General features: G+C 60.8%; 196 protein-coding genes, 5 tRNA genes, 1 pseudogene and 2 riboswitches. Of the genes and pseudogenes, 128 read left to right on the top strand and 74 right to left on the bottom strand.

All coding sequences use genetic code 11. From position 1 onward, the window contains the following. The first annotated feature begins 193 nt into the window (after nucleotides 1-193). The 3 genes from ABDK06_RS10755 (at nucleotide 194) to ABDK06_RS10745 (ending at nucleotide 4,115) form a co-directional block, all read left to right on the top strand. Nucleotides 194-1,132: a proteasome assembly chaperone family protein gene (locus ABDK06_RS10755; protein WP_394941019.1), complete on the top strand. Its 939-nt coding sequence runs from the start codon at nucleotides 194-196 to the stop codon at nucleotides 1,130-1,132. A 120-nt stretch (nucleotides 1,133-1,252) separates the two neighbouring features. After that, nucleotides 1,253-2,440 (top strand): DUF4192 domain-containing protein, encoded by a 1,188-nt coding sequence (locus ABDK06_RS10750; RefSeq protein ID WP_394941018.1) that lies wholly within the window; start codon nucleotides 1,253-1,255, stop codon nucleotides 2,438-2,440. A gap of 295 nt (nucleotides 2,441-2,735) precedes the next feature. After that, the gene (locus ABDK06_RS10745; RefSeq protein WP_394941017.1) at nucleotides 2,736-4,115 is read left to right on the top strand and encodes an RNA polymerase sigma factor; all 1,380 of its coding nucleotides are present in this window, start codon (nucleotides 2,736-2,738) and stop codon (nucleotides 4,113-4,115) included. 128 nt (nucleotides 4,116-4,243) lie between these two features. Here ABDK06_RS10745 and ABDK06_RS10740 read toward each other — a convergent pair whose 3' ends face one another. Next, entirely contained in the window at nucleotides 4,244-4,468 is a 225-nt protein-coding gene (locus tag ABDK06_RS10740) for a DUF7455 domain-containing protein (protein WP_394941016.1), read from the bottom strand. 321 nt (nucleotides 4,469-4,789) lie between these two features. Here ABDK06_RS10740 and ABDK06_RS10735 point away from each other — a divergent pair, with 321 nt between their 5' ends. Next, on the top strand, nucleotides 4,790-6,901 hold the full coding sequence (locus ABDK06_RS10735; protein ID WP_394941015.1) for a DNA gyrase/topoisomerase IV subunit B: 2,112 nt from the start codon (nucleotides 4,790-4,792) through the stop codon (nucleotides 6,899-6,901). On the opposite strand, the gene ABDK06_RS10730 is transcribed toward ABDK06_RS10735, so the two are convergent. Genes ABDK06_RS10730 through ABDK06_RS10720 form a run of 3 tightly spaced genes read right to left on the bottom strand, consistent with a single transcriptional unit; the run spans nucleotide 6,898 to nucleotide 9,024 of the window. Continuing rightward, nucleotides 6,898-7,638 (bottom strand): class I SAM-dependent methyltransferase, encoded by a 741-nt coding sequence (locus tag ABDK06_RS10730; protein ID WP_394941014.1) that lies wholly within the window; start codon nucleotides 7,636-7,638, stop codon nucleotides 6,898-6,900. The genes ABDK06_RS10735 and ABDK06_RS10730 overlap by 4 nt on opposite strands. A 43-nt stretch (nucleotides 7,639-7,681) precedes the next feature. Next, a complete protein-coding gene (locus tag ABDK06_RS10725) occupies nucleotides 7,682-8,626 on the bottom strand; it encodes a M56 family metallopeptidase (protein WP_394941314.1) in 945 nt (314 codons plus the stop codon). 26 nt (nucleotides 8,627-8,652) lie between these two features. Next, a complete protein-coding gene (locus ABDK06_RS10720; protein ID WP_394941013.1) occupies nucleotides 8,653-9,024 on the bottom strand; it encodes a BlaI/MecI/CopY family transcriptional regulator in 372 nt (123 codons plus the stop codon). Between the two features lie 137 nt (nucleotides 9,025-9,161). Between ABDK06_RS10720 and ABDK06_RS10715 the strand changes: the two genes are divergently transcribed. From ABDK06_RS10715 to ABDK06_RS10695, 5 genes are all read left to right on the top strand, one after another. Continuing rightward, nucleotides 9,162-10,733 carry a cytochrome ubiquinol oxidase subunit I gene (locus tag ABDK06_RS10715; protein WP_394941312.1) on the top strand — a complete coding sequence of 524 codons (1,572 nt, stop codon included), beginning with the start codon at nucleotides 9,162-9,164 and terminating at the stop codon, nucleotides 10,731-10,733. A gap of 123 nt (nucleotides 10,734-10,856) precedes the next feature. Continuing rightward, entirely contained in the window at nucleotides 10,857-11,855 is a 999-nt protein-coding gene (cydB, locus tag ABDK06_RS10710; RefSeq protein ID WP_394941012.1) for a cytochrome d ubiquinol oxidase subunit II, read from the top strand. Between the two features lie 53 nt (nucleotides 11,856-11,908). Further along, entirely contained in the window at nucleotides 11,909-13,555 is a 1,647-nt protein-coding gene (gene cydD, locus ABDK06_RS10705) for a thiol reductant ABC exporter subunit CydD (RefSeq protein ID WP_394941011.1), read from the top strand. Beyond that, the gene (gene cydC, locus ABDK06_RS10700; protein ID WP_394941010.1) at nucleotides 13,552-15,174 is read left to right on the top strand and encodes a thiol reductant ABC exporter subunit CydC; all 1,623 of its coding nucleotides are present in this window, start codon (nucleotides 13,552-13,554) and stop codon (nucleotides 15,172-15,174) included. Before cydD ends, cydC begins: the two co-directional genes overlap by 4 nt. 4 nt (nucleotides 15,175-15,178) lie before the next feature. After that, nucleotides 15,179-16,165, top strand: coding sequence for a GNAT family N-acetyltransferase (locus ABDK06_RS10695; protein WP_394941009.1), 987 nt, complete (start codon nucleotides 15,179-15,181; stop codon nucleotides 16,163-16,165). A gap of 9 nt (nucleotides 16,166-16,174) precedes the next feature. On the opposite strand, the gene ABDK06_RS10690 is transcribed toward ABDK06_RS10695, so the two are convergent. Next, nucleotides 16,175-16,693, bottom strand: coding sequence for a DinB family protein (locus ABDK06_RS10690; protein WP_394941008.1), 519 nt, complete (start codon nucleotides 16,691-16,693; stop codon nucleotides 16,175-16,177). A gap of 44 nt (nucleotides 16,694-16,737) precedes the next feature. Here ABDK06_RS10690 and ABDK06_RS10685 point away from each other — a divergent pair, with 44 nt between their 5' ends. Next, entirely contained in the window at nucleotides 16,738-17,058 is a 321-nt protein-coding gene (locus ABDK06_RS10685; RefSeq protein WP_394941007.1) for a DMT family transporter, read from the top strand. 124 nt (nucleotides 17,059-17,182) lie between these two features. Here the strand turns inward: ABDK06_RS10685 and ABDK06_RS10680 are convergent, their stop codons facing one another. Then, the gene (locus ABDK06_RS10680; protein WP_394941006.1) at nucleotides 17,183-19,669 is read right to left on the bottom strand and encodes a DNA gyrase/topoisomerase IV subunit A; all 2,487 of its coding nucleotides are present in this window, start codon (nucleotides 19,667-19,669) and stop codon (nucleotides 17,183-17,185) included. 75 nt (nucleotides 19,670-19,744) lie between these two features. Here ABDK06_RS10680 and ABDK06_RS10675 point away from each other — a divergent pair, with 75 nt between their 5' ends. From ABDK06_RS10675 to ABDK06_RS10660, 4 genes are read left to right on the top strand one after another with little or no spacing between them, the layout of a single operon-like run. Next, entirely contained in the window at nucleotides 19,745-22,369 is a 2,625-nt protein-coding gene (locus tag ABDK06_RS10675) for a bifunctional acetate--CoA ligase family protein/GNAT family N-acetyltransferase (RefSeq protein ID WP_394941005.1), read from the top strand. A gap of 57 nt (nucleotides 22,370-22,426) precedes the next feature. Next, on the top strand, nucleotides 22,427-23,107 hold the full coding sequence (locus tag ABDK06_RS10670; protein WP_394941004.1) for a DUF5998 family protein: 681 nt from the start codon (nucleotides 22,427-22,429) through the stop codon (nucleotides 23,105-23,107). 4 nt (nucleotides 23,108-23,111) lie between these two features. Further along, on the top strand, nucleotides 23,112-24,290 hold the full coding sequence (locus ABDK06_RS10665; RefSeq protein ID WP_394941003.1) for an alkaline phosphatase family protein: 1,179 nt from the start codon (nucleotides 23,112-23,114) through the stop codon (nucleotides 24,288-24,290). A 6-nt stretch (nucleotides 24,291-24,296) separates the two neighbouring features. Beyond that, nucleotides 24,297-24,986 (top strand): thymidine kinase, encoded by a 690-nt coding sequence (locus ABDK06_RS10660; RefSeq protein WP_394941002.1) that lies wholly within the window; start codon nucleotides 24,297-24,299, stop codon nucleotides 24,984-24,986. Nucleotides 24,987-25,208: 222 nt separating this feature from the next. Here ABDK06_RS10660 and sepH read toward each other — a convergent pair whose 3' ends face one another. Continuing rightward, nucleotides 25,209-26,429, bottom strand: coding sequence for a septation protein SepH (gene sepH / locus ABDK06_RS10655; protein ID WP_394941001.1), 1,221 nt, complete (start codon nucleotides 26,427-26,429; stop codon nucleotides 25,209-25,211). Between the two features lie 414 nt (nucleotides 26,430-26,843). Between sepH and ABDK06_RS10650 the strand changes: the two genes are divergently transcribed. Continuing rightward, nucleotides 26,844-27,143, top strand: coding sequence for a DUF4193 domain-containing protein (locus ABDK06_RS10650; RefSeq protein ID WP_045073621.1), 300 nt, complete (start codon nucleotides 26,844-26,846; stop codon nucleotides 27,141-27,143). Between the two features lies 1 nt (nucleotide 27,144). Here ABDK06_RS10650 and ABDK06_RS10645 read toward each other — a convergent pair whose 3' ends face one another. Beyond that, complete coding sequence (locus ABDK06_RS10645) at nucleotides 27,145-27,618, bottom strand: DUF3093 domain-containing protein (RefSeq protein ID WP_394941000.1); 474 nt, start codon at nucleotides 27,616-27,618, stop codon at nucleotides 27,145-27,147. Between the two features lie 193 nt (nucleotides 27,619-27,811). Between ABDK06_RS10645 and dut the strand changes: the two genes are divergently transcribed. The 4 genes from dut to ABDK06_RS10625 are packed head-to-tail and all read left to right on the top strand — an operon-like array spanning nucleotide 27,812 to nucleotide 30,286. Next, entirely contained in the window at nucleotides 27,812-28,318 is a 507-nt protein-coding gene (gene dut / locus ABDK06_RS10640) for a dUTP diphosphatase (RefSeq protein ID WP_394940999.1), read from the top strand. Nucleotides 28,319-28,321: 3 nt separating this feature from the next. After that, entirely contained in the window at nucleotides 28,322-29,113 is a 792-nt protein-coding gene (locus ABDK06_RS10635) for a DUF3710 domain-containing protein (RefSeq protein WP_394940998.1), read from the top strand. A gap of 4 nt (nucleotides 29,114-29,117) precedes the next feature. Then, entirely contained in the window at nucleotides 29,118-29,498 is a 381-nt protein-coding gene (locus ABDK06_RS10630) for a single stranded DNA-binding domain-containing protein (protein ID WP_394940997.1), read from the top strand. Then, nucleotides 29,495-30,286 carry a DUF3159 domain-containing protein gene (locus tag ABDK06_RS10625; RefSeq protein WP_394940996.1) on the top strand — a complete coding sequence of 264 codons (792 nt, stop codon included), beginning with the start codon at nucleotides 29,495-29,497 and terminating at the stop codon, nucleotides 30,284-30,286. Before ABDK06_RS10630 ends, ABDK06_RS10625 begins: the two co-directional genes overlap by 4 nt. On the opposite strand, the gene ABDK06_RS10620 is transcribed toward ABDK06_RS10625, so the two are convergent. Both ABDK06_RS10620 and ABDK06_RS10615 read right to left on the bottom strand, forming a co-directional pair. Next, a complete protein-coding gene (locus ABDK06_RS10620; RefSeq protein ID WP_394940995.1) occupies nucleotides 30,216-30,920 on the bottom strand; it encodes a potassium channel family protein in 705 nt (234 codons plus the stop codon). The two genes, ABDK06_RS10625 and ABDK06_RS10620, sit on opposite strands and share 71 nt — an antisense overlap. Continuing rightward, entirely contained in the window at nucleotides 30,917-31,591 is a 675-nt protein-coding gene (locus tag ABDK06_RS10615; RefSeq protein WP_394941310.1) for a potassium channel family protein, read from the bottom strand. The genes ABDK06_RS10620 and ABDK06_RS10615 overlap by 4 nt, the downstream gene beginning before the upstream one ends. A gap of 120 nt (nucleotides 31,592-31,711) precedes the next feature. Here ABDK06_RS10615 and ABDK06_RS10610 point away from each other — a divergent pair, with 120 nt between their 5' ends. The 9 genes from ABDK06_RS10610 (at nucleotide 31,712) to ABDK06_RS10570 (ending at nucleotide 47,027) form a co-directional block, all read left to right on the top strand. Beyond that, the gene (locus ABDK06_RS10610; protein ID WP_394940994.1) at nucleotides 31,712-33,688 is read left to right on the top strand and encodes an APC family permease; all 1,977 of its coding nucleotides are present in this window, start codon (nucleotides 31,712-31,714) and stop codon (nucleotides 33,686-33,688) included. Next, nucleotides 33,689-34,999: a class I SAM-dependent RNA methyltransferase gene (locus ABDK06_RS10605; protein ID WP_394940993.1), complete on the top strand. Its 1,311-nt coding sequence runs from the start codon at nucleotides 33,689-33,691 to the stop codon at nucleotides 34,997-34,999. Between the two features lie 217 nt (nucleotides 35,000-35,216). Continuing rightward, on the top strand, nucleotides 35,217-37,814 hold the full coding sequence (locus tag ABDK06_RS10600) for an HAD-IC family P-type ATPase (RefSeq protein WP_394940992.1): 2,598 nt from the start codon (nucleotides 35,217-35,219) through the stop codon (nucleotides 37,812-37,814). A gap of 88 nt (nucleotides 37,815-37,902) precedes the next feature. Beyond that, nucleotides 37,903-40,755: an aconitate hydratase gene (locus tag ABDK06_RS10595; RefSeq protein WP_394940991.1), complete on the top strand. Its 2,853-nt coding sequence runs from the start codon at nucleotides 37,903-37,905 to the stop codon at nucleotides 40,753-40,755. 253 nt (nucleotides 40,756-41,008) lie between these two features. Beyond that, complete coding sequence (dxs, locus tag ABDK06_RS10590; protein WP_394940990.1) at nucleotides 41,009-42,994, top strand: 1-deoxy-D-xylulose-5-phosphate synthase; 1,986 nt, start codon at nucleotides 41,009-41,011, stop codon at nucleotides 42,992-42,994. Then, on the top strand, nucleotides 42,991-43,563 hold the full coding sequence (locus tag ABDK06_RS10585) for a DUF402 domain-containing protein (protein WP_394940989.1): 573 nt from the start codon (nucleotides 42,991-42,993) through the stop codon (nucleotides 43,561-43,563). Before dxs ends, ABDK06_RS10585 begins: the two co-directional genes overlap by 4 nt. Nucleotides 43,564-43,626: 63 nt before the next feature. Then, nucleotides 43,627-44,604: an aldo/keto reductase gene (locus ABDK06_RS10580; RefSeq protein WP_394940988.1), complete on the top strand. Its 978-nt coding sequence runs from the start codon at nucleotides 43,627-43,629 to the stop codon at nucleotides 44,602-44,604. 46 nt (nucleotides 44,605-44,650) lie between these two features. Further along, nucleotides 44,651-46,378 carry a sensor histidine kinase gene (locus tag ABDK06_RS10575; protein WP_394940987.1) on the top strand — a complete coding sequence of 576 codons (1,728 nt, stop codon included), beginning with the start codon at nucleotides 44,651-44,653 and terminating at the stop codon, nucleotides 46,376-46,378. Further along, nucleotides 46,371-47,027, top strand: coding sequence for a response regulator (locus ABDK06_RS10570; RefSeq protein WP_394940986.1), 657 nt, complete (start codon nucleotides 46,371-46,373; stop codon nucleotides 47,025-47,027). Before ABDK06_RS10575 ends, ABDK06_RS10570 begins: the two co-directional genes overlap by 8 nt. Before the next feature lie 47 nt (nucleotides 47,028-47,074). Here the strand turns inward: ABDK06_RS10570 and ABDK06_RS10565 are convergent, their stop codons facing one another. The 18 genes and pseudogenes from ABDK06_RS10565 to ABDK06_RS10480 all read right to left on the bottom strand — a co-directional run bounded on the left by ABDK06_RS10565 (nucleotide 47,075) and on the right by ABDK06_RS10480 (nucleotide 69,418). Next, nucleotides 47,075-49,234, bottom strand: a complete 2,160-nt coding sequence (locus ABDK06_RS10565; protein WP_394940985.1) for a 3-hydroxyacyl-CoA dehydrogenase NAD-binding domain-containing protein — start codon at nucleotides 49,232-49,234, stop codon at nucleotides 47,075-47,077. Continuing rightward, the gene (locus ABDK06_RS10560; protein WP_394940984.1) at nucleotides 49,231-50,526 is read right to left on the bottom strand and encodes a thiolase family protein; all 1,296 of its coding nucleotides are present in this window, start codon (nucleotides 50,524-50,526) and stop codon (nucleotides 49,231-49,233) included. The genes ABDK06_RS10565 and ABDK06_RS10560 overlap by 4 nt, the downstream gene beginning before the upstream one ends. A 203-nt stretch (nucleotides 50,527-50,729) precedes the next feature. After that, entirely contained in the window at nucleotides 50,730-51,995 is a 1,266-nt protein-coding gene (locus tag ABDK06_RS10555) for an HRDC domain-containing protein (protein ID WP_394941308.1), read from the bottom strand. Nucleotides 51,996-52,153: 158 nt separating this feature from the next. Further along, entirely contained in the window at nucleotides 52,154-52,744 is a 591-nt protein-coding gene (locus ABDK06_RS10550; protein WP_394940983.1) for a DUF3000 domain-containing protein, read from the bottom strand. A 71-nt stretch (nucleotides 52,745-52,815) separates the two neighbouring features. After that, the gene (locus ABDK06_RS10545) at nucleotides 52,816-53,868 is read right to left on the bottom strand and encodes a threonine aldolase family protein (protein WP_394940982.1); all 1,053 of its coding nucleotides are present in this window, start codon (nucleotides 53,866-53,868) and stop codon (nucleotides 52,816-52,818) included. Nucleotides 53,869-53,997: 129 nt separating this feature from the next. Then, complete coding sequence (locus ABDK06_RS10540; RefSeq protein WP_394940981.1) at nucleotides 53,998-54,684, bottom strand: SDR family NAD(P)-dependent oxidoreductase; 687 nt, start codon at nucleotides 54,682-54,684, stop codon at nucleotides 53,998-54,000. Continuing rightward, on the bottom strand, nucleotides 54,681-56,087 hold the full coding sequence (locus ABDK06_RS10535; protein ID WP_394940980.1) for a DUF6421 family protein: 1,407 nt from the start codon (nucleotides 56,085-56,087) through the stop codon (nucleotides 54,681-54,683). The genes ABDK06_RS10540 and ABDK06_RS10535 overlap by 4 nt, the downstream gene beginning before the upstream one ends. Nucleotides 56,088-56,378: 291 nt before the next feature. Further along, nucleotides 56,379-56,864 (bottom strand): peptidoglycan recognition protein family protein, encoded by a 486-nt coding sequence (locus ABDK06_RS10530; RefSeq protein ID WP_394940979.1) that lies wholly within the window; start codon nucleotides 56,862-56,864, stop codon nucleotides 56,379-56,381. A 484-nt stretch (nucleotides 56,865-57,348) separates the two neighbouring features. Continuing rightward, nucleotides 57,349-58,548, bottom strand: coding sequence for a scabin-related ADP-ribosyltransferase (locus ABDK06_RS10525; protein WP_394940978.1), 1,200 nt, complete (start codon nucleotides 58,546-58,548; stop codon nucleotides 57,349-57,351). Nucleotides 58,549-58,628: 80 nt separating this feature from the next. Next, nucleotides 58,629-58,780 (bottom strand): annotated as a pseudogene (locus ABDK06_RS10520) (IS3 family transposase); the annotation flags it as partial. A 52-nt stretch (nucleotides 58,781-58,832) separates the two neighbouring features. Then, nucleotides 58,833-60,005, bottom strand: coding sequence for a S1 family peptidase (locus tag ABDK06_RS10515; protein WP_394940977.1), 1,173 nt, complete (start codon nucleotides 60,003-60,005; stop codon nucleotides 58,833-58,835). A 102-nt stretch (nucleotides 60,006-60,107) separates the two neighbouring features. Then, the gene (locus ABDK06_RS10510; protein WP_394940976.1) at nucleotides 60,108-60,791 is read right to left on the bottom strand and encodes an alpha/beta fold hydrolase; all 684 of its coding nucleotides are present in this window, start codon (nucleotides 60,789-60,791) and stop codon (nucleotides 60,108-60,110) included. Nucleotides 60,792-60,983: 192 nt separating this feature from the next. Next, the gene (locus ABDK06_RS10505) at nucleotides 60,984-62,876 is read right to left on the bottom strand and encodes a GH39 family glycosyl hydrolase (protein ID WP_394940975.1); all 1,893 of its coding nucleotides are present in this window, start codon (nucleotides 62,874-62,876) and stop codon (nucleotides 60,984-60,986) included. Between the two features lie 80 nt (nucleotides 62,877-62,956). Further along, entirely contained in the window at nucleotides 62,957-63,244 is a 288-nt protein-coding gene (locus tag ABDK06_RS10500) for a hypothetical protein (protein ID WP_394940974.1), read from the bottom strand. Between the two features lie 40 nt (nucleotides 63,245-63,284). Next, nucleotides 63,285-63,923 carry an NADPH-dependent F420 reductase gene (locus ABDK06_RS10495; RefSeq protein ID WP_394940973.1) on the bottom strand — a complete coding sequence of 213 codons (639 nt, stop codon included), beginning with the start codon at nucleotides 63,921-63,923 and terminating at the stop codon, nucleotides 63,285-63,287. Nucleotides 63,924-63,995: 72 nt separating this feature from the next. After that, entirely contained in the window at nucleotides 63,996-64,985 is a 990-nt protein-coding gene (locus ABDK06_RS10490; RefSeq protein WP_394940972.1) for an amidohydrolase family protein, read from the bottom strand. 39 nt (nucleotides 64,986-65,024) lie between these two features. Next, the gene (locus ABDK06_RS10485) at nucleotides 65,025-66,485 is read right to left on the bottom strand and encodes an aldehyde dehydrogenase family protein (RefSeq protein ID WP_394940971.1); all 1,461 of its coding nucleotides are present in this window, start codon (nucleotides 66,483-66,485) and stop codon (nucleotides 65,025-65,027) included. A gap of 230 nt (nucleotides 66,486-66,715) precedes the next feature. Further along, nucleotides 66,716-69,418, bottom strand: coding sequence for a helix-turn-helix transcriptional regulator (locus ABDK06_RS10480; RefSeq protein WP_394940970.1), 2,703 nt, complete (start codon nucleotides 69,416-69,418; stop codon nucleotides 66,716-66,718). 181 nt (nucleotides 69,419-69,599) lie between these two features. Between ABDK06_RS10480 and ABDK06_RS10475 the strand changes: the two genes are divergently transcribed. Beyond that, nucleotides 69,600-71,108 (top strand): GMC family oxidoreductase, encoded by a 1,509-nt coding sequence (locus tag ABDK06_RS10475; protein WP_394940969.1) that lies wholly within the window; start codon nucleotides 69,600-69,602, stop codon nucleotides 71,106-71,108. 82 nt (nucleotides 71,109-71,190) lie between these two features. After that, entirely contained in the window at nucleotides 71,191-72,090 is a 900-nt protein-coding gene (locus ABDK06_RS10470) for a catalase (RefSeq protein WP_394940968.1), read from the top strand. Between the two features lie 19 nt (nucleotides 72,091-72,109). Here the strand turns inward: ABDK06_RS10470 and msrB are convergent, their stop codons facing one another. Further along, nucleotides 72,110-72,556: a peptide-methionine (R)-S-oxide reductase MsrB gene (gene msrB / locus ABDK06_RS10465; RefSeq protein ID WP_394940967.1), complete on the bottom strand. Its 447-nt coding sequence runs from the start codon at nucleotides 72,554-72,556 to the stop codon at nucleotides 72,110-72,112. A gap of 14 nt (nucleotides 72,557-72,570) precedes the next feature. After that, nucleotides 72,571-73,062 carry a hypothetical protein gene (locus ABDK06_RS10460; protein WP_394940966.1) on the bottom strand — a complete coding sequence of 164 codons (492 nt, stop codon included), beginning with the start codon at nucleotides 73,060-73,062 and terminating at the stop codon, nucleotides 72,571-72,573. Between the two features lie 260 nt (nucleotides 73,063-73,322). Here ABDK06_RS10460 and ABDK06_RS10455 point away from each other — a divergent pair, with 260 nt between their 5' ends. Beyond that, nucleotides 73,323-74,570, top strand: coding sequence for an alpha/beta hydrolase family protein (locus ABDK06_RS10455; protein ID WP_394940965.1), 1,248 nt, complete (start codon nucleotides 73,323-73,325; stop codon nucleotides 74,568-74,570). A 51-nt stretch (nucleotides 74,571-74,621) separates the two neighbouring features. On the opposite strand, the gene ABDK06_RS10450 is transcribed toward ABDK06_RS10455, so the two are convergent. Both ABDK06_RS10450 and ABDK06_RS10445 read right to left on the bottom strand, forming a co-directional pair. Further along, nucleotides 74,622-75,044, bottom strand: a complete 423-nt coding sequence (locus tag ABDK06_RS10450; protein ID WP_394941306.1) for a SufE family protein — start codon at nucleotides 75,042-75,044, stop codon at nucleotides 74,622-74,624. Between the two features lie 110 nt (nucleotides 75,045-75,154). Next, nucleotides 75,155-76,063: a sulfurtransferase gene (locus tag ABDK06_RS10445; RefSeq protein WP_394940964.1), complete on the bottom strand. Its 909-nt coding sequence runs from the start codon at nucleotides 76,061-76,063 to the stop codon at nucleotides 75,155-75,157. Nucleotides 76,064-76,312: 249 nt separating this feature from the next. Here ABDK06_RS10445 and zapE point away from each other — a divergent pair, with 249 nt between their 5' ends. After that, on the top strand, nucleotides 76,313-77,356 hold the full coding sequence (zapE, locus tag ABDK06_RS10440) for a cell division protein ZapE (RefSeq protein ID WP_394940963.1): 1,044 nt from the start codon (nucleotides 76,313-76,315) through the stop codon (nucleotides 77,354-77,356). Nucleotides 77,357-77,531: 175 nt separating this feature from the next. Here the strand turns inward: zapE and ABDK06_RS10435 are convergent, their stop codons facing one another. Further along, nucleotides 77,532-77,759: an antitoxin gene (locus tag ABDK06_RS10435; protein WP_394940962.1), complete on the bottom strand. Its 228-nt coding sequence runs from the start codon at nucleotides 77,757-77,759 to the stop codon at nucleotides 77,532-77,534. Between the two features lie 118 nt (nucleotides 77,760-77,877). Next, a riboswitch (guanidine-III (ykkC-III) riboswitch) is annotated at nucleotides 77,878-77,938 on the top strand. A 9-nt stretch (nucleotides 77,939-77,947) separates the two neighbouring features. Between ABDK06_RS10435 and ABDK06_RS10430 the strand changes: the two genes are divergently transcribed. After that, nucleotides 77,948-78,274, top strand: coding sequence for a DMT family transporter (locus ABDK06_RS10430; protein WP_394940961.1), 327 nt, complete (start codon nucleotides 77,948-77,950; stop codon nucleotides 78,272-78,274). Nucleotides 78,275-78,327: 53 nt separating this feature from the next. On the opposite strand, the gene ABDK06_RS10425 is transcribed toward ABDK06_RS10430, so the two are convergent. The 3 genes from ABDK06_RS10425 to ABDK06_RS10415 all read right to left on the bottom strand — a co-directional run bounded on the left by ABDK06_RS10425 (nucleotide 78,328) and on the right by ABDK06_RS10415 (nucleotide 78,629). Then, nucleotides 78,328-78,402: transfer RNA gene (locus tag ABDK06_RS10425), tRNA-Val, on the bottom strand. 20 nt (nucleotides 78,403-78,422) lie between these two features. Beyond that, nucleotides 78,423-78,493, bottom strand: a tRNA-Cys gene (locus ABDK06_RS10420). Nucleotides 78,494-78,557: 64 nt separating this feature from the next. Further along, nucleotides 78,558-78,629 (bottom strand) — tRNA-Gly (locus ABDK06_RS10415). A 283-nt stretch (nucleotides 78,630-78,912) separates the two neighbouring features. Between ABDK06_RS10415 and ABDK06_RS10410 the strand changes: the two genes are divergently transcribed. Continuing rightward, nucleotides 78,913-78,984 (top strand) — tRNA-Val (locus ABDK06_RS10410). 123 nt (nucleotides 78,985-79,107) lie between these two features. Here ABDK06_RS10410 and ABDK06_RS10405 read toward each other — a convergent pair. Beyond that, on the bottom strand, nucleotides 79,108-79,815 hold the full coding sequence (locus ABDK06_RS10405; protein ID WP_394940960.1) for a TetR/AcrR family transcriptional regulator: 708 nt from the start codon (nucleotides 79,813-79,815) through the stop codon (nucleotides 79,108-79,110). A 118-nt stretch (nucleotides 79,816-79,933) separates the two neighbouring features. Between ABDK06_RS10405 and ABDK06_RS10400 the strand changes: the two genes are divergently transcribed. The 16 genes from ABDK06_RS10400 to hisF all read left to right on the top strand — a co-directional run bounded on the left by ABDK06_RS10400 (nucleotide 79,934) and on the right by hisF (nucleotide 94,293). Then, nucleotides 79,934-81,328 (top strand): MFS transporter, encoded by a 1,395-nt coding sequence (locus ABDK06_RS10400; protein ID WP_394940959.1) that lies wholly within the window; start codon nucleotides 79,934-79,936, stop codon nucleotides 81,326-81,328. 105 nt (nucleotides 81,329-81,433) lie between these two features. Next, nucleotides 81,434-82,798 (top strand): hypothetical protein, encoded by a 1,365-nt coding sequence (locus ABDK06_RS10395; protein ID WP_394940958.1) that lies wholly within the window; start codon nucleotides 81,434-81,436, stop codon nucleotides 82,796-82,798. Then, nucleotides 82,795-83,643 carry a cytochrome gene (locus tag ABDK06_RS10390; RefSeq protein ID WP_394940957.1) on the top strand — a complete coding sequence of 283 codons (849 nt, stop codon included), beginning with the start codon at nucleotides 82,795-82,797 and terminating at the stop codon, nucleotides 83,641-83,643. Before ABDK06_RS10395 ends, ABDK06_RS10390 begins: the two co-directional genes overlap by 4 nt. Before the next feature lie 112 nt (nucleotides 83,644-83,755). Continuing rightward, entirely contained in the window at nucleotides 83,756-84,334 is a 579-nt protein-coding gene (gene def / locus ABDK06_RS10385; protein WP_394940956.1) for a peptide deformylase, read from the top strand. Next, nucleotides 84,331-85,254, top strand: coding sequence for a methionyl-tRNA formyltransferase (gene fmt, locus ABDK06_RS10380; protein ID WP_394940955.1), 924 nt, complete (start codon nucleotides 84,331-84,333; stop codon nucleotides 85,252-85,254). The genes def and fmt overlap by 4 nt, the downstream gene beginning before the upstream one ends. Nucleotides 85,255-85,297: 43 nt before the next feature. Further along, on the top strand, nucleotides 85,298-86,821 hold the full coding sequence (locus tag ABDK06_RS10375; protein WP_394940954.1) for an RsmB/NOP family class I SAM-dependent RNA methyltransferase: 1,524 nt from the start codon (nucleotides 85,298-85,300) through the stop codon (nucleotides 86,819-86,821). 18 nt (nucleotides 86,822-86,839) lie between these two features. Beyond that, nucleotides 86,840-87,496: a ribulose-phosphate 3-epimerase gene (rpe, locus tag ABDK06_RS10370; RefSeq protein WP_394940953.1), complete on the top strand. Its 657-nt coding sequence runs from the start codon at nucleotides 86,840-86,842 to the stop codon at nucleotides 87,494-87,496. Between the two features lie 199 nt (nucleotides 87,497-87,695). Continuing rightward, a riboswitch (FMN riboswitch) is annotated at nucleotides 87,696-87,858 on the top strand. Between the two features lie 91 nt (nucleotides 87,859-87,949). Next, nucleotides 87,950-88,666: a nicotinamide riboside transporter PnuC gene (gene pnuC / locus ABDK06_RS10365; protein ID WP_394940952.1), complete on the top strand. Its 717-nt coding sequence runs from the start codon at nucleotides 87,950-87,952 to the stop codon at nucleotides 88,664-88,666. Next, nucleotides 88,663-89,811, top strand: a complete 1,149-nt coding sequence (ribD, locus tag ABDK06_RS10360; protein ID WP_394940951.1) for a bifunctional diaminohydroxyphosphoribosylaminopyrimidine deaminase/5-amino-6-(5-phosphoribosylamino)uracil reductase RibD — start codon at nucleotides 88,663-88,665, stop codon at nucleotides 89,809-89,811. The genes pnuC and ribD overlap by 4 nt, the downstream gene beginning before the upstream one ends. Nucleotide 89,812: 1 nt before the next feature. Further along, on the top strand, nucleotides 89,813-90,478 hold the full coding sequence (locus ABDK06_RS10355) for a riboflavin synthase (RefSeq protein ID WP_394940950.1): 666 nt from the start codon (nucleotides 89,813-89,815) through the stop codon (nucleotides 90,476-90,478). Continuing rightward, a complete protein-coding gene (gene ribB / locus ABDK06_RS10350; protein WP_394940949.1) occupies nucleotides 90,475-91,116 on the top strand; it encodes a 3,4-dihydroxy-2-butanone-4-phosphate synthase in 642 nt (213 codons plus the stop codon). The genes ABDK06_RS10355 and ribB overlap by 4 nt, the downstream gene beginning before the upstream one ends. Continuing rightward, nucleotides 91,113-91,763 (top strand): GTP cyclohydrolase II, encoded by a 651-nt coding sequence (locus ABDK06_RS10345; protein WP_394940948.1) that lies wholly within the window; start codon nucleotides 91,113-91,115, stop codon nucleotides 91,761-91,763. The genes ribB and ABDK06_RS10345 overlap by 4 nt, the downstream gene beginning before the upstream one ends. Further along, nucleotides 91,760-92,224 (top strand): 6,7-dimethyl-8-ribityllumazine synthase, encoded by a 465-nt coding sequence (gene ribH / locus ABDK06_RS10340; protein WP_394940947.1) that lies wholly within the window; start codon nucleotides 91,760-91,762, stop codon nucleotides 92,222-92,224. Before ABDK06_RS10345 ends, ribH begins: the two co-directional genes overlap by 4 nt. A 109-nt stretch (nucleotides 92,225-92,333) precedes the next feature. Then, nucleotides 92,334-92,597, top strand: a complete 264-nt coding sequence (locus ABDK06_RS10335; RefSeq protein ID WP_394940946.1) for a phosphoribosyl-ATP diphosphatase — start codon at nucleotides 92,334-92,336, stop codon at nucleotides 92,595-92,597. Between the two features lie 60 nt (nucleotides 92,598-92,657). Continuing rightward, nucleotides 92,658-93,509, top strand: a complete 852-nt coding sequence (hisG, locus tag ABDK06_RS10330; protein WP_394940945.1) for an ATP phosphoribosyltransferase — start codon at nucleotides 92,658-92,660, stop codon at nucleotides 93,507-93,509. Nucleotides 93,510-93,522: 13 nt separating this feature from the next. Further along, nucleotides 93,523-94,293: an imidazole glycerol phosphate synthase subunit HisF gene (hisF, locus tag ABDK06_RS10325; protein WP_394940944.1), complete on the top strand. Its 771-nt coding sequence runs from the start codon at nucleotides 93,523-93,525 to the stop codon at nucleotides 94,291-94,293. A 28-nt stretch (nucleotides 94,294-94,321) separates the two neighbouring features. Here the strand turns inward: hisF and ABDK06_RS10320 are convergent, their stop codons facing one another. Then, nucleotides 94,322-94,966 carry a TIGR03085 family metal-binding protein gene (locus tag ABDK06_RS10320; RefSeq protein WP_394940943.1) on the bottom strand — a complete coding sequence of 215 codons (645 nt, stop codon included), beginning with the start codon at nucleotides 94,964-94,966 and terminating at the stop codon, nucleotides 94,322-94,324. A 112-nt stretch (nucleotides 94,967-95,078) separates the two neighbouring features. On the opposite strand from ABDK06_RS10320, the gene hisI reads away from it, so the two are divergent. From hisI to pyk, 11 genes are all read left to right on the top strand, one after another. After that, the gene (hisI, locus tag ABDK06_RS10315) at nucleotides 95,079-95,489 is read left to right on the top strand and encodes a phosphoribosyl-AMP cyclohydrolase (protein ID WP_394940942.1); all 411 of its coding nucleotides are present in this window, start codon (nucleotides 95,079-95,081) and stop codon (nucleotides 95,487-95,489) included. 3 nt (nucleotides 95,490-95,492) lie between these two features. Next, on the top strand, nucleotides 95,493-97,076 hold the full coding sequence (locus ABDK06_RS10310) for an anthranilate synthase component I (protein ID WP_394940941.1): 1,584 nt from the start codon (nucleotides 95,493-95,495) through the stop codon (nucleotides 97,074-97,076). Then, complete coding sequence (locus ABDK06_RS10305; protein WP_394940940.1) at nucleotides 97,069-97,719, top strand: Trp biosynthesis-associated membrane protein; 651 nt, start codon at nucleotides 97,069-97,071, stop codon at nucleotides 97,717-97,719. Before ABDK06_RS10310 ends, ABDK06_RS10305 begins: the two co-directional genes overlap by 8 nt. Beyond that, nucleotides 97,716-97,988 carry an HGxxPAAW family protein gene (locus ABDK06_RS10300; protein ID WP_394940939.1) on the top strand — a complete coding sequence of 91 codons (273 nt, stop codon included), beginning with the start codon at nucleotides 97,716-97,718 and terminating at the stop codon, nucleotides 97,986-97,988. Before ABDK06_RS10305 ends, ABDK06_RS10300 begins: the two co-directional genes overlap by 4 nt. After that, on the top strand, nucleotides 97,989-98,831 hold the full coding sequence (trpC, locus tag ABDK06_RS10295) for an indole-3-glycerol phosphate synthase TrpC (RefSeq protein ID WP_394940938.1): 843 nt from the start codon (nucleotides 97,989-97,991) through the stop codon (nucleotides 98,829-98,831). A 21-nt stretch (nucleotides 98,832-98,852) separates the two neighbouring features. Further along, entirely contained in the window at nucleotides 98,853-100,121 is a 1,269-nt protein-coding gene (gene trpB, locus ABDK06_RS10290; protein ID WP_394940937.1) for a tryptophan synthase subunit beta, read from the top strand. Further along, nucleotides 100,118-100,978 (top strand): tryptophan synthase subunit alpha, encoded by an 861-nt coding sequence (gene trpA / locus ABDK06_RS10285; RefSeq protein ID WP_394940936.1) that lies wholly within the window; start codon nucleotides 100,118-100,120, stop codon nucleotides 100,976-100,978. The genes trpB and trpA overlap by 4 nt, the downstream gene beginning before the upstream one ends. Then, a complete protein-coding gene (lgt, locus tag ABDK06_RS10280) occupies nucleotides 100,978-102,186 on the top strand; it encodes a prolipoprotein diacylglyceryl transferase (protein ID WP_394940935.1) in 1,209 nt (402 codons plus the stop codon). The genes trpA and lgt overlap by 1 nt, the downstream gene beginning before the upstream one ends. 138 nt (nucleotides 102,187-102,324) lie before the next feature. Next, nucleotides 102,325-106,998, top strand: coding sequence for a glutamate synthase large subunit (gene gltB, locus ABDK06_RS10275; RefSeq protein WP_394940934.1), 4,674 nt, complete (start codon nucleotides 102,325-102,327; stop codon nucleotides 106,996-106,998). Beyond that, nucleotides 106,991-108,448 (top strand): glutamate synthase subunit beta, encoded by a 1,458-nt coding sequence (locus tag ABDK06_RS10270; RefSeq protein WP_394940933.1) that lies wholly within the window; start codon nucleotides 106,991-106,993, stop codon nucleotides 108,446-108,448. The genes gltB and ABDK06_RS10270 overlap by 8 nt, the downstream gene beginning before the upstream one ends. Before the next feature lie 86 nt (nucleotides 108,449-108,534). Then, nucleotides 108,535-110,010, top strand: coding sequence for a pyruvate kinase (pyk, locus tag ABDK06_RS10265; protein WP_394940932.1), 1,476 nt, complete (start codon nucleotides 108,535-108,537; stop codon nucleotides 110,008-110,010). A 157-nt stretch (nucleotides 110,011-110,167) separates the two neighbouring features. Here the strand turns inward: pyk and ABDK06_RS10260 are convergent, their stop codons facing one another. After that, the gene (locus tag ABDK06_RS10260) at nucleotides 110,168-110,773 is read right to left on the bottom strand and encodes an ANTAR domain-containing response regulator (protein ID WP_394940931.1); all 606 of its coding nucleotides are present in this window, start codon (nucleotides 110,771-110,773) and stop codon (nucleotides 110,168-110,170) included. 123 nt (nucleotides 110,774-110,896) lie between these two features. Between ABDK06_RS10260 and ABDK06_RS10255 the strand changes: the two genes are divergently transcribed. From ABDK06_RS10255 to ABDK06_RS10230, 6 genes are all read left to right on the top strand, one after another. Further along, nucleotides 110,897-110,978, top strand: a tRNA-Leu gene (locus ABDK06_RS10255). Between the two features lie 176 nt (nucleotides 110,979-111,154). Then, entirely contained in the window at nucleotides 111,155-112,300 is a 1,146-nt protein-coding gene (locus tag ABDK06_RS10250) for a glycosyltransferase family 4 protein (RefSeq protein WP_394940930.1), read from the top strand. Beyond that, nucleotides 112,297-113,634 carry a UDP-glucose dehydrogenase family protein gene (locus tag ABDK06_RS10245; protein ID WP_394940929.1) on the top strand — a complete coding sequence of 446 codons (1,338 nt, stop codon included), beginning with the start codon at nucleotides 112,297-112,299 and terminating at the stop codon, nucleotides 113,632-113,634. Before ABDK06_RS10250 ends, ABDK06_RS10245 begins: the two co-directional genes overlap by 4 nt. A 338-nt stretch (nucleotides 113,635-113,972) precedes the next feature. After that, nucleotides 113,973-114,596: a PadR family transcriptional regulator gene (locus ABDK06_RS10240; protein ID WP_394940928.1), complete on the top strand. Its 624-nt coding sequence runs from the start codon at nucleotides 113,973-113,975 to the stop codon at nucleotides 114,594-114,596. Further along, the gene (locus ABDK06_RS10235) at nucleotides 114,596-116,146 is read left to right on the top strand and encodes a DHA2 family efflux MFS transporter permease subunit (RefSeq protein ID WP_394940927.1); all 1,551 of its coding nucleotides are present in this window, start codon (nucleotides 114,596-114,598) and stop codon (nucleotides 116,144-116,146) included. The genes ABDK06_RS10240 and ABDK06_RS10235 overlap by 1 nt, the downstream gene beginning before the upstream one ends. A 40-nt stretch (nucleotides 116,147-116,186) precedes the next feature. Then, nucleotides 116,187-116,723: a dihydrofolate reductase family protein gene (locus tag ABDK06_RS10230; RefSeq protein ID WP_394940926.1), complete on the top strand. Its 537-nt coding sequence runs from the start codon at nucleotides 116,187-116,189 to the stop codon at nucleotides 116,721-116,723. Between the two features lie 58 nt (nucleotides 116,724-116,781). On the opposite strand, the gene ABDK06_RS10225 is transcribed toward ABDK06_RS10230, so the two are convergent. Then, nucleotides 116,782-117,357: a P-loop NTPase family protein gene (locus ABDK06_RS10225; RefSeq protein ID WP_394940925.1), complete on the bottom strand. Its 576-nt coding sequence runs from the start codon at nucleotides 117,355-117,357 to the stop codon at nucleotides 116,782-116,784. Beyond that, a complete protein-coding gene (locus ABDK06_RS10220; RefSeq protein ID WP_394940924.1) occupies nucleotides 117,354-117,806 on the bottom strand; it encodes a hotdog fold thioesterase in 453 nt (150 codons plus the stop codon). The genes ABDK06_RS10225 and ABDK06_RS10220 overlap by 4 nt, the downstream gene beginning before the upstream one ends. Nucleotides 117,807-117,991: 185 nt before the next feature. Here ABDK06_RS10220 and ABDK06_RS10215 point away from each other — a divergent pair, with 185 nt between their 5' ends. The 3 genes from ABDK06_RS10215 to polA all read left to right on the top strand — a co-directional run bounded on the left by ABDK06_RS10215 (nucleotide 117,992) and on the right by polA (nucleotide 122,484). Next, on the top strand, nucleotides 117,992-119,182 hold the full coding sequence (locus tag ABDK06_RS10215) for an inorganic phosphate transporter (RefSeq protein WP_394940923.1): 1,191 nt from the start codon (nucleotides 117,992-117,994) through the stop codon (nucleotides 119,180-119,182). Continuing rightward, complete coding sequence (locus ABDK06_RS10210; protein WP_394940922.1) at nucleotides 119,179-119,409, top strand: hypothetical protein; 231 nt, start codon at nucleotides 119,179-119,181, stop codon at nucleotides 119,407-119,409. The genes ABDK06_RS10215 and ABDK06_RS10210 overlap by 4 nt, the downstream gene beginning before the upstream one ends. A gap of 384 nt (nucleotides 119,410-119,793) precedes the next feature. Beyond that, on the top strand, nucleotides 119,794-122,484 hold the full coding sequence (polA, locus tag ABDK06_RS10205) for a DNA polymerase I (protein ID WP_394941304.1): 2,691 nt from the start codon (nucleotides 119,794-119,796) through the stop codon (nucleotides 122,482-122,484). Nucleotides 122,485-122,591: 107 nt separating this feature from the next. Here polA and ABDK06_RS10200 read toward each other — a convergent pair whose 3' ends face one another. Next, a complete protein-coding gene (locus tag ABDK06_RS10200) occupies nucleotides 122,592-125,486 on the bottom strand; it encodes a CARDB domain-containing protein (RefSeq protein ID WP_394940921.1) in 2,895 nt (964 codons plus the stop codon). Nucleotides 125,487-126,378: 892 nt separating this feature from the next. Further along, nucleotides 126,379-127,350: an SDR family NAD(P)-dependent oxidoreductase gene (locus tag ABDK06_RS10195; RefSeq protein WP_394940920.1), complete on the bottom strand. Its 972-nt coding sequence runs from the start codon at nucleotides 127,348-127,350 to the stop codon at nucleotides 126,379-126,381. A 78-nt stretch (nucleotides 127,351-127,428) separates the two neighbouring features. On the opposite strand from ABDK06_RS10195, the gene ABDK06_RS10190 reads away from it, so the two are divergent. The 4 genes from ABDK06_RS10190 (at nucleotide 127,429) to ABDK06_RS10175 (ending at nucleotide 132,571) form a co-directional block, all read left to right on the top strand. Then, nucleotides 127,429-128,754, top strand: coding sequence for a GNAT family N-acetyltransferase (locus ABDK06_RS10190; RefSeq protein ID WP_394940919.1), 1,326 nt, complete (start codon nucleotides 127,429-127,431; stop codon nucleotides 128,752-128,754). After that, on the top strand, nucleotides 128,754-130,049 hold the full coding sequence (locus tag ABDK06_RS10185; RefSeq protein WP_394940918.1) for a GNAT family N-acetyltransferase: 1,296 nt from the start codon (nucleotides 128,754-128,756) through the stop codon (nucleotides 130,047-130,049). The genes ABDK06_RS10190 and ABDK06_RS10185 overlap by 1 nt, the downstream gene beginning before the upstream one ends. Nucleotides 130,050-130,208: 159 nt before the next feature. Then, nucleotides 130,209-131,684 carry a 30S ribosomal protein S1 gene (gene rpsA, locus ABDK06_RS10180; RefSeq protein ID WP_394940917.1) on the top strand — a complete coding sequence of 492 codons (1,476 nt, stop codon included), beginning with the start codon at nucleotides 130,209-130,211 and terminating at the stop codon, nucleotides 131,682-131,684. Nucleotides 131,685-132,166: 482 nt separating this feature from the next. Further along, nucleotides 132,167-132,571, top strand: coding sequence for a serine/threonine protein phosphatase (locus tag ABDK06_RS10175; RefSeq protein WP_394940916.1), 405 nt, complete (start codon nucleotides 132,167-132,169; stop codon nucleotides 132,569-132,571). A 286-nt stretch (nucleotides 132,572-132,857) separates the two neighbouring features. On the opposite strand, the gene ABDK06_RS10170 is transcribed toward ABDK06_RS10175, so the two are convergent. Continuing rightward, nucleotides 132,858-133,217, bottom strand: coding sequence for a GNAT family N-acetyltransferase (locus ABDK06_RS10170; RefSeq protein WP_394940915.1), 360 nt, complete (start codon nucleotides 133,215-133,217; stop codon nucleotides 132,858-132,860). Nucleotides 133,218-133,239: 22 nt separating this feature from the next. Between ABDK06_RS10170 and coaE the strand changes: the two genes are divergently transcribed. After that, entirely contained in the window at nucleotides 133,240-134,463 is a 1,224-nt protein-coding gene (gene coaE, locus ABDK06_RS10165; protein WP_394940914.1) for a dephospho-CoA kinase, read from the top strand. 5 nt (nucleotides 134,464-134,468) lie between these two features. On the opposite strand, the gene ABDK06_RS10160 is transcribed toward coaE, so the two are convergent. Continuing rightward, a complete protein-coding gene (locus ABDK06_RS10160; protein WP_394940913.1) occupies nucleotides 134,469-134,804 on the bottom strand; it encodes a hypothetical protein in 336 nt (111 codons plus the stop codon). 149 nt (nucleotides 134,805-134,953) lie between these two features. Here ABDK06_RS10160 and uvrB point away from each other — a divergent pair, with 149 nt between their 5' ends. The 3 genes from uvrB to ABDK06_RS10145 all read left to right on the top strand — a co-directional run bounded on the left by uvrB (nucleotide 134,954) and on the right by ABDK06_RS10145 (nucleotide 139,789). Next, on the top strand, nucleotides 134,954-137,035 hold the full coding sequence (gene uvrB, locus ABDK06_RS10155; RefSeq protein WP_394940912.1) for an excinuclease ABC subunit UvrB: 2,082 nt from the start codon (nucleotides 134,954-134,956) through the stop codon (nucleotides 137,033-137,035). Nucleotides 137,036-137,219: 184 nt separating this feature from the next. Next, nucleotides 137,220-138,389 (top strand): TerC family protein, encoded by a 1,170-nt coding sequence (locus ABDK06_RS10150; protein ID WP_394940911.1) that lies wholly within the window; start codon nucleotides 137,220-137,222, stop codon nucleotides 138,387-138,389. A 95-nt stretch (nucleotides 138,390-138,484) separates the two neighbouring features. Continuing rightward, complete coding sequence (locus ABDK06_RS10145) at nucleotides 138,485-139,789, top strand: MFS transporter (protein ID WP_394940910.1); 1,305 nt, start codon at nucleotides 138,485-138,487, stop codon at nucleotides 139,787-139,789. On the opposite strand, the gene ABDK06_RS10140 is transcribed toward ABDK06_RS10145, so the two are convergent. The 4 genes from ABDK06_RS10140 to ABDK06_RS10125 form a co-directional block, all read right to left on the bottom strand. Beyond that, entirely contained in the window at nucleotides 139,764-141,056 is a 1,293-nt protein-coding gene (locus tag ABDK06_RS10140; RefSeq protein WP_394940909.1) for an alpha/beta fold hydrolase, read from the bottom strand. The two genes, ABDK06_RS10145 and ABDK06_RS10140, sit on opposite strands and share 26 nt — an antisense overlap. Next, the gene (locus tag ABDK06_RS10135) at nucleotides 141,053-141,526 is read right to left on the bottom strand and encodes a GNAT family N-acetyltransferase (protein ID WP_394940908.1); all 474 of its coding nucleotides are present in this window, start codon (nucleotides 141,524-141,526) and stop codon (nucleotides 141,053-141,055) included. Before ABDK06_RS10135 ends, ABDK06_RS10140 begins: the two co-directional genes overlap by 4 nt. 42 nt (nucleotides 141,527-141,568) lie before the next feature. Then, a complete protein-coding gene (locus ABDK06_RS10130; protein ID WP_394940907.1) occupies nucleotides 141,569-144,121 on the bottom strand; it encodes a DEAD/DEAH box helicase in 2,553 nt (850 codons plus the stop codon). A gap of 166 nt (nucleotides 144,122-144,287) precedes the next feature. After that, nucleotides 144,288-144,602 carry an ArsR/SmtB family transcription factor gene (locus tag ABDK06_RS10125; protein ID WP_394940906.1) on the bottom strand — a complete coding sequence of 105 codons (315 nt, stop codon included), beginning with the start codon at nucleotides 144,600-144,602 and terminating at the stop codon, nucleotides 144,288-144,290. 269 nt (nucleotides 144,603-144,871) lie between these two features. On the opposite strand from ABDK06_RS10125, the gene ABDK06_RS10120 reads away from it, so the two are divergent. After that, on the top strand, nucleotides 144,872-145,651 hold the full coding sequence (locus ABDK06_RS10120) for a trans-aconitate 2-methyltransferase (RefSeq protein WP_394940905.1): 780 nt from the start codon (nucleotides 144,872-144,874) through the stop codon (nucleotides 145,649-145,651). 17 nt (nucleotides 145,652-145,668) lie between these two features. Here the strand turns inward: ABDK06_RS10120 and ABDK06_RS10115 are convergent, their stop codons facing one another. Beyond that, on the bottom strand, nucleotides 145,669-146,358 hold the full coding sequence (locus ABDK06_RS10115; RefSeq protein WP_394940904.1) for an MBL fold metallo-hydrolase: 690 nt from the start codon (nucleotides 146,356-146,358) through the stop codon (nucleotides 145,669-145,671). A gap of 80 nt (nucleotides 146,359-146,438) precedes the next feature. Between ABDK06_RS10115 and ABDK06_RS10110 the strand changes: the two genes are divergently transcribed. The 16 genes from ABDK06_RS10110 (at nucleotide 146,439) to ABDK06_RS10035 (ending at nucleotide 165,901) form a co-directional block, all read left to right on the top strand. Next, complete coding sequence (locus ABDK06_RS10110) at nucleotides 146,439-146,900, top strand: MarR family winged helix-turn-helix transcriptional regulator (protein WP_394940903.1); 462 nt, start codon at nucleotides 146,439-146,441, stop codon at nucleotides 146,898-146,900. Between the two features lie 79 nt (nucleotides 146,901-146,979). After that, complete coding sequence (locus ABDK06_RS10105) at nucleotides 146,980-148,722, top strand: ABC transporter ATP-binding protein (protein ID WP_394940902.1); 1,743 nt, start codon at nucleotides 146,980-146,982, stop codon at nucleotides 148,720-148,722. After that, complete coding sequence (locus ABDK06_RS10100; protein WP_394940901.1) at nucleotides 148,719-150,641, top strand: ABC transporter ATP-binding protein; 1,923 nt, start codon at nucleotides 148,719-148,721, stop codon at nucleotides 150,639-150,641. The genes ABDK06_RS10105 and ABDK06_RS10100 overlap by 4 nt, the downstream gene beginning before the upstream one ends. Continuing rightward, nucleotides 150,638-151,021 (top strand): GntR family transcriptional regulator, encoded by a 384-nt coding sequence (locus ABDK06_RS10095; protein WP_394940900.1) that lies wholly within the window; start codon nucleotides 150,638-150,640, stop codon nucleotides 151,019-151,021. The genes ABDK06_RS10100 and ABDK06_RS10095 overlap by 4 nt, the downstream gene beginning before the upstream one ends. Before the next feature lie 37 nt (nucleotides 151,022-151,058). Beyond that, nucleotides 151,059-153,968 carry an excinuclease ABC subunit UvrA gene (gene uvrA / locus ABDK06_RS10090; RefSeq protein WP_394940899.1) on the top strand — a complete coding sequence of 970 codons (2,910 nt, stop codon included), beginning with the start codon at nucleotides 151,059-151,061 and terminating at the stop codon, nucleotides 153,966-153,968. Between the two features lie 76 nt (nucleotides 153,969-154,044). Next, a complete protein-coding gene (locus tag ABDK06_RS10085; protein WP_394940898.1) occupies nucleotides 154,045-154,767 on the top strand; it encodes an HAD hydrolase-like protein in 723 nt (240 codons plus the stop codon). Continuing rightward, nucleotides 154,754-155,425, top strand: coding sequence for a lysophospholipid acyltransferase family protein (locus tag ABDK06_RS10080; protein WP_394940897.1), 672 nt, complete (start codon nucleotides 154,754-154,756; stop codon nucleotides 155,423-155,425). Before ABDK06_RS10085 ends, ABDK06_RS10080 begins: the two co-directional genes overlap by 14 nt. A gap of 103 nt (nucleotides 155,426-155,528) precedes the next feature. After that, nucleotides 155,529-157,511: an excinuclease ABC subunit UvrC gene (uvrC, locus tag ABDK06_RS10075; RefSeq protein WP_394940896.1), complete on the top strand. Its 1,983-nt coding sequence runs from the start codon at nucleotides 155,529-155,531 to the stop codon at nucleotides 157,509-157,511. Nucleotides 157,512-157,606: 95 nt separating this feature from the next. Beyond that, a complete protein-coding gene (gene rapZ, locus ABDK06_RS10070; protein WP_394940895.1) occupies nucleotides 157,607-158,497 on the top strand; it encodes an RNase adapter RapZ in 891 nt (296 codons plus the stop codon). Beyond that, complete coding sequence (locus ABDK06_RS10065; RefSeq protein WP_394940894.1) at nucleotides 158,497-159,522, top strand: gluconeogenesis factor YvcK family protein; 1,026 nt, start codon at nucleotides 158,497-158,499, stop codon at nucleotides 159,520-159,522. Before rapZ ends, ABDK06_RS10065 begins: the two co-directional genes overlap by 1 nt. 39 nt (nucleotides 159,523-159,561) lie before the next feature. Beyond that, nucleotides 159,562-160,542 carry a DNA-binding protein WhiA gene (gene whiA / locus ABDK06_RS10060; protein ID WP_394940893.1) on the top strand — a complete coding sequence of 327 codons (981 nt, stop codon included), beginning with the start codon at nucleotides 159,562-159,564 and terminating at the stop codon, nucleotides 160,540-160,542. 118 nt (nucleotides 160,543-160,660) lie between these two features. Beyond that, on the top strand, nucleotides 160,661-161,290 hold the full coding sequence (locus ABDK06_RS10055; protein WP_394940892.1) for a superoxide dismutase: 630 nt from the start codon (nucleotides 160,661-160,663) through the stop codon (nucleotides 161,288-161,290). A 265-nt stretch (nucleotides 161,291-161,555) separates the two neighbouring features. Next, nucleotides 161,556-162,563 (top strand): type I glyceraldehyde-3-phosphate dehydrogenase, encoded by a 1,008-nt coding sequence (gene gap / locus ABDK06_RS10050; RefSeq protein ID WP_394940891.1) that lies wholly within the window; start codon nucleotides 161,556-161,558, stop codon nucleotides 162,561-162,563. Nucleotides 162,564-162,787: 224 nt separating this feature from the next. Next, a complete protein-coding gene (locus ABDK06_RS10045; protein WP_394940890.1) occupies nucleotides 162,788-164,032 on the top strand; it encodes a phosphoglycerate kinase in 1,245 nt (414 codons plus the stop codon). A 178-nt stretch (nucleotides 164,033-164,210) separates the two neighbouring features. After that, a complete protein-coding gene (locus ABDK06_RS10040; RefSeq protein WP_394940889.1) occupies nucleotides 164,211-164,780 on the top strand; it encodes a flavin reductase family protein in 570 nt (189 codons plus the stop codon). After that, entirely contained in the window at nucleotides 164,777-165,901 is a 1,125-nt protein-coding gene (locus ABDK06_RS10035; RefSeq protein WP_394940888.1) for an LLM class flavin-dependent oxidoreductase, read from the top strand. The genes ABDK06_RS10040 and ABDK06_RS10035 overlap by 4 nt, the downstream gene beginning before the upstream one ends. On the opposite strand, the gene ABDK06_RS10030 is transcribed toward ABDK06_RS10035, so the two are convergent. Next, nucleotides 165,891-167,759 carry an FAD/NAD(P)-binding protein gene (locus tag ABDK06_RS10030; protein WP_394940887.1) on the bottom strand — a complete coding sequence of 623 codons (1,869 nt, stop codon included), beginning with the start codon at nucleotides 167,757-167,759 and terminating at the stop codon, nucleotides 165,891-165,893. The genes ABDK06_RS10035 and ABDK06_RS10030 overlap by 11 nt on opposite strands. 252 nt (nucleotides 167,760-168,011) lie before the next feature. On the opposite strand from ABDK06_RS10030, the gene ABDK06_RS10025 reads away from it, so the two are divergent. The 9 genes from ABDK06_RS10025 (at nucleotide 168,012) to secG (ending at nucleotide 175,122) form a co-directional block, all read left to right on the top strand. Further along, the gene (locus tag ABDK06_RS10025; protein WP_394940886.1) at nucleotides 168,012-169,157 is read left to right on the top strand and encodes an LLM class flavin-dependent oxidoreductase; all 1,146 of its coding nucleotides are present in this window, start codon (nucleotides 168,012-168,014) and stop codon (nucleotides 169,155-169,157) included. Further along, complete coding sequence (locus tag ABDK06_RS10020) at nucleotides 169,158-169,685, top strand: GNAT family N-acetyltransferase (protein ID WP_394940885.1); 528 nt, start codon at nucleotides 169,158-169,160, stop codon at nucleotides 169,683-169,685. Then, on the top strand, nucleotides 169,685-170,653 hold the full coding sequence (locus ABDK06_RS10015; RefSeq protein ID WP_394940884.1) for an amino acid ABC transporter permease: 969 nt from the start codon (nucleotides 169,685-169,687) through the stop codon (nucleotides 170,651-170,653). The genes ABDK06_RS10020 and ABDK06_RS10015 overlap by 1 nt, the downstream gene beginning before the upstream one ends. Beyond that, nucleotides 170,646-171,464: an amino acid ABC transporter ATP-binding protein gene (locus ABDK06_RS10010; protein WP_394940883.1), complete on the top strand. Its 819-nt coding sequence runs from the start codon at nucleotides 170,646-170,648 to the stop codon at nucleotides 171,462-171,464. Before ABDK06_RS10015 ends, ABDK06_RS10010 begins: the two co-directional genes overlap by 8 nt. 8 nt (nucleotides 171,465-171,472) lie before the next feature. After that, the gene (locus tag ABDK06_RS10005; protein ID WP_394940882.1) at nucleotides 171,473-172,498 is read left to right on the top strand and encodes an ABC transporter substrate-binding protein; all 1,026 of its coding nucleotides are present in this window, start codon (nucleotides 171,473-171,475) and stop codon (nucleotides 172,496-172,498) included. A 43-nt stretch (nucleotides 172,499-172,541) separates the two neighbouring features. Continuing rightward, nucleotides 172,542-173,516 carry an ABC transporter substrate-binding protein gene (locus tag ABDK06_RS10000; protein ID WP_394940881.1) on the top strand — a complete coding sequence of 325 codons (975 nt, stop codon included), beginning with the start codon at nucleotides 172,542-172,544 and terminating at the stop codon, nucleotides 173,514-173,516. 78 nt (nucleotides 173,517-173,594) lie between these two features. Further along, on the top strand, nucleotides 173,595-173,996 hold the full coding sequence (locus ABDK06_RS09995; protein WP_394940880.1) for a hypothetical protein: 402 nt from the start codon (nucleotides 173,595-173,597) through the stop codon (nucleotides 173,994-173,996). Beyond that, entirely contained in the window at nucleotides 173,993-174,808 is an 816-nt protein-coding gene (gene tpiA, locus ABDK06_RS09990) for a triose-phosphate isomerase (protein WP_394940879.1), read from the top strand. The genes ABDK06_RS09995 and tpiA overlap by 4 nt, the downstream gene beginning before the upstream one ends. 56 nt (nucleotides 174,809-174,864) lie before the next feature. Next, nucleotides 174,865-175,122: a preprotein translocase subunit SecG gene (secG, locus tag ABDK06_RS09985; protein ID WP_179387972.1), complete on the top strand. Its 258-nt coding sequence runs from the start codon at nucleotides 174,865-174,867 to the stop codon at nucleotides 175,120-175,122. A gap of 112 nt (nucleotides 175,123-175,234) precedes the next feature. Here secG and pgl read toward each other — a convergent pair whose 3' ends face one another. From pgl to tkt, 6 genes are read right to left on the bottom strand one after another with little or no spacing between them, the layout of a single operon-like run. Further along, nucleotides 175,235-176,065, bottom strand: coding sequence for a 6-phosphogluconolactonase (gene pgl, locus ABDK06_RS09980; RefSeq protein ID WP_394940878.1), 831 nt, complete (start codon nucleotides 176,063-176,065; stop codon nucleotides 175,235-175,237). Beyond that, entirely contained in the window at nucleotides 176,062-177,003 is a 942-nt protein-coding gene (locus ABDK06_RS09975) for a glucose-6-phosphate dehydrogenase assembly protein OpcA (protein WP_394940877.1), read from the bottom strand. The genes pgl and ABDK06_RS09975 overlap by 4 nt, the downstream gene beginning before the upstream one ends. Continuing rightward, nucleotides 177,000-178,574 (bottom strand): glucose-6-phosphate dehydrogenase, encoded by a 1,575-nt coding sequence (zwf, locus tag ABDK06_RS09970; protein ID WP_394940876.1) that lies wholly within the window; start codon nucleotides 178,572-178,574, stop codon nucleotides 177,000-177,002. Before zwf ends, ABDK06_RS09975 begins: the two co-directional genes overlap by 4 nt. A gap of 7 nt (nucleotides 178,575-178,581) precedes the next feature. Then, nucleotides 178,582-180,198, bottom strand: a complete 1,617-nt coding sequence (locus tag ABDK06_RS09965; protein ID WP_394940875.1) for a glucose-6-phosphate isomerase — start codon at nucleotides 180,196-180,198, stop codon at nucleotides 178,582-178,584. 1 nt (nucleotide 180,199) lies between these two features. Next, on the bottom strand, nucleotides 180,200-181,318 hold the full coding sequence (tal, locus tag ABDK06_RS09960) for a transaldolase (RefSeq protein WP_394940874.1): 1,119 nt from the start codon (nucleotides 181,316-181,318) through the stop codon (nucleotides 180,200-180,202). A 7-nt stretch (nucleotides 181,319-181,325) separates the two neighbouring features. Beyond that, nucleotides 181,326-183,446 carry a transketolase gene (tkt, locus tag ABDK06_RS09955; RefSeq protein WP_394940873.1) on the bottom strand — a complete coding sequence of 707 codons (2,121 nt, stop codon included), beginning with the start codon at nucleotides 183,444-183,446 and terminating at the stop codon, nucleotides 181,326-181,328. A gap of 224 nt (nucleotides 183,447-183,670) precedes the next feature. Between tkt and ABDK06_RS09950 the strand changes: the two genes are divergently transcribed. Next, on the top strand, nucleotides 183,671-184,594 hold the full coding sequence (locus tag ABDK06_RS09950; protein ID WP_394941302.1) for a heme o synthase: 924 nt from the start codon (nucleotides 183,671-183,673) through the stop codon (nucleotides 184,592-184,594). Nucleotides 184,595-184,800: 206 nt separating this feature from the next. Here ABDK06_RS09950 and ABDK06_RS09945 read toward each other — a convergent pair whose 3' ends face one another. The 3 genes from ABDK06_RS09945 to ABDK06_RS09935 are packed head-to-tail and all read right to left on the bottom strand — an operon-like array spanning nucleotide 184,801 to nucleotide 187,467. Further along, nucleotides 184,801-185,718 carry a COX15/CtaA family protein gene (locus tag ABDK06_RS09945; RefSeq protein ID WP_394940872.1) on the bottom strand — a complete coding sequence of 306 codons (918 nt, stop codon included), beginning with the start codon at nucleotides 185,716-185,718 and terminating at the stop codon, nucleotides 184,801-184,803. Between the two features lies 1 nt (nucleotide 185,719). Continuing rightward, on the bottom strand, nucleotides 185,720-186,499 hold the full coding sequence (locus ABDK06_RS09940; RefSeq protein ID WP_394940871.1) for an ABC transporter permease: 780 nt from the start codon (nucleotides 186,497-186,499) through the stop codon (nucleotides 185,720-185,722). After that, the gene (locus ABDK06_RS09935) at nucleotides 186,496-187,467 is read right to left on the bottom strand and encodes an ABC transporter ATP-binding protein (protein WP_394940870.1); all 972 of its coding nucleotides are present in this window, start codon (nucleotides 187,465-187,467) and stop codon (nucleotides 186,496-186,498) included. Before ABDK06_RS09935 ends, ABDK06_RS09940 begins: the two co-directional genes overlap by 4 nt. A 92-nt stretch (nucleotides 187,468-187,559) precedes the next feature. On the opposite strand from ABDK06_RS09935, the gene ABDK06_RS09930 reads away from it, so the two are divergent. The 7 genes from ABDK06_RS09930 (at nucleotide 187,560) to ABDK06_RS09900 (ending at nucleotide 194,605) form a co-directional block, all read left to right on the top strand. Then, nucleotides 187,560-189,527, top strand: a complete 1,968-nt coding sequence (locus tag ABDK06_RS09930; protein WP_394940869.1) for a penicillin-binding transpeptidase domain-containing protein — start codon at nucleotides 187,560-187,562, stop codon at nucleotides 189,525-189,527. A gap of 123 nt (nucleotides 189,528-189,650) precedes the next feature. Then, entirely contained in the window at nucleotides 189,651-190,391 is a 741-nt protein-coding gene (locus ABDK06_RS09925; protein ID WP_394941300.1) for a helix-turn-helix transcriptional regulator, read from the top strand. After that, nucleotides 190,391-191,863 (top strand): Fe-S cluster assembly protein SufB, encoded by a 1,473-nt coding sequence (sufB, locus tag ABDK06_RS09920; RefSeq protein WP_394940868.1) that lies wholly within the window; start codon nucleotides 190,391-190,393, stop codon nucleotides 191,861-191,863. Before ABDK06_RS09925 ends, sufB begins: the two co-directional genes overlap by 1 nt. A gap of 39 nt (nucleotides 191,864-191,902) precedes the next feature. Next, complete coding sequence (sufD, locus tag ABDK06_RS09915) at nucleotides 191,903-193,090, top strand: Fe-S cluster assembly protein SufD (protein ID WP_394941298.1); 1,188 nt, start codon at nucleotides 191,903-191,905, stop codon at nucleotides 193,088-193,090. Next, complete coding sequence (locus ABDK06_RS09910; RefSeq protein WP_394940867.1) at nucleotides 193,091-193,429, top strand: non-heme iron oxygenase ferredoxin subunit; 339 nt, start codon at nucleotides 193,091-193,093, stop codon at nucleotides 193,427-193,429. 40 nt (nucleotides 193,430-193,469) lie between these two features. Next, complete coding sequence (sufC, locus tag ABDK06_RS09905) at nucleotides 193,470-194,246, top strand: Fe-S cluster assembly ATPase SufC (protein WP_394940866.1); 777 nt, start codon at nucleotides 193,470-193,472, stop codon at nucleotides 194,244-194,246. 41 nt (nucleotides 194,247-194,287) lie between these two features. After that, nucleotides 194,288-194,605, top strand: a complete 318-nt coding sequence (locus ABDK06_RS09900; protein ID WP_394940865.1) for a metal-sulfur cluster assembly factor — start codon at nucleotides 194,288-194,290, stop codon at nucleotides 194,603-194,605. 471 nt (nucleotides 194,606-195,076) lie between these two features. Here ABDK06_RS09900 and ypfJ read toward each other — a convergent pair whose 3' ends face one another. After that, complete coding sequence (gene ypfJ / locus ABDK06_RS09895) at nucleotides 195,077-195,991, bottom strand: KPN_02809 family neutral zinc metallopeptidase (protein WP_394940864.1); 915 nt, start codon at nucleotides 195,989-195,991, stop codon at nucleotides 195,077-195,079. 89 nt (nucleotides 195,992-196,080) lie between these two features. Between ypfJ and galE the strand changes: the two genes are divergently transcribed. Continuing rightward, nucleotides 196,081-197,097 carry a UDP-glucose 4-epimerase GalE gene (galE, locus tag ABDK06_RS09890; protein WP_394940863.1) on the top strand — a complete coding sequence of 339 codons (1,017 nt, stop codon included), beginning with the start codon at nucleotides 196,081-196,083 and terminating at the stop codon, nucleotides 197,095-197,097. A 16-nt stretch (nucleotides 197,098-197,113) separates the two neighbouring features. Here galE and ABDK06_RS09885 read toward each other — a convergent pair whose 3' ends face one another. Genes ABDK06_RS09885 through ABDK06_RS09875 form a run of 3 tightly spaced genes read right to left on the bottom strand, consistent with a single transcriptional unit; the run spans nucleotide 197,114 to nucleotide 199,107 of the window. Beyond that, complete coding sequence (locus ABDK06_RS09885) at nucleotides 197,114-197,755, bottom strand: energy-coupling factor transporter transmembrane component T family protein (RefSeq protein WP_394940862.1); 642 nt, start codon at nucleotides 197,753-197,755, stop codon at nucleotides 197,114-197,116. After that, on the bottom strand, nucleotides 197,756-198,472 hold the full coding sequence (locus tag ABDK06_RS09880) for an energy-coupling factor ABC transporter ATP-binding protein (RefSeq protein ID WP_394940861.1): 717 nt from the start codon (nucleotides 198,470-198,472) through the stop codon (nucleotides 197,756-197,758). Beyond that, the gene (locus tag ABDK06_RS09875; RefSeq protein ID WP_394940860.1) at nucleotides 198,469-199,107 is read right to left on the bottom strand and encodes a biotin transporter BioY; all 639 of its coding nucleotides are present in this window, start codon (nucleotides 199,105-199,107) and stop codon (nucleotides 198,469-198,471) included. The genes ABDK06_RS09880 and ABDK06_RS09875 overlap by 4 nt, the downstream gene beginning before the upstream one ends. 373 nt (nucleotides 199,108-199,480) lie before the next feature. Between ABDK06_RS09875 and ABDK06_RS09870 the strand changes: the two genes are divergently transcribed. Continuing rightward, complete coding sequence (locus ABDK06_RS09870; protein WP_394940859.1) at nucleotides 199,481-201,079, top strand: ABC-F family ATP-binding cassette domain-containing protein; 1,599 nt, start codon at nucleotides 199,481-199,483, stop codon at nucleotides 201,077-201,079. A 44-nt stretch (nucleotides 201,080-201,123) separates the two neighbouring features. On the opposite strand, the gene ABDK06_RS09865 is transcribed toward ABDK06_RS09870, so the two are convergent. The 4 genes from ABDK06_RS09865 to ABDK06_RS09850 are packed head-to-tail and all read right to left on the bottom strand — an operon-like array spanning nucleotide 201,124 to nucleotide 203,118. Then, entirely contained in the window at nucleotides 201,124-201,588 is a 465-nt protein-coding gene (locus ABDK06_RS09865) for a YbaK/EbsC family protein (protein WP_394940858.1), read from the bottom strand. Beyond that, nucleotides 201,585-202,490 (bottom strand): SURF1 family cytochrome oxidase biogenesis protein, encoded by a 906-nt coding sequence (locus ABDK06_RS09860; protein ID WP_394940857.1) that lies wholly within the window; start codon nucleotides 202,488-202,490, stop codon nucleotides 201,585-201,587. The genes ABDK06_RS09865 and ABDK06_RS09860 overlap by 4 nt, the downstream gene beginning before the upstream one ends. Then, the gene (locus ABDK06_RS09855) at nucleotides 202,490-202,732 is read right to left on the bottom strand and encodes a hypothetical protein (RefSeq protein ID WP_394940856.1); all 243 of its coding nucleotides are present in this window, start codon (nucleotides 202,730-202,732) and stop codon (nucleotides 202,490-202,492) included. The genes ABDK06_RS09860 and ABDK06_RS09855 overlap by 1 nt, the downstream gene beginning before the upstream one ends. Next, nucleotides 202,729-203,118, bottom strand: coding sequence for a DUF3099 domain-containing protein (locus ABDK06_RS09850; RefSeq protein ID WP_394940855.1), 390 nt, complete (start codon nucleotides 203,116-203,118; stop codon nucleotides 202,729-202,731). The genes ABDK06_RS09855 and ABDK06_RS09850 overlap by 4 nt, the downstream gene beginning before the upstream one ends. Before the next feature lie 118 nt (nucleotides 203,119-203,236). Here ABDK06_RS09850 and ABDK06_RS09845 point away from each other — a divergent pair, with 118 nt between their 5' ends. Together ABDK06_RS09845 and ABDK06_RS09840 are read left to right on the top strand one after the other, a co-directional pair. Next, nucleotides 203,237-203,959 carry a beta-ketoacyl-ACP reductase gene (locus ABDK06_RS09845; protein WP_394940854.1) on the top strand — a complete coding sequence of 241 codons (723 nt, stop codon included), beginning with the start codon at nucleotides 203,237-203,239 and terminating at the stop codon, nucleotides 203,957-203,959. Nucleotides 203,960-204,022: 63 nt separating this feature from the next. Beyond that, nucleotides 204,023-204,766, top strand: a complete 744-nt coding sequence (locus tag ABDK06_RS09840) for an SDR family oxidoreductase (protein WP_394940853.1) — start codon at nucleotides 204,023-204,025, stop codon at nucleotides 204,764-204,766. Nucleotides 204,767-204,988: 222 nt separating this feature from the next. Here the strand turns inward: ABDK06_RS09840 and serB are convergent, their stop codons facing one another. Then, nucleotides 204,989-205,873, bottom strand: a complete 885-nt coding sequence (serB, locus tag ABDK06_RS09835) for a phosphoserine phosphatase SerB (RefSeq protein ID WP_394940852.1) — start codon at nucleotides 205,871-205,873, stop codon at nucleotides 204,989-204,991. Nucleotides 205,874-205,963: 90 nt separating this feature from the next. On the opposite strand from serB, the gene ABDK06_RS09830 reads away from it, so the two are divergent. The 6 genes from ABDK06_RS09830 to ABDK06_RS09805 all read left to right on the top strand — a co-directional run bounded on the left by ABDK06_RS09830 (nucleotide 205,964) and on the right by ABDK06_RS09805 (nucleotide 210,629). Continuing rightward, nucleotides 205,964-206,752, top strand: a complete 789-nt coding sequence (locus ABDK06_RS09830) for an ABC transporter ATP-binding protein (protein WP_394940851.1) — start codon at nucleotides 205,964-205,966, stop codon at nucleotides 206,750-206,752. An 11-nt stretch (nucleotides 206,753-206,763) separates the two neighbouring features. Then, nucleotides 206,764-207,543 (top strand): sulfite exporter TauE/SafE family protein, encoded by a 780-nt coding sequence (locus tag ABDK06_RS09825; RefSeq protein WP_394940850.1) that lies wholly within the window; start codon nucleotides 206,764-206,766, stop codon nucleotides 207,541-207,543. Nucleotide 207,544: 1 nt separating this feature from the next. Continuing rightward, nucleotides 207,545-208,342: a TrmH family RNA methyltransferase gene (locus tag ABDK06_RS09820; RefSeq protein ID WP_394940849.1), complete on the top strand. Its 798-nt coding sequence runs from the start codon at nucleotides 207,545-207,547 to the stop codon at nucleotides 208,340-208,342. A 220-nt stretch (nucleotides 208,343-208,562) separates the two neighbouring features. Then, nucleotides 208,563-209,024 (top strand): peroxiredoxin, encoded by a 462-nt coding sequence (locus ABDK06_RS09815; RefSeq protein WP_394940848.1) that lies wholly within the window; start codon nucleotides 208,563-208,565, stop codon nucleotides 209,022-209,024. Between the two features lie 131 nt (nucleotides 209,025-209,155). Next, nucleotides 209,156-209,410 carry a type B 50S ribosomal protein L31 gene (locus tag ABDK06_RS09810; RefSeq protein WP_394940847.1) on the top strand — a complete coding sequence of 85 codons (255 nt, stop codon included), beginning with the start codon at nucleotides 209,156-209,158 and terminating at the stop codon, nucleotides 209,408-209,410. 139 nt (nucleotides 209,411-209,549) lie between these two features. After that, nucleotides 209,550-210,629, top strand: a complete 1,080-nt coding sequence (locus tag ABDK06_RS09805) for a lipoate--protein ligase family protein (RefSeq protein WP_394940846.1) — start codon at nucleotides 209,550-209,552, stop codon at nucleotides 210,627-210,629. Nucleotides 210,630-210,838: 209 nt separating this feature from the next. On the opposite strand, the gene ABDK06_RS09800 is transcribed toward ABDK06_RS09805, so the two are convergent. From ABDK06_RS09800 to ABDK06_RS09785, 4 genes are all read right to left on the bottom strand, one after another. After that, nucleotides 210,839-211,066, bottom strand: a complete 228-nt coding sequence (locus ABDK06_RS09800) for a hypothetical protein (RefSeq protein ID WP_394940845.1) — start codon at nucleotides 211,064-211,066, stop codon at nucleotides 210,839-210,841. A 120-nt stretch (nucleotides 211,067-211,186) separates the two neighbouring features. Continuing rightward, on the bottom strand, nucleotides 211,187-211,573 hold the full coding sequence (locus tag ABDK06_RS09795) for a hypothetical protein (protein WP_394940844.1): 387 nt from the start codon (nucleotides 211,571-211,573) through the stop codon (nucleotides 211,187-211,189). 71 nt (nucleotides 211,574-211,644) lie between these two features. After that, on the bottom strand, nucleotides 211,645-214,275 hold the full coding sequence (gene pepN / locus ABDK06_RS09790; protein ID WP_394940843.1) for an aminopeptidase N: 2,631 nt from the start codon (nucleotides 214,273-214,275) through the stop codon (nucleotides 211,645-211,647). Nucleotides 214,276-214,350: 75 nt separating this feature from the next. Next, entirely contained in the window at nucleotides 214,351-215,358 is a 1,008-nt protein-coding gene (locus ABDK06_RS09785) for a YeiH family protein (RefSeq protein WP_394940842.1), read from the bottom strand. 153 nt (nucleotides 215,359-215,511) lie between these two features. Here ABDK06_RS09785 and ABDK06_RS09780 point away from each other — a divergent pair, with 153 nt between their 5' ends. From ABDK06_RS09780 to ABDK06_RS09765, 4 genes are all read left to right on the top strand, one after another. Then, nucleotides 215,512-216,861 carry an ATP-grasp domain-containing protein gene (locus ABDK06_RS09780; RefSeq protein WP_394940841.1) on the top strand — a complete coding sequence of 450 codons (1,350 nt, stop codon included), beginning with the start codon at nucleotides 215,512-215,514 and terminating at the stop codon, nucleotides 216,859-216,861. Between the two features lie 163 nt (nucleotides 216,862-217,024). Further along, nucleotides 217,025-218,575 carry a circularly permuted type 2 ATP-grasp protein gene (locus ABDK06_RS09775; protein WP_394940840.1) on the top strand — a complete coding sequence of 517 codons (1,551 nt, stop codon included), beginning with the start codon at nucleotides 217,025-217,027 and terminating at the stop codon, nucleotides 218,573-218,575. 47 nt (nucleotides 218,576-218,622) lie between these two features. After that, the gene (locus tag ABDK06_RS09770) at nucleotides 218,623-219,549 is read left to right on the top strand and encodes an alpha-E domain-containing protein (RefSeq protein WP_394940839.1); all 927 of its coding nucleotides are present in this window, start codon (nucleotides 218,623-218,625) and stop codon (nucleotides 219,547-219,549) included. Next, the gene (locus ABDK06_RS09765; protein ID WP_394940838.1) at nucleotides 219,546-220,397 is read left to right on the top strand and encodes a transglutaminase family protein; all 852 of its coding nucleotides are present in this window, start codon (nucleotides 219,546-219,548) and stop codon (nucleotides 220,395-220,397) included. The genes ABDK06_RS09770 and ABDK06_RS09765 overlap by 4 nt, the downstream gene beginning before the upstream one ends. A 91-nt stretch (nucleotides 220,398-220,488) precedes the next feature. Here the strand turns inward: ABDK06_RS09765 and ABDK06_RS09760 are convergent, their stop codons facing one another. Beyond that, nucleotides 220,489-221,913, bottom strand: a complete 1,425-nt coding sequence (locus tag ABDK06_RS09760; protein ID WP_394940837.1) for a hypothetical protein — start codon at nucleotides 221,911-221,913, stop codon at nucleotides 220,489-220,491. 357 nt (nucleotides 221,914-222,270) lie between these two features. Here ABDK06_RS09760 and ABDK06_RS09755 point away from each other — a divergent pair, with 357 nt between their 5' ends. Both ABDK06_RS09755 and ABDK06_RS09750 read left to right on the top strand, forming a co-directional pair. Beyond that, nucleotides 222,271-225,102, top strand: coding sequence for a LamG-like jellyroll fold domain-containing protein (locus ABDK06_RS09755; RefSeq protein ID WP_394940836.1), 2,832 nt, complete (start codon nucleotides 222,271-222,273; stop codon nucleotides 225,100-225,102). Nucleotides 225,103-225,713: 611 nt separating this feature from the next. Next, nucleotides 225,714-230,686 (top strand): RHS repeat-associated core domain-containing protein (locus ABDK06_RS09750; RefSeq protein ID WP_394940835.1); only part of this gene is annotated, 4,973 nt, incomplete at its 3' end.

The raw sequence follows: 230,686 nt of genomic DNA, 5'->3' as shown, positions 1-230,686 counted from the left end.
CTGGGTTTGTGGTTACTTTTGATGGTAGTCGGTATCTGATGGACTCGTTCAAGTCGAGATGTTCGCTGCGGGAGAATTCGGCCTGTGCTCGGAATGATTTGAGCACTCGACTACGTTATGTAGGCAGCATAGTCGGCCGGCATCGCCATGATCCGGTCTGGGATGCGGTCATCGAAAGTATGGAGGAACCGGGATGAAAGACATTCAGTATCAGCCCTTTTTGGACCCGTCGACGCTGTACTCCACCAACGATGCGCTGCTTCATGACGCCGATCTGAAAGGACTGAACCTCTTGATGGGGTTCAGCGGCTTCGCCGACGCAGGTCAGGTGGTCAGCCAGATCAGTGATGAGTTGCTGGGCCAGCTGGAGGCCGAACCCGTGGCCTTCTTCGATATCGACCAATTGATCGATTACCGGTCCCGCCGCCCGCAGATCAGCTTCGTAGAAGATCATCTGACCGATTACCAGCAACCAAGGCTGGCGCTCTTCAAGCTTGTTGACGGTTTGGGGAAGCCCTTTCTTTACCTGACCGGAAACGAACCGGACCTGCAATGGGAGCGCTTCAGCGCTGCGGTGGTGGGCCTGGTGCGCAGGCTGGATGTGAATCTGGTGGCCTGGGTGCATTCGATTCCGATGCCGGTGCCGCATACCCGCCCGATCGGGGTCACCGTGCACGGTAACCGGCCCGATCTGATCGAGGGCATGTCCTCCTGGAAAGCCACCGTGCAGTTGCCCTCAGCGATCGGGCATCTGCTCGAGCTGCGGTTGGCCGAAGCCGGGCGGAATATTGCGGGTTATGCCATTCACGTGCCGCACTACCTCGCGGACGCCGAATATCCGCGGGCCGCTGTGGCTGCCTTGGAGTATCTGGGTGCCGCCGCCTCTTTGATGCTGCCGACGGACCGTTTGCGAGAATCCGGGCGTGAAATAGAGCAGCAGATAGCGGCTCAGGTGCAGGCCTCCGCTGAGGTGCAGACCGTGGTCAGCAAATTGGAGGAACAATACGACGAACGGCAGCAGAACGCCCCGGTGCGGTCTTTACTGGCGGGCGAAGGGGACCAGCTGCCGGACGCCGATGAACTCGGTGCAGCCATCGAGGCATATCTGGCGAATCAGGATCCCGAGCAGTAGTACTTCTGTACTTCAGCACCTCCCATACTTCGCGCTTGCCTCGCTGCGTCTCCAGGGAGCTTTTCCACATCGGGGATTTTCGGACGGCGGAGCGTGGCCGCTTTCTTCCACACTGGGAGGATGAACGGCTCAACACCCTTATCGATCACTAGTCCGGCCGATTTGCTGGCATACCTTCCCCATGCGCTGGGTTACTGGCCAGAGGACTCGCTGATGGCGCTGGGCTTGCGAGGGAAGGCCATTGGCCCCAGCCTGCGGGTCGATCTTCCGCAGCCTGGGGCCACCGCGGAGCAGTACACGGACTATGCGAATACAGTTCTCGACTGCATGCTGGCCGATTCGACTGCGGACTCCACGGTGCTGGCATTGTTCACCGGACGCGACTGGCAGCACACCGAAGACCCCGGGTTTGATCAATTGATTCGCTGCCTGAAGGACCTGTTCGGCAAAGCGGGCAGGCCAATCTGTCAGATCTGGTGGCTGGGCGCGAGCACGTGGCGGGACTATGAATGCCGAGATCAGAATTGCTGCTCTGCGGCCGGGCGTCTCTTGGAAGAGCTGAAAAGCAGCAGGCTGAGCGCCGAACTGGTTTTTCTGGGCAGCAGTTACGACTCCGATCTGGCCAGCGCGACCCGGCTGCCGACCGCTAGCCGCTCAGCGCGAGAAACTTGCTTCCGTGAATTCGAGCAGAGTCAGCAACGTTTTCGCACTGAAGACCCGGAACGGTTCACGGCCACAGCCGCGCTCACCGAATGGGAGTCGAAACTCCAGGAAATCATCACCTTTCAGGGCGAGACCGCTTTGAACCATCAGGTTTCCGGTGAAGAGCGCTTCTGGCTAGGACTGGGCAGCTTATTGGCTACGCTGCAAAGCCGTGGTTTGCGGGACGCCGTGCTGATGCTGGCACTCACCGGAAGACAGCGGGTGAGCGCTGAGGAAGCAGGACGTCTGCTGCTCGGTGATCGCTCGTTCAGCCCTCCTTGGCGGAGGCTGGACGCCTTGGCGCGCATGCTGCGCAGCATGACGGCGCTCCGGGAACCGCCGGATGTCCGAGGCGGGGTGCCGGGCGAGGCGCAGCAAGCTCTGAAGCTTTCCCTCGCCGCAGCGCTCAGCCTGCTGGGCTGGATTGAGTGGAGCCGGGGGAGAGGAAGCCGAGCCAATGCATATTTGCAATCGGCTTTACTGGAAGTGCCGGACTACCGGCTGGCTGGATTGCTCGGCCAAGTACTTTCCAGTGGGCTGTTGTGCCAATGGGCGCGTTCTCCCGCCACGGCGTGGCAACGGCCTGGGACTGCGGGCGGCAGCTGAAGCGCGGACTGCGTCGAGTTGCAGCTGATTCCAGAGGGTGTTCGATTCCAGCAGTCCAGAGGTTCCGTGAGACAATGTTCTAACGACCCGGTTGGGTCCGTGGAAAATTTGCAATCACCTGGGGTGCCATTGCTTGAATCCTTTGAGGAATCTGGGAACAAGCGGGGCGTTTCTGTAGTTATATTTCTAGAGACCCTTCAGGCCGTGATGGTGAATTTAACTGATCACGGACTTGACAGGGTCATAGTGGTGTTACGCGCAGGTGGCATCACAGCTAGCAGCAGAAAGGTATTCAGTGTCTCCAACCGCACGTAAGGCCAGCACAGCCACCGTGAGCGCTACCCCCGAAGAACCTGCCACAAAGCAGACCGCTACTCGCTCAGGTAGCACTCCCAAAGCTAAGGTCACTCCCGTGGTCAAGAAGGCGCCAGCTAAGGCTGCACCCGTAGAGACCGCTGAGGAGAAATTGACACCGGCTCAGAAACGAGCCGCCACAGCGGCTGCTAAAAAAGCAGCTTCTGCCGAATCCTCTGACGTAAAAGCTCCTCGAGGACGTAAGCCCAAAGCAGATCCGATCGCGGACGAAGCCGATGCCAAGGACGAGAGCGACCTCATAGAAGACCTCGACGAGTCCGACGATGCCATTGAACCTGCTCTGAGTGAGGTCGTCGAGGAAGCCGCAGAAGAGGCCACCGGCTCGGGTTTCGTCTATTCTGACGCCGACGACGATGACGCCCCTGTGCAGCAGGTGATGTCGGCAGGGGCCACCGCTGACCCGGTCAAGGATTACCTGAAGCAGATCGGTAAGGTGGCCTTGCTCAACGCCGAGCAGGAAGTCGATCTAGCGCTTCGGATCGAAGCTGGTCTCTATGCCGAGGAAAAACTCGCTGCCGATGACAGCAAGATTCCGGACAAGCTGAAGCGGGAGTACCAGTGGGTCATCCACGACGGCAAGCGGGCTAAGAACCACTTGCTCGAAGCCAACCTCCGCTTGGTGGTTTCCTTGGCGAAGCGCTATACCGGCCGTGGCATGCTGTTCCTGGACCTGATCCAGGAGGGTAACCTGGGCTTGATTCGTGCCGTCGAGAAGTTCGACTACACCAAGGGCTTCAAGTTCTCCACCTATGCAACCTGGTGGATCCGTCAGGCGATCACTCGAGCCATGGCCGATCAGGCTCGCACCATCCGTATTCCGGTGCACATGGTCGAGGTCATCAATAAGCTGGCTCGGGTGCAGCGTCAGATGCTTCAGGATCTGGGCCGGGAGCCAACTCCCGAGGAATTGGCGCTGGAACTCGACATGACCCCTGAGAAGGTCGTTGAGGTTCAAAAGTACGGTCGCGAGCCGATCTCCTTGCACACGCCGCTGGGCGAGGACGGCGATTCCGAATTCGGTGACCTGATCGAGGATTCGGAAGCGGTGGTTCCTGCCGATGCGGTGAGCTTCACTCTTCTCCAGGAGCAGCTCCACTCGGTGCTCGATACGCTTTCTGAGCGTGAGGCTGGCGTAGTCGCTATGCGGTTCGGCCTCACCGACGGGCAGCCGAAGACTTTAGATGAAATCGGCAAGGTCTACGGTGTGACGCGGGAGCGGATCCGTCAGATCGAATCGAAGACGATGTCCAAATTGCGTCATCCTTCGCGGTCTCAGGTGCTCCGGGACTACCTCGACTAAAATATTCGAGCATGAGTTCGTGCTTTGTTCTCGGGTTCGCCGGTCGTTACCGGCGAACCCGAGAACCGGGTAAGCATTAAAACGAAGGGCCGCACGCTGTAGCGTGCGGCCCTTCGTCGTGAAAAGCTTTAGTCGTCGACCAGGACCGGATCTTTTTCCAGGAGCCGGGAAGTCTCATCATGCCATTCAGAGGAAAGCGGCTTGAGCGTCGCTTCTACTGCGCGGGCGTGGTGCCCGCAGAACAGCAATTCGCCGCCGGAGGCTTCTAGGACAACCCGAACGTAGGCCTGCGCGCCACAGCGGTCGCATCGGTCCAGGGCATTGAGTTCACGACTGACGGTTGCGGTTGTCATGATCTTCCTCCTTCGTATCTTCGTGCGGTGCTATATATACATACAACCATTATTCGTTGCAAAACCGTCCCAAGCTGGCCTTTCTTTCGCTCTGCGCGTATTGCAATTTGATAACCGAATGGCGGCTAGCGAGTTCGCTTTCGGTGTTCCTCCCGAACCACGTTCGTTCCTCCCTCCCCACGCTTTCCCTGCCTTCGCAAGCTCAGGCAGGGGCCCTCAGCGTGTGGGCCCAGTTCCGGGGCCCTCGGAATGGGGCCATGCATCCGAGGGACCCGCGGCGAGGTACGAGCCGTAGGGAGGATGCGGGGATAGACTTGGGCGGTGGCTCAACAGAATTCTGACTACAACGCTCGGCACCTCTCTGTCCTCGAAGGCCTGGAAGCGGTGCGTAAGCGCCCGGGCATGTACATCGGCTCCACCGACTCTCGCGGCCTGATGCACTGCCTCTGGGAGATTATCGATAACTCAGTGGACGAAGCCTTGGCGGGATTCGGTCAGAGCATCAAGGTGATCCTGCACAAGGACCAATCCGTCGAGGTGCACGATGACGGCCGCGGCATCCCGGTCGATATCGAACCCAAGACCGGGCTGAGCGGCCTGGAAGTCGTGATGACCAAGCTGCACGCCGGTGGAAAGTTCGGCGGCTCCTCCTACGCGGCTTCGGGGGGCCTGCACGGCGTCGGCGCTTCGGTGGTCAACGCGCTCTCCTCGCGGCTCGACGTCCAAGTCGATCGCGGCGGGAAGACCTATCAGATGTGCTTCCGCCGTGGGGAACCCGGAACCTTCAAAGACACCGCTAAGACGCCGAGTCCGAACTCGGTCTTCGAACCTTTCGTCTCTAAATCAGTGCTCGAAGTCGTGGGTACCACGAAACGCGGCGTCACCGGCACCAGAACCCGCTATTGGGCGGACAGGCAGATCTTCACCGCGGATGCCAAGTTCTCCTACGACGATCTGGCGGCCAGGGCGCGGCAGACCTCCTTCCTGGTTCCCGGCCTCAAGATCACCATCAGGGACGAGCGCGGCCTCACCGGAACCCCCGGGGAGAACGGCCCCCACGAGGAGGTCTTCCACCATGACGGCGGCATCTCCGAATTCGTGGATTTCCTCTCCACGGACGCTGCGGTCACCGATATCTGGCGCTTGCACGGCACTTCCACCTTCAAGGAGACCGTGCCGATGCTCGACGCCAATGGCCAGATGGCGTCCACCGAAGTGCAACGAGACTGCGAGGTCGATATCGCCCTGCGCTGGGGGATCGGCTATGACACCACGATGCGCAGCTTCGTGAATATCATCGCCACGCCCAAGGGCGGCAGGCATCAAGAAGGTTTTGAGCAGTCATTGCTGAAGACCTTCCGTAAGGTGATCGAAGCGAATGCCCGCAAACTCAAAGCCGGTAACGACAAGATCGAGAAGGACGATGTGCTGGCCGGGCTGACCGCTGTCCTGACGGTGCGGCTCGCCGAACCTCAGTTCGAAGGTCAGACCAAGGAGATCCTCGGCACCCCGGCGGTGCGGGCGATCGTCGCCAAAGTGGTCGAGCAGGAGCTGACCGCCAAGCTGAACTCCTCTAATCGCAACGATAAGGCCCAGTCCGCACTGCTGCTGGAGAAGGTCGTCTCGGAGATGAAATCGCGGATTTCCGCCCGCGTTCACAAGGAGACGCAACGCCGCAAGAACGCTCTGGAAACCTCATCGTTGCCGGCCAAGCTTGCGGACTGCCGCTCTGACGACGTCGAACGCACCGAGCTGTTCATTGTGGAGGGCGATAGTGCGCTCGGCACCGCTCGCTTAGCGCGCTCCTCAGACTTCCAAGCGCTTTTGCCGATCCGGGGCAAAATCCTCAATGTTCAGAAGGCCTCGGTGGGCGATATGCTCTCCAACGCCGAATGCGCGGCACTGATCCAGGTGGTCGGTGCCGGTTCCGGACGTTCCTTCGATCTGGAAGCCGCTCGCTACGGCAAGGTCATTCTGATGACCGACGCCGACGTCGACGGCGCGCACATCCGGACCCTGCTGCTCACCTTGTTCTTCCGCTATATGCGGCCGATGATCGACGCCGGGCGGGTCTTCGCCGCCGTTCCACCACTGCATCGGGTGGAAGTGATCAACCCGGGTCAGAAGGCCAACGAGCTGATGTATACCTATTCCGAGCAGGAGTTAAAAACCCTGCTGGCCACCCTGGAGAAGACCGGGAAGCGCTATAAGGAACCCATCCAGCGCTATAAGGGTCTGGGAGAGATGGACGCCGATCAACTGGCGGAGACCACGATGGACCCACGGCACCGCACGCTCCGACGGGTGACGGCGGAGAACGCGGCCGATGCGGAACTCACGTTCGAGTTATTGATGGGTTCTGACGTCGCTCCGCGCAAGGAGTTCATCATCGCCGGAGCTTCGGATCTCGATCCTGAGCGGATCGACGCCTAGGCCTGCTCAGCTGATCGCTCAGCTGTCACCACCAGTTCTTTGCCCTGCTCGATGTCTTCACCGTGCCAGCCACCGAAGATCTTCGTCACGCTGAAACCAGCTGCCCTGAGATCCTCGGTGAGCCGCTGCGCAGTCCTGAAGATCAAAGTCGTGCTCTCGGTCTCTTGCGAGCCGTCCGAGAGAATCCGGTGTTCGGTGATGGTCACCAGACCGCGTTCGGCCACCCGGGATTCCAGCCAGGATTCCAACTCGGTGCCGTCCGAGAGCCGATACCGGTCCCGAGTGCTCTCCGGACTCCAGGATTCCCAGGCCTTGGCTTCTGGGTTTCTGGAGTCGAAGGCTATCCGGCCTCCCGGCAGCAGTGCACGACGGAGGTCTTGAAGGGTTTGCTGCCAGCCTGCTTCATCGCTGATGTGCTGCACAACGTGAGCGGTCAGCACGGCGGTATCGAAGCGTTCCCGATGGGGGATCTCCGCCGAGGTTCCGGTGATCCACTGAATATTCTCAGCCCCGGGCTTCCTGCGGGCTGCATCCAGGGCGCCGTCGTCCGGGTCGATGCCGGTGACCCGGTGGCCCGCCGCCGCGAGAGCCAGGGTGAGCCGTCCGGTGCCGCAGCCCAGATCGAGCACCCGGCTCCCGGGGGTCTGATTGACGAAGCTCAGAAAGAAATCGTCGTCAGCCGCCCAGACGTTTTCGGCGTCGTAAAGCTCGGCAAGTTGCTCTTTGGACATACTCATGGCCCTCAGTCTAGAGAACACCGGGATGAGTCGAGCCCGCGGGTTAAGAAACCGTCATGGAGAGCAAAGCGGGCACCACTAGAAGCGCGGTGGGTGCGGCGAGCAACAAGATGGAGACCACCAGGATGCTTGCCCGGGCAGCGAGGGATAGCGGAGGCTGTGGGTGGAGCAGTCGGTCGAGCCGTGCCGCGGTGGTGTCCTCAGGGGCTGTTTGGGGCGGACTAGGAGGCTCTGCTTCAGCGCCTCCCGCTGCCACCAGGGCGATGGAGCGGACCAGGGTTTCTTCTTCCACCACGCGGAGCGCGGCGTCATCAGCCAGCATCTCGATCAGCTCGTTGACCGCGCGCTGCGCCAATTTCGACGTCGGCAGCCAGGGCAGTGCGGATTTCCAGGCCGCGAAGGCCCAGAGCAACAGATGGTGGCGCTGCAATAAATGAGTATTCTCATGCGTCAGCACGGCGCGCAGTTCTTGAGGGGATAGCAGATCCAATAAACCATCGGAAAGCACCGTAACAGAGCGGGCTCCACCGGGAAGGCAGTAGGCCACCGGGGCGGCATGATTGATCACCACGGTGCCGGGACGTTCGGTGGGCGAGGACAGTAAGAGCAGTAATTCACGGTGCCGTTTGCGCTGCCGCGCGATCCGGAAATAGGTCAGGGCGAGGGTGAAGAGCAGATGGGCGCCGAGCAGTCCCGCCGCGCTCAGCGCAAAAGCATGCCAGAACAGTAAGCCCTCCACCGAGGCGTTGAAGAAGACGATACAAATCAGCCGATTAAGAGCCGAGAACAGATTGTCACCGAGCGGGGCAAGACCCCAGGTGAGCATGGCACCGATCATTGAAAGCCCGCCGGCGAGGCCGATAGCTTGCCAGAGGATCATCGCGGTGGCGGGGGAGCGCCGTGGCCAGCGAGACCGGGAGAGCACGATGGGGGCCGGCCAAGCCAGGACAATCGCGAGCGCGGCGAGCGCCCAGGCGGTGAAGGTCAGCGGGTCAGTGCCCATGAGGCCCGGCTTTAGCCCTGGCTACGGCCCAGGAGCTTACGCAGAGTGCTGGCTTCATCCGCTGAGACAGAGCCGATGAAGCGAGCTAGTACGGCCTCCCGATCAGGGGCGGAACCAAGCACTTCGTGCATCAGCTCCGCAGTGTGCTCTTCCCGTGTGGTGACCGAGCGATAGCGATGCGGACGGATATCCCGCTCCCGTTCCACCAGGCCTTTTTTCTCGAGCCGGGAGAGCACCGTGAGCACGGTGGTCACCGCGAGCTCCTTGCCCTGGGAAGCCTCGGAGTGGGAGAGCAGATCTCGCAATTCATTGGCGGTCAATGGTGATGGCTGTTGCCACAGCAGATCCATCACGGACCGCTCCAGATCACCAAGCGTTGCCATACCCATCCTTTAAGTTCACGAGAAATACACTTCCTGAGAATTCAAGGATAGCGCTTCATCGTAAGTTTCTACAATCCGTAGAAATCGTTCTACACTGTGTAGAAGAGTAGTTCTACACGACGTAGAAAAGTGAGATGATGGAAGCTCTCGATATCGCCCGCTGGCAATTCGGTATCACTACGGTTTATCACTTCCTGATGGTGCCACTGACCATTGGCCTCGGTCTGCTGGTCGCGGTGCTGCAGACCTGCTGGCTGCGCACCGGCAAGGCCGAGTACCTGCGAATGACCAAATTCTGGGGAAAGCTCTTCCTGATCAACTTCATTCTAGGGGTGGCCACCGGCATCGTTCAAGAGTTCCAATTCGGCCTGGCCTGGAGCGAATACAGCCGCTTCGTCGGCGATGTTTTCGGGGCTCCGCTGGCGATGGAAGCCCTGCTGGCTTTCTTCTTGGAGTCGACGTTCCTGGGGCTCTGGATCTTCGGCTGGAAGAGACTGCCGCAGAAGATCCACTTGGCCTGTCTCTGGATTGCGGTGCTCGGTTCGGTGGTCAGCGCTTACTTCATCCTGGTGGCGAACTCCTGGATGCAGCACCCGGTGGGCGTGCAAGTCGTCAATGGACGCCCTCAGATGGTCGATGCCTGGGCGGTTTTCACCAATAACACCGCCCTGGTGGCTTTTCCGCACACCATCTTCGGCGCGCTTGCCGTCGCGGGCGGGTTCTTGCTCGGTATCTCCTGGTACCACTTGTGGAAGCGCCGTCAGCTCGGCATCGACACAGTGGATCAGAAAAAGCGGGTGGTGGTCGGCGAATCCAGTGAATATCCCGGGCGCGATAAAACCGATCACCAGGTCTGGCTGCGCGGCCTGCGGATCGGTGCGGTGGTCGCTATGGTCGCCTTCGCCGGTACCGCGATCAGCGGCGATATGCAGGGGAAGCTGATGTTCGAACAGCAGCCGATGAAAATGGCGGCTGCGGAGGCCGCATGCCAGAACGGCACCAGCTTCTCGGTGCTCTCCTTCGGCGACGTCGCCAGCACCAACTGCAAGGACGTCGTCGCGGTGATCGAGATCCCCGGCCTGCTCTCCTTTCTGGCGCACGGGGATTTCACCACTGACGTGAAAGGGGTCAACTCTTTGATCCCGGAATACCAGGCGAAGTACGGCAGCACGCTGCCCGATCATCCGAGCTACGGCGACCGTGCCGGAAAGCCCATCCAGTACGTTCCGGTGATGGCGGTGACCTACTGGGGGTTCCGGATGATGATCGGCTTCGGCGGGCTGGCCGCGGCTGCCGCTTTGGTGGCTTTACTGATCACCCGCAAAGGCACCGTGCCTTCCTCGAAATGGCTGATGCGGCTCGCGGTCTTCGGCATTCTGGCTCCTTTCGGTGCTAACTCGGCGGGCTGGATCTTCACCGAACTCGGCAGACAGCCCTTCGTGGTGGCACCGAACCCGCAGATGGACGGGATAGACCCGGTCTTCATGTTCACCGCGGCCGCTGTCTCGCCGGGAGTGAGCGCGGGGGAGCTGATCTTCTCACTGATCGCCTTTGCCGTGGTCTACGCCGTCTTACTCGTGGTCGAAGTGATCTTGCTGGTGAAATACGTTCGCGGTGGCGTGCTTTCCGCGATGCCCGAACTGGCCGAGAAACCAGAATCGGATCAACCGAAGAAGGATGACGACGATGTGCTCGCCTTTGCTTATTGAGTTCGACAAAGCGGTTGCTGACGGATACCCCTGCCCACCGAATCAACTGTTTGAGTGGGCAGGGACGGCTCACTCCATTGAAACCGAGGATCCAGTGGGCTCTGATACCGAGGAGGAGAGCTAATGGACGCATTGCCCACCGTATGGTTCGTGCTCATCGCGGTGCTCTGGATCGGGTATCTCTTCTTGGAGGGATTCGACCTCGGCGTCGGCATGCTGATGAAACTCTTCGCCAGGGAGAATCGCGAGCGTCGAGTGTTGCTGAACACCGTGGGGCCGGTGTGGGACGGCAACGAAGTGTGGCTTATCACCGCGATCGGTGCCACTTTCGCGGCTTTTCCGCACTGGTATGCCGCGCTGCTCTCGGCGCTCTACCTGCCGATGATCCTGGTGCTGCTCGGACTGATCTTCCGGGCCGTCGGCTTCGAATACCGGGGCAAGGTCAGTTCTGAGCGCTGGCGAAGCTGCTGGGATTGGGCGATCTTCGCTGGCTCCTTGGTCGCTGCCTTCGGCGTCGGCGTCGCCCTGGTGATGACCACCACGGGGCTGCCATTGAACGCCAATGGGGACCGGGTGGGTGGTGCCTTTGCCTGGTTCAACGGCTACGCGCTCTTGGGCGGCACGGCCGTTGTGCTGTTCTGCCTGATCCAGGCACTCGCTTTCCTGGCTTTGAAAACCGATGGCACGGTGCGCACCCGGGCCCGTAGACTCTTCGCCCGCTGGGCTCCGCCGGCCCTCTTGCCCCTGCTGGCCTGGGCTGTAGTTGTTGAACTGGGATCAGCTAAGCCTTTGGGCTGGCTGCTCCTGCTGCTCGCCGGGCTTGCGGCCAGTGCCGCCATCCTCTGGGCCAGAAGAGGGCGTGAAGGCTGGAGCTTCCTCTTCCTAGGAGTCTTCCTGCTCGCGGTGATGAGCAGCATCTTCTACAACCTGTACCCCAGGGTGCTGCCGTCAACGCTCGGGGAGAGCTTCGACCTGACGGTGCAGAATGCTTCTTCCTCGGCTTATACCCTGGGTCTGATGAGCGTGATCGCCTGCTTCGGAGTGCCGCTCGTGCTGGCTTATCAGGGGTGGACGTACTGGGTCTTCCGGAAACGGATCAGCACGGCGAGCATACCCGGATGAACCTGACCTCCAGAGCAGAAGTTCCACCGAACCCAACCAGCAGAACCCAGAGGATGAAGCCCCTGGGCATCGCGCTCCCGGCGAAGTCCCTGCCCGGTTTATACCTGCTAGGCCTGCTGGGGGCGGCGAGGGCCGTCTGCATGGTGGCCTTCGCGGATGGGCTAGCCCAGGCCTCGGTCGCCGTCTTCATCAGGCAGGACGCCGCGGGCTGGATCGCGCTCGCCGCGCTGGCAGCAGTGCTGCGATCGCTACTGGTCTGGGCTACCCAGGTGCTGGCCCAACGCAGTGCGCTCGGTGCCAAGGAAACGCTCCGGGCCGCGTTGCTACGCCGGTGGATGGTGGATGGCACCGCGGACAGCAGCTCAGCGGTACTCGCTACTCGTGGGTTGGATGCACTCGATGGCTACTATACGCAGTTCCTGCCGTCCCTGATGAGTGCCGCTACCGTGCCCTTGATCATTGGGATCCGAATTGCGAGCGCAGACTGGGTCAGCGCCCTGATCGTGGTGCTAACGGTTCCGCTCATCCCGCTTTTCATGGCCTTGATCGGCTGGCACACGCAGGGCAAGGTCAGCGAAGCCTCAGGAGCGTTGCTCAGGCTCTCACAGCATCTGGCTGAACTGGCACGCGGCTTGCCGGTGTTGATCGGGCTGGGCAGATCCGCGGCGCAACGTGCCGCACTGCGCGAACTCGGCGAAGAATACCGGCGCAGCACCATGCTGACCCTGCGTACCGCTTTTCTTTCCGCCCTGGCCCTCGAACTGATCGCCACCCTCTCCGTCGCGGTGGTCGCCGTCTTCATCGGGGTACGCCTGGTCTACGGGCAGCTGGGCTTGGAAACCGGGCTCTTAGTGCTGATCCTGGTGGCCGACTGCTATCTGCCGCTGCGAGAGGTGGGCAATGCCTTCCACGCGAGCGACGACGGCCGCGAGGCGATGCGCCGGGCACACCAGGTGCTGGACCGGCCGCAGCGACGCAGTCTGATCCAAGGGGCCGAACCGGTCGAGGAACTGCGACCGGAACATCAGCAGGAAGCCCTCAGGCAGAAAGAAGTCTCCAGCTCCCGGATTCGTGTCTGCGGGCTGAGCGTATGGTTCCCTGCTCGGACAGAGCGGGTGATCTCGGATCTCAGCTTCGAGATTGAGAAGAATTCGCTCTGCGCTGTTTCCGGCCCCAGCGGCTGCGGAAAATCAACCCTCTTAGCGGTGCTGGCAGGTCAACTCAGCCACCCAGCTGAATTACCTTCGCCAGCGCAGCCAGCCGGTCCGAACAACCCGGATCAGCTGGAACTCAGCGGAATCGTGCAAGGGATCGACCCGGAACGACTGGCCTGGCTGCCTCAGGAACCACGGAGCACGGAGGCTACGGTACTGGCTGAATTGCAATTATGGGGTGCTGACCGGATCAGTCACTTGCTTGAAGCGGTCGGACTGGCCGGAAGGGAGGAACAGCACCCAGCGACCTTGAGCCCAGGTCAGTTTCGCAGGCTCGCGCTGGCCCGAGTGCTGGCCAGGGTGGAACAGGGAGCACAAGTGCTGCTGGTGGATGAACCGACCGCGCATGTGGATCGTGACTCCGCCCGTCTCATCGAGGATGCGCTGCTCAGCCTTCGCGGCCACACCACGGTGGTGATGGTCAGTCATGACCCAGAGTTGCTCGCCTTAGCTGACCAGCGGATAGTGCTGGGAGCCGGTCGATGAGATTGCTCTTCAGTTTGCTTCAGCCTTGGAAACCGGTCTTCATCCGTTCAGTGCTCTTTGGTGCGCTGGCCGGTGCGGGTTCTTTAGCGCTCAGTGCTCTGTCCGGCTGGTTGATCGTTCGGGCGAGTCAGCACCCTCCGGTGCTCTACTTGCTGGTGGCGATGGTAGGGGTGAGGTTTTTCGGTCTCTTACGCGCGGTCAGCCGGTACCTGGAGCGTTTGGCCTCGCACAGCGAAGCCTTCGCCGCAGCTAACCGACTCCGACTGAAACTGTGGGACGGGCTGACCAGCAGCCTGCCCCGGCGTCGTGAACTGCAACGCGGCGATCAGGTGCTGTCCACGCTGATCGGAAAGGTCGACGCGCTTCGCGATCTCTTGCCCCGCGTGGTTCTGGTTCCGCTCAGTTTACTGCTCACGGCCACCGGTGTCCTGCTGACCACGGTGCTTATTCTGCCGCAGGCCTGGTTGCTGCAACTGGCTGTGCTGTTGGTGGCCCTGCTGATCGGCCCGGGGCTCGCACTGCTCGCCGACCAACGATCAGCGAGCATAGAACAGAGCCAGCGAGAAGCAATGCTCAGCAGGCTCACCGTAGTGCTGGCGGCGTCAGCAGAACTTCGGGGCAACCGGGTGGAGAATGCTCCGCTGCATCAACTCGAAGAGGATGATCGTCGGGCGACCAAAACGGCTTCCAGAAGCGTCTGGGCCCAGGGCTCGGGAGTTGCCCTCCTGACCGCAGCTGCGGGTTTGGGGGCCCTGGGGGTCCTCGCCGTCGGCGCTCCTGCCGTCTCATCAGGGCAGCTACCCGCAGAAGCCTTGATGGCGCTCGTGCTGCTGCAATTGGGGCTGGTGGATGTTTTCAGCCCGCTCAATCAGGCTGCCATCGGCCTTCCCGCCGCGCTGAAAGCACTGCGTGAGTTCAGTGCCCAGAGCGAAGTGGCCGAGATCGTCGAATTACCGTCCGCCCCCTCGGGAGTGGCGATCCGGGCTGATCGGCTGAGCTTCGGCTGGGCCGGGCGGACAGTGGTCGAAGAACTCTCGCTGAATGTCCCACAGGGCAGTTGGCTCACCGTCACCGGCCCCAGTGGTTCCGGGAAGTCCACCTTCCTGGCCGTGCTGATGGGTTATCTCGAGCCCTCTTCCGGCCGCTGTGAAGTGACCGGGAGGATCGCTTGGTGCCCGCAGGAGGCTCATCTCTTCGGCTCAACTGTGAGGGGCAATCTCGCTTTGGCCAGGGACCGGGAAGATTCACCGACTGAAGAGGAACTGCTGGCAGCACTGCGCCGAGTGGGGCTCGGGCCTTTGTTGGAGGAACTTCCCGACGGGCTGGAGACCAGAATCGGGGCCGCAGGTGGTCAGCTCTCGGGCGGCCAGCGGCAGCGGCTCGCAGTAGCGCGGGCCCTGCTGACCAGAGCGGAGATCGTGCTGCTCGACGAGCCGACGGCTCATCTGGACCAGGCAGGGGCTGCTGAGTTGATGGCTGATCTGCACACCGCGCTGAGCGGGCGAACCGTGGTGTTGGTGAGCCATCGGGAACAGGATCGCGTTGCTGCCGAGCTGCTCCTTGAACTCGACGCCAGATCCACTGCCCTCGGAGGCTTAAAAACCACAACGATAGGCTGAGGTCATGAGCTATCCGTTGACTACCCTGGAACAAAATCGCTTCGGATTGACCTTTCGTCCGATCACCCTCGACGACGTTGACGAGTGGTACGCCCTAGTGCTCCGGATCGCCGAGGCAGAGAAACCTATCTGGCACGATCAGCGCGAGGACCTGCGCAATGTGTTTGAGTCCAGCAAGAATGACCCGCGCTTCAACTCAGTGATCGGTTTTGACCAGACCGGGACTGCCCGGGCCTATGGCAGGGTGACGAAGAACCGTGAGGGCGAGAAGGCTTACCTCTTTGGTGGCGTTGATCCAAGCTGGCAACGGCGTGGGGTGGGAAGCACGGTATTGCAATGGCAGCAGGCACAGGCGGTCCGCAGATTTGAAGAGGATCAGCAAGCTCCGGCAGTGCTGAGAAAGTTTGTCGATCAGGACAACGCGGCTGAGCTCGCGTTGAGCGACTCGGCTGGTTTTTCAGTGGTGCGTTACTTCGCAGAGATGCGACGACCGCTTTCGGAGGAGATACCGGCAATTCGGCTTGCCGCAGGACTGCAGATTGAAACTTTTAGCCCCGAACTCTCCGAACGGGTCCGTCTGGCGCATAACGAGGCTTTTGCCGACCACTGGGGATCAGAGCCGCGCGACCAGGAAGCCTGGGGGTTCCTGCTCGGGCATCCGCACTTCAGAGCGGACTGGAGCACGGTGGTGATTGACAGTGCCAGCGGGGAAGTGGCGGGCTACCAAATCGCTAACTACGACCCGGAAGTGCTTGAAACGCACCGCCGGGCAGAGGGATACACCGAACTGCTCGGCGTCCGACGGGCCTATCGTGGCCGGGGAATCGCTGCCGCGTTATTGGCCGATGCCATGCAGCGCTTCGTCGCATCGGGGATGAAGTGGGCGGCTCTCGATGTCGATACCGAGAATCCCAGTGGCGCTTACGGACTCTACGAGAAGCTGGGATACCGGCCTTATAACCGTTCGATGGCCTACGATAAAGTGCTCTGAGCGCTTGACTCAGCCGTCGACGTCATGCAGGTGATGCACCACATCGTGCAAGAAGTACCCGGAGAGGGTTTCCACGGTGAAGAGCGAGCCGTTGCTCCGTCTTCCGGTGCGCTGCCATTGCTCAGGATGAACCGTGGCGAAATTCGCCGCTATTTCCTGGCCTGCGGCGAGCAACTCAGCGCTCACTCGTTCCGGGTCCTGATGCGGATAATCGGCGTCTCTCGCGCTTTGATCCTGATCCCAGTTCTCAAAAAGCGGGTCGTTTTGTTGCAGCATCAGGCTCAGCCGCTGGTCAAAGATGATGAAGACATCTCGCACATGACAGGCGTATTCCAGATCTGACCAGCGTTGCTGATCGGATCGTTCAGCGGCCTCTGGGCGGCGCAATACTGCTCGCCAGCGGGGCAATAGCTCGGGCAGGCTGCTCGCCGCCGTCGCCGGGGTGACGCTGCCCGCTTCGAAACCACATTCTGGACAGGGGCGTTGCAGGACCCAGGTCCAGTCTTTCTCGTCCGGAATGATCGTCATAAAGGTAGTCTAGGCACAGTCCTACTGATCGCAGGAGCCATCCGATGCCTTATCTTTTTCTCGCCTTGGCGATCGCGAGCGAGATCGTTGCCACTTCGCTGCTCAAAGTCTCCGAGGGCTTTTCCCGATTCTGGCCTTCGGTGGGTGTGGTCCTCGGCTATGGAGTCTCGTTTTATGCACTGAGCTTGGCGCTCAAGAACGTGCCGGTGAGTACCGCTTATGCCATTTGGTCCGGCGTTGGCACCGCGGTGATCGCGGTGATCGGCTTCTGGTTCTTCAAGGAACCGCTGTCCCTGACGAAGATTATCGGCATCACCCTGATCGTGGCCGGAGTGGTAGCCCTGAATCTGGAGGGCGGTCACTAATCCCTCCCCACCTCAACCAGCCGTCCCATTGAATGTTGAAGAAGTTGCAGATGTGGCCGATTTCTCTGCACATCCGCATCACCTATAACACTCAGTGGGATAGCTGGATATGAAAGGGTGGGTTTTAGGGGGTTGGCTCGCTCAGCGAGGGGCCGATCGCCTCGATCGATTGGGTCAGCGGTATCCCGGAGCCATCACGACGGCCGTGTTCCACCGGCAAAGCCCTGGAGACCCCTGCACTCGAGGCGGCCTTGGCCGGCCCGTGACCCGCCCAACTCAGCAGCAGCACATCCTCGCCCTTCAGGAAACGATGCGCCCTGACTCCGCCAGTGGCTCGGCCCTTCGCCGGGTACTCCGAGAAATCACTCACCTTGGCGGATCCCGTCGAGGTGCCCGGGAGCGCCCCGGAGGTGCTCGCGATGGTGACCACGACGGCGTTCGGGTCTCCGGATGCCACCACGCTGAAGCTCGACACGGAATCTCCGGCGCCGAGTTTAATGCCGGCCATCCCACCCGCGGTGCGACCCTGTGGGCGTACCGCCGAGCCCGGGAAACGGAGCAGCTGGGCTTGAGTGGTGATGAAGACCAGTTCGTCGGAGTCCTCGGCGGGGGCGGCACCAATCACCAAATCGCGATCCTTGAGCGAGATGACCTCCCAGTCCTCGCGGTTCAGCGGATACTCAGGGCTGACCCGCTTGACCACGCCCTGAGCGGTCCCCAGGGCGATCACCTTGTCGAGCGGGACGAAGGTCACCAGGGATTCGCCCTTGAGCAACGTGACGAATTCTTTGGCGGGCACTCCGCCGGCCAGATTCGGCACCCCACCGGAAGGGGCGAGCGCCGGCATGTCAACGACTTGAAGTCGCAGCATCCGGCCGGCCGAGGTGATCGCGCCCACCTCGCCGCGCGCGGTGGCGGCGATCACGGCCCGGAAAACATCGTGCTTGGTTCGGGAACCGCTTTCCTGAAGGGGCTCCTGGCCGGTGGTGCGGGCGATCTGTCCGGAGGCGCTCAGCAGCACCCAGCAGGGGTCATCGGGGACCTCCAGAGCCAGCGGTGCGGCTTTGCCATTGGGCGCAGCCAGGGCCTTGACGGCATTGGCTGTGCTGGCTGAGATCGCCTCGGATTCCAGCAGCACGGTGCGGCGCGGGGTGGCATATTTGGCCGCGATCTCGCCCAGCTCACTGGAGACCAGTTCACGGAGCACCTGTTCCGAACCGAGGATCCGCTCCAGCTCGGCAATCGCCTGGTGCAGCTCTTCCTGCTCTTTCTCCAGCTCGATCCGGGAGAACCTGGTCAATTGGCGCAGCTGTAGGTCGAGGATGTACCGCGCCTGAATCTCGCTCAGATCGTAGATCGCGATCAATCGCTCGCGAGCCGCCGCGGCGTCGTCCGAGGACCTGATGATCTGAATGACCTCGTCGATATCGACGATGGCGATCAGCATGCCCTCGACCAGGTGCAAGCGGTCTTTCTTCTTGCCGAGTCTGAAAACGGTGCGGCGGCGCACCACGTCGATCCGGTGGCTGACGTAGACCCGGAGCAGTTCGAGCAGCCCCAGGGTCTGCGGCTGGCCGTCCACCAGGGTGACGTTGTTGATGCCGAAGGAATCCTCCATCGGCGAGAACTTATAGAGCTGCTGCAGGATCGCCTGCGGATTGAAGCCGTTCTTCAGCTCGATCACCAGGCGCAGCCCATGGTTCCGGTCGGTCAGGTCAACGATGTCGGAGATGCCCTGTAGCTTCTTCGAATTGACGGCATCCTTGATCTTCTCGATCACCTTCTCCGGCCCCACGGTATAGGGCAATTCGGTGACCACCAGGCCGGTGCGGCGCGCGGTGAGCTGCTCGACGTCGACCTTGGCTCGGGTCTTGAAGGAACCCCTGCCGGTCTCATACGCTTCCCGGATGCCGCTCAGCCCGACGATCCGCCCGCCGGTGGGCAGATCGGGGCCCGGCACGAAGCGCATCAGATCATCGAGAGTCGCCTCGGGATGTGCGATCAGGTGCCGGGCGGCGGCGATCACTTCGCCCAGGTTATGCGGTGCCATATTGGTGGCCATACCCACCGCGATCCCGGTGGCGCCGTTCACCAGCAGGTTCGGGAACGCCGCAGGCAGCACCTCGGGCTGGGTCAGCTGATTATCGTAGTTCGGGACGAAATCCACCACGTCTTCATCGAGGTGATCGGTCAGCGTGAGCGCCGCAGCAGCCAACCTGGCCTCGGTGTAGCGGGGCGCTGCCGGGCCGTCGTCGAGCGAACCGAAGTTACCGTGCCCGTCGATCAAGGGCAGTCGCAGCGAGAAGTCCTGGGCCATTCGAACCATGGCGTCGTAAATCGCGGCGTCGCCGTGCGGGTGCAGCTTTCCCATCACTTCGCCGACCACGCGAGCGCTCTTCACATGGCCGCGATCCGGGCGCAGACCCATTTCGCTCATCATGTAGAGGATGCGACGCTGCACGGGCTTCAGCCCGTCGCGGGCGTCAGGGAGTGCCCGTGAATAAATTACCGAGTAGGCATATTCAAGAAAGGAACCTTCCATTTCGCGCGAGACATCGATATCGATGATGTTCTCGGTGAAAGTCTCTTCCGGTGGCGTGCGCCTGGCCATTGCTGCATTGTCCTTAAAAGTTCTGATGTTAAAACCTGCGACCCCTCGTTGAGAGGTATCAGTAGAGTTGAGTCTATGGTGATTCAAGCCGAGGAAGACGGATATCCGCACCATTGGGAAGCCGATGTCGTGCTCAGGGACGGTGCGACGGCGCATCTGCGCCCCATCGCTGCCTCGGACGCCGATGCCGTGCAGTCCTTTCACCAGGGTCAGTCGGAGCAATCGATCTACCTCAGGTTCTTCACTTATCGTTCCACGTTGACCGAAAAGGAACTCCGTCGCTTCACCCAGGTTGACTATCGCAACCGGGTGGCTTTTGTGATCACGGTGGCCGGGGCGATCATCGGCATCGGCCGCTACGACCGGCTGGCCGACCCCAAACTCGCCGAGGTCGCTTTCAATATCTCCGACGCCCATCAGGGCAGGGGGCTGGGGTCCATTTTGCTTGAGCACCTGGCCGCTGCCGCTCGGGAGAACGGGGTGAGCCGGTTCACCGCCGAAGTGCTGCCGGAGAATCGGAAAATGCTCACCGTCTTCGCCGAGGCCGGGTACGAAGTGAGCCGGCATTTCGACGACGGCGTGGTGAGCCTGAGCTTCGATATCGACCCCACCGAGCGTTCGCTCGAAGTGATGGCCTCGAGGGAGCACCGCGCTGAGGCGCGGAGCATCGAGGGCCTGCTCTCGCCGTCGTCGATCGCGGTGATTGGCAGCGGTAGACTCGCCGAGCAACTGCTCGATCATCTGCGCAGCGGCGGCTATCGTGGCGCGATTGCTCGCGATCTCGCGCAGCCCGTCGACCTGGCGGTGATCGCGGTGCCCAAAGCTGAGGTCTCCGCGGTGATCGCGGAATGCGGCCGGGCCGGCGTCAAAGGCGTCGTGGTGCTCACCAGTGGCTTCGCCGATGACGGCGATACCGGTCTGGCCCTGCAAAGAGAACTCGTACTGCAAGCCCGGGAACAGGGGATGCGACTGATCGGCCCGGCGTCGCTGGGTGTGGTCAATACCAAGATCTCGTTGAACGCCTCGCTGGCCGCAGGAATGCCGGCCCGGGGCAACCTTGGCCTGTTCAGCCAGTCGGCGGCCATCGGGGTGTCGCTGTACACCGCGACAGCCCGTCGCGGACTCGGGGTTTCCACCGCGGTCTCCGCGGGCAGCCGGGCGGACATCTCGGGCAATGATCTCTTGCAGTACTGGGAGGACGACGCCGATACCGCGGTCTGCGCGATGTACTTCGAATCGATCGGCAACCCGCGGAAGTTCTCCCGTCTGGCCCGTCGTTTGGCGCGCAGCAAGCCGGTGATCGTGGCTAAATCTGACACCCTGGGCTTGCAGTTACCGCCAGGGCACGCGGTGCGCACCACCCAGGCGCCCGCGGGCGCGCTCGATGCGATGCTCAGGCAAGCCGGGACCATCAGGGTGAAAAACATCGACGAACTCGCCAATATCGCTCAGATCACGGTCAGTCAGGCACTGCCCGCCGGTCGTGGACTGAGTGTTTTCAGTAATTCCCTGGCGCTCGCCAGGGTGGTTGCTGACGCCGCAGCGCAGACAGGGCTGATCGTGGTGGAGACGGTGGCGGACCTGGCGCATCAGGAAGAACCCGCGGAGGCGCTGAGCAGCTTACGTGAACGCCTGCTCAGCACTTTGCACCGCAGCGATGTGCACTCGGTGATCGCCACCTTGATGCCGGTCCGCGGACTGGACCTTGAAGCGCTCGGGGTGGACAGCGTTGCCGAAGTACTCGCTCAATGCGCGCGGGAAACCGGGAAACCGGTGATCGCCGCGTTCAGCGGAATCCTCGACCCCACGATCACCGTAGAGGGACTGATGAAAACCGCTCACGGGGAACTGCCTTCCTTCTCGGGACCGGGCAGCGCGATCAGTGCCCTAGCGGCTGTGGTGCGTTATGCGGAATGGCTGCGTCGTGATCAGGGAACCTTCGATCCGCCGGAGAGCATCGATCCGGAGGCCGCCCACGACTTCTTAGAGAGGCTGCTGGAGCACGTAGAAGGCGCCGAATTGAAGACTCTCGATGCCTCGCAGGCTCAGCAACTGCTGAGCTACTACGGTATTTCGGTGCTGCCTTCGGCAACCTTCAGATCGGATCGGGAGGCTGTGGCCGCGGCTGGCCGACTCGGCTGGCCGGTGGCCCTGAAATCCTTCGACCCGGCACTCCGGCACCGCTTGGATCTGGGCGGGGTTCGGCTGAACATCCCGGATGCGGCAACCCTGAAACGTGAGATTGCTCAGATGCGTCAATCCTTGAAAGCCGTGGGCAGCAGCGAACTGGAAGTGCAGAGCATGGCGCCGCTGGGGCAGGCCTGCATCCTGAGGGCGATTGAGGATCCGCTGCTGGGACCCGTGGTTTCCTTCGGGATGGCGGGGGACGCCGTCAACCTCCTCGATGATTGGGCGCACCGGGTACCGCCGCTATCGACCAGCGATGTCGCTGAACTGGTGCGGGCACCACGAGCTGCCGCGAAGCTGTTCGGTTATCAGGGGCTTCCGGCGGTCAAGATCGCTGCTTTGGAAGAACTGGTGTCACGGCTGGCTGTTTTGAAGGACGAGCATCCTGAGATCGCGCTGATCGAATTCAACCCGGTGCTCGCCGGAGCTGAGGGCTGCACCGTGCTCTCCGTCACGGTGCAGTTAGGAAATGCCGCGCAGCGCACCGATAGCGCTCGGCGGGCGCTGGCTTAGCGGTCTTCAAGTGACCAGGGTTAGGCAGCGGGGCGGGTTTCTGGAAAAATAGCTAATATGAACGCTTTCCAAGGTGCGGGGTCGCATATCGTGCAAGGCCAGACCCTGGAGCAAGCACTCCAGCGCACTGGTTTCTACCCGCTCCTGGTCAGCGATGTGGTCAATGAGGCACTCGACGGCTGCCCCTGCATCGCGCATCTGGCGCACCTGGAAACACACTTCGATCAGACTGAGATCCATCGGCACATCACCGTTTTGGCCCTGACCGAAGAGATGCTGGTGATCGCGCACGTCGATGATCAGCAGCTCGATGAGCAGGGTGAGCGGATGGTGGCGCAGATCTCCACCGAAACCGTGCCGGTCAAGCAGATTCGTTCCGTGGTGCTGAATTACATGTACGCGCAGCCGCAGGAGTACAAATCCTCCGATCCGGTGCGCGAACTCACTCTCTCGATCGGCTGGTCGGGTGGGCAGCGCATCGATATCGGTCCTGCCTCCTGCGGGGACCCGCAGTGCGAAGCCGATCACGGTTACACCGGGAACATCGCCCAGGAAGACATCGCGCTGCGGATCAGCGCCGAGGCCGATGGCCCCATGGCAGTGCAGGACGCCAAGATCTTCGCCAGGGCGCTGCGCGCCATGAACGCCAGGGCTGCCGCAGCCAGTTCCGAAGCAGCCCTGCTCAGGGCGAATGCCCCGGGCCGGGGCGTCCGTTTCGGGCGCAATCAGCATCGCTGAGTCAATGGTCGATCTTGCGCCCTGGCCGGGGTATGGGCAATCAGGCCCGGGGTCCGGCTCCATCGCTCAGGTGCTCACCAGCAGCGCAGCGGCCTTAGGCGCTCCTGGTTTTCACAATGCGCTCAGTTTGCCGGCCAGTAAAAGAGTCGTCGTGGTGCTGGTTGACGGTCTCGGTGCTGCGCTGCTGAAACGTAAAGGGGCTCATGCCCCGTTCCTGCGCTCTGTGCTCAACACCAGCAGCAGCTACCGAACGCTCACCTCGGCGTTCCCCTCGACCACCGCCAGTTCGCTCGCCAGCCTGGGCACCGGGGTGGAACCGGGATTGCACGGCATGGTTGGCTACGATGTGCTCGATCCGGACCAAGACAAGGTGGTCAATCTGCTGGGCAATTGGGACTCCGCGGTGGATCCCTTGCGCTGGCAGAATCAACAGACAGTCTTCGAGCGGCTGGCGGGTGTGCTGCCCACCGCCACGATCAGCTTGCCGAAATTCGCCAATTCGCCGATGACGCAGGCCGCATTGCGGGGTAGCCGGTTTATCCCGGCAGCCACGGTACACGCCAGAACCGCAGCGGCGGCGGAACTTCTGACGGCTGAGAAACAGGTTCTGCTCTACTTCTACTGGTCCGAGCTGGACAAGGCTGGTCATCGGTACGGAGCCGATTCTCGGGAATGGGAATACGAGCTGGAAGAGCTCGATGCGGCGATGCGGCGCCTGGCCCAGCAATTGCCGCCCGACACCCTGTTGCTTTTGACGGCGGATCACGGCATGATCGACGTTCCGGAATCAGCTCGGATTGACTATTCGGCGGAGCCCGAGCTGATCGCTGGGGTGCGGCACACCGGAGGGGAACCACGCTTGGTGCAGCTCTATCTCGAACCTGATGCGGACGTGGAACGCCTCCGCTCGGCGTGGCTCAAAACCTGGGGTACTCAGGTAACCGTCTGCACCCGTCAGGAGGCCATTGCCGCAGGGTACTTCGGCACGGTGCGACCTGAAGTCCTGCCGCGGATTGGCGATCTGCTAATCGCGGCCCGAGAGCCGATGGCTTTTTACGACACCCGGCGGGTTCGTCCCACGGCGATGGAAGTCATCGGGCAACATGGTTCCTTGACCAAGGCTGAACGGGAAATTCCGCTACTGAGAATTCCGGTGACCGGAAGGAAGGGAACGGGAAGGTGAGCATTCATGGCTGAGCTGGTTTTCTACTCCGGCACGATGGACTGCGGCAAATCAACGCTCGCTCTGCAACTGAACCACAATCATAGTGCCCGGGGCCGGGCTGGTTTATTGTTCAGCTGTAATGACCGAGCGGGTGAGTCGATGATCTCCTCCCGCCTCGGGCTGCAGACCGAGGCGATCGAGGTGGCGGCTGAAACCGACTTCTGGGACGAAGTGGTCCTCAGACGTACTCATGGCGCCGCCCTCGACTACCTGATCTGCGATGAAGCCCAGTTTTACACCCCACTGCAGATCGAGCAGTTAGCGCGCCTGGTGGATGAAATGGATCTGGATGTCTTCGCCTTCGGGATCACCGCGGATTTCCGGACCAGGCTCTTTCCCGGTTCGCAGCGGTTGATCGAGCTCGCCGATCGAGTGCAAGTGCTTCAGGTGGAAGCGCTCTGCTGGTGCGGCCGCCGCGCGACTCACAACGCACGGACCGTGGACGGCGTGATGGTGGTCGAGGGAGACCAAGTCGTGGTGGGCGATGTGACCAGTTCCGCTCCCCAAGCTCAGGTCGGCTACGAGACGCTCTGCCGGCGTCATTACATGCGCCGCGTTACCGCTTACACCGCGAATCAACTGGTGGAAAAAGACCAGCTGCTGCCCTTCGACGTCTCAGATCTGGAAATCTGCTCGGTTCCGCCAAAGCCTTGAACCATTGTGTCTAAGGAGGCAATGGTTCAAGGAGGCATTCAGAATTCCATATTTTCCGTCCCTTAGCGTTCACGGACTTCCCTTACCTCGCTGCGCTCGGTTAGGGAACCCTGCCCGTTCTCTACGAGGCTTCGCGTGTCGGCTTCGCAGCCACGCGGGGGCTCGCGATGCGGGACTACAAAAATATGGAACTCAGAATCAGAACGAAAGCCCTGAGTCGATCTAGTTATCGGATTTAGTGCCGAAGACGATTTCATCCCAGCTCGGCACGCTGGAGCGCTTCGGCTTGATCGGTGGACGCCGTTCCACCGGCTCGGCTGCCGTTTCCGGTTCCTCCGTTGATGCATCCGCTGCGGAAGTAGGCGCTTTGCCCGGCTGAGCCGGAATGCTGATCTCCCGGGTGTTGGTGCTGATATCGCCAAAGAGCCCCAGCGGGTCGTCAGCGTTCTCAGCCTCGGCAAGCTTGGGGGCGAGGGCCAGAGGCGGGAAGACCGAGGGCTGAGTGGGCTCTGCCGATTCGTCCTCTTCTTCCTCGCTGGCCACCGCTTCCGTCTCAGGGTCTGCGTTCCGCGGGTGAGCCGCGGGAACGCCCTCGCTCAGCAGCAGAGCCAGCGCATCGTCGTCGTCCTCGGAAACCCCGAGTCGTTGGCCGCGCCGAGAACGGAGCAGGTCAAGCAATGATTCCGACCCGGTGCCTGACGTACCTGAGTCCGCGCTCAGCGCGCTTTCTTCCGGCTCCGCTGGGCGTTCGCTTTCAATGTCGAAGGGACGGTCCGCGACCGCGGAAAGCCTGCGGGAAGGCAGCGGTGAATCGAGCGGAGCGATCTCGCTGAGCAACTGGGCCCAGCGATTGGTATTCTGCAGGCTTTTCCGGGAGGGGTGGTAAATCCACTGTGCCGGCGCCGATTCGCCGATACCTGAGAGCTGACTGGGGGTTGCTTCGAAATCAGCTGTCACGGTCCAGCTGCCGTCTGCCCGGCGCCAGGCGTCCCAGACCACGGATTCTGACTCGATGCCGTAGGCGGTCAATCGGTGAGCCACCATTTCGCCCAGATTGGCCGGATCGTCGCCAAAGGCTGAGCGGTAACCGTCGTGACCGGGGATCGCATCGGCGACTTTGACCAGCCTGGCTTGCTGCGAGACGTATTCGCGTTCGGCCAGCACCGGACCCTCATAACGCTGGATGTGCTCTAAGGGGACTCCGGAGGCTTCGGCGATCTCTTGGGCGCTGGCTCCACCCCGAATGCGCTGTTGAATATCCTTGGGGGAGAGGCGATTGGCATGCTGTTCATCGTTCATCGTGTTCGCTCCGCGAGAAAGTGTGCGCGACGAGGCGACGCGCAACGCTTCATCGATGCGCAGTCGGTAAATCTCCCCGTCTGTGCCACTGAGCAGTAAATGCTCGCCGTCGTCATGAACTCCCACCAATCGCAGATCCCGCATAGCCTCATCACCCGCTTATTGTCCACCGCTGGAATCCAAGCACCAGCTCAGTTGAAACTCTGCCACCGAAAGGCTCGGATTACTACGACCCACGCAGGCGTGGCGGATGTTGTATGGTGGCTTAGTCCCAGTTGCTAGAAGGGACCGGTGGCCGGATCACGGGTGGGGGAAACCAGTGATTTTGCTGTGATTTACCCAGTATTTTGCGCACTGTGAGCGAAATCACCCACGATTATTGCGCTCTAGCTGGTGTTTGTGAAGAATATGCGCAAAAATCACCCCGTTACCGGGCACAAAATCGCACCTCATGACGTTTGATCTGTGAGGCACCAAGGGGGCCTGAATATCAGTGCGTATCACTACGCATGACTGAGCATTAACTACGTACCAAGACCGGAGCGTGAGCATAGAATTATGGCGACTGACTACGATGCGCCGCGGAAAACAGAAGACGATCTCAGCGAGGACTCAATTGAAGAATTGAAGTCCCGCCGTACCGATAAACAATCGGCAGTCGTTGATGAGGACGAGGCTGAAGCGGCGGATAGCTATGAGCTACCTGGTGCGGATCTTTCTGGTGAAGAACTGCTGGTGCGGGTACTGCCTGCACAGGCGGATGAATTCACCTGTTCTTCCTGCTTCCTGGTTCGGCATCGTTCACAGATTGCACGGGAGAAGAACGGCCTGCTTTACTGCAAGGATTGCGAAGGCTGATTCACTTCACATTATTCGAGGCGGTCAGGGCAGCGACAAGCTGCTCGGGCCGCCTCGTCGAGGTTAACCAGTAAGGAGTCGGATCGGTTTCGTCGGTGATCATTATTTTGACGACGGGGGAGATCCAGCCACGGAGGCAGAGGAAAGCGAGCCCATTGAGCTGCGGACCGCGCTGAGCGAAAGCAGCGTCTCCACGGTAAGCGGTGACCTCTCCGACGTACTGGCGTTCAATGCTCGCCCGGCCCACCGTGAGGGTGTGCTCCGTGACCTCGATACGAGGGGTGCTGCTGATCAGGAACACCAGTTGCAAGAGGAAGAGCACCACTGCGGCGATATAGCCGGCGAGCAGGCTGATCGGGGCCAGGATCAAGATTCCCGCAGCAGAAATGCCCGCCGCGATAAGCCAGATCCACGGTGTTGGCCAAAGTTTTTCGGTGTAACTGTTTGAACTCAGGTCCTGGGCGTTCTGCGGCATGATCCCCAGCTTGTCACTTTTCGCACTTTCCCGCGAATTCGGCGGGAAGCATCGGTCTCCGTCTGCATTGAGCACCCGCCCGGCCCCGGCGCAGCAAGTATCCGCCGTCTCGGGTGGAAATTCAGAGGGCGCTGAGCAGGCTAGAGTGTTTCGCATCAGAACAGTCCGCTCCCACTTCACGACGGAGGTCATTGTGTCCGAGCCAACGCTCCCAAGGCAGCCCAAATTGGCGGTGCAGCTCAAAATGCTCGATCCGGGACTCGAACCGCCGAGCTATGCACACCCAGGGGATGCCGGTGCCGATTTGCGGACCCGCATCGACGTGGTGATCGCCCCCGGTGAGCGGGTTCTGGTTCCCACCGGGGTTTCGATTGCCTTGCCTGAGGGATTCGTGGCTTTGATCCACCCCCGATCCGGGCTCGCCACCAAGCACGGGATCACCATTGTCAACGCCCCGGGTACCGTGGACGCCGGATATCGCGGAGAAATTGCGGTGACCCTGCTGAACACCGATCTATCGCAGCCCATCAGCCTGTCTCGGGGCGATAGAATTGCACAAATGGTGATCCAACGCGTCGAATATGCGCAGTTCCTCCCCGTCGAGGAGCTGCCCGACTCGGTGCGCGGTACCGCAGGCTTCGGCTCCACCGGCGGATTCACCACTACTTTTTTCGATAATCAGCCTGTTGGCAAGGAGTAACCCATGATTTTTGGGCGCGGAAAGCGATCCACCTCGAAGTCCGATTCGGTCACTGAGGAATCGGTCGCTGAGGAAACTGAAGCAGCAGAGACTGAGCCGACAGAAGCTAACTCCTCCGCCGAGGGCAGCACTGCTGCACGACGCACAGACCCCCTTGACGCTGTCTATGAACGGGAGCTGCACGGGCCCTTCGATATCGACGAAGTGGATGCTCCCGAGGGGTATGTGGATCTCGGTGCGCTGCTGATCGCTCCGCAGTCCGGCCTGCAACTGCGCTTGGAAGTGGAAGAGAGCAGCCAGCGGGTGATCGCGGTTACCCTCGATCTGGCCGGGTCCTCACTCCAGCTGCAGGCTTTTGCAGCTCCTCGGTCGAGCGGTCTCTGGTCTGAGATCCGAGAGAACATCGCTGCCTCGGTGGAATCCCAGGGTGGCAATGTGGAAGAGCTGGACGGCAGTTTCGGCCCCGAGGTGCTGGCCAAGCTTCCCGCTGAAGCCGCTGATGGCAGTAAGGGCTTCCGAGCCGCCCGGTTCATCGGAGTGGACGGGCCTCGCTGGTTCCTCCGCGGAGTGCTCGGCGGTCCTGCTGCCTTGGAGGCTGATGCGGCCAGCGAGCTTGAGGCACTGTTCCGGACTATTGTCGTGGTGCGCGGTGATGCGCCGATGCCGCCACGGGATCTGCTACCTCTGGCACTGCCCAAGGAAGCCGCCCCAGCCCCGGACGCCGCAGACCAGCCGCAGTCGGAGCAGGGCTTAGAACCCCCGAAGCGCGGCCCGGAGATCACCCAAATTGGGTAATCCGATGGCTAAAACGGAGCTGAAGACCATCAGTCAGCTTCCGGAACGCGGTCGAGCCTTGGGCCGAGGGTATATCGAGTCGATCACCATTCTTCCGGTCAATCAGGCCCCCGAATTCGCTGCGATCATCACCGATGCGGACAAATATGCTGGCCGGAACCGCCGGGCGAAACCGGCTGCCGCGGAGTCTGGAGCTGAGGCAGCGGGCGAAGGCAAGAGCAGACTCCGGCTGATCTGGCTGGGACGTCGGCAGGTTCCCGGCATCGAAGCGGGCACCGAATTGCGCTTCGAAGGCATGGTGGCACAACGAGACGGCCTGCCCACGATCTTCAACCCCCGCTATGAAATTATCGGTAAGCCAGAGTTCCAGGAGTATTCTTCGTGAGTGAAGCCCAGCAAAAGCCGGATGAGCCTGAAAAGAGCGAGGCTGAAAAGAGCGCTCAAGGTCAGCCGGAACCCAGTTTTGCGCAATTGGCGGAGAGCTATGCCGCCCGTTCCGGGCTGACCCGCAATGAGCACGGGCAGATTGATCTGATGAAGGCTGTCGGCGGTTGGCGCGGCTTGGCTGAGACTTTAGTGCCCGGCTTGGTGTTCCTGATCAGCTTCATGATCTGGCAGGATCTCACGGTCTCGGTGATTGCGGCGATCGCGGTGGGCGTGATTTTCACCGTGCTGCGTTTGTTGCAGCGGGGCAGCGTCGTGCAGTCCTTCTCCGGATTGGTCGGCATCGCCATTTGCGCTTTGTTCTCCCGCAGCACCGGAAACGCGCTGGACTACTATGTGCCAGGGTTCCTGACCAACGTGGTGGGCATCGCAGTGGTCGGTCTTTCTATGCTATTTCGTTGGCCGATCACCGGGCTGCTCTTCGGCTTCATCCGCGGCGAGAACCTGGAATGGCGCGCCAAAGCCGGGCGGCGTCGGGCCTATATGCTCGCGGCCTGGATCGTTCTGGCACTTTTCGTGCTTCGACTGCTCGTTCAGGTGCCGCTGTATTTCGCGGAGAATCTAGCCGCTCTGGGTGCCACCCGGCTCGCTATGGGGGTGCCGCTCTACGCCTTGGCGCTCTGGCTCGCCTGGATGATCTCGCGGCCCACTGTCGAGGTCAGTTCTGCTGAGTCTGACCCGGCTGAGTCCGACCCGGCTGATCCGGCGCAGGAGCAAGCAAAGCCCTGAGCTCGTCCTCGGCGGCGATGGTGGTGATGAAGAATAATTCGTCTCCGCCATCGATCACATCGTCGGTGCTCGGTGTGATGGGAGCTTCGTCTCGCAGAATCGCCACCAGGGTCGAATCCGCGGGCCAGTCAATTGAGCCCACGGTGGCACCGAGCAGCGGTGAATCCTGCGGCATGGTGAATTCGACCAGGGAGGAGACACCTGTTTGCAGGGTGAGCAGGCGGACCAGGTCACCGATTTCCACGGCTTCCTCGACGAGCGCCGTCATCAGCCGCGGAGTGTTCACCGCGACATCGACGCCCCAGGAGTCGTCAAACATCCAGTCATTCTTCGGGTTATTCACCCGGCCCACCGTGCGGCCCACCCCGAATTCGGTTTTGGCCAGCAGGGAGACCACTAGATTGACCTTGTCGTCGCCGGTGGAGGAGACCACGACGTCGGCTTCGTCGAGTTTCGCCTCACGCAGCGTGCTGATTTCGCAGGCGTCGCCGATCAGCCAGCGCGCGCCGCGCAGGCCGCTGCGGCCGATCACTTCGGGTTTGGCATCGATCAGCAGAACCTCATGACCGTGCGAGAGCAGTTCACGGGCGATGGATGAGCCGACGCTGCCCGCACCAGCGATAACGACTTTCATTCTGACTCCTTCGCTGGGGCGGTGCCCAGCACGTGCTCGACTTCGGACCGTTTGGCGACTTCCAGCATGACGTGCACCGTGTCGCCCTGCTGGTAACTGGTTTCGTGATTGGGCAGGATGCCCTCACCGAAGCGCGTCAGGTAGGCGACCCGAACACCGCTGAGCTGTTCCAGATCCTCCAGGCTGCGACCGATCCAGCCGTCGTGCAGCGGTACCTCACTGAGCATCAGGCGGCCGGAGGCCTCGCGGAAATCCCCGGCGATGCTCTGTTCCGGCAGAATACGGCGGAGCACTTGGTCCGCGCTCCAGCGCACTGCGGCGACCGTGGGAATGCCCAAGCGCTGGTAGATCTCAGCGCGACCCGGATCGTAAATCCGAGCGACGACGTGTTCCACATGGAAGGTCTCGCGGGCCACCCTGGTGGCTAGCACATTCGAGTTATCTCCGCTGGAGACCGCCGCAAAGGCGTAAGCAAGTTCGATATCGGCCTGTTTCAGGGTCTCCCGGTCGAAGCCGATCCCGGTGACTTTGCGACCGCTGAAATCCTTGCGCAGCCGACGAAAGGCTCGGTCGTCCTGATCGATGATGGCCACGGTGTGGCCGGAATCCTCCAGGGTGTGAGCTAGGGTGGCTCCCACCCGGCCGCAGCCCATGATCACATAGTGCGCCACTGGATCTCTCCCTATTCCTTCGATGTTCGTTCGGTCGGCTGATGGATGTTTCATCCACGGGTGCTCGAAGGGTCTGTTGCACCGCAGCCAATTGTAGGCACAGATATGTAGAGTAGGGACGTGCTGACCTTTCTCAACGCCCTGAAGCGGGTTATTGTGGGCCGCCCGTTCCGTAATGACCGGATGGCCCACACTCTCTTACCCAAGCGCATCGCGTTGCCAGTTTTCGCTTCGGACGCGTTGTCGTCGGTGGCGTATGCCCCGGATGAAATCCTGCTCACGCTCGCCCTCGCCGGTGCCGCTGCGGTGACCATCTCGCCACTCGTCGGACTGGCCGTGATGATCGTGCTGATCACCGTGGTGGCTTCTTACCGGCAGAACGTGCACGCCTACCCCTCGGGCGGCGGAGACTACGAGATCGCCAACGTCAATCTGGGCAAGACCGCGGGGCTCACCGTGGCTTCGGCTCTGCTCGTCGATTATGTGCTCACGGTTGCTGTCTCGATGTCCTCAGCAGCGAATTATCTGACCTCGGCGATTCCGGGTCTGCACGGCACCCAAGCCTGGGTTGCGGTGATCGGCGTCGTGCTGCTGGCGCTGGTGAATCTGCGCGGCATCAAAGAGGCCGGCAGCGTTTTCGCGGTGCCGACCTATATCTTCATGGTCTGCATTTTAGGTATGACGGCGGTCGGCATCTTCCAGGCGATCACCGGAAACCTGGCTAAAGCACCCAGCGCTGCTTTCGAGATCGTGCCGGTTCCGGAATACGAACAGGGCATTGTCGGCCTGGCCGGGGCGTTCCTGCTGCTCCGTGCTTTCTCCTCCGGTGCGGCGGCACTCACCGGAGTCGAGGCGATCAGCAACGGGGTGCCGAACTTCCGCAAACCCAAGTCGAAGAACGCGGCAACTACTCTGCTCCTCTTAGGAACCATCGCGGCCGCGATGCTGGCCGGTATCCTTTACCTGGCCAATGCCACCGGCGTGCATATCGTTCAGGATCCCAGCAAAGAGTTCCTGCTGGACGGCCATCCACTACCTGAAGGCTATGTGCAGAACCCCGCGATCAGCCAGATCGCGCAAACCATCTTCGGCCCCGGCTCCATCCCGTTCTTCATCATTGTCGCGGCCACCGGGGTGATCCTGGTCTTCGCCTCGAACACCGCTTTCAACGGGTTCCCGGTGCTCGCCTCGATCCTGGCCCAGGACGGTTATCTTCCCCGGCAGCTGCGCACCCGTGGGGATCGGCTCGCCTACAGCAACGGTGTGCTGGCGCTCGCTCTCGGTGCGATCATCTTGATCGTCGCTTTCAACGCAGACGTCACCAAGCTGATTCAGCTCTACATCGTCGGCGTCTTCATCTCCTTCACCGCGAGCCAGCTCGGCATGATCCGGCACTGGGGGCGCGCCCTCAAACTGGTCAAGGACCGGCAGGCAAAACTGCGGATCATCAAATCGCGCACCATCAACACCATCGGCTTCCTGATGACCCTGACCGTGCTGGTGATCGTGCTGATCACCAAATTCGAGCAAGGGGCCTGGATCGCTCTGCTCGCGATGGCCATACTCTTCCTGGTGATGGGCAGTATTCAACGGCACTACAGCAATGTGGCTCGGGAACTGGCGGTCGATGAAGATGCTTCGCCACGGGCTCTGCCCACCCGAGTGCACGCCGTGCTGTTGGTTTCGCACGTGCGCAAGCCGGTGCTGCGCGCGCTGGCCTTCGCCCGTGCCTCGCGTCCTTCGCAGCTAGACGCCATTACGGTGGATATCGATTCTGAGGACACCGAGAAAACCGTTCAAGCTTGGGCAAAGCTGGAGATCCCGGTGCCGCTGACCGTGCTGGCCAGCCCGTACCGGGAAACCGTCACCCCGATCATGGAGTACGTGAAGAACATCCGCCGGGATTCACCACGAGATCTGGTGGTGGTCTACATTCCGGAGTACGTCGTGGGCAAGTGGTGGGAACAACTGGTGCACAACCAGACGGCTCTGCGGATCAAGACCCGGTTGCACTTCGAACCAGGAGTCATGGTGGCCAGCGTGCCCTGGCAGTTGGCTTCCTCCGAAGCTGCTCGGCGCTCTCAGGAATTGCTTTAAATGCGGGGTCTCGAAGTCACTGTTGGAGCGGTGGCACACGGCGGGCACTGCGTCGCGCGGGATCAGGGCAGGGTCATTTTCGTGCGGCATGCGCTGCCCGGCGAACGGGTCCGGATTGCGCTCACCGATGCCGGGGAGGAAGCGCATTTCTGGCGAGCCGACGTCGTCGAAGTGCTGGAAGCAGCAGAGGCGCGGGTTGCGCATTTCTGGCCGGTCGCGGACTCATTACGGAGCTATGCCAGCGGTGCGCTGCCGGTGGGCGGTGCGGAATTCGGGCATATCGAACGCGCTTTCCAGCGTGAGCTGAAAGGCCGGGTACTCGCCGAGCAATTGCAGCGGCTGGCCGGTTTGGAGCGTTCGACGCCGGTCGAGGAAGTGCCGGGGGAGAGCCCCGATGGGCTGGGCTGGCGAACTCGCAGCGGTTTCGCGGTTGCTCCCGACGGTGTGCTGGGCATGCACGCACACCGCTCGCATCAGGTGCTTCCGGTGCGAGAGATGCCGCTCGCAGTGCGGGGGATTCGGGATCTGCCGCTCTGGGACTTGGACTTCAGCGGGATCGACCGGCTGGAAATCGCGGCGCCGACCTCGGGAGATGGGCCGTTGGTTCTGCTGGCTGGAGCAAAGGCTGCTGCTTCCCGGATCGCCCGAGAGCTGCCCGAGGGCGTGTCCGCTGCGCACTGGGATGCAGAACGCTCTCGGGTTTCCGCGCTGAAGGGCAGACCCTGGTTGCGGGAGGAAGCCCTGGGCCGGGATTTCCGGGTCAGCGGGGATGGTTTCTGGCAGATCCATCGTGGCGCACCGCAGACTTTGACGGCCGCTGTTTCTGAGTTTCTCTCCGATGTTTTGCACCCCGGATCGAGAGTTGCTGACCTCTATGCGGGGGCCGGGCTTTTCAGCTCCTTGCTCGCCGAAGCTGTTGGCGTGACTGGGGAAGTGCTCTCGGTCGAGGGCTCGCCGGTGACCTCGAAGGACGCGGCGCACAACTTCGAGCGGCAGCCTCAGGTCTTGGTGCGGCCAGGAAGGGTCGAACGGGTGCTCGCCGCTGCAGCGCGCTCCGGTAGTGAAGGTAGCCGGTTGGACGCCGTCGTGCTCGACCCGCCGAGGGCCGGGGCGGGGAAGAACGTGGTGCGGCAGATCGCGGCGAGCGGACCCCGTGCGGTGGCCTATGTCTCCTGCGATCCGGCGTCTTTTGCTCGGGATGTCGGGTATTTCTCTGCGCTTGGCTGGGAACTGGCTGAGCTGCGCGCCTTCGACCTGTACCCGCACACGCACCACCTGGAGACCGTGGCGTTGCTGGTGCCGAAGGGTTAGCTGGCTCCTTTTTCCGCCGGACCTGGGCCCACTGAATCGGGAGTTTCAGTGGGCCAAGCTGTCTCACCCCCGGTGAAACCCGGATTCGGTGGGCTGGGGTTCAGTTTCGGTGGGCTGGGGTTCAGTGGCCTCTCTCCGACGTCTCGCCAGCTAATCCAAAACATCCGTCTCCAGACTGAGGCGAGGCTGGCTTAGCTCGCATAGAGTGGTCAACATCATGAGCAGCCAAAAGACCATGCCGAGCCGTGCTGAAGTCAAGAACGAAACCAAGAACGCAGCGAGACTCGCCGCAATCTCCGATGCCAAACTGCAGCTTTCCCAATCGCCTGATGAACGCTCCGACAACGCGTTCTCCGATGCTGGCTTGACCGAAGCTCAGGTAGCCAGACGGTTTTCGCTGGGCCTGGACAACGCCGTCCCGAACGAATCCAGCCGGAGCATCGCCCAGATCTTGCGCGCCAATCTGGTCACCCTGTTCAATATCGTGCTGGGTGCCTGTTTCGTGGTGGTGCTCCTGGTCGGGGAGTGGAAGGATGCTTTATTCGGCGTCATCGTGCTCGCCAACGCCGCCATCGGCGTGGTGCAGGAATATCGGGCCAAACGAACGCTGGACAAGCTGGCGGTGCTCAATGCACCGCACGCCCGGGTGCTCCGTCAGGGCATGGGGCAGCAGGGCAGCCCTCAAAGTAGTCCCCGAGAGATCGCCGTCGGCGAGGTGGTGTACGACGATATCCTCGTACTGCGCACCGGGGACCAGATCCCCGCCGATGCTCGGGTGCTCAGCGTGGAAAGCCTGGAAGTCGATGAGTCGCTGCTCACCGGTGAATCCGATCCGATCGACAAGAAGCCAGGCGATGAGGTGCTCTCCGGCTCAGCGGTGGTCTCCGGGTCAGGAACGGCCAGGGTACAGCGGGTCGGCGTCGAGTCCTTCGCCTCCAAGCTCACCGCGGAAGCCAAGCGGTTCTCCATGGTCAATTCCGAGATCCGCAACTCGATCAATAAGATCGTGCTCTACATCACCTGGGCGCTGGTCCCGCTCGTGCTGCTGGTGGTCAATGGCCAGATGCAGGCCAAGGGCGGCTGGGCGAGCGCTTTGCAGACCGGTGCCTGGAAAGACGCGGTGGTCTCGGCGGTCGCCTCCATCGTGGCGATGATCCCGGAAGGGCTCGTGCTGCTGACCAGTATCTCCTTCGGCCTAGCCGCGGTCACCCTGGCCCGCCGACAGGTCCTGGTCCAGGAACTCCCGGCGGTCGAGGGCTTGGCGCGGGTGGATATCGTCTGCCTCGACAAGACCGGGACGCTCACCGAAGGCGAGATCGTCTTCGACGCCGAGCACTCCCTGGGTGAAGTGTCAGGCTTCCGCCGGGTGCTCGGCTGGATCGGTGCCGATCCGAACGCGAACGCCACCGCCGCCTGCCTGCGCCCGGAATACACCGAGCTGCCGGCCAGCCAACCCAGTGTCAAGGTGCCCTTCAATAGCGCCCGCAAATGGAGCGCGGTGGGCTTTACTACGGAGCCCAGTGAACCCGGACAGCCAGGTGACTTCGAAGAGCCCCGGGGCAGTTGGGTCTTCGGTGCCCCGGAGATGGTGCTCAGGCACGACGTCGAAAGTCACCAGTCAGCGTTACAGGAGGCCGGTCGGCTCGCCGAGCAGGGGCTGCGGGCGCTCGTGCTGGCACACAGCGACGATTCCGCGAGCGAAGTCTCACTCAGCAACGAAGAAGTCCCCACAGGCCTGCACCCGGTGGCGATTCTGACCTTCCGGGAGAAAGTCCGCCCGGACGCCTCCGAAACCCTCGCCTATTTCCGTGAACAGGGCGTCGATCTGCGGGTCATCTCGGGAGACAACCCGCGTACGGTGGCCGCCGTCGCCCGCGAGGTCGGCTTTCAGGACGTCGGTCAGGGCTACGACGCCCGGCAGCTGCCCGAGGACCTTGACGAACTCGGTGAAGTGCTCGAGAAGGAGCAGGTGCTCGGCCGGGTGACTCCCGAGCAGAAGAAATCTATTGTGCTCGCCCTGCAAAAGCGCGGGCATGTAGTGGCGATGACCGGTGACGGCGTGAACGATGCGCTCGCCTTGAAGAACGCCGATATCGGCATCGCGATGGGTTCGGGGGCCGCGGCGACCAAAGCGGTCGCCAGGCTGGTGCTACTGGACGGTCAGTTCTCCCGGATGCCGGGAGTGGTCGCCGAAGGGCGACGGGTGATCGCCAATGTGGAGCGGGTGGCGAACCTCTTCCTGACGAAGACCGCTTATGCCATTCTGATCTCGCTCTTCATCGGCATCGTGCTCTGGCAGTATCCTTTCCTGCCGCGCCAGCTCTCCATCATCTCCTCGCTGACCATCGGCATCCCGGCTTTCTTCCTAGCTCTGCTGCCCAATAAGCGTCGTTATCAGCCGGGTTTCCTGCGCCGGGTGCTGCTCTTCTCGGTCCCTGCCGGGGCGATCATCGCGGTGTGTATCGTCGCGGTCTACGGCTTCTCCCGGGCTTTCCCGGATCTCGCGCTGAGCCCGGAAGCCCAGCTGGAAGCGGGCCGCACCGCCACTACCGCGGCTGTGCTGCTGATCGCTCTCTGGGTGCTGGGGACCCTGGCCAGGCCCTTTGACCGCTGGCGTGCCGCGGTGGTCGGTGCAATGCTGCTCGGCTTGGTGCTGGTGCTCACGGTGCCCTTCGCCCGCGAGTTCTTCGCGCTTCAGGTGCCAACCGGAAGCTTGCTGGCAGTTACCATTGGAGTAGTTGTTCTAGGCTGTGCGGCGGTTGAAATTCTCTATCGGGTACTCAAGCGCCGTGGTGCCGTCTCCGAAAGGGAATAGGTTCAAGTTACTTGTTAGTTAGGGGCACCTAACTGGCAACCGGCCCCCCTCGAGACAAAGATTAAGGCGAGGCGAGAGGAGTCCTGTAGTGAGTAATGTGGACAGCTTCGGATCCAAAGGCGTACTGAATGTCGCCGGGACCGAATACGAGATTTTCCGTTTGAGTTCTGTTGAGGGCGCACAAGAGCTGCCCTTCAGCTTGAAGGTTTTGCTTGAAAACCTGTTGCGCACCGAAGATGGTGCGAACATCACCGCGGATCACGTCCGCGCACTGGCCGCTTGGGACCCCAATGCCCAGCCCGATACCGAAATCCAGTTCACCCCGGCCCGCGTCATCATGCAGGACTTCACCGGCGTGCCCTGTGTCGTCGATCTGGCGACCATGCGCGAGGCCGTCAAGGAACTCGGCGGCGACCCGAAGCGAGTCAACCCGCTGGCTCCCGCGGAACTCGTGATCGACCACTCGGTGCAGATCGACGTCTTCGGTAACTCCGGCGCGCTGGAGCGCAATATGGAGATCGAATACCAGCGTAATGGCGAGCGTTACCAGTTCCTGCGCTGGGGACAGACAGCTTTCGACGATTTCAAGGTCGTCCCGCCGGGAACCGGCATCGTGCACCAGGTCAATATCGAGTACCTGGCTCGCACCATTATGACCCGCACTGTTGACGGCAAGCTTCGTGCTTACCCTGACACCTGCGTCGGCACCGACTCGCACACCACCATGGTCAACGGCCTGGGTGTGCTGGGCTGGGGCGTCGGCGGCATCGAAGCCGAGGCAGCCATGCTCGGCCAGCCCGTTTCCATGCTGATCCCGCGGGTGGTCGGCTTCAAGCTCACCGGCGGCATCCCCGCCGGAGCCACCGCGACCGACGTCGTACTGACCATCACCGAAATGCTGCGCAAGCACGGTGTGGTCGGCAAGTTCGTCGAGTTCTACGGTGACGGCGTGGCGGCAGTGCCGCTGGCCAACCGGGCCACGATCGGCAATATGAGCCCTGAATTCGGCTCCACCGCCGCGATGTTCCCGATCGATCAGGTCACCCTGGACTACCTGCGGCTCACCGGCCGTTCCGAGGAGAGCCTGGCTCTCGTCGAGGCCTACAGCAAGGAGCAGGGCCTCTGGCACGACGCTTCCCGCGAACCCAAGTTCTCCGAGTACCTGGAACTGGACCTCTCCACCGTGGTTCCCTCGATCTCCGGACCGAAGCGCCCGCAGGACCGGATTCAGCTCAGCGACGCCAAAGAGCAGTTCCGCAAGGACCTGCACAACTACGTCAAGCCGGTTTCGGATGACGGCAGTGTGGACGAGGCACTGGAGGAGAGCTTCCCGGCCTCCGACTCGCCGTCCTTCTCCGGCGACGCGACCACCCACGTGCATGACACGGCTCGGCCGATGAATAAGGAGACCCTCTCCGCCGCGAACGGTGCTTTCGGGCGCCCCTCGCGTCCCGCTCCGGTGACGCTGGCGGACGGCCGGCAGTTCGAGCTCGACCACGGTGCGGTGACCATCTCCTCGATCACCTCCTGCACCAACACCTCGAACCCCTCGGTGATGCTTGCGGCAGCTTTGCTGGCCCGTAACGCCGTGGACAAGGGCCTGACTTCCAAGCCCTGGGTGAAGACCTCGCTGGCTCCCGGGTCCAAGGTGGTCACCGACTACTACGACAAGTCCGGGCTGACCCCGTACCTGGAGAAGCTCGGCTTCTACCTGGTCGGCTATGGCTGCGCGACTTGCATCGGCAACTCTGGCCCCTTGGAGCCGGAGATCTCGCAGGCGATCCAGGACAAGGATCTTGCGGTGACCGCGGTGCTCTCCGGTAACCGTAACTTCGAAGGCCGCATCCAGCCCGATGTGAAGATGAACTACCTGGCGTCCCCGCCACTGGTCATCGCTTACGCGCTGGCCGGTTCGATGGACTTCGACTTCGACACCGATCCGCTGGGCACCGACGATTCCGGCAAGGAGATCTTCCTCAAGGACATCTGGCCCAGCCCCACCGAAGTGCAATCAGTGATTGACTCCTCGGTGGACCAGGAGATGTTCATCTCCAGCTACGCCTCGGTCTTCGAGGGCGACGACCGCTGGAAGGCGCTCTCCACCCCGGAAGGCGATACCTTCGACTGGGCTTCGGACTCCACCTACGTGCGGAAACCACCGTACTTCGAGGGCATGAAGGCTCAGCCGGAACCGGTTGCCGATATCACCGGCGCCCGGGTGCTGGCCAAGCTGGGCGACTCGGTCACCACTGACCACATCTCCCCGGCAGGTTCCTTCAAGTCGGACAGCCCCGCCGGTAAGTACCTGCTGGAGCACGGCGTTGACCGCAAGGACTTCAACTCCTACGGCTCGCGGCGCGGTAACCACGAAGTGATGATCCGCGGCACCTTCGCGAACATCCGGCTCCGCAACCAGCTGCTGGCCGACGCTAACGAGGGCAACGGCGTTGAGGGCGGGTTCACCCGCGACTTCACGCTCGACGGCGGCCCGCAGTCCACCATCTACGACGCCTCGGTCAACTACCTGGCCGCTGGCGTGCCGCTCGTGGTGCTCGCCGGTAAGGAATACGGTTCGGGCTCCTCGCGTGACTGGGCCGCTAAGGGCACCGCGCTGCTCGGCGTCAAGGCTGTTGTCGCCGAGAGCTACGAGCGCATCCACCGTTCTAACCTGATCGGTATGGGTGTGCTGCCGCTGCAGTTCCCGGAGGGCGAGAACGCTTCGACCCTCGGCCTGGACGGCACCGAGTCGTTCTCGGTTGAGGGCGTCACCGCGCTGAACGAGGGTACGACGCCGAAGACGCTCAAGGTCACCGCGACTAAGGAAGACGGTTCGACCAAGTCCTTTGACGCCGTCGTCCGGATCGACACCCCAGGTGAGGCCGATTACTACCGTAATGGCGGCATCTTGCAGTACGTGCTGCGGCAGATCAGCGCTAGCTAGTCCCTCTGGGGGCCCTTGGCGAACCGGAGGTTTACCAAGGGGGCGCGAAGATCGATCAGCGCTAGCTAGTTCTCCGCGCTACGACCCCGGCTTGCCAGCAATGGTAGGCCGGGGTCGCTGCTTTTCCGGGAGAATTTGAGACTCAAAGGCTAACTCGCGTGGGGTGAGTACTGGCGGGGCGGGCAGTCCTTCAATGGCCCGGCGGCGAATACCCAGTAGAATCAAAGTTGCGGAGGAAAGAGAGTGAGGATCAATGGGACTTCTGGAGACGATCCAGCATCCGGCGGATCTGGCCCGGCTCAGCGAGGAGCAGATGGTTCAGCTCGCGCAGGAGATCCGGGACTTCTTGATCAGCAATGTGGCGCAGACCGGAGGCCATCTCGGCCCGAATCTCGGTGTCGTTGAACTGACCCTGGCGATTCACCGGACGTTCGACTCCCCACGGGATTCCATCATCTTCGATACCGGCCATCAATCCTATGTTCATAAATTAGTCACCGGTCGGCATGACTTCTCCACCTTGCGCCAGCAGAACGGGCTCTCCGGCTACCCGGACCGAGCGGAATCGATTCACGACATCGTCGAGTCCTCGCACGCCTCCTCCTCGCTGTCCTGGGCCGATGGCATCTCCCGGGCCCGCCAGCTGAACGGTGAAGGCGATCGTTATGTGGTCGCGGTGGTCGGCGACGGCGCGCTCACCGGCGGGATGACCTGGGAAGCCCTGAACAATATCGCTGCGGATAAGCACCGCCGTGTGGTGATCGTGGTGAACGACAACGGCCGGTCCTACGCGCCGACGGTCGGTGGTTTAGCGGATTATCTGCGCTCGCTTCGCCCGGCGATCGATTCCGTGCGAACCCATAAGGCCTACGAAGAGACACTGGACTGGACCAAACAGAAGCTACAGCACAGTGGTTTCCTCGGCCAGTTCATGTATAAATCCCTGCACGCCGCTAAGAAGGGCCTCAAGGACTGGTGGGCTCCGCAGGGGCTTTTCGACGATTTGGGCTTGAAGTACATTGGCCCCGTCGATGGCCACGATCAGAAGGCCATGGAGTCTGCTCTGCTCACCGCCAAGAACTATGCCGGTCCGGTGATCGTGCACGCGATGACTGAGAAGGGCAGAGGCTACGCCCCAGCACGGGCACACGAGGAGGACCAGTTCCACGCGGTCGGCGTGATCGACCCGGAGACTGGCCTGCCGCTCGGTGAGGCCAAAGCGGAGTCCTGGACTTCGGTTTTCGCCGAGGAAATCGCTGAGCTTGCGGACGAGCGAAAAGACCTGGTGGGGATCACCGGGGCGATGCTGATCCCGGTGGGCCTGAATCTCTTCGCGCAGCGGCACCCGGAGCGCGTTTTCGACGTCGGAATCGCTGAGCAGCACGCGCTCACCACCGCGGCCGGAATGGCCTACGGCGGGCTGCATCCGGTGGTCGCGCTCTATGCGACGTTCCTGAACCGGGCTTTCGACCAGCTGCTGATGGACGTTGCGCTGCACAAGGCCGGGGTGACCATTGTGCTGGACCGGGCCGGCGTCACCGGGCCTGACGGGCCGAGTCACCACGGCATGTGGGACCTCTCCATGCTGCAGATCATCCCGGGCTTGCACCTCGCGGCTCCTCGCGATGCTACGCGGCTGCGGGAGGAACTGCGCGAAGCTGTGCAGATCTCCGATGCTCCCTCGGTGCTGCGATATTCCAAGGGTGAAGTAGGGGCCGAAGTCGAGGCCATTGAGCGGCTTGCGGACGGTGTCGATGTGCTCTCACGACGCCCTTCCGGAGCCACCGAGAACGACGTGCTGATCGTCTCGGTCGGGGCGATGAGTGAACTGGCGCTTCAGGTCTCCAACTTGATCGGAGCCCAAGGGATCTCCTCGACGGTGGTCGATCCGCGCTGGGTGCTCCCGGTTCCCCGTTCGATCATCGAGCTGGCGGCCAAACACCGGATTGTGATTGTGATCGAGGACGGCGTCCGCGCGGGCGGTGTCGGATCGAGGATCAGGCAGGAGATGCGCGCTGCCGGGGTGGACACCGCGCTCAACGAGGTCGGCTTGCCGGTGGAGTTCCTGGCGCACGGCAGCCGCAACCAGGTGCTGGAACGGGTCGGCCTGACGGCTCAGCAGGTGGCTCGCGACGTCGTCGATCAAGTGCTGGGCACTAAGGTGCCGTTTGCTAGGCCGCTGCGGGGCAAGGACCAGCACGATCAGCAGAGCCATACCGGTCAATTTCCGCAGCTATGATCACATCACCGGCGGCGGATTCCTTCGGCCCCGCTGTCGGTGATCTGGTGGTGGCTCGGAACCGTAAGTGGGATGGTTCGCCGCACTGGGTGGCACCCGGGCACTACCTGGGGTCCGACGACCTAGGGCACTGGGTCTATCAGTCACCCGGAGCCTTTGTCTCCAAACCGGGTTCCGCTTTTATAGCTCGTTCGGGTGCAGCGCTTTTGGTGCCTTTTTCGGGGGAGTGGGTGGCTACTTTTTACGATGTACAGCATCCCAATCAGTGCACGCTGTACGTGGATTTGGTGACCGATATCGCCTGGCATCCGCTGGTAAAAGATGCTGGATGGGAACTCACTCTAATAGATATGGACCTGGATGTGGTCACTGAAAAGGAGCACACCTGGATTGCCGACGAAGATGAGTTTGCCGAGCACCAGCTGCGTTACGGCTACTCGAAGGAAGTTATTGAACGGATAGAGAACGAATGCGCTCGAATCTATCAGGCTGTTCTGGCCGGGTTAGCGCCCTTCGATGGCCGGGAAGCCCAGTGGTTCGAGCGAGCTGGGGGGAGTGTCTGGGGATAGCGCCTCTCTCGCTCCCACCATTCGCAAGCTCATGGCGGGGCCCTCGCGAGATAGGCTTAGCGCATGACTGATTTTCGCCGTTTGGGCAATTCTGGACTCGTTGTTTCCACCGTCGGCTTGGGCTGCAATAACCTGGGTCGTCCGGGCACTCCCACCGAATCCCAGCAGGGTACCGACGCCGTCGTCCACGCCGCGATCGACGCTGGCGTGACGCTCTTCGACGTCGCCGACGTCTATGGAGCCACTCCCGGCCTGAGCGAGGAGCGCTTGGGCAAAGCCCTCGAAGGCAGGCGCGACGACGTCATTGTCGCCACCAAGTTCGGCATGGACATGAAAGGTGCCAACGGCACTGACTGGGGAGCTCGTGGATCGCGGCGTTACATCGTCAAAGCGGTGGAGGCTTCACTGCGCCGGCTGAACACCGACTGGATCGATCTTTACCAGTACCACACCCCGGACGGAGTGACCCCAATCGAGGAGACCTTGGCGGCCCTCGACGAACTGGTCCGCTCCGGGAAGGTGCGCTACCTTGGCCATTCCAATCGCAGCGGCTGGCAAATCGCCGAAGCCGCCTACGAAGCGCAGCTCGGCGGCTTCACTCCCTTCATCTCGGCGCAGAATCACTACAATCTGCTGGACCGCCGCGCCGAACTCGAAGTCACCGTGGCGGCGGAAACTTTCGGTCTTGGCGTGCTGCCCTACTTCCCCTTGGCCAACGGCCTGCTGACCGGCAAATACGCAGCGGGCAAGGCGCCAGAAGGTAGCCGTCTGACGCATTCCCGAAGCAATCTGCTGGAGAAAGCGGACTGGGCACAGCTTGCCGCCTTCAGCGATTTCGCGAAGCAGCGCGGGCTGAGCGAACTCCAGGTGGCCTTCTCCTGGCTCGCAGCGCAGCCCTCGGTGAGCAGCGTGATCGCCGGAGCGACCAAGCCGGAGCAGATTCGTGCCAATGCCGAAGCGGCGTCGTACGAGTTCTCCGCTGAAGACCTGGCTACTCTGGACGAGATCTTCCCACGCACGCCTAAGGTGGCGCTGTTCTAGCGGAAGCTAAAACTCAGGTTCATCGAAGGGCCTCGATGATCAGCGGATGGCTGAAGAGGTGAAAGGGCATCGGGCAAGGGGGCCGATCAATATGCAGCAGGGCACGATGACCTCTCGCCGTAAGCCGCCGAGGATGGCCTTTTCCAGCAGGCTCTTGCTGCAGCAGATCCTGGTGGTGCTTTTTGTGGTGCTGCTGAGCTGCGGGGTGTCCGGCTGGCTCAGCTATCAAAGGCTGACCGCCGAGATCGGCGCCAAGGCACTGGCGGTCGCGCAGGCAATCTCGGAGAACACCTCGATTCGCTCCACCCTCGCGCAGGCACAGGGTAGCCTCCCGGAGGCTTCAGTGCTGCGGGACGGCCTCGTGCAGCAACTCGCCGAATCGGTGCGGCAGCGCACCGGCGCGCTCTTCATCGTGGTCGCTGACCGAAACGGCATGCGCTGGTCACACCCCGAGGAGGGGCAACTCGGCCAACACGTCACCACCAGCCCTGAGGGGCCGCTCAGCGGCCAAGAGATCGTCGAAACGGACCTTGGCTCCCTCGGCCCTTCAGTGCGCGCCAAGGTGCCGTTGCGGGATTCCGACGGTGGCATTATCGGCGAGGTCAGCGTGGGCTACTCCACGCAGGAGGTGGTTGACGAGATCGGTGCATCGGTCGGGCCGATCCTCGGGGTCGGAGTGCTCTCACTGCTCCTTGGGGTACTCGGCACGAGTATTTCGCTGCGCAATTTACGACGTCGTACCCGAGGCCTGGAACTGGAGGAGATCAGCACCCTGGCTCAGAACCAGGAAGGCGTGCTGCACGGCGTCGATGAGGGTGTTTTGGGCCTCGACGCAGCCCGCCGGGTGATCGTCTGCAACGACAAGGCCCGCGAACTGCTGGGCCTCGAGGACCCGGTGGGTAAGCGGCTCGAGGAGCTTGAACTCCCCGAAAACGTGCTGGCACTGCTGAATCAGGAACCCGATCACAGTGTGCAGTTGGTGGTGAAGCAACTCGTGCTGCTGATCAATGCCTTGAAGGTGGTGCGCGGGAATCATGATCTGGGTTGGGTGATCATGGTGCGGGACCGCCGTTCGGTGCAGGCGCTGAGCAGACAGCTCGAAGCTGTTTCCACGCTCTCTTCGGCGCTCCGGGCGCAACGACACGAATTCGCTAACCGGCTGCACGTCGTGGCGGGTCTGCTGGAGATCGGGCAGCCCGACTCAGCACTGGCCTATCTACGCGAGAGCCTGGACAGCGGGCCGGTGAACTATCCATTGAAGAACTCCGAGTTGCTCACGGACACTTATTTGGCCGCCTTTTTAGGGGCTAAGAGCACTCAGGCCGCGGAGCGCGGAGTGCAGCTTCGGATCGGTCTCAACACCTTGGTGCAGTACCCGGTACGGCACGCCCAAAATGCCACCGCTGTGATCGGTAACCTGGTCGATAACGCGATCACCGCGGCAGTGCACGGCAGCAACACTGATCGTTGGGTCGAGGTCGAACTGCTGAGCGATCGGCGAGCCCTGGTAGTCACTGTGGCTGACTCCGGAGATGGGGTGCGGGAAGCCGATCAAGAGGCCATCTTCGCCGAGGGGTTCACCACGTCGGCTCAGCGGGCCAGTTCCACGGGACAGGGCGAGGGCATCGGCCTCGGACTGGCCCGCCAGCTGGCCCGGATCGACGGCGGGGACGTGGCGATGCTCGACGCCGGTGCGCCGCAGGGGCCCGGAGCTGTTTTCATGGCCAGAGTGGAGAATGTATTGGAACTGACAGAGGTGCCTGAGGATGACTGAGTTTCGTGTACTCGTGGTCGATGACGACTTTCACGTGGCCAGGCTGCACGGGGACTACGTTTCCCGGGTGCAGGGTTTCACCGCGCTGGACTCGGTAGGCTCCGCCGAGGCTGCGCTGCGAGCCGTTCCCGCGCTGCGCCCAGACCTGGTGCTGATCGATATCTTCCTGCCGGACCGCAGCGGCCTGGATCTGCTGCCGCAGCTCGACGTCGACTGCATGGTGCTCAGCGCTGCGCGGGACGCCGAGTCAGTACATAAGGCACGACGCCGGGGAGCGCTGGCTTATCTGATCAAGCCTTTCGACCCCGAGACGCTGAGTACGAAGCTACGTCAGTACGCCCGTTACCGGAAACTATTGGAATCTAACGGGAGCCTGGACCAGGAACTCGTGGAGAGAGCCTTGCGGCAGCTCTCCGGCGGTGATTCGCCGAAGAAGCCTCGCTCGGTCACCGAACAGGAGATTCGCGCCGCCCTGGAACGGGCATCCGGCCAGCACCGCACAGCACTGGAAGTGGCCCAGGAGATCGGAATCTCCCGGGCCACCGCACAGCGTTATCTTTCAGTTTTAGTCGAGGAAGGGGCGGTCAGCGTTTCACTGCGCTACGGTACGACCGGTCGCCCCGAGCACCACTACCGCTTCTCCGGATAGCCGGTTCGCGACAGTCGCTTCTCCGGACCTTCTCCAGACAGCCGGGCTCAGACCGGCCGCGAGGCGAAGCCCGGGGCGTGGAACCGCTTGCCATTGACCCGTTCGGAGGCTCCTACCCGGTCCAGGTAAGGAGTGATCCCGCCCAGGAACATTGGCCAGCCGGCACCGAGGATCATGCAGAGGTCAATGTCCTCCGGCCCGGCCACCACGCCTTCTTCGAGCATCAGGCCGATTTCCTCGGCCAGGGCGTCCTGAGTGCGCAGCAGCAGTTCCTCGCCGCTGATCGGAGAGTCGCCGAATTCCAAGATCTCCAGGGTCTCCTGCGGCACGAATGGCTTGCCGTCCTCACCGATCTCCCAGATGCCCTTCTTCCCGGCGTCGATCAGCCGCTGCTGGTTTTGTGAAACCCAGAACCGGTCACCGAAGGCCGCGTGCAGCGATTCGGAGACGTGCAAGGCCACCGGGACGCCGACCATGGCGAGCAGCGTGAACGGCGTCATCGGCAGGCCCATCGGCTTGAGCGCGGTATCCGCGGTGCGCGCGTCGGTGCCCTGATCGAAGGCCTTGGCCACCACGCCCATCAGCCGCAGCAGCACCCGGTTCACCACGAAAGCCGCCGCGTCCTTGACCAGCACCGCGTTCTTGCGCAGCGCCTTGGCGGTCTCGAAAGCGGTGGCCAGCACGGCGTCCGAAGTGTGCGGGGCGCGGACGATCTCCAGCAGCGGCATCACGGCAACCGGGTTGAAGAAGTGGAAGCCGACCAGACGCTCCGGGTGCTTCAAACCTTCCGCCATCGCGGTGACCGAGAGCGAAGAGGTATTAGTGGCCAGAATGCAGTCCTCCGAGACGATGCCCTCCAGCTCGGCGAAGACGTCCTTCTTCACCTGCAGTTCCTCGAAGACGGCCTCGATCACGAAATCGGCATCCGCGAAGACCTCTTTGGAGACCGAACCGCTGACCAGAGCTTTGGTGCGGTTCGCGGCGTCGGAGGAGATCCGTTTCTTTGCCAGCAATTTGTCGACCTCAGCGTGCACATAGCCGACGCCCTTATCGACCCGGGCCTGATCGATATCGGTCATCACCACGGGCACCTTGAGCTGCCTGGCGAAAACCAGGGCCAGCTGGCTCGCCATCAGGCCAGCACCGACGACGCCGACCTTGGTCACCGGCTTGGCCAGCGACTTATCCGGTGCACCGGCAGGTCGTTTGGCACGCTTCTGCACCAGATCGAGGAAGGCATAGACGGTGGCGTGGAACTCATCGGTCTGCATCAGATCGCCGAGTGCCTCAACCTCTGCGGCCGCTGACTCTTCCTTGCTCCAGGTCTTGCCCTTCTCCAGAAGCTCGATCACGCGCAGCGGAGCTGGTGCGGCATTGGAGGTCTTCGCCTTGACGATCGCCTTGGCGGTGGCCACCGCCTGATCCCAAGCCGCGGACTGCTCTGCCGTGAGCGGATCCGAGACCGCATTCGGGCGTTCCACCGTGATCTCCCCGGCGATCACTTTGGCGGCCCAGGCCAGGGACTGCTCCAGGAAGTCCGCCGGTTCGAAGATCGCATCGGCGATGCCGAGCTTGAAGGCGGCAGGGCCGGAGGTGGTGCGGTTATTGTTCAGCGCATTCTCCACGATCACCTTGACCGCGTTCTCCGGGCCGATCAGGCGCGGCAGCAAGTACACGCCGCCCCAGCCCGGCACCAAGCCGAGGAAGGCTTCGGGCAGGGCGAGCGCCCCGGCTCCGGTGGAAACGGTGCGATAGTTGGCGTGCAGCCCGATTTCCAGCCCGCCGCCGAGCGCCAGTCCGTTGATGAAGACGAAGCTGGGCACGCCCAGATCGTTCAGGGTGTTGTAGACGTCGTGGCCGAGCTGCGCCATCCAGACGCCGTTCTCCCGTTCCTTGAGCCGTTTCACCGCGGAGAGGTCCGCCCCGGCCACCAGGAAGTACGGTTTGCCGGTGACGCCGACGCCGATGATCTCGCCGCGGGCCGCCCGCTCGCGCTGGGCTTCGAGCAGAGTTCCCAGCTCAACCAGGGTGTTCGGGCCCATTGTGGTGGGGCGTTTATGATCAAGCCCGTTGTCCAGGGTGATCAGGGCGAAGGTGCCGAGCTGCTGGCCTTGAGAGTCGGTGAGTTCGATGTCCTTGAGGAAGGAATGGGTCACCACCTCATCGGGGAACAACTCGGTGAGTTTGCTGAAATCCTTGACGCTCATGCTGTTGCTGCCCCTTCGTCAGTGGCGTTGTGAGTGTTTTGCTGCCCAACAAAATGTGGCCCAACAAAATAGGGATTGGCCCAGATCACGGTGGCTCCCATGCCGAGCCCGATGCACATTGTGGTCAGGCCGTACTGCACCGAGTGATCCTCTTCGAACTGGCGAGCCAGCTGAGTCATCAACCGGACGCCGGAGGAGGCCAGCGGATGCCCGACGGCGATCGCTCCGCCGTAGCGATTGACCCGGGAATCGTCATCGGCGATGCCGAAGTAATCCAGGAAGGAGAGCACCTGGACCGCGAAGGCTTCATTGATCTCGAAGAGACCGATGTCCTCAATGCTCAGGCCAGCCATTTTCAAGGCCTTTTCAGTGGCCGGTACCGGGCCGATGCCCATCACCTCGGGCTCCACACCGGCGAAGGCGTAACTGACCAGTCTCATCTTGACCGGCAGGCCCAGCTCTTCGGCGGTTTCCGCGGAGGCGAGCAGCGCGGCGGTGGCGCCGTCGTTGAGCCCCGAGGAGTTCCCAGCGGTCACTCGTCCGTGCGAGCGGAAGGGAGTCCGCAGCGTCGCCAGGTCTTCCATCGTGGTGCCCGGGCGCGGCGCTTCATCCACCGTGTTCAGATTCCAGCTATTGCCGGCACTCTTACCCTCGGCATCCTTGGCCTCGGGTTTGAAGGCGGCCACCGGCACCAGATCGGGCTGGATCTGCCCTTTTTCATAGGCGGCGGCGAGCTTGTTCTGCGAGTTCATCGCATAGCGGTCGGCGCGCTCCTTGGTGATCTTCGGAAAGCGGTCGTGCAGGTTCTCCGCGGTATTACCCATATTCAGTGCGGCTGGGTCAACCAGGCGCTCGGACATGAAACGCGGGTTGGGGTCGGCACCGGCACCCATCGGGTGGTGACCCATATGCTCGACGCCGCCGGCGATCACCACATCATAAGCGCCGAAGCCAATGCCGGAAGCCGTGGTGGTGACCGCGGTCATCGCCCCAGCGCACATCCGGTCAATGGCGAAACCCGGTACCGAACGGGGCAGACCGGCCAGCAGCGCGGCGGTGCGCCCGATGGTCATTCCCTGGTCTCCGGTCTGCGTGGTGGCGGCGATGGCGACGTCGTCAATCCGTTCCACCGGCAGTGAAGGGTTGCGCCGGACCAGTTCACGGATGCATTTGACCACTAGGTCATCCGCTCGAGTGGTGGCGTAGATGCCCTTTTCCCCGGCTTTTCCGAAGGGGGTTCGTACGCCGTCAACAAAAACTACTTCACGGACTTGCCGTGCATTTGGGCTCACTTTTGCTCCTCTTTCAGGCACAATGCCAAGGCCTGGCGCAAGGGTAAATCGCGCCAATATCCCCTATGCTACTCAGGAGTAACATGGACTTTCAAACCCTCATCCAGTGAGTCTGCGAATTCTTCTGATTCTGCTGGCCGGCACTCACCGGACTTTCGGATCCCAGGGGTGAGGAAGAGCCCGGATCGGCGGAGTTGCAAGGTCTAAGACGCCGGGGTCTCTTTACCCGGCAGCGGCTCCGGGTGCTCAAAGGCTTCCAGCAGCACCGGAGCGACGAGTTCGATCTGCCAGCTACGAGCTCCCAGATCAGCCAGGCCAGCTCCGATGGCTTCCAGGCTGAAAACTTCGGGTGGGCGCCAGCAGATCCTGCGCAGGAAATCGGGGGTCAGCAGATTCTCCAACGGCAGGTTCAGTTCTTCAGCCAGCGCAGTGAGCCTCGGTTTGGCGGTGTTCAGCCGGGCGGCGGCTGCCGAGTCCTTATCGGCCCAGGCTCGGGGCGGTGGTGGCGCATTGCTCGGCAGGTGCAGCGGAGGCAGTTCCTTGAGGGCCTTCGCGGTGTTGATCGCGCGTAGCCAACGAGGAGCCTCGCGATGCGCTGCCCGGCCGTTGAAGCCCGGAATGGCCAATAACTGCGGAACCGTGTTGGGCATTGCCTTGGCCGCCACCACGAGAGCGGAATCGGGAAGTAAACGCCCCGGGGCGACATCCCGATTCTGCGCGAGACTATCCCGCTCCAGCCAGAGCTCACGCACTGCAGCGAGTTGCTTGCGGTCCCGGATCTGGTGCACTCCGGAGGTGCGTCGCCAGGGATCGACCCGCGGCGGGGGAGGCCCGGCGTCCAGAATAGCTTGAAATTCTTGCCTAACCCACTCTAGCTTGCCGTCCTCGGTGAGCAGCTCGATGAGCTCCTCTCGCAGCTCGGCGAGCACTTCGACGTCCAGAGCGGCATAGCGCAGCCAGGGCTCGGGCAGCGGGCGGGTGGACCAGTCCGCTGCCGAGTGCTCTTTAGCCAGGCCGAAACCGAGTAACTGCTCGACGACGGCGGCCAGTCCCACCCTCGGCAGACCGGCGATACGGGCGGCCAGCTCGGTATCGAACAGCACATCCGGCCACATCCCCAGCTCGGAAAGGCAGGGCAGATCCTGAGGTGCGGCGTGCAGGATCCATTCGACGCCGCGCAAGGCTTCATCGATCGGTTTGAGATCCTCGAAGGGTTCTGGGTCGATCAGCCAGGTGCCAGCTCCTTCGCGGCGGATCTGGACCAGAAAAGCACGTTGCCCATAGCGGAAACCCGAAGCGCGTTCGGCGTCGACCCCCGCGGGCCCGCTACCGGCGGCCAGTGCCGTGGCAGCCCTCTGCAAACCTTCTGAGGTGTTGATGATGAGCGGCACCCCGTCCCGAGGAGTGTCCAATTCAATCACTTCGGGAATCTCGGAGAGGTCGAACTGGCTGACTTCTGCTGAGACGATTTCGGTGCTGTGCTCCGCGGTCGGCGAGGCGGCAACGGAGCCGGTCTCGGTTTCCTTCTCCGTCTCGGAAGACTTTTCACGACCCAGCCGCTCCGAACGGTTCTGCGCTGAACGGTTCCGAGTGCGTTTCTGCGCCGGTGTTGCTGGATCGTCTGAGGTCAACTGCGCCGCCGATGGGGTAGTGCGCTGACGCCTTCGGGCAGCGGTGGCAGCCCGGCAAAAGTGCAGACCATATCTGACCAGGCCTCCAAATGATCTTTCATCTTCTCGGTCTCCGGCGTCCAGGAGGCCCGCAACTCAATATCGATCGCGTCCGGTCGCCCGGCCAGGGAGCCGTAGCTTTCAGAGAGAATCCGAGTGGCGGTTCCGCCCGCTGCCCGGTACCGGGCGCCGTGGGTTTCCAAGGCTTCAACCAGCCAGGTCCAGGCGACTGAACCGAGCATGGCATCCGTGCCGATATCGGCTTCCAACCGAGCACGGATATAGGTCACGATGCGGAAGGTGCCATCCCAGAGCGCAGACCCGTCTGGATCATGCAACAGGATGAACCGCCCGGTGGCCAACTCCGAGGAAGTGCGTTCGGAAATGCCGACGGCTTCGAAGACTTCAGCGCCCAAGGCCACCGCGTAGGGTGCGAGCCGGGAAGGGGCCGGAATCTCCTCGAGCCGTAGTTCACTACGACAATTGGCCCGTCGCAATGTGCTCAGGGCAGTCAGGAAGTCAGAAGGGACTTGTGCAAGCGCGCTCACCTTCGAAGAGTATGCCTGAGCACCGACAAGACGGCGAAGGCGCGCCGTTTCAGCGGCAGCTGAGACCGGATTTACCGGCTGACTTCCTCGCGGATGGTGGCCAGGAAAGCATCGATATCGGCTTCGGTGGTGTCGAAGGAGCACATCCAGCGCACTTCCCGGCGGGCTTCGTCCCAGTCGTAGAAACGGAATTTCTGCCGAACCCGGTCAGCGACTCCTTCGGGCAGAATGGCAAAGACGCCATTGGCCTGAGTCTGCTGCGTCGCCTGGACTTCGGGAATCTGCTCGATCCCGGCACGCAACCGGGCCGCCATCGCGTTGGCGTGGCTTGCCGAACGGAGCCAGAGGTCGCCTTCCAGCAGGGCGATGAACTGCGCCGAGATGAAGCGCATCTTGGATGCTAATTGCATATTGAGCTTGCGCAGGTACTTCAGGCCCGGCGCGGCCTCTGGGTTGAGCACGATGACTGACTCACCGAAGATCAGGCCGTTCTTGGTGCCGCCAAAGGAGAGCACATCCACGCCGACGTCGGTGGTGAAGGCTTTGAAAGGCAGGCCCAGGTGAGCTGCTGCATTGGCCAGCCGGGCACCGTCCATATGTAGCACCATGCCGCGAGCGTGCGCGTGATCCGCGATCGCTTTGATCTCCTCCGGCGTATAGCAGGTGCCCACTTCGGTGACCTGCGCGATGGAGACAGCGAGCGGTTGCGCCCGGTGTTCATCGCCCCAGCCCCATGCCTCTTGATCGATCAGTTCAGGGGTGAGCTTGCCATCCGGGGTGTCCACGGTGAGCAGTTTCATGCCGCCGACACGTTCCGGGGCGCCGCCTTCATCCATATTGATATGGGCTGTTTTAGCGGCGACCACCGCGCCCCAGCGGGGGAGTGCGGCCTGCAGGCTGAGCACATTGGCACCGGTGCCGTTGAATACCGGATAGACCTCGATACCCGTGCCGAAGTGCTTTTCGAAGACCTCGAGGAGCTTAGCGGTGTAGACATCCTCACCGTAGGACACCTGGTGGCCCTCATTGGCGGCGGTCAGAGCCTGCAGGACTTCGGGGTGCACCCCGGCGTAGTTATCGGAGGCGAAGCCGCGGAGGTTCTTATCGTGCAGCGATTCAGTCATTTTTCCCTGGTTCGAGGTAGCTCCTGGCACCGCGAAAGTGCCCGGCTTGGTATCTGGTTCAGTGAATACACTATCGCGAAGCCGCTGGGTCGAGGCCAGATATTTCAGGCCAAAATCCAGTGCGTGGCCTCAGCTCGTGGTGAGGTCGAGAATAGTCCCGTTGAGGCCAGTCCCGGGCTGGCGGAAAGCTTCCAGGATCCGACTCGCCAAGTCATCGACGTGCGTGTAACCCGGGAACGTGCGTTCCGGCTGCGCGGTCTTCATGTCGTCGGTGAGCAGTGAATTGACTCGGAACACGAAGGCGGCCGCCGAATCGGAGTCTCCCGCGTGCTTCGCAAAGCCCTCGGCCACCGCGAGCGTCCAAGCCTCGGCTGCCGCTTTAGCGGCTACGTAGTTAGCGTTCGACGCGGTCGGCGCGGCGACCGCGGTTGAGGAGACGATGGTGAGTCGGCCCGCGTTCTCGGCCAATTCAGTGAAGAACTCTCGGCTGGTCACCCGCAGGGTCTGAATCACCGCATTGGAGAGGAAACCCCAATCGGCATCCTGCTGCTCCGGAATCGAGCCACCGCCACGCCAGCCCCCGACCAAGTGGACCAGGCCATCCAGCGGACCGCCGATCCACTCGTGCACTTCTGCGACCTCTTCGGGATTGCTCAAATCGGCGACCCGAGATATTGCGCCACTGGCTGCGGCGGCTGCTTCGATGCGTTCGGCCGACGAACCGACGATCAGCACGCGATCCCCGGCGTCAACAAACGTTTTAGCGACGGCAATGCCTGTGGCTGAGGAGGCCCCGGTGATCAGAATATTTTTCATGCTTCAGTTGTACCATTCAAAGCATCTTTACCGGTGATGCCGGTGGTGGAGTCGATCACCGGGCGCATCTTCTTCTCCAGCGCCTCGTAGAACATGGAGAGCGGGAACTCGTCGTCGAGCACCTGATCGGTGAGCGCCCGCGGCGGTTCGTTCAAAGGCAGTGCCTCTGGCCCCTTAGCCCAGACCGAGGCAGGGTTCGGGGTCACGGTATTGGAGACCAGCTCATAGGCTGCCAGCCAGTGAGCGGTCTTGGGCCGGTCGATGGAGCGCCAGTAGAGGTCATGGATCTGCTCGCCCAGGGCGACGACGACGTCGGCCACTTCGTCCCAGTCGATGGTCAGTTTGGTGTCGGTCCAGTGCAGTACGTGGTGCTGGTGCATCCAGGCGAAGAGCAACTGGCCGCCGAGACCGTCGTAGTTGCGCACCCGGCTGCCGGTGATGGCGAAGCGGAAGATCCGGTCGAAGATCACTGCGTACTGCACGAGCTTGGCGTATTTGCGGGCTTCCTCGGAGGCCTCCGGATCCTTCTCGATCTTCACCGATTCGCTGAAGGCGGTCAGATCGCAACGCAGTTCTTCGAGGGAGTAGAGGAAGAACGGCATCCGCTGCTTGATCATGAAAGGGTCGAAGGGCAGATCGCCGCGCATGTGGGTGCGATCGTGGATCAGATCCCACATCACAAAAGCTTCTTGGGTGAGTTGCTGATCGTCGAGCAGTTCCGCAGCGTCCGCCGGCAATTCGAGTGAGGTGATCTCCGCGGCAGCGCGCAGCACCCGGCGGAAACGGGCGGCCTCGCGATCCTGGAAGATGGCGCCCCAGGTGAAGCTCGGTGTCTCCCGGACGCCGACGCTCTCTGGGAAGAGCACCGCTGAATTGGTGTCATAACCAGGGGTGAAATCCACGAAGCTGATCGGCACGAAGAGAGCGTTCGAGTAGTCGCCAGCTTCGAGCTCGGAAATGAACTCGGGCCAGATCACCTGGACCAGGACAGCCTCGACGAAACGGTTGGTGGAGCCGTTCTGGGTATACATCGGGAAGACCACGAGGTGCCCCAGGCCATCGATGCGATGTTCCTGCGGCTGGAAGGCCAGGAGCGAGTCCAGAAAATCAGGAGCACCGAAGCCTTCAGCGGCCCAGCGCTCGAAGTCCTTGACGAGTAAGGAAAGATACTCGTCGTCGTGCGGGAAGTGCGGGGCGAGTTCCTTGATGGACGCCGTGATCACCTCGACCAGTTCCGCGGCACGCGGACGATCAGTCGCCTCGGGAACGGAACCATCTTTGATCTGCAGGCCCTGAATCTCAGTGGCAGCCGCTTTCAGATCCTGCCAAGCTTGACCCTCAGCGATCGTTGCGAGTTCTACTGCGCCTGCTGCCACGGTGACGGGGTTCAGGGTCTGGGTCATAGCGATGTCCTTCCGAAGTATCCTTTGATGAAATCTTAATGGAAAAGACAGCAAAACTTATGTCCCATTTATGAATTGATAAGAATCTCTGTTGCTAATCCGAAGGAAATCGGTCACCAGGATGAGTGTGCTGCGTGCTTAGCATGAGACGCGTCAAGCTGCGGGTGCCAATCTGCCGTAAATTCTCTGAGTGTCCGATGGCACTTCGCTGCACGGCCTTCGGCGCACAGCTGGGGAGGAGTTTTGCGTGACAGACGTGCGGGGGCTCTGCTTTAAGCTTTGAACTGGGCTTTAGGTTTTGGTGGGGCGCTGGGAGTGCACTCCTTGTGCGGTACCTTCGATGATCCGATTGATGTCGACGGTCCCCGGACACAAGGTGGCGACGACCTGGCTATGCGGGATGATCGCCGTTCGAGGGTCTAAGCGATATTTTTCACAGAGCGAGACGCAGAGTTCAATCGAGTTCTTATAGGTCGATTCATCCGGTGCACGGTCGGTGTCAGCGGAGTGCTCAATGCCGATGCTCTTCGTGTTCATAGTGAAGTTCCCCGCATGCCAAGCGGTATCTTGTTCGCGCACATACTGATGGATCTGTCCTTCGCCGATCCCGTAGTGTGCGCTGACCTGACTCTCCTCTTGGCTGAAAACCTGGTCAGCCGCGGCCAGCGTGCCGACGATGTAGTGGATCACGATGAAATCGACGGTGTTCACCGTGCCCGAACGATCTTCTCTGCCCTCTGAAAAGGACGGCGAAGGAACCCAGGTGATTTTAGTCATCAGAGTCTCCTATCCCTTTCCCAGCGGACATCCAAGTTCAATATCACTAGCCGAGGTGGATTTTTTGGTGTTTGAAGCGTGGGCGAGCTGAGTGGAAAACAAGCCAGAAAAGCTTAGAAGTGAAACCGAGCCGAAAATGAACAATGAACGACGTGAAATATCCATGCTTCGAAACTAACAGATTTAAAGAACTAAAAAGTAAGTATTATCTCTACATACTAAATTCACAGAGACGCTTATTTTGCTCGGCAAAGTGAAGAGAAATTATGCGTTCGATTTGAGCGACATGATGCCGCCCTCCTGATCTTCTGGCGAGCGGCATCATGTCTTTAATTTTTAGCTACTGAGACTAGATTCCTCTTTTGAAAAATCGTAGATGGGCTGCTTTTGACGGGCAAGAGCAGCCCATCGAGCAGGATCAATGAATCCAGTTAGAATCAGCGGTTATTTCTTATCCGATATTTTTGTTAAAACGCGGATGATGCTACCAGGCCTGAATCGACCAAACCGCCCAATCGTTGTTATCAACTGATCCTCCTTGAGCGAACACATAACCGTACATCACCGCCCAATAAAGCGTATTCGCGGTGAGAACCAGATGATTTCCGTCAGAGAGCTTCAGCTGCCCGTTGGCTGCAATCTCCAAGACCGCTGAGTCCGCATTGCAGGAGTTCAGGGTGATTTTGCTCCCCGGCATATTGTTTAAGCATTGGGAGTCCTGGCGAAGAGTGAATTTGATGCTCTGCGCTGAGGTGGATTTGATGTTCAGTTTCCAGATATCAGAATATCCGTGATACTTCTCCCTGGAACATTTGGTGGCCCAGGCGCCAACTTCCGTAGTGTCAACCGGCGCATACAGGCAGACCTGCCCACCCCAGGTAGAAGCGGAGCCTCCTCCCCAGGCGAGCAGCTTGACATCCTTTTGATCCAGTTTGCTGATGGCCTCCAGCGTTGGAGGCAGGTTCTTTGCTGGCGCCTGTTTATCGACCCCGGAGCAGACGCCGTCGAACTGCGGTACCGTCTGCGAATCGAGAGACCGTGGACTGCGGCAATTCAGTGAACACAGGGACTTCACTCCTTGGACAATCGCTGAACAGATGCCGCCGCTCGGTGTTGTCTGGTTGAAGGGATGTGCTTGAGCTTGAGTGTACTGAGGATTAGGTGTCCAGGCGGTGGGCTGAGAGTTTCCCCTGGTGAACGTATAAGCGCCGACGATGAGATTCCCCGGGATGGACGTGCCGACGGCGAACTCCTGGTTATATCTCACCGCGCCATCATTGGGAAAGATGTCAGGGATAAAGTGACCGTTCAAATTGACCGGCGCAATGACATACAGGTAACCGGTCTGGGCCTGCGCATCCGATCTTCCGTAGACGTAGCTGGTCGCAGCGGTTTCGCTCACACTCGTGGAGACGTAGCCGCTTCCTCCTCGGAAGCTGAGGTGCGCTAGCAGGTCTGGATTAGTGCCTTGAGGGATAAAACCAGTTGAAAACGTCGAACTAGGAGCACTGCTGTCTCCTCGGAAGAGAAATTTTTGTGGATTTTCTGGGGGCGCTTTGGAGACCGCCGCATCTGAGCTGACCACGGGGTATTTGGGGTCAGATAGCGCGAGGGCTTCGGATGTCGTGCTTGCAACAAGCAAGAGTGATACCAGGAAGACCAGAGCTATTCTTGTTTTTTTCATGATTTTCCAGTCGTTGAGGGTTCGGTTCGGTGTGTGAATTCTGTGCATCTAGTGGACAACGCGATGTTGCATCCATGCTCTTTGAGCACCCGGCAGATCGGCTCGATCCCATATAGGTGAGGATAGGTATCAATGAAAGCCGCTACCACGGCAGTCGCGGGTCGAGCTGCCGCGCGAAGAAACTCGATGCCGCGAGCAGAATCTGGTTTGCCCGCTGCAACTCACGATTCTCCGCTTAGCTCAACTGTCAACTAAACCTCTCGACAATCCCTTGATACGTCCGGTTAGAGGTTTTTGTCGTTACCGGTAGATGACATGGTTTTGTATCCTGTAGGGGCCCCGGGGACTTGGATCTGAGGTATATCGCATCTGGCCCACGTCGCTGGCAGCAAGAGAGCTTTCCTGTTCGCGGGGATGGAGATTTTTCCGTCGGGGTTATCTTTTTTATTCCCGAAAAATGCTGAGTAGACGAGTTCAGGGGATCCTCCGGTAATCCCAATTTTCCAGTTTTCGGGGACCTCACCGTTAGCTAACCTGCATTCTAACGGTGTTGATAACGACTGATCTGCGGTAACGGTGGTGACCGGAATCCGCGAGTTCACCGTGGCCGGGATCAGGTCAAAAAGATGCGGGTCTAAAATCATCTGCTTATACCGCACCACATCTTGAAACGCCTGAACGGGGTTTGATCGGTCGGCACAATAAGTCTTCTTCATAGTATTAGTAGCCCAAGAAGTCACCGCGACGACGTGGCCTTTCGCATCAACTAACGGGCTTCCAGAATCACCAGAACAGACCGAATCTTCACTCCCAACTCGTTCCGGTTCGAAACACTCCGTCCCCTCAGCAACCCCTCCCGGCACATTTTGCGAGATTTTCGCCGAACAACTAGTCGAATCGATATTGCGAAGCTTCACCGTCTTGAGAGGGTCACTGAGTTCAGATGAGTCGTTGGTTGTTGCCCCGTGTCCGAATCCTTGATAAATCCCGCCTACTTTTATCGGAGTATCACTGATCTGCGCTACAGCAGCACCCTCTACCGGGCGTTCTAACCGAAGAACTGCCATATCGCCTCGAACAGTCCCGTAAATGTCATCAAAAAGCTTGTAATCAGGTAATTGAACAACACCCGTAACACCGTAAGGATGTTGTTTCGCCCAAGATTTCAGTTCAGGAATACTGCCATCTCCCACAGCAACATAATTCAGATCAATATCTTCCCCCAGCTCATCAATGCAGTGCGCAGCAGTGAGCACCCTATCCGGAGCAACTAACACGCCACCACACGAATAACCACCTTGGCTTTCAAGTTGGAAGAGGCCAACAAAAGACGGTATCTGCCCCCGCACCGCCAGATCACCACCACTTATCGCTTGAGCAGGAGAAGTAAAAACAAAACAAACACCTATCATAAATACAGAAACAAAAAATAACACTAATCTTCGCAAAGATTTCATTGAAGATAACTCCAATATTTTCTAGACGTTTCAAATAATAATAACGGGGTCTCTCTCGTTAGGGCCCTGGACTCCGCCTGCTGGCGGAGTCCTAAGAGACAGCTATCCGGAGACTGAATTAGCGGCTTCAATGATGACCTCGGTGACTTCTGCGGGTTTCATGATCAGCGAGCCATGCGGGGCATCGACCGAGGAAATGGTGGCGTTCATTCGTTCGGCCATCATCTTTTGCCCAGCCGGTGGGATCAGCGTGTCTTTCTCGGCAATTTGATACCAGACTGGTGTGGACTTCCAAGCCGGCTCTCCGGACTTATCCGTGAGGCACTGTACCGCGGTGGGTTTCTGCGTTGCGGCGAAGACCGCGGCGGCAGCCGGATCATATCCCGGGACGAACCCGGCGGCAAAGCTGTCTCTGGGCAGGATCAGGAACCCGTTTTTATCAGGAGCCTGATCTCCGGCCGTGGATCCGAAACTGTTCAGTAAGAATCTAGGGCTCTCACCCAGATCCGGAGCCATTGCTGTGATGTATACCAGGGCAGCCACTTGATCGTTCTGGACGGCGGCATTGGTGATAACCATCCCGCCATAGGAATGGCCTACCAGGACTGTTGGTCCGTTCTGTGCCTCGATGGTGCGCCGGGTCGTCGCCACATCATCGGCTAGTGAGGTCAGTGGATTCTGCACGGCGGTCACGTAATAATCTTCGGCTTGCAGCTTACGGATGACTTCTGACCACATGGAGCCATCGGCCCAGGCGCCATGGACTAGAACGATATTCGGTTTCATGATGTCCTCATTTCAAGGGGGTATTATTAGGGTATTGATTGAATTATGGGTTAGAAACTCTCAATGAGCTAATCTATTTGACCTTCCCAGGGGGTTCAACCCTCAATCGATTTTTATGAATCAGATAAATGGAGGCTATTCGAGATATTTAGTAAAGATATTAATAATTATAAAAATAAATACATATAACGCCTATTTTAAGAGCTGTATAGTTATTAATACGCTATAGGGACTGGAAAATTTATCATCAAAAAAATTTATGGTTCTGTCTTTTCCGATGGGAATAGCTTTATGGACTACTACTTCCTCGCCGTCAAGCGAATTTAATTGACCACCCGATTTGATGTTTTTCGCTATTACCGTACTCTTAGAGTATCCCGAGGGGATCGAATCAACTATTACGTTGTACCCTTTTCCAGAAGATGAAAAATCCAGTTTACTAGAAGTTAGTTCGCCGGTTTGTGCATAAGGGCCCGGAGGAACGTCTGATCCGTAGTAGTTATCGGCTTTCAATCCACTTCCATCAACTCCACCATAATATATGCTGGGTAAGCTATTGGCGGGGGTATTGCTATCAATATAATGCTGTGGGGTTTTAGTAGTTCCGGGTGGAAGTTTATCTTTGTTTTTATCTCCAACAAGATTGGTATTCGGCTCGAAGTTGGTGATGAGAATTGAAATTACATCGCCTTTTTCGTTGATGGCCGCGGTGGTGATGATGCCTGTTTTTGTGGTATCAGTTTTTAAGACAATTGATTTCTTGCGTTGCAGAACGAAAGAGTTGTACAACCAGAACGCCTGGGCAGCGTAAGTCGCAAATCTCTTTTTTCCGGGCGAAACTTCTGAATCGTCTCCGAATAGCCCAAACTCTGCACCATCGGCTCTGTAATAATAGGCCTTATCAACTCCGGCCTGTTCAGCGCAAATCAGAAAACCTATAATAAATGCTGAATTGTAAAGACTTTGATTTTTGACATTGTTCTCTGCGCTGCCGTAAGCGGTGAGGTTCCATTCGCTAACATAGGTTTTCGCGTTTTTGAAGCCGTTGTTATCCAGGGCTTTTCTGACGTAACCTTGGACGTCCTTGATGCTCCTTGGGTCTGCCGTGCTGTCGGCATAAAAATGATAGCTAAAAAAGTCCAGAGGAATTTTTTTACTATTAAGTTCTTTTAAGAAACTGTCTACATAGCTATTGTTCCCGAAAGCGTTTGCTGCACCGCACCCACCGACGTGGACATTTGGTGCAATATTTTTGATTCCTTTTGCGACGGCCGAATAGAATTCATAATAGCTTTGTGCAGTTCTTTCGATGTCATTTTTCCCGGGGACAGACCAGAAAAGTCCTAGGTCTGGCTCATTCCATATTTCGTACTCGGTAATAGGGGCAGGTAGTTTAGCGCCGGAGGTCTTCCAGTCGACGGAATAGCGCCGAACCACCGCCTGGACTAGCTCGACGTACTTGTCGATATTTTTTGGAATAGCACGTCCTCCGTCCAACAATCTTCCGATTCGGAAAAGAATATTCGGAGCTTGTTTCGAGGAGTTTTTATAGTAAGGATTATTTAATGTATCTCTTAGATATCTATCCGTTGGCTCCCAGTTGAATCTGGGATTTGAGTCTTTACCTTCAAGATACCTAGCTGCATTGAGCACAATTACTCTTTTATTAAAGAATTCTTGTGCAAATTTCTTCAGCTCTTCCTTCTTTTCGTCTGGTGCGTTATTGGTTATTTGGTTAGGGGGTTGATCATTTGGGTTGTACCAGCTGTCAATATCAGCAACCCCAAACCAATCGTGGGCCCGAAGGTCAGCGATGCCGAGCTGCGCGAACTGGTCCTGCAGATCTGGTAGCCCCGGGGCCAGGGAGACCGAGGATCCGTTGGCCTGGTTGAGAAATTTGTTCTCTCCAATCGAGAGATTTTCCACTCCCTTATTGGACGCAGTAGTAGGTATTGCGGAAAAATTTATCTGTAAAGGTCCTGCCGCTGAAGCTATGGTCGGATTCATCACGGAAGTGACGCCTGTAGCGGTTATTGCGATTGCCGTTCCTGATGCTGTTATAAAGGATCTCCGGTTGATTTCCATGATCTTCTCGTTTCATCAGAGTTCGTCGTGAAGTTTTCAGTGAAGGAATAACTGCTTATTGCGCTGTTGGGTGCGACGCTTTATTTCAGCTTTCCGTAGAGTGCCCAGGCCTCCTTCTGACCGTCCCTTACTTCCAGCACACAGATCCACTTGGTGAAGGAATGGGAGCTTCCGTATGCTTTGCACTCGGACTCTTGCGGGAAGAGGGTTCTGAAATCTTCGTTCGTATAACCACTCGGAGGAGCTGGATTCGCGGAGGCGGCAGCCGGAGAGATCAGCGTTGCCGCGCCGAGGGAAACCAATCCTAAGAGGACGATTGCAGTTTTCTTCATGATGTTGCCTTTCAGTTCTGTTTTCGGGTTATTCAAGTGGATGAGGTTTTTCCGTGGCGTTCGCAGCCGGAGCAGCCTAGATCGCGGCTAGGGCTTCCTGCCGGTTGACCGTCTTGCCCAGCGCGCCGAACTCGTGCAGATCACCGAAGACCTCGATTCTGCTCGACTGATCGATGCCACCGACTCTGATCGGATCCAAGCCAGCTGCCATGAGTAGCTGCTCTGCCTTTTCACTGGAGGGTTCGTCGTCCGCAGCATAGAACCCGACGATCTTTTGCTCGTGCTTCGTCGTTGCCGCGGCAAGCGTAGGAGCCGCGAGGGTTCCGAAAGCTTTGACGAGCGAGGCATCGGCGGGCAGGAAGGATTGCAGGATCTGTCCGGCGGATTCGGTGTCACCGATGGTCTTGATGAAGCCGTCGCCGTCGTCTAAAGCAATGGCATTAGAAGGGTCGATGATGAGCTTGCCGTGGAGCTGCTCACGATACTTCGTGAGCAGCTCCTTCGAGACATCGAACCAGACCGCAAGAATGATGGTGTCGGCTCGGTCGAAGGCGTCTTCAACGGAGACCGTGGTGGCCTTTCCGCCCAGTCTCGAAGCCAGTTCCTCGGCAGAGGACTGATTCGCGCTGGCCAGCAGAACCTTCTCGCCGCCCGCAACCAGGCCACGCGCGATGCTGCTGCCGATGTTTCCCGTTCCGATGATTGCTGTGGTCATGTTTTTTCACCTTAATTTGAGTATCAATGTTCATCCCGGGTCTCTTCTTCGAAGCAGAGACCCGGCAGTTGTCTAATCCAGGGCAAAGAGCTTTTCGCTGTTGAGCCGTCCGATCTTTTCTCGATCAGCCTCTGCCAACAGGGCCTGGTCGAACCACTCAGCAGCTTCTTGCATGTCTTCGTAGGGGTAGTCCACCGAGAAAAGAACCCGATCGGTTCCCAGTTCGCTGAGGGTGTTGTGCAGCCCTTTGGTGTGGAAATGGCCGCTCGTGGTGATGTAGAAGTTCTGCCGAAAGTATTCGCTGGGGGAGCGCTGCGCAGCACCCAAGCCAACTCCGGCGTGCTGTTTATGCAGTCGGTGCTCCAGCCGGGGCAGCATCAAAGGCAGCCCTTCACCGAGATGGCCCAGGATGATCTGGACGCCGGGGTGCTGATCGAAAAGACCGCTGAGCATCAACCTGATGGCATGGGTCGCTGTTTCGTGAGCGAAGCCCCAGGCGGAACCCACCAACGATTCATATCCGCGGTAGATGTACTGCTGGGAGGCCAGCGGCTCTCGTGGGTGCAGGTACACCGGGACGCCGACGTCGGAAACGGCTTCCCAGAACGGCTGATTCTCCGGCTCGTCCAGGTAGCGTGCTTCGCCTCCCGGCAGATCCGTATAGCCGTTGATCAGCGCGCCCAGAGCTCCCGCTGCGACCGAGCGTCTGAGCTCTTCGGCCGCAGCTTCAGGGTCTTGCAGGGGCAGCGCGGCGAACCACTTCAGCCGATCGGGATGGCTCCCCGCATATCGGGTAGCCAAGAACTCATTGTTCTCCCGGGCCGCATCGATAGCCTGAGCCGGATCGAGGATCGACTGTATCCCTGGAGAGGTCAACGATAACAAGCTGAGCCTGATGCCGGCCTCGTCCATCGCCCGGATCCGATCTTCCACATCGAGCAGGCGCTGTTCGACGTCCTTCATATACTCGACGCCGTTCCTGCTCGCCTCGCCGGTCGAATCCCAGGAGGAGTTGTTCAGCGGTGTGGAAACGTGTTCTTCGAGTGCGATCTTGTTGTCCATGGAGCCTCCGCTCTGTGGAGTTGGTATTAGTCGGTGTTGTTATGAGGTAGCGGACGTCGCAGGCCCTACCGGATGCACATAGTGCTTGATCTCCTGGAATTCCTCGAGCGCGCGTACTCCGTTGAGCCGACCCACACCGGATTGCTTGAACCCGCCCTCTTCGAACTCGTCATGGATGACAGCCCAGGTGTTGGTCCAGATGGTGCCAGCCTTGATCTCGCGCCCCACCCGCCTCGGCAGATCGACATCTCGGGTCCAGATACCTGCCGCCAAGCCATACTCGGTGGCATTGGCCCGTTCAATCGCTTCTTCTTCGGTACCGAAGACCTCGAAAGTCGCCACCGGGCCGAAGATCTCACGCTGCACAAGATCACTCGAGGTGTCTTCCACCTCAAGCAGGCTAGGCAGAATATAGGCGCCCCGCTGAAGCGCAGGGTCCTTCGGAATGCCGCCGCGGCGCAACGGGGTGGCATAGCGGGAAGCGTCTTCAATGGCCCGGTCGATGCGCTCTGCGTTGGCTCGATCGATCACCGGACCCATATCGCTCGAAGGATCGTCCCCCGGACCGATTTTCACCGCTTCCAGCGCCTCCACCAGCCGGGTCCGCAGAGCGCCGGCAATTCCGTCCTGAACCAGAATCCGGCTGCCGGTCATGCAGAACTGACCGGAGAAGGTGGTGATTGCCTTGACCAGAACCGGCACAGCCTGGTCCAGATCCGCGTCGTTGAAGACGATCATCGGGGTTTTCCCACCCAGCTCAAGCGACGCTGCTTTCAGGTGGGTGGCTGCTTGCTGCATGATGATCCGACCCACCTTCGTGCTGCCGGTGTAGCTGATCACTTCGACGCGGGGATCCGCGATGATCATCGGTGCGCCAACGTTCCCGGACTCGGTGAACATATTCATCACACCGGCGGGCAAGGACGTGGTCTCCGCCACGATTTCATACAGCAAACCGTTGACTTGCGCGATTTGTGCCGGCAGCTTCATCACGACGGTGCAGCCCGCCGCTAGCGCCGGGGCGAATGACCGTACCGAGAGCACCACCGGTGAATTCCACGGCGCGATAACCCCAGCCACCCCAGCGGCCTCGGTGAGTGTCGTCGAATACAGGTTGGCTTTGACCTCTGCTGCCCTGCCCGAGGAGGTGAGCGCCAAGGCGCCGTAATAACGCAGCTTGGGAATCGTCATATCGATCTCGAAAGCTGCCTCGCTCAGGATCTTCCCGTTCTCCCGAGAGAGCATCAGGATGAGTTCATCGCGACGTGCTTCCATACGATCAGCCATTTCAAAGAGTGCCCGACAGCGCAGATGCCGGTCACGGCTCCACTCCGTATTGCGGAATGCCTCGCTGGCTGCTTCAATCGCGGCATCGGTTTCGGTGGCCCCGGCATCGGCGAAAGTACCCAGGACTTCGCCCGTCGCCGGGGAGGTGGATTGCCCTTTGGCGTCGCTGTCGACCCATACTCCGGCGATGTAGTTTCTGGCGTGCGGACTCATGATCTTCTCCATCCTGGCGCGGTTCTGCTCAACCGAATCGTCGTTGTATGTTCAGCCAACACTGCTCGGGAAGGGCGTGCATCGGTCATCGAATCGGCTACTCGGGTATTTCTCCGGTATGCGCTGAGCCTGTGGCGGAGCCCGGTAGAGATCGAGGGGGTGAATGTGATTCAGCTCACATCGAGCCATGGGATGAGACCCGCACATGGCGGGAGAACAGGGGGACGCCGCTAATCAGTCAGTTGAAGATCGCTCAACTCGGCACGGGAACTCAACCCGAGTTTACTGAAAACCGAGGAGAGATGATGCCCTACAGTCCGCGGGCTGATGAACAGCTGGGTGCCGATATCGCGATTGGTGTAGCCAGATGCGGCGAGTCTGGCCACCCGGAGTTCCTGAACGGTCAGCTCGTCGAAAGTCTTCTGCTGTTTCGGTCGCGAGATATTGCTGGCCAGCTCAAGACCTGATTCGGCGCGCTCGATCATCGGGTCCACTCCGAGGCTGGTGAAGACCTCTCGGGCGTGCGAGAAATAAGGTCGCGACTCCAGACGGCGGCGTTTCTTGCGCAGCCACTCGGCGAAGAGCAACTCGGTGCGGGCCTGCTCGAAACTGATTTCAGAACCGCTGAACAGCTCGAGGGCCTCCCGGAAGAGCTGTTCTGAACCCGCATCATCGGAATGCATTGCGACATACCTGAGATAAGCGGCTTGCGCCCAGGCAGCATCGCTGCGCAGCACCCATTGGCGCAGCAATTCGATCTGCACCTCAGCCTCTTCGTACTGCCTGGAGAGCAGAGCTGCCTCGGCGGCGTCGGGAGCTGCTAGCGCCGCGAAGACACTGGAGGTCTCCGTAGCGGAGATACTGCGGATGCGGGAGAGCGCCTCAAGGGCCGCGTGGGGTTGACCGGTGATCAGCAAGGCCGTTCCGCGGTGCCAGTGGGCGGCCGCTGCCAGTGCTATCGAGCCGGCGCGAGCGGCGATGTTCAGTGAGGTCTCGGTGAGCTTTCTGGTGGTAACGGCGTCCCCGCGAAGCGCTGCCAGCCAGGCCAGGCTGTTATGAGACTGCGCCGAGACGCTCTCCAGATGAGCAATATCGGCTATTTCGGAAGCCTCTGAAGCACAGGCTGCCGCTTCAGCCCAGCGACCGGTCAAAATGTTGGTGGTGGCCATTTGGCACAGCACGAAGGCGAGTTCCACGGTATTGCCGTATTGGCGCTCCTGGACGATCGCCTGCCGGTAGCGTTCCGCCGTCGATTCAGTTTGTCCCCAGGCTGCCGCGTAGGGTGCGGGCGGCAGCATCCAGGAGCTGCTGGTCGGCAGCATAGCGCAGCTTGAGTTGTGATTCACTTCCGGAAGCGGGCTTCCGGTGCGCCACGCTCGAAGGACCTCATCACTGCGAGACTCCACGGTGGGGTGCTCGGAGCCTTCTGCCTGGCCGCTCACTGACCCCGCCTCGGAGCTTCCCTGATGACTAGTACTCGGGTCAGTGAGCGCTGCGCTCCATTGCGCGCGTACCGCGAGCACCGACAAGATCTGTCCCATCGTGCCCTGCGGATCGAGCTGAGCATCGCGTTCAAAGAGCGCTGCTGCGCGTAAGCTCTCGCCGTCGGCGAATTCCATCAGCCCGGCCAGGCCGCCGCTGAAGAGGCTGCTCTTCGACCCGATAAAAGCTTCCGCTTCTTGCAGCAGCCGGGAAGCGGTCGAACGGTAGCCGGCGTCCCACTCATAGCGGGCCGCTCGGGCCAGGAAGCCTCCGACGTCCTCCTTTTTGCTGCTCAATCGTGAAGCGGTCAGCAGTGCACGGGCTGCTGAGTGGAAGCCGCCGCGTTGTCGCGCTCGTTCCCCGGTGGCGTCGAGCAGAGCCGCGATCTCGTCGTCTTGGCCCAAAGTGGCGGCGGCGAGCTGCCAGGCGCGGCGGTCCAGATCGTAGTCGGTGGACCAGATCTCAGCCCAGGCGCGATGGATCAGCCGTTTCTCTTCCAAGGGGCCCTGTTCATAAACGAGTTGCTGGACGAGTTTCTGGCGGAAGTAGATGCAGGCATTCCTGGATTCGATGATGCCCAGTTCGAAAGCCGGGTCGAGTGCCCACGATGGCTGCCCCAGTGCGGTCAGCACCCGCATGATTTCACCGACCTTGGCGCCTTCCTGGGCGGCGACGACGAGAAGCTGCTCCTGGGTGCGCTCGCCCAGAGGTTCGAGTTGAGCGGCGAAGGACTGCTGAAGCCGAGTTCCCATGGTGAATTGATGAGGGTCCAGATCCTGGCTCGGAATCAGGGTGAGCAGTCCGAGCGGGTTCCCCTCAGCGACGCCGAGCAGGATTTCACGCTGATCATCAGTCAGCTCACTTCGGGCCGATAACAGCAATTCATCGGCGGAGTCTTCAGCGAGCGCCTGCAGCTCCAGTGCGGGTAGCTCACAGATGCAGGGGGAGAGCGGATTGGTGCTGGTGAACAACAGCACTGCGGGTTCCCATTCGAGTCTGCGGGCGACGAAACTCAGGCAATCCAGGCTATCGGCGTCGAGCAGATGAGCGTCTTCGACAATCAGCACCACCGGCTGCTCTTTCGCTATCGTGCTGATCAAGCTCAGGACGCCAGCCCCCACCAGAAAACGGTCTGGGCGGCCCGTTGCCTGACCGAGAGCGGAACGAACGGCTTGGGCCTGGACCTCTTCGAGGGCATCCAGACGGTCCAGTGAGGGCCAGAGGAACTGATGGATGCCGGAATACGCCAGAAGAGATTCGGCGCGAGAGCCGGTGCATCTCAGAACGATTGATTCGTCCTCGGTCTCCAGCGCAGCGGTGACCAGGGCGGTTTTTCCGATTCCCGGATCACCTGAAATAACCAGAGCCGATCCTTGGCCGGTTCGTGCTTTGAAGAGTAATTCTCTGACGATTTCAAGCTCTTTAGCACGACCGAATAGCTCAAGGGGCATGCCATCCATCCTAAGACCAGGTTTCGAAAGGTTGTCACTTTAGGTCTCATGACCGATTGCACGACCGATGCGCGACCTTCTTCGGAAACATACGCTGCCAGCACCAGCAAAATTTTGGTTTGACCGCTGTTCGCGGCAGGTCATCGCAGGTCCGAGAAGGAATCTGAGAGGGAACACGCCTATGGATACCATCAAGAAACCGCAGAAAGTTCTGATTATCGGGGGTGGCTCGGCGGGGGCTGTTCTCGCGAATCGGCTCAGCGCCCGAGCCCGGCGGGAAGTGCTGCTGATTGAGGCGGGTCCGGCCTATTCCGCTCAGGAATTCCCGCCGCGCATTCTGGATTCGAACCTGCTCGGTGCTGATACCGGAAGCGATTGGGGCTTCCAGAGCGTTCCCGGTCGAGTCGGACATCCTGTGTCGCTATTCCGCGGCAAAAGCCTCGGTGGGAGTTCAGCGGTCAACGGCTCGGTGATGGTGCGGGCGCTTCCGTCTGACTTTGAGCGATGGGCGGAATCCGGGCTGACCGGTTGGTCCTGGGCGGAGGTGCTGCTGTTTTACAAGAAACTCGAAACCAGTAATCTCGGTGAATCAGAGTGGCACGGAGCGACCGGGCCGATGCCGGTAAACCAGCTTTCCCGGGAAGAGATCTCAGCGATGCAGCGGGCCTTCATCGACTCCGCGATGGCCGAAGGAATTCGAGTGACCGAGGATTTCAACGGGGGAGATCCGCAGGGCGTTGCACCGTACCCGATGAACATCGCTGAAGGGGTTCGGGTCAACACCGCGATGGCCTATCTCACCGATGAGGTGAGGTCTCGTGGGAATCTGAGCATTCTCGGCGATGCCCTGGTGGACCGCGTGCTCTTTGACGGGACCGTTGCCACTGGAGTCCGGCTTGCTGACGGCCGTGAATTCTTTGCCGATCAGGTGATACTTTCGGCCGGCAGCTATGGCACCGCCGCCATCCTGATGCGCTCCGGCATCGGGCCGGCGAACGAACTCTCTGCGCTGGGCCTTGAGGTGCTCGCTGATCTTCCGGTCGGCCGACGAGTCTATGATCACCCGATCTTCTACACCGCCTTTGCCGCGGTGCCCGAATCGCTGGGTGCCCAGGTCCCGGTGATCGGGGCCAAAGCCTGGGTGAAGAGTTCTCAAGCCGCTCCGGGCGAGCTCGATCTGCATCTGACCGCCACTCATTTGATCGACCCGAAGCTGAGCCCGACCGGGGCGGCTTTTGTGATCGCGGTAGCGCTGGTCCGGCCCAAATCCAGCGGCACCGTCACATTAGTTTCCACGGATCCCGCCGTCGCACCCCTGATCGACCTCAACTGGCTGGCCGAGGAAGAGGACCGACGTCGGCTCCTAGAAGGAATCCGGCTGGCCCAGCGGATCGGCGCTGGCGAGCCGCTTTCCCGGATGATTTCAGCGGAGATCTCCCCAGGCCCCGGTCACAGCGATGCTGAAGTGATTGAGACGGTGTTCGAGACCCTCGACACGTATCATCACCCGACCTCGAGTGCTCCGATGGGTCCGGCGAGCGATCCCTTCGCCGTGGTCGACAATAGTGGCGCGGTCCACGGAATTCAGGGACTGCGGGTGATCGACGCCTCGATTTTCCCCTCAGTCACCCAGGCTGCAACGAATCCCACGGTGATCATGGTGGCTGAGAAGATCGCGGAACAACTCTGAGCGGGTCGATCCGCAGGGTTCGCCGCGATTTTTCCTGTCCTGAGTGGGCACGCTGCTCAAGTTACGAACGAAAGCCACAGTGATGAAAACGATCAAGAATTGGCGACACTATCTGGAGCGGGCAGCGGGAAGTCTGCGGACGGACCCGCAGCAGGACCGGATCCTCCATGCCAAAGGAAGCTGGATAGCGGGAACCTTCAGTGCCAGTGAAACGGGCCTTCTGGTGGGCTTGCCTGAAAACGCCCCGGTCTTGGCCCGGTTCTCGGGCACTTTGGGAGGCTCAGCCGGTCACGATTCGCTCTCCGGAGATCAAGGGGTGCTGATCCGGATCGGCAACGAAGGAACAGCCTCAGAAATGGTTTTAGGGCTGTTCAGTATTCCGGTGTTCTTTGTGCGGACGGCCTCAGACATGCTTGACTTCTTAGCCGCCACCTCATCCGGGCAGAGTGAAGAGGCCCGGCAGGAGTCGATTGCCGGATTTCAGGCGCTCCATCCGGAAAGCGTTGAGGCGATGTCCTTCGGAGACCACAGACTTCCAGAGAGTTTTATGAGCAGGAACTACTACAGCGTTCATGCCTATCACGCGGTCATCAACGGGGTGGAAAGCCTGCATAGACTGGAATTGAAACCGACTGACGAATCGGTCACCGGTTTCTTCAGCCAGGATTTCCCGAGAGAAGAGCTCTCCGATGACTATCTGCACGAGCGGTTGCTCGCTCAATTGCCGGTTCGACTCAGTCTGATCTCCAGAGAACCTGGCCTCGGCGAAACCATCGATGTCACGCAGAACTGGGTCACGGGATCTCAACGGGTTTTAGGCACCGTCAGCTTGTCCGCGAAAGTGACAGCTCCCCAAGCGGAACCCGAGCTGAGCCGGACTGGACCATTCAAGGCTCCGCAGGACCAGCTGTTTCGGGAGCGCAACGAAATGTACCGAGCCGCCCGCGAACTGCGGAGCACGGCAGCGCAAACCCAGCCCTGAGGGCTTGGAAGTCCGCTGATTATTCCGCGGGAACCAGCTTCATCGAGACCGAGTTGATGCAATACCGCTGATCGGTGGGAGTGCCGTAGCCCTCGCCTTCGAAAACGTGTCCCAGATGCGAATCACAGGCGGCACAACGCACCTCCACGCGATCCATGCCCATGCTGCGATCGTGGATATAACGGACTCTTTCCTCAGCCAACGGGGCGAAGAAGGACGGCCAACCACAGTGCGAGTCGAACTTCTCATTGCTGCGGAAAAGCTCGGCCCCACAGGCCCGGCACTGGTAGATTCCGGCGGTGTGAGTATCGGTGTACTCGCCGACGAACGCTCGCTCCGTGCCAGCTTGGCGCAGCACGCGGTATTCCTCGGGGCTCAGTTCTGCCCGCCATTCCTCATCGGTCTTGACCACTGAGGGGGCATAGGAATTCTGGAAATAGCTGGTGTTTCCCACAGATTCGCTCATATCATCAATAACGTTTAGGAGTCACCAATAAATCCCGAACCGGCATAAAGATGCAGCACCGGCAACCCCAGTTTGTCCTGAGCGCGGGTGGCCCAGTCGGTGTGGAAGGTGTCCTCCAGGACATGGGGTTCGGTGATCACCACCGCTTGCCTGGCCGAGCTGGCCTGCACCTCGGCCACCAAACCGGCGACGGCGTCGCCCTCGATGACCTTACCGGTCACCGGAGCACCGGTTTCCTGCAGCGCTGCGATGCAGACTTCCAGGGTGCCTTCGGCTCGCAGCTTGGCTTGCTCCTTCGACTCCCGACCACCGAATTCCTTGAGCGCGGCGGGCAGGTCCAACAGACTCAGCTGGTCGATGACATCGACCAGAAGGTTTCGCCTGACGTCGTCCGGGACCAAGACGGTGAGCTCGGTCTGCTCATCGTCCGAGAAGAGGCCGCTGATGTTTTCTACGTCGATCTCGCCCAAGGGGGCTTCGGTCAGAATAATAATGGTGTCCGTCATGGTCTAAGCGTATCCCCACGTCCTCCCAAAACTCGTTCCTCGTTTCGGGTCCCTCGGACGTGTGGGCCCAGCCCGAGGGCCCCGGGATCAACCCCTCTATTTTTCCAGCCGTCCCATTGAGTGTTGCTGATGAGGCAGAAGTTTCTCTGAAACAGTCACATCCTTCACATTGTTAACATTCAGTGGGACGGCTGGAAAAGGAACGGAGCGGAACGGCGTAGCGACTCGACGGCGGCAGATCACTCCGCCAGAATGGAGCCATGGCTACACCTCGCGCACAGCAGCGCTCAGCTTGGTTCACATGGTTACTGCTCGGTGCAGCTTCCGGAGCCACCCTGATCTCGCTGCTGGCTGCGGGGAGTTCCGCGCTCGCTGGGTATTTCGCACGGAAGGTGGTCATCCCAGAGAAGGAACAGCCTGAGGACCTGGAGATCCTGGCGGTACTGCGTGAGGGGTCGGAGCTGCAGATCGTGCTGCCGGCCACCGTTGAGACCACCATTGACGGCGTCTACGGATTGAGTTTCAACGCTTCAGCAGGCCACGCCCGGATCGGTGCCATTCGCTCGTACGTGCCCCGCGAGGGAACGGTTTCCCGGGTGGTCGAGGAAGTCATCGCCGGAGACCTGCATCAAGCGCTTCGGGGTAAATGGACCGGGTCGATCTTCCAGAGCCCGGCGGAGATCGGGGTGGCCGCAGAGGAAGTCCTGATCGACTTGCCGGTTGGGAGGGCGCCTGCTTGGCTGATCCGACCGACCGAGAAGAAGCTCTCCACCTGGGCGATCATGGTCCACGGCCGAGGTGCCAAACGAACCGAGGGGCTCAGAGCGGTACGTACCGCGCGCGAATTGGGGCTGAGCTGCCTCTTGGTCTCCTATCGTAATGATGGGGAGGCTCCAGCCGCCGACGACGGCAGATATGGCCTGGGGGTGACCGAGTGGCGGGATATCGAGGCCGCTATTGAATTCGCACTCGACCACGGTGCCAAGGACGTGGTGCTCTTCGGGTACTCAATGGGCGGCGCGGTCTGTTTGCAATTGGTGGACCAGAGCAGACATCGTCAGGAAGTCATCGCTCTGGTCCTCGACGCGCCGGTGATCAACTGGATCGATGTGTTAGCCCATCAAGCCAGCTTGAATCGCATTCCAGCCGCGATCGGCAGGTACGGGCAGCTGATGCTCAGCCACCCGTTGGGCCGACGGATCACCGGCCTGGCAGCGCCCGTCGATCTGAAGAGCATGGACTGGGTCAGCCGGGCCGTTGAGCTGCGCACCCCGACTCTCATCGTGCACAGTAAGGACGACGATTTCGTGCCCTATGGCCCTTCTGAAGAACTGGCCAGGCGCAATCCGGAGATGGTGAGCTTCGTCGAGTTCGAAAAAGCAGCCCATACCCGCGAATGGAACGTCGATTCGGAGCGCTGGGAGTCGGTGGTGAAGACCTGGCTCGAGCCACGCCTTGGCCACTACGAACTGCCGAGGGACACCGTGCCCAAGGAATTCCAGGGCTAGCCGCGCACGGATCGAAGCCGGATCGAGACGCGAGGAAAGAAAGCCAGCGGTTTAATCGGCGATTTGCGCCCGGATCTGCCGTTTGATCCGACCCAGCATGGCCGACATGCCTCGCAGCCGCAGTGGAGTGAGTGCTCGGGTCAACCCCAGCTGCTCCGGCATATCGTCCGGAACCGCCAGGATTTCGGCCGGGCTGCACCCGTTCAGGCCCTCGTGCAAGACACTCGCGAAGCCCCTCGTGGTCGGTGCCTCCGGGGGAGCCGAGAAGTAAAGCTGCACCGCGCCGTCCTCAATCTGCAAGGTCAAGAACAATGGCGACTGGCACTCCACCACCTGCTCCAGCAACTCCGGATGCTGCGCAAAGCGCTCGGGAAGCGCTGGCAGGCTGCGTGAGAATTCCAGAAGCAGTTGCAGCCGTTCCGATTCTTCGATCGCCTGGAAGTCGTCGATGATCTCGGCGAGCGCGGCGGGCATCGAATCGGCGGTTTGTCCCTTGGCCTGGTTGCCGGGGTGTTGAATATCAGTCACAGCACCCAGAATACGTTGTCAGGAGTCGACACGTCGCTGATGGCCAGCGGGCTCGGTCAGACCGTGCCAGGATTCTCGCCCTTAGCGATCGGCACCCGGACGGCATTTCCCCACTCGGTCCACGAGCCGTCATAGTTGCGAACGTTCTCGAAGCCCAGCAGATGTTTCAGCACGAACCAGGTATGGCTGGAGCGCTCACCGATCCGGCAGTAAGCCACCACATCGTCACCGGCCCGCAGGCCCGCGCCGTCGAGGTAGATCGCCTCGAGCTCATTGCGGCTGCGGAAGGTGCCATCTTCGGCCGCGGCCTTGGCCCAGGGCACCGAGGCGGCGGTGGGAATGTGACCTCCGCGCAGCGCGCCCTCTTCGGGATAGGCGGGCATTGAGGTGCGGGCTCCGGTGTACTCCTCGGGGGAGCGCACATCGATCAGCGGGCCGTGACCCAGGTGCTGAACGACGTCGTCCTTAAAGGCACGGATCGCGGAATCCTCGCGCTGTACTACCGGGTACTCCACTGCCTGTGGTGCGGGAGCTTCGGTGCTCAGCTCGCGGCCTTCGGCGATCCACTTATCCCGCCCGCCGTCCAACAGCCGGACATCCTGATGGCCGAAGAGGGTGAAAACCCACAGCGCATATGCCGCCCACCAATTGGATTTGTCGCCGTAAATCACCACGGTGGTGTCCCTGCCGATGCCCTTCTTGCCCAGCAGCTCCGCAAAAGCGGCACCATCGATGTAATCCCGAGTGTCGGCATCATTGAGGTCGGTGTGCCAATCGATTTTCACCGCGCCGGGGATATGGCCGGTTTCGTAGAGCAGGATGTCTTCGTCGGATTCCACGATCGCCAGCTCGGCGCTGCCGACTTTCCCGGTGGCAATCGCCTCGGCGACCCATTCCGTAGAGACCAGTCGCTCGGGGGCGGCGTAGCTGCTGAACTTTTCCGCGGTGTCTGCTGCAATGCTCATCTGAACTCCTCAAGAAATACTGATCGGGTCAAGAAATACTGATCGGGTCAAGAAATACTGATCGGGACTGTTGCCGAAGCCTCTTCCAAGCCTAACGACGGCGCCGTTGAAATGCTTCCGAAGGTCATAGAAGGACATATCCCCGAACGGTGAGCGGTATCCTTGCAATGACTTGTTTCACTGCGTTTGCGGCTCATCTAGCCGTTGAAACGCCCATTCGGGCCGCTGGCCCCTCGGAACGGATTGAATTTGGCCAACGTCGAACACCTTGCCACTCGCATTCCCTCGGTCTCAGTTGACGAGTTGCTACAAGGGTTCTACCCCTCGCCGCGCTTCGGTGAGGTGTCCTTTGAAAGCTATCGTCCCGACCCCAAGCAGCCCTCGCAGGCTTTGGCGGTGAAGGCCTTGCAGGATTTCTCCGCCTCGATCGGCGGCTCGGGAGCACGTGGTCTGAAGAAGTTCTTCGGGGCAAAGAAGCCTGCCAGCCGCGCTGGGATCTACCTTGACGGGGGCTTCGGCGTCGGTAAAACCCACCTGCTCGCCTCGCTCTGGCATTCGGCGCCCGGCCCTAAGGCCTTCGGCACCTTCGTGGAATACACCAATCTGGTGGGAGCGCTCTCGTTCCGGAAGACCGTTGATGCGCTCAAGCAATACAAATTGGTCTGCATCGATGAGTTCGAACTCGATGATCCGGGGGACACCGTGCTGATGTCCCGGCTGATGCGTGAGCTGTCCGACGCCGGGGTGAAACTCGCCGCGACCTCCAACACTTTGCCGGGATCGCTCGGTGAGGGGCGATTCGCCGCGGTGGATTTCCAGCGGGAGATCCAGGTGCTGGCCGATCAGTTCGACGTGGTGCGGATCGACGGCGAAGACTACCGGCATCGCGGCTTGCCCACTCCGCCGCAGCCCCTGCCGGATGAAGAGCTCGAAGCGGCCGCTGCCACTGAATTCGCCGCCGACAAGACGATCGCGGTGGACGATTTCTCGGAGCTCCTGGACCATCTGGCCGGAGTGCACCCCAGCCGGTATCGGCAGTTGATCGACGGTATCGATGGAGTGGTCTGGCATCGGGTGCAGACCATCACCGAGCAGAGTGTGGCGCTGCGGTTCGTGGTGCTGGCGGATCGGTTGTACGACAAAGATGTGCCGATCTTGGCCAGCGGAGTGCCTATCGACCAACTCTTCAGCGCTGAGATGATGGCCGGTGGGTATTTGAAGAAGTACTTCAGGGCGGTTTCTCGATTGACCGCCCTGGCCCGTGAAGCCCAGGTGCCAGAGGCTCAGAAGTAGCTGCACGACGTGTTACCCGGCTCGGCGCTGGCCTCGCGGAGCTGACGACGTCGGGCGTTGATTTTCAGGGGGCGCCCCGAGGCCGGTGAGCCGCCGCTTAAACGCCAAAGATCGCCTGCGCTGCCTCGCGGCAGGGCAGGCGATCTCTTTGACTCAGATCTTGAGCGAAGGTCGCTTAGGCCTGTGGTTCTGCTGAACCTTCGGCGGCAGGAGCGTCATCTTTGTTCGCGTTATCGACAAAATCTCCAGCGGCTTTCTGCACGCCATCGATTTGGTCCTTGAACTTGTCACCGGTCTTGTCGTCGATGAAATCTCCGACTTTCTCGATGCCCTCTTTGAGCTTGTCTGCGTTATCGCCGATCAAGTCCTCGGCCTTGCCCTTGATGTCGTCAAAAATAGACACGGGCACCTCCCTTCGCTAGGTGGGGCCATCTTGCCCCCAATGCCATAATCCTAGACCGAGATTTTTGGCTCGCCAAGAGCAGGTAATGATCTGTCATCACGCTTTAAGTGAAATACTGAAACCGCCAAAGGCACCCGGACGAGGTGCGCCGTACCCGGCCAGCGAAAAGACGGCGCAAGGAGCATAAAATGTCGTCTTCTCTTGGCTGGATTGTTTTAGTGATCTCCGGAATTCTGGAGGCTGTCTGGGCTACCGCACTGGGGAAATCTGAGGGTTTCTCCAAGCTTTGGCCCAGCGTGATTTTCGGCGTCGCAGTGGCTGCCAGCATGGTTGGCCTGGCCTGGGCGATGCGGACCCTTCCCATCGGCACGGCCTACGCCGTCTGGGTGGGCATCGGTGCCGTCCTCACGGTCGGGTACGCGATGATCACCGGCACCGAGTCGGTGTCTCTGATCAAGATTCTGCTCTTATTGGGCATTGTGGTCTGCGTGGTGGGCCTCAAAGTACTCCACTAACCACACCCGGCGGTTAAAGAGTAATGGCCCCGTCTTTCGACGGGGCCATCTCTTGGTGGGCGATACTGGGATCGAACCAGTGACCTCTTCCGTGTCAGGGAAGCGCGCTACCGCTGCGCCAATCGCCCAAAGTCTCTCAAAAACTGAGAGGTGGGAACGGGATTCGAACCCGTGTACGCGGCTTTGCAGGCCGCTGCCTCGCCTCTCGGCCACCCCACCGGGTTTCAAACGAGCCCGCTTCATCACATAATGACGAGCGGGCTACAGATGACAGTTTCCTGCGAGCGGATGACGAGATTCGAACTCGCGACCCTCACCTTGGCAAGGTGATGCTCTACCACTGAGCCACATCCGCAGAAGGAACGAGTTTCCCCTGAGTGATCATCAATTCAGACCGGTTTTTACCGCCGATCTTCAGTAACTTTCCTCGTGTTCCTGCGAGTAAAAACTCTAGCTGACGATCAGGGAAACGCCAAATCAGCTTTTCGCTTCGGCGAGTTCCCGGGTCTGTTCTGGGGCCCAAATCCGCTGTCAGCGGAGCGGATCGGTGATCATCCAGAGGGGGTGAGATTCGACTCCCGGCTGGTCCCGATTAGGCGGCTCGTGAATTTATCGGATAGGATTTCTGAGCAGTATGCGGGCGATTGGCGCAGTGGTAGCGCGCTTCGTTCACACCGAAGAGGTCACTGGTTCGAACCCAGTATCGCCCACCGCAAAAAGATCGGCTCCGATCAGTTGAAACACTGATCGGAGCCGATCTTTTTTGCAAGTCGCTCTATCGATCACCGAGTGCGATCACCGATTGCCTGGGTTCCGGTACGCGGTTGAGCGCCTCAGCTTTTCGATGAATCGCTGAGCTGACGTTCTAAACCGTCCAGCAGATAGTTGAGACCGGCTGAGAAATTCTGATCCCAGTGTTCATCGCGAAGATAATGCGAACGTGCCAGAGCGGGATAGCGCTCGCTCTGCGAGTCGATGAACTGCTGGCTGAGTCGGAGGTCCGCTTCGCCCAGCTTCATAGCGCTCCGGGCTGAAGCCGAACCCATCACCTGGTTGTAAAGAAGCCAACTCGCGGTGAGGTGCTGCTGCCCTTCGAAGCCGGCGCCGTGCAAGGTGCTCTGCAACGTTTCGAGCTGAGCCAGGAAATTCGGACCTAAAAGCACTCTTCGAAGAGCTTCGGAAGGAACCCAGGGGTGCCTGATCATCAGATCCCGCCAGGCCGTCAGCTGACTGTGTATTCTCCCGCGCCAGGGTGCGCTCTCCTTCGGGATGGGAAGCTCGGAGAAGACCTGGTCGATGGCTAGCTCTATCACTTCTTCTTTGGTGCGGATGTGCCAGTACAGGGAAGGGGCGCTGATCTCCAGTTCTTTAGCCAGGGTGCGCATGGTGAGTGCATCGAGCCCTCGAGAGTCGAGTATTTCGATCGCTTTGCTGGTGATTCTTCCGCTGCTCAGTGGCATTCCATCCGGCTGAGGATCACGATCTCGAAGCCATACGCTGGAAAATTTTCCTCCCGGTGCGTGGTCAGAGTTCTGACTCATTCGCCCGCTCCAATCTGCTTCACTCACCAAAAGTATCAGTTGAAATTTATAAACTAACACTGTTAGTTTATATCTAACATCGTTAGATAGCCTCAGGTGGGGCGCAGAGAGGATCGTCGTGAAAAAGCAAGTCGACTCCCCACAGCAGGAGGCCACCTGGTCGGCCTTATTCCGGGCGCCTTACCTGGGGCCGGTGTCGATACTCGCCGGGGGAGTCTTCCTCTACGCGATGAACCTGTATTTCACCGCTGCCTTGCTGCCGACGATCATTGAAGACATCGGCGGTCAGGCGCTCTACAGCTGGGTGGCCACCGGATTCCTACTCGCCGCAGTGACCGCCACGATGCTGGTTGACCGGCTGCTCAGCAGCCGGGGGAGCAGGGGCGCCTATCTGCTGGCTTTCGCCGTTTTCGCGGCGGGGGCGGTGGTGATGGTGCTCAGCCCCAATATCATCGTTCTGGTGCTCGGCCGGATCGTTCAGGGTCTGGGAGGCGGTTTGCTGGTTGGGCTCGGCTTCGCCTGCGTCAGGCTGCTCCTGCCAGAGGCTCTGTGGCAGCGAACGACGGCGCTGGTCGCCGCAATGTGGGCCTTCGGCACTTTACTCGGACCGGCGCTCGGGGGCTTGTTCGGTCAGTTCGGTGGTTGGCGGCTGGCCTATGCGACGCTCGTTCTTCCAGCGGTGCTACTGATCTTGCTCAGTTACCGGGCGATCCGTCCAGCCACGTCCAAAGCACAGCCGCGGCGCGTGCCGCTCGGATCATTGCTGGTGCTGGCCGCCGCGGCGCTCTGCTTCAGCCTGGCATCTTCACTGGAAGGCCTGCTTCGTTTGCTCTGTGTTCTGCTGGGGGTGGCAGCTCTGATCGCGTTCGTGCTGATCGAGAGGAAATCTGCCACTACTGTCCTGCCTGCGGCGACCTATCGCCGAGATTCCGGACTCAAATGGGTTTATCTTTCGGTGGCTGCGCTTTCTGCGGGCGTCATGGTGGAGAGCTTTGTGCCGCTTTTCGGGCACCGCCTTCCCGGGCTGAATCCATTGCTCGCCGGATTGCTCGGCGCAGCATTGTCCGCCGGCTGGTCTGTTTCGCAGCTCGTGAGCGCTGGATTAGCGGGCAGGCGAGCCAGGGGAAGCCTGCTGCTCGGCCCCGTGCTGCTGACCGGTGGCTTGCTCTGTTATGGCCTGCTGCAGAGCAGCAGTGGTGCTCCGCTCACCGTGGTCGCTTGGGCGATCCTGCTTTTCATCGCGGGTGCCGGGATCGGGCTGGCTTATCCGCAGTTGAGCGTTGCCGCATTACGCAGCTCTCAGGACGACGTCGAAGCGGCGAAAGCAGGAGCCGGACTCTCAACCGTGCAACTCATCGCTTACACCATGAGTGCTTCAATCGGCGGGATTCTGCTGAATCTCGGCGATGATCAGGTAACTGGAGCCCGGGCCGGAATCCTCGGCATCGCTGGGTTGACCGCTTTCGCCATCGTCTTCGCGGTCCGCGCGCGTTCCGAACTGAAGAGTTCTTAGGATCCGATGCTGCCGCTGATCACTGCCCGGACTGTGCGCTAGCTGGCCGGGGCGACGTCGAAACATACTTCGCGGAGCCGCTCGAGCCAATCTATGCTTACCAGCATGGCCTCAAGCAGTGCGGAAAAGCAGCGTTTTGAAACCGAAGAATGGTTCAGAGCCCAGGGCCTGCCTTATTTCGTGAAGCCCCGGGAACGTTCCAAGCACCTGTTGGCCCGTTGCGCTCCGGCGCTGTTGTTCTTCGCGCTTTTCGGCCTGGGCGGAGGCATCGTCGGTCGCCTGCCGCTGTTCAGCAAGGTGGATCAGGAAGCCGCAGACCTCAGCGATAGCGAGCTGATCAATTACTTCGCGCTTTTCGGCCTGATCACCCTCGGGCCGCTGGTGATCGCCATCGTGGCCCATCGGCTGTTCAGGCGGCGTGCAGTACTGGCTCGTGGCATCGCGCTGGTTTCGATCGTCATCCTGCTCGTGATCAATCAGGTGGTGATGCTGGGCGCCTCAGCGCAAGACTGGTGGTCCGGGGCCTTGGACAACGTGGTTCCGCTGCTACTGGTGCTCTTCCTGACCTGGATCGGTGTGGGATCGCTGCTCGGTTGGAGCCTGCGGGCCGCGCTTCGCCAGCTATCGGCCATCTGGCTGCTCGCCGCAATCGCCATTCCGCTGCTCATCCTGGTGGTCATCACCGTCTTCTACGCCCAGGAATTCTGGCAAGTGGCGGCGATGCTAAAACGAGGCCAGATCTTCTGGCTGATCGCCTTCCTGCTCGGCATTGGCATGCTCTTCCTGATCTACAGCACCCGTAAGGAACTGCAGGATATGCCGGAAACGCTGACCCCCGATGCGGAGATCGTGCAGGCTCAGCAGGATGGTCAGCTCCCTGCGGGCCCGGCTCAGGGAAGCTGGCAGCATCTCAGGCGCACCGAGCAGGCGAACGTGGTTTTCATCATGGTGCTTGCGCAGTGCATTCAGGTGATGATCTTTGGGGTTCTGGTCTTCGCGTTCATCATGGCACTCAATGCGCTTTCCATTCCGCCCCAGCTCGCGGTGCAATGGGCGGGTAGGCCGGAAACTCTCTTGCAGATCTTCGGAGTCACGCTGCCGATTCCCGAAGTGCCGGTTCGGGTGGCGGCTTTCTTGAGCGCCATCGCGGCGTTGAACTTCGTGGTCTCGATCAACTCCAGCAAGGATTACCGGGATGCTTTTTTCGATCCGCTGATTCTGCAGACCCAGAAGGCCCTCACCGTACAGGCGGTGTATCAAGCGGATCTCGCCGCCGGAGAAGCCGTCAAAAAAGTAGCGAAGACAGCTAAAAGGGCAGCCAAACCAGCCAAGGTCGACAGTGCAGCGAAGGTCGACAGTGCAGCGAAGGCAGAACATCAAACTGCGCGGTCCGAAAGTCACAGCGAGCAGTCGGCTGAGCAGCCCTCCGAATCTGCGGTGTCGGAACCCAATGACATAGTAGAACCATGACTCAACCCGCCTTAGCCCATGCCACCGAGTTCGGCAGGATGTACGCTCGCTCACTGACCGAGCAGCCCTCGGTGCCCTCGATCACTACGGTGATCGGCATGCAGGCGTTGGACCTGAGTGGCTGGGTGGGATACATGGCGGCGAGTGCGCTGGCCGCGCATGCCGGGCTGCCCGAAGCTGCAGGTAAGCCGGAAAGATTGAGGCCGCTGATTCGGGAGTCCGCAAATGCCGCAGAGAATTACCGTAACGAAGCTGCCGCTCGTGGTGATCGGGTGCACTTCTACGCTGAGCAGGTGGCCCTGCGCGCCCTGGAGCGGGAACACGAGTTGGAGCGTGCTCGCACGGAATTGGCGGAACACCGGGAACTCGCCTTCGCTGACCGCTTTGATGCCTGGTGGAAGGAGTACGACGTTCAGCCGCTGGCTCCCGAAGTGACGATCTGGAATCAGAGCGTCGGCTATGCGGGAACCCTGGATCTGGTGGCCCAGATCTCAGGACGCCTCTGTCTGATCGATTACAAGACCAAGGGCACCGATCGGAACGGCGAAGTCAAGTCCATCGACCCCAAGGTGGTCATGCAATTGGTCGCCGGAATGAAGGCCGAGGAAAGTTTGCTGGATGCCACTACCGGAAGCTGGGAGGCGTGGCGCTACGGGCGGGAGCCGCTGCTGCTCGCGGTGGCGATCGGCGAAACCGGGGTTCGCCCGATGCGGGCCAACCCCGAGGTGCTGCCGCAGCAGTGGTACAAATTCTGCGCCCTGCAGAGGCTCTGGGAACGGCATCTGGAAGCCGCTAGAGCCGGTGAACCTCTGCTGCCACTGGCGCCGCCCCGTCCGGCTTCTTGAACCGGCGCCGTGCCGATCGGGGTACCCCGCTGGCTGACGGTCTGGCCTAGAATACTGGGGTGCCTAGAATACTGGGGACGACCGATCGATTTGAGGCAAGGGTTCTGAGCGAATGGCAATTCTTCACATCCGGCTCATCGGGGACCCCGTGCTGCGGACCGTTGCTGAGCCGGTGACCGAATTCGGAGCCGAGCTGGCGAAACTGATCGCCGACATGATGGAGACCATGGACGACGTCGACGGTGCAGGTCTCGCCGCACCGCAAATCGGAGTAGGCAAGAGGATTTTCACCTATCGGGTGGGCGATCAATCCGGTCACGTGATCAATCCGCTGATCGAAAGCAGCGAGGACGATCAGCAGCCCGGAGCCGAAGGCTGTCTATCGGTACCCAGCCTGGGCTTTGTCACCCCTCGTAAACGCTTCAGCCGGGTCACCGGCGTCGATCAGCACGGTGAACCGGTGCTGATCGAAGCAGAGGGCCTACTCGCTCGTTGCCTACAGCATGAAACCGACCATCTCAATGGCAAGCTTTACGTGGACCGGCTCGCGGGTGAGGACCGTAAAGCAGCCTTGCGCGCGATCCGTGATCAGCACTACGAACAAGTCACCGCCCGGACCACCGCGAAGCGCTCTCAGACCGTGGGATCGAGTTTCGGTTTCGCCGCTCCCGGACCCCGGGACACCATATGAGAGTGCTCTTCGCAGGCACTCCCTCGGTGGCGATCCCTTCGCTGGAGGCGCTGCTGGCGGCCGGTTTCGACGTCGTCGGCGTCTTGACCCGGCCTGACGCCCCGGTGGGCCGTAAGCGTCTGCTGACGCCTTCCCCGGTTGCGCTGCGGGCGGCGGAGCTCGGCCTGCCGGTACTCAAACCCGCTAAGCTGGACGACGCAGCGCAAGCGGAAATAGCCGCCCTGAGCCCCGAAGTCGCGGCCATCGTCGCCTATGGTGCGCTGATCCCGGCCAGGGCGTTGAGTATTCCGCAGCACGGCTGGATCAACCTGCACTTCTCGCTGCTGCCAGCCTGGCGGGGCGCCGCGCCGGTGCAGCACGCCGTGATCAACGGTGACGAATTCACTGGGGCCTCGACCTTCCAACTGGAAGCTGGTCTGGACACTGGGCCGGTCTTCGGTACCCTCACCGAACTGATCCGCCCAGAGGACACCTCCTCGATCCTCTTGGAGCGGCTCTCCCGCTCCGGGGCTGCCCTGCTCTCTCAGACCCTTTCCGCAATAGCCGCGGGGAATGCGCTCGCGGTGCCGCAGAGCGGCCAGGTCTCGCTGGCCCCGAAACTCACGCTGCAAGACGGGCGAATCGATTTTCAACAGCCCGCCTTAGCCATTTCACGCCGGATTCGCGGAGTCACCGGTGAACCTGGAGCCTGGACGCTGCTGGCCGGCCAGCGATTCAAACTGGGGCCGGTGGGGCTGAGACCAGATCAGCGGAATCTGGCACCGGGGGAGCTCGCGGTGCTCAGCGGCAAGACCGTGCTGGTCGGCACCGGCTCGCACGCCGTTCAACTGAAACTCGTGCAGCCCTCCGGGAAGAAGATGATGGCCGCTGCAGACTGGGTGCGAGGGTTGCCTTCAGCCGAGGGAATGAGATTCGAATGACGCCGCTGAACCTAGCACCGAGGACAAGAGATGAGTTGCACAGATGAGTGATCAGGCGCGGCGAAACGATCGCGGGCGTGAACGGAATCGCGGCGGAAACCGCTCCCGCGGCGAACAGCCCCGAGGTGGCCAGTCAGCACGGAACTATTCGGAAGCCACTCCTGCCCAGCGGCTTCGGGAAGCGGATCCGGCCAGGCTGGTGGCTTTCGAAGTGCTGCGCGCGGTCTCCAAGGACAATGCCTACGCGAATCTGGTGCTGCCCGCCAAAATCCGGCAGTACCGTCTCGATAAGCGGGACGCCGGACTCGCCACCGAACTCAGCTACGGTGCGCTGCGCGCCAAAGGAAGCTACGACGCGATCATCGCCCGTTGCGTCGATCGGCAGCTCTCCGAGGTGGAAGAGTCGATTATGGACGCCCTGCGGTTGGGAACGCATCAGCTGCTCGCCATGCGCATCCCTCCACATGCGGCGGTCAATCAGACGGTTGGTCTGGCCCGAGCCGTAATCGGAGCCGGTCCGGCCTCGTTCATCAATGCGGTGCTACGAAAAATCGGCTCCAAGGATCTCGCGGAATGGTTCGCCGAGCTCACCGAAGGGGTCGCCGATCCGATCAAGGCCGCCGCACTGGAGTACGCCCATCCGGAATGGATTATCAGAGCACTGCGTCAGGCACTCGTGGCACACGGCAGGCCGGTGCAGGAAATCGATGAGCTGCTGGCCGCCGATAACGCCGCACCGGTGGTCAACTTGGTGGCCCTGCCAGGCCTGGGCTCGCTCGAGGAGGCGTTCGAAGCGGACTTCACGGTGGGCCCGCTGGCCCCCGAATCGGCGCTTTCCTCCGGCGGAGACCCGGGCAGGCTGAGCGGTATCCGCGACGGTTCGGTGCGTGTGCAGGACGTCGGTTCGCAGTTGGTGGCTCGTGCCCTCGCTGAGCTGCCGCTGAGCGATGCATCCCTCCCTGGCGGCGGGCGTGACGAGCGCTGGCTCGATCTGTGCGCTGGTCCGGGCGGTAAAGCCGCCCTGCTGGCGGCCCTGGCCGCGCAGCGCGGCGCCCATCTGGTAGCCAATGAACCGCTGCCGCATCGCGCAGAGCTGGTGCGCAAGGCGCTCAGCGCGGTACCCGCTGAATACTGGGAGGTGCGTTCAGCAGATGGCCGGGAGGTGGCTGAACAAGAACTCGAGTTCTATGACCGGATCATGGTCGATGCGCCGTGCAGCGGGCTGGGAGCTTTACGACGTCGTCCGGAGTCGCGATGGCGGCGCACCCCCGCGGAGGTCGCCGAGCTCAGCCAATTACAGCGCGAACTCCTCGATGCAGCGCTTCGTGCGGTCCGCCCCGGCGGTGTGGTCGCTTACGTCACCTGCTCACCGCACCCCGCGGAGACCACTGCCGTGGTCGATGATTTATTACGGGGCAGAACCGATCTGAAACTGCTGAACGCGGGCACGGCGCTCGATGCCGTCGCGCTTCAGCCGCTCAGCGCAGGGCATCAGGAAACCGCCCAGCTCTGGCCGCATCTGCATCAAACCGATGCCATGTTCCTCGCCTTGATCCGCAAAAACTGAGCACGAAGGAAACCGAGTATGGGCTGCGCAATCCACCCGAGCATTCTCTCCGCCGATTTCGTCAACCTCGAGGCCGAGTTGCACCGGATCAGCAATGCTGATGCGGTGCACGTGGACGTGATGGATAACCACTTCGTGCCCAATCTCACCCTCGGGCTGCCCATTGTGGCCCGAATCCAAGAGGTCAGCCCGGTGCCGCTGGACGTGCACCTGATGATTTCCGACGCCGATCGCTGGGCCCCGGAATACGCCGAGCTCGGGGCGGCTTCGGTGACCTTCCACGTTGAAGCCTCGGCGGCTCCGGTGCGGCTGGCCCGGGAAATCCGGAAACGTGGTGCCCGGGTGGGAATGGCGCTGCGTCCGGCGACCCCGGTGGAACCCTATCTGGATCTGCTCTCCGAACTGGATCTCTTGCTCATCATGACGGTGGAGCCCGGTTTCGGTGGCCAGGCTTTCCTGGATGTCATGCTGCCGAAGATCAAACGTGCGCGGAAGGCCATCGAGGCCTCCGGGGCTCGGCTGGCGCTTCAAGTGGACGGCGGGATCTCTCCCGGGACGATAGCGCGCGCCGCCGAGGCCGGAGCCGATGTCTTCGTCGCCGGTTCCGCGGTCTACAACACGCCGGAGCCCGCGAAGGCCATAGAAGAGCTCAGGGCACTCGCTTCCCGCCCCTAAGCTCGTGCTTCTTGAAACCAGCTGTCCCATTGAGTGTTGCGCAAGTTACGGATGAGGCTAGATTTTGCCACATTTGCATCATCTGTAACATTCAGTGGGACGGCTGGTTTTTGGAAACGTGCCGGAATGACCGTCAGATATGACGCCAGAGGAATAATCGCGCAACAGCCACGGTTGGCCATGTCATAATCTTTAAATCAACGTGCTCCGGGGTCGGTGTAAGTCCGAACCGGCGGTTATAGTCCGCGACCCGCGCGTACCGCGTAGTGCTGGCCCTGCGAAGGGCGAGCCGCGCAGTGCAAACGGTTGAATCGGTGAAATTCCGGTACCGACAGTTAAAGTCTGGATGGGAGAAGCACGTTCGATGATGCCTATGAGGCGCGCTCAGTCGTGCCGGGCTTCATTGACGTTACCCCGGAGCCATCGCACTAGATGGAAAGGGGTAACTGTCTCATGACAGATATTCTGCGATGGCTCTTTGACGCCAAAATCGAATTCGCCGGCGGCGGATTCCTGCTCTGGCGAGAAGTGCTGGGCAATGTTTTCGGATTGTTGAGCGCCCTCGGCGGCATGCGCCGCAAAGTGTGGGCCTGGCCGATCGGCATTATCGGCAATGCACTGCTGTTCACGGTATTTTTAGGCACCGTCTTCGGGGCCCCCAACCCGGTGAATCTGCTGGGGCAGGCAGGCCGCCAGATCATGTTCATCCTGGTCTCGATCTACGGATGGTACAGCTGGCAGCGCGCTAGGAAGTCCTCCACGGCGAGCGATCATGCTGCGGTCGAACCCCGTTGGGCCTCCTGGCCGGTACGGATCGGCCTGATCGTGGCGCTCTTCGCCGGAACCGCTTTGCTCACCCCGCTTTTCAAGGCCCTCGGCTCCTATGAACCGATCTGGGCCGATGCCTGGATCTTCATGGGCTCGCTGCTGGCCACTTACGGGATGGCTCGCGGCTGGGTCGAGTTCTGGCTGATCTGGGTCGCCGTGGACATCGTCGGAGTGCCACTGCTCTTCAGCGCCGGCTACTACGCGAGTGCCTTCATGTACATCTTCTACGGTTTGTTCACGCTCACCGGTTTCTTCGTCTGGTGGCGGGTGAAGCGCCAGGATGGCCAGAAGCTCTCGGTGCAGACCGCCTTCCCCGATCCCACCGTGACGATCCAGAAATGACCGGTCCAGAAATGACCGGCGCAGAAATGACCGGTCCAGAAATGACCGGCGCAGAAATGACCGGTCCAGAAATGACCGATCCAGAAATGACCGGCCGGAGCGAGAGCGCTGCGCCGCCGGTGCAGTCTGAGCGCTGGGACCAGGCGATGCAGCAGGCCATTGATCTGGCGCTCCGTGGAGTCCGGGGAGCGAATCCGCTGGTGGGCGCCGTCGTCCTCAATCAGGAGGGTGAGGTGTTGGCCACCGGCTGGCACCGCGGAGCGGGCACGCCGCACGCCGAGGCGGACGCACTGACTCAGCTGAGCCCGGAACTCAGCCGTGGCAGCACCATGGTGGTCAGCCTGGAGCCGTGCTCCCACGTGGGCCGGATGCCGGCTTGTAGTCAGAGCATCATCGATGCCGGCATCAGCCGGGTGATCTACGCCGTGGATGATCCGGACCCACAGGCCACCGGGGGTGCACAGCAACTGCGGGAGGCAGGCATCGAAGTGCTGTCCGGAGTGCTGCGCGCCGAGGCCGCAGAGGTGAATCGCCGCTGGTTCAGTGCGGTTACCCAGCACAGGCCCTATACCAGCGTGCATATTGCGCAGACTGTCGATGGCCGGATCGCGGCCGCCGACGGCACCAGCCAATGGATTTCCAGCCCGGAGTCTCTTGCCGCAAATCACGCGCTGCGGGCCAGAGCGGATGCGATGTTGGTGGGTACCGGCACGGTGCTGACCGACAACCCGCGACTGACCGCACGGCAAGCGGATGGCAGCCTGGCAGAAAAGCAGCCCCTAAGAGTGGTCCTCGGGAAGCGAGACATCCCACAGCAGGCGGCACTGAGAGGTGACGGCAACTGGATTCAGTTACCGCATCATGATCCGCTCGCTGCGGGCCAGCAGCTCAGAGCCCGGGGCATACGGCATCTCATGGTCGAAGGCGGCGCTCAGGTGACCGCTGCCTTCTTGGCCGCCGATCTGGTCGATGAACTGATCATTTCGCTGGCCCCCACTGTGCTCGGCTCAGGTACCTCCAGCATCGGCGAACTGGGCATTCAGACGCTGGCCGATGCTCGCCATTTCAGCTGGGACCCCGCTGCGTCGCTCGTGCAGCACGGCCGGGATCTCACCCTCACCCTCATCCCACAAGGAAGTCACTGAGATGTTCACCGGAATCATCAGCGGACGCGGAACGGTCCGCGAACTGCACAGAACCGACGACGGCGCAGCCAGACTGCTGCTCGAACTGGGAGATCAAGCCGAAGGCCTGGCCCTGGGAGGCTCGATCGCCGTGGACGGCGTCTGCCTCACCGCGACCTCGATCGATCAGGCTCTGATCAGCGTGGATGTGATGGGCGAGACGTTGCAGAGAAGCACTATCGGAGATCGTGAAGTGGGGGACCGGGTCAATTTGGAACGCTGCCTCTCCGCCGCGGAGCGTTTTGATGGGCACCTCGTGCAGGGGCACGTCGACGGGGTCGGAGCGCTGATCGAGAGGGAGGACCTAGGGGAATGGCAGCGACTGCGCTTCAGCGTCCCCAGCGGCCTTGCCCGCTACCTTGCGGAAAAGGGCTCGGTTGCGGTGGACGGCGTCTCGCTCACCGTGACGGCGGTGAGCCCGGTCGAGGCGACCGAGCAGTGGTTCGAGGTCGGGCTGATCCCCACCACCCTCGAGCACACCGGCTTGGGCGGTAAAGCCTTGGGCGAAGGCGTCAATCTGGAAGCCGATGTGCTGGCGAAGTACACCGAGCGGCTGCTCGCCTTCCGCGCGCGGGACAATGAGCGTGGCAGCGAACAGGGCCTGATAACAGCAGAGGAGAGATCATGAATCTGCTCGATCCGATTGAGCACGCGATCACCGCGATAGCACAGGGCGGTGCCGTGATCGTGGTGGACGACGAAGACCGAGAGAACGAGGGCGATATCGTCTTCGCCGCGCAGCACAGCACGCCACAACTGATGGCCTGGACCATCAGGCACACCTCCGGTGTGGTCTGTATTCCCTTGACCGCTGAGCGGGCCGATGCCCTTCGGCTGCCGCCGATGACAGCCCATAACGAGGATGTCAAGGGAACCGCTTACACCGTCAGCTGTGACGCCCGAGAGGTCACCAGCACCGGAATCAGCGCGAGCGATCGTTCGATCACCGCAGTGTTCCTGGCCGATCCGGCAAAAAATGCTGAAAATTTTAACCGTCCAGGGCATATTTTCCCCTTGCGAGCGGTTGCAGGTGGAATCAGGGAACGGCGCGGCCACACCGAGGCGGCCGTGGAGTTGGCGCGCCTAGCGGGATGTGAACCGGTGGGTGTGATCAGCGAGGTAGTCCGGGATGATGGCGAGATGATGCGGCGGGATGAGCTGAGAAGGTTCGCCCTGAAGCACGGTTGCCCGATGATCTCGATTGCCGATTTGGCCGATTACCTGGAGAGTAAAGACTTGGAGCAACATTTGGAGGCGGCACGATGAACACCCCGATCCCTCTCGATCCCGAGGTCGAGGTGAGTGGCGGCCCGGTGGTCCAGCTGCCGACCGCTCACGGAATCTTCCAGGCCCAGGCCTGGCACGAGACCGGCTCGGGAATCGAGCACCTCTCCGTGCTGGTGCCGGTACCGGTGGGTGCGACGCCGCTGGTGAGAGTCCATTCGGAATGCCTGACGGGCGACGTCTTCGGTTCCTACCGTTGCGATTGCGGCGAGCAACTGGATTATGCACTGGATCAGGTTCAGCAGCACGGTGGCGCGGTGATCTATCTGCGCGGTCAGGAAGGGCGCGGCATCGGCTTGTCCAATAAGCTGCGCGCCTACGCGCTTCAAGAAGCCGGTGCGGATACCGTTGAGGCCAATGAACAGCTCGGCTTACCGGTTGACGCCCGTTCCTACGGGGCCGCTGCCGCGATCCTGCGAGAGCTGGGGTTCCAGACCATCGCGCTGTTGTCGAACAATCCGGTTAAGGCAGAGCGACTCCGTGCCCTGGGCATTGAGGTCGCTGCCACCCAGCCTGCTGAAGTGCCTTCCAGAGCAGAGAACCTGCGCTACCTACAAACCAAACGGGACAAGATGAACCATCAGCTGACCTTGGGCGTTCCGCCGCAGAGCAACGGACAACTGGCATGAGCGGCGCTGGTGCTCCGCAGGCTGAGACTCTTGAGGCCAGCGGACTTCGATTGGTGATCATTGCTGCCTCCTGGCACGAGCAAGTGATGAACGGCTTGCTCGACGGCGCGCTGCGGGCTGCGCAGGCCTCCGGAGTGGCCAGTCCGAGGGTGATCCGGGTGCCAGGGACTTTTGAGCTCCCGGTGGCCGCGGCCAGATTGGCTCCCGAGTATGACGCCGTGGTGGCACTCGGTGTGGTAATCCGGGGTGGTACTCCGCATTTCGATTATGTCTGCCAAGCAGCGACCGTAGGCCTCACCGACGTGGCGGTGCGAACCGGCGTCCCGATCGGCTTCGGGGTGCTCACCTGTGATAACGAACAGCAGGCCATCGACCGCGCCGGACTGCCCGGTTCTGCGGAAGACAAGGGGTTCGAGGCTACTCATGCGGCCTTGCAAACGGCCTTGGTGCTGCGTGGCTGAATGCTTCGGCTCTCCATCGACCGCGGTGCTCAGAGGTTTTAAGACGTCGGTAGCTGCTGATCTCCGCGCTCGGCGCGGACCCGGTTGGCAGAGACGATAGAGTGTTGCTGTGAAATCTTTCGAAGACCTCTTCGCCGAGTTGAGCGAGAAGGCAGTGCAACGCCCCGAAGGGTCCAAAACGGTTGCCGAACTGGACTCTGGGGTGCACGGCATCGGTAAGAAGATCGTCGAGGAAGCCGCCGAGGTGTGGATGGCTGCCGAGTATCAGAGCGATCGCGAAACCGCCGAGGAAATCTCGCAATTGCTCTATCACGTCCAGGTGCTGATGGTGGCCAAAGGGCTCAGCTTGCCGGACGTCTACGAGCATCTGTAGCCACCAGCTGCTCCGTTGGTGGCTTGTGACGCCCACTCCCAGCACAACGAAAGACTTCTTATGTCAGCAAAGCTCCGGGTAGCCATACCGAATAAAGGTTCCCTCTCCGAATCAGCAGTCACTATGCTCTCCGAAGCGGGTTACCGGCAACGCCGGGACAGCCGTGAACTCGTGCTGGTGGACTCCGATAACGACATCGAGTTCTTCTATCTGCGCCCCCGCGATATCGCCGTCTATGTCGGGGCCGGAACCCTGGATGTCGGAATCACCGGCAGGGACCTGCTGCTCGACGCCGAGGTGGCCGCCGATGAATTACTCGAACTGGGATTCGCCGCCTCCACCTTCCGCTTCGCCGGACCCATCGGAGACTTCAATTCCGCCCAGGAACTCTCCGGAAAACGCCTCGCCACCAGCTATGACGGTCTGCTGCGTCGCTACCTGAGCGAGCGAGGTATCGATGCCAAGGTGGTCCGGCTGGACGGCGCGGTGGAATCTTCCGTGCGCCTGGGGGTTGCCGATGCCATCGCCGATGTGGTGGAAACTGGAAATACCCTGCGCGCCGCTGGAATGGAGGTCTTCGGTGAGCCGATCCTGCGTTCCGAAGCCGTGCTGATCGGCCGTTCCGGTGAACGCCCAGCGGGCTTGGATGTGCTAATCCGCCGCCTGCAAGGCGTGCTGGTGGCCCGGCAATACGTCTTGGTGGATTACGATATCCGCGCCGAGCTGGTGGACGCCGCGAGCGAACTCACCCCGGGCCTGGAATCTCCCACGGTTTCCCCGTTGCAGAACTCCGAATGGGCCGCGGTCCGCTCGATGGTGCTCAAGAAGGACACCAACCGGGTGATGGATGCGCTCTACGAGCTGGGTGCGCGTGCCATTCTGGTGACCTCGATCCACGCCGCCCGGATCTGAGAGGAGAGCCACGATGAGCGTAGCTATCAGGGTGATCCCGTGCCTTGACGTGGACGCCGGAAGAGTGGTCAAAGGTGTGAACTTCGCCGAATTGCGCGATGCCGGAGATCCCGTTGAACTGGCCCGGCGCTATGACCTGGCGGGGGCAGACGAACTGACTTTCCTGGATGTCACCGCCAGCTCGGGCAACCGGCAGACCACCTTCGACGTGGTGGCGCGTACCGCAGAAGAGGTCTTCATCCCGCTCACCGTGGGCGGTGGCGTCCGCGAAGTTGCCGACGTCGACCGGCTCTTGCGTTCGGGGGCGGACAAGGCCTCGATCAATACCGCCGCAGTGGCCAGGCCCCAGGTGATCGATGAGATCACTCGGCACTTCGGTTCTCAGGTACTGGTGCTTTCGGTGGACGCCAGACGCACCGAGGACCCAGCTCTAGCTTCGGGCTTCGAAGTGACGACCCACGGCGGCCGTCGCGGTACCGGCCTGGACGCGATCAGCTGGGCACAAGAGGCAGCGGACCGTGGAGTGGGGGAGATCCTGCTCAATTCCATCGATGCCGATGGCACCAAAGAAGGATTCGATCTGGAGATGATCCGCGCGGTGCGGGCCGCCGTCAAAGTTCCGCTGATCGCCTCCGGGGGTGCCGGGAAACCCGAGCACTTCCCACCGGCGGTAATAGCCGGAGCGGACGCCGTGCTGGCCGCCTCCGTCTTTCATTTCGGCCCTAATGACGTCATCGCCCGGGTTAAAGCCGCCATCCGGGCAGCGGGCTATCAGGTCAGATGAGCTAAAGAATCGTGGTAGCTTCAGCCGCTCAGATTCCGACTTCGGCTGTTTTCAGCAGTGCCACCGCATCGGCTTGCCCTTCGAAGGTCACCAGAGCGTGATCTGTGCGGCCGAAGGCGTGCATCAGCAATTCACCCGGTGCGCCAACGATGGCTACCGAAACAGGAGCGCGCTTGGCGACGTGACGTGGGCCGGAGGGCTGCACCAGCACGATGCCCAGATCGACACCCCGGTAGAGCAGGGCTGCTCGTTTGATCAATTCATCCCAGAGAGCCTGTGAATACTCTTCATCCAAGGCGCGGGGGGCCCAGCGATCGGTGGCCCTGCGCACGTCTTCGGTGTGCACGAAGTACTCGATCAGATTAGCGCTCTCATCCACCGCTTTGATCCGCATCGGAGAAAGAGCGGGAGGGCCAGCACGAAACTGCTCAACCAATTTCGCATAGCCTTCGACAGTGGAGGCCTTGGCCGCCAGTTTACGGGTCGTGGTATCCGAAGCGCGGCTAAAAGCACGCAAGATCAATCCGAGCCCGACTCCGGCGTTCCGCTCGCGCAGATAGAGATGTGCGGCCAGTTCCTGGGTGCGCCAGCCAGCGCAGAGAGTATCCGCTCCTGGGCCGGCTGCGAGCAACGTTTCGGCGAGGACTTCTCGGGACGGATCTACGAAATGCATCACTTCGAAATTAGCATGATCTGAGCTTAAAAGAGCGATCCGAACCGCCGAGAATCTTCATCATCGGACTCGATTCCGCGGCATCGAGAGTTGAGGCAATAGACTTATTCGGATGCCCGCTCAACAGACTTCAGAAGATCAGCCGCTGCCCCCGGAAATTGCCGGACGGCTCAAGCGCGATGCCGCCGGCCTGATTGCTGCCATAGTGCAGCAGCACGACAGCAAAGAAGTGCTGATGCTCGGCTGGATGGATGACGAGGCGCTACGCCGCACCTTGACCACGGGGCGGGTCACCTTCTACTCCCGCTCTCGACAGGAGTACTGGCGTAAAGGCGACACCTCAGGGAACATCCAACTGGTGAAGTCCGTCGCCATCGATTGCGACGGCGATGCGCTTTTAGTGAGTGTTCATCAGCACGGCCCCGCCTGTCACACCGGAACCCACAGTTGTTTCGACGGGCGCATCCTGCCCGCCGTCGTGCTGGCCCAAGAACTAGTTCAAGAAATAGCCCAGGAAAGCTGAAGAATGAAGGAAAGTAGCGCTGCCTCGCTGGGGCAGATCAGCCCCAGCCTGCAGGAATTCCGTGAGCTGGCGAAGCAGCACCGAGTGATTCCGGTGACTCTGCGCCTGCTCGCTGACTCGCACACCCCGATCGGCCTGTACCGGATCCTGGCGGATGGCGCCCCGGGCACCTTTCTGATGGAGTCAGCGGCACCCGGCGGCGTCTGGTCGCAGCATTCCTTCATCGGGGTGCGCTCTCGGGCCACTCTGACCAGCAAAGCGGGAGAAGCACACTGGATCGGTGAACCGCCGAAGGGTGTTCCCACCGAGGGCAATCCGGTCGAGGCTCTGGCCCGTACCGTGGAGTTGCTGCGCACTGACCGCTTCGAGGGGCTGCCGCCGTTCAGCTCCGGAATGGTCGGTTTCCTGGGCTGGGAATCGGTGCGTCACTGGGAATCGCTGCCTCATCCGCCACAGGACGATCTTCAGCTGCCCGAGCTGGCGATGAACCTGGTGAGTGATATGGCGGTCCATGACAATACCGACGGCAGCGTCCTGCTGATCGCTAATGCGATCAACTTCGACGGCAGCGACGAACGAGTCGATGAGGCCTGGCATGACGCGGTGAGCCGGGTGACCAGCATGCTCGAGGCGATAGCAGCCCCCGCCGCGCAGCAGGTGAGTGCCCTCGCTACGCCCAGTGGCGCAGAGCAACCTGGCGACTACCGTCAGGCTGTCCGGGAGCGCTGGGACGAAGCCGAATATCTTGCCGCGATCAAACTCGGCAAAGAGGCGATTGTGGACGGCGAGGTCTTCCAGGTCGTGGTGTCGCGGCGTTTCGAGCTGGATAATGCGGCGGACCCGCTGGATGTCTATCGGTTGCTGCGGGCCTCCAACCCGAGCCCCTATATGTACCTCTACAGCTTTGTCGATCCCGACGGGGCGGACTACGCCATCGTGGGCTCCTCACCGGAAGCGCTCGTCACGGTGACCGGGGACGAGGTCATCACGCATCCTATCGCCGGTTCGCGGCCGCGCGGCAAAACCGTGGAAGCCGATCAGGCGCTGGCGGAAGATCTGCTGGCCGATCAGAAGGAGCGAGCCGAGCACCTGATGCTGGTCGATCTGGCCCGGAATGACATCTCCAAAGTCTGCCTGCCCGGCAGTGTGGACGTCACGCAGTTCATGGAGGTCGAGCGGTTCAGCCACATCATGCACTTGGTCTCCACCGTGGTGGGCACCCTGGCTCCCGGCAAAACCGCCTACGACACTTTGGCTGCCACCTTCCCCGCAGGGACTCTCTCCGGTGCACCGAAGCCTCGCGCCATGCGCCTGCTCGATGAACTGGAGCCTCACCGCCGCGGGCTCTACGGCGGTGTGGTGGGCTATCTTGATTTCGCCGGGAATATGGATACCGCGATCACCATCAGAACGGCATTGCTGCGTCAGGGGGTCGCCTACGTGCAAGCTGGTGGCGGCATCGTGGCTGATTCCCAGGATGAAGCCGAGGCTCAGGAGACCGTGAATAAGGCAGCAGCGCCGCTGCGAGCCGTCTACTTGGCCCAGCAGCTACGGGCGCTGAACTCTGGAGCGGATCTGGATGGTTGAGGCTTCAGTGAAGACTCCGTTCTACCGTAAGAAGAGCATTCTGATCCTGAGCGCTCTGCTGCTGGCAGTCGCGATTCTGGGCACCACCACTCAGAGCTGGTTGCACACCGCCGTTGATCAGGGCGCCGTCAAGGTTGGCGATATCGCGGTTCAGGGATCCAAGGCCGCTACCGCGGTGACCGCCTTCGCTGTGGTGGCCATCGCCGCTTCGCTGGCCGCCTCGATCTCCGGCAGAGTCATCAGGATCATTGCGGGCTGCGTGATCCTGCTGGCCGCCCTGGGTATCGACATTGCCATTATCGCCGTGCTGGTGAACCCGCAGGCTGCCGCCTCCGGACCGGTGGGCGCGCAAATCGGGTTGACCGGAATCCCGCTCAATGCGAGCGTCACGGTCATGGTGTGGGTCGCCCTGGCAGCCGGCGTGCTGCTGCTGATCAGTGCTCTGGCGATCTTGTTCCTCGGCTCACGCTGGGCTGGCAGCAGGAAATACGACAAGTACCAGAAGCCGGCCTCCTCGGCGTCGGCGGCTGGTGAGCCGCTCGACGATATTGACAGCTGGGACCGGCTGAGCCGTGGCGAGGATCCGACATCTGGCACAATAGAAGATAGTTCAGAACATCAAAGTACTCAGGAGAAGTCATGAGCCCCAAGACCGTCAACCGCGAAGCTTCTGTGAGCCCCGATGAGGTCGCGCACGCAGCTGACGGACATGGAAACAGCCCCGCTGCCTGGACCTGCGTTTTGGTCATGCTCGCCGGTGCCCTGCTCTCCTCGATTGCTTTTGTCATCGCGAGCACTCCATTGTTCATCGCGGGCCTGGTCGTGATGGTCGTCGGCCTGATCCTCGGCTTGGTGTTGCGCGCTGCTGGTTACGGCGTAGGTGGCTCCAAGATCAAGAACTCGGGTCACTGAGTGCCGGATCCAACGATCTCCGGCACTGTCCTCGACGAGATCATCCAAGGAGTCAGAGAGGATCTCGCGGTCCGGCTCGAAGAAACTCCGCTAGCCCAGGTCAAAGCCGCGGCAGAGCGCCGGAAGCCTGCGATGAACGCCTTGCCGGCTTTGCAGGCAGCGGGGCTTTCGGTGATCGCCGAGGTGAAGAGGCGCAGCCCATCCAAGGGGGATCTGGCGAGTATCACCGATCCGGCTGCCCTGGCTCGCAGCTATGCCGAAGGCGGGGCCGCAGTGATCAGTGTGCTCACTGAGCAGCGCCGCTTTGCCGGCTCGCTGGCCGATCTGGACGCCGTGCGCGCCGCCGTCGACATCCCGGTGCTGCGCAAGGACTTCACCGTCGATGCCTATCAGATCTGGGAGGCTCGCGCTCACGGAGCCGACTTGGTGCTGCTGATCGTCGCCGCGCTGACCGATCAGGAACTCCGCGAATTCCTCGAGCTGACCGAATCGCTCGGTATGAACGCCCTGGTGGAGACGCACACCGCGGAAGAAGTCCGGCGGGCGCTGGCGATCGGTGCGAAGATCCTCGGAGTCAATGTACGCAATCTGAAAACCTTGGACGTCGATCGACAGGTATTCGCCGATTTAGCCGCTGAACTGCCTTCCATTGCTTCTGGGCGCGACGATCTGACCGAAAGCCTGGTCCTAGTGGCGGAATCAGGAGTTCGTGACGCCGCGGATGTCGCCCGATATGCCGCCGCAGGAGCCACCGCCGTGCTGGTGGGCGAGGCTCTGGTCAGCGATTCGACTCCGGCCCAGCGAATTGCCGAGTTCCGCTCGGCAGCAGTCAACGCTCTCTGACATTCGATCGAAGGATTACTCATGGTCAGCAATTCACCGCGTGCTTCACTCAAACATGCTTCCGGGCCGTACTTCGGTGATTTCGGGGGCCGCTGGATGCCGGAATCGCTGATCGCCGCCCTCGATCAACTGGAAGATACCTTTGAGAAGGCCAAGGTCGATCCGGAGTTTCTGGCTCAGATCACCCGATTGAACAAGAATTATTCCGGCCGTCCCTCCCTGCTCACCGAAGCGGAGAGGTTCTCTCAGCACGCCGGTGGCGCCAGGATCTTCCTCAAGCGCGAGGACCTCAACCACACCGGATCGCACAAGATCAACAACGTGCTGGGCCAGGCCCTGCTCGCCCAGCGGATGGGCAAGACCAGGATCATCGCGGAGACCGGAGCGGGCCAGCACGGGGTGGCCAGCGCCACCGCTGCTGCACTGCTCGGGCTGGAATGCGTCGTCTACATGGGGGCCGAGGACTGCCGCAGGCAGTCCCTGAACGTGGCCCGGATGCAGTTGCTCGGCGCCACCGTGGTGCCAGTGACCCACGGTTCCCAGACCCTCAAAGACGCCATTAACGAAGCTTTGCGGGACTGGGTGGCGAATGTGGACACCACTCACTATCTGCTCGGTACCGCGGCGGGAGCTCATCCCTTTCCGGCCCTGGTGCGTTTCTTCCACGAGGTGATCGGCGAAGAGGCCAGGGAACAGATTCTGGAACAAGCCGGAAGGTTGCCCGATGCGGTCTGCGCCTGCATCGGCGGCGGCTCCAACGCGATCGGCATCTTCCACGGCTTCCTGGATGATCCGGAAGTCAAGATCTACGGCTTCGAGGCCGGGGGAGACGGGGTGGAAACCGGCAGGCACGCGGCAACCATCACGCTCGGCAAGCCCGGAGTGCTGCACGGTGCACGTTCCTATCTGATGCAGGATGACGATGGCCAGACCATTGAGTCGCATTCCATTTCGGCGGGACTGGACTACCCGGGAGTCGGTCCGGAGCATTCCTATCTGGCGGATATCGGCCGGGTCAGTTATGAACCGGTGACCGATACCGAGGCGATGGATGCCTTCGCTTTGCTCTGCCGTACCGAAGGAATCATCCCCGCTATCGAATCCGCGCATGCCTTGGCCGGTGCGATCAGGATCGGCAAACGGCTCACCGAAGGCGTCGCTGATCCTCGCCAGGTGATCGTGCTGGTGAATCTCTCCGGGCGCGGGGATAAGGACGTCGGCACCGCGGCAGAATGGTTTAAGCTCGGGAAACTCGATCTGGGCCACGTCGATCTGGGAGAGACGAAATGAGTGTCAGCCTGCCCCCCTTAGCCGATGCTCCTCAACTGCCGAGCAAGGCGGCTGCCGCCATCGACAAGGCGAAAGCCGCGGGCCGGGCAGCGCTCATCGGCTATCTGCCAGCGGGCTACCCCGATGTGCAGTCCACCATCGACGCCGGAATCGCCATGGCGCGCAATGGTGCGGATTTGATCGAGATCGGCATCCCCTATTCCGATCCGGTGATGGATGGCCCGGTGATTCAGGCGGCCACTACAGAAGCTTTGGCCTCAGGATTCCGAGTGGCCAGCGTTTTCGACGTCGTCGCCGGGATCACCGCGCAGACCGATGCCGCCGTGCTGGTGATGACTTACTGGAATCCGGTGGTGCAAATGGGAGTCCGTGAATTTTCGCGGCGACTCGCCGAAGCCGGGGGAGCGGGACTGATCACCCCCGACCTGATTCCGGATGAGGCCACAGAGTGGATCGCAGCTTCCGACGAGTTCGGATTGGACCGGGTGTTCCTGGTGGCGCCGTCCTCGAGTCCCGAACGACTGGCCCGCACCGTGGCGGCTAGCCGTGGCTTCGTCTATGCGGTCTCCATTATGGGAGTCACCGGGGCGCGGCAGAACGTCTCCTCGAGTGCGGAACGCCTGGTGGCGGCGACTCGGCAGGCCGGAGCCGCACGGGTCTGCGTCGGGCTGGGCGTGAGCCACGCCGGGCACGTGCGTGAGATCGCGGCCTATGCGGATGGGGTTATTGTTGGCACTGCGCTGGTTGCCGCGATCCGCGATGGCGGAGTCCCCGCGGTGGCAGCGCTGACCGAAGAACTGAGTGCCGGTACTCTGCTCACCGCAGAGGCCAATGCGCATCAACAGGAAGGCCACTAGTGAGCACACTGCAGGCAGCCGGGGCATTGCCGGCAAGTATTCCGAGCCCGAGCTGGTCTGGGTTCTCCATTCCGCTGCCGTGGGGCGCTCTGACGATTCACGCCTATGCGCTCGCCATCCTGCTCGGTATCATCGCGGCTCTGTGGCTCACCAGCGTCCGCTGGAACCGACGGAATCCTCCCGCCGGTTCACTGTGGGATATTGCGATCTGGGCGATTCCTTTCGGCATCATCGGTGGTCGGCTCTATCACGTCTTTAGCTCTCCGAAAGCGTATTTTGGTGAGAACTTCAGCGGTGGCGGGGATCCCTGGAAGATCCTGCGGATCTGGGAAGGCGGTCTGGGTATCTGGGGCGCTGTCGTGCTCGGGGTGGTGGGTGCCTGGATCGGTTGTCGCCGCGCCGGGGTGAAGCTCAGCGCGCTGCTCGACGCCGCGGCTCCTGGCCTGCTGCTGGCCCAGGCGATCGGCCGCTGGGGTAATTATTTCAACCAGGAGCTCTTCGGCGGGCCGACCACCCTGCCCTGGGGTCTGCAGGTCGATCCGAACAGCCCGAATTTTCCAGCTGGTTACGCCGCGGACACCCTCTTTCACCCTACTTTCCTCTACGAGTCCCTGTGGAACCTGCTGGGCGTAGCGATTCTGCTGTTGCTCGACCGGCGCTTCCACTTCCGCCGTGGACGGCTGTTCTGGCTCTACGCCATCTACTACACCTTGGGCCGGGTATGGATCGAGGCTCTGCGGATCGATGACGCCGAGCAGATCACCTTCTTCGGAATCACCACCAGGCTGAATGTCTGGACCTCGATTCTGGTCTTCCTCGCGGCCCTGATCATCTTCCTGGTCCTGAGTTTTGTCGGCCGGAAGAACGATCCGGTGCGCAGCGTGATGCTCCCCGGTCGAGAGGCAACCGGTGAACCGGAGGGTTCAGAAGAGTCATTGGCCGCGGTCACCGAGCCCGCCTCGATCGGCGAAGAAGCTGCTTCGCCTGAAGCTCCGACGAAGAGCGAGCCAGCTGCGGATGAAGGATCAGTGGTTTCCGAAAGCCCGCAAGGTGAGGCCAGCCAGCAAGATGTCCACCATGTGGACACCTTGTCTCAAGATGCGGCCAAGGAATCTTCACATGGTAATCTGCCGAATAACCCTTCGGAGGTGCAAACCAGCGCCGAGTCCGAAGCTGAAACGCAGGGCGGAAAGACCGATAAGCCCTGAGTCGCTGTGCCGCGCATCAACGGCACGCAGCGAAAAGAACTTCATGCCGGGCGAGAATCTCTCGCCCGAGGGGCCAGTGTTGTCCCCCTAGTCACGGCCAGTTTGGCTGTGCGCTCACTGACGGGGAAGGACTCAGCTATGACGCACCATCTTTCCGCAGCAGCTATGCTCGCGGCTGAACAGCCTGATGCCCGGAACACCCGCGTTCCCGGATCAACGGTTCAGTCACCCTTCACTCGGTTCGCCGGGCTCCCAGAGGCGAGCGGGCTCTACCATCCTGAGGACGAGAAAGATGCCTGCGGCCTGGCGATCATCGCCACCTTGCGGGGCGTAGCGGGGCACGACATCGTTGATGCAGCGCTGACCGCATTGCGCGCGCTCGAGCATCGTGGCGCCGTCGGTGCGGACGAGGGAAGCGGTGACGGCGCGGGGCTGCTCACCCAGATCCCTGATGAGTTCTTCCGGGCGGTAAGCGATTTTGAGTTGCCCGCGGCAGGAAGCTACGTGGTCGGCACCGCCTTCTTGCCGGTTCAGGACGGCGAAGCTCAGGTGGCGATCGAAGGCCTGGAATCGTTGGCTCGAGAAGAGGGCCTACGGGTCCTTGGCTGGCGCAATGTCCCGGTGGTAGCTGATCTGGTCGGTTCGATGGCTCGCGCCTCTATGCCGCGTTTCATGCAGCTCTTCCTGGCGCTCCCGGAGGAAGCGGCAGAGGCGCTCTCCGCCGAGGAGCTACCGATGGCCCTGGATTCCAGGGCGTACCGGATCCGTAAGCGTGCGCAGAACAAATTAGGGGTGTACTTCCCTTCGCTCTCCAGCCGGACCATCGTCTACAAGGGCATGCTCTCCACTGCTCAGCTGGAGCCCTTCTACCCGGATCTCTCGGATAGCCGGTTCAAAACCAAACTCGGCATTGTGCACTCCCGATTCTCCACCAATACCTTCCCGTCGTGGCCGCTGGCCCAGCCCTTCCGCACCATCGCCCACAATGGCGAGATCAATACCGTGAAGGGCAACCGGAACTGGATGCGGGCCCGGCAGTCGACGCTGGCTAGCCCTCTGCTGGGGGAGCACCCCGAAGAGCTCTTCCCGATTTGCACCCCCGGCGCCTCCGACTCGGCGTCCTTCGATGAAGTGGCCGAATTGCTCTGGCTCTCCGGCCGGCCGATCACTCAGGCCATTATGATGATGATCCCGGAGGCCTGGGAGAACCACGCCACGATGGACCCTGCCCGGCGGGCTTTCTATGAGTATCATTCACTGCTGATGGAGCCCTGGGACGGCCCCGCCGCTGTCTCCTTCACCGATGGGGCCCTGGTTGGGGCGACGCTGGATCGCAATGGCCTGCGCCCCGGCCGTTACTGGGTCACCGAGGATGGCCTGGTGGTCTTCGCCTCCGAGGTCGGCGTGATCGACATCGAACCGGCCAAGGTGGTCAAGAAGGGCCGCGTCTCACCCGGGAAGATGTTCCTGGTGGACACCGACGCCGGGCGGATCGTGGCCGACGAGGAAATCAAAGCCGAGCTGGCTGCCGCTGAACCGTGGGCGGAATGGCTGGAACAGAACCTGATCAGTCTCAAGGACCTGCCCGAACGCGAACACGTGGTGCATACCTCTGCTTCGGTGAACCTGCGGCAGCGCACCTTCGGTTACACCCAGGAAGAGCTTCGCATCCTGTTGGGGCCGATGGCACGGACCGGGGCCGAGCCGCTGGGTGCGATGGGCTCAGATACTCCGATCGCGGTGCTCTCCAACCGGCCACGGCTGCTCTTCGATTACTTCGTGCAATCCTTTGCTCAGGTGACGAATCCACCGCTGGACGCGATCCGCGAAGAGCTCGTCACCTCCTTGCGCACGGCGATCGGCCCGAACGGCAATCTGCTAGCCACCAGTCAAGTGCGTCAGCCTCAGGTCTCTGTCGAGTTCCCGGTGATCAACAACGATGAACTGGCGAAAATCGCGAATATCGAATCCCCGGAGGGCGACCGGCTGGCGATCAAGGTCCGCGGGCTGTACCGCGTGGCCGGAGGCGAAGCGGCGCTGCGCGCCAGGCTCACCGAGATCTGCGAACAGGTTTCCGGCGCGATCAACCGCGGCGTGCAGTATCTGGTGCTCTCTGATCGTGAATCGAACGCTCAGTGGGCGCCGATTCCCTCGTTGCTGCTGATCAGTGCCGTGCACCACCACTTACTGCGCAGCGCGAACCGCACTAAGACCGCTCTCGTGGTGGAGGCCGGAGATGTGCGCGAGGTGCATCACGTCGCTTTGCTGATCGGCTACGGCGCGGCCGCGGTGAATCCGTATCTGGCGATGGAAAGCGTCGAGGAACTGATCAGGACCAACGATATTCCGGGGGTGACCCCGGAACAGGGCGTCTATAACCTGATCAAGGGCCTTGGTAAAGGCGTGCTCAAAATCATGTCCAAAATGGGCATCTCCACGGTTGCTTCATATTGCGGAGCGCAGACCTTCGAGGCGCTCGGGCTTTCGCAGGATCTGGTGGATGAGTTCTTCGCGGGCACCCGCAGCCAGCTGAGCGGCATCGGCTTGGAAGTGATCGCCGCTGAGGTGGCAGCCCGGCACGCCATGGCTTACCCGGAGGACGGCGTGGAACAGGCTCACCGGCCGCTGTTGGGCGGCGGGGAGTACCAGTGGCGCCGTGAGGGAGAACCGCACCTGTTCAACCCGGACACCGTCTTTCGTTTGCAGCATGCGACTCGTGAGCGCCGCTACGACATTTTCAAGAACTACACCAAGGCAGTGGACGATCAATCAGCCAATCTGATGACCCTGCGTGGTCTGCTGCAGTTCAAGGAAGGCGCCCGCCCACCGGTCTCCATCGACGAGGTGGAGCCGGTCTCTGAGATCGTTAAACGGTTCTCCACCGGTGCGATGAGCTATGGCTCCATCTCTAAAGAAGCTCACGAGACCCTCGCCATCGCGATGAATCAGCTAGGCGCCAAGTCCAATACCGGGGAAGGCGGGGAGGACGTCGACCGCTTGCTCGACCCGCGTCGCCGTTCGGCGATCAAACAGGTCGCCTCTGGCCGGTTCGGAGTGACCTCGCTGTATCTGACGAACGCCGAGGATATCCAGATCAAAATGGCCCAGGGTGCCAAGCCCGGCGAAGGCGGCCAGCTGATGGCCCAGAAGGTCTACCCCTGGATCGCTGCCACCCGGCATTCCACCCCGGGAGTGGGGCTGATCTCGCCGCCCCCGCATCACGATATCTACTCCATCGAGGACCTGGCTCAGCTGATCTACGATCTCAAGCGTGCCAACCCCGAAGCTCGGGTGCACGTCAAGCTGGTCTCCGAGGTGGGAATCGGCACCGTGGCGGCCGGGGTCACCAAGGCCAAGGCCGACGTCGTGCTGGTTTCCGGGCACGACGGCGGAACCGGTGCCAGCCCGCTCAACTCGCTCAAGCACGCGGGTGCGCCCTGGGAGCTCGGCTTGGCCGAGACCCAGCAGACCCTGATTCTCAACGGCCTGCGCGACCGCGTGGTGGTTCAAGTCGACGGGCAGCTCAAGACCGGTCGAGATGTCGTCGTCGCCGCCCTGCTCGGTGCGGAGGAATACGGCTTTGCCACCGCACCGCTGGTGGTCTCAGGCTGCGTCATGATGCGGGTCTGTCACCTGGATACCTGCCCGGTCGGGGTGGCCACCCAGAACCCTGAACTGCGCGCCAGGTTCACCGGAAAACCGGAATTTGTGGTCAACTTCTTCGAGTTCCTAGCTCAGGAAGTGCGTGAGATCCTGGCGGAACTCGGGTTCCGAAGTCTGCAAGAAGCGATCGGGCACGCCGATGCTCTGGATATTCAGAAGGCGGTCGATCACTGGAAGACCGATGGGCTGAACCTGGCACCGATTCTGCAGAACCAGGGCTTCGACGCCGAAGTTCCGCTGCGGAACCTGGTCCCGCAGCACCACGAACTGGATAAGCACTTCGATCAGCAACTGGTGACCATGGCCGCTGAAGCGCTGGCCGACCGCAGCCCGGTGAAGATCAGCGTGGCGGTGGTGAATACCGATCGCTCGGTGGGCACCATGCTGGGCCACGAGGTGACTAAGCGGTTCGGCGTCGAGACCCTCGGCACCGATACCATCGATGTCACGCTGACCGGTCAAGCCGGCCAGTCCTTGGGGGCCTTTCTGCCCGCTGGCATCACCCTGCGGCTCTTCGGCGACTCCAATGACTACGTTGGCAAGGGCCTCTCCGGTGGCCGGATTATCGTCCGCCCGGAGCGCAGTAACGTCTTCGTCGCCGAGGAGAATGTGATCGCTGGAAACGTCATCGGCTACGGGGCGACCAGCGGCGAGATCTTCCTGCGCGGTCAAGTCGGTGAGCGCTTTTTGGTGCGCAACTCCGGGGCCACCGCGGTGGCTGAAGGCATTGGCGATCACGGCTGCGAGTACATGACCGGCGGACGCGCGCTGATCCTGGGCCGCACCGGAAGGAATTTCGGCGCCGGGATGTCCGGCGGAGTGGCCTATGTGCTCGATCTGCGGCACAGCCGGGTGAACAAACAAGCCCTGGACTCCGGAGAACTGCAACTGCACGAACTGGATCAGGAAGACTTCGAGTTCATCGTGGACTTGCTGCGCCGCCATCAAGAAGAGACCGGATCAGCCCAAGCCACCCGGTTGCTCGAGGAGTTCAAAAGCGACCCGGAGCTCACCACCGCCCGCTTTACCAAGGTGCTGCCCCGGGACTACGCGGCTGTGCTGAACGCCAGGAAGCAGGCTACCGAAGAGGGCCTCGATCCGGATGGCGATGTGGTGTGGAAACGGATCTTGGAGGTGACAGGTGGCTAATCCACGAGGTTTCTTGGACGTCCGCAACCGGCAGACCCAGCCCAGGCGCCCCGTTCCGGTGCGCATCATGGACTGGAAAGAGGTCTACGAAGCGCAGGAAAAAGGCGTGCTGAAATCGCAGGCCGGTCGCTGCATGGACTGCGGAGTGCCGTTCTGCCATCAGGGCTGCCCGCTGGGTAACCTGATCCCGGAGTGGAACGACCTGGTGCGCCGGGACAAGGGCGAAGAGGCTATTGAACGGCTGCACGCCACCAATAACTTTCCCGAATTCACCGGTCGGCTCTGCCCGGCTCCCTGTGAGTCCTCCTGTGTGCTCGGCATCAACCAGCCCGCGGTGACCATCAAGCAAGTCGAAGTGTCGATCATCGACGAAGCCTTTGATAACGATTGGGTCAAACCGCTGCCACCGGCCCGGTTGACCGGGCGTACGGTCGCGGTGGTGGGCTCCGGCCCCGCCGGGCTCGCGGCCGCACAGCAGCTGACCCGGGTCGGCCACACCGTTGCGGTGTACGAGCGAGATGACCGGATCGGCGGCCTGCTGCGCTATGGAATCCCCGATTTCAAGATGGAAAAAGAGCATCTGGACCGTCGTCTGGAGCAGATGCGCGCCGAGGGCACCAGGTTCCGGACCGGCGTGGAGATCGGCAAGGATGTCTCCTGGGAGCAATTACGACGTCGTTACGACACCGTGCTGATCGCCACCGGTGCCACCGTGCCGCGTGATCTGCCGATTCCGGGCCGTGAGCTCTCGGGGGTGCACTTCGCGATGGACTATCTGGTGCAGGCCAATAGGGTGGTGGCCGGAGACGCTGTCGAGAACCAGATCGACGCCCAGGGAAAGCACGTGATCATCCTGGGTGGCGGCGATACCGGTGCGGATTGCCTGGGCACCGCGCACCGCCAGCAGGCTGCGTCCGTGACCACGCTGGCGATCGGTCAGCAGCCTCCCGCGGAACGCCCCGCGCACCAGCCGTGGCCGATGTTCCCCACGCTGTTCGAGGTGGCGAGCGCCCACGAAGAGGGCGGCGAACGTACCTACCTCGCTTCGACCGTGGAATTCATCGGCAAAGACGGTGTGCTCACCGGGCTGAGAATCGCCGAAACCGAGTATGTCGATGGCAAACGACTGCCTAAGCCGGGCACCGAACGGGAAATTCCCGCGGACTTGGTGTTCCTGTCCCTCGGCTTCACTGGACCGGAGACCGTTCAGCTCAGCGAGCAACTGGACACCGAACTGGATGCCCGGGGCAATGTGGTGCGCGACGGCTATTACATGACGAATACCGAAGGCGTCTTCGTGGCTGGCGACGCCGGTCGTGGGCAATCGCTGATCGTCTGGGCGATCGCGGAGGGCCGGGCGAGCGCCGCCGCGGTGGATAAGTACCTCAGCGGTTCCACCATCCTGCCCGCACCGGTGGCCCCCAGCGATGTTGCAATTGCGCCGTTATAAGCAAAATAAGCAAAGATTCACCAAAGATTCACTGTAGTAATGACTCAGCACACGCGAGCCCCGATGGCTCAGACTAGGGTAGGTATATGAGACGCGCAAAAATCGTTGCAACTTTTGGGCCGGCAATCGCTGGCTTTGAGCAGGCCTTGGCCGTGCTCGAGGCTGGGGTTGACGTCGCCCGAATGAATATGAGCCACGGCGACTACACCGTGCACAATGAAACCTATGAGAACGTCCGCAAGGCTGCCGGGCAACTGGGGAAGCCAGTGGCGATCATGGCGGATCTGCAAGGGCCGAAGATCAGGCTGGGTCGCTTCGTCGACGGGCCCTATGCACTCGCTCCGGGAGATGTCTTCACCATCACCACCGAGGATGTGCCCGGAAACAAGGACATCTGCTCCACCACGCTGAAAAGCCTCACCGAGGACGTCAAAGTAGGCGACCTGCTGCTCATCGACGACGGCAAGGTCTCACTGCGGGCCACTGCGGTGGATAACGTGAAGGTGGTCACCGAAGTCGTAGTGGGAGGCATGGTCTCCAATAACAAGGGAATCAACCTGCCCGGCGTCGCGGTCAACGTGCCAGCGCTCAGTGAGAAGGACGAAGCCGATCTGCGCTGGGCCCTGGGCCGCGGCGTCGATCTGGTGGCGCTCTCCTTCGTGCGGGACGCCATCGACATCAAGCGAGTCCACGAGATCATGGACGAGGAAGGTCGCCGGGTGCCGGTGATCGCCAAGATCGAGAAACCTCAGGCGGTGGCGAACCTGCCCGAGATCATCGACGCCTTCGACGCCATTATGGTCGCTCGTGGCGATCTCGGCGTCGAACTGCCTCTTGAAGAGGTGCCGATCGTGCAGAAGCGCGCCATCGAGCTGGCCCGCCGCTGGGCTAAGCCGGTGATTGTGGCCACTCAGGTGCTGGAATCCATGATCGAGAACCCGCGGCCGACCCGTGCCGAGGCCTCTGACTGCGCCAACGCAGTGCTCGACGGCGCCGACGCCGTGATGCTCTCGGGCGAGACCAGCGTTGGCAAGTACCCGATCGAGACGGTCCGCACGATGGCCCGGATCATTGAGTCCACCGAGGAGCACGGCCTGGAGCGGGTTCCCGCACTGGGCACCGATCCGAAGACCCGCGGCGGGGCGATCACCCGCGCGGCCGTGGTGATCGCCGATCAGCTCAATGCGAAGTACGTCTGCGCCTTCACCCAGTCCGGTGATTCCGCTCGCAGGCTCTCCCGGCTCCGCCCGACCAAGCCCGTGGTGGCCTTCACCCCGGATGAGCGGGTCTGGAACCAGCTGTCGCTGACTTGGGGTATCCAGCCGATGATGGTGCCGATGGTGCACCACACCGACGAGATGACCGAGCAGGTGGACAACGCCTTGCTGGAGCGCGGCCTGGTCGAGCTGGACGACGTCGTGGTGATCGCCGCTGGTTCGCCTCCCGGGCAAGCCGGTTCGACGAATTCGCTCAAGGTGCACAAGGTGGGGGATCTCGCTGATTTCTCCGCCGATGGCCGCAGCAACCGGGAAAAAGTAGGACCCTGGCCGACGGCTAACTAGCCACAAACAGTGAAAGGGGCACCAGGTTTTCCTGGTGCCCCTGCCTGTTTAATCCACGGCGATTCTTGAACCCTGGCCCACTGAATCCGGCTTTCAGTGGGCCAAACTTATTCCTGCCCACTGAAAGGCGGATACCCTGGGGAGGGGTGCCGGGCTGTTAATTCACCTGGCTGATAATGGTTTCGGCTACTTCCTTCATGCTGAGCCGGCGGTCCATTGAGGTCTTCTGGATCCAGCGGAACGCCTCAGGTTCTGTGAGGCCCATTTTGGTGGTCAGCAGGGATTTTGCCCGCTCGACCAATTTGCGGGTCTCAAAACGCTCCTGAAGGTCCGTCACCTCGGCTTCCAGGGTTTTGATCTCCTCGTGCCGAGAGAGCGCAATCTCAATCGCCGGAATCAGGTCTGCCGGGGTGAAGGGCTTGACCACGTAGGCCATGGCTCCGGCGTCACGAGCTCGCTCAACCAGTTCTTTCTGGCTGAAGGCGGTCAGCAGGACCACCGGGGCGATGCGTTCCTTGACGATTTTCTCAGCAGCGCTGATGCCATCCATCACCGGCATTTTGACGTCCATCAACACCAGGTCGGGATTCAGTTCCCGGGCCAGCTCAACGGCTTTCTCACCGTTATCGGCTTCACCCACCACGTCGTAACCCTCGCCGCGGAGGATCTCGATGATGTCCAAACGGATCAAGGTTTCGTCCTCAGCCACGATGACACGCCGGGCGACGGCGCTGGAAGCTGATGATTCTGTGGTTTCTGACACTGGAACTCCTTGAACTGCGGACTGACTTTTCATGAATTAGCCTATCGGCATGTAGAGTAGATTCTCGCATGCGAAGGAATTCCTGAGGTTTAAACTGGAATAACTTTTCGTGTCACTGTGCTCGCCCGAGTGGCGGAATTGGCAGACGCGCTGCACTCAAAATGCAGTATCGAAAGGTGTGTGGGTTCGAGTCCCACCTCGGGCACAGGGCCCAGCGGCTGGTTCGGAACATGACGTTCTGAACCAGCCGCTTCTTTTTAAGGCGTCGAAGACCGCTGTCCGAAGCTTCCGGGCCTGGGTTCACCTGATCTTCAACTGCCGTCCGTCTGACCGCCGTGTCGAAGTTGCCAAAAATCTGCCCGGCTTGTTGACAGTGGTGGTGTGAAGGTCGCAATCGTTGCTGAATCTTTCTTGCCGTTGATGAACGGCGTCACTCACTCACTGCTGAAAATTCTGCAATTCCTGGCTCGGCGTGGTGACGAAGTGCTGGTCATCGCACCCTCAGCAGGGCAGGATGCACCCACCGACGTGGAAGGTGCACACGTGCGGCGCTTGCCTTCTGTGCCATTGACGGGTTACCGAAATGTGCGACTCGCGCTGGGCGGAGTCAGCCGGGTGCGGACCATTTTGAGTGATTTCCAACCAGATGTGGTGCATCTAGCCTCGCCGTTCATCCTGGGCTGGCGTGCCGCGCAGGCGGCTGAACAGCTTGGATTGCCCACCGTGGCTGTTTACCAGACGGATGTGCCCGGCTACGCAGCAAAGTACGGCGTCCCCATGCTTGAGAATTGGGCTTGGCAGCGCGTGGAGAACATCCACCTGGCTGCCACCAGAACCTTAGCGCCGTCCAGCCACGCAGTAGCTGCTTTACGCGGCCACGGAATTCCGCGAGTGCAGCTGTGGCCCCGAGGAGTCGACGCCGAACGCTTCCACCCCGGTAAACGCAGCACCGCATTCCGCCAAAGCGTGGCACCTCGTGGTGAACGAATCATCGGCTATGTCGGCAGGCTGGCTCTGGAGAAACAGCTCGAAGATCTTACGGCGATCTCCTCGATTCCAGGCACCACATTGGTGATCGTCGGCGAGGGTCCGCAGCGTCAGAATCTGGGAATGCGCTTACCGCAAGCGCATTTCACCGGCTTCCTGGACGGAGAAGAGCTAGCCGCCGCCGTCGCAAGCTTCGATCTGTTCGTGCATCCCGGGGAACTCGAGACTTTCTGCCAGACCATTCAAGAGGCCATGGCCTCCGGAGTGCCGGTGGTGGCCACCGGGCGCGGCGGGCCTGTCGATCTGGTGGAATCCTCACGCACCGGCTGGCTGTACCCGCCGGGGGATCTCGAGCAGTTCAGAACCCACGTCCTCGATCTGATCGGCGACGACGCCAAACGCGAAGCCTTCGGGCTGGCAGCTTTCTCCCGGGTTCAAGGCCGGAGCTGGGACGCCGTGTGCGAACGGCTGATGAAGCACTACGAAGAAGCCATCGCCGACCGGTCGATGGTCACTGCCGGATGGAAAGGCGCACGATGAAGATCTCAGTGATCGGCTGCGGTTATCTCGGAGCAGTACACGCTGCGACGCTGGCCTCTTTTGGCCATCAGGTCATCGGCATCGACAATGATCAGCGCAAAATAGACCATCTGCGCCGGGGTTTCGCGCCCTTCTATGAAGCGGGCCTCGAACCCTTGATCAAAGAGGCCACAGCCCGCGGGAATCTACGGTTTTCCGATGATTTCTCCGCCCTGGCGGACGCCGAAGTGCACTTCCTTTGCGTGGGTACACCGCAGTCCAAAACCAGTAACGACGCCGACCTGACCGCGCTGCTCTCGGCCGTGGAAAGCGTGCATCAGTATTTGCGCCCAGGAGCTGTTCTAGTCGGGAAGTCCACGGTTCCGGTGGGCACCGCGGCTGCGGTGGCTGAGGCCATCGCCGGGACCGGGGCGGCCCTGGCCTGGAACCCCGAGTTCCTTCGACAGGGTTCGGCAGTGCAGGATTCATTGCACCCCGATCGGTTGATCTTCGGTATTGAGCCAGGACCTCAAGCTGCCGCCCTACAGCGCGTCCTGGATCAGGTCTATGCCCCGCTTCTTGAGGCAGAGGTGCCGAGGCTGGTGACCAATTTGCCCACCGCAGAGCTGATCAAGGTGGCTGCGAACGCCTTTTTGGCACTCAAGCTCTCCTATATCAACGCGGTGGGAGAGTTCTGCGAAGCCACCGGAGCGGATGTCACGGAATTAGCCGAAGCGCTAGGGCTCGACGAAAGAATCGGCGGCAAATACTTACACGCCGGCGCTGGGTTCGGTGGTGGCTGTCTGCCCAAAGACCTTCGTTCCTTCCGGGCTCAAGCTCAGCGTCATGGCATCGAAGCCATCGACGAACTGATGTCCCTGGTGGATGGCATCAATGCGGATGCCAGGTACCGAATCGCCGAAGCGGCGAGGGAGCTCTGCCAGGACAAGCTGGCTGGTCGTCGGATCACTATCCTGGGGGCGTCCTTTAAACCGAAGACGGACGACACTCGGGATTCGCCCGCGCTTGAGGTGGCGATGCAATTAGCTACCCAGGGCGCGAAAGTCGTTGTGACAGACCCCGAAGCGGTCAACCAGGCCTGGCTGCAGTATCCGCAATTGCGCTTTGAAACTGAGTGCTCCACGGCATTACAGGGCGCTGAACTGGTGATCCTGATGACCGAATGGGATCAGTATCGTTCGCTCGATCCCTCGGAAGTTGCGGGCCTCGTGGGCAGGAAGGTCGTCTTGGACGGCCGGAATGCTCTTGACGCCGAAAGCTGGCGAGCCAGCGGCTGGACTTATCGGGCGGTCGGGATAGCTCGCCGGGCACCGCTCAAGCTCGACGTCGTCTGAATTTTTCCCAAACCTCAGGCGGTAACTCACCGCTAGGGCGGTTTCACGCTGCGAGAGTTCTCTGATGGCCGGGTTGTCCTGCTTTCCGGGCTTTTCCTGCTTTTTTGTGGCGGGGTCCTGGGTGGATCCGCATTCTCAGCTCCCGCTCAGATGGCGGTGAGGACTGCTGCTGGTTCGACCATTCTTCAGCCATGCCGGCACCCTAAATCAACGCTGCACTGAGACTCTGATCACATTTTCCGAATGGACTATTCCAATTGGAATATTTCAGCTAAGATAATCAATGTTGAATGTTTATGAGCTTGTTCCGTAAAAGAAAACCCAGCTGAGGAGGGTCGATGGCCGAAGAAATCACTCCCATAGGAGCCGCTGTGTTGGGCCTTCTGATGGAACGGAATATGCATCCGTACGAGATGTACCAAACCTTGATCGAACGTCGCGAAGACAGATTGATGAAAATTCGGCCAGGATCCCTCTATCATGCGGTGGATCGATTACTGGGCCAGGGGCTGATCGAGCAGCAAGGTGTTGAACGCGAAGGCAATCGTCCGGAGCGAACGAATTATTCGATCAAGCCCGGTGGCTACCAAGCGCTGCGTCAACACCTCAGCGGTCTATTGCGCGAAGTGGTCGTGGAATATCCGGCTTTTCGCCAGGGCGTCGCAGAAGCGCACAATTTGCCCAAAGACGAAGTGATTGAGCTGTTAGGCGAAAGAAAAGCCAAGCTCAAAGCTGAGATCGAGGAACTCACCGAGACCTGTGCGAAGTTCACCGCACAAGAACTCAACAGGGCGCTATGGCTCGATTTCGGGTACCAGCTGAATATTTTGCAGGCCCAGATGAGCTGGATCAGCAGGACTCTGATCGAGCTGGAAAACGGCGAGTTGCCCTGGACCCACTATTCGCGGCTGATGGCCAAGCATCCACAACTCACTATTGACAAAATTACTAAGGAACTCTGATGAAAGAACACGCAAGAGCGTGGCCAGCGCTATGGTCGATGGTCATTGGCTTCTTCATGATCCTGGTCGATTCGACCATTGTCTCGGTAGCCACTCCCGCGATCATGGACGGCTTGAACGCTGGCATTAACCAGGTGGTCTGGGTGACCAGCGCCTATTTGCTGGCCTACGCTGTACCCCTTTTGATCACCGGACGCTTAGGCGACCGATTCGGGACGAAGAACCTCTATTTGACCGGACTGGCGGTTTTCACCGCGGCGTCGGCGTGGTGCGGTTTATCCGGCAGCGTTGAAGTACTCATTGTGGCCCGGGTGGTACAGGGACTGGGTGCCGCTTTGATGACGCCGCAGACCATGGCGGTGATCACCAGGGTTTTCCCACCGGAACGCCGTGGTGCAGCTATGGGGCTCTGGGGCTCGGTGGCCGGCGTAGCGACGCTGGTTGGCCCGGTTCTGGGTGGTGTGCTGGTGGACTCTCTGGGCTGGGAATGGATCTTCTATATCAACGTCCCGGTCGGCGTCATTGGTTTTATTCTGGCGGCTCGATTGGTTCCCAAACTTCCTACCAGCTCGCACCGCTTTGACTGGCTGGGCGTGATACTTAGCGCGGCTGGAATGTTCTGCATAGTTTTCGGCCTGCAAGAGGGCGGGAGCTATAACTGGGGCACCATCGTCGGCCCGATCAGCGTCTGGTCGCTCATTATCGGAGGCATTGTATTGTTGGTGGCCTTTGTCGCCTGGCAGTACTTCAATAAGGCCGAGCCGCTGCTGCCGCTCAAGCTCTTCAAAGACCGCAACTTCTCGCTCGCGAATGTTGCGATCATGTCGATGGGCTTCGCCATCGCCGCCATGATCTTGCCCTTGATGCTCTATGCCCAGAATGTGCGCTCGCTGACTCCTACCGAAGCGGCCCTGCTGATGGTCCCGATGGCAGTGATCTCGGGCGGTCTCGCTCCGCTGGTCGGTAAGTTATTGCCTAAGGTGAATCCGCGGTACTTCGCGATGACAGGCTTCGCGATTCTTTCCATCGGGCTGTTCTGGCTCGGTTCGATACTGACCTCTGATGTGCCGATTTGGCAATTGTTGATGCCGATCTCGCTCTTCGGGTTCGCTAGTGCTGGAATTTGGGCTCCGGTATCGATGACGGCGACCAGGAACCTCGCTCCGGCGCAAGCCGGTGCCGGAGCCGGTGTCTATAACTCCACGAGGCAGATCGGGGCGGTGCTGGGTTCGGCCGCTATCGCCACTCTCATGACGGCGCGACTGTCGGCTAATTTGCCAGTGGCACATGCCGGCGCCGCCGCTGCTGGAGGGGAGACCGGGCCGCTTCCAGAATTCTTGCACTCAGCCTATGCCACCTCGATGGGGCAGTCGCTCTTCTTGCCGGCAATCTTGATTCTGGTGGGATTCGTCGCTGCGACCTTCTTCGCCAAGCCGAAGAAGACATCCTGGCACGCTGTGGGACAGCAAGCGCCTCTTCCGGAAGACGCAACGCAGGCTCCTGAGGTCTCAGAGCAGACCGAACGACCCGTGGTGCGGGTTACCGAGTAGCTGGTCCCAAACTGTCAGAGCCAGTAGATAACCTTTCCTGATGGGAAAGGTTATCTACTACTCTGCGGTCTCCATCGACGGTTTCATCGCCACCGAAGAACACGGTCTCGACTGGTTGTTCTCGCTGACCGGATTCACCGAGCACGAGCGGCTCTATGCCGAGTTCTACAGCGGAATCGGTGCCCTGGTGATGGGTGCTGAGACCTACCGGTTCCTGCTCGATCAGGGGGAGGAATGGCCGTATCAAGACCTGCCGTGCTGGGTCTTCAGCCATTCCGAATTACCTCGGATCAAGGGAGCTGAAAATGTGCTATTCGTTCACGATGACGTGTCTAAAGTGCACAGCCAAGCGGTGAGCGCGGCGGGGGAGCAGGACGTCTGGATGGTTGGCGGCGGGAATCTGGCCGCGCAGTTCCACGAAGCGGGTTTGCTCAATGAGCTGTACCTCAGCGTGGTGCCTTTCGTACTCGGCTCGGGGAAGCGCCTATTACCCATTTCAACTGCCACGTCGCAGCTTGAGCTGCTCTCACAGCGCGCCTTTGGCGGCGGAGTGCTGGAGCTTCGTTATGCGCTGTAGCGGGCCGTTCGAAGCTGTCTCCGGCTCGTCTGCCAGATGATTCCGGCTGAAACACGGTTCAGCGAGAGACCTCGGTCAAAGAGGCCAGCCAGCGATCTTTTTCCCCGGGATGAGAGAAGAGAATTGCCCTCGGTGCGCTGGGGTCGGCCGCCGCTTGAGCGGCAAAATCCCGCATCGTCCGACGTTTCTGGCTGAAGCTTCTAAAGTGCCAAACCAGTATGGAATCCTTGGAGAATGTTTGGCGGAGCGTTTCTACGTTACCGTTGCAGATCGGTTCGCGTTCGATAACTCGTCGAGCAGTTCGCCGAACCAACTGAATCAAAGTGCGGGCCCGAGAATAGTCCAGTCCGATGATCAGCTCGGTTCGAGGCACTACCACGTCCCGGAATTTACCGTAGACCGAATCCAGGATCCAGGACTCCTCAGCGGCTAACGCAGCAGCCAAACGACGCTGTTCTTCAGGGGGACGCTCTTGCCAATTTGGCAGCCAGCCAATTTCCTCATCCACTAAGTGCGGTGCAATACCCGTGAGGGTTCCCAGTTGCAGAGCCAGGGTCGATTTCCCCGAACCGGTCACGCCATAGATCAGCACCCGCTGTGCGCCACCCGGCAGAGAAGCAGCGGGCGAGCTCATTCCGTTGTGTCTCGACGGCGAATCAGATTCGTGATCCGAGCGGTGGAGAGCCGCCGTCCTTCTTCATCGGTCATCACCACTTCATGAGTGGTCAGCGTGCGGCCCAGATGAATGGCCGTGCAAGTGCCGGTAACCAGACCCGAGGATACCGAACGGTGATGGGTGGCACTGATCTCAATGCCGAGAGCCTGTCCGTCTCTGCCTGCATGAATTCCGGCGGCGAAAGAACCCAGGGTCTCAGCCAGCACCAGATGCGCGCCGCCGTGCAGAATCCCCGCCACCTGGGTGTTGCCTTCCACCGGCATGGTGCCGACCATTCGCTCCGCGCTGAGCTCTAAAAACCTGATTCCCAGCTTCACCGTCAGACGGCCGACTCCGTGCCGATTGAGCATTTGCTGCAGCGCCGGAGGGATCCCGGCATCGATAAGTTCCTGTGTGTAATCGGTCATGAACCTAGGCTGGCACGGCTTGCCCTAAGATACAAAAGGATCCAATCTCAGGGCGGGCTATCGACGAGGTCAGATTCACGATTTAGAGTAGCCGGAGATCCGGTTTGATTTTCTCTCGACGGGTTTGGCCGTGCGGGTCACGGTGAGCAGTGAACAGCGGATAGAACTTATAGATAAGGACTCTTGTGGACCTGTTGGTCATTGTTGTTTTAGTCATTGTGGTGGCGCTTTTCTTCGACTTCACCAATGGATTTCATGACACCGCGAATGCCATGGCTACGCCCATCGCGACCGGGGCGATCAAGCCCAAGGTCGCCGTCGGACTGGCGGCCTTGCTTAACCTGGTGGGTGCCTTCCTCTCTACGGAAGTAGCCAAAACGATCTCCGGGAACCTGATCAATGAAGGCCCCAGCGGCATCAATATCACCCCCACCATTATTTTCGCCGGGCTGCTCGGTGCTGTGCTCTGGAATATGCTCACCTGGTTGCTCGGTCTGCCGTCCAGTTCCTCTCACGCCCTGTTCGGCGGCCTGATCGGCGCCGCCATCATTGGTGCGGGCTTCGGAGTGATCAACTACGGCGTATTGCTCAGCAATGTCATCATCCCGGCGCTCTTGGCGCCCCTGGTGGCAGGCTTCGTAGCCTTCGTCTGTACTCTGGTCGCCTATGCCATCACTCGACGGGTTTCCGACGATGGCGCTCATCTGCCTAATCGGCGTGCCGGATTTCGTTATGCCCAGATCTTCTCTTCTTCGCTGGTCGCGCTGGCGCACGGCACCAACGATGCGCAGAAGACCATGGGCGTCATCACCCTGGTGCTGATCGCGGGCGGCTATCAGGCGGCGGGGACCAATCCTCAGCTCTGGGTGATCGCGTCTTGTGCGTTGGCTATTGCGCTTGGCACTTATTCGGGTGGCTGGCGGATCATCAAGACCCTGGGCAGCGGGTTGACCGAGGTCAAGCCCGCGCAGGGCTTCGCCTCTGAGACCTCGACGGCTGCCGCGATTCTGGCCTCCTCGCACCTGGGGTTTGCGCTCTCCACCACTCAGGTTGCTTCCGGTTCGGTGATCGGCTCCGGTCTGGGTCGCCCCGGCGCGGTGGTTCGCTGGAGACTGGCGGGAAAGATGGCGGTGGGTTGGCTCTTCACCCTGCCGGCTGCGGCAGTGGTGGGCGCGATCGCTGCCCTGATCGCGCAACTGGGAGTATTCGGACTGGTTCTCGACGCCGTGCTCGGCCTGGGCGGCGTGCTGGCGATTTTCATCGTTTCGCGGCGCGGCGATGAACGGGATATTGCCGGGGTCGCCGAAGTCGAGGCGGCTGCGGAGATCATTGAAAGACCTAAACGGCGAATTCGTGGATTGGCGGGGAAGAAATGAGTATCAATTGGGCGGCTTTCGCCGTAGTGGCGATGGCCACCTTGGTTGCGGCCTTAGCCGTGGTCACTCTGTTCTCCTTCGCGGTCAGACTACATGCTGAGAGCATGGACAGGACCGGGGCTGCCCGGGTTCGAATCCGGATTGCCGGTTTTATCTGTTACCTGCTCTGCGCGGCTGCGGTGCTCTACGGCGTGTATCTCATCGTGCCGTTCTTCCACGGCAAATAGGCCTCACCCTCACTCGTTCTCTTCCGTTTGTCCCAGTGAGTGTTACTGGCGGTGCAGGAGTGCAGTTATTTCTGTCTCATGAGTAACAGCACTAACACTCAATGGGAAGGCTGGTTGGAGGGGATAGCGCCTATCGTTCTGCCCTCAGTGAGTTGTGAGGGGCCCGTTGGCGGCTTTTTGCCAGCGGGAAGCAACGAATACTCGCGGGCTCTGCGTGGGGACCCCTGGACTGGGCCCACGTGCCGAGGGCCCCGAAGCGAGGAACGAGCTTTGGGAAGGCATGGGGATAGGCTTAGCTCTGTGAGTGAAACGACTGCTGTTGCCCTTGGCCCTGCTGCGCAGAGTGCCCAGACCCCGAAGCTGCTGGTGCTGGACGGTCACTCGATGGCCTTCCGAGCTTTCTATGCCCTGCCTCCGGAGACTTTTGTCACCGATACCGGGCAGCACACCAATGCGGTGCACGGCTTCACCTCGATGTTGCTCACCATGATCCGGCAGCAGAAACCCAGCCATGTCGTGGTGGCCTTCGACCTGGACACTCCGACTTTCCGCTCTGAGGAGTACACCGAGTACAAGGCCGGGCGGAATAAGACCCCCGAGGAGTTCGGTGGCCAGGTCGATTTGATCATCAAGGTGATGGACGCGATGAACGTGCCTACCATCAGCCTCGACGGCTACGAAGCGGACGACATCATCGCCACCCTGGCCACCCAGGCCGAAAACGCCGGTTGGGACACCCTGGTGGTCTCCGGCGACCGTGACGCTTTCCAACTGATCACCGAGAAGACCTTGGTGCTCTACCCCAAGAAGGGGATCTCGGACATTCCGCCGATGGACGCCACCGCGGTCCAGGAGAAGTACTTCGTCTCACCCGCGCAGTACTCCGATCTGGCGGCCCTGGTGGGGGAGACCGCCGACAACCTGCCGGGAGTGCCCGGCGTCGGGCCCAAAACAGCCGCCAAATGGATCAACCAGTACGGCGGCCTGGAAGGCATCCTGGAGAACCTCGACTCGATCGGCGGCAAGGTGGGCGACGCACTGCGTGAGCACATCGACAGCGTGAAACGGAACCGCAGGCTCAATCACCTGCTGCGCGACCTCGACTTGCCGGTTCCTCTGGAAGCCATGGAACTCAGGCACCCGGACCGGGAGAAAGTCGAGGAGCTCTTCGATGCCCTGCAGTTCAAGACGCTGCGCAAACGGCTCTTCGACCTCTTCGGAAGCGATGAAGACGACGCCCCCGACGCCGAGCATCAAGTTCCGGCGCATCAGCTGCTCACCGAGGCTTCCGCCGTCACTAGCTGGTTCGAGAGCCTTGGCTCGAGCAGGGTGGGGCTGGCACTGGCTGGTGACAGTCTGCCTCTCGCGGACCCGATTGGCTTGGACGTGCACGGCATCGCCTTGAGCACCCAGTCCTCGGCCGCTTACCTACCGCTGGGAGATCTCGACGCCGCGGCGGAAAAAGTGCTGGCCGACTGGCTTGCGGGCGACGCTCCTAAGGTGGTTCACGACGTCAAGGCCGCCTATAAGGCGCTCTCCGGCCGGGGGCTGCGGCTCGGCGGAGTGGTGGATGACACCTCGATCTCCGGCTATCTGATTCAGCCCGAGCGGAGGAATTACGAACTCGCTGATCTGAGCCAGTACCACCTCAAGACGGCGCTCAGTGTGAGCGCCGTCAAGGACGCCGGGCAACTCGACCTCGGTCTGGACGGCGACGACGGAGCCGCCGACGCAGTGGTACGGGCCTTTGTCACCGAGCGGCTGAGCGATCACTTTGCCCCGATGCTGGAGGAACGCGGAGCACAGAAGCTGCTCAGCGGAATGGAGCTACCGCTCGCCAAGGTGCTCGCCGAAATGGAGCTCTCCGGAATCTCGGTCTCCAAGGAGACCCTGGATTTGCTGATGTCCGACTTCACCGAGACCATCGAAGCCGCGCAGAGCGAGGCCTATACGATCATCGGCCACGAGGTGAATCTCGGCTCGCCCAAGCAGCTGCAAACAGTGCTCTTCGATGAACTGGGAATGCCCAAGACCAAGAAGATCAAAACCGGCTTCTCCACCGATGCCGAGGCGCTGGCCGACCTGACCGAGAAGCACCCGCACCCCTTCCTGCTGCAATTGCAGACCTACCGGGACGCCACCAAGCTACGCCAGACCGTGGAAGGCCTGCTCAAGTCGATCGGCCCCGACGAGCGGGTGCACACCAGCTACGCGCAGAACATCGCGGCCACCGGACGGCTCTCCTCCAACAACCCGAACTTGCAGAACATCCCGATCCGCAGTGAGGAAGGACGTCGCATCCGCGGTGCTTTCGTGGTTGGTCGAGGCGTGCCACAGAAGGCTCAACAGGGTGGCAAAACAAAAACAGCGATTCAGTACGAGACCCTGCTGACCGCCGACTACTCCCAGATCGAAATGCGGATTATGGCTCACCTCTCCGGTGATCAGGCCTTGATCCAGGCTTTCAAGGACGGCGAGGACCTGCACCGTTTCGTCGGCTCGCATATCTTCAATGTGGAACCGCAGGATGTCACCTCTGCCATGCGGTCCAAGGTCAAGGCAATGTCCTACGGTCTGGTCTACGGCTTGAGTTCCTTTGGCCTCTCCAAGCAGCTGAATATCAGCGTCGATGAGGCACGCACCTTAATGAAGGATTACTTCGACCGGTTCGGCGCGGTGCGCGATTACCTGCGCGGGGTGGTGGAGCAGGCCAGGCTGGATGGCTACACCGAAACCATCGAGGGTCGCCGTCGTTACCTTCCCGAGCTGACTAGCGACAATCGGCACTTGCGTGAGATGGCCGAGCGGGCGGCGCTCAATGCGCCGATCCAGGGTTCCGCCGCCGATATCATCAAGCGAGCCATGCTGGGTGTGGATGCAGAGATCAGCAAGGCCGGGCTGGAGTCCAGAATGCTGCTTCAGGTTCACGATGAATTGGTCTTCGAGGTGGCACCGGGGGAACTCAAGCAGCTCACCGCGCTGGTCTCAGAGCAGATGGCCTCGGCTGCCGACCTCTCGGTGCCGCTCGACGTGCAGATCGGCACCGGTAAGAGCTGGTTCGACGCCGGGCACTAGCCCTGCTGCTACCGGGCCCAGTGCTCGGCTGAAACTCATGATCAGAGCAAAAGGAGGGCGGGTTTCGCAGTGCTCGAAACCCGCCCTCCTGGAGCGCTATTCCGCGATCAGGGCAGAATATTGAGGGTGAAGGTACTCGTGGTGTTCTTCACGTCCTGCGCGTTGTTGGAGAACTTCAGATTGCTGAAGGTCGCAGAGCCGACAGCTGGGCCTTGACCCGGCTCGGGCATCTCATTGGCCCAGATCCCGAATCCGCTCTTGGCATCGAACTGGTCCCCTGACTTCTGGGCGCCTGAGATTGAGACATTGCTGAAAGAGACGTTCTGGAAACTGTTCTGCGGCGTCGAGCCCGAGTAATTGGTCTGGAACATTATGCCCGAATAGGTGGGGTCGACGATATCGATATTTCGCATCACGATATTGCTGAAGGTCTTCGAGGCTGAGAACATCCAGATCGCTCCGAAGGTCTGGGAGCCCCAGAAGTGCCCGCCGTCCCGCAAGAGCGTGATGCCATCGAACACGGTGTCCTTGGGCCCGAAACCTTCCATCGGGTAGCCGAAGTCCAAGGAGGACACCGTCACACCCGAGTAGACCAGAGTGTCCGCGATCAGGATGTTCCGGAAGGTGTTATCTTGACCGCCGTAGACGGCCAAACCGGCAGCCCGCCAGGTCAAGCGGCTGGTCAAGTTCTCGAAGACATTCCCCGACTGCCCGCTGCCGCCGTTATCGGTGGCGGCGAAGAGTGCGAAGGAATCGTCGCCGGTGCTCCTGGCATCCACATTGCTCACCCGGTTATTTGCGCTGCCATTGGTCATATTGATGCCGTCGGCAAAGGTATCTCGGATCCGTGAATTCTTGACCGTCGAGTTGTCCATATTGGAAGCCCAGAACATGCAGATCATGTGCTCCACCCAGACGTTGTCGATGGTCATCGAGGAGACATTGCTGAAGTCGAAGACCTTTCCTGGGCCGTCGATGCGCTTGACATAGTTTCCGAAGTAGGCGAAACCGGTGAAGCTCGAACCATTGGCGGTGTTCTCCGCCCGCCAGCCGATATCGGTGTTGTCCTGATCGGCGGGGGCATGGAACCTGGTGTACCAGGGTCCGGCTCCAATCACCTGAACGGCTTTTCCATAGACTTGGAATTTACTCGAGGTCGAGTAGTCACCGGCTGGCAGATAGACGCCGAGCAATTTGCCCGTGGTGTCCTGCCGGAAGGCATCCAGCGCGTCCTGCACATTCTGGTGGCTGAAACCCGCTGGCACCAGGTATTTCGTGGGATCCGGATTCGGCTGCACGCTGACTTGCTCGATGTCGACGAAGTCGATGGAGTAGTAGGAGGCGGTGTTCCCGCTATCCTTCTGCAAGCGGATAGTGGAGTTAGCCGGCACCGTCGAATCGAAGAGAATGTTGGCTTCGTCGTAGATATGCCGCGGGCTGCCCGCGCTCGGGGTGTTGTCGGGATTGGTCTCGTTTCCGTAGAGCCAGGAGTAACGGCTGGTCAGGTCGAGGGTCTTGAAGAAATTGCCGTTGACGTACACGCTGATGGTGGCATTGGCCCCCTTGCCATCCGCGGAATCGGGGATCGCAAAGCGGGTGACCAGGGTATTGGTGGCCTGTGGCAGAGCCCACTGCACATAGTCGCCGGTGGCTGAGAGCTTCACGGCCTTGCGTCCCGAGGCTTCACCCGCGAGATCTCCTACTGTGCGGTTGGGCCCCAAGACAGCGGCCGAGCCTCCCAGCGAACCGTCCTCCGCTTCCAACGTGCGGTACGGCATATTGGCGCCGCGCCCGACGAACAGGTTCGAGGAGGAGGTGTTATTGCCCTGCTTCGCCGCGTTCTCGGCGGAGTCCGGGGCGATCGTGGTCTGCACCGTATAGGAGCCGTTCGCGGCCAGCCAGCTACCCAGATTCACCGGGCTCGCGGTTGCTCCGGCCGCGATCGTGCCCGTGACGCTTCCAGTGAAGCTCTTGACCGCGGTGCCGTTGCTGTCGAGTACTTTGAGGGTCACGGCGTGTGCTGTCGCAGAAGATGGCTGATTGCCCTGGTTCTTGACGGTGACAGCGAAAGAGACCTGATCACCCGCATTGGGGGATGTCGGATTCGGCGAGGCGGAAACAACCACCAGATCAGCGGAAGGCAGTGCCGAGACAAGGAGCGGGCTGGCAGCGATCAGGGTGTTGTTCTCGTTCAACTCGGCGATGGTATTCGCCGGATCCACGGTGGCTTTGAGTTCATAGCTACCGGCGGGCTGGGCCGCGACCGAGAGACTCACCGTTGTGCTAGCGCCGATGGCGAGGGCAGGAACTGCTGCGCTGCCCACTTTCTTCCCGGCCAGGAAGAAGTCCACGGAGCTGGCCGGAGCGTTCGCCGTTCCGGTGTTCTTGACCGCCGCGTTGAGCGTCAATGCGCTGGTTTCGTCCGGAGCAGCGGGGGAGGAGGAAATCGAGCTGACCGTGAGATCTGGTTTGGGTGAGGGGATGCCCCAGACCTCGAATTCTGAGAGCTGGGCGGCTGGCCAGCCAGTATTGGCGCTGAATTGGAGCCGGACATAGCGCGCCGAGGTGTCGGGGACATCGACGCTCACGGTGTTGTGCTGGGCCGGATCGAAGGTGTAAGAGCTGGCGGATTGAATCGTCTGGAAGCTCGAACCGTCGGTGCTGCTCAGCACCGCAATGGTCTGGCTGCGGGTGGCCCAGGCTGCCGCGTCGGGCAGTTTGAGTTGGAGAGATTCCACCGTGGAGTTCTCACCGAGGTCGACTTGGACCCACTGCGGAAAGGCATTATTGGCTGATTCCCAATAGCTGCTCTGATTTCCATCGGTGACGTTCGCCGAGCCGTAGACGTCGTTCTGGCTGCTCTCCGAGGTGGACTTTCCGGTGGAGAGGATGCTGGTATCGGCGTGGGCTGCTGGCACTGAGAGCAGTGGAATCAGTCCGGCTGCTAAAGCGACCGCGGCTGCTCTTGCCAGTGCGCGGCGCAGGGGAGGTGGGTTTTTCATGGTGTCCTTTCGATGCGTCATCGTCGACGAGGCGCCACACCATCAACGATGACGGCGCAGAGCTTTTCAGGGGACGTGAAGAGGAATACAGCGTTTCATAAAGGCTGGAGTGCACTTTATGAAGGGAGACTTACGGCACTGATGCTATCTCTCAGATTGTGGCCGCGCAATGGATTTAAAAAGTTTAATTAATATTTTGCGAAAGCGCTTGCGCAGAAAGTATTAGCGGAGCTACAGTAGTTTCGAAGTTGGAAAATCCGCTGGTTATCAGGGATTTAAGAGAAGGGAATACGCGAACACAATCTGAACCGGATGGTGATGTGGCCACTGCACTGCTGGCGTCACTCATGCCCGGCCTTTGATGCTTGGTTTGACGGGCCTGGGTGGTCGGTGAAGCCCCTGGCTCTGCCTCTCGTCGTATCGGTCGAAGGCGATCATGCGGAATCTTAAGTTCAGGCCCCTGGTTGAAATCTAGGTTTTTACGGGTGCATTTATTGAATAACTCAGTGAGTTCGTTCGAGAAGTATGTAAATTTGCATATTTATGTAGTTATTTAATACCCAATTATCGCCTCGAAACTTAAATATTCAAGTATTAATTCCGTTTATTCCAAGGAAAATATGCGAGGTAAGGACACCATCTCTGGTGCATAGCCGGAGGGTAGTCCTGCGCTGACGTTTAAGAGGTGCTTCGCTCACTTCAGCGCTGCCCCCAGTCCGCACCACTCCCGCTTTGCCCCGACCTAGCCAGTGCCACCTCGTCTGTGCCACTTCAGCCCTCGGCAACATCACGTGGAGGAGATCACCGGGGCCCAGACGAAGACGACGCCGCGCTCCTCGGCGGGCACGACGTCGTGAATCGGTTGAAATTTTGCTATCCGTGAGGCTGCAGTCTAGAAGGCATTGACCCCGGTCAGCTCGGCGGAGAGTACCCAGAGCCGACGGGCTTGCTCGGCGTCTACCGCCCAGGCCTTCACACCGCCGAGGGCCGGATTGTCTTCGAGCGCGGGTTCGGCGACGTCGCAGTCCTGGCAATAAACCCCGCCGTGACCCTTGAGCAGGGCGGATGTGGCAGCCCACACCGAGGTGGCCGCCCCCTGCGCCGGAGTTTTGAAATGCGCACTGGCAGCGGGGCTGGGAGTGCCGTCTTCCGCGAGCCAGCCGAGCGCTATCTGATCCTCGAGGGAGAGGTGACGCTGCAGAGGGGTGAAAATACCTCCGGGATGCACCGAAAAGGCGTGCAACCCGCTCTCCGCGCCTAGGGCATCCAAGTGCACCGCGAAGAGAGCGTTGGCGGTTTTGGCTTGCCCATAGGCCTGCCAGTGGTCATAACCGCTGGTGAACTGCACATCATCCCAGCGGATCGGGGAACGGAAATGCCCAGTGGAAGACAGTGCGATGACCCGGCTCTGCTCGGCGAACGCTGGGCGCAGTCGGTTGATCAGGGCGAAGTGGCCGAGGTGATTCGTGGCGAACTGAGCCTCCCAGCCGGGCCCCACCCTGGTCTCCGGGCAAGCCATGATACCGGCGTTATTGATCACCAGGTTCAGCACCCGTCCGCTTTCCAAGAATCCTTCGGCGAAGCCTCTGACGCTCTCCAGATCACCGAGGTCCAGGGTCGCCACCTCCACCTCGGGCAGCTCTTTCAAGGCTTCCCGCGCGACTTCGGGCCGTCGGGCGGGTACGATCACTCGAGCTCCGGCCCGGCTCAAGGCCGCGGTGGTTTCAAAACCAATACCCGAATAGCCGCCGGTGATGAGCGCCGTCTGCCCGGAGAGATCAATGCCGGAGAGCACTTCCTCAGCGGTGCTCTGCGCGCCGAAGCCGCTGCCCAGCTGGCCCTGCTTCTCAAGATTGTTCGTCATCCTGCCAGGCTAGGTGCTGGAGTGCCCTCCAGGTCAGGGGCTTCATTCTGTCTACGATGCGAACTAGGCTGGATTCTTGTGAGCGTAATCCGAGAACCAGAGACGAATTTTCCCTACACTCTCGAATGCTGGCCGCTGAGGGACTCGGTTGATTCGGCGGGAACCGTGGATGAACGCGCTAAGTCCTGGATGCTCGCAGTGGCCAGAGGATTCCACGAAAGCGATATTGCTGAAGAGAATCAGCCCACATTCGTCGGAACTGCTGCCGCAGACGGTCAAAGGGCGTATGCGGCCTATGCCGAGCAGATTCGGCAAGGCAGCCTTCCGCGGCGGGAACCAGTTGCCACCTATGCTTCTTCGGATGGCACGATCAATGTCGGTGCCGGGCTATTGCCAGTGGATATGATCACCGCGGTGACCGTGCGACCCAGCCACAGGCGGCGTGGTCTGCTTTCCGCGATGATCACAGCGGACCTCGCCGACGCCAAGCAGCGAGGTGTGCCGTTGGCCGCACTCACAGCCTCAGAAGCATCGATTTATGGCCGGTTCGGTTTCGGTGAAGCCACCAGATCTCGCTTTGTCACAGTGGATACTTCGCTTGGCTTCGCCTTGCGCACGGCGCCCACCGGTGAGGTTGAACTGGCTCCCACGAGCTCTGCCGGGGCTGTGCAGGCGGAGCTGTTTGAAGCTTTTCACGCCACGACGTACGGGTCGATTCTCCGCCCTGATCACTATCGGTTGCTGGTAGCCGGAGAAGGCAGCTTTGACCACCCTGAGCCCGATCGCAAGGTTCGGGTGGCCGTTCACTATGCATCGGATGGTCAGATCGACGGCTATGTCAGTTATAAGCATCTGGGGTATCAACATAAGCCGCTGACCCTCGAGATCATCGATCTGCTGGCGCTCAATTCGAACTCTTACCTAGCGCTTTGGCAGTTCCTCGGCGGGGTTGATCTTTCGATGGCGGTGGAATGGCCTGGAGCGCCGGTCAGCGATCCGCTGCTGTGGGCACTCGTCGATTCACGCCGCTACAAAGTGACCCGGGAAGTCGATTCGCTCTGGTTGCGGCCGCTCGATGTACCAGCGCTGCTGAATGCCCGGAAATACTGGGCTGACGGCGAGATCACCTTGCGAGTTCTGGATTCGCTGGGGTGCACCCCGGGGGTCTTCACCTTGAAGGTGCAGGGTGGGCAGCCGAGCACGATCTCGCACGGTGAAGATGATGGACCGGTTGACCTCGAACTAGACGTCGCCGCGTTGGGCTCGCTCTATTTAGCTGGTGTGAGTGCCAGGACTCTGCATCAGGCCGGGCGACTGCCCGCGGAGACTGCGGAGTCCGCCCTGGAGCTATTCGATGATTTGTTCCGCAGTCCGGTGCCGCCGGTGACCAGAACGGCTTTTTAATGGCTTTCGACGACGACTACCAGATCAGGCGCTTTCCGGCCGCCGCTCCGGATGAGCCCGGGTACCAGCAGGCGGTGGAGTGGATCCGTGCGGTGAATCACGGCTTCCACAGCCCGAAACGCAGTGTCGAGCAGATCAACACCTCACTGGCGATCCGGGTCAAGGATGGGCATCAGCACACCGCCGTCTATCAGCTCGGGCAGCCAGCCGAGTACTCCTTTGACCGAGAACGGCCGATTGCCACTTTCGGAAGCTTGGTCAAAGAGCTCAATATCGGTTTCGGAAAGATGTTGCCGACTCTTTTGGTGACCGCGGTAACGGTTCGTAGCACGCACCGGCGGCGCGGCATACTGAGCAGGATGATGAGCGAGAACCTGCTCCGCGCCAAGCGGGACGGGCTCGCTCTCGCGGCGCTCACCGCTTCGGAGGGTGGCATCTACCGGCGCTTTGGTTTTGGAGTAGCCACTAAAGAGCGCTCCGTGACGGTCGATGTGGGGCCTAGGTTTCAGCTGAGCCAGGAACTCCCCGGCAGGGTGGAGGCCGTCCCGCGGCAGGCCCTGGTGGAACTGGCTCCGAAGATCTTCGCTCCCTGGCATCGCAGTCAGCCGGGGTCAATCGACAGGCTCGAAGGCTACCGTTATCTTGCCGCTGGAATGGGCGCCTGGAGGAATGAAGAAGACGAGAATGTGCTCAGTGCGTTGCACTATGACGCCGAAGGCCAGCCAGACGGCTATGTCTCCTATAAGTTTCTCGGCTGGGACACTCAGCCGACCGCGGTGGAGGTCATTGATCTGGTGGCGGCCACGGATCAGGCATATCTGGAGCTCTGGCAGCATCTGGCGGCTATCGACCTGATTGAGCAGATCCGCTGGCAGCAGGCACCTGCGGAGGATCCACTGGAGTGGGCGCTCAGCGATCGGCGGTGCCTGAGTGTCAGCGCCGAAAAAGACATGCTGTGGTTGCGGATCCTGGATGTCGTGCAAGCCTTGGAGGCCCGCGAATACCCGGCCGATGGTGAGCTCTGCCTGGAGGTGTCCGATCCGCTTCAACTGACGTCCGGGATCTTCCAGCTTCTCGTGGTCAGAGGGAAAGCCAAGGTCTCAGTGGTGGATCACGCTGAAAAGCCCGATGTGAGCTTGGATATCGCGGATCTTAGTTCGCTTTATCTGGGTGGTGTTCCGGCGAGTATTCTGTGTGCCGCAGGGCGGATCAGCGAGCATCGGAGCGGCGCCGTCGAACTCGCTCAACGCCTCTTCGCGGTGGAGCGTCCGCCGTTCTGTGCAAGCCATTTTTAGTCGGTCCTCTGATCTCTCGCTGGAACGGCGTCACGGGCCCGAAACGTGTTTTGCGTTACTTGCCAGATCCAACTAGACTAAACGGGCGCGTATTGCGTGTCTGCAAGCCGTGCTCAAAGAGATTTTTCCCAAAACTATCCACATCGGAGTCCCTACTACATGACCATCACCACCCCAGAAAAGACCAGTACTCCTGTCGTTGCGATCAACGACATCGGTACTTCTGAGGATTTCCTCGCCGCTATTGATGCCACCATCAAGTACTTCAATGACGGCGATCTCGTCGAAGGCACTGTCGTCAAGGTTGACCGTGACGAAGTTCTGCTCGACATCGGCTACAAGACCGAAGGCGTTATCCCTTCCCGCGAGCTTTCCATCAAGCACGACGTCGACCCTTCAGAGGTCGTTTCCGTGGGCGACGAAGTCGAAGCCCTGGTTCTGACCAAGGAAGACAAAGAAGGCCGCCTGATCCTGTCCAAGAAGCGTGCGCAGTACGAGCGTGCCTGGGGCGATATCGAGAAGGTCAAGGAAGAAGACGGTGTGGTCACCGGTACGGTCATCGAGGTTGTCAAGGGCGGCCTGATCCTGGATATCGGCCTGCGCGGCTTCCTGCCCGCTTCGCTCGTCGAGATGCGTCGAGTGCGCGACTTGGCTCCGTACATCGGTCAGCAGATCGAAGCGAAGATCATCGAGCTCGACAAGAACCGCAATAACGTGGTGCTCTCCCGTCGTGCTTGGCTCGAGCAGACCCAGTCCGAGGTTCGCTCGACCTTCCTCAACAAGCTGGAAAAGGGCCAGGTTCGTCCCGGCGTCGTTTCCTCGATCGTCAACTTCGGTGCCTTCGTGGACCTGGGCGGCGTCGACGGACTCGTTCACGTTTCCGAGCTCTCCTGGAAGCACATCGATCACCCCTCCGAGGTTGTCGAGGTCGGACAGGAAGTCACCGTCGAGGTGCTCGAAGTCGATCTGGATCGCGAGCGGGTTTCGCTCTCGCTCAAGGCCACCCAGGAAGATCCGTGGCAGACCTTCGCCCGGACGCACGCTCTGGGCCAGGTCGTCCCGGGCCGCGTGACCAAGCTGGTTCCGTTCGGTGCGTTCGTTCGCGTCGAAGACGGCATCGAGGGCCTGGTGCACATCTCCGAGCTGGCCGTGCGCCACGTTGAGCTCGCTGAGCAGGTCGTCTCCGTCGGTGACGAGCTGTTCGTCAAGGTCATCGACATCGATCTCGAGCGTCGTCGGATCTCGCTGTCGCTCAAGCAGGCGAATGAGGGCGTTGACCCCGAGTCGACCGAATTCGATCCGGCACTCTACGGCATGGCCGCTGAGTACGACGAAGAGGGCAACTACAAGTACCCGGAGGGCTTCGATCCGGAGTCCAACGAGTGGCTTGAGGGCTTCGAGACCCAGCGTGCTACCTGGGAGCAGCAGTACGCTGAAGCCCAGACTCGCTGGGAAGCTCACAAGAAGCAGGTCGCTCAGCACGCTGCGGACGACGCCGCTGCAGAGTCCGAAGCTGGCAGCGAAGCCGCTCCGACCAGCTACTCTTCAGCTGTCGAGGCTCCTACCGCCGACGCCGGTACCCTGGCTTCCGACGAAGCTCTGGCCGCACTGCGTGAGAAGCTGACCGGAAACTAAGAGAGCGGGGCACTCCCGCAGTGTCGGCTTCGCCGCCACAGCGGGTCCCTCGTGCCCCGCTCTACCGGGGTACTTTCACGGTGTCGGCTTCGCCGCCACGGCGGGTCCCTCGTGCCCCGCTCTACCGGGGTACTTTCACGGTGTCGGCTTCGCCGCCACGGCGGGTCCCTCGTGCCCCGCTCTACTGAGGCACTTTCGCTCACTAACTGAGTTCAGTCTGGGGCCGTCACTTTCGAGTGACGGCCCCAGCTGTGTTTAAGGCCAACCCTGTTAACCGGTTGTCCCACTGAGTGGTACAGATGTTGCGGATCAGGCGGAATATTTGCCACATATGCACCATCCGTAACATTCACTGGGACGGTTGGTTTTGAAAGGGGTGGGTACCAGGCCTGCGGACGCGATAGCCTAACGAGGCCAGGATGCTCGCTATCGCTACAGTGAGCCATCCCGACCATAGTGGACTATCCCGGAAAGAGGCTCCAATGATTCCCGAAGAATGGATCCGGGTGATCCGCCCGGATGACCGTGAGATCGTTGGCTATCTGGAGATGCTCGACGACGGTTTCGTGCCCCGCGATCTGCTGGGAAGGCCAGTGGAGAACCATGCAGAAGCGCTCGATTATGACGAAGCCGAAGAGCTGTTGATCGGGGCAGGCCTGGAGTATTTGGCGCGACGCTGGAAGCTGAGTGTGGACGACGCCGAGGAACCGATTTATGTGGTGGTCCGGGAGATCAGCCCAGCCCAGGTGACAGTGATCAGCGACGACCCTGACTATCATCGGGATCTCGGTACCGCCTTCACCTTGGAGCTGCCGGAGTTCTCGGATCGACTTCAGCCGGGCGCCGCTGGATCGGGCCCACGCTTTGTGATCGCGATGCCCAACTAGATCTCCACCCGAATCTCCACCCTTGAACCGAGGCGGCCGCCGCTCGACATCGGCAGACTTAAAGGGTGCAGAACTCTCAAGTTTTTCCCTCTCAAGTTTCTCCGCGATGCGGCAATTGCAGCAGTTGCCAGGCATCTGCGCTGGGCCGCACACTTCGAACGACTCGGCGGGTGATGATGGGCGTGCGGACGTTCGGCATCACGGAAATCGTGGCTGCCGCCCAGAGTAAGTGCCAGCACTGCGGACATCGGCTGTCCAAGCACGCCGGAAGGGTGCCGCAAGCCGTTTAACTCAGCGCTAGTTCCGCGGTGACCTGTTCGCCGCTGACGGACTCAGTTGCTCCATGCGCCACCAGAATTGCTCGTGCTCCATGGTTAGACAGGGTGGTTCGGGCCAGCACCCGGCACGCTCCCAGCCGACGCGCTTCGTCCAGCACCAGGGAGAGTGCGGCGCTGCCGATGCCCCGAGCACGGGCACTCTTGCCGAGCCAGATCCCGATTTCCAGACTTTCGGCGTCCAAGTAAGCGAGGCGCACCGAACCCGAGACCTGGGCGGCGTCGCAGAGCGCTAACTCGATCAAATCGGAGAGCATTTGCTCATCGACCGGGCGCAAGCTCACCGCAGGCCGTGTCCGCAGTTCTGACACGGCGCTAGTCTAAGCTGGAAACATGCTTTCGATAGGCCTCACCGGTGGCATCGCCGCTGGAAAATCATTGGTCGCCCACCGCCTTGTGGAACTCGGGGCGGTGCTCATCGACGCTGATCGGCTCGCCCGGGAGGTAGTAGCTCCCGGCACCGAAGGACTCGAAGAGATCCGGAAGATTTTTGGTGCGGAAGTCTTCGCCGCCGATGGCAGTTTGGACCGGGCCCGGCTGGGCACGCTGATCTTTGCCGATCAGAAATTGCGTGAGCAACTCAATGCCATCGTGCATCCCAGGGTGCGGAGCAGAGCCGCTGAACTCAGCGCGCAGGCAGCTTCAGACGCCGTGGTGGTTCAAGATATTCCCTTACTGGCCGAAACCGGTCAAGGAGCTAAATTTCATTTGGTGATCGTGGTCGACGCCGCCGAGGACTTACGACGTCGGCGTCTGATCGAGCGGCGCGGCCTGAGTGAGCAGGCGGCCAGGGAAAGAATCACTGCTCAGGCGAGCAGAGAGCAACGACTCGCGGTGGCCGATGTGGTGCTCGAGAACAACGGTGCGGAACAGGAACTACTGTTACGGGTGGAGGCGCTCTGGAAGGAACGGCTGCTGCCTTTCGCCGCCAATCTTGCGCGGGGAGCACGAGCGCAGCGCAACGGCCCGGCGATGCTGTTCCCGGCGGACCCCAGCTGGCCGGCTCAGGCGCAACGGCTCGCGAACAGGATCCTGGCGGCGACGGGTGAGCGGGGAATCGGCGTGGACCATATCGGCTCCACCGCGGTGCCGGGCCTGGAAGCCAAGGATGTGATTGATTTGCAGCTCAGGGTGCGCTCGCTCGGGGTCGCGGACGACTTAGCACCAACTCTCGCAGCAGCCGGATTCCCTGGTTTGCCTGATATCTCCAGGGATACTCCGAAGAGCTTCGACCCGGAGCCCGAGCACTGGCGGAAACGGTTCCATGCCAATGCTGATCCAGGCCGCCCGGTGAATCTGCACGTTCGGGTGGAGGGCTCTGCTGGAGCGAACTATGCGCTGGCCTTTCGGGATTGGCTGCGGGCCGATCCGAAGATCAGGGCCGAATATCTCGCGGAAAAGCGCCGGGTGGCTGCTGCACATGCCAGCGATGTTTCGACCGCCGGCTACGCCGAGGCGAAAGAACCGTGGTTCACCGAGGCAGCAGAGCTCGCTTTGGAGGCATGGAAAACCCGGAGCGGCTGGCAGCCGCCCCGGGTTGATTTCGGCAAGGCTTAGGAAAGTCAGAAGCCGAGCAAAACGTTGTAACCCGGGTAACCCGAGTTCGAAAAGTTCGCGGCCAGAACCATGATGAAAATAAACCAGATGATGCCAAGAACCGTGACGATGATGCCAATAATGATGCCGATGAAGGCGGGGGTGTTCTTGAAACCGGCGGTCTTGGACTGATTATTGGCGATGATCGAGATGATCAATCCGACGATACCGAAAACGATGGAACAGACCAGGCCGACGATGCCCAGAGTCTTGCCCGGAAAATCGGCGCCGGCAGCCGGCGGATAGCTGCCATTCGGAGTGGGGTAGCTGGGGGGCTGTTGCTGCCCGTAAGGATCGCTCATCAGGGGCCTCTCTAAGGGGTTTTGTGATACCTAATGTGTAATTGCTTAGCAACTTTATCGAATCTCCTGCGAGAACCCTAGGCTTTGGCTGGAATTACCTTGATAGAAGTTTTTCGCAAACTGTCGGTGCCAAGCAGTAGCGTAGAGGTATGAGTCTTGCACAGCAGATCAACCGCGTGGTGGCGCCCTTCGAAGTGATCAGCGAATATCAGCCGGCGGGCGATCAGCCCGCGGCGATCAAGGAGCTGACCGAACGGATCAATAACGGGGAGAAGGACGTGGTGCTGCTCGGTGCCACCGGAACCGGTAAATCGGCGACCACCGCCTGGCTGATCGAGCAGCTGCAACGACCCACCCTGGTCATGGTGCAGAACAAGACCCTGGCTGCGCAGCTGGCCAATGAGTTCCGTGAACTGCTGCCGAACAACGCGGTGGAGTACTTCGTCTCCTACTACGACTACTACCAACCGGAAGCCTACGTTCCGCAGACCGATACCTTCATCGAGAAAGATTCCTCGGTGAACGAAGAGGTTGAGCGGCTGCGTTATTCGGCCACCAACTCGTTACTGACCCGGCGGGATGTCGTGGTGGTCGCCTCGGTATCTTGCATCTACGGCTTGGGTACCCCGGAGGAGTATGTCTCCGGGATGGTCACCCTGCAGCGTGGCGCTCAGGTGAACCGTGATGATCTGCTGAGGAAATTCGTCGGCATGCAGTACAAGCGCAACGACATCGATTTCCACCGTGGTACTTTCCGGGTCCGCGGAGACACCGTGGAGATCATCCCGATGTATGAGGAACAAGCATTGCGCATTGAGTTCTTCGGTGACGAGATCGAGAAGATCTACACCTTGCACCCGCTCACCGGAGAGGTGATCCGTGAGGAAAACGAGATGTACGTCTTCCCGGCTTCGCATTACGTGGCCGGGCCGGAGCGGATGGCGCGCGCCATCGCGAGCATCGAGGACGAGCTGGCGGTGCGGCTGAAGGAACTGGAATCGCAGAACAAGCTGCTGGAAGCCCAGCGGCTGCGGATGCGCACTACCTATGATCTGGAAATGATGCAGCAGATGGGCTTCTGCAATGGCATTGAGAACTACTCGCGGCACATCGATGGGCGGGAGGGTGGCAGCGCGCCGAGTTGCCTGATCGACTACTTCCCTGATGATTTCCTGCTGGTGATCGACGAATCGCATGTCACAGTGCCTCAGATCGGGGCGATGTACGAAGGGGATATGTCTCGGAAGCGGACGCTCGTGGATCACGGCTTCCGGCTGCCCTCGGCAATGGACAACCGGCCGCTGAAGTGGGACGAATTTCTCGAGCGGATCGGTCAGACGGTCTATCTTTCCGCTACACCGGGCAAATACGAACTGGCCAAGTCCGACGGCGTGGTGCAGCAGATCATCAGGCCGACCGGCTTGATCGACCCAGAGGTCATCATTAAGCCCACTAAGGGCCAGATCGACGATCTGCTGGGGGAGATCCGTAGCCGGGTCGAGCTCAATGAGCGGGTTTTGGTGACCACCTTGACCAAGCGGATGGCTGAGGATCTCACCGAGTATCTGCTCGGTCACGGCATCAAGGTGCAGTATCTGCACTCCGACGTCGATACCCTGCGACGCGTCGAATTGCTGCGTGACTTGCGGCTGGGCACCTTCGACGTGCTGGTCGGCATCAACCTGCTCCGCGAAGGCCTTGACCTTCCGGAAGTCTCCCTGGTCAGTATTCTGGACGCGGATAAGGAAGGGTTCCTGCGTTCTGCCACCTCCTTGATTCAGACCATCGGGCGCGCGGCGCGTAACGTCTCCGGCCAGGTTCATATGTACGCGGATAAGATCACCGATTCGATGGCGACGGCGATTGACGAGACCAATCGTCGTCGGGCCGTGCAGGTCGCCTATAACACCGAGCACGGTGTCGACCCGACCCCCTTGCGCAAGAAGATCGCGGATATTACCGACTCGCTGGCCCGTGAGGACGCTGATACCAAGGAGCTGCTGGACAGCGCGGCTAAGGGCAAAGCCAGAGGCAAGGCTCCCACACCGGTGCGGCACGATGGTTTGGCGGCGGTACCAGCCGAAGATCTGGTCGATCTGATCGAGCAGCTCACCGCCCAGATGCACGGGGCTGCAGCGGAACTGCAATTCGAGCTGGCTGCCCGACTGCGTGATGAAGTAGGTGACTTGAAAAAGGAGCTGCGGCAGATGCAGAACGCCGGTCACGCCTGAGCCGCTGTTAGCCGCTGGCTGCAGGATTTTGCTCGGTGAGCATGTAAACTAATAGCTGCGTAGGGGAGTATCCCAAGTGCTACGAACGTCAACACGCAGGGCATGGTTGCCCCGCCGGGCGTAGCGGTCGGTCAGCGAATCGGCGGAGAGACTTGCGACGATTTCGTCTACCCGAAAGAGTCTTATGACTGATCTTCCTCTTGCCTTTGAAATCGGGACCTTCGTGGTCCTGGGGCTGGTTCTGCTGTTCGATCTGCTTCTCGTACTGAAGCGCCCGCACGAACCTTCGATGAAGGAGGCGGGCCTCTGGATCGCTTTCTACATCGGTCTTGCCTTGATCTTCGCGGTCTTGATGTTCATTTTCACCGGTCCAGAGCACGGCTCCCAATTCGTCGCTGGGTGGATCACCGAATACAGCCTGAGCATCGACAACCTCTTCGTGTTCATCATCATCCTGGCCAGATTCGGTGTGCCCAGAAAGTATCAGCAAGAAGCCTTGATGGTCGGCATCATTCTCGCGCTGGTGCTGCGAGGGATCTTCATCCTGCTGGGTGCGGCAGTCATCGAGAACTTCAGCTGGGTCTTCTACATCTTCGGTCTCTTCTTGCTTTATACCGCCTGGCAGCAAGCCCGGGACTCAGGTGAGGATGAGGGACACGCCGGAGATAATGTGCTGATCCGAAAGATCCGTTCCGTGCTGCCGATGTCTCAGGACTTCGACGGCAGCAAGGTCCGCACCGTCGTGAACGGCAAGAAGGTCTGGACCCCGATGCTCATCGTGTTCATTGCGCTGGGCCTGACTGATCTGCTCTTCGCGGTTGACTCGATCCCCGCGATCTTCGGTCTCACCAAGGAACCCTTCATCGTCTTCACCGCGAATATTTTCGCCCTGATGGGGTTGCGTCAGCTCTACTTCCTGCTCGGCGGATTGCTCAAACGGTTGGTCTTCCTGAAGCACGCGCTGTCGATCATCCTTGGATTCATTGGCATCAAGCTGATCCTGCACGCTATGCACGTCAATGAACTGCCCTTCATCAACGGCGGTCATGGCATTGAGTGGGCACCGGAGATTCCGACCTGGCTCTCTCTCGTGGTCATCGTGGCCACCATTCTGGTGGCTACTGTGGCGAGCTTGCTGGTTTCACGGGGGAAGGTCGATCCCGAACTCGAGAAAGCAGGAGAGCTTTCCCAGGTCGATGAGCTCGGCGATGAGGAATCCTCGGCTGATCGACTGCAAGCGGCTAGAACCCCTGAGAGTGAATCAGGACCGAAGCAGAGCCAGGCGGCCGAAGCTTCTCAGGCCACTGAAAGCTCGGTTGAAGAGCCTGGAAGGCCCGGCTCCGGCGCTCTCTGATCGACTCTTGAGCGGCCCTGCCCGGTGGTGAAAGACGGCGTGCTCGTCGAAGCAGCCGGGCAGGCTAGCCGATAGAAGAACCATAAGATGGTTCGATGGCTGAGATCACTGATTCCTCGATTCCCGGTATTCAACGACGTACCGTTGCGGTGCTGTCGGGGGCTCAGCTGCTCGGTGGCCTGGGTGGCGGCGCAGCGCTCTCCATAGGTTCACTTTTAGCCGTTGACCTTTCAGGTTCTGAGGCTTGGGCCGGTTCGTTGACTACGGTGCTGACCTTGGCGGCAGCGCTGGCCGCTTTGCCGATGGCTGCCCTGGCGGCAGCTCGCGGCCGTCGAATATCGCTCACACTCTGCTTGCTGATTGCGCTGGCCGGTGCGGTGCTGATCATTGTGGCGGCTTCCACCAGGCTCTTTCCGCTTTTGTTGCTCGGCGGTGTGGGGCTGGGCTTCGGTACCACTGCGAATTTGCAATCGCGATTCGCGGCGACCGATTTGGCTCTGCCTCGACACCGGGGTCGCGATCTTTCCATCGTGGTGTGGGCGACCACCATCGGCGCAGTCGCCGGGCCCAATCTGATCAAACCGGGTGCGCAGTTGGGGGCGATTTTTGGCTTGCCCGAGATGGCCGGACCATTCCTCTTCTCAGCGCTGGCAATGGGTGCTGCGATTCTGCTGTTGAGCTTCGGGTTGCGTCCGGATCCGCTCCGCATCGCACAAAGTCGCTGGGCGGAGGAGGGGCTCGCTGCTCCAGGATCCACTGCTTCGGGGGGACGTTCGCTGAGCGGTGGTATGGCCGCCATCTGGCGTTCCCCGCGTGCCCTGATGGCCTTGCTCACCGTGATTGGCAGCCATGTGGTGATGGTCTCGGTGATGTCCATGACGCCCCTGCATCTACAGCAGATCGACGAACACGCCGCAATGGGGCACCACAGCACCGATGTGCTGGCTTTCATCGGTTTCAGCATCTCACTGCACATCGCCGGTATGTTCGCGCTTTCACCGCTCTTCGGTTGGCTCAGCGACCGATTAGGCAGGGTGCCCATGATGGTGATCGGTCAGTGCATGCTGCTGGTTTCAGCCGGCATCGCCGGCTGGGGACAGCACGACGCCGGGCTGGTGACCACCGGTCTGGTGCTGCTTGGCCTCGGCTGGTCGGCGTCCATCATTGCGGCTGCCACTTTGCTCAGCGAGAGTGTGCCACCGGAGCAACGGGTGATGGTCCAGGGGGTCTCCGATACCTTGATGGGCTTCACCGCCGCTGCGGGGAGCATTCTGGCCGGAGCGGTGCTAGCCAGTTGGGGGTATGGCGGGCTGAATCTCAGCATCGCGGTGCTGTCGGTGGCCGTCCTGCTGGGGCTATTGCTGCTTCATCGCGTCACTCGCCGCGCGCCAGCTGCTTGAGGGTGGCGAAGATCTTCTCACCGTCGGCGCGCAGTCCGTCATGATGATATTCGCCGGTCTCCCAGAGCTTGAGCCCGCGCACTGAACGCGCGGTCTCCACAGCCAGGCCGTGATCGACGTAAATATCGTCGAAATAGGCGGTCGCCGCTACCGGGACATCATTGCGCGCCAGTTGCTCCAGATCGTAAAGCGCGGGCCAGTCGCTGTCCTGAGCCACTAGTTCCGCCACCTCTCGCAGCGGGCGAAGTGCAGGATCCTCTTCGAAGTACCAGGGCATAATGGCCTCACCGGTGAAGTTGAACGGCACCGAATCCGGGGCCAGGTCTCCACGTTCCTCAGCCACCCGGGCAGCAGCCCAGCGTGAGGCCTCCCCTTGGCAATAAATGGACTCGTGCAGCACGGCGTAGAGCGGGCTCGCCGCATAAGAGACCAGCTGCGAGGTCTGGGCGAGGAAACTATCCGAGAGCCGCGGGCCTTCGCTGGTTTCCACAAAAGCATCCTCGAGTAAATAATGCAGTCCGTCGATCCGGCTATTGCCGCCGAGGAAGGAACCCAGCATCTGAAAGCGATGACCGGTGAGTTGTTCACCGGTAGGCAGGAACTCAGGCGTCTCAGCCAGATGCTGTGCGATCTGCCGTGCGATCACTTGATCCTCGGGGTATCTGCTGAAGTACTCCCGGTTCCGGGCCGCCACGCGCTGGTAGGTCGCCCGATAAACCCGGTCGGGGTGTCCGTGCAAGGGTCCGAGGCCCGCGGTGATGAAGGCCTCTTTGAGCCCGGCAGGGAAGAACGAGAGGTAGCTCAGCGCGCAGAATCCACCGAAACTCTGCCCCAGGATGGACCAGGGTTGGCTATCCAGCGCGCCGCGGATGGCCTCGGCGTCGGCCACGATGGAATCGGCTCGAAAATGCTTGAGATAGCTGGCCTGTTGGGCGGCGCTGCCACGGGCGGGCAGAGTTTGCCGGTTGATTGGTGAGGAGAGTCCGGTGCCGCGTTGATCCAGCAGCAGCACCCGGAATTCCTTGAGCGCCTCTTTGACCCAGCCGCTGGGGGACAGCGGACGATCAGCCCGATGTCCAGGACCACCCTGAAAGTAGACCAGCCAGGGAGCATCAGTGGCATCCTGGCGGGCGATCTCACGAGCGAATACGGTGAGCTGTTCGCCGTCGGCCGCTCGATGATCTAAGGGAAGCGAAAACCAATGATCCTGATAGAGATGTTCATCTCGAATCACTCGATGACCCAGTCGATGATGTGGCGAGCTCATGATTCTCCAACTTTCTGTAGCGCCGCACCGGTGAGCCGGAAGGTGGTCCATTCCTCCATCGGTTCTGCGCCTAGCGAGCGATAAAAATTGATGGACGGGGTGTTCCAATCGAGCACGCTCCATTCCACCCGGGCATAGCCCTGCTGAACCGCGATCTGCGCGAGGTGTTGCAAGAGCGCCTTGCCATGACCGCCGCCGCGTGCTGTCGGACGGACGTAGAGATCCTCTAGGTAGATCCCGTGCACGCCTTCCCAGGTGGAGAAGTTCAGGAACCATAGGGCGAAGCCTTGGACGCCGGAAGAATCTTCCGCGACGTGAGCGAAAACCTTGGGAGCTTCGGCGAAGAGCGTGGCCTGCAGCATGGCCTCGGTGGTCTTGACCGCTTCCGGTTCCTTCTCGTAGATCGCGAGATCGTGAATCAATTCCAGAATGACCGGCACGTCGGTGGGCAGGGCGGGGCGAATAGTCATGTTTCGAGGCTATCTCACTGGCGAGGGGCTGGGCATCGTTGCTTAGCTTCTGCTGAAACTCAGCAGCTTCACGACGGCGTAACCCTCTTGGTCGGAGGCGTCCAGATCGACGGTCGCGGCGATCGACCAGTCGTGATTCCCCGCTGGATCGTCGATGATCTGACGGACGCTCCAGGATCGGGTCCCCCCATCACTGATCACGAACAAAGCGGGCCCGCGGGCCGCCGAGTCAGCTTGCAGTTCGTCATGCTCGTCCCAGTAGTCCTGAAGGGCATCTGCCCAGCGATCTGCATCCCAGCCGGCGTCCGCATCCAGTTCGCCGAGGCTCCGGTAGTCGTCGCGGGAGGCCAGTTCCACTCGGCGGAACAACTCATTGCGCACCATCACCCGGAAAGCCCGTTCGTTCTTGGTCAGAGCGGGCGGCGCGGCAGTCAGTGAGTCACCTGGGTTGCTTCCGGACTCGATCTCCACCAGATCGCCCGCAGCCAGGGCTTCCCACTCGTCGATCAGGCTGGAATCGACTTGGCGCACCGTTTCGCCGAGCCAGGCGATCAGATCCGAGAGGTCTTCGGTCAGTGCGTTACTGGGCACCGTCTGACGCAGCGCCCGGTAGGCGTCGGCGAGGTAGCGCAGCACAATGCCTTCGCTGCGGGCGAGTGAATAGAAGCGCACGAACTCTCCGAAGTTCATCGCCCGTTCGATCATGTCCCGGACAATCGATTTCGGGGCCACTTCGAAATCGCCGAGCCAGGGCGAGGCTTTGCGGTAGGTCTCGAAGGCCTGATGCAGCAGGTCCCCGAGCGGCTGGGGGTAGCTGAGTTCATCCAGCACAGCCATCCGGGCGTCGTAGTCCAGTCCCTCTGCTTTCATCGCGGCAACCGCCTCGCCACGTGCGTATTTGAGCTGTGCTGAGAGGATCTGCCGGGGGTTCTCCAGGGTGGATTCGATCACCGAGACGACGTCATAGGCATAGCCGGGGGATTCTGGGTCTAGCAGTTCGAGCGAGGCCAGAGCGAAAGGGGAGAGTGGCTGGTTGAGCGCGAAGTTCATTTGCAGGTGCACGGTGAGTCGCACGGTCCGTCCATCGGGGCCTTGCTCCTGCACCGGAATGCGCTCCAGCACCCCCGCGGTCAGCAACTCACGCAGGATCCCCAGGGCCTTGCGTAATAGCGCCAATTGTCGGGCTCGCGGCTCGCGGTTCTCGGTGAGCAGCTTCCGGGCGGCCGCGAAAGGGTCTCCCGGGCGTTCCAGGAGATTGAGCAGCATGGCGTGGGTGATGGTGAAACTGGAAGTCAGCGGTTCGGGTTCGGCTTCTACCAGCCGTTTGAAGGTCGGTTCACCCCAGCTGACAAAGCCTTCAGGCGGTTTCTTCCGCACCACTTGCCGCAGTTTGCGCTGGTCATCACCGAATTTCGCTTGGGCCTTGGCCATCGCCCGGACGTTCTCCACCACGTGCTCGGGAGCCTGCACCACCACGGTGCCCGCGGTGTCGAAGCCGGCGCGTCCGGCTCGCCCGGCGATCTGATGGAATTCGCGAGCTTGCAGCACTCGGGTGCGGACGCCGTCGTACTTGCTGAGGGCGGTAAACAGTACGGTGCGGATCGGCACATTGATTCCGACGCCCAGGGTGTCGGTGCCGCAGATGACCTTAAGCAGCCCGGCCTGAGCGAGCTGCTCCACGAGCCGCCGGTACTTGGGCAGCATCCCCGCGTGATGCACCCCGATGCCGTGCCGGACCAGCCGGTTGAGCGTCTTGCCGAAGCCAGCGGAGAAGCGGAATTGGGCGATCAGATCGCTGATCCGCTGTTTTTCCTCTTTAGAGCACATATTGAGGCTCATCAGGGTCTGCGCCCTTTCGATTGCCTCGGCCTGGCTGAAATGCACCACGTAGATGGGAGCCTGGTGAGTGCTCAGCATCTCTTCGAGGGTTTCGTGGATAGGGGTCTCCACATAATAGAAATGCAGCGGGATTGGCCGCTGTGCTGAGGAAACCGTGGTGGTGATCCGCCCGGTACGCGCTGTGAGTTCGGTTTCGAAGCTGCTCACATCACCCAGGGTCGCGCTCATCAGCAAGAACTGTGCCTGCGGCAGCTCCAACAGCGGCACCTGCCAGGCCCAGCCGCGCTGCGGATCGGCGTAGTAGTGGAATTCGTCCATCACCACGGTGCTGAGCTTTGCCTGAGCGCCTTCCCGGAGCGCGATATTAGCCAGGATCTCGGCGGTACAGCAGATGATCGGCGCGTCCTGATTGACCGAGGAGTCCCCGGTCACCATGCCGACGTTCTGCGCGCCGAAGATCTCGATCAGGGCGAAGAATTTCTCCGAGACCAAGGCCTTGATCGGGGCGGTGTAGTAGCTGCGCTCGCCCGCTGCCATCGCGGCGAAGTGAGCGGCGACGGCGACCAGGGACTTTCCCGATCCGGTTGGGGTGGCGAGAATGACGTTATTACCGCTGGCGAGCTCCATCACTGCCTCATCCTGGGCGTCATAGAGTTCGATGCCCTGCTCCACGGCCCAGTCGGTGAAGCCTTGGTAAATCGCGTCTGCTGCGTCAGTGCCGTGGCTGGCGAGGGGCAAGCTATCCAGGAGGTTCATCCCTTCCAGCCTAGTCGCAAGAAGTCTTTAGCTTTGGCTGAATGACTCGGATACTAGAACCCGGTGAACCGGGTTTTAAGTGGGCTATACATACTATGGCCCAACGAACCTGCTGATTCAGTGGGCCATAGCGCACAAGTCACTGATGAATGACCTTCAGTTTCGACTAGGGAGTTTTGTCGATTCTTCTGACTCGAGTGAGTCGCTTATCCCAGTTTCTGGCATGTTGTTCCAAGATTGTCGCCAGGAAGCTCAGTTCCGAGCCCAGGGCCGAGTAGACCACCTCACGGCCATATTTTTTGCCGCTCACCAGTCCCACCTCATGCAGTATCTTCAGATGCTTGACAATCGCCTGGCGGCTCACCGGCAGCCGCTGAGCCAAAGCGGAAGCGGAGAGCGTCTGGCTGCCCAGCAAGCGGAGGATCTCCCACCGGGTTTGATCGCCTAAGGCGGCACAACGACGGACTAATTCAACTGACATTCAAGGAACTTCCTGGAAAACAGTACTGAGCGCTGAGGGGCTGGGCAGGCGGTTCGCTCTGCTGCGGAGGATGGCTCTTTCCCCGCCTGTGCTGGGCCGTGGTAGCCCGGTGATCACGGGTCGATCGAGCATTATCCCTCCTGGGCCGAACAGTGTTAATTACCTGCAATTAAATGGTTGCAGATAAGTAATTTTGCGACAAATAAGTCGTTGCGTGAAGCAGCGGAGCGGTAATCTCAAGGCGATAAACAACTGACTATGGAGGATGCATGTCATTCACTTGGGATCCGACGAAATACGTGCAATTCGGAGACTTTCGGGACCGTCCGTTCTTCGATATGACCGCAAGGGTGCTCACTTCGAACCCTGCGGAAGTCGTGGATCTGGGGTGCGGGCCGGGAAACCTCACCGAGACCTTGGCCGTGCGCTGGCCCGGGGCGCAGGTGCGCGGTCTGGATTCTTCGGCGGAGATGGTTGCGGCGGCCAACGAAAAGACCCAGCAGGCCAATCTCTCCTTCGAGCTCGGTGATATTGCTTCATGGATGCCCAGTGAGACCGTCGACGTGGTGGTGACGAACGCTGCTTTGCAGTGGGTTCCAGGGCATCGGGAGCTGCTCGCCAACTGGCTCCAGGCACTCAAGCCCGGGGCTTGGTTCGCCATGCAGGTGCCGGGGAACTTCGGCGCCGATTCACATCGCTTGATGCGAGAACTCGCCGAATCACCGGCCTGGCGAGAGAAGCTGGGCGGAGTGCTGCGGCACACCGATGTGGTGGGCGAGCCCCAGGACTACCTGGACATCTTCAGCAAGGCGGGAATGCGCGCTGATGGCTGGGAGACCACTTATCAGCAGATACTGCAGGGGGAGTCCCCGGTGCTCAACTGGGTGCGTGGCACCGCTCTGCGCCCGGTAGCGAATGTGTTGAGCGAGCAGGATATCGAAAAGTTCGAGAGCGAATACGCTCCTCAGCTGGAACTCGCTTACCCCAAGCGGGACTACGGCACCGTCTTCCCGTTCCGGCGGATCTTCGTCGTCGGCCAGAAGCTCTAACGAGATTTTCAGCGGCTCTACCAGCCCCGCGCCTGCCACTCCGGCAGGCGCGGGCGTTCTGCGCCCAGTGTGGTCTCCTCGCCATGACCGGGATGCACGATGGTGTCATCGGGCAGTACCGCGAAGATTCGCTCTTTGACGTCGGTGAAGAGTTGCTGGAAGCGGGCAGCATCCTGTTGGGTGTTGCCGACCCCTCCGGGAAAGAGCGAGTCTCCGGTGAAGAGGTGCGCGGCGCCCAGGGGGCTGCGGTACAGCAGTGCGATGGAACCCGGAGTATGCCCGCGCAGATGGATTACCTCAAGAGAGAAATCGCCGAACTCCGGGTGATCTCCGTGGTCCAGGGGAGTGCTGGTGGGCACCTCGATGGCCAGTGCATCCAGTCTGCCGGCCAAGGTCGCAATTTCCCTGGCCCCCACCCGTTCTGTGGCCCCCGTCCACTGAGCGTCTACCAGTGGGGCCAAGGCGCGCACATGGTCCCAGTGTGAATGAGTGGTGATCACCGCCAGTAGTTCGGGCCGCACGCCAGCTGCTACGTCGTGCTGGCCGGAGCCAATCAGTTCGACGATGGCCGGTAGGTCATCTGCCGCATCGATCAACACCTGGCTGCCACTGCTGCGAGAGGTCAGTAGATAGACATTGTTCTGCATTTCGCTCACCGAGATGCGCCTGACGGATAGGGCCTCGAGCTGCCAGATCTTCTGCTGCATTCTTCCAGCATAGAACTGCACGTGGAAACGACCCAGGGTATATAGTTGAATGCGTCAAGCAATTATTTAGTGGAGGCAGCATGTCCGTCCAGGATCAGACCCTCGTCGACCTGGTCAGCGAAGTATTCCGGTTGTTCCGAGCCCTCAAAAGCGCTTCCCACGAGCCTCTCCCGGAAGGGGTGGGGGTGGCGCATATCGGCATCGTCAGCTTGCTCGCCCAGGTGGGAGAGTGCCGGGCTACTGCACTGGCGGAAGTGATGGGCATTGGCCCCAGCGCGCTGAGCCGGCAATTGGCAGAACTCGACGAGCAAGGGTACGTTGCTCGTCGCCCCGACCCGGAAGACGGTCGAGCGACTCTGATCGCTGTGTCGTCGCAGGGAACCGAGCTGCTGAGCCGGGTGATGTCGAGCCGGGCAGCCAGGCTTCGTTCTCAGCTGAAAGGCTGGGATGAGATCGATGCCAAACAGGCACTCATTGCGGTATCCCGACTCACCGATGCGCTGCTGGGTTCGCCGAGAGGCGAATCGGTTAACCCCGGCTGACAGCGCGAGCCGGTGGGTGTAATTTTGGTCACTGACTGATATTCAAGGTTGAATCCACACCGGACTGCAGGAGGAACTGTTGTTATTCCGGCTTATTCTCAGAAATCTCTCCCCGCACAAAGGTGTCTTGCTCTGCATAGTGCTCTTGCAGCTGCTCTCCACCGTGGCCACTTTGTACCTTCCCACCCTCAATGCGGACATCATTGACGACGGCGTGGTCAAAGGCGACACCTCGGTGATCTACGCGCTGGGCGGATGGATGCTGCTGATCGCCCTGGGTCAGGTGATTTGCTCCATCACCGCCACTTATCTGAGCGCCAAACTCGCCATGACCGTGGGGCGGCAGATCCGCGATGCGCTCTTCATCCGGGTGGAATCCTTTTCCGCCCGCGAAGTGGGAACTTTCGGCGCGCCCTCCTTGATCACCCGGACCACCAACGATGTGCAGCAGATCCAGATGCTCACCTTGATGTCTTTCACCATGATGGTGATGGCACCGATCATGTGCGTGGGCGGCATTGTGCTCGCTCTGCAGCAGGACGTTCCGCTCTCCGGCCTACTGCTGGTGATCCTGCCAGTACTGGTGATCGTGATCGGCTTGATCGTGCGGAAGCTGGTGCCCTTATTCCGTCGCGCCCAAAAGCAACTCGATGCGATCAACGGAGTGCTGCGTGAGCAAATCATGGGCGTCAGCGTGATTCGCGCCTTCGATCGGCGAGACTATGAAGCAAAGAGGTTCGACGTCGCAAACCGCGATCTCACCGGCACTCAGCTCGGTGCCGGACGCCTGCTCTCCCTGATGTTTCCGGTGATTATGGCGACCGTGAGCGTCGCCACTGTTGGTGTGCTCTGGTTCGGCGGTATGCGGATCGATTCAGGGGGTATGCAGATTGGCGCGCTGACCGCATTCCTCAGTTACATCATGCAGATTCTGATGGCGGTGATGTTCGCGCTCTTCATGTTCATGATGATTCCCCGGGCCGCGGTGAGCGCCGAGCGGATCCAGACGGTGCTGGACACCGAGTCCTCGGTCGTGGACGCGCCTTCAGCGATCTCGCGCGCTGATCTGGGGGGTGAGATCGAATTCAAAGAGGTGCAGTTCAGTTATCCAGGAGCCGAGGAACCTGTGGTCTCAGGGTTGAACTTCAAGGCTCAGCCGGGGACCACGACGGCGATCATCGGATCCACCGGAAGCGGCAAGACCACCTTGCTGAACTTGATTCCTCGATTGCTGGACCGCACCGGTGGCAGCATTCAGGTGGGCGGTGTGGAAAGCCATCAATTGAGCCTTCAGACATTGCGTGGTTCGATCGGACTGGTACCGCAGAAGGCCTATTTATTCTCCGGCACCATTGCCAGTAACCTGCGCTTCGGCAAACCCGATGCCAGTGAGCAGGAGATCTGGACGGCGCTGCAGATCGCTCAAGCCGCTGATTTCGTCCGGGAGCTGCCAGCGGGCCTGAACGCTCCGGTCGAACAGGGCGGCGGTAATTTCTCGGGTGGTCAGCGGCAGAGGCTATGTATCGCGCGAGCGATCATCGCCCAACCCAGGATCTACCTTTTCGATGACAGCTTCTCGGCCCTGGACTTCGCCACCGACGCTAGGTTGCGTGCCGCGCTCGCTCCCGTGACCAAAGAATCCACCGTACTGGTCGTGGCGCAGCGGGCTAACACCATTCTGCACGCCGACAACATCCTGGTGCTGGATCAAGGGCGGTTGGTCGGGCAAGGCACTCACGAGGAACTGATGCGCAGCTGCGCGACCTATCAGGAGATCGTCAATTCGCAGCTCACCAGCGAGGATCAGGAGCACGTGGCATGAGCATGATGGGGCGCGGCGGTCCGCCGCAAAAAGCCATGACCTTCGGACCGAGCCTGAAGCGGATCCTGGGCTTGATGAAACCGGATCGGCCCAGGATGATCTGGGTGATCGTTCTGGCCGCCGTCTCAGTGAGCCTCTCGGTGGCAGCACCCAAAGTGCTCGGGCACGCCACCGATCTGATCTTCCAGGGAGTGATCGGCAAAATGCTGCCGGCCGGGGTGAGCCAGGCGCAGGCTGTCGCCGGCTTGCGGGCTCAAGGGCAGAACCAGCTGGCGGATATGCTCAGTGCGATGAACGTGACGCCGGGACAAGGCGTGGACTTCGCCGCGCTGGGCGGCGTCATGTTGCTCGTGCTCTTTCTCTACGCGGTGTCCTTCTTCTTCAACTGGAGTCAGGGCTACATCACCACGGGCATCGTGCAGCGCTCGATGTACCGGTTGCGGAGAGACATCGAAGCGAAACTCGACCGGCTGCCGATGAGCCACTTCCAGGAGACCTCGCGCGGGGATGTACTCAGCCGGGTGACCAATGACATCGACAACTTCTCGCAGACTCTCAACCAGACCCTGACCCAGCTGCTCACCTCGGTGCTCACCGTGATCGGGGTGATCGCGATGATGTTCTCCATCTCGTGGTCGCTCGGACTGATTGCGCTCTGCGCTATTCCACTGATCGCCGGGATCACCGTGCTGGTGGCCAAGCGCTCGCGGGTGCAGTTCATGGCGCAGTGGAAGACCACCGGCGAGCTCAACGGACATATCGAGGAGATGTTCACCGGGCATGAGATCGTCAAGGCTTTCGGCCAGCAGCAAGCGGCGATCGATAAGTTCAAGGCGGCCAATGAGGGGCTCTATCGCTCCAGTTCGAAGGCTCAGTTCATCTCCGGCATCATCATGCCCTCGACGAACTTCGTCTCCAATCTGAGCTATGTGGTGATTGCGGTGGTCGGCGCGTTGCAGATCACCGCGGGGCAGATCACCGTCGGTGGCGTGCAGGCCTTCATCCAGTACTCCCGCCAGTTCAGCCAGCCCATCGCGCAGATCGGCGGCATGATCAACCTGCTGCAATCCGGGGTGGCCTCCGCAGAGCGGGTTTTCGAGCTGCTGGACGAGAAGGAGCAGAGCCCAGATCATTCGCCAGCTCAGACCCTGGAAAAGGTCGAGGGCCGGGTGGTCTTCGATTCGGTGGATTTCAGGTACAAGGCGGATGAGCCATTGATCGAAGATCTGTCGCTGATCGCCGAACCCGGCCAGACCGTGGCCATCGTCGGACCAACCGGTGCAGGCAAGACGACCCTGGTCAATCTGCTGATGCGGTTCTACGACATTGATTCGGGCACCATCAGCATCGACGGGGTGGATACCGCCAAGATGACCCGCGACGATGTGCGCAGCAGATTCGGCATGGTGCTGCAGGACGCCTGGCTCTTCTCCGGCACGATCCGGGAGAATCTGGCTTATGGCCGCTTGGACGCCAGCGATGAGGAGATCCATCAGGCTGCGGTCGCGACGCACGTCGATCACTTCGTCCGGGCGCTGCCGGAGGGTTATGACACCGTGCTCTCCGATGACGGCGATACGCTCAGTCAAGGGCAGCGCCAATTGATGACCATTGCGCGGGCCTGGCTGGCGAACCCCTCGATCCTGATCCTGGATGAGGCCACTAGCTCGGTGGACACCCGCACCGAGGTACTGATCAGACGGGCGATGAACAGGCTGCGGGAGGACCGCACCAGTTTCGTGATCGCGCACCGGCTCTCCACGATCAGGGATGCCGATCTCATTCTGGTGATGGACCACGGCAAGATCATCGAGCAGGGCCGTCATGAAGAACTAATCGCTGCCAAGGGCTTCTACGAGAAACTCTATATGTCGCAATTCGGTGACCCGCTGATCGACGAAGCCGCGGTGGCCCGATGAGCTCAGCGGCCGATGGAGAGCTAGGGGACTGGCGGCCCAGGGAGGGATCAACGGTGCCGCCCTTCGAGCAATTGCGGCAGCATATCGCCGATCTGGCAGCCCGCGGAATACTCCCCGTGGGATTCAGGTTACCCACGGTGCGTGGCTTGGCGGCCAGCAGCGGACTGGCGACCAACACCGTGGCCCGGGCCTTTCGAGAGCTCGAGCAAGCCGGAATAGTGCATACCCAGGGCCGTCATGGCACGGTGATCGCCTCCGCAGGAGATACCCAGCGGGCGGAGGTCGCCGCGGCCGCCCAGGTCTTTGCCGGGGTGGTGCGAGAACAGGGTCTGAGCGCTAAAGAGGCTCTGGCCATGGCGGCTGAGGCGCTCAAGTCATAGCTTTTCATTCGAAGACATTTTCGATTAGGATGTGCGTGTGCCCAAAGCAGAAGAAACCGAACTGATGCCCTCCTCCCTGGAAGAACTGGCTCCGGTGAAGAAACCCGATATGTCCCGGCTGGTGGTCAAAGGCGCTCGGGAACACAATCTGCGCAATGTCGATCTGGACCTGCCCCGTGATTCGATGATCGTCTTCACCGGTCTCTCCGGTTCAGGAAAATCCTCGCTGGCCTTCGACACCATCTTCGCCGAAGGGCAACGGCGCTATGTCGAATCTCTCTCCGCCTATGCCCGGCAATTCCTGGGCCAAGTCGACAAGCCCGATGTGGACTTCATTGAAGGCCTTTCGCCCGCGGTCTCCATCGATCAGAAGTCCACCTCGAAGAACCCTCGGTCCACGGTGGGCACCATCACCGAGATCTACGATTACATGAGGCTGCTCTGGGCCCGTATCGGCAGGCCGCACTGCCCGATCTGCGGCGAGCCGGTGACCCGGCAGACTCCGCAGCAGATCGTCGATCAGCTGCTGGAGATGCCGGAGGGCACCCGCTTCCAGGTGCTCGCCCCGGTGGTCCGAGCACGCAAAGGCGAGTTCGTCGACCTGTTCAAGGAGCTCACGGCCAAGGGCTACTCCAGGGCCAAGGTGGACGGCGAGCAGGTGCAGCTTGCTGAGCCGCCTCAGCTGAAAAAGCAGTATAAGCACACCATCGAGGTGGTGATTGATCGACTCGTGGTGCGCTCGGGCATTCAGCAGCGGTTGACGGATTCCGTGGAGACCGCGCTACTGCTCGCGGAAGGGCGAGTACTGGCAGAACTTGTGGACGCCGAGGACGGCGATCCAGCCCGGATCAGGGCATTTTCAGAGAACCTGGCCTGCCCCAATGAGCACCCGCTGGCCATCGATGAGATCGAACCCCGTTCTTTCTCCTTCAACAACCCCTTCGGAGCCTGCCCTGCGTGCACCGGCATCGGCACCAAACTCGAAGTCGATGAAGAACTCGTGGTGCCGAATCCCGAGCTCTCGCTCTCCGAGGGTGCCATCGCGCCCTGGTCTCTGGGAACCGCCACCACCGAATACTGGAACCGCTTACTGGAAGGTCTGGGCAAGGAACTCGGTTTCACCATGACCACGCCGTGGCAAGGGCTCTCCGATCTGGCCCAGCAGTCGATTCTCTACGGCAAGGACCATAAGGTCACGGTGCAGTACCGCAATCGTTTCGGGCGCGAACGCAAGTACAGCACTGGTTTCGAAGGTGTGGTGCAGTACATTCACCGCAAGCACTTGGAGACCGAATCGGAGTATGCCCGAGACCGCTACGAGGAATACATGCGGCAGATCCCCTGCCCGGAATGCGGCGGCGCGAGGTTGAACCCGGCGTCCCTCTCGGTACTGATCAACGGCAAGTCGATCGCGGCTGTCGCGGCGATGCCGATGCGGGAGTGCTATGAGTACCTCTCCTCGCTCGAACTGACCAGCAGGGAGGCGCAGATCGCGGCTCAGGTGCTGAAGGAGATCCAGGCCCGGTTAAAGTTCTTGCTCGATGTGGGCTTGGAGTACCTGAATCTGGAACGGGCTTCCGCCACGCTCTCCGGTGGAGAAGCCCAGCGCATCCGGCTGGCCACTCAGATCGGCTCCGGCCTGGTCGGGGTGCTCTATGTGCTGGACGAACCCTCCATCGGCCTGCACCAGCGGGATAACCGACGCTTGATTCAGACTCTGACCCGCCTGCGGGACCTCGGAAACACCCTGATCGTGGTGGAGCACGATGAAGACACCATCCAGGAAGCCGATTGGATCGTCGACATCGGCCCCGGAGCGGGCGAGCACGGCGGCGAGGTGGTGCACTCGGGGCTCTTGGAGGATCTTCTGAGCAACACCCGTTCCCTGACCGGAGACTACCTTTCCGGCCGAAAGAAGATCGAGGTACCCGCGAAGCGCCGCACATTCGATAAGAAGCGGGTGCTCAAGGTGGTGCAAGCCCGAGAGAACAACCTGCGGAATATCGACGCCGTCTTCCCACTGGGGCTCTTCACCGCGGTTACCGGCGTCTCCGGTTCGGGTAAATCGACCTTGGTCAATGAGATTCTCTACAAGGTGCTGGCCAATAAGCTCAACGGTGCCAAACAGGTGGCCGGTCGTCACTTGAGGGTAGAGGGCCTTGAGCACCTCGACAAGGTGGTCCACGTCGATCAGAGCCCGATCGGCCGGACACCGCGCTCGAATCCCGCGACCTACACCGGGGTTTTCGACAATATCCGCAAACTTTTCGCGGAGACCACCGAGGCGAAAGTCCGTGGTTACCAGCCCGGGCGCTTCTCCTTTAACGTCAAAGGCGGGCGCTGCGAAGCCTGTTCCGGTGATGGCACGCTGAAGATCGAGATGAACTTCCTGCCCGACGTCTACGTGCCCTGCGAAGTGTGTCATGGGGCACGCTACAACCGGGAGACACTGGAAGTGCACTACAAGGGCAAGACGATCGCCGATGTGCTGAACATGCCGATTGAAGAGGGTGCGGAGTTCTTTGCCGCCTTCACTCCGATTGCGCGTCACTTGCGCACCCTGGTCGACGTCGGGCTCGGCTATGTCCGGCTGGGACAGCCGGCCACCACGCTCTCCGGTGGGGAAGCGCAACGCGTCAAGCTGGCCTCGGAACTGCAGAAGCGTTCCAATGGCCGCAGCATCTATGTGCTCGATGAGCCCACTACGGGCCTGCACTTCGAGGACATCAGAAAGCTGCTGCTGGTCTTGCAAGGACTGGTTGAGAAAGGCAACACCGTGATCACCATCGAGCACAACCTCGATGTGATCAAGAGCGCCGATTGGCTGATTGACTTGGGACCCGACGGCGGTTCAGGCGGCGGCCAGGTGATCGCCACCGGTACCCCGGAGCAAGTGGCCAGATCAAAAGAGAGCTATACGGCAACCTTTTTGCGCGAAGTTCTCTGAATAAACCCTTGACATGTATTCCAGATGCGGAATGCATGTCAAGGGTAGATCGCAGTCGTGAGAAACTAGGTCGGTGATGATGAGAGTTTCGCCCGGCACTTCCGGTGATCGCCCCGCCGTATTGTTCGATCTGGACGGTACCGTGGTCGATCCGGCGGGCGGCATCACTCAGGGCATCGCATATGCATTGCGGAGTATGGACCTGGCTGTTCCTGCCGACTCCGTGCTCGATGCCATGGTAGGCCCGAAGCTCGCGGAGTCGCTGCTGCGCCTGCCCGGATTCCCCGCTGAACTATTGCCCGCGGTGATCGAGAGATACCGCCAGTGGTATATCAGTCAGGGGATTGCGATGGGCCGGCCGTACCCCGGCATCCCGGAGCTGCTGCGCACCCTGAACGGTTGGGGAGTGCCCCTCGCCCTAGCCACTCAGAAGCCTCTTTCGCTCGCCAAGGTGCTGCTGAGCACTCACGGCCTCTCCGAGTGTTTTCAGGTAGTCTCCGGTTCGGCCGAGGACGAGAGCGCTCAGACCGACGACACCGCTCCGCCCAAACAGCTGATCATCGCCACCGCGCTGCAGGGACTAGGCTACCCGGAACGGGCCGTGATGGTGGGTGATCGCTCTCATGATGTGCTGGGTGCGCGGGCGAATCAGCTCGACTGCATCGGCGTGCTCTGGGGTTTCTCCGCCCCGGGTGAACTGGCCGACGCCGGAGCCCTGCACACAGTGGGAAGCGCCGCGGAATTGGAGACCTTCCTGGTTGAATACTTTGCCCTGGAGGTCGTCCATGGCGCTCTATGACGCCGCCCGGGGAACTGCCCGTGGAGTGATAGCGATGGCCTGCCGTCCTACCATCACGGGCCTGGAAAACGTCCCGAAGGACGGCCCGTTCATCGTGGCACCGAATCACTTGTCGTTCCTGGACAGTGTTTTGGTGCAGACCCTGATGCCCCGCAAAGTGGCTTTTTTCGCCAAAGCTGAGTACTTCACGACCAAGGGCATCAAAGGCAAATTCATGAAGTCCTTCTTCGAAGCGGTGGGCTCGATTCCGGTAGAGCGTGGCGAGCAGGCAGCCAGCGTGGCGGCGCTCAAATCGTTGCTGGATATTCTCGCGGCGGGCGATGGAGTGGGCATCTACCCCGAAGGGACTCGTTCTCGGGACGGCAAACTCTACCGCGGACGCACCGGCGTCGGCTGGTTGGCGCTCACCACCGGCGCTCCGGTGCTCCCGGTGGGGCTGATCGGTACCGAGAAGCTACAGCCGGCCGGCAGCAATATGATTCGCCCGCAGCATTTCTCCATGCTGATCGGCAAGCCCCTGCAATTCGAGAAAACCGGTACTGATCACTCACTGCCGGCTCGGCGGGCCGCCACTGATGCGATTATGGATGCGATTGCCGAGCTGACCGGGCAAGAGCGTGCGGATGGCTATAACAAGAGCAAATCAGCCGAAGGCTGATTCACGATTCGGCTGGTTGAGTTCTACCCACAGGCCATTGTCTGGCCGGTTCGCCCGAGACCGCTGGAGTTCAGCTGTCGGGACTCGGCACTAAGATGAATTTGTGGCAGATCCGCTGAGCTACCGGCCCAAAACCGGTGAAATCCCGACCAATCCGGGCGTCTATCGATTTCGGGACGAACACGGTCGGGTGATTTACGTCGGCAAGGCTAAGAACCTGCGGGCCCGGCTGACCTCCTACTTCGCGAATCCGGCGACACTGCTGCCCAAGACTTACGCCATGGTGCATACCGCCGCCAGTGTGCAGTGGACGATCGTGGGCAGCGAACTCGAGGCTCTGCAACTCGAATACACCTGGATCAAGGAATTCACTCCTCGGTACAACCTGGCTTTCCGCGATGATAAGAGCTACCCCTACCTCGCCGTCACGATGGCCGAGGAGATCCCCCGGGTCCAGGTGATGCGCGGCGAGCGGCGTAAAGGAACCCGTTATTTTGGGCCTTATACCGCCGGGGCGATTCGCGAGACGGTGGATACCCTGCTCAGGGTCTTTCCGGTACGCACCTGCAGCCCGAGCGTGCTCAAAAGAGCCCAGCAGAGCGGCCGTCCCTGCCTGCTGGGCTATATCGACAAATGCGCCGCACCGTGCGTGGGCAAGATCAGCGTGCAGGAGCATCGTGAGCTCGCTGAGGAGTTCTGTTCTTTCATGGGCGGAGAAGCGAAACGCTTCATTTCCACCCTGGAGAAGCAAATGGCCGCTGCGGTGGCCGAGCTTGATTACGAGCAGGCCGCCCGGCTGCGCGACGATGTGATAGCGCTCCGCAAGGTCTTTGAGCGCAACGCCGTGGTGCTTCCGGAAGACACCAGCGCAGATATCTTCGCTGTTCACCAGGACGAGCTGGAAGCCGCCGTGCAGGTGTTCTATGTCAGATCCGGCCGGATCCGCGGTCAGCGTGGTTGGGTGGTGGAGAAAGTCGAGGATCTGGAGCCCGCTGAACTCATCGAGCACCTTCTGCAGCAGGTCTATGGCGAGGAGAGCGCCCAGGACGATGCCGATGACAAGATCCCGCGACAGATCCTGGTTCCTGAACTCCCGGCCAATGCTGAGCAACTGGCCACCTGGCTGAGCGGGTTGCGCGGCTCGCGGGTTGAGATCAAAGTACCGCAGCGCGGGGATAAGGCCGCCCTGTTGGAGACCGTTGCCTCCAATGCCGAGCAGGCGATGAAACTCCACAAATCCAAGCGTGCCGGGGATCTGAACCAGCGTTCTCTGGCGCTCAAGGAACTGCAGGATGCGCTCGAGCTGCCGATGCCGCTGCTGCGCATCGAATGCTACGACATCTCACATGTTCAGGGCACCAATGTGGTCGCTTCGATGGTCGTGGTGGAGGACGGTCTGGCTAAGAAAAGCGAATACCGCAGGTTCTCTATCACCGGGGCCGCTGCGCAGGACGATACCGCTTCGATGTACGACGTGATCAGCCGCAGATTCAAGCACTACCTGCAAGAGCAGCAGGAGCGTCAGGAAGCCCTGGCCAGCACTGAGGTGAGCTATGAGATCACCGAAGAGGGCATCGAAGCCGGAACCAAGAGCAAGTTCGCCTACCCGCCGAACCTAGTCGTGGTGGACGGCGGCCCGCCTCAGGTCGCCGCTGCCAGCCGGGCACTGGCAGATCTGGGGATCTCCGACATCGCCGTCGTTGGCTTAGCCAAGCGGCTCGAGGAGGTCTGGCTGCCGGACGATGAGTTCCCGGTGATCTTGCCGCGCACTTCCCAGGGGCTCTACCTGCTGCAGCGAATCAGGGACGAGGCGCACCGGTTCGCCATCACCTTCCACCGGCAAAAGCGCGGTAAATCGATGACGGCTTCTCTGCTGGATGAGATTCCGGGGTTGGGTGAGTCGAAGAGCAAGACCTTGCTCAAGCACTTTGGCTCGGTCAAAAAACTCAAAGCCGCCACGGTGGAAGAGCTCACCGCGGTCAAGGGGGTGGGCCCGGTGCTGGCTCAGGCGATCTACGATTCGCTGCACGCGGTGGAAGTGACTCCGGCGGTCAATATGACCACAGGCGAAATCCTGGAATCTTAGTTAGGCTGGAATTTCAGCCGGGTTGGAACTTGACTAGGCTAGAGGTAGCTCGGAATAAATGTGAAAAGTGACGACCTCGCAAAGGACAGATAGACATGGCAGATCTCACTCCGGTGAAACCGCAGGAATCTGAGCTCTTGGTGGTAACCGGTATGTCCGGTGCGGGTCGCAGCACAGCTGCCAATGCACTCGAGGATCACGGCTGGTATGTGGTGGAGAACCTGCCACCGCAAATGCTCGGTACCCTCGCTGATCTGGTAGCACGCACTCCGCAAGCGCTGCCTAAGTTAGCAGTGGTGGTCGACGTCCGAGGTAAGGCGTTCTTCGCCGATATTCGGGACTCCCTCAATACCCTGGCGGCTAGCGGGATCAGCTATCGGGTGCTCTTTCTCGACGCCGACGACGACACTTTGGTCAGGCGTTTCGAGCAGGGCCGCCGTCCGCATCCGCTGCAAGGCGATGGTCGGATGCTCGACGGTATCGCTGCCGAACGGGAACTGCTCGCTCAACTGCGGGACGCCGCCGATATCGTGCTCGACACTTCTTCCCGCAACGTTCACGAATTGGCCAGCCAAGTCACTGAGCTGTTCTCCGACTCCGGACCCGTGGTGCTGCGACTGACAGTGATGAGCTTCGGCTTCAAATATGGCCTGCCGGTGGACGCCAATTACGTGGCCGATGTGCGCTTCATCCCGAACCCGCACTGGGTGCCGCAGCTACGGCCGCACACCGGCCTGGATAAGGACGTCAGCGATTTCGTGCTGATCGACAATAACGCCAATGAATTCGTGGCCCGCTATGTACGGGCCCTGGAGCCCGCGCTCGAAGGCTATCGACGTGAGAATAAGCACTACGCCACGATCGCCGTCGGCTGCACCGGTGGCAAACACCGCTCGGTGGCGGTTTCAGTGGAACTCGCCAAGCGGCTCGCCCAGCTGCCGCGGGTCTCGGTGAGCACCAGGCACCGCGATCTGGGACGGGAGTAGTGGGTTTGCTCACCGGGCCGCTTCCGCTGATCCCGCCTAAGAACCGAGTCAGTGGAGACGGACCCGGGGCCAGTAAGGACACCGCTGTGGTCGCCCTCGGCGGCGGCCATGGACTCTCAGCCACGCTTTCCGCGCTGCGTCTGCTGACCAGCGAATTGACCGCCGTGGTCACGGTTGCCGATGACGGAGGTTCCTCGGGGCGACTGCGAGAGGAACTCGGCGTCTTGCCACCGGGAGATCTGCGGATGGCGCTCTCCGCGCTGTGCGACGATACCGACTGGGGGCGCACCTGGCGCGACGTCATGCAGCACCGTTTCAACGCCAAGCCCGGCGGCTCCACGTCGCTCGATCAGCACGCGATGGGCAATCTGCTGATCGTCACGCTCTGGGAACTGCTGGGAGACACCGTTGACGGCCTGAAATGGGCTGGTGCACTGCTCGGAGCGCGCGGCCAGGTGCTGCCGATGGCGAGCGTCCCGCTGACCATCCAGGGAGACAGCCGGCGGATTGCCGAAGACGGTTCCGAAACGATGAAGACGGTGACCGGTCAAGCCGCTTTAGCCACCGTGGGCGTGGTTGATGATGTGCGTCTGCTGCCGCCGAACGCCCCCGCTTGTGTCGAGGCGCTGGAAGCGATCGAACTGGCTGATTGGGTGATCCTGGGGCCCGGCTCCTGGTACACCTCGGTGCTGCCTCATCTGCTGCTTCCTGAGCTCCGCCAAGCCCTGTGCACCACTCCTGCCAAGCGGTGCCTGGCGATGAACCTGGATGTCAACGACAAAGAAGTGGTGGGAATGAGCGCTGCCGACCACCTGCGGGTGATCTCAAAATATGCGCCCGAATTCGGAGTGGATGTAGTGTTAGCTGATCCCCTCAGCGTGGGGGACCGAACCGAATTCGAAGCAGCGGCTTCCGCTTTGGGAGCTGAAGTAGTGCTGAGTCGGGTGAGAGTCAACAATCGGCAGGCGATCCATGATCCATTGCGATTAGCGGCGGCTTTTCACGACATCTTCGCGGGTGGATAGCGATATCGAGAAGTGCAGAAATACAAGACGGGAAATTAGATGGCATTGACAGCGGCAGTGAAAGAGGAGCTGTCCCGACTGGAAGTCCGGAAGGCTCCGGTGCGAAAGGCCGAGGTCTCCGCGATGCTGCGGTTCGCGGGCGGGTTGCACATCATTTCCGGGCGAATCGTGATCGAAGCGGAAGTTGATCTTGCCGCGACAGCACGCAGGCTCCGGGTGGCCATCGCCGAGCTCTACGGCCATCAGAGCGAAATCATCGTCGTCTCCGGAGGCGGTCTGCGCCGCGGTAATCGCTATGTCGTGCGAGTGGTCCGGGAGAGCGAAGCCCTGGCCCGGCAAACCGGGCTGCTGGACAGCCGTGGCCGGCCGGTGCGCGGTCTGCCCTCGGTGGTGGTGAATGGCTCAGCGGCCGACGTCGAAGCCGTCTGGCGTGGCGCTTTCCTGGCTCACGGCTCGCTCACCGAGCCCGGGAGGTCCTCCTCTCTGGAAGTCACTTGCCCCGGACCGGAGGCGGCACTCGCCCTGGTCGGTGCGGCCCGGCGGCTGGGTATTGCTGCCAAAGCTCGTGAGGTGCGCGGGGTCGACCGGGTGGTGATCAGGGACGGCGACACCATTGCCGCGCTGCTCACCCGGATGGGCGCCCACCAGACCCTCTTGACCTGGGAAGAATCCCGGATGCGCAAAGAGGTCAGGGCCACCGCGAACCGCTTGGCGAATTTCGATGACGCCAATCTGCGCCGCTCTGCCCAGGCAGCCGTTGCCGCCGGAGCACGGGTTGACCGAGCCCTGGAGATCCTGGGCGAGGACGTACCGGAACACCTCAAATACGCCGGGGAATTGCGAGTGGCCCACAAACAAGCTTCACTCGACGAACTGGGCCGACTCGCCGAACCTCCGATGACGAAGGACGCTATTGCCGGGCGAATTCGCAGATTGTTAGCGATGGCGGATAAGCGGGCGAGCGATTTAGGCATCCCGGGCACCGAAGCGAATGTGACACTCGAGATGCTTGAGGAATAGCCTGGGAGTGAAACTATTTTCTGAAAGTTTCATGGATCAGAAATAGATCACAAAAATGTGACGTTATTATGCTCAGTGGCAGTATTCAGCCGCTGAAAACCGAATCTATGGAGGAACCGTGAGCGCCACCAAGTACACCCTTCCCGAGCTGCCGTACGATTACGCAGCCCTTGAACCGCATATCTCCGCGCGCATTATGGAGCTGCACCACGATAAGCACCATGCAGCCTATGTCACCGGCGCGAACAACGCGCTGGATCAGCTTGCGGAAGCCCGCGAGAAGAACGACTTCGCGAACGTCAACCGGCTCTCAAAGGATCTGGCCTTCCATACCGGTGGGCATACCAATCACTCGGTCTTCTGGAACAATCTGTCCCCGGATGGCGGCGATAAGCCCGAAGGTGAGCTGGCCGCCGCAATCGACGACGCCTTTGGCTCCTTCGACGCTTTCCGTGCGCATTTCACCGCTGCGGCACTCGGCTTGCAGGGCTCCGGTTGGGCTTTTCTGGCCTATGAGCCAATCGGCGGCAACCTGGTGATCGAGCAGCTCTACGATCAGCAGGGCAATGTCGCGGTGGGCACCACTCCGCTGCTGATGCTCGATATGTGGGAGCACGCCTTCTACCTGGACTATGTGAATGTGAAGGCTGACTACGTCAAGGCTTTCTGGAACATCGTCAATTGGGCCGATGTGGCCAAGCGTTTCGATGCAGCCCGGCAGAACGCCAGCGGCCTGATCGTTCTCTAAAGCGTGCCCTCGGAGGTGTTATTCACGTCACATAGTGGCTGAAACCTCTTGGCTTTGCCCTCGCATTTGCGGGGGCAAAGCCAGTTAAACGTAAGATGGGGGAGGAGAGTGTTTCGATCGTGTTACGAAGGGAAACTTTCCAGCTCGTAAGTCGTCTTTGCCCAAAGTCGTGCAAGAACCATTACCTCAGAGGTTCGGCAGTGAACCTTTGAACTGTGCACTGTCCAAACGGGCAGGCTGTCACCAGTACCAAGGAGATTGAAGCGTGACCACAAAGATTGGTATCAATGGCTTCGGCCGCATCGGCCGTAACTACTTCAGGGCAGCTCTTGAGCAGGGCGCTGATCTGGAAATTGTCGCGGTCAATGACCTGACAAGTCCGGAGACTCTGGCTCATTTGCTCAAGTACGATTCGGTCACCGGCCGGATCAAGGCCACCGTTGAGGTGGTAGACGGTCATTTGGTCGTGAATGGAAAGACCATTCAGGTGCTCGCTGAGCGCGACCCCGCAAATCTTCCCTGGGGAGAGCTGGGCGTTGACATTGTGATCGAGTCCACCGGCTTCTTCACCAAGGCTGCTGACGCGCAGAAGCACATCGACGCCGGTGCCAAGAAGGTACTGATCTCCGCTCCGGCCAGCGATGAGGACGTCACCATCGTGCTCGGCGTCAACGAGGGCGAATACGATCCTGCGAATCACCACATCATCTCCAATGCCTCTTGCACCACCAACTGCCTCGGCCCGCTCGCCAAGGTGCTGAACGACAACTTCGGCATCGAGCGCGGTCTGATGACCACGGTGCACGCCTACACCGCCGATCAGAACCTGCAGGACGGCCCGCACAAGGATCTGCGCCGGGCTCGTGCCGCCGCGATCAATATCGTGCCGACCTCCACCGGTGCAGCCAAGGCCATCGGCCTGGTGCTCCCGGAGCTCAAGGGCAAGCTCGATGGTTATGCGCTGCGCGTTCCGGTGCCCACCGGCTCGGCCACCGACCTGACCGTGACGGTTTCCCGTGAGGTGACCGTCGAAGAGGTCAACGCCGCTTATAAGGCCGCTGCCGCTGATGGCCCGCTCAAGGGCTACCTGAGCTACACCGAGGATCCGATCGTCTCCTCGGACATCGTGACCGACCCGGCGTCCTCGATTTTCGACTCGGGCCTGACCAAGGTGATCGGCAACCAGGTCAAGGTGGTTTCCTGGTACGACAACGAGTGGGGCTACTCCAACCGCCTGGTCGACCTGACCGAGCTGGTGGCTTCGAAGCTCTAAGCCTCTAAGTGTTACCTCGCCGAGTGTGCAGATATACACCTCAAACCCGGCTCAAAAGGTGTAGATCTGCACACTCGATGTGTCAGCTGGGGCCCCTCGGACGATAGCGCCCATCGTCCTCCCCAGCCTCACAAGTTCAGCTGGGGCCCCTCGGACGATAGCGCCCATCGTCCTCCCCAGCCTCACAAGTTCAGCTGGGGCCCCTCGGACGATAGGCTGGGGGTATGACATTGCACACGCTTGACGAATTGCTCGCTGAAGGTGTCCAGGGGCGGTATGTTCTGGTCCGTAGCGACTTGAATGTACCGCTTTCTGGCGCTGACGATGAAAACCGGACGGTGACGGACGACGGACGGATCCGTGCTTCCTTGCCGGTGATTGAGAAACTCGCCGCCGCCGGTGCACGAATTCTGGTGCTGGCTCATCTGGGTCGCCCCAAGGGAGCTCCGGAAACGAAATATTCACTCAAGCCCGCGGTTCAGCGTTTGGCCGAATTGGCCACCGTGCCAGTTTCACTGGCCGGCGATGTCTCCGGAGCCGCAGCTCAGTCAGCCGCCACGGCACTCAGCGACGGTCAGGTGCTGGTGCTCGAGAACGTCCGCTTCGATCCGCGTGAGACCTCAAAGGACGACGCCGAACGTCAGGCCTTCGCCGCTGAACTGGTAGCCCTCGCCGGAGAGAACGCAGCCTACGTCGATGACGCCTTCGGCGCCGTGCACCGCAAGCACGCCAGCGTCTTCGACCTGGCCAAAGCTTTGCCTTCCTACCAGGGCGACCTGGTCCGCACCGAACTCGAGGTGCTGCGTAAGCTGACTGAGTCACCCGTTCGGCCCTATGTCGTGGTGCTGGGCGGATCGAAGGTCTCGGACAAGCTCGCGGTGATTGAGAACCTGATCGGCAAAGCGGACACCATCCTGGTCGGTGGCGGTATGCTCTTCACCTTCCTGGCCGCGCAGGGCTACCACGTGGGGGCGAGCCTGCTGGAAGCCGATCAGATCGATACGGTCAAGGATTACCTGAGCCGAGCGGAAGCGGCCGGTACCCGCTTCGTGTTGCCGAACGACGTCGTGGTGGCCGAGAAATTCGCCGCTGATGCCGCCCACGAACTGGTTCCGGCGTCCTCAATCGAGTCCAGTAGCTTCGGGGCTGCCGGTATCGGCCTCGATATCGGGCCGGAGACCGGAAAGTCTTTCGCGGAGCAGATCCTTGCCGCGGGAACCGTTTTCTGGAATGGGCCGATGGGCGTTTTCGAATTCGCCGCCTTCGCAGCCGGCACCCAAGCCGTCGCCCAGGCGCTCTCGGAGAGCAAAGGCTTCACCGTGGTCGGCGGCGGAGACTCAGCCGCCGCGGTGCGGGCCTTGGGTTTCACCGAGGATTCCTTCGGGCATATCTCCACCGGTGGTGGAGCGAGTCTTGAATTCCTGGAAGGCAAAGAGCTTCCGGGTCTGCTGGCACTGGATCGCAGTTAGGCCCGCAAAATAGCCTTCACCAAGACGAACAGCGCAGCAGCCTCCCGAGCGGGAGGTTGCTGCGCTGTTGCGTTTTAAGTCGCTGTATTTCTTGAGGTTTCAGCTTTCCCGGTAGTTGCTTGCTTGCGCGCTCCACGCGTGGTTTTCTGGCAGCAGAGGAATATCCAGAGGAGCTGATGTGGTTTTTTCCCAGGACATCACGCCGCAGAAGATGCGGGCCGTGCTTGGCCATTTCGCAACCGGGCTGACCGTGGTGACCTCAGCTGGGGAGGAAGGTCCGATGGGCTTCACCTGCCAGTCCTTCACTTCGCTCTCCCTGGAACCGCCGTTGATCTCGATCAACCCCACCAAAGGGTCGAGCACTTGGCCGAAGATCCGTGAGATCGGGCGCTTCGCGGTCAATATCCTGCCCGCTGGCACCGAGGAACTGGCGTTGAGCTTCAGCAAAAAAGGCGTTGACCGCTTTGCCGACGTGCCATGGCGTGCTTCCGCCGCGGGTAACCCGCATCTGAATGCGGCACTGGCCTGGGTCGACTGCGAGCTGGAGGCCGAACACGAGGCGGGGGACCACACCATAGCGATCGGCCGGGTACGGCACCTGGAAGCTGCTGAGGCAGGGCACAGCCCGCTGCTTTTCTTCCGCGGCAGCTTCGCCGCGCTGCTGCTCGATTCGGGCATCGCCCCGCTGGCCGCGCGGCAGCGACATGAGCCAGCGAAGGACAGCGAGCGGAACGTGCTGAGCGCATGAAATTTCAGCTGCTGGATATCGTCCCGCACCAGCGCAATCCGGTGAGCGGCCGGTTGGTCAGCCCCGCCGAGCGGCTCTCGCAGACCATCTTGCTGGCACAGCGTGCTGAACAACTGGGCTTCGACGCCTTTGCCGTGGGAGAGCGTCACGCAGGGCAGTTCCTCTCCAGCTCGCCGACGGTGCTGCTGGGTGCGATAGCGGCGAGTACCTCACGGATCAGGCTGCAGACCGGTGTCACGGTGTTGTCTTTGCTGGATGCCTTCCGGGTCGCCGAGGATTACGCAACCATTGATCAGCTCGCTCGTGGGCGGTTGGAAATCACGATTGGCAAGGGCAATGAACTCGCTCATTTCCCCTTATTCGGTTTGCAGGCCAGTGAGCAGTATCAGCTGCTGACCGAGAAGTATGAGCTGCTCAGAAGGCTCTGGAGTGAGGAAGCGGTGAGCTGGAGCGGCCGGTATCGGCCGGATCTTCACGAAGTGACCTCTCAGCCGCGGCCCTTTGCCGGGCCGATCAGGATCTGGCACGGATCAGCGACCTCCCGGACCGCTGTGGAACTCGCGGCCCGCTGGGGTGATCCGCTGTTCAGTGCGAATGCGATTCAGCCGCTCTCCGCCTATCGTGAGTTGATCGCTCACTATTTTGAGGAATACGAGCTGCACGGGCATGATCCTGCTCGAGCCTATGTGGGGGCGGGGTCCGGAGCCGGGGGCCTGTTCATCGCCGATAGCGCGCGGCAGGCCAAGGAGCAGTTTGGGCCGGTGTATGAGGGGCTCGTGGCGAATCGCAATGTGCCGGGCAATAACACCCCCTTCCGGAACATCGACCACGCGATCGCTGAAGGTCCAGCTTTAGTCGGCACCGTGGAACAGGTGGTGGATAAAATTCTGCGCTTCCATGAGGCCTTCAGTCACGATCTGCAATCGGTTTCCTTGCCGAGTACCATCCCCCTGGAGCATCAGCTCGAAATCCTGGAGGCCTTCGCTAACCAGGTGATTCCTGCGGTGCGCGATAAAGTCAGCACCACACTGTGGGAGGAGGGCGATCCCTATGCCCATCGACCGGCTTTTGCGGGAGCCCAGCCAGCTGTGGACTTGGATCTGCTGGTGGCTAAGCGCTGAGCTGCTCGCTACGGGAGCCCAGTTCTGCTAGCAGGGCGAGTAGATTTCTGGCGAGTGCATCATTGTCTCTGAAAACGGGGGCATTACTCCCGGGCCGGGGGAATGCACCGGTGACCGGCGAATCTGTGAAAGCTCCCACGGCGAAGCGCCGGAGTGAGGGCGAGCCCTGCACATCCAGCACCCGGTTCTGGTCATCGACAGGCAGGCGATCGGCGGCGGCCTGATGAGCCGCAGCCGAGATCAGCGGACTCACCGAATACCGGGCTTCCTGACGCGGCAGGAAGGCATCGATCAGCACCTTTGCCCTGACCGGCTCAGCGAGGAACGCGGTACGAGCCTCGAAGAATCCACTCTGCTCATTGGCCTCGATCGTCAGCTCGGGGCCCAGGACCCGAATCTTCCCGGCCTCCAGCAGCGCGAGTAGCTCACGGAGCCTCCGGGGAGGCGGCCCGCTTGCCACGAAGCTGAAGAATCCGTGCCAGCGCTCACGAATCAGTCGCTGGGAGGAAGCGGTGAGCCGGTCCCTGGGAATCTGCACGAGAACCCCGTAACAGCTCAACAGAGCCAGAAACAAGGCATAGTTTTCGCTGTGGCTTTCGCTCGTGCGACGTCGCAGATCGTTCTGGACATAATCATGGAACCACTCCTGCAAGTCCTCAACCCGGCTTCCGCTGAAGGGCCGGTCCAATCGATCCAGATCCAGATAGTCTTCCGGATCGACCAGCAGCGGAAGCAGTGCATGCCGGCTGGGCAGTCCTTCCGGGATGAAAAGCGATTGAAAGTCCGGCCAACTTCCGCTGACCCGTTCAGGATGACCGGTGCAGAGTTCACGATAGTAGGCGTACCGGACCTCCTGGGCGATGAGCGGCCAGAGCTGCTCCTGGAAATCCAGCTTGCGATGCCGGAGCAACAATTCGTTGATGACTGCCTGAGTCAGAAACTGCGCCCTGAAAGGCTCCCCGTGCAGCCTCGTAGGGGTTTTCGAATGGTAAGGAACACCTCGCCGGGAACCGACCAGCAGCCGAGGCTCCATACCGCAGGGCAAATACCTCAGGCTGCCGTCGGCCTGCTCTTCGAAACGGCCGCCGCGGCCCTCCATGAGCAGCACCATCAGATCGATGAAGGCCAAGCCCAAGCCGCGCACCAGAACGTCCTGACCGGCCGGTAAAGCGGAGAGGTCGCTATCAGCGGTGTAACCGGGAGGTGAATAGTGACCTTGATGGCGCTGCGCAAAGCTCAATAATTGCTCGGCTTGGGCGTCCGGTACGGCGTCCGTGTGCCCCAGTGCAAGGACGACGGCGTCCACCGTCAGGGAGTGCGCCGCACCGTCGAAGTACAGCCGTTGCCTGCCGTCTTGCAGGCTCTCTATGCTGTGGACCTCAGCCCGGTGGTGCACCACCACCGCGCACGGTGCGAGCTTGAGCAGAGTCCGCCGATAGCACCACTGCAGATACTCGCTGTGCAGCCGCCGACTGGGAAAACTGCCCGGGGTCAGCGCGAACAACTCCTCGAGCACCGCCTGATCGGCGATCTTGATGTCTCTGATGGAGCCGCAGCGTATCGCGACCGCCCAGTCGATCAGAGAAGGTCCTTCGCTGACCGGGCCTGCCATCTGCACCGAGGCGTCGGTGAACATGGTGACATCGGCCGCAGTGGAATTGAGTCGCAGCAGACCGGATTGCGCCCGGCGCCAGATCCGGCCGGCCCCGGCCTCGAAGGGTTCGAAGAGGTGAATTGTGAAGCTTCCGGCCGTGGAATCCGGCAGGTTGCTGGCCAGCCGTTCCAGGATTCCAGCGGTGCGAGGCCCGCCGCCGACAAAAGCGAGCGAAGGCTCGGTCGGGGCGTAATCGTTGGGCACTGGAATCCTTCGGTCCGTTGCGGCTTCTGCCCAGGACAGTACTCAGCCTGAAACGCTTTGTCAGGCACGCCGTCAAAGAGCGTAAGCCGCCGTCACACCTGAGTCATAAAGCGGTCATAAAGAGTCATCCGAGGTCATCGGAAGACCCCAGAGGACAGACGGAGTCACCGTCCTTGACCTGATTCCAGACCGGGCCGTAGCTTCAAGCCACTGCTAGCTGATGAGATGTCCGACACGGGAAGGACCTGCACGATGACTCTGGAATTTTTGGGAATGGGTGCGCTCAATGACGGCACCGAGATTCATCCGCGAAGTGGAGCGGCGTTCGATAAGGAGTACACCGCGAAACTGGCTCAGGTTCATCAGCAGAGCGGCTTCACCAGAGTACTTTTCGCCTATAGCTCGGGTAGCCCGGATCCGGCCCAGGCGGCGGCTTTTGCCGCGGCGCACACCGACTCGCTTGGCCTGCTGGTGGCACATCGGCCTAATGTGTCGGCTCCCACTTTTGCCGCAAAGACCTACGCCACCCTGGACCACATCTCCAATGGCCGGGTGGCAGTGCATTTCATCACGGGAGGCTCCACCGCTGATCAGGCGGCAGAAGGGGATTTCCTCAGCAAGGACGAACGCTACGAGCGGACCCGAGAGTATTTGCAGATCATCAAAAAAGCCTGGTCGGAGACCGAGCGTTTTGACTACCGGGGTGAGCATTACACGATCGAGGACTTCGCCCTCGACTTCCTGCCGCAGCAGCAGCCGCGGCCGCTGATCTCTTTCGGCGGTTCCTCTCCGGCTGCCTACCGAGTGGGTGCCGCAGAGGCCGATGTCTTCGCGCTCTGGGGTGAGACTTTGGAAGGGACTGCCGAGCAGATCGCTTCGATTCGCTCCGCTGCGGCCGAGGCCGGGAGAGCTGAGACGCCCAGGATCCAAATAGCTTTTCGCCCCATTTTGGCTCCGACTCAGCAGAAAGCTTGGCAGCGGGCGGAGGAGATCGCCCATCAGCTAGAGGAGCGAGTCAAAGGCTCCACCACCTTCCGGCATCGTCGCTCGCTGACGAACCCCGAAAACAGCGGCTCTCAACGCCTGCTCGAACTTGCTGGCAAGGGCGAACGGTTCGGTACCGCGCTCTGGACCAAGACCGCCGAGCTGACCGGAGGCGGCGGCAATTCCAACGCCCTAGTGGGAACCCCCGACGTCGTCGCAGAGGCACTCTTCGAATACGTCAAACTCGGCGTCGAGATCATCTCCGTCCGCGGCTACGACACCCTGCAGGACGCCAAGGACTTCGGTGAACAGGTGATCCCGCTCCTACAGGCCGAAGCGGCAAAGCTCCCACAAGCCGAAGCGACAACTCAGAAGCAGCTTTCAGCGATTCGCAGCGAAGAGGCGGTGGCGTGAGTGGCTGCCCCCGCTGTACAGCGCCGGGCAGAGCAGCTGAGAACTCAGGACAGCGGACTGCTGGTCAGGCATGTTGGGCAAGGCGACCCCCTGGTGCGGCCGATGCTGGCCGAGCTGGCCCGTGAATACAGCACCCGCTACGGGCATCCCCGACAGCAAGTGCACCGTGAGCTGCTCGATTATCCGGCTGCAGAGTTCGCCGCTCCTTCGGGCGATCTACTGCTTCTGCTGGAGGACGGCGTGCCGGTGGCCGGTGGTGCCTTCCGGCGCTATGACCAGCAGACCGCCGAGCTGAAAAGAATCTGGACCCATTCCGAACACCGTCGCCGCGGCTTGGCGGTCCGCGTGCTGACAGAGCTGGAAACCGAGGCCCGACGTCGTGGCTATCAGAAGATCTATCTCACCACCGGCCCGCGGCAGCCAGAAGCCAAGGCGCTTTACCTGGCCACCGGCTACCGGGCCGAGTTCGACCTGGACGCCGATCCGGAGAGCATCGGTCCGCTACCCTTCCGAAAGGAACTGAACTGATGGCGAGCACGCTGATCCCCGAAGCGCCGATTCGATCCGATCCTGCGGTGAGCGCCGTGGAGAAGCTGAAGATCGTTCCGGCCAGGCATCCCGGGCGGACTATAGCTACCGTTGTGGTTTTGCTGCTGCTGGTACCGTTCCTGATCTCGGTCTTGGGCAACCCGCGCTGGGAATGGGGCGTGGTGGCTCAGTGGTTTACCGCCGAATCGGTGCTGCGCGGGTTGGGTTCCACGCTGCTGCTCACGGTGATTGCCGGTAGCGCCGGATTCATCTTGGGGTTCCTGCTCGCACTGATGAGGATTTCATCCTCCCCGGTGCTCCAAGCGGTGTCCTGGGCCTATACCTGGCTTTTCCGCTCGGTGCCACTGCTGGTGCAATTGCTGCTCTGGTACAACCTCGGCTACCTGTACGAGAAGATCCAGCTCGGGGTGCCCTTCGGGCCGGTGTTCTTCGAAGTGCAGACCACTACCTTGATCAGTCAGTTCGCCGCGGCCGTATTGGGACTTTCGCTGCATCAGGCCGCCTACTCCGCGGAGATCATCCGAGGGGGCATCCTCTCCGTGGATCAGGGGCAGCTGGAGGCCGCTGCGGCCCTTGGCCTGCCACGCAGCCGCCGCGCGCTGCGGATCGTGTTGCCGCAGGCCCTGAGGGCGATCCTGCCGAGCGCCTTCAACGAGATCATCGGCCTGGTGAAGGGTACCTCGGTGGTCTATGTGCTGGCTTACAGTGAGCTCTTCTACACGATCCAGGTGATCTACAACCGGACTCAGCAAGTGCTGCCGCTGCTCTTGGTAGCGACTCTCTGGTATGTCGTGATCACCTCGGTGCTCAGCGTGGCGCAGTACTACATCGAACGCAGATTCGCCCGGGGCGCGCTGCGGAGCACCCCGCAGACTCCTTGGCAGCGGTTGCGCGGTGGCCTGACGAGATCGAATTTACTGAGCAGATCGGGGTCCCGAAATGAGTAGTGCGATCCAGCAGGAGCGGGTCCGAGAGCCGAACAGCGCAGTGGGGCAGCGTCGAGGGCAAGTTAATCTGCGCTCGGTGTACAAGCGCTTCGGCACCGCCGAAGTGCTCAAGGGTATCGACCTGACCATTGAACCAGGGGAGGTGACGGTGATCCTGGGCCCTTCCGGCTCCGGGAAATCAACGCTTTTGCGCACCATCAACCACCTGGAGAAACTCGATCAGGGCAGCGTCGACATCGACGGCGAGCTGATCGGCTATCGGCGCCGCGGAGATTCGCTCTATGAGCTCTCGGAACGGGAAGTGCTGCGGCAACGCACCCAGATCGGCATGGTCTTTCAAAACTTCAATCTATTCCCGCATCTGAGCGTGCTGGAGAACGTCATCGAGGCCCCCAGAGCAGCACTCGGGCAGAGCAAAGCGGAAGCTACCCGTCGGGCGCTGGACCTCTTGGAACGAGTGGGGCTCCGGCATCGCGCTGAGGCCTATCCGCGACAGCTCTCCGGCGGCCAGCAACAACGCGTGGCGATCGCCCGCGCACTGGCTCTGGAACCCAAGGTGCTGCTCTTCGACGAACCCACCTCGGCGCTCGACCCCGAACTGGTCACCGAGGTGCTCGATGTGATCAAGAACCTCGCCCAGGGCGGCACCACGATGATCATCGTCAGCCACGAGATCGGCTTCGCCAGAGAAGTTGCGGATCGGATCGTCTTTCTCGACGCCGGAGTGATCATCGACCAGGGCACCCCGGAGCACGTTTTCGGAGCTACTGCCCATGCCCGCACCAAGGCTTTTTTGGCCAAGGTGCTTTAGGAGCCAGAATGAAGAACCATCGAAAGCGGCCACTCAGCACAGCGCTGCGATTCTTAACCGGAAGCTTGTCAAACTCCGGTTCCGCCACATCGAGGAGCCGTTTCGGCAGGGTCCTGGCGTTCAGCTGCTTACCGGGCTTGCTCGTGCTGAGCCTGGCAGCGTGCGGCACCGCCGATCCGGTGAGCATCTCCTCCCCGGTGGCCTCCGGCGTTCAGATCAACACCGGTCCCGAGCAGAACCGGATTCGCAGCCAGCAGGACTCCGAGGCGGCGAAGCTACTACCCGCTGCCATCAAGCAGCGCGGCACCTTGGTAGTAGCCACCACAGCGGGCACCCCTCCGCTGAGCTTTCATGCCTCTGACGATCGAACCGTGATTGGATCGGAGATCGATCTGGCTCAGCTCGTGGCCGATAAGCTCGGCTTGAAACTTGAGCTTCAGGTGACCTCCTGGGAGAGCTGGCCCTTGAAGACCCAGTCGGGGGACTATGACGCGGTGTTCTCCAATGTGGGCATCAACTCGGAGCGCAAGAAGCTGTTCGATTTCGCTCCTTACCGAGCGGCCTATATGGGATTCCTGGCCACCGATGGCTCGGCCCTGAAGATTTCCTCCGCAGAGGACATCTCAGGTTTGAAGATCGCGGTCGGCGCAGGGACCAATCAGGAGAAAATTCTGCTGGCCTGGAACGCGCAACTGGAAAAGGAATCGAAGAAGCCCGCCGAACTGGTGAATTTCGGTACTGCGAGCGACACCTTGCTGAGCCTGCAGGCCGGACGCTTGGATGTCTCCCTACAGCCTTACCCCAGTGCGGTGTATCAGCAGAACACCAGTCCAGGGCTCAAGATCGTCGGTCAGATCAACGCTGGATGGCCGAATGAAACCTTGGTGGCTGCCACCACCGCGAAGAACAATGGCTTGGTCGGTGCCTTGAGCGCCGCGATTAACTCCTCCATTGACGACGGCAGCTACCACCAGGTGCTAGCCCGCTGGGGGCTCAGCAACGAAGCCATTCCCAGCTCGATCGCTGTGCGCTGAACCATACCTGTGCGCTGAACCATACCTAGGAAAGGACCTCGACATGAAGAACAAAGTATTCGCCGCCGTGATGTTCGTTGTGGCCCTCATGCTGCCGGCGCTCGCCGGCTGCGCAGATCCAGGGACCGGCAAACAGCCAACGAGCGGCGCCGGCGCGCAGGAGATCTCGCCGAATCCGGTGAGTGAGGCCGATAAGGCTGAACCGATCAGAACTCAGCTCAATGCGCAGGCCCAGGATCTGCTGCCCGCCGCTATCAAAACTCGGGGCACTCTGGTGGTGGGCAATGCTCCCGGCACAGCTCCGTTGAGCTTCTATGCCGCTGATAATAAGACGGTAGTGGGTTCCGATCCGGCTTTTGCGCAGTTACTGGCGGACGCCCTCGGACTCAAACTGGTGCTGCAGCCCACCAGCTGGGCTGACTGGCCGCTGGGGGTCAGCTCGGGCAAATATGATGTGGTGCTTTCCAACGTCACGGTGACTGAAGAGCGCAAGGAAAGATTTGATTTTTCCAGTTACCGCAATGACACCCTGGGTTTCTACGCTCGTTCAGATAACAGCCTCACCAAGATCAACGGACCCGCCGATGTCGCGGGTAAGAAGATCATTGTGGGCACCGGGACCAACCAGGAGAAGATCCTGCTCAACTGGGACGCGCAGAACAAGGCGAAGGGGCTACCCGCGATTGAGTTTCAGTACTACGACGACGATTCGGCCAGCGAACTCGCCCTGCAGTCCGGCCGGGCTGATTTGACCTTCGGACCCAACGCCACGGGAGCTTATAAAGCCGCGGTGACCAGGAAGACCAAGTTGCTGGGCCTGGTGCCGGGAGGCTGGCCGGTGACCGCTGAGATCGCGGTGACCAGTAAAAAAGGTGCTGGTCTGGTCGATGCCACTACGGCGGCGTTGAACGGGCTGATCAAGGATGGCAGCTATCAGAAGGTACTGGAACGCTGGGGGCTGAGCAGCGAGGCGATCACCGCTTCCCGCAGCAACCCGCCGGGTCTGCCGAAGTCCTAGGGCTGCCCTTAGCCGGTGAATGCACCCAAAACCCCGCCTTGCCCGGGTTCGAGGGGCATCTGTGGGTAAGGTGGACCGATGAGCCATAGCCCTATCGACTCGGACGTTCAGACCGCGGGGCTGCGAAAATACACCCCCACAGCCGTCTGGGTCAGTGCCCTTCTCGCCATCGTGCTGGTGACTTTTCCAGCCGTAGGCGTGGCTTATGGGCTGGCCTCGATTCCGCATACGGACCGCGGCTGTGGGGCAGACTCCGGCCCGATCTGCGGTGATCACGAGATCAATCTCAACCTCTCACTCTTCGGGGGAGCCGTGATCTGGGCGCTCCTGCTGCTGGTCGTTTTAAGCGTTGTTCTAGGAAACCTGGCTGCACGTCGTCCCTTACGGTACTGGCCATGGTTGCTCACGGTCCTCGGCTATTCTTTCGCCGTGGTCGGGGTAGCCTTCTTGGTCTTCCGGGCAGATAGGATACTAAGGTGACCACTTCAACGAACGGTAAATTCGACCGCGCCCCCTTGATCGCCGGCAACTGGAAAATGAACATGGACCACGTCCAGGGCATCACCTTGCTGCAGAAACTGGCTTGGACGCTTTCCGATGCCAAGCACGACTACTCACGGGTGGAGGTCGCGGTCTTCCCTCCCTTTACCGATCTGCGCGGAGTGCAGACCCTGGTGCAAGGCGATCAGCTCAAGGTGGTCTACGGCGCCCAGGATCTTTCTGATCAGGATTCAGGTGCATATACCGGGGACATCTCCGGAGCCTTCCTCTCCAAGCTGGCCTGCCGTTATGTGCTGGTCGGGCACAGCGAGCGCCGGACCATTCACGGTGAGACGGATGAACTGCTCAACCGCAAGCTGCATGCCGCCTACCGGCATCAGCTTGTCCCGGTGCTCTGCCTCGGTGAGGGCTTGGAAATCCGCCAGGCCGGCACTCACGTGGAGCACACCCTAGCTCAGCTGCGGGCCGACGTCGCGGGCTTGAGCGATGAGCAGGCCGCTGAACTGGTGGTGGCGTATGAACCGATCTGGGCGATCGGTACCGGCGAGGTAGCCGGGCCACAGGACGCTCAGGAGATGTGCGCCGCGATCCGTGCGGAACTCGCTGAGATTTTTGACGGCGCGGTCGCGGAGAAGACCCGTTTGCTCTACGGTGGTTCCGTCAAAGCGAATAATGTTGCGTCCATTTTGCGTGAGCGTGACGTCGATGGTGTTCTCGTCGGCGGGGCGAGCTTGGATGTGGCTGAATTTGCTAATATTGTTAGGTTCGAGTCACATTTGCTGACTGATTGATCTGATTCGTCTGGTTTACTGACCCGGAATTGACCGGGCACCTCGGAAGGGCAACTGTGCAAGTTCTTACCATCATTCTGCAGATACTGCTGGGCATCACCTCGCTGCTGCTCACCTTGCTGATCCTGCTGCACAAAGGACGTGGTGGTGGCCTCTCCGATATGTTCGGTGGCGGTATGTCGTCCTCGCTCGGCTCTTCAGGTGTAGCGGAGCGCAACCTGAACCGCTTCACGGTCATCCTGGGCCTCACCTGGGGAGTGGTGATCGTCGCTCTCGGCTTGGTGATTAAGTTCAGCGCGGTGGCACCCAGCTAGGCAACACAAGTTTAAAGCGAAGGTCCCGTTCAACAACTTGTTGAACGGGACCTTCGCTTTAACAGATTTTCGCGATAGCGCGTTGGGAGGATGGTCGCAGAAGAACGGGTGCCTAGCTAGCGCCGCCCAGGAAGAGGTTTTCCGGAACCTTGGCTGCGGCGTCCTGGTCGATCAGCCAGAGCGTCTTGACCCGGCCCGCCGGGCCAGCAGCGGGCACCTGCACCGGGTTAGCTCCGGCGAGAGCCAGACCGACAGCTCCGGCCTTATCGGGACCAGCGACCACCATCCAGATCTCCTGTGCCGAATTGATCGCTGGTAAGGTCAGGGAAACCCGGGAGGGCGGTGGCTTGGGTGAGTTCTCCACCCCCACCACGAGGGCATCCCGCACCCGGATCCCCGCCATTTCCGGGAAAAGCGAGGCAATATGACCATCCGGCCCGATGCCCAACAGCAGGACGTCGAAACGCGGTAGAGCCTGCCAGGTGATCGCCGTGGTATCGAGGTTCTCGGACGTGTCATCCGGATGCTCAGCTGCCGCGGCCAGAGCCAGCTGCTGGGCGTAGTTCTCAGCCGCCGCCTGGGAATCGGCGAATTCCTCGGAACCACCCATCCGGTGCACCCTCGCCGGGTCAACACCGATCTTGGAAAGTAGCACCTCTTCGGCTTGGTGCTCATTGCGATCGGCATCCCCAGCGGGCAAGAACCGTTCGTCGCCCCACCAGAAGTTGACCTTGGACCAGTCGACGGCCGGGCAGGCGGGGGAGTCCACCACCGCTTTGAGGGTCGCGATGCCCACCGTCCCACCGGTCAGCACCACGGTTGCCTCACCCCGTTCGTTCTGCACATCGAGCAGTTTGGTGATCAGCCGAGCAGCCGTGGTGGCGGCCAGCACATCGAAGCTGGGGTGAATATTAATCCGAATGGGTCCGGGTGCTGAGCTCATTGAGCTACCTCACGCTGTTCATTGGCCAGCAAACTGGTCAGGCCTTCGGTGATGACCTCGCCGAAGACCTCATCGGGGTCGAGCCGGCGAAGTTCTTCAGAGAGACAGTCCTGTAGAGAACGCCGCGGGAGTGAAATATGCTGCACCGGTTGCCCGGGCTGGGTCAGGGTCGCTTCCTGCGTTCCCGGGCGGAGCAATTCAATCGAACCAGCCGCGCGTTCCAGCACTACCCGGCGAATACCGGTGCCCGCAGGATCCTCGATCACCTTTGTGGGTACCTTGAGCGCCCGATGCAGCCAAGCCGCTAGCAACAGGGTGCTGGGCGAATCAGAGGCGCCTTCCACGAGCAGTGAAGTGACGGGCTCGTCATCCAGCTGATCGAAAGCGGCGGCCAGCTGGATGCGCCAGTTGGTCAGCCGGGTCCAGGCCAGATCGGTATCGCCTTCGGCGTAGCTCTTGCTGATGTGCAGCAACGCCTCCCGTGGATTGGGCTCATTGGCGGAATCGGTGATCCGGCGATGCGCGATCTTCCCGATCGAGGTCCGGGAGGCGACCTCCGGAATGCCGTGCGGCCACCAGGCCACGATCGGAGCGTCTGGCAGCAGCAGGGCGGAGACCAAAGATTCGCTCTGCTTGGCCAGTTCACCGTACCCGTGCAGCACTACCACCTCAGAGGCACCGGCGTCACCACCGACTCGGATCTGGGCATCCAAACGGGTTTCGTCCTGCTCTGAGGCATCAGACAGCACGATGATCCGGCAGGGGTGCTCACGACTGGCCAGATTAGCTGCCTCAATGGCCTCTTCCTCATAGCCGCTTTTGGTCAGTACCACCAAGGTCAGCACGCGGCCCAGGGTGACGACGCCACCCTGCTCGCGCATCGACTGGATCTCCTTGGAGACTTTCGACGTCGTCGTATCGGGTAGATCAATAATCACGGCCTTCTCCAGCTTCGTCCATCGCGCGCCATCAGTTCATCTGCCGAAGCCGGGCCCCAGCTTCCCGGGGGATAGGCTTCGGGTTGCTTGCCTTCTTCGGCCCAGTACTTCTCGAAGGGATCCAGGATCTTCCAGGACAGTTCCACCTCTTGATGCCGCGGGAACAGCGGCGGTTCGCCGAGCAGCACGTCCAGGATGAGCCGTTCATAGGCTTCAGGGCTGCTCTCGGTGAAGGCATGACCATAGCCGAAGTCCATGGTGACATCGCGGACTTCCATCTGGGTGCCCGGCACCTTGGAGCCGAAGCGGATGGTGACGCCTTCATCGGGCTGCACCCGGATCACCACGGCGTTCTGGCCGAACTCATCCTCGTTGTGGTCGGTGAACAGCAGATTCGGGGCCTTTTTGAAGACCACCGCGATCTCCGTCACGCGTCGGCCGAGCCGTTTGCCGGTGCGCAGGTAGAACGGCACCCCGGACCAGCGCCGGGTGTTGATGTCGAGCCGGACGGCGGCATAGGTCTCGGTGGTGGAATCAGCGGGGATGCCCTCTTCTTCCAGGTACCCGAGCACCTTCTCGCCGCCCTGCCAACCGCCCGCGAATTGCCCGCGAGCGGAGTGCGTGGAGAGATCTTCAGGAAGTTTGACGGCGGCCAGCACCTTCTCCTTCTCCGCGCGCAGATCCTCCGCGTTGAAGGAGATAGGCTCCTCCATTGCGGTCAGTGCGAGCAGCTGCAGCAGATGGTTCTGGATCACATCGCGCGCCGCGCCGACTCCGTCGTAATACCCCGCACGACCACCGGTGCCGATGTCCTCGGCCATGGTGATCTGCACGTGATCGACGTAATTCGCGTTCCAGATCGGTTCGAAGAGCTGATTGGCGAAGCGCAGCGCCAGCAGGTTCTGCACCGTTTCCTTGCCCAGGTAGTGATCGATCCGGAACACCGAATCCGGCGGGAAAACAGATTCCACCACGTCATTGAGCGCCCGAGCCGATTCCAGATCATGCCCGAAGGGCTTCTCGATCACCACCCGGCGCCAGTGCTCCGGTGTCGACTGGGCCAGACCGTGCTTGGAGAGCTGACGGCAGACCAGATCGAAAGCCTTCGGCGGAATCGACAGGTAGAAGGCGTGGTTCCCACGGGTACCACGGTCCGCGTCGAGTTCCTCCAAGGTCTCCTTGAGCCGGTTGAAAGCGTCGTCGTCGTCGAACTCACCCTGTACGAAGCGGATGCCTTCGAGCAGTTGATTCCAGACCGCCTCGTCGAAGGGGGTCCGAGAGTGCGCCTGGACGGCCTCTTTGACCTCCTGGGCGAAGTCCTCGTTCTCCCACTGCCGGCGGGCGAAGCCGACCAGAGCGAAACTCGGCGGCAGCAACCCACGATTGGCCAGGTCATAGACGGCCGGCATGAGCTTCTTGCGAGAAAGATCGCCGGTCACGCCGAAGATCACCAGCGAGGATGGCCCGGCGACTCGGGAGAGCCTGCGGTCCCTCGAGTCGCGCAAGGGATTGCCGTGATTGGTCTTGACGGTAGATGAGGCAGCCTGCGTGGCCGCCGCGGTATCAGTCATGTGCTTTTTAGGCTTCCTGTTGCAATTGCGCGATCACGGCTTCCAGCTGAGCCACGCCGTCGGCACGTTCAGTGAGATGCAGTCTAAGGACCGGGCGGCCATGCTCAGCGAGTACCTGGGCATCGCCCGCGGCTTGCGCCTCGATGAGCTGCCCGAAGCTGAACGGCCGATCTGGAATCGCTAGATCTTCGGTGGCCGCCGCGGTGACCTGCAAAAAGACGCCGATCGCTGGGCCGCCCTTATGGAACTGACCGGTGGAGTGCAGGAAGCGAGGCCCCCAGCCAAAAGTCACCGGGCGGTTCGTGATAGCGGCCAGCTGGTCACGGACTCCGGCCAGCGAGGCATGGGTCAGCCGATCGAAATAGGCCTGCACGCTGAGGTATCCATCGCTGCTGAGCTCGCCGAACAGTGCCTTCAGGGCTTCCGAGACGGTACTGGCCGAACCGAGCCAATCGCCGCCGCGCACCTCAATGGCGCCATCGGTGAAGTTGGCCGCGACCGGTTCCGGACGGGCGTCGAGCAAGCCGCGGGCGGCCTTCTTCGCTGCCTCGACATCGGGCTGATCGAAGGGATCGATGCCGAGCAAGCGGCCTGCTACCACCACCGCGAACTCCCAGAGCATCATCTGCGCGCCCAGGCTACCGGAGAGCACGACCTGATCGCCTACCGGATCGACGTCCGAGTCCTGAGCCACCAGACGGACCACCAGCACGTCGCTGGCACCCGAGGTCACCTCGGGGGAGTCGGGGTCGGCGACCACCGGGAGTACCCCGGTACCGAGCTTGCCGGTGGACTCGGCGATCAATTGCTCAGCCCAGTCTGCGAAGCCGATGATGCCGGAGCCCTCATCGACGATCACGATCTTGTTACGCAGCGGATTGGTGCCGCCGAGCGCGCTGCCCAGGCCCAAGCCCAGATTATCCGCGTCGTTATCGCGCAAGACCTCGCCGGCCTCTTCGGCGTCGTCGAGCAGAGACTGGATGTCCACTCCAGCCAAGCCTGAGGGCACCAGACCGAAAGCGGTGAGCGCCGAATAGCGGCCGCCGACGTTCGGGTCAGCATTGAAGACGGCGCGATAACCGGCCTCACGGGCCGAGGCGTCGAGCGGCGATCCCGGGTCGGTGACCACGATGATCCGGCGCTTGGCATCGATCCCAGCAGCGGTGAACTCTTGCTCGAAGATGCGGCGCTGGGAATCGGTCTCCAGCGTGGAACCGGATTTCGAGGAGACTACCAGTGCGGTTTCCGCCAGCCGGTCCTTCACGGCGTCGCGCACCTGCTCCGGGTCAGTGGAATCCAGCACGGTGAGCTCGACACCCGCCGTCTTAGTGATCACCTCGGGGGCGAGCGAGGAGCCACCCATCCCGGCGAGCACGATGTGATTGACGCCTTCGGCTTGCAGTTCGGCGCGCAGCGCCAGGATCTGCTCGACCAAAGAAGCGGAGATAGCGGGTGCTTCAACCCAGCCCAGTCGGATGGCGGCTTCGGATTCGGCGTCCTTACCCCAGAGCGTGTGATCCTTGGCGAAGATCCGCGACGCGACCTCGTCCGCCACCAGAGCGGGCAGATGCAGATCAGCTGCGGCGAGAGCAGCCCCGCTGGCTGCAAAGGAAAGACTTGACATCTCAGGCTCCTTTAGCGCTGTTGAGGGCCTGCTGAACGTCTTCGAGCAGTTCTTTCCAACTGGCCACGAATTTCTCCAGGCCTTCTTTCTCCAGCAGCGCGACGACGTCGTTGTAGTGCACGCCGAGCCCTTCCAGAGCGTTCAATACAGCGTTCGCCTCGTCATAGTGCGCGGTGACGGTGTCGCCAGTGACTACTGCGTGGTCGTAGGTGGCGTCCAGGGTCTTCTCCGGCATTGTATTGACCACGTTCGGTGCCACCAGCTCGGTGACGTACAGGGTGTCCGGGTAGGCCGGATCCTTCACGCCGGTGGAAGCCCAGAGCGGACGCTGCGGCAGCGCTCCGGCCTCGGCGAGCAGCTTCCAGCGCTCGGAGCCGAACTGCTCCTGGTAGATCTGGTAGGCCAGCCGGGCGTTCGCGACCCCAGCCTTGCCCTTGAGCGCGGCGGCCTCTTCGGTGCCTAAGGCGGTGAGCTGCTTATCGATCTCGGTATCCACCCGGGAGACGAAGAAGGAGGCCACGGAATGGATCTGCGAGAGGTCGTGGCCGTTTTCCTTGGCCTTCTCAATGCCGACCATGAAGGCGTTGATCACGGCGCGGTAGCGTTCCAGTGAGAAAATCAACGTGACATTGACGCTGATCCCGGAGGCCAGGGTCTCGGTGATCGCTTCCAGGCCCTCCAGGGTTGCCGGAATCTTGATATGCACATTGGACTTATTGACGGCGGCGTGCAGGCGCTGTGCCTCGGCGATGGTGCCCGCGGTGTCCCAGGCCTTGCGCGGGTCGACCTCGATGGAGACCCGGCCATCCACGCCCTTGCTCGCCTCGGCGACGGGGGCGAAGAGATCGCAGGCATCGGCGACGTCGCGAGTGGTGATCTCGAAGACCGCGGTCTCCACATCGGCACCGCGGGCAGCGAGTTCAGCCACCTGAGCGGCATAGGACTCACCCTTGGAGATCGCGGCCTGGAAGATCGAAGGGTTGGTGGTCACACCGACCACATTCTTCTCGTCGATCAGCTTCTGCAAGCTTCCGCTGGTCAGTCGCTCGCGGGAAAGGTCGTCGAGCCAGATGGAAACTCCGGCTCCCGACAGTTGCGCTGTGGGGGTTTGCTCAGTCATTGCTCTCCTAAGATGCTGCTGCGATAGAGTCTTTGGCCGCTGCCGCGACCGCTTCTGTGGTGATGCCGAACTCGGCGTACAGGCGCTTGTAATCCGCGGATGCTCCGAAGTGTTCCAAGGAGATGGAACGCCCGGCGTCACCGACGAATTCCCGCCAGGGCAAAGCCAGTCCGGCTTCGACGGAGACCCTGGCTTTCACGCCACTGGGCAGCACCGATTCGCGGTACTCAGCATCCTGTTTGTGGAACCACTCGATAGAAGGCATCGAGACCACCCGGGCGGCGATTCCCTCAGCGGCCAGAGTTTCGCGGGCCTGCACGGCGAGCTGAACTTCAGAACCGGTGCCGATCAGTACCACATCGGGGGTCACCACGGCGCCGTCGCGGACGGCTTCAGCCAGCACGTAGCCGCCGCGCAGCACGCCCTCAGCGGAACCGAATTCAGTGGCTGTGGCGGTGCCGCTGCCGCGCTGGTAGGTCGGGATGTTCTGTCGGGTGAGCACGATGCCCGCCGGGTTGTCCCGATTTTCCAGAATGCCGCGCCACGCCTGGGCAACCTCATTGGCATCACCTGGGCGGACCACGTCGAGTCCTGGAATGGCGCGCAGGCTGGCCAGCTGCTCCACCGGCTGATGGGTGGGGCCGTCTTCACCGAGACCGATTGAGTCGTGGGTCCAGACGTAGATGCTGGGTACGCCCATCAGCGCGCCGAGTCGGATCGCGGGGCGCTGATAATCGGAGAAGATCAGGAAGGTGCCGGAGAAGGCACGGGTCGGCCCGCCGAGGTGGATGCCGTTGACGATCGCGGCGGCAGCCTGCTCACGGATGCCGAAGTGCAATACCCGGCCATAGGGATTTCCGGACCAAGCGTTGGTCTGCCGGTCATTCGGCACGAAGGACGGAGCACCCTCAATGGTGGTGTTGTTCGACTCGGCCAGATCACAGGAACCGCCCCAGAGCTCGGGGAGCTCGGCGGCCACGGCGTTGATCACCTTACCGGAGGCAGCCCGGGTGGAGACCTCTTTGCCTGCTTCGAACTCGGGCAGTGCAGCGGTCCAGTTCTCCGGAAGCTCGCCCGCCTCGATGCGAGCCAGCAGCTTGGCGTCCTCCGGGTGCGCTGCCTGCCAATCGGTGAAGGCCTGATTCCAGGACCGGTGGCTGGCGGCACCACGCTCCACCACCTGGCGGGCGTGGGCTAGCACCTCGGGATCGACCTGGAAGGTCTTCTCCGGGTCGAAGCCCAGAACTTTCTTCAGGCCGGCGAGTTCGTCCTTGCCCAGTGCGGAGCCGTGGATCTTCCCGGTGTTCTGCTTGGTCGGCGAAGGCCAGCCGATCACGGTGCGCAAAGCGATGATGGAAGGCTTCGAGGTCTCATTCTTGGCCTCGATGAGCGCCTGGTAGAGCCCGGCGACGTCCTCGACGTATTCACCAGTCTTGGTCCAATCCACGCGCTGCACGTGCCAACCGTAGGCCTCGTAGCGCTTGAGCACGTCTTCGGAATAGGCGATATCGGTATCGTCCTCGATCGAGATGTGGTTCTGATCGTAGAGCACCACAAGGTTGCCGAGTTCCTGATGGCCCGCAAGCGAGGAAGCCTCGGAAGTGACGCCTTCCTGCAGATCGCCGTCGGAGGCGATCACCCAGATGTTGTGATCGAAGGGACTGGTGCCGGGAGCGGCCTCGGCATCGAAGAGCCCGCGCATCCGGCGCTGGGAGTAGGCGAAGCCGACCGAGGAGGCCAGGCCCTGGCCGAGCGGCCCGGTGGTGATCTCCACACCCTTGGTGTGCTTGTACTCGGGGTGTCCCGGGGTCAAAGAGCCCCAGGTGCGCAGAGCTTCCAGATCACTCAGTTCCAGACCATAACCAGAGAGGAAAAGCTGAATATAGAGCGTCAGCGAGCTGTGCCCGGGGGAGAGAATGAAACGGTCCCGACCGGTCCACAGGGGATCCGCGGGGTCGTGGTTCAGCAGTCTCTGAAAGATCAGATAAGCAGCTGGTGCTAGAGACATCGCGGTTCCGGGATGGCCATTGCCAACCTTCTCCACCGCATCAGCGGCCAACACGCGAATGGTGTCAACCGCTTTTTTGTCTAGCTCGGTCCATGAAAATTCTTGGGCTTGCTGTGGCATTGAAACTGTGCCCTCTCTTACGAATATCGTGCATTCTTGAACTCCGGTTTCCAGCTTAGTGCTTAAGCTGTGTGCCCTCCGCAACTCTGGGGCGTCTGACTCGTCACACACAGCTTCCTCGGAGTCAGATGCCCATCATCTGGGCGTATAGAATGAAGGAAGATTACTAGCTGCACAGGAAACATGGGTGAGACGTGCGCGTGACGCAGACTGCAACGACGCCGATGGAGCAGACGACTCCGCAGAAGTTGAGCTTCGGTTCCAAAGCCAAGGCTTATCTGGCATTGACCAAGCCTCGGGTGATTGAACTCTTGCTGGTCACCACGCTGCCCACGATGATCTTCGCGGCAAGGTCCTTCCCCGATATCTGGCTCATCGTAGCCACCATGGTGGGCGGTGCTTTCGCTGCGGGCAGCGCCGGGGCGTTCAACTGCTATATCGACCGTGATATCGATAAAGTGATGCACCGCACGGAGAACCGTCCGCTGGTCACCGGGGCGATCACCCCGCGCGAAGCGCTGGTTTTCTCCTGGGCGCTCGGCGTGCTCTCCATCGTGATCCTCTGGTTCGGTGCCAATCCGCTCTCCGGGGTGCTCGGTGCGGCCGCGATCTTCTTCTACGTCGTGGTCTACACCCTGGTGCTCAAACGGCGCACCGCGCAGAACATCGTCTGGGGTGGCATCGCGGGCTGTATGCCGGTGCTGATCGCCTGGGCTGCGGTGACGAATAAGGTTGAATGGCCTGCCATCATCCTTTTCATGATCATCTTCCTCTGGACCCCTCCGCACTACTGGCCGTTGTCGATGCGGTACAGCGAGGATTACAACGCCGCAAAGGTTCCGATGCTCGGAGCTGTTGCGGGAGCCCAGATCGTCTCTGTCCAGGTGGTGCTCTACGCCTGGGCGATGGTGGTCTGCTCCTTGCTCATGGTGCCGCTGGGGCATGCGGGCATCGTCTACACCGCAGTGGCGGTAGCGGCCGGGGCATGGTTCTTGATTGAGGCGCATCGCCTGTACAGCAAGGCAAGCCACGACACGCTGACCAATAAGAGTGCGATGAAGGTCTTCCACGGCTCGATCAGCTATTTGACCCTGGTCTTCGTAGCTCTCGCCGTCGACCCCTTTATCGGCCTGCCCTTGATGGGCTAACCCTCCCTTTTCCCATCAACTTCCCCTATCTGTTTCCTTGCTGGTTCCTTGCTTGCCTGTTTTTTGGCCAGCTATCCCACCGAGTGTTATATGAGTGGCTGATGTGGCAGAAAACCGTTGACTTCTATAACACCAGCAACATTCAGTGGGACAGCTGGTTGAGGTACGGAGCGGTTGTGGATTGAGTAGAGGCGTGAAGTTTTGGACTAGGCCTGACGGCGGGAGCGCAGTGCGACGTCGGCCAGGTTGGTGCCTGCGGCGAGCAGCGCGGCAGCGCCCAGCATGTGCAGGCCGACCAGTAGGATCGGCAGGCCGGTGAAGTACTGGGTAAAGCCGATCACCGCTTGCAGCAGCACTCCGGCCAAAAGCCATAGCGCTGCGGAACGCACCAGATCGCCGCGACCGCGCTTCCAGCACAGCACAATGAGTAACAGGGTGCAGGCGACCAGCAGATAGACAGGGAGCGCATGAATCCTGGTGATCAGTTCCGGGTCTAAACCATTGCGCGGCGCATTGGCGTCTCCGGCGTGCGGGCCTGAACCGGTCACCGCAACCCCGAGAATGACAGCCAGGTACACCAGCACCGCTGACGTCAGGGCCAATTGACGCAATGTGCTGCGTACCGGCTTCTGACTTTCCGGCGGGCGGCTGTAGGCGCGGTTGACCAGCAGCATGGAGAGCACCACCAAAGTGGCGGAGACCAGGAAGTGCAGGCCCACCACCCAGGGGTTGAGCTTGGTCAGTACCGTGATGCCGCCCAGGATTCCTTGCGCCGGGATGCTCGCCAGCAGACCGAAGGAGAGCCAGAACATCTCTGGGCGTTCCTTGCGTATCCGCAGCAACGAGATCAGCATGGCCGCCGCGACCACCGCCAGGACGAAGGTCAAGGTCCGGTTACCGAATTCGATGAAGCCGTGAATGCCCATCTCCGGGGTGTTCACCAGGGAATCGGTGGTGCATTTGGGCCAGGTCGGGCAGCCCAGACCGGAGGAGGTCAGTCGAACTGCACCGCCCGTGCCGACCAGCACGATCTGGCCGATCAAGGAGGCGATTGACAGCCGCCGCACGGTGCTGTTCACCGTCGTCGGGAGTTTGGCCGTCAACGACCGATACAAGGTGCTCATCTCAACTCCATTTGAACCATTTCACAGCGGCCACGGAGGCGACCACTGCCCAGACCAGCAGCACGAGCACTGCGAAAATATTGAAACTTCCCTGCAACATAGCCGACCTCATGGCTTCCCCCAGTGCACCGGAGGGCAGATACTGCACAATATCTGCCATCAGACCCGGGGAGCGATTCGGCGGCAGCACGATTCCGCCCAGTGCGCCGAACAGGATCCAGAGCAGGTTGGTCAGCGCCAATGTCGCCTCGGGACGGGCTGTGCCAGCGATCAATAGGCCGAGGGAAGTGAAAGACAGCGCGCCCAGAATGAGCAACGGGATACCGAGTAAGATGCCCGGAAAATTCGGCTGCCAGCCGAGCAGCAGCGCCACCACACCGATCACCACGACCTGGATCACTAGCACCGCTAAAACAGCAATCACTTTTCCGGCGATCAATCCGCCCCGGCCCAGCGGTGTGGTGGAAAGGAAACGCAACACACCGTATCGCCGGTCGAAGCCGGTCGCAATGCCCTGGCCGGTGAAGGCCGTTGACATAGCGCACAATGCCAGAATGCCCGGGGCGGCAATATTGATCCGACTGTGGCCGAGGTCGTCGAGCAGGGGAGTGACCACCAGGGCGATCAGGCCGAGCAGCGGCAGCACGACGGCCAGGATCAGCTGTTCACCATTGCGCAGCATCGTGACTGTCTCATAGCGACTCTGCAAGATGATGCGACGAGCCAAAGAAACTGGGCTGGAGTGCGAAACCGGCCTGGGCGGCTGACGTTGGCTGCTCACTTCTTCGCCCTTTCCGCTTCCGCCGTAGAGGCGATCTCCAGGAAGACGTCCTCCAGGGAGTGCGAGGCCAGATTGATGGACGTCGGCATCACCCGATGCTCCGCCCACCAGGTGCTCAGGGCAACGAGGTCCTCGGCTTGGAGAGCTCCGCTGAGGGTATAGGAGCCGGGGCGGGTTTCAGTCAGTTGCAGCGAAGGCCGCAGCGCCGGTGCGATCTGCAAACCCGCTTCGGCGTCGAAAGTCAGAGTCCTGTTTGACTGGCTCTGGTCGGCTGCGCTCAGCAGTTCAGGGACCGTGCCCTCGGCAACGGTGTGCCCGTCATCGATGATGTACACGTAATCAGCCAGCCGTTGTGCATCGTCTAGCAGGTGAGTGGTCAGGACGACGGCACGGCCCTCGGCACGAAGACGCCGGATCAGATCGAAGACCAGCTGCCGTGACTGCGGATCCAATCCGGCGCTCGGTTCATCGAGGAAGACGATCTCCGGTTTGCCGACGAGGGCGGCGGCCAGGGCGACCCGCTGTTTCTGGCCTCCTGAAAGCCTGCGGATAGTCGCATTCTCGAAGGAAGCGATATCCAACAGCTCAACCAGTTCGGCGACCGGCCAAGGGTCCAGATACATTCCCGCCACATGTTGCAGCAGTGGAATGGGACGCATGGAAGGTGGCAAACCGCCGTCCTGCAGCATCACGCCCACTCTGGCGCGGAGCGCGGCGTCGGCCTGCTCGGGATCCTGACCGAGCAGCGAGATGGTGCCGCCCTGCCGGTTCTGCAAGCCTTGGGCACATTCCAAGGTGGTGGTCTTCCCGGCGCCATTGGAACCCAGCAGCACCGTCACTTGGCCGAAGTGCGCGGTCAGCGAGAGATCGCTGATCACGCGCTTCATTCGACCGTCGAGCGCTGGGACGGGCCCGACATCTTTGACGAGGCCATCGATGACGAGGGCGGGGGAAGAGGCGTCGGGCACGCCTTACAGTCTACGACACTGTTTTCTACAACGAGTAGTACGGGGTTATCGCGGGGAGCTTTGGCATACTAGATCACGTGCAGACCCCAAGAATGCGTACTTTGAAGACCCTGGCTTTGGCCCTCCCCGCGGTGTTGCTTGCGATCACCCTGAGCTCTTGCGACGGCGGAGACAACGGCGCGAAAGCCGCCGCGCAGAAGCTGGTGGACGCCCTCAACGCTGAGGATTTCGCCGGGGTCAACTTCGCGGACGGGGTGAGTGCTGACTCCGCCACGGATTCCTTCAAGAAGCTGGTAAAGCCCCTGGGTGATCTCAAGCCCAAGGTGAGTCTAGGCTCAGTCGAGCCCGATAAAGACAATAAGGACAAGGTCACCGCAACCCTCAACTACGCCTGGGACTTCGACGCCGGGAGCTGGCAGTACAACAACACCGCGAGGCTCACTCGCAACGATAAGAACTGGAGCACGCCCTGGTCAGCTCAATTGGTGATTCCGAATTTCACCGAGGGCAATGAGCTTCAACTGCAGAGCGCCCCGGCGCAGCGCGGGAAGATCCTGGGCGACGGCGGCCAGGTCCTGGTAGAGGACAGGCCGGTGCTCTCGGTCGGTATCGACAAGACGAAAGTGCCCGCCGCAGATCAGGCGGCTTCCGCCCAAGCCCTCGCCACCTTGGTGAAGATCGACCCGGCGGCCTATGCCAAGCAGGTCAAAGACTCCGGACCGCAGGCCTTCGTGGAGGCTATCGTGCTGCGGGATGACGCGGACCGCACGGTGACGGATCAGCAGATCAGTGCGATTGCCGGGGCCGTGGCGCTCAAGCAGACCCTGCCGCTGGCTCCGAGCAGAAGCTTCGCCCGGGCGGTGCTGGGCACCGTCGGTCCGGCGACCGCTGAACTGATTGAGAAATCCAAGGGTCGGCTGAAAGTCGGGGATATCACCGGACTGAGCGGCTTGCAAGCTCAATACGATCAGCAGCTGGCGGGCACCCCTGGCATCCAGGTCGTTGAGAAGGATCCGAAAGCCGCCGCCGGCACCGATCCTCGGGTGCTCTTCAGCACCGAGGCCAAAGCCGGCGCAGATCTGAAGACCACGCTGAACTTGAAAGCACAGAATCTCGCTGAGTCGGTGCTCGCTGACAGCACAACGGCCGCCTCGGTGGTCGCGATCAGGCCTTCCACCGGGGCGATCATTGCCGCCGCCAACAGCCCCGGCAGCAATGGCTATGACACCGCTTTCCTGGGCCAGTACGCTCCCGGCTCGACCTTCAAAACGGTGACCTCGCTGGCCTTGATCCGTAAGGGGATGACCCCCGAGAGTATCGTCTCTTGCGAACCCCTGGTCTATGCGGGCGGTACCAGCTTCAAAAATGAACCGTATTACCCCCAAGCCCATACCGGACAGATCCCTCTGAAGGACGCTTTCGCGCATTCCTGCAACACGGCCTTCGTCTCCAATGCACAAAAGCTTACGCAGCAGGATCTGGCCAGCGCGGCGGCCAGTCTCGGAATCGGGGCGGGCGCGGAGTCGGAGTTGGGAATTGACGGATTCCCGGGGAATGTCAAGCTCTCCGGCACCGACGCTGAGCATGCCGCCTCGATGATCGGCCAGGGCACCGTCTTGGCTTCGCCGTGGACCATGGCTGGAGTTGCGGCGAGTGTTTCGCATGGCTCTCTGGTCAAACCGAAGCTCGTTGAGCGGAGCCCCGATTCTTCGGCTCAGAGTTCCACCACGCCGTCCGCGACGCCGTCCAGCAGCTCGACCGGAGCCGCCACACCGGTGATCCCGTTGAGCGCGGCTGAGGTTGCTGCTTTGAAAGAGATGATGGCCGCGGTGGTGACTAGCGGACACGCCGCAGTTTTGCAGAACCTGCCCGGAGGCGCCGTGATTGCTAAGACCGGCACCGCCGAGTATGGCAATGAAAAGCCACCGAAAACTCACGCCTGGATGATCGCGGCACAGGGCGATCTGGCGATCGCGGTCTTCGTTGACGACGGCGGATTCGGTGCCGGAACCGCGGGCCCCATCGCCGCCAAATTCATCACCGGGATGGCAGCAAAATAGCCGTGTGGCAGGCATCACTGCGGTGAAAGGTCTGCCTTACTAGCTGGCGGGAATCTATTAGGACATAATTATGTTGTGTATTCCGTGACGGTTAATTCTCAGGCGGTAGCTGCCGTCGAGGTACTGGCGGGAACGGTTACTCCGCAGGGCAGCCCAGACAATGACGAGCGAACCCGTGATCGGGTACGCGGCGCCGTGCTGGAACACGGCCCGGTGAGCGCGACCCAGCTGGGCAGAATGCTCGGACTCACTCCGGCGGCGATCAGGCGTCATCTCGACCAGCTGGAGAAATCCGGTGTGATCGAAGTCAAACTGGTGCGTGGCAGTGGCACCGGGGCAGGTCGCCCGGCCCGCCGCTATGTGCTTTCCAGCCAGGGGCAGTCCGGACTGGGTAATGACTATCTGCAGATCGCCCGGACCGCGCTCAAGCAATTGATCGCCGCTAATGGTCCCGGTGCGGTGAAGGCCTTCGCGGAAGATCGATTTTCGGCGATGAAGGAACGCTATGCGCCGCTCCTCGCCGAAGCCGGTGACGATGTTGTGCGCCGGGCGGAGATCCTTTCCGCGGCGCTCAGCGCGGACGGCTATGTCGCCTCAGCGCAGCAATTGCAAGCCAGCGGGCCGCTGCAAGCCGTGCAATTATGCCAGGGGCATTGCCCCGTGCTTGAACTAGCGGCGGAATATCCAGAATTCTGCGAGGCGGAGACTGAGGCTTTCTCTCAGCTACTTGGCCTCGATGTGCGCAGACTCTCCACCCTGGCTAGTGGTGGACACGTCTGTACCACGCATATACCTACCGGTCGTCCCTCAACAGAGGGCGGCCCGGAACAGGCAAGGCTCGACTTGCTAGAAAGGCAGTTGTGATGACAGATCAAATAATCAATGAGGCCACCGATGCGCTGGCTTCCGACGGGGTGATCACCGACATCCTGGAGCGCAATCCGGAGCTGGAAGGCATCGGTAACTACGCCTTCGGCTGGTCGGATAAGAACGAGGCGAGCGAGAACGCCCGTCGCGGGCTGAGCGAAGAGGTCGTCCGCGATATCTCAGCGAAGAAGAACGAGCCGCAATGGATGCTTGATCTGCGCCTCAAGGGTCTGAAGTACTTCGACCGGAAGCCCATGCCCAATTGGGGTGCCGATCTTTCCGGCATCGATTTCGATAACATTAAATACTTTGTCCGCTCTACCGAGAAGCAGGCGGAGAGCTGGGAAGACCTGCCGGAGGACATCCGCAACACTTACGAGAAGCTGGGCATCCCGGAGGCGGAGCGCAATCGCCTGGTCTCCGGCGTCGCCGCGCAGTACGAGTCCGAGGTGGTCTACCACCAGATCCGTGAGGACCTGGAACAGCAGGGCGTCATCTTCCTGGACACCGATACCGCGCTCAAAGAGCACCCGGAGATCTTCCAGGAGTACTTCGGCACCATCATTCCGGTGGGCGATAATAAATTCGCCTCGCTGAACACCGCTGTCTGGTCCGGTGGCTCCTTCGTCTACGTGCCGCCGGGCGTGCACGTGGAGATCCCGCTGCAGGCTTACTTCCGGATCAACACCGAGAATATGGGCCAGTTCGAGCGCACCCTGATCATCGCCGATGAGGGTTCCTACGTGCACTACATCGAAGGCTGCACCGCGCCGATCTACACCTCCGACTCACTGCACTCCGCCGTCGTCGAGATCGTGGTGAAGAAGAACGCCCGCGTTCGCTACACCACCATCCAGAACTGGTCGAACAATGTCTACAACCTGGTGACTAAGCGCGCCATCGCGCACGAAGGCGCCACCATGGAGTGGATCGATGGCAATATCGGTTCCAAGGTGACCATGAAGTACCCGGCGGTCTACTTGGTGGGGGAGCACGCCAAGGGTGAGACGCTGTCCATCGCCTTCGCGGGCGAAGGTCAGCATCAGGACACCGGTTCCAAGATGGTGCACATCGCACCGAACACCAAGTCCTCGATTATCTCCAAGTCGGTGGCCCGCGGCGGTGGCCGTGCCGCCTACCGTGGTCTGGTGCAGATCCGCGAGGGCGCAGAGCACTCGGCTAATACGGTGCGCTGTGACGCCCTGCTGGTGGACACCATCTCGCGCTCGGACACTTACCCCTATGTGGATATCCGCGAGGACGATGTCTCGATGGGGCACGAGGCCACGGTCTCCCGGGTCAGCGAAGAGCAGCTCTTCTATCTGATGTCCCGTGGTATGCCCGAGGACGAGGCAATGGCGATGATCGTGCGCGGCTTCATCGAGCCGATCGCCCGTGAACTGCCGATGGAATACGCGCTGGAGCTGAACCGGCTGATCGAACTGCAAATGGAAGGCTCTGTGGGTTAAGTGGAGAGGCTAGTAGTGAGCACCCCGGTGATCGCCGGAATGAGTGAAGAGGGCGAGACCCTGCTCGATTCCAAAGTGGACAAGCACCACAGCCACGGCACTGAAGTGATGGCTTCGCGCGCCGAGCGGCTGACCAGCCAGCGCGTGGAGGACTTCAAGGTCCCCAGCGGTCTGGAAGAAGAATGGCGCTTCACGCCGGTGAAGAAGCTCAAAGAGTTCTTCATCGATGTCGACGCCGGTGCCGAGGCTTTCAGCACGGCCCTCGAAGGCGCAGAGCAGCTCAGCGTCTCCACGCTGTCAATCGGCCAATCGCCCCGCGGTATCGCTCTGGTTCCCGCGGACCGCGCCGCGGCGGTGGCTTCCGCCCATACAGCTGAGGCGACCTTCCTGGACATCCCGGCGAACGCCGAACTCAGTGAGCCGGTCAAGCTGACTGTCACCGGACAGGGCGCGGGCCAGCGAGCCAATGCGCATTACGTGGTGCGGGCTGGGGCCAATTCCCGCGCTGTAGTCATTTTCGATCATCGGGGAACCGCTGATTTCAGCGGCAACCTCGAAGTGATCGTCGGTGAAGGCGCTGAGCTGACCGTGGTCAGCGTGCAGCGCTGGGACGACGAGGCCAAGCACCTCGGCCAGCACGACGCCGTGGTCGGCAAGGACGCTAAGTACAAGCACGTCGCTGTCTCCTTAGGCGGCGCGTTGATCCGGCTCAATGTGAACGCACGCTACACCGGTGAAGGCGCCGAGGCCGAGTTGTTCGGGCTGTACTTCGCCGACGCTGGCCAGCACCTGGAACACCGCACCTTCATCGACCACAATGTGCCGAACTCGAAGTCCAATGTGCTCTATAAGGGTGCCCTGCAGGGCACTGACGCGCACACCGTGTGGGTCGGCGACGTACTGATCCAGAAGCAGGCGATCGGCACTGACAGCTACGAGAAGAACCAGAATCTGATCCTGACCGATGGCGCCCGCGCCGATTCGGTACCGAACCTGGAGATCGAGACCGGTCTGATCGAAGGAGCCGGCCATGCCAGCTCCACTGGCCGGTTCGACGACGAGCACCTGTTCTACCTGATGGCCCGTGGCATCTCCGAGCGCGATGCCCGTCGCCTGGTGGTCCGTGGCTACCTCAACGAAGTGATCCAGAAGATCAAGGTTCCGGCCCTGGAAGAGGAACTCGCCGAGGCCTTGGAACGCGAACTCGAGGCTTCGGGGGCGTTGTAAATGGCAGCTGAACTGGTGTGCCGGGTGGACGAGGTGGCGGTTAAAAGCGCGCTGCGCGTTGAGATTGACGACGTCCCGGTGGCTATCGTGAAGGACTCCGAGGGCGTGCTGCACGCCATCGGCGACACCTGTTCGCACGCCGAGATCTCGCTCAGCGAGGGAGACGTCGAGGGCTGCACCATTGAATGCTGGGCACACGGATCGAGCTTTGATCTGAAGACCGGTGAGCCACTCACCCTGCCTGCCTACGAACCGGTGCCGGTCTTCGAACTGAAGACGGTCGGTGACGAGGTTTATGTCGATATTTCTACTGTCCTCAACGGCGTCGAACCCGAGTAATCGGACTTTTAAGAACTGACTTTTAGCGAAAGAAGAAGATATGTCCACCCTGGAAATCAAGGACTTGCACGTCAGCATTGAGACGGAGCAGGGCAAGAAGGAAATCCTCAAGGGCGTCAGCCTGGTGATCAACACCGGTGAGACGCACGCCATCATGGGCCCTAACGGCTCCGGCAAGTCAACCCTGGCCTCCACCATCGCCGGTCATCCGCGCTACATCGTCGACTCGGGTTCGATCACCCTGGACGGCCAAGACGTGCTGGAGATGAGCGTCGACGAACGTGCTCGCGCTGGGCTCTTCCTGGCCATGCAGTACCCGGTGGAGATTCCCGGTGTCACGATGAGCAACTTCCTGCGCACCGCCAAGACGGCTATCGACGGCGAAGCCCCCGCGCTGCGCACCTGGACCAAGGACGTCAAGGCCGCGATGACTCAGCTGCGGATCGACACCGAGTTCGCTCAGCGCAATGTCAACGAGGGTTTCTCCGGTGGTGAGAAGAAGCGCCACGAGATCTTGCAGCTCGAGCTGTTCGCACCGAAGTTCGCGGTGCTCGACGAGACCGATTCGGGTCTCGACGTCGACGCGCTCAAGATCGTCTCCGAGGGTGTCAACCGCGCTCAAGAGGGTGGAAATATGGGCACCCTGCTGATCACTCACTACACCCGGATTCTGCGCTATATCAAGCCGCAGTTCGTGCACGTCTTCGTCGACGGCAAGGTTGCCGAAGAGGGCGGACCCGAGTTGGCTGACCGGCTCGAAGAAGAGGGCTACGACCGTTTCCTGGCTGCCGGTGCTTCCGCAGCCACCGAGGCCTGAGCCGACTCACGGATCACCAGTTCACGAAGAAGGTAGACACTATGGCTGCAACAGTGGAACTCCCCGAGCTTGAAGAAGCGCTCAAGGATGTCATCGACCCCGAACTTGGCGTCAATGTGGTGGACCTGGGCTTGCTCTATGATCTCAAATACGCCGAGGACGGCGCCTTGCTGCTCGATATGACCCTCACCACGGCGGCCTGCCCGTTGCAGGACGTGATTGAGGAGCAGGTGGAGAACGCCCTCGGCAGCCTGGTCGATGAGTGGCGGATTAACTGGGTCTGGATGCCGCCGTGGGGTCCCGAGAAGATCACCGAGGACGGCAAAGACCAGATGCGGGCCCTCGGCTTCAATATCTAGTTCTCGAGTTCGGTGGGCGGGCATCTGATGATGCCCGCCCACCGTTGTTTAAGCCGTTGTGTGATGCTGGCGTCTGGTAACCGTCCCACTGAAACCGGCACTTATCGAAACCTCGTTCGCTGAAATCGACCCCATTATTGAAACCAGGCCCCAGCGAAACGAGGGTTCAGTGAAACGCGGGTTCAGTGGGCCATGGTGACTATAGCCCGGCGAATCGGCTTTACGGTGGGCTCTGGTAGATGGTTTCTGTGCAGCGTTGAGAGTTCCGTCTGCGGAATCCCCAGAGCCTGGCCTCACTGTGAAACCCTGCCTCATCGGAACTTGGCCCCACTGAATCACTCGTTCACTGGGCCATAGTGACCATAGCCCACTGAATCTGCTTTACAGTGGGCTCCGCTATCTCAGCTACCCGGAAAGAGACGGCGGGGGAAAAGATGACGGTGACGCTCCAGCGCAGCGACGCCCGAGAAGCTACGGGGTGCGCACCGAGAAGGTGTCGCACTTCGCTACATCGCCGTTCTGGTAACCGATGGTCAGCCACTTCTGGCGTTGTGCGCTGGAGCCGTGCGTCCAGGACTCTGGGTTGGTGCGCCCGGTCGCCGCTTTCTGGATCCGGTCGTCACCCACCGAGGAAGCCGCCGACAGCGCATCGTTCAGATCTTTCTGGCTGAGCGGCTTGAGGAAGGGCTGCCCGGTCGCCGGGTCCTTTGTGGTGGAGGCGTATTTCATCCAGATTCCGGCGTAGCAGTCTGCTTGCAGCTCGACCCTGACCGATCCGGAACTGGCGCCCTGCGGGTCGTCCTGGGCGTTGGAGATGCTGCCCAGGTTGTCCTGCACATGGTGGCCGAACTCATGAGCCACCACGTACTCCTGAGCCAGCGGTCCGCCCGATGAACCGAAGCGGTCAACTAACTCCTGGAAGAATCCCGGATCGAAGTAGGCGATTTTATCTGCCGGGCAATAAAACGGTCCGACGTCGGTGCTCGCCGGGCCGCAGCCGGTGCTGACCTGACCGTCGAAAAGCACGGTTTTAATCTGGGTGTACTTTGCCCCTCGCTGCTTCAAATAGCCGGGCCAAAAAGCATTCAGGCTGTTCGCGGTGGCGGTGATCCGGCAGTCCAGACGGTTATTGGCATCCGCTCCTGTTTTGCACTCATTGGCGCCTCCGCTGGCTACCGGTCCGGCGGGCTGCTGCTGAGCCTGGCCGCCGTCCACCGCGTCTACCAAACCGTTCAGCACGCCCGAGTTGATGCCGAAGTACCCACCGACCAGCAGGATCAGTGCGCCGACGATGCCGATTCCGGTTTTACCGCCTCGGCCCATCCCGGAACCTCGACGGTCTTCCACCTGCGAGGGGTCAAGTTGTGCGCCTTCGTTAAAACTCATGGACCAAGGATGCCACAGCAGTACCGTGCGGTAATATTCTGACGGCAGAAGTTATTGGGGAAACTTAAACAGAAGGCAGTCAGCACATCGTGAAAATTCTGGTCACCGGCGGCGCGGGATACATCGGCTCGCACACCGTGCTCGCACTCTTGGAACGCGGCCACCAGCTGGTCGTGGTGGACAATCTCCTCAATTCCTCGGTGGAATCACTGCGCAGAGTCCAGGAACTTTCCGGCAAAGCCGTGAGCTTCCACGAAGTTGACCTGCTGGATGAAGCCGCCCTAGAGCAAGTTTTCGTGCAGGAATCCCCGGAGGCTGTGATCCACTTCGCCGGCTTGAAGGCGGTGGGGGAGTCGGTAGCTGAGCCGCTGCTCTACTACCGGAACAACCTGATCGGCACTCTGCACCTATTGCAGAGCATGAAGAACCACGGTGTGAAGAAGCTGGTCTTCAGTTCCTCAGCGACGGTTTACAGTGCGACGGCGAATAGCCCGCTAATCGAGAAAGCCGAGCTGGGTGCCACCAATCCCTACGGCCGGACAAAGCAGCAGATCGAGGAGATCCTGAGCGATCTGGGCAAATCTGATCCGGAGTGGGGGATCGCCCTGCTGCGCTATTTCAACCCGGTGGGAGCACATCCCTCGGGCCGGATCGGCGAAGACCCCAGTGGCGTTCCCAACAACTTGGTGCCCTTTGTTGCCCAAGTAGCGGTGGGACGGCGCGAAAAAGTCACAGTGTTCGGCAATGATTACCCGACGCCCGACGGCACCGGAGTGCGCGACTACATTCACGTCGTCGACCTGGCCGAAGGGCATCTGGCGGCCCTTGAATACCTTACGAAGAACGACGGTGTCTACCGCTGGAACCTGGGCACGGGTCGTGGCTACTCGGTGCTCGAAGTCATCGCCACTTTCCAGAAGGTCTCGGGGCGCACCATCGACTATGTGATCGGTGCCCGTCGACCGGGCGACTTGGCTACCAGCTTCGCCGATGCTTCGGCCGCGCTGGCCGATCTGAGCTGGTCTGCCGCTAAGGATCTCGAAGAGATGTGTGCTGACCACTGGCGCTGGCAAGAGAACAACCCGCAGGGCTATCAAGACGCCTAACCGTGCTCAGCGCTGGCTAATCGCCGATCCCGCGGGCCGCCAGCGCTTCGCCGGTGGATTGCGCCAGCGCCACTGTGCTGATCACCGTCGGCATCAGGTGCGCTTTGACACTGCGCTCCAGCCCGCGAGCTTTGGCCGCATCGTGAATATCTGCGTAAGCCCCCAGTAGATAGGGGACGCTGCGGAACATAATGCTCACGGTGAGCGCGAAGCGCTCTGGATCAGCGCCCAGATGACGCAGGGGACGAGCCAGCAGACTCAGTCCGTCGAGGATCTCTTGATTGCGGGTGCTCAGCATCAGTAAGCATGCCGTATAGACGCAGCTGAGCATGATGAGCACGATATTGGCCGCGGTTTCCAGCCCCTGCGGGATCCCCCGGATCAGGCAGTGGTAAACCACCAGGATCAGCAGTACGGGCCAGAGCAATTTGACCGGGCTCAGCAATGCCCTGATCGGCAATCGCGCCAGCCCGAAGATCAGCAGGACAGCCGCCAGGAGGCCGCTCAGCGCCAGCCATCCGGGCGGGAAGATCAACGGCAGAAGATAGCACAGCACGCCGATCGCTGCCATGCCCAGCAGCTTATAAAGGTAAGGCAGACGATGCAGGAAACTCGTCCCGGGTAGATAGCTGCCGATCAGAAAACTGTGGCCTCGCATTCAGCGCCTCTCAGCTTTCCCGCGGGCAATAGCGAGCTCCCGATACCGTTCGATCCCCTCATCCGCCGGTCCGTCATAGATCACTCGCGCCCGATCGACCAGGAGCAAACGTTCCGCTCGTGCCGCCAAGCTCAGATCGTGGGTGGACAGGATGATTTGCTGGGGGAGCATCTCGAGACGTTCCACCAGCTGGTGGGTGTTCACCAGGTCCAGAAGCGTCGTCGGTTCATCGAGCACCAGGATCTTAGGCTCGATGGCGAGCACGCTGCTCAGCGCAACCAATTGACGTTCTCCGCCGGAAAGTGAGTAGATGCTCTGCTCAGCGAGCACACCGAGGCCGAACCGTTCCAAGAGCTCTAGCGCCGCAGTTCGGCGCTGGACAGCTTTAGGGTATTTTTTCCGCAGTGAAAGTTCGACGTCCTCGACGGCGGTCGGCATCACCAATTGAGACAGCGGATCGGTGAACATGAATCCGACCTGCTGGCGCACAGCAACGCCGTCCCTAACCGTGTCCAGACCGTTGACCGTGACGCTCCCCGAGCTCGGCGTCAGTAAACCGTTGACCAGCCGCAAGAGGGTGGATTTTCCAGAACCATTGGCGCCGATCACCGCGATCCGTTGCTCATCCAATTGCAGACTGGTGCTGTGCAGCAGAGACAACAGCTCGCCGTCCGGGTTTTTGACCCGGACGGCGGCAGCGTTCAGTACGACGCTCAACGGTCTCGCAGGAGCCGAGGGAAAGCGCGGTGCACAGCGAGGGCAAGTGCTACTGCGAGAGCGATCTTCAAAAGATCCCCCGGAATGAAGATGGCATCTGCGCCGAGTGCCGCGCCGAAGGAGGTCTTTCCATTGATCATCATGCCCAGGATTCCGAGCAGATGGCTGACCAGCAGGCCAGCGATCCCGGCGGCCGTGAACAGCACCGGAGCCAGCCGCCAGGCTCGGCGCGCAATAAGAGTCGCCAAGGCACCGACCACCGCAGCCATGATGGGGAAGGCGATGATGTAACCCGCGCTGGGTCCCGCCAGCAGAGCGATTCCGCCTCGGAAACCGGAGAAGATCGGCAGACCGGCCAAACCGAGGACCACGTAGAGGCCGACGGCGGCGAAGCCACGGCCGGCGCCGAGCAGCAGCGCACTCAGGGTGACCACCAAGGTCTGCAGGGTCAGCGGCACACTCAAGAGGTTGCCGATCTGAAGAGGAGGTACCACAGCGACCATGATCAAGAGCGCCGCGAAAACCGCGATCAAGGAAAGGTCTTGAGCGCCCCAGCGGCGACGGGCCTTCTTACCGGGCACTGTATGACTCGTGGTGCGCTCGACTTCGTCGAGCTCTGCGGGGCTGGGATTCACAAATCGCTCCTTGGAATGGAATTGTTTGGATCGGACAAAGAAGTTCGTTGTGTTTCCTGACTTTACCCGTTGCTTTAGAGGAGGTATTTATCGATACCCCACAAGGATATTGCGGCATCGTTGATCACCGCTAGTTACTGCCCGGTCCGAAAACGCCTGCTGAGGCGTTGTTTGGCAGGTTCGTCGATCCGCCCTCGAACTCCAGGAGACGCAAAGAACCGGCCGTGCCACTTTACCGTCCGCGACGGCGTAGACTGGATAGGCCTTTGCCTCGTGAATTCGCACCCGTGATGTGGTGCAACTCTGTGGGTCGCCACCGTCGCTGACCGGAACAAGGCCGATTAACTGCTGACCAAAACACCGGGAGAACACTGTGATTATCGTCCAAGACCTCGAGCTGCGTGCGGGGGCACGACTGCTCATGGACGAGGTGTCCTTCCGTATCGACAAGGGCGATAAGATCGGCCTGGTCGGCCGCAATGGCGCCGGTAAGACCACGCTCACCAGGGTGCTGGCAGGGGAGGGACTGCCCGCCGCCGGCAAGGTGACCCGAAACGGCGAGATCGGCTATCTGCCTCAGGACCCGCGCACTCCGGATATGGAACAGCTGGCGCGTGACCGGATTCTCTCGGCCAGGGATCTGGACAAGGTGATCACCAAATTGCGCAAAGCTGAAGCCGAGATGGCCAGCGATGACGCGAAGATCCGCGATAAGGCGATGAGCCGCTATGACCGCCTGGAGCAGGAATTCCTGAACAACGGCGGCTATGCCGCTGAGTCCGAGGCTGCCGCGATCTCCTCCAATCTGGCGCTGCCCGAGCGGATCCTGAACCAGCCTTTGAGTACTCTCTCGGGTGGTCAGCGACGTCGCGTCGAACTGGCCAGAATTCTCTTCTCGGGTGCCGAGACCATGTTGCTCGACGAACCGACTAACCACTTGGACGCCGACTCAATCAGCTGGTTGCGAGACTTCCTGAAGGCGCATCAAGGCGGCCTGATCGTGATCAGCCACGATGTTGAGCTCTTGGAAGCCACGGTCAATAAGGTCTATCACCTGGATGCTAACCGGGCCACTATCGACCAGTACAATCTGGGCTGGAAGAAGTACCTCGAACAGCGGGAGACCGATGAACGGGCGCGCAAGCGCGAAAGGGTGAACGTCGAGAAGAAGGCCGGGGTGCTCCTCGATCAGGCCAATAAGATGCGCGCCAAGGCCACCAAGGCCGTCGCCGCACAGAATATGGCCCGCCGTGCCGAGCGGATGCTCGCCGGTCTCGCCGAAGCCCGTACCGAGGACCGGGTTGCCGCGCTGCGCTTCCCGAACCCGGCACCCTGCGGCAAGACCCCGCTGACCGCGGAGGGGCTGAGCAAGTCCTATGGTTCGCTGGAGATCTTCACCGATGTGGATCTGGCAATCGACCGCGGATCCAAGGTGGTGGTGCTGGGTCTCAACGGCGCAGGTAAGACCACGCTGCTGCGCATGCTGGCCGGCGTCGATAAACCGGATACTGGTGAGGTGCTGCCCGGGCATGGGCTGAAGATCGGTTATTACGCTCAGGAGCACGACACCCTGGATACCAATCGGACGGTGCTGGAGAACATGCGCTCCGCTGCCCCAGAACTGAGAGACTCCGAGGTCCGTGGTGTGCTGGGCTCCTTCCTGTTCTCCGGGGACGACGTCGATAAGCCCGCCGGTGTGCTCTCCGGCGGCGAGAAGACTCGTTTGGCCTTGGCCACCATCGTCGCCTCCAGCGCCAATGTGCTGCTGCTCGATGAGCCCACGAACAACCTCGACCCGGCGAGCCGTCAAGAGATCCTCGGGGCACTGCGGAATTACACCGGTGCTGTCGTCTTGGTGAGCCACGATGAAGGCGCTGTCGAAGCACTCAATCCGGAACGAGTGGTTCTGCTGCCCGACGGGGTGGAGGATCACTGGAGCGCCGATTACCTCGATTTGATCACTCTCGCCTGAGCAGCCTCAAGTAAGCAGAGCTAAGTACAGCGCTGGCGGGAGCTTCAGCGTACCCGGAGTTCTTGGGCCTGACTCAGCCGTAATAGTTCGGGATAACTGCAAGAGAACATCGACAGATGGTCACCCGCTCCTGCCCAGAGCAGTTCGTGTGCTGCCAGGGACTCATCGAGCAGAGTCCGGATCGGGTGCGGATGGCCCAGCGGGGCTACTCCGCCGATCTGTTGCCCGGTGTGCTGAAAGACGAACTCCGGGCTGGCTCGGCGGATCTTTGAGCTGCCCAGGAGTTCTGCGATCAAAACGGTGTCCACCCGGGCCGCACCGCTCGCAAGGATCAGCAAGGGCTCGCCGTCGAGGTCGAAGATGAGGCTGTTCGCGATGGCCTCACGGGAGCAGCCGAGAACCCGCGCTGCGGCTTCAGCGGTCGGTACTTCCTGCTCCAAGGTGACCACGCTATCCGGGGCACCAGCGTCGAGCAGTGCTTGGCGGACGATTTCCACTGGATTGTTCATCGGCGTTCCTGACGAGCTGCCTGACCGCCTTGAAATCCCTGAGCGTCCAGAAGGGCGTCCTCTTCGTCTTCCGCGGTGGGCTTGCGCTGCGTTGTGGCCGCGGTCTTCCGTCGGGCCTGGAATGCCGAACTCCGGCCCAGCTGCTGCTCAGCTAAGGCTTCTTCGTCGAGCTCAAGGCGATCCAGTTTGACCTGCTGTCGAACCACATAGCCGTAACCGACGAGGAAGAGCAATCCGAACGCAAACCACTGCAGGGCATAACTTAAGTTGGTGCCATCATCGAACTCCGGAACGGAGAGCGCGGCGGGGACCGGTGAAACCGAGGGGGTCTCCTGGAACATCACACCGTAGGCTCCCGTCATCAAGGGATAGTTCAGCTGCTGCGCGTAGTCCTTGAGTTCAATGGAAGCCAATTGACCCTCGGGTGCGCCGCGCTGTAATTTAATTTCACCGGGCCTGAGCCGGGCCAGCACGGTGACGGTTCCTGAGGGTGGGGCCGGAACGGAATCCGGCCGCCCGGGATCCTTATCGCCGATCGGCAACCACCCGCGATCGATCACCACGGCATCACCGTTCGTCAACCGGAGCGGAATCACCACGTCGTACCCTGGTTGCCCGTTGAGCGGCCGGTTGCGCACGATTCGTTGACCGGCGACGTCGTAAACACCGGTCAGGCTGACCGGTGTCCATTCCTTTGACAGATCTAGTGATGCGAACTGGGCTTTGGCCTCCGCGTACTCCAGGGGTTTAGCTGAGTAGTTGCTGGTCACCTTATGCGCTGCAGCATCGACTTCCGCTTTCCGGGAGAGCTGCCAAAGCCCTAGCCCGAGGCACGCGATCGCGAAGATGACCGCAACGAGTAAGTAGCCGAGCCATTTGCGACTAAACAGAAAGCGGAACACTAAGCCTCTCCAAAACTTGCGGAAAACGGCACGGTATCGCGGAAAAAACCACGAACCCGCAAGTACTCTTCCAGCCATTCGCGATGTTCATCGCAGGCCAGCCAGATTTTGAGCCGTTCTGGAGTGTGCACTTTCGGGTTGTTCCAGCGTAACTGCCAACGCGCCTCAGCGCGGCACGCCTTCCTGGAACATTGCGGAGCGTGCGGAGTCTGGGGCCCGGCCAGGGAATCGAGAAAACTCATGCCTTACCGGGGTCGGAGGTGATCTCTTCGGGGATGATCTCGCCTTCCAGTACCACCGGTTCTTCGGCTTCCTCAGCGGGCTGAGCCGGTGCCTCGAGTTCTGGCTGCGGAGCATGGTCCAGCAGGGCGTTTTCCTCCGGAACGGCGGTATCGCTGCCGCCATTGGCAATGATCACAGCGAACCAGGGAATGAACACGGCGCCCGCAATGGGTAGCAGCTTCCACCAACCATCCACGAAGAACAGCAGTGCGAAGCAGACCAAGCGGATTCCCATCGCAATGGCATATTTCGCCATCCTGCCGCGCATCTCGTCGCTGTGCGAGGTTCTGGCCGTGGTGATGTTCTGCACATCGTCCGGCTGCGTTGAGGAATGGGTTCTGTTCACTGCTGCTATTCTCCCACTGCGTCTGCAGGCGGCCAAACGAGAAACCAAACGACAAAAGCAGCGGAGCGGATAAGATTCAAGGCGGGCAAAACTTTTCGAGCAGAGAGCAGAATGAGGAATGACTGAATCCACACAGGGCCGAAGCGTCTTGATCACCGGCGGCAATCGAGGTATCGGCTTGGCAATCGCCAAGTCCTTCCTGGCCAACGGCGATCAGGTGGCGGTGACTTACCGCAGCGAGAGCGAACTGCCGGAGGGCATACTGGGTGTGCAGGCCGACGTCACCAGTGAAGCCAGCATTGACGCGGCTTTCAGCGCAGTGGAGGCCGCGCACGGTCCGGTCGAGGTGCTGGTGGCCAATGCCGGGATCACCAAGGACACCCTGCTGCTGCGGATGAGCGAGGACGATTTCAGCTCGGTACTGGACACCAATCTGACGGGCGCTTTCCGAGTGATCAAGCGAGCTTCGAAGGGCATGATCCGGCTTCGCAGGGGTCGTGTGGTGCTGATTTCCTCGGTGGTCGGGCTCTATGGGTCAGCCGGCCAGATCAACTACTCGGCGTCCAAGGCCGGTATGGTGGGCATCGCTCGTTCCTTGACCCGAGAGCTGGGATCCCGCAATATCACCGCCAATGTGGTGGCCCCGGGGTTCATCAAGACCGATATGACCTCTGAGCTTCCGGAGGAGACGCAGAAGCAGTACTTGGCTTCGGTGCCCGCCGGACGCTTCGCGGAAGCCTCGGAGGTGGCCAATGTGGTCCGCTGGTTGGCCAGCGATGAAGCCTCGTATATTTCCGGTGCGGTGATCCCGGTCGATGGCGGCCTGGGTATGGGGCACTAGTCCTGCACGGCAGCACCGCACCAGCACGGCAGACGAAATTCAATGAGCTGAGAAGGGTTAGACATGACAGATTTGAAGGGCAAGACAGCGATCATCACCGGTTCCTCCCGCGGGATCGGGGCGGATGTGGCCAAATTCCTCGCTGCTGAAGGCGCCTCGGTTGTGGTCAACTACCGGCAGAAAGCCCCGCGCGCCACTAAGGTGGTAGCCGAAATAGAAGCCGCTGGTGGTAAAGCCATTGCGGTAGGAGCCGATCTGACCACCGCTGACGGGGTGCAAGCCCTGGTCGACGCCGCAGTGTCCACCTTCGGCTCGCTCGACGTTCTGGTGCTCAACGCTTCAGGTGGCATGGAGACCTCGATGGGGGAGGACTATGCGCTGCGACTGAATCGGGATGCCCAGGTCTCCATGCTCAAAGCCGCCAGTGCGGTGCTGCCGGCCGGTTCACGGGTGGTTTTCGTCACCAGTCACCAGGCGCACTTCATCAATACCGTGGCCACCATGGATGCTTATGAGCCGGTCGCCCGCAGCAAGCGCGCCGGTGAAGACGCACTGCGCGAACTGATCCCCGAGCTGGAGGCCAAAGGCATCAGCTTCGTGGTGGTTTCCGGCGACATGATCGAGGGCACCATCACCGCGACACTGCTCGATCGGGCACAGCCCGGGGCCATCGAAGCCCGCCGCAGCGAAGCGGGCAAGCTCTACACGGTGTCGGAATTCGCCGCCGAGGTGGCCAAAGCCGTGACCGCCGACGTGCTCACCGGGCACACCGAATACGTTGGCGGGGCGGTCGGCTTCCTCGACTAAAGTCACTTCTTTGCCCGAATCCGTGGAGCGCTCTCGGACTCGCCGGTGATCACCAGCGAGTCCGAGAGATTGGCACACCCACGCCGGGTCGCGTTCGCGAGCTGCCCTTCCCCTCGCACGTTCGGGCAGGGAACCTTATTTATGTGCTTAGTCGCCACATTGGGGTCCTCGCGTCCCCCGCATAACGAACTCACCAGGGGAGCTGGCGGGGAAAGCTGGGCCTCAGCGCGGGTCGGAGAGGTGGAGCGCTAGCGCGAGGTTGTCGATCTGCGCATCCGCAGCTTCCCGGACGGCGGGCTTCGCGCGGTAGGCGAGGGAAAGCCCAGCCGCCGCTAACATGTCGAGGTCATTTGCGCCGTCACCAATGGCAATCGTTGCGGCCAGCGGGATTCTGGCCTCAGCGGCCCATGCCCGAAGCGACTGAGCCTTCGCCGCCCGGTCCACGATGGCCCCGGTGACCCTTCCGGTCAACCGACCCTCACTGATCTCCAGTTCATTGGCTCGGGCCTGGTCGAGGCCGAGTCGTTCGGCGAGCGGCTCCAGGATTTGTGAGAACCCACCGGAGACCGCGGCCACCAGGTGACCGCGGTCATGGGCACCTTGGATCAGGGCTTCAGCGCCGGGGGAGAGCTTGATGGCGCTGCCGACCTCTGCCAGGACTGACTCCGGCAATCCGGCCAGGGCGGCCACGCGTTCCCGCAGGCTCTGTGCAAAATCCAGCTCGCCACGCATCGCTGCTTCCGTGACGGCCCGCACCTCTGCCTCACGCCCGGCATGCGCGGCCAGTAATTCGATCACTTCCTGCTGAATCAGGGTGGAATCGACGTCGAGCACAAAGAGTTTTCGAGGTTGCTCGCTCAGTTCCGCGGCCACCACGGCGATGCAGCCATCCGAGGCGGCAGCCCAGATGGTGCGCAGGCTGCTCCGCAACGCGGAGAGTTCACCGTCGACGTCGAGCTCCACGCGATAGAGCTGTGCGTCCGCAGCCTTCGTCGTCCTAGAGGCTCCTAGGGCGGCCCCGCAGTCCCGCAGCGAGCCGGTGAAGAACTCGAGGGTTGCCGGGGTCAGCGTCGTGGCATAGCAGAAAGCACTGGCGTTGGTGGGCATAGCCTCAGTGTAGTCAGCCCGGGCAATCAACTGAGATCGAAAGTGTGGTGGTTCGCCTTGACGGCCGATTTTGGCCTAATGTCTAGTGCTATGGGTGATGTTCTCGAATTGGCTTCCGTGCGCGTGGTGCGTGGCAATAAAACTCTGCTGGATAACCTTTCCTGGCAGGTGAAAGAAGGCGAGCGCTGGGTCATCCTGGGCCCCAATGGCGCGGGCAAGACGACTCTGCTGCAAATCGCCGCTGCCCGGTTGCACCCTACCTCCGGCGTTGCCGGCATCCTCGATGAAGTGCTCGGTGCGGTGGATGTCTTCGAACTGCGCCCCCGGATCGGGCTGGCCTCGGCAGCACTCGCGAACCAGATTCCTGAAGGTGAGAAAGTTCTCAACGTGGTGGTCACCGCGGCTTATGGGGTGACCGGAAGATGGCGTGAGGAGTATGAGCGCGATGATGAACGCCGTGCCTTTGCGCTATTGGACGCCTGGGGGATGTCGACCTTCCTGAATCGCCCCTTCGCTTCGCTGAGTGAAGGGGAGCGCAAAAGGGTGCAGATCGCGCGTGCCCTGATGACCGATCCCGAACTCTTATTGCTCGATGAGCCAGCTGCCGGACTCGACCTGGCTGGTCGCGAAGACCTGGTCCGCCGACTCAGCCTGCTGGCTGCTGACGAGGAGGCTCCGGCGATCGTGCTGGTCACTCATCACCTCGAAGAGGTGCCACCGGGTTTCACCCATGCGCTGCTGATCCGCGACGGCGCTGTGGTCGCGCAGGGCCCGCTGGACGAGGTGCTGACCGAGCAGAACCTATCGGACACCTTTGGCCTGCCCTTGACGCTGAGCCGCCACAATGGCCGGTTCAGCGCGGTCGCCAGCCAGGCCTAGACCTCAAGCATATGGATCTTCTGCACGGCGCGATCATTGCCCTCGCCGGGCTCTGGGCTGGCACCATCAATACCGTAGTGGGTTCGGGAACGCTGGTCACCTTCCCGGTTCTCGTTGCCCTGGGCTATGCTCCCGTGGTCGCCTCGATCTCTAATGCCACAGGGCTGGTAGCCGGGAACGCGGCTGGCGCCTGGGGGTATCGCAAGGAATTGACCGGCCTGGGCGGCCAAGTGCTGAGGCTCTTGCCGGCTTCGGTGCTGGGCGGCATCATCGGAGCCTGGTTGTTGCTGCACTTGCCGGAGAGCGTCTTCGGGGTGGTGGCGCCTTTTCTGATCGTGCTCGCCTTGCTGATGGTGATCTTCCAGCCTCGGTTACAGCGTTGGGTCGCCCGACGTCGGCAAAGCCACGGGCAGGGGCGAGGCCATGCCGTCGTGCTGACCATCGCGGTCTTTCTGATCGGAATCTACGGTGGTTACTTCGTTGCTGCGCAGGGCATTCTGCTGGTCGCCGTGATGGGTATTCTGCTCAATGGCAGCCTGCAGACGGCCAACGCTATGAAAAACGTCCTAGTGCTCGGGGTGAATTTGGTGGCCGCGGGTTCTTATCTGATTTTCGCCTTCGACCGGATCGCCTGGCCCGTGGTGGCGGTGATCGCAGTAACCTCGACGATCGGTGGTTTCTTGGGCGCCAAGATCGGACAGCGTCTCAAACCGGTGGTGCTGCGCAGCGTGATCGTGCTGCTGGGTGTGATTGCGCTGTACTTCATGATCGCCAAACTGCTGGGACACTGACATGCTGATTCATCTGGATTCCGCTGACGACGAGCGGCTACTGGACTACACCCGGCTCACCGAGGTGCAATTGCGGCTCAGCGTCGAGGCTGAGCAGGGCCTCTACATCGCGGAGAGCTCTCGGGTGTTGCGGCGCGCTCTGGACGCCGGGCATCAGCCGCGGTCTTTCTTCATGGCGGAGAAATGGCTGGCTGGGCTGTCAGACGTTTTTGAGAGATACCCTGATGTGCCGGTGTTCTACGGTTCCGATCAGGTCTTGGAATCAGTGACCGGCTTCCACCTGCACCGTGGCGCGCTTGCCGCGATGAACCGGCCCAAACCCGTCGACCCTGCTGAATTGCTGCGCACCGCCCGCCGGGTGGCCGTTCTGGAAGACATCATCGATCACACCAACCTCGGCGCGATCTTCCGCTCAGCAGCGGGCCTGGGGGTGGACGCCGTGCTGGTCACCCCGCGCTGCGCGGACCCGCTGTACCGACGGAGCGTCCGCGTCAGCATGGGCACGGTCTTTCAAGTGCCCTGGGCGCGCCTGGAGAGTTGGCCCTCGGGTCTCTTTCAGGATCATGGCTTCACGACGGCGGCGCTCGCCCTCGGGGAGGACTCGATCAGCCTCGATGAACTGGCGGCCGAACCGCCCGAGCGGCTGGCGCTCATCCTCGGCACCGAGGGAGATGGTCTGAGTCCAGAGACTTTGGCTGCGGTGGACCGAAAAGTGATGATTCCGATGCATGGCGGGGTCGACTCGCTCAATGTCGCCGCCGCTTCGGCAGTGGCCTTCTGGGCGATGCGAGTCCGTTAGACCGCCCACCCAGCCCCTCAAAAAAAGCCCCCAAACCCTTCCAGCTATCCCATTGAGTGATGCAGAAGTTATAGGAGTACAGCTAAAACCGTCACTTCAGTAACTCTGTTAACACTCAGTGGGATAGCTGGGTTGGGTTAGGACTCGCATAGCGACCTCCTAGAGTCCGCTTGGCCATTCTGGAACCCCTTGGGAGGACAACGGGGATAGGCTTAGGTCCATGCGCAAAGGTGATCTCGCCGAAGATTTTGAATTGCCCGATCAGCAGGGGCAACCCGTTCGATTGAGCGCCCTGTTACGCAACGGGCCGGTGGTGCTGTTCTTCTACCCGCTCGCGATGAGCGGCGGTTGCACCCAAGAGGCCGCGCACTTCATGAAGAATCAGCCGGTCTTCGCTGAGTTCGGTGCACAATTGCTCGGGGTGAGCCGAGACAGCGTGGAACAGCAAGCCAAATTCGCGCTCGACGTCGGAATAAGCTTTCCACTGCTCTCAGACGCAGAGGGACTGGTTGCCGAGGCCTATGGTGTGAAACGGCGATTATTGGCGAAGACCTTGCCGGTGAAACGATCGACCTTCGTGATCGATGAGGATCGACGGATCCTCGACGTGATCTCGAGCGAAACCAATATGCTGACTCATGCTGATTCGGCGATTGCCGTCCTTCGGGCCCGCCAGGCCTAAGAGATTTCGCGCTTTCGAGGCGTAACGGCTAAGATTGATTGTTGGTCTGTGTTCTGACTGAATCGGACCCCACTATTCTGTGAAACATCAGGCCTGGCAAAATCCAGGTCCACCTAGGCAAAGGCATCAACGTGAAGAACGATATCCACCCGAAGTACGAAGCTGTTGTTTTCAACGATCTGGCTTCCGGCACCAAATTCCTGACCCGGTCCACCGCGACTTCGGACAAGACCATCGAGTGGGAAGACGGCAACACCTACCCGGTGATCGACGTCGAAATCTCCTCTGAGTCGCACCCGTTCTACACCGGCAAGCAGCGCATCATGGACAGCGCCGGCCGTGTCGAGCGCTTCAACGCTCGCTTCAAGGGCTTCGGCAAAAAGTAAACTTTTTCCCAAAAAAAGGGGCGGTGTGCTCAGGCGCACCGCCCCTTTTTGTGCCCGAAAAACAACGGCATAATGGCTCGTGAGGAGTAAATTCGAGCCGTGGGACGTTGTGCCCAGGGATTCGACCGAAGGATGAGAAGTGACTGAACAGCAGGGGAACACCGAGCATTTCCACGGCGAGTACAAGGTGTCCGGCGGGAAGCTGGTGGTCGCCGATCTTGGCGTGCAGCAGGGGCAGCTGAGCGAGGTCTCCATCAACGGGGATTTCTTCTTGGAGCCCGATGAGGCCCTCGATGATATCAATCAGGCGCTGACCGGCTTGGTCGCAGACACTTCGGCGAAAGATCTAGCGGCAGCCGTGCAGGGAGGTCTACGGGCAGATGCCGTGCTTTTCGGTTTCTCGGCGGAGGCAGTAGCCATAGCCGTGCGTCGGGCGCTCAAGAAGGCGACCACCTGGGCTGACCATGACTTCGAGATCATCCCGCCGACGCCCCTGGAAACACATCAGCATGTCGCACTGGACGAGGTGCTCACCCGCCAAGTGGGTGCAGGGCTGCGGAAACCCACCCTGCGTTTCTGGGAGTGGGAAGCACCCTCGGTGGTGATCGGCAGTTTTCAGTCGATGCGCAATGAGGTCGATCCCGAAGGAGTCGAGCGTTTCGGGGTGACCGTGGTGCGAAGGATCAGCGGCGGCGGCGCGATGTTCATGGAGCCCGGCAACGCGATCACCTATTCGCTCTACGTGCCGCAGAGCCTGGTCGATGGGCTGAGCTTCGCAGATTCCTACCCCTTCCTGGACGCCTGGGTGATGGCCAGCTTGCAGAAGCTCGGCATCGCGGCGAATTACGTGCCGCTCAACGACATCGCCACCGATCAAGGGAAGATCGGCGGGGCCGCACAGAAACGCACCAGCAATGGCGGCCTGCTGCACCATGTCACGATGTCCTACGACATCGACGCCGACAAAATGACACAGGTGCTGCGGATCGGGCGGGAGAAGCTCTCCGACAAGGGCATCGCCTCGGCGAAGAAGAGGGTCGATCCGCTGCGGCGGCAAACCGGCCTGGCCCGGGAAGAGATCATCAACGTGATGATGGAGACTTTCCAGGAACTCTATTCCGCGAGCGTGATTGAGCTTTCCGCCCGGGACATCGAAGCCACCGACGATCTGGTGCGCGCGAAGTTCGGCACCGAAGCCTGGACCTATCGGGTGCCGTGAACGATTATGTCGAGAAGAATTCAACAACCTCAAAAGTCGCTTTGTCGTATTGAGCCTTGCTGAAAACGAAGGGCCCGAAGTTGTATTGACGCGTAGGACGATGCGGCTGGCGGAAATCACGCCAAACTATGGTTTTACTAGATGCCTCAACGCTCACTTCGAGTGGCCAGCAACCGATGTCTGAGCAGTCGCAGCCGAGAACCCAGAGTCTATCGTTGCCGGGAAAACTCCAGGCCATACCAGTAATCATGGTAATTTTTATTCCAGAACCAACCCCTTGAGACCTGACCGTAGGTACCTGGTACATCCATAAGAGCTGGTTTTTCATAGTCAAAAATCAGCTGAATCAGCGATTTACCGTCAATGTAAGGGGTGAAGCCGCCGGTACGCGCACCATCGAAACCTTCCTCTTTGAGTTCCAATCTGTTCAGTTTCATCTTTTCAGAATAGCAATCCCCGTTGCCCCGAGGGACCGGGTGCTAAACAAAGAAGAGTTTTGATCGGACTGATAGGGGGAACCCTTCAAATGAGAATTTGACCAGAACCCCGTATCTCCATCAATGAAAAAAGTGGGAGATCGCTCTTATTTGTTCATCGTACTGAGCCCGCGCGAAAGTATACGAGGTGAGTTCCGGGACAGGCCTTGGTGAGTTTCCAGAATGAAAATCACTCCAGATCACTTGGTCCGGACTGACCGTCACCGATGCTTCCAAGGGGGCGCATCCTGCTTCACCGCAATCGCAGCCCATGATCCAGGTTCCGTTTTCCTGATGTGCAAATTCGAAATCACCATACCAATAACGATCCGCTGGTTCGTATTGCCAACCATTGAGCCAGAGTCCGTCGTGGCCAGTGAACTCTAAGGATCGCCCATCGATAAAAGGAATGAGCTTTAAGGCTTCGGTACCTTTTACAATGCGTAGTTCTAGCTGGTTGAATTCCATAGGGCAATTTTAGCAAGCGCGGGTTCTTCAGGGCTGCAGGTCGAATCGTGGAAGATACACCGTGAGCGCCGTCACCCAGCTAACTGCGCCCTCAAAGATCGCTTGAGATGATCCAACTCTTCAATGACTAAACGCCGCAGCGCGGCCGGAGCCTGAGGATGCTCCTCGAGCCAGCGATTGGCCAGTACCACCACGGATTGCTCCTCAAGCGGTAGCCCAGGCTGAGCATCCTGGTCTGGAAAGAGTCCTTTGACAATCCGACTGGAAATCTCAATGCTCCGGGAAGCCCAGATTTCCTCTAAAACCTCGAAGTACTTTGTGCGGTAGGGCAGATGAAGTTCTTCAGAGCCGAGACCAAACCCTGAAATGGTGGCGCTGAGCAATTCATTGGACAGTTCATTGATCTCCACAGCTGCCTGCCACGCCGTCGCCTTGACCTCGGCTACCGGGCGCGCTGCCATCGCATTGGTAAAGCCGACCCGGCCGCGAGAACTGGAATCAGTAGCCAGCTCACTCTCCAGTTCGGCCTCGCCCGCCAAGCCATTGGCGCTTAGCGCACGCCAGACTTGCCAACGAGGCTCCGAATCCATCACCAAGCCCTCAGGACCTTGGCCCAGCAAGAGAGCGTGTAGCAATTCTGCCTGATCTGCGGAGGCCCGGGAAAGCGCGGCTAACGAACGGAACCAGGCTAGCTGCAGGCCAGAACCAGGGTTGGATTGCAGCAATTGCTGAGCGACGGTTTGCAGTAGATTGTGACGCAACTGAGCGCGTTGTGTCGCCGGAGCGAAGCTTTCGACGGCGGTCCTCACATTCTCCAAAAGAACTGTCAGTACGCCATCCTCAGTTTCTAACGGAGCAAATCTGCGCACTGCGGCAATGTACTCGGTTGCTGGTAGCAAGGCATCGCGGGTCATATTCCATAGGGCCGACCAGCACACCGCCCGAGCTAGCGGATCGCTGAGCCGATCAAGAGAAGTGAGCACGGTTTGCAGGGACTTCTGGTCGAATCTTATTTTGGCGTAGCTCAGGTCCTCGTCGTTGAGCAGCAGCAGATCGGGCTGCGGCTCGCCGTTCAACTCATCGACAGCGGTGACTTCGCCGGACACTTTGACAGCTAACGAACGGGTTCGTCGCAATTCGCCAGAGACGGCGTCAAAGGAGTACAGCCCGAGGTTCAGCAGATGCGGTCTATTAACGCTCAATCCGGTAATTGGGTCCAGAGCCTGCTGTGTGATGCGGACGTTCTGGTAGCTGCCGTTATTTGCTAAAACCTCGGTGCTCAGCGTTGAGATACCAGAGGTCTGCAACCATTGGGCAGCCCAGTCGTCCATCTCTTGACCGGAAGCTGCGCTGAGTTCTGAGAGTAGGTCGCCCAGAGCTGTGTTTCCGAAAGCGTGTTTGCGGAAATACTGCCGGGCCGCTGCAAAAAAGGTTTCCGAACCAGCGAAAGCCACTAGCTGTTTCACAACAGAAGCACCCTTGGCGTAGGTGATGCCGTCGAAGTTCTGCTTAGCCGCCTCCAGATCCACAATATCGGCGACAATCGGATGAGTGGTGGGCAACTGATCTTGCCGGTAGGCCCAGGCTTTTCGATTGTTTGCGAAGCTCACCCAGGAAGATTTGCCCCAGGAAGTCACTTCCGCAACGGTGAGCGTACCCATGAAGTCGGCGAAAGACTCTTTGAGCCATAGATCGTCCCACCATCGCATGGTTACCAAATCGCCGAACCACATATGTGCCATCTCGTGAAAAAGCACATTGGCTCGCTGCTGATACTGCATATCAGTGGCTTTGGACGTGAAGACATAAGCATCGGTGAAGGTCACCAGGCCTGGGTTTTCCATCGCACCCAGGTTGTACTCGGGCACAAAGGCCTGATCGTACTTTCCGAAGGGGTACGGGAAATCGAATTTATCGTGCAGGAAATCCAGGCCCTTACCGGTCAATTCGAAGATGGTCCCGGCGTCGAAGGACGTCGCGACCGAGGCCCGGCAGTAGGCACCCAGCGGAATGGTCAGCGATTTCGCGCCGTGCTCGCCGTCCGACACCGTGCCGGTCCAGGAGGAAGTGAAATGTGCGTACTCACCCGCCAGCACGCAAGTGATGTAGGTGGAGATGGGCTGGGTTTGCGCGAAACTCCATTTGCTCAGCTCGGGGGAACTGCTGAGCGGCTGAACAGAGGTCTGGGCACCGTTGGAGGCCACCTGCCAATGCGAAGGCGCAATCACTTCGAAGGTATAACGGCCCTTAAGGTCTGGTTGCTCGAAGTTGGCAAAGACCCGGCGGGCATCGGCGGGCTCGTATTGGGTATAGAGATACACCTTGCCATCGGCCGGATCGACAAATCGATGAAGCCCCTCACCAGAGCGTGAGTATTCGCCGGTCGCGGTGATGATTACCTGATTCTCGGCGGCCAATTCGGGCAGGGTGATCCTGGCCCCTTGGTAGAGCTCCTCGGCGGGCAGATCGCGACCGTTGAGATTGACCCTCTGCACTGAACGGCCGACGAAGTCCGCGAAAGTGCTGGAACCAGGTTCAGCACTGAACGTGATGATGCTCTGAGTGGTGAAGCCGTTCTCAGGCCGGTCAATGGCTGTTCTCAGGTCCAATGCGACGTGATAATCATGCACCGTGATCAGCCGGGCACGCTCGGCAGCTTCGGCGCGGCTCAGATTCAGGTCAGCTGAAGTGGTAGAAGGCACCAGACAATTCAATCATGTGACCACGGCAATGCCATGATCAGCTCAACCAAGAATGGATCAGAACGGGCCAACGCCTCAGGCGTCCATCACGTGCACGGCCAAGAGGGCGAGAGCTCCGATCAGCACCCAGGACAGCAAGGCCATCGTCACGGCACGCCAGCCGGTGCCCAATAACTCGCGTACTCGTACCGCTGAACCCAGGCCGAAAAGCGCGGCGCCAAGCAGCAGATCCTGAAGGACCGAACCGGCGTCCAGCATCGGATCGGTGAGCCAACCGGTGCTCCGCAAAACCATCATGAGCAGAAAGCCCAGCACGAAGAGCGGGACAATCGGTGGCAGTTTGGCCCCTTTGGGACGCTTTCTGCGCTCCACCAGGGCGGCGAGAGCAACCATCGGGGCGAGCAGGATAACGCGGGTCAACTTGATCAGTACCGCCGCGGCGAGCGCCGCAGCACCCGCGGTCTGCGCGGTGGCGACCACCTGTCCGACGTCGTGCACGGAAGCTCCGGTCCACTGACCGAATTCCAGAGGAGTCAGGCCGAGCGGCGCGCTCAGCAAGGGCAATACGCCGATCGCCAGGGTGCCGCACAAAGTCACCAAGGCCACCGGTAGCACGGTGTCTTTATGCGATGTGCCGCGGACCGAACTCATCGCACCGATCGCAGAGGCACCGCAAATGGAGAATCCACTCGCAATCAGCACCGGTGCGTCTCCCGGCAACTTGAAGGCTTTGCCGAGCAGCCAGGTCCCACAGAAGCTCAGCAGGACCACCCCGACTATCAATCCCGCAGTCCGCCAGCCCAGGCCGAGCAGATCTCCCAGTGCGAGTTTGAGACCCAACAACACGATGCCCGCGCGCATGAAGTGCTTAGCAGCAGCGTTCAATCCGGGGCGCAGAACGTTCGCTATCGGCTCTGCACTGCCAGGCAGGTTCGCCGCCAGAATACCCAGGACGACGGCGATCGTCATGGCCGGAAGCGCCGGTAGGGCCAGGTGAATGCAGAGTGCCAGGGCCACCGCAACGATGCTGGCCAACAGCCCCGGTGCTAGAGGACGCAGCGCGGAAAAGGGAGAGGCAGGCACACTTACACCCTAACTTCCACGACGGAAGGACTGACATCTGGCGTCGCAGTAGTGGCCTGACTGAGGTTTGATTGAAGGTAACATATGTTTGCCAATTGCTCATGCTGTGGCTGTCATCACAGATTCTCGCGGCGGCGAGCACGAAAGGGAGAAATGAAGAAGATCCTGTACCTGTACGTCAAGGGTGGGGCCCCGCTGGAGCATGTTTTCCCGCGTATCGCGAGCTGCGGTGAGCTGCACGTGCTCGCGCTGATGCCGCTGCCGGAAGCGGCAAGGGAGGAATGGGAATCGGCCTGCGCCAATATCACCGTGCTGGATACCGCCGAGCGCGGCGAGGCGCTGGTTGCTACCGTGGCGGCCTATGCGAAGGAACTCGGTGCGGACGCCATTGTCACGATGTCCGAATTCGCGGTGCTCCTGGTGGAGAAAGTCGCCGAGCGACTGGGCCTGAGAGGTGCCGGTCCCGGCCTGGTCAAAGCCCGTGACAAACGGCTAATGCGTGAGGCCTGGGCCGAGGCCGGGGTTCCGATTCCACGATTCCGTCGTGTTGATTCCGAACAGGATCTGGCCGCTGCAGTCGCTGAACTCACCCCGCCGCTCTTGCTCAAGCCGGCTTGGGGCGCTGGCTCGGTCGCTCAGTTGGTGCTGAACACCGCAGAGGAGGTGGCACCCGCCTGGCAGGAAGTGGCGGAAGCCCTCGCGTTGGGCAGCGAGGCCGGGATGAACGAGTTGTATGCCCCGGATACCGATCAGGACTTACTGGTCGAGGAGATCCTGAGCGGATCCACCGAAGGATGGTACGAGGAGCCAGGATATGGCGACTACATCAGTATCGAAGGCATTGTGGCCAATGGGGTCTACCACCCCTTGTGCATCACCGGAAAGCTGCCAGTAGTGCCGCCCTTCACTGAGGTCGCTAGCACCATGCCGAGCACTCTGCCGGTGCCGGTGCAGCGCCATCTTGAAGAGATCTCCCGCCGTGCCGTCGATGCACTGGGGTTGGATACCTGTGGCACCCATACCGAGATCAAGCTCGGCCCGGACGGCTCGGCCGCGATCATCGAGACCGGTGCACGGTTCGCCGGGCTGATGGTGACCAAGCAGATCGAAGAGGTCTACGGCATCGATCCGATTTCCATGTTGGTGCGCGAACTGCTCGGCGAAGCGGTCGAGTATCCGGACGTCATGTTGGTCGAAGGGCAGCGGGCTGCTGCTTCGCTCGCGGTCATCCCGACCGATGCCAGCGGTGAGCCGTGGCAGAGCACCCCGCGTTGGCGTTCGGCTGAGGTGGACTGGTCTGCGCTGCTTTCCTCGGGTACCTCCGTGGAGCAGGTCAAAGCTTTCGCGATGCCTGAGGACACTTCGGTGCCGGAATACGATCCCTCCGGCGGCTCCCGTAACTGGCTGGGCGTGTTCTTCGTGATGGCACAGGATGCCGAGACCCTGCGTCATGATTGCAATGCGGTGCTGAATGGCCTGGAGGCTGCACTGCCGGCGTCCTGATCGCTGCGCTTCGGCGGGCGGGGAGCCAGCACGAGTGCTGGCTCCCCGCCCGCCGTTCCGTTAGTTCGCTCTCGGATGAGGTGCGGCGGCTAAACCAACGACAAATACATAAGGTTTGGTGTCGCATAGTGTATTCGGCGGAAAAAGGTGGCAAGGTAATCCCATGTCTGAGCTTTTCAAGGAATACGACACGGCGATCGATCGTACTGGCGCCTATGACGAGATGTTCACCCCGGAGCTTCAGACGCGCCCCTCATATCACCAGGTGGCCGAGGCGCTCGACGAACTCAACCTGACCGACGTCACGGCTCGCGCCGATTCAATGGCTCGGACCTTCCTGGACCGCGGGGTGACTTTCGACTACGCGGGCGAGGAACGACCCTTCCCTCTCGACTTGGTTCCGCGAGTGATCGCGGCGGATGAGTGGGATGTTCTGGAGCGCGGCGTCGCTCAGCGAGTGCGTACCCTGGAAGCCTTCCTGAATGACGTCTACGACAAGATGAACGTCGTGTCCGACGGCGTGGTACCGCGCGCACTGGTGACCACGAGCGCTCATTTCCACCGCCAGGTCGCGGGCTTCACCCCGGCGGGCGGAGTCCGGGTGCATATCTCCGGTATCGATGTGATCCGTGACCAGCAAGGGACATTCCGGGTGCTTGAGGACAATGTCCGGGTACCCAGCGGGGTCTCTTATGTACTGGAGAATCGGCGAGCGATGGCGAAGGGCCTGCCAGAGGCCTTCGGGCAGCAATTGGTGCGACCGGTGGAGGAGTACCCTCGCCGGCTACTGGCCGCGTTGCGCAAAACTGCGCCGGCCGGCGTCGACCATCCCAATGTCGTGGTGCTCACTCCCGGTGTGTTCAATAGTGCTTATTTCGAGCACACTCTGCTCGCCGGACTGATGGGCGTCGAGCTGGTGGAAGGGCGTGACCTGATCTGCCGCGGCAATCGCGTCTACATGCGCACCACCGCCGGTGAAGAGCGCGTCGATGTGATCTATAAACGTCTCGACGATGAGTTCCTTGATCCGCTGCAGTTCCGCTCGGATTCAATGATCGGCTGTCCCGGGCTGGTCAATGCAGCAAGGGCCGGCGGGGTGACCATTGCGAACGCGGTGGGCAACGGCGTCGCCGATGACAAGCTGGTCTACAGCTATCTTCCCGACCTGATCAAGTACTACCTGGGCGAGGAACCGATTATCGCCAATGTGGACACCTTCCGCTTGGAAGAGGCCGAAGCGCGGGAGCAAGTGCTGGACCGGCTGGACGAATTAGTGGTCAAGCCGGTGGACGGTTCCGGGGGCAAGGGCCTGGTGATTGGCCCGGATGCCTCGCCCGAGGAATTGGATGCGCTGCGCCGGAGGATCCTGGATGATCCGCGGGGCTGGATCGCCCAGCCGGTACTCCAACTCTCCACGGTGCCGACGCTCTCCGGAGATAAATTCGGCCCGCGCCACGTGGATCTGCGGCCTTTCGCGGTCAATGATGGGGACGATATCTGGGTGCTGCCCGGTGGATTGACGAGGGTCGCACTCAAGGAGGGCTCGCTGATCGTGAACTCCTCGCAAGGCGGCGGCTCGAAAGATACCTGGGTGCTGGCCGGATCGAACACCCAGTCCTACGAGAGAGTGCCGAGGGAGTCCATCAAGCTTCGTGAACGCGTGTCTGTCTGGCCGATTGAATCGAATTGGCAGGACCGGCAGAGTGACCAGTAGAAGACTGACCGGTAAAGCCGATCGTTTGTCAGGCCCAGGAGGAACGAATGCTCAGTAGAATCGCGGAATCGCTGTTCTGGATCGGTCGTTATGTCGAGCGCGCTGACGGCACGGCCCGAATTCTCGATGTGCATCTGGAGCGCCTGAACCATATGCAGGACGATGAGCGGCGCAGCGTCGCCGAGGAATTGCTCGCGGTGATGGGGGCCAAGGTCGAGGACGAGGACTTCGGGCTCAATGAGTTATTGCGCGCGCTCGCCTATGACCGGCAGAGTGCGACGTCGATCGCCGGTTCGCTGGGAGCGGCCCGGGAAAATGCCCGTCGGGCTCGGGAGACGGTGTCCTCGAGTCTCTGGGAGAGCCTGAACACCACGTACTACGGGCTGAACCAGCACCGCAAAGATGTGGTGGGCACGTACCGGTTCTGCAATTGGGTGCTGGAACGCACTGCCATGGTGCGCGGGCTGGCGGATACTACGGTGAGCCACGACGAGTCCTGGCAATTCCTGGTGCTGGGCCGGTCGCTGGAGCGTGCCGATATGACCGCTCGGATGCTCTCCACTCGTGACGTGCTCTCCGGTGGGATCTCCTGGGTCAATATGCTGCGCAGCGCGGGAGCCTATGAGTCGTTCCTGCGCACCCAGCGGGTCTCTTTCAACGATCAGCACGCGGCCGAGTTCTTGCTGTTGGACCGGCTCTTCCCGCGCTCTATCGTCTACGCCTTACGGGATGCCGACGAGTGCTTGGAGACGCTTGATCCCTCGGCACAGCGAGTTGGCTTCATCAACGACGCACGGCGGATCGTCGGGCAGGCCAGGACCTTCCTGGAATTCCACCGTACCGACGATCTGCTGCTGGAACTCCCCGAGCATATGGAGCGTGTGCAGCGCGCAGTGGCTCAGGCCTCGGACGCTATTTCGAGCAAGTACTTTAATCAGGCCGCCGATCTGGCCTGGGTGGGAGAGGTTTCATGAGCCGATTGCGCATCGTGCACAGCACGGGGTACAGCTACAACAAACGAGTCACGCTCTCCTATAACGAGGCCCGGATGACGCCGGTCACCGACCCACATCAGGTGGTGCTGGAATCCTCGGTCAAGCTCTCGCCCAATCATGCCGCGATGAACACCTACCGGGACTACTGGGGGAGCCGGGTTACTGCCTTCGATATGCAGTCATCCCACGATCATCTGGAAGTGACGGCGACCTCCACCGTTGAGGTGCATCGAAGCGAGCGGGTGGCGAACGACGACGAAGTGCTGGACTGGGGAGAGCTGCGTTCAGTGAAGGTCTCGGATGCCTTCAGCGACTGGCTGCCGCAGACCCAGCTGAGCAGCACCGGGGGAGAAGTCGAGGCCTTGGTGCGCGACGCCGTCGCCGGACTCGACCCGCACCGGGCAGCAGCCACCGTCTTCGAGTGGATGCGCGGCGAGATGGAGTACGTCAAAGGCATCACCGGAGTGCACACCTCGGCTGAGGAGGCCTGGCTGGAACGTAAGGGAGTCTGCCAGGACCTGGCTCACGTCGGAATCGGCGCTCTGCGCGCCCTGGGTATTCCGGCCCGCTATGTCTCCGGTTATATTCACCCCAAGGCCGACGCCGAGATGGGCGAGGTCGTTTCGGGGCAGTCGCATGCCTGGCTGGAGTGGTGGGACGGGGCCTGGCGCTCCTGGGATCCGACCAACCACAAGCCGGCCGGTGATCTGCACGTCTCGGTGGCCCGAGGCCGGGACTACCGGGACGTTCCGCCGCTGAAGGGAATTCTCTCCGGAGGCGGCGGTTCCGCGCTCAAGGTGACCGTGGAGATCACCCAGCTGGTGTAGCCGACCTTTGCATCGAGTGTGCAGATCTGCATGTTTTGACGGTGTTTTAAGGTGCAGATCTGCACACTCGAAGGTTTAGCGTTGGGGTTGACTAGGCCTGCGGCGCTTTGCGACGTCGGGAGAACAGTACCGCTGCTGCTCCGGCGGCGATGAGCAGTAGACCGATCCCGGCTGGGGCCGCGTTGCTCCCCGAGTTAGCAAGTTCCTCGGTGTTGCTGGCTGGGATGAGGGCATTCGGAGTGCTTGTGGCGTTTGCTGTGACCGTGAGTGCAAGATCCAGATGATCATTTCCGAGAGCTCCGGGTGGTGCTGCAACAGCACCGCTTGACGGTACCCATTTGAGCCAGGTGAGACCGATTTGGTGAGTACCAGGAGTAACACCTGCGCGTTTCAGCAAGAAACTCAGGTTTCGGTGAGCATCAACGGTATAGACCTGTGGGTCTTTTCCGTCGAAAGTCACGGTGATCTTCGCCCCGACCGGGAAATAGGTCCCGGTGACTGTGGTTCCCTGTTGTGCCAAGGCATCGGCGGACATGGTTTTCGGAGACAGGGTTGCGCCAAAGCTGGGAGTCACGGTTAGCGTGGCTGATGTAGACAGGTCCCCGCTGGCGAAGATGAGATTCAGCGGGAGAGGGGTCGTTGCAGGGCGAGCCTCATACTTGAAAAGATAAGAAATCCTTCCCTGAGCATCCGATTGAGCGGTTCCCAGATCGTCTCCGACATGGTCAAGAATGATATTCACCGGCCGGTTTGCCGGGAAGCCAGTGCCAGTAATGCGAGTCCCAGTGAAGTATAGTTCCGAAGCAGAAATTGATGGGGAACTCAGCGTGACCTTAGGTGCTGCAGGAAGTGACCCTGGAGTTATAGTGAGAGTTTGAGCGAGGGAGATCCTATGAACCGGCGTGCTCAAGACGAGTTGGTGTACACCAGCTGGTACTTGTGATGAGGTGATGTAGCCGGAAATTTTTCCTTCGTCATCGGAAAAGAGCCCGCTAGCTCCGACTCCGTCAATATCAGCCGAGATGAAGTTGTTGGGCGGGAAATTCGATCCCTCCACGAGTACACCTGTAGAGGCGAGTTCAGGGACGCTCAAGGTATCCGGAGTAACAGTAAAAGATGCTTCCGCTGTCACTCTGATGGAGGTGCTGGCTTGCACGCCATCGATCACGGCGGTCAACTGGTAAGTGCCGGGTGCGACACCCGGCTCGGCTACACCTTGGTTGAATCTGCCATCGCTGTCAGTGCTCACTGAAATAGCTGTACCGCCTTCGAAGGTCAGTGTGCCATTTTTGTTTGCGGGAAAATTAAGGCCGGAGACCAAGACACCGTTGTTCTCCAACCAGCTGCTGGTGACAATATCTGTTTCCAACTCAAAGCTAGGAGCTGCTTTGGGGGTGGCAGCTATTGCATTGGTTGCCGTCGTGTTGGCGGATATCGGTGTGATTGCTTGTGCCGGTATCGCTAGGCTGCTGATTAACAGCGGAACAGCGAGTAGCGCTGCCGGAATGGTTCTCATCAGGGACCTGGATCGACGATTCGTCTTCAAAGGTCAACCTCCTCATACAAGTGTTGGACTGCCAGTTCTCGCTGTGGACAGTGGGTGCAAAGCTAAAAATAAGTTACCGCACAGCTGAAGCTGTTAAAGACAAGAACCTTCAGAGGATCGAAAACTTCCAGCTGCTTCCAATAAAACTTCCAATGATCCGGTTCTTTCCTTGGTGAGTTTGGTGCCATGATTAATTCGTTCGGTTTCCTGTGCGGATTCATAGCTAGTGGTTCGTTATGTCGGGACTGGGTTGTACGTTCTGTTTTGCTGGGTTCTAGAGTCTTTCGAGCACCCGTCTCAAGCTAGTTTTCTTTCCCTGGGGGATTTGTGCGTCTTCTTCGTGCTTCTGTTGTTGTTCCGGTGGTTGCCGGTGCGCTTTTTCTATCAGCTTTGACGGTGACCCCAGCTTTAGCTGAGAACCCGCCTGGCCCAGCTGCTCCGCTGAGCGAGGCTGCGGCTTCGGCGCAGGCTAGGACTACGGGTGCGGATGTGGTTGCCGGTGAGTCGACGACGGCGACGGAACTGACTGTGGCGCATCCTGATGGGACGTTGACGACTACCTTCGATAACGAGCCAGTGCGAATGAAAACCGGGACGCAGGATGGTTGGACTGATATTTCTGCTGATTTGATCATGAAGACGGTCAATGGTGAAGAGGTCTTAGCGCCTAGGGCGGTGCCAGCGGAGATTACGTTGGGTAATGGTGGCACTGATCATATGTCGTTGGTGAGCGATAAAGAAGGCCACACTATTGAGCAATCATGGCCCTTTGGTGCGCTGCCGGTTCCTACAGTGTCGGGAAATATTGCTACCTATGGGCAGGTGTTGCCTGGTGTTGATTTGGTGCAGGTTGCGGGTAAAACCGGGGTGTCTCAGGTTTTGAAGATTTATACGCCTGAGGCTGCTAAGGATCCGCGGGTGGTTGATATGCGGGTTTATTTGGATTCGCATAATGCGGCTATTGCTAGCGATGGACAGGGCGGTTTGAAAGCTACCGGTACTGACAGCGGTCAAGTGGAATTGTCGAGTTCACAGGGTTTGTGGTGGGATTCGAAGGATCCTTCTGCGTCAGTTTTAGATGCTGGGGAGAAAGCTTTGCCTCGTCCGTTCAGCCTGAGCGTCTCGACGGAAAATGGTCAGCAGGTGCAGCACTTTGATATGGCGTCAATTCTTAGTACTGAGGAACTCACGTATCCGTTGTATGTGGATCCTGACTGGACGGTTGAGCGGAACGGGTTCATCTATGTGGATTCGGGGTATCCGACGTCGAGTTATTGGAATGGTGCTTTGACGATTGATGGCACAATGCATGTGGGGTATTTATCGGCTGCGGAGCCTAAAGGCGATCGTAAGAATCACGTGACGCGGGCTTTTTATCAATTCAACACATCATCTATCGTTGGTTCAACGATCCTGTCTGCCGTGATGAACACCTCCTTGACTTATTCGTATTCGTGTAACGCGCGGCCTGTTGATGCGTGGATGACAGGTGGTGTCGGGTCGGGCACGAATTGGAACTCTCAGCCCAGTTGGCTTCAAAAGGTTGCTACGGCGAATGTTGCGCATGGCTGGTCGCCGGGGTGCCCGGGGTCGCAGCCGGTGGGTTTTGATATGGCTGCGGTGAAGGCTGGTTTGAAGACTTCGCCGCAATGGACGGTTGGGTTGCGGGCTGCGAATGAGGGGGATTCGTATGGGTGGAAGAAATTCGCTACGACGGCACAGCTGATTGTGACGAAGGATCGGGCTCCGAATATTCCAAAAATGAGCGGAATCACGGGTGGTTCGTGGACAGGTAAGTCGGGCGCCTCACCGTATGTGACTCGTTTCCGTAACCCTATTTTTTATGTAGATGCTAGCGATCCGGATGGAGATACTGGCGGAACGATCAAAGTATGGCTCAGTGTTTTTACTAGTGCTCATGCAGTGGTGTACAGTTCGCCGTCGGGTGTGCAGGTGCCGGGAAGTGGTGGAAAGGTTTCACAGCCGTCACCGATTCTTGCTGATGGGAAGTATCAGATACAGGCACAGTCCAAGGATCAGCAAGGTTTAACGTCAGCGGTGATGATTTTTGATTTCACGGTCGATACCACGGCCCCGAACCCGCCGTTAGTTACTCCCATTACTGCGGGTTTTGATGCTAACCATAATAATCCTGGGGGGATTGTGGGGGAATCGAAGTATGATTTCAAGATTTCTAACCCTGGTAAGTATCCGGCGGATGGTTACGTCTATTCCGTGACCTCGGGTCCGCCGAACTCGGCTTTCCCGACGTCATTTACTTGCGGTTTACGAACAAAAGAGTATGTGGTGGTCTGTCCTGGAACCGCTCCAGCGACGATCACGGTGGCTCCGGTGAGTACAGAGACGACGATCACTGCGTGGACTTTCGATCAGGCAGGAAATGTGGGTCAAACGATCAAGGGTGCTGCTTCTACTTATACCTTTACCGTAGGTGTAGTTGCGCCGATGCCTTCGACGGTGTTGCCAGTCGCTCTCCACGGTGGTGCGAGTTTAGTAGAGGTTGAGACACAGTTGGGGCATCCTGTCGCGTCGAGCTGCCAGGGAGGCCTGCCTGCGGATAGCGATGTTCTGGAAAAGGACAAGGTTTTCCAATTCTCTTCACCGGGAGATTATGCAGACACAGTGAGTGCGGCGGTTGATACGTCGAAGAGCTTCAGCATCTCAGGCTGGTTCTGCGCTGCACAAGCAAATTCCTCTGCTCTTCGTTCTTTGATGACGCAGCAGGCCACCACTGATTCTCCTGGAGCGGGTTTACGCCTTTCGACCGGGGGAATGATCCAGCTAGATACTTTTACGGGGGCTCGCGGTGCCGGGTTGGAATCGGTACAGAATCCGAATAGTTTGCTGGCAAACCGCTGGTACTTCGTTTCCGCAGTTTATGACACCGCGAATCGGCAGTTGAGAATGACGATGACTACTGACGGTCTGACCAGTACTTGGACGATCGCCACGACATCGCCGAATCATTTGGCTTCTGATCCGACGCAACCGGCGATCTTGGGCGCCGGAGGAGCGGATGGTCTCAACCAGTTCGTTGGTCAGTTGTATCACCCCGTTATCACGCAAGGTGTTCTCACCCCTGCTCAGTTCGGTAATGCCCAGAGTTTGTTCAATGGTCAAACAGGAGTTCTCAAATGAGAAATTTGGCTTTTAGCTTTGCTAAGAATCTTTCTACGGCGCATCGATGGATCATCGGAGGCCTGACGGCTGGAGCGCTGATAGCGAGTACAGCTGGCCTGTTCTCTCCGCCGATGGCGGATATGCCATGGAGCGCCGATTCTGTACCTGAGACATCTCCGGTCTCCGTGAAAGATTGGGGTTATCAGTTCCAGCACCTACAGACCGTGAGTTATGAGACCAGTACCGGGGCTAGCATCACTGGTACTGATGCTGCTGTGGTGACTCGTCCGGTAGATTCGTCGAGTGTTGGGGTGGCCGGTTTCATGGGCGGGCTTCGTCCTTTGGCGGGTCCTGCGCCTGCGAACGATAAGGGCGCTGGTGATTTCTCGTCAGTGCCTGGGGTATCTTCTGGTTCGTGGGGTGAGACTGGGCAGACTGGAGGATTTACTTGGGAGTATCCGTTGAAGACGCGGCAGGCACCTGCTGGCCCCAGCCCGTCTTTGGGGTTTTCCTATGATTCCTCCCGGGTCGACGGTCTGACTTCGGCGACGAATAATCAGGCTTCTGTGCTGGGTGATGGTTGGGGGCTTGGTGGGGCTGGGACGATCAGGCAGTCTTTTGCTCCGTGTATGGATCAGGGTGTCACTGGCTCTTATGATCTCTGCGGGTCACCTGCAGGGCAGTCTTTCTCGATCTCTTTCGGCGGTCGTTCTGGGCAGGTGATCAAGGACGCTGGTACGGGGGTTTATAAGCTGCAAAATGATGACAATACCAAGGTTGAGTATCTGACCGCGGCGGGGACAAACGGGACGTATGACGGCGGTTATTGGCGTCTGACTGACACCTCGGGGACCCAGTATTACTTTGGGCTGAATAAGTTGCCGGGCTGGGCCAGCGGTAAGCCGACGACGAATTCGGCGGATACTGTGCCGGTGGGGGCTGCGAAGAATACTCAGCCTTGTTGGAACGCGAGTTTCGCAACGTCTCTGTGCAATCAAGCTTATGCCTGGAATCTGGACTATGTCGTTGATCTGCACGGGAATAGTGAAGCGTTCTATTACGCACAGACGACGAATAACTATAAGTCGCAGGCCGGTAGCGGCGCGTTGAAGTCTTATGTCAGGTCTTCGCAGCTGAGCAAGGTCGATTATGGGATGCGGTCCGGGCGTGAGTTGTTGGACGCTGCTCCTTTGCATGTGGCTTTTGATTACACGGGGCGTTGCACTGGGGTCGATTGCGCTAAGGGCAGTGATATTCCGGCTGGCTTTGCGTGCGCTACGACGGGTACGTGCACGACGTATTCGCCGACGTTTTATTCCGATCAACGGCTGCTCAAAGTGCGTGCAGAGACCCTGGTGGCAGGCGCTTATGTTGGCGCTGATACCTGGAATCTGAAGCATTCCTTTCCTGATCCGGGGGATGGTACGAAGCCAGCATTGTGGCTGGGTTCTGTTGATCATCAAGGCGTGGACCCTAAAGCCGGAACGGTCGGGACTATTTCTGATCCTGCGACAGTGTTTTCGGGTCAGTCGCTGCAGAATCGGGTGTGGGTGGTCGATGGTCTGGCACCGTTGGATCGCTACCGGATCTCAGCTATTAAGACCGTGACGGGTGCGTCGATCGCTGTGACCTATACAGCGGCTGAATGCACAGCATCGAATCTGCCGCCTAGTCCGCAGTCGAATACCAAGCGGTGTTTCCCTCAGTGGTGGGCGCCGACCACGCCGATCGCCCAACCACCTCGAATGGACTACTTCCATATTTACCCGGTGGCTAGTGTTTCGACGGGGCCTGGTCCGGGCGGAGACGGCTCGACGCAGCTGGTCACGAAGTATCAGTACTTAGGGTCTCCTGCGTATAAGTACGCTGGCCCGAAGTATGTTGCGGGCGCGGGGAGTTCGCAACTGACCTGGTCAGTCTTCGCCGGGTACGGGCAGGTCAAAGTAACCACTGGCAACGAGCTTGATGGGAAAAATCCCTACACTGTGACGACGTATTTGCGTGGTCTTGATGGCACCCCTGCTGATACCGGTGGCGGGTTGAAGGACGTTAAAGTCACCGTTTCTAACGGCACGGCCATCGATGACTCGCCCTGGTTAGCCGGAATGGGGGTGGAGACCCAGAACTATATCGGTGGAACGTCAACCATGTTATCGAGCAGCATCAGTTTTCCATGGGCCTCAGCACCTACAGCGACTGGCACGGCAGCAACGAATAGCGCACAGGCGCGTCACGTTGGTACTGGTACTACCTTGACTAAATCTCTTTCGGGCCAGGGCGGCAGCGGCTGGCTCGAGTCTAAAACGACTAATACTTTTGATTCTTACGGACGGCTGATTGCTGCTTCCTCGACAGGGAACACCGCGGTCAGCGGAGATGAGACATGTTCTGTTGAAGGCTTCGCGGACAATATCGCGAAGAACATCCTCAGTCTTAGTGCGGTTGCCTCAACCTTCACGGGGGAATGCTCCAACGGAGCAGGTGCTGGGAATCTGCTGAAGTCCGCTCGCACCCTCTATGATGGCTCGACCTCAGCGATTCCCGGCAGCGCCGGCTACGTCACGCCTAGCTTGGGTGAGGCAAAGCGCTCTGATCAGGCCAAGAGTGTGAGTGGTCAAGCAGCCACGGCTTGGGATTTGGGCGATACCGCAGGATACGATGCGTTGGGCCGTCCGACGTCGTCAACAGATAACAGCACTGGAACTACTCGGACGGAGACGACGAGTTATTCGCCGGCAACTGGTCTTCCCACCAGCGTGACTGCTACCAACACGCTGGGCTGGACTCAGACCACCGTTCTGGACCCGGTGCGCGGCCAGAAACTCAGTGAAACCGATCCCAATAAGAATGCTTCCACTTACCGCTATGACGCGTCAGGGCGTCCTACCGCGATGTGGGATCCGCTGCGCCCCATCGCTAATAACCCGGATCCAACGGTGGCCACCAGCTATAGCATCAGCCAGAGCGCACCGTCGTGGGTCAAGACGACCAAGGTCACTTCGATGAAGATTGTCTCTTATAAGATTTACGATGGTTTGGGCAGGTTGCGGCAGGCCCAGGATCAGTCGCCCGGTGGTGGCACGATTGCCACGGATGCGATGTACAACTCGCTCGGATCGCAACGACTGGTGCGTAATAAGTACTACTACACCTCTGAACCTGACGGTACGTTGAAGGTTCCTACGGCTGCGGTGCCGTCTTCGCTTGAGTACAGCTATGACGGGGCGGGTAGGCCGGCCAAGATCACTTCTCTAAAGTGGGACAATCAGATCTTGTGGTCAACCCAGGCCAGCTATTCCGGTGTGGACACTCTGACCGTTACCGGGCCTGGGAACAGCCAGTCCGCGCAAAGTACGGTCAAAGATATTAACGGCTCGGTGATCAAGCAGTTGCTTTATCATGGGACAACTCCCACAGGCACTCCGGATACCACTAGCTATACCTTTGATCAGTTCAAGCAGATGACCGGAATGAAGGACGCTGCAGGCAATCAGTGGTCTTGGGAATATGATCCGCTGGGGCGTCAGGTCAAAGCGAAGGACCCGGACACGGGAACAAGCACAACGAGCTTCGATAATGCGGGCAGGACTGCTTCGACCACTAACGCGCTCGGCACTGCCACCAGTTATGACTACGATGCTCTGGATCGGGTGACGGCGGTGAAGATCGCCGCGTCAGACGGGGAAGTGAAAACCCTGCTGGCTAAAACCTACGACGGGGAAAAGAAGGGGCAACCCACTTCAACGACCCGATTCAACGGTGCTGGTTTTGACCAAGCGGTCAAGACGAGTTACTCGAACTACAATGCTGCATATCAAGCCAAAACTGTGACTACTGAGTTGCCGGGTGCCTTGGGAACTTTCGCTGGTAGTTACAAAACTCTCAGCTCCTATACCACGACTGGGAAACTCGCGCAGCAGAAGTCTCCGGCGATCGGTGGCATGGCCGAGGAGCTGGTGGGCTTTGGCTATGACGAATGGGATCAGCCAACATCGGTGAGGGATTCCGGACTGAACGTGATTGCTGGTTTCACTGAATACGATCATTACGGCTTCCTGAAGTATTTCCAGCAGCTGGATACTAAAGCTGCTTCCAATGGCCCGGATACTACCGGGGCGACTGAGACGTTCTTCAATTGGGATGCGACCACTGGTCGTTTGGAATCGCAATGGTCGAAGAACACGGTTCGAGGTGTGATCAGTGATTTGGGGAAGACGTCGTATAGCTATGATGAGTCGGGGAAGATCACGGCTCGGGAGAATGCTTTCGCGGCACGTCCGGGTAACCCTAATGATTTCCAGTGCTACAGCTATGACTATGCAGGGCATCTTGGCGCTGTCTGGACGCCGACATCGAAGCAGTGTGATAACGCCCCCTCAACGGGAAGTTCGAGTGTTGCTGGTTTGGGCGGGGTTGCCCCGTATGCACAGGTCTACTCGTATAACCTCTCCGGTGATCGTTCTCAGGTGAAGTTGTTTGATGCTTCTGGTGCTTTGGCGGTGACTGAGGATTATAACTATCCGGCTGCGGGTAGTACTGCTGGTCATGGTGGTGGGCCTCATCAGGTGCAGAGTGTGAAGGGTAGTAGTGCTGCGGGGGAGCAGACGGCGTCGTTTAGTTGGGACGCTGCGGGCCGGATGACTGACCGGGTCGGTCAGAAACTGGACTACACCCTGGATGGGAAGCTCGCGAGCACGAGTGGTGCGAGTGGTTTGCCGTTGAATCCGAACCCGGATAGTTCTGGTGGTACGCCTCCTGGGGCTGCGGATGCTGGTGCTCAGGATGGTTCGCGTTTTTACGACGGTGACGGGAATCTGGTCGGCATTGTCGATGGTAGTGGGACGACGGCGATGGTCGCGGGTATTACTGCTCACGCGACAACCGGTGGGGTGTTGACGGCGACGAAGTCTTATAGTTTTGCTGGTAAGACGGTGGCTCAGCGGACTCTCGTGGGTGGGGTGTCTAAGCTGGTGTTCATTATTGGTGACAGTACGAATACTGCTCAGACGTTGGTGAGTCCCACCGTGGGTACTGGTCCGATTAGTACGGTGACGAGGTTCACTGATCCCTTTGGCTTGGCTCGGGGTAGTAGTCAGGTGGCTGCCGGTAATGGTGGGTTCACTGCCGCGCCGGGTGGAGTGCTGGGTGTTGGTTCTAACGCAGCCAGTCAGGGCGGTTTTGGTGCGGTCAATGGGTACATCGGTGGCCTGGCTGACACCGGATCGGCTCTGACTCACCTGGGTGCGCGTGAGCTGGATCCGGTACTGGGCATTTTCACCAGCCCAGACCCCGTCCTGCATACGGACCGTCCTTCTGGCTTCACACCGTACGGTTACTCCGCTTATGATCCGATTAACTTCTCCGATCCTTCGGGATTGGATTGGTGGGGCGATGTGTGGGGTGGTGTCAGCCAAGTAGCCAATAACGTTGGTAACTGGGTCCATGACAACGCCGGAACGATCGCTAATGTCGCAACAGCTGTGGTTGTCACGGTTGCTGTTGGAACCTTAGCGACAGCCTGTGTGGCCTCTGTTGTTTGTGGAATCGCTGTTGCTGTTGGCGCGGGTGTCGCTGGAGCGATAGCAGGGTATGCCGCTGGAAA

The organism is Psychromicrobium ferritrahens (assembly GCF_043789415.1).
Classification (GTDB): Bacteria; Actinomycetota; Actinomycetes; order Actinomycetales; family Micrococcaceae; genus Renibacterium.
This window is presented reverse-complemented; position numbering and strand designations above follow the sequence as displayed.

Coding starts and splice junctions, on each gene's coding strand:
- ABDK06_RS10755 (WP_394941019.1), top strand. CDS start 194: ATGAAAGACATTCAGTATCAGCCCTTTTTGGACCCGTCGACGCTGTAC.
- ABDK06_RS10750 (WP_394941018.1), top strand. CDS start 1,253: ATGAACGGCTCAACACCCTTATCGATCACTAGTCCGGCCGATTTGCTG.
- ABDK06_RS10740 (WP_394941016.1), bottom strand. CDS start 4,468: ATGACAACCGCAACCGTCAGTCGTGAACTCAATGCCCTGGACCGATGC.
- ABDK06_RS10730 (WP_394941014.1), bottom strand. CDS start 7,638: ATGAGTATGTCCAAAGAGCAACTTGCCGAGCTTTACGACGCCGAAAAC.
- ABDK06_RS10720 (WP_394941013.1), bottom strand. CDS start 9,024: ATGGCAACGCTTGGTGATCTGGAGCGGTCCGTGATGGATCTGCTGTGG.
- ABDK06_RS10715 (WP_394941312.1), top strand. CDS start 9,162: ATGGAAGCTCTCGATATCGCCCGCTGGCAATTCGGTATCACTACGGTT.
- cydB (WP_394941012.1), top strand. CDS start 10,857: ATGGACGCATTGCCCACCGTATGGTTCGTGCTCATCGCGGTGCTCTGG.
- cydD (WP_394941011.1), top strand. CDS start 11,909: ATGAAGCCCCTGGGCATCGCGCTCCCGGCGAAGTCCCTGCCCGGTTTA.
- cydC (WP_394941010.1), top strand. CDS start 13,552: ATGAGATTGCTCTTCAGTTTGCTTCAGCCTTGGAAACCGGTCTTCATC.
- ABDK06_RS10695 (WP_394941009.1), top strand. CDS start 15,179: ATGAGCTATCCGTTGACTACCCTGGAACAAAATCGCTTCGGATTGACC.
- ABDK06_RS10690 (WP_394941008.1), bottom strand. CDS start 16,693: ATGACGATCATTCCGGACGAGAAAGACTGGACCTGGGTCCTGCAACGC.
- ABDK06_RS10685 (WP_394941007.1), top strand. CDS start 16,738: ATGCCTTATCTTTTTCTCGCCTTGGCGATCGCGAGCGAGATCGTTGCC.
- ABDK06_RS10680 (WP_394941006.1), bottom strand. CDS start 19,669: ATGGCCAGGCGCACGCCACCGGAAGAGACTTTCACCGAGAACATCATC.
- ABDK06_RS10675 (WP_394941005.1), top strand. CDS start 19,745: ATGGTGATTCAAGCCGAGGAAGACGGATATCCGCACCATTGGGAAGCC.
- ABDK06_RS10670 (WP_394941004.1), top strand. CDS start 22,427: ATGAACGCTTTCCAAGGTGCGGGGTCGCATATCGTGCAAGGCCAGACC.
- ABDK06_RS10665 (WP_394941003.1), top strand. CDS start 23,112: ATGGTCGATCTTGCGCCCTGGCCGGGGTATGGGCAATCAGGCCCGGGG.
- ABDK06_RS10660 (WP_394941002.1), top strand. CDS start 24,297: ATGGCTGAGCTGGTTTTCTACTCCGGCACGATGGACTGCGGCAAATCA.
- sepH (WP_394941001.1), bottom strand. CDS start 26,429: ATGCGGGATCTGCGATTGGTGGGAGTTCATGACGACGGCGAGCATTTA.
- ABDK06_RS10650 (WP_045073621.1), top strand. CDS start 26,844: ATGGCGACTGACTACGATGCGCCGCGGAAAACAGAAGACGATCTCAGC.
- ABDK06_RS10645 (WP_394941000.1), bottom strand. CDS start 27,618: ATGCCGCAGAACGCCCAGGACCTGAGTTCAAACAGTTACACCGAAAAA.
- ABDK06_RS10635 (WP_394940998.1), top strand. CDS start 28,322: ATGATTTTTGGGCGCGGAAAGCGATCCACCTCGAAGTCCGATTCGGTC.
- ABDK06_RS10630 (WP_394940997.1), top strand. CDS start 29,118: ATGGCTAAAACGGAGCTGAAGACCATCAGTCAGCTTCCGGAACGCGGT.
- ABDK06_RS10620 (WP_394940995.1), bottom strand. CDS start 30,920: ATGAAAGTCGTTATCGCTGGTGCGGGCAGCGTCGGCTCATCCATCGCC.
- ABDK06_RS10605 (WP_394940993.1), top strand. CDS start 33,689: ATGCGGGGTCTCGAAGTCACTGTTGGAGCGGTGGCACACGGCGGGCAC.
- ABDK06_RS10600 (WP_394940992.1), top strand. CDS start 35,217: ATGAGCAGCCAAAAGACCATGCCGAGCCGTGCTGAAGTCAAGAACGAA.
- dxs (WP_394940990.1), top strand. CDS start 41,009: ATGGGACTTCTGGAGACGATCCAGCATCCGGCGGATCTGGCCCGGCTC.
- ABDK06_RS10585 (WP_394940989.1), top strand. CDS start 42,991: ATGATCACATCACCGGCGGCGGATTCCTTCGGCCCCGCTGTCGGTGAT.
- ABDK06_RS10580 (WP_394940988.1), top strand. CDS start 43,627: ATGACTGATTTTCGCCGTTTGGGCAATTCTGGACTCGTTGTTTCCACC.
- ABDK06_RS10575 (WP_394940987.1), top strand. CDS start 44,651: ATGGCTGAAGAGGTGAAAGGGCATCGGGCAAGGGGGCCGATCAATATG.
- ABDK06_RS10570 (WP_394940986.1), top strand. CDS start 46,371: ATGACTGAGTTTCGTGTACTCGTGGTCGATGACGACTTTCACGTGGCC.
- ABDK06_RS10565 (WP_394940985.1), bottom strand. CDS start 49,234: ATGAGCGTCAAGGATTTCAGCAAACTCACCGAGTTGTTCCCCGATGAG.
- ABDK06_RS10545 (WP_394940982.1), bottom strand. CDS start 53,868: ATGACTGAATCGCTGCACGATAAGAACCTCCGCGGCTTCGCCTCCGAT.
- ABDK06_RS10540 (WP_394940981.1), bottom strand. CDS start 54,684: ATGAAAAATATTCTGATCACCGGGGCCTCCTCAGCCACAGGCATTGCC.
- ABDK06_RS10535 (WP_394940980.1), bottom strand. CDS start 56,087: ATGACCCAGACCCTGAACCCCGTCACCGTGGCAGCAGGCGCAGTAGAA.
- ABDK06_RS10530 (WP_394940979.1), bottom strand. CDS start 56,864: ATGACTAAAATCACCTGGGTTCCTTCGCCGTCCTTTTCAGAGGGCAGA.
- ABDK06_RS10525 (WP_394940978.1), bottom strand. CDS start 58,548: ATGAAAAAAACAAGAATAGCTCTGGTCTTCCTGGTATCACTCTTGCTT.
- ABDK06_RS10515 (WP_394940977.1), bottom strand. CDS start 60,005: ATGAAATCTTTGCGAAGATTAGTGTTATTTTTTGTTTCTGTATTTATG.
- ABDK06_RS10510 (WP_394940976.1), bottom strand. CDS start 60,791: ATGAAACCGAATATCGTTCTAGTCCATGGCGCCTGGGCCGATGGCTCC.
- ABDK06_RS10505 (WP_394940975.1), bottom strand. CDS start 62,876: ATGGAAATCAACCGGAGATCCTTTATAACAGCATCAGGAACGGCAATC.
- ABDK06_RS10495 (WP_394940973.1), bottom strand. CDS start 63,923: ATGACCACAGCAATCATCGGAACGGGAAACATCGGCAGCAGCATCGCG.
- ABDK06_RS10490 (WP_394940972.1), bottom strand. CDS start 64,985: ATGGACAACAAGATCGCACTCGAAGAACACGTTTCCACACCGCTGAAC.
- ABDK06_RS10485 (WP_394940971.1), bottom strand. CDS start 66,485: ATGAGTCCGCACGCCAGAAACTACATCGCCGGAGTATGGGTCGACAGC.
- ABDK06_RS10480 (WP_394940970.1), bottom strand. CDS start 69,418: ATGCCCCTTGAGCTATTCGGTCGTGCTAAAGAGCTTGAAATCGTCAGA.
- ABDK06_RS10475 (WP_394940969.1), top strand. CDS start 69,600: ATGGATACCATCAAGAAACCGCAGAAAGTTCTGATTATCGGGGGTGGC.
- ABDK06_RS10470 (WP_394940968.1), top strand. CDS start 71,191: ATGAAAACGATCAAGAATTGGCGACACTATCTGGAGCGGGCAGCGGGA.
- msrB (WP_394940967.1), bottom strand. CDS start 72,556: ATGAGCGAATCTGTGGGAAACACCAGCTATTTCCAGAATTCCTATGCC.
- ABDK06_RS10460 (WP_394940966.1), bottom strand. CDS start 73,062: ATGACGGACACCATTATTATTCTGACCGAAGCCCCCTTGGGCGAGATC.
- ABDK06_RS10455 (WP_394940965.1), top strand. CDS start 73,323: ATGGCTACACCTCGCGCACAGCAGCGCTCAGCTTGGTTCACATGGTTA.
- ABDK06_RS10450 (WP_394941306.1), bottom strand. CDS start 75,044: ATGCCCGCCGCGCTCGCCGAGATCATCGACGACTTCCAGGCGATCGAA.
- ABDK06_RS10445 (WP_394940964.1), bottom strand. CDS start 76,063: ATGAGCATTGCAGCAGACACCGCGGAAAAGTTCAGCAGCTACGCCGCC.
- ABDK06_RS10430 (WP_394940961.1), top strand. CDS start 77,948: ATGTCGTCTTCTCTTGGCTGGATTGTTTTAGTGATCTCCGGAATTCTG.
- ABDK06_RS10405 (WP_394940960.1), bottom strand. CDS start 79,815: ATGAGTCAGAACTCTGACCACGCACCGGGAGGAAAATTTTCCAGCGTA.
- ABDK06_RS10395 (WP_394940958.1), top strand. CDS start 81,434: ATGGCCTCAAGCAGTGCGGAAAAGCAGCGTTTTGAAACCGAAGAATGG.
- ABDK06_RS10390 (WP_394940957.1), top strand. CDS start 82,795: ATGACTCAACCCGCCTTAGCCCATGCCACCGAGTTCGGCAGGATGTAC.
- def (WP_394940956.1), top strand. CDS start 83,756: ATGGCAATTCTTCACATCCGGCTCATCGGGGACCCCGTGCTGCGGACC.
- fmt (WP_394940955.1), top strand. CDS start 84,331: ATGAGAGTGCTCTTCGCAGGCACTCCCTCGGTGGCGATCCCTTCGCTG.
- ABDK06_RS10375 (WP_394940954.1), top strand. CDS start 85,298: ATGAGTGATCAGGCGCGGCGAAACGATCGCGGGCGTGAACGGAATCGC.
- rpe (WP_394940953.1), top strand. CDS start 86,840: ATGGGCTGCGCAATCCACCCGAGCATTCTCTCCGCCGATTTCGTCAAC.
- pnuC (WP_394940952.1), top strand. CDS start 87,950: ATGACAGATATTCTGCGATGGCTCTTTGACGCCAAAATCGAATTCGCC.
- ribD (WP_394940951.1), top strand. CDS start 88,663: ATGACCGGTCCAGAAATGACCGGCGCAGAAATGACCGGTCCAGAAATG.
- ABDK06_RS10355 (WP_394940950.1), top strand. CDS start 89,813: ATGTTCACCGGAATCATCAGCGGACGCGGAACGGTCCGCGAACTGCAC.
- ribB (WP_394940949.1), top strand. CDS start 90,475: ATGAATCTGCTCGATCCGATTGAGCACGCGATCACCGCGATAGCACAG.
- ABDK06_RS10345 (WP_394940948.1), top strand. CDS start 91,113: ATGAACACCCCGATCCCTCTCGATCCCGAGGTCGAGGTGAGTGGCGGC.
- ribH (WP_394940947.1), top strand. CDS start 91,760: ATGAGCGGCGCTGGTGCTCCGCAGGCTGAGACTCTTGAGGCCAGCGGA.
- hisG (WP_394940945.1), top strand. CDS start 92,658: ATGTCAGCAAAGCTCCGGGTAGCCATACCGAATAAAGGTTCCCTCTCC.
- hisF (WP_394940944.1), top strand. CDS start 93,523: ATGAGCGTAGCTATCAGGGTGATCCCGTGCCTTGACGTGGACGCCGGA.
- ABDK06_RS10320 (WP_394940943.1), bottom strand. CDS start 94,966: ATGCATTTCGTAGATCCGTCCCGAGAAGTCCTCGCCGAAACGTTGCTC.
- hisI (WP_394940942.1), top strand. CDS start 95,079: ATGCCCGCTCAACAGACTTCAGAAGATCAGCCGCTGCCCCCGGAAATT.
- ABDK06_RS10310 (WP_394940941.1), top strand. CDS start 95,493: ATGAAGGAAAGTAGCGCTGCCTCGCTGGGGCAGATCAGCCCCAGCCTG.
- ABDK06_RS10305 (WP_394940940.1), top strand. CDS start 97,069: ATGGTTGAGGCTTCAGTGAAGACTCCGTTCTACCGTAAGAAGAGCATT.
- ABDK06_RS10300 (WP_394940939.1), top strand. CDS start 97,716: ATGAGCCCCAAGACCGTCAACCGCGAAGCTTCTGTGAGCCCCGATGAG.
- trpB (WP_394940937.1), top strand. CDS start 98,853: ATGGTCAGCAATTCACCGCGTGCTTCACTCAAACATGCTTCCGGGCCG.
- trpA (WP_394940936.1), top strand. CDS start 100,118: ATGAGTGTCAGCCTGCCCCCCTTAGCCGATGCTCCTCAACTGCCGAGC.
- gltB (WP_394940934.1), top strand. CDS start 102,325: ATGACGCACCATCTTTCCGCAGCAGCTATGCTCGCGGCTGAACAGCCT.
- pyk (WP_394940932.1), top strand. CDS start 108,535: ATGAGACGCGCAAAAATCGTTGCAACTTTTGGGCCGGCAATCGCTGGC.
- ABDK06_RS10245 (WP_394940929.1), top strand. CDS start 112,297: ATGAAGATCTCAGTGATCGGCTGCGGTTATCTCGGAGCAGTACACGCT.
- ABDK06_RS10240 (WP_394940928.1), top strand. CDS start 113,973: ATGGCCGAAGAAATCACTCCCATAGGAGCCGCTGTGTTGGGCCTTCTG.
- ABDK06_RS10235 (WP_394940927.1), top strand. CDS start 114,596: ATGAAAGAACACGCAAGAGCGTGGCCAGCGCTATGGTCGATGGTCATT.
- ABDK06_RS10230 (WP_394940926.1), top strand. CDS start 116,187: ATGGGAAAGGTTATCTACTACTCTGCGGTCTCCATCGACGGTTTCATC.
- ABDK06_RS10225 (WP_394940925.1), bottom strand. CDS start 117,357: ATGAGCTCGCCCGCTGCTTCTCTGCCGGGTGGCGCACAGCGGGTGCTG.
- ABDK06_RS10220 (WP_394940924.1), bottom strand. CDS start 117,806: ATGACCGATTACACACAGGAACTTATCGATGCCGGGATCCCTCCGGCG.
- ABDK06_RS10210 (WP_394940922.1), top strand. CDS start 119,179: ATGAGTATCAATTGGGCGGCTTTCGCCGTAGTGGCGATGGCCACCTTG.
- polA (WP_394941304.1), top strand. CDS start 119,794: ATGGCCTTCCGAGCTTTCTATGCCCTGCCTCCGGAGACTTTTGTCACC.
- ABDK06_RS10200 (WP_394940921.1), bottom strand. CDS start 125,486: ATGAAAAACCCACCTCCCCTGCGCCGCGCACTGGCAAGAGCAGCCGCG.
- ABDK06_RS10195 (WP_394940920.1), bottom strand. CDS start 127,350: ATGACGAACAATCTTGAGAAGCAGGGCCAGCTGGGCAGCGGCTTCGGC.
- ABDK06_RS10185 (WP_394940918.1), top strand. CDS start 128,754: ATGGCTTTCGACGACGACTACCAGATCAGGCGCTTTCCGGCCGCCGCT.
- rpsA (WP_394940917.1), top strand. CDS start 130,209: ATGACCATCACCACCCCAGAAAAGACCAGTACTCCTGTCGTTGCGATC.
- ABDK06_RS10175 (WP_394940916.1), top strand. CDS start 132,167: ATGATTCCCGAAGAATGGATCCGGGTGATCCGCCCGGATGACCGTGAG.
- coaE (WP_394940914.1), top strand. CDS start 133,240: ATGCTTTCGATAGGCCTCACCGGTGGCATCGCCGCTGGAAAATCATTG.
- ABDK06_RS10160 (WP_394940913.1), bottom strand. CDS start 134,804: ATGAGCGATCCTTACGGGCAGCAACAGCCCCCCAGCTACCCCACTCCG.
- uvrB (WP_394940912.1), top strand. CDS start 134,954: ATGAGTCTTGCACAGCAGATCAACCGCGTGGTGGCGCCCTTCGAAGTG.
- ABDK06_RS10150 (WP_394940911.1), top strand. CDS start 137,220: ATGACTGATCTTCCTCTTGCCTTTGAAATCGGGACCTTCGTGGTCCTG.
- ABDK06_RS10145 (WP_394940910.1), top strand. CDS start 138,485: ATGGCTGAGATCACTGATTCCTCGATTCCCGGTATTCAACGACGTACC.
- ABDK06_RS10140 (WP_394940909.1), bottom strand. CDS start 141,056: ATGAGCTCGCCACATCATCGACTGGGTCATCGAGTGATTCGAGATGAA.
- ABDK06_RS10135 (WP_394940908.1), bottom strand. CDS start 141,526: ATGACTATTCGCCCCGCCCTGCCCACCGACGTGCCGGTCATTCTGGAA.
- ABDK06_RS10130 (WP_394940907.1), bottom strand. CDS start 144,121: ATGAACCTCCTGGATAGCTTGCCCCTCGCCAGCCACGGCACTGACGCA.
- ABDK06_RS10125 (WP_394940906.1), bottom strand. CDS start 144,602: ATGTCAGTTGAATTAGTCCGTCGTTGTGCCGCCTTAGGCGATCAAACC.
- ABDK06_RS10120 (WP_394940905.1), top strand. CDS start 144,872: ATGTCATTCACTTGGGATCCGACGAAATACGTGCAATTCGGAGACTTT.
- ABDK06_RS10115 (WP_394940904.1), bottom strand. CDS start 146,358: ATGCAGCAGAAGATCTGGCAGCTCGAGGCCCTATCCGTCAGGCGCATC.
- ABDK06_RS10110 (WP_394940903.1), top strand. CDS start 146,439: ATGTCCGTCCAGGATCAGACCCTCGTCGACCTGGTCAGCGAAGTATTC.
- ABDK06_RS10100 (WP_394940901.1), top strand. CDS start 148,719: ATGAGCATGATGGGGCGCGGCGGTCCGCCGCAAAAAGCCATGACCTTC.
- ABDK06_RS10095 (WP_394940900.1), top strand. CDS start 150,638: ATGAGCTCAGCGGCCGATGGAGAGCTAGGGGACTGGCGGCCCAGGGAG.
- ABDK06_RS10085 (WP_394940898.1), top strand. CDS start 154,045: ATGATGAGAGTTTCGCCCGGCACTTCCGGTGATCGCCCCGCCGTATTG.
- ABDK06_RS10080 (WP_394940897.1), top strand. CDS start 154,754: ATGGCGCTCTATGACGCCGCCCGGGGAACTGCCCGTGGAGTGATAGCG.
- rapZ (WP_394940895.1), top strand. CDS start 157,607: ATGGCAGATCTCACTCCGGTGAAACCGCAGGAATCTGAGCTCTTGGTG.
- whiA (WP_394940893.1), top strand. CDS start 159,562: ATGGCATTGACAGCGGCAGTGAAAGAGGAGCTGTCCCGACTGGAAGTC.
- ABDK06_RS10045 (WP_394940890.1), top strand. CDS start 162,788: ATGACATTGCACACGCTTGACGAATTGCTCGCTGAAGGTGTCCAGGGG.
- ABDK06_RS10035 (WP_394940888.1), top strand. CDS start 164,777: ATGAAATTTCAGCTGCTGGATATCGTCCCGCACCAGCGCAATCCGGTG.
- ABDK06_RS10025 (WP_394940886.1), top strand. CDS start 168,012: ATGACTCTGGAATTTTTGGGAATGGGTGCGCTCAATGACGGCACCGAG.
- ABDK06_RS10015 (WP_394940884.1), top strand. CDS start 169,685: ATGGCGAGCACGCTGATCCCCGAAGCGCCGATTCGATCCGATCCTGCG.
- ABDK06_RS10010 (WP_394940883.1), top strand. CDS start 170,646: ATGAGTAGTGCGATCCAGCAGGAGCGGGTCCGAGAGCCGAACAGCGCA.
- ABDK06_RS10005 (WP_394940882.1), top strand. CDS start 171,473: ATGAAGAACCATCGAAAGCGGCCACTCAGCACAGCGCTGCGATTCTTA.
- ABDK06_RS10000 (WP_394940881.1), top strand. CDS start 172,542: ATGAAGAACAAAGTATTCGCCGCCGTGATGTTCGTTGTGGCCCTCATG.
- ABDK06_RS09995 (WP_394940880.1), top strand. CDS start 173,595: ATGAGCCATAGCCCTATCGACTCGGACGTTCAGACCGCGGGGCTGCGA.
- pgl (WP_394940878.1), bottom strand. CDS start 176,065: ATGAGCTCAGCACCCGGACCCATTCGGATTAATATTCACCCCAGCTTC.
- zwf (WP_394940876.1), bottom strand. CDS start 178,574: ATGACTGATACCGCGGCGGCCACGCAGGCTGCCTCATCTACCGTCAAG.
- ABDK06_RS09965 (WP_394940875.1), bottom strand. CDS start 180,198: ATGTCAAGTCTTTCCTTTGCAGCCAGCGGGGCTGCTCTCGCCGCAGCT.
- tal (WP_394940874.1), bottom strand. CDS start 181,318: ATGACTGAGCAAACCCCCACAGCGCAACTGTCGGGAGCCGGAGTTTCC.
- tkt (WP_394940873.1), bottom strand. CDS start 183,446: ATGCCACAGCAAGCCCAAGAATTTTCATGGACCGAGCTAGACAAAAAA.
- ABDK06_RS09950 (WP_394941302.1), top strand. CDS start 183,671: ATGGAGCAGACGACTCCGCAGAAGTTGAGCTTCGGTTCCAAAGCCAAG.
- ABDK06_RS09945 (WP_394940872.1), bottom strand. CDS start 185,718: ATGAGCACCTTGTATCGGTCGTTGACGGCCAAACTCCCGACGACGGTG.
- ABDK06_RS09930 (WP_394940869.1), top strand. CDS start 187,560: ATGCGTACTTTGAAGACCCTGGCTTTGGCCCTCCCCGCGGTGTTGCTT.
- sufB (WP_394940868.1), top strand. CDS start 190,391: ATGACAGATCAAATAATCAATGAGGCCACCGATGCGCTGGCTTCCGAC.
- sufD (WP_394941298.1), top strand. CDS start 191,903: ATGAGTGAAGAGGGCGAGACCCTGCTCGATTCCAAAGTGGACAAGCAC.
- ABDK06_RS09910 (WP_394940867.1), top strand. CDS start 193,091: ATGGCAGCTGAACTGGTGTGCCGGGTGGACGAGGTGGCGGTTAAAAGC.
- sufC (WP_394940866.1), top strand. CDS start 193,470: ATGTCCACCCTGGAAATCAAGGACTTGCACGTCAGCATTGAGACGGAG.
- ABDK06_RS09900 (WP_394940865.1), top strand. CDS start 194,288: ATGGCTGCAACAGTGGAACTCCCCGAGCTTGAAGAAGCGCTCAAGGAT.
- ypfJ (WP_394940864.1), bottom strand. CDS start 195,991: ATGAGTTTTAACGAAGGCGCACAACTTGACCCCTCGCAGGTGGAAGAC.
- ABDK06_RS09885 (WP_394940862.1), bottom strand. CDS start 197,755: ATGCGAGGCCACAGTTTTCTGATCGGCAGCTATCTACCCGGGACGAGT.
- ABDK06_RS09865 (WP_394940858.1), bottom strand. CDS start 201,588: ATGAACAATCCAGTGGAAATCGTCCGCCAAGCACTGCTCGACGCTGGT.
- ABDK06_RS09855 (WP_394940856.1), bottom strand. CDS start 202,732: ATGAGTTTTCTCGATTCCCTGGCCGGGCCCCAGACTCCGCACGCTCCG.
- ABDK06_RS09845 (WP_394940854.1), top strand. CDS start 203,237: ATGACTGAATCCACACAGGGCCGAAGCGTCTTGATCACCGGCGGCAAT.
- ABDK06_RS09840 (WP_394940853.1), top strand. CDS start 204,023: ATGACAGATTTGAAGGGCAAGACAGCGATCATCACCGGTTCCTCCCGC.
- serB (WP_394940852.1), bottom strand. CDS start 205,873: ATGCCCACCAACGCCAGTGCTTTCTGCTATGCCACGACGCTGACCCCG.
- ABDK06_RS09830 (WP_394940851.1), top strand. CDS start 205,964: ATGGGTGATGTTCTCGAATTGGCTTCCGTGCGCGTGGTGCGTGGCAAT.
- ABDK06_RS09825 (WP_394940850.1), top strand. CDS start 206,764: ATGGATCTTCTGCACGGCGCGATCATTGCCCTCGCCGGGCTCTGGGCT.
- ABDK06_RS09820 (WP_394940849.1), top strand. CDS start 207,545: ATGCTGATTCATCTGGATTCCGCTGACGACGAGCGGCTACTGGACTAC.
- ABDK06_RS09815 (WP_394940848.1), top strand. CDS start 208,563: ATGCGCAAAGGTGATCTCGCCGAAGATTTTGAATTGCCCGATCAGCAG.
- ABDK06_RS09800 (WP_394940845.1), bottom strand. CDS start 211,066: ATGAAACTGAACAGATTGGAACTCAAAGAGGAAGGTTTCGATGGTGCG.
- ABDK06_RS09795 (WP_394940844.1), bottom strand. CDS start 211,573: ATGGAATTCAACCAGCTAGAACTACGCATTGTAAAAGGTACCGAAGCC.
- ABDK06_RS09780 (WP_394940841.1), top strand. CDS start 215,512: ATGAAGAAGATCCTGTACCTGTACGTCAAGGGTGGGGCCCCGCTGGAG.
- ABDK06_RS09775 (WP_394940840.1), top strand. CDS start 217,025: ATGTCTGAGCTTTTCAAGGAATACGACACGGCGATCGATCGTACTGGC.
- ABDK06_RS09770 (WP_394940839.1), top strand. CDS start 218,623: ATGCTCAGTAGAATCGCGGAATCGCTGTTCTGGATCGGTCGTTATGTC.
- ABDK06_RS09765 (WP_394940838.1), top strand. CDS start 219,546: ATGAGCCGATTGCGCATCGTGCACAGCACGGGGTACAGCTACAACAAA.
- ABDK06_RS09760 (WP_394940837.1), bottom strand. CDS start 221,913: ATGAGAACCATTCCGGCAGCGCTACTCGCTGTTCCGCTGTTAATCAGC.